The 224,981-nt window shown below is 63.9% G+C and carries 219 protein-coding genes and 1 tRNA gene (1 of these 220 running past the window's edge); 113 read left to right on the plus strand and 107 right to left on the minus strand.

Annotated elements, in window-relative coordinates:
- Window positions 1-196, plus strand: a 196-nt coding sequence (locus B5X69_RS01505; protein ID WP_176141479.1) for a transposase, incomplete at its 5' end; no start/stop codon positions are given.
- Between the two features lie 88 nt (window positions 197-284).
- Here B5X69_RS01505 and B5X69_RS01510 read toward each other — a convergent pair.
- Together B5X69_RS01510 and B5X69_RS01515 are read right to left on the minus strand one after the other, a co-directional pair.
- Window positions 285-1,169 carry an ImmA/IrrE family metallo-endopeptidase gene (locus B5X69_RS01510; RefSeq protein WP_079636947.1) on the minus strand — a complete coding sequence of 295 codons (885 nt, stop codon included), beginning with the start codon at window positions 1,167-1,169 and terminating at the stop codon, window positions 285-287.
- A complete protein-coding gene (locus B5X69_RS01515; protein WP_079636948.1) occupies window positions 1,166-1,501 on the minus strand; it encodes a helix-turn-helix domain-containing protein in 336 nt (111 codons plus the stop codon). The genes B5X69_RS01510 and B5X69_RS01515 overlap by 4 nt, the downstream gene beginning before the upstream one ends.
- A 152-nt stretch (window positions 1,502-1,653) precedes the next feature.
- On the opposite strand from B5X69_RS01515, the gene B5X69_RS21280 reads away from it, so the two are divergent.
- From B5X69_RS21280 to B5X69_RS01530, 4 genes are read left to right on the plus strand one after another with little or no spacing between them, the layout of a single operon-like run.
- Entirely contained in the window at window positions 1,654-1,791 is a 138-nt protein-coding gene (locus B5X69_RS21280) for a hypothetical protein (protein WP_176141480.1), read from the plus strand.
- A gap of 9 nt (window positions 1,792-1,800) precedes the next feature.
- Window positions 1,801-2,058 (plus strand): multiubiquitin domain-containing protein, encoded by a 258-nt coding sequence (locus B5X69_RS01520; RefSeq protein ID WP_079636949.1) that lies wholly within the window; start codon window positions 1,801-1,803, stop codon window positions 2,056-2,058.
- Window positions 2,033-3,232 carry a ThiF family adenylyltransferase gene (locus tag B5X69_RS01525; protein WP_079636950.1) on the plus strand — a complete coding sequence of 400 codons (1,200 nt, stop codon included), beginning with the start codon at window positions 2,033-2,035 and terminating at the stop codon, window positions 3,230-3,232. The genes B5X69_RS01520 and B5X69_RS01525 overlap by 26 nt, the downstream gene beginning before the upstream one ends.
- Window positions 3,216-3,611, plus strand: coding sequence for a ubiquitination-like system serine protease family protein (locus B5X69_RS01530; protein ID WP_079636951.1), 396 nt, complete (start codon window positions 3,216-3,218; stop codon window positions 3,609-3,611). The genes B5X69_RS01525 and B5X69_RS01530 overlap by 17 nt, the downstream gene beginning before the upstream one ends.
- Before the next feature lie 21 nt (window positions 3,612-3,632).
- Here B5X69_RS01530 and B5X69_RS01535 read toward each other — a convergent pair whose 3' ends face one another.
- From B5X69_RS01535 to guaA, 4 genes are all read right to left on the minus strand, one after another.
- The gene (locus B5X69_RS01535; RefSeq protein ID WP_139375623.1) at window positions 3,633-4,313 is read right to left on the minus strand and encodes a DUF7002 family protein; all 681 of its coding nucleotides are present in this window, start codon (window positions 4,311-4,313) and stop codon (window positions 3,633-3,635) included.
- Window positions 4,310-5,914, minus strand: coding sequence for an adenylosuccinate synthetase (locus tag B5X69_RS01540; protein WP_217699091.1), 1,605 nt, complete (start codon window positions 5,912-5,914; stop codon window positions 4,310-4,312). Before B5X69_RS01540 ends, B5X69_RS01535 begins: the two co-directional genes overlap by 4 nt.
- Before the next feature lie 23 nt (window positions 5,915-5,937).
- Window positions 5,938-7,275, minus strand: coding sequence for an ImmA/IrrE family metallo-endopeptidase (locus B5X69_RS01545; RefSeq protein WP_176141481.1), 1,338 nt, complete (start codon window positions 7,273-7,275; stop codon window positions 5,938-5,940).
- Between the two features lie 622 nt (window positions 7,276-7,897).
- Window positions 7,898-9,484: a glutamine-hydrolyzing GMP synthase gene (gene guaA, locus B5X69_RS01550; RefSeq protein ID WP_079636954.1), complete on the minus strand. Its 1,587-nt coding sequence runs from the start codon at window positions 9,482-9,484 to the stop codon at window positions 7,898-7,900.
- 196 nt (window positions 9,485-9,680) lie between these two features.
- Between guaA and B5X69_RS01555 the strand changes: the two genes are divergently transcribed.
- Window positions 9,681-12,188: a TonB-dependent receptor plug domain-containing protein gene (locus tag B5X69_RS01555; RefSeq protein ID WP_079636955.1), complete on the plus strand. Its 2,508-nt coding sequence runs from the start codon at window positions 9,681-9,683 to the stop codon at window positions 12,186-12,188.
- A 308-nt stretch (window positions 12,189-12,496) separates the two neighbouring features.
- On the opposite strand, the gene B5X69_RS20825 is transcribed toward B5X69_RS01555, so the two are convergent.
- Window positions 12,497-12,694 (minus strand): hypothetical protein, encoded by a 198-nt coding sequence (locus tag B5X69_RS20825; protein ID WP_139375624.1) that lies wholly within the window; start codon window positions 12,692-12,694, stop codon window positions 12,497-12,499.
- 59 nt (window positions 12,695-12,753) lie between these two features.
- On the minus strand, window positions 12,754-13,089 hold the full coding sequence (locus B5X69_RS01560; RefSeq protein ID WP_079636956.1) for a hypothetical protein: 336 nt from the start codon (window positions 13,087-13,089) through the stop codon (window positions 12,754-12,756).
- 503 nt (window positions 13,090-13,592) lie between these two features.
- Here B5X69_RS01560 and B5X69_RS01565 point away from each other — a divergent pair.
- Window positions 13,593-14,711 carry an OmpA family protein gene (locus B5X69_RS01565; protein WP_079636957.1) on the plus strand — a complete coding sequence of 373 codons (1,119 nt, stop codon included), beginning with the start codon at window positions 13,593-13,595 and terminating at the stop codon, window positions 14,709-14,711.
- A gap of 629 nt (window positions 14,712-15,340) precedes the next feature.
- Here the strand turns inward: B5X69_RS01565 and B5X69_RS01575 are convergent.
- Together B5X69_RS01575 and B5X69_RS01580 are read right to left on the minus strand one after the other, a co-directional pair.
- Window positions 15,341-15,877: a DUF1993 domain-containing protein gene (locus tag B5X69_RS01575; RefSeq protein WP_079636959.1), complete on the minus strand. Its 537-nt coding sequence runs from the start codon at window positions 15,875-15,877 to the stop codon at window positions 15,341-15,343.
- Between the two features lie 16 nt (window positions 15,878-15,893).
- Window positions 15,894-17,699 (minus strand): ABC transporter transmembrane domain-containing protein, encoded by a 1,806-nt coding sequence (locus B5X69_RS01580; protein ID WP_079636960.1) that lies wholly within the window; start codon window positions 17,697-17,699, stop codon window positions 15,894-15,896.
- 182 nt (window positions 17,700-17,881) lie between these two features.
- Here B5X69_RS01580 and B5X69_RS01585 point away from each other — a divergent pair, with 182 nt between their 5' ends.
- On the plus strand, window positions 17,882-19,102 hold the full coding sequence (locus tag B5X69_RS01585; RefSeq protein WP_079636961.1) for a polyhydroxyalkanoate depolymerase: 1,221 nt from the start codon (window positions 17,882-17,884) through the stop codon (window positions 19,100-19,102).
- A gap of 53 nt (window positions 19,103-19,155) precedes the next feature.
- Here the strand turns inward: B5X69_RS01585 and B5X69_RS01590 are convergent, their stop codons facing one another.
- A complete protein-coding gene (locus B5X69_RS01590; protein WP_245798520.1) occupies window positions 19,156-19,551 on the minus strand; it encodes a YkvA family protein in 396 nt (131 codons plus the stop codon).
- Between the two features lie 24 nt (window positions 19,552-19,575).
- On the opposite strand from B5X69_RS01590, the gene B5X69_RS01595 reads away from it, so the two are divergent.
- Window positions 19,576-20,574 (plus strand): dipeptide epimerase, encoded by a 999-nt coding sequence (locus B5X69_RS01595; RefSeq protein WP_079636963.1) that lies wholly within the window; start codon window positions 19,576-19,578, stop codon window positions 20,572-20,574.
- Window positions 20,575-20,576: 2 nt separating this feature from the next.
- Here B5X69_RS01595 and B5X69_RS01600 read toward each other — a convergent pair whose 3' ends face one another.
- The gene (locus tag B5X69_RS01600; RefSeq protein ID WP_079636964.1) at window positions 20,577-21,041 is read right to left on the minus strand and encodes a pyridoxamine 5'-phosphate oxidase family protein; all 465 of its coding nucleotides are present in this window, start codon (window positions 21,039-21,041) and stop codon (window positions 20,577-20,579) included.
- A 68-nt stretch (window positions 21,042-21,109) separates the two neighbouring features.
- Window positions 21,110-21,505 (minus strand): VOC family protein, encoded by a 396-nt coding sequence (locus B5X69_RS01605; RefSeq protein WP_079636965.1) that lies wholly within the window; start codon window positions 21,503-21,505, stop codon window positions 21,110-21,112.
- An 82-nt stretch (window positions 21,506-21,587) separates the two neighbouring features.
- Here B5X69_RS01605 and soxR point away from each other — a divergent pair, with 82 nt between their 5' ends.
- Window positions 21,588-22,070, plus strand: coding sequence for a redox-sensitive transcriptional activator SoxR (soxR, locus tag B5X69_RS01610; RefSeq protein WP_079637158.1), 483 nt, complete (start codon window positions 21,588-21,590; stop codon window positions 22,068-22,070).
- Between the two features lie 24 nt (window positions 22,071-22,094).
- On the opposite strand, the gene B5X69_RS01615 is transcribed toward soxR, so the two are convergent.
- The 8 genes from B5X69_RS01615 to B5X69_RS21285 all read right to left on the minus strand — a co-directional run bounded on the left by B5X69_RS01615 (window position 22,095) and on the right by B5X69_RS21285 (window position 28,643).
- Window positions 22,095-22,385, minus strand: coding sequence for a putative quinol monooxygenase (locus tag B5X69_RS01615; protein ID WP_079636966.1), 291 nt, complete (start codon window positions 22,383-22,385; stop codon window positions 22,095-22,097).
- A gap of 16 nt (window positions 22,386-22,401) precedes the next feature.
- Entirely contained in the window at window positions 22,402-22,986 is a 585-nt protein-coding gene (locus B5X69_RS01620) for a carboxymuconolactone decarboxylase family protein (RefSeq protein ID WP_079636967.1), read from the minus strand.
- A 1-nt stretch (window position 22,987) separates the two neighbouring features.
- Complete coding sequence (locus B5X69_RS01625; protein WP_079636968.1) at window positions 22,988-24,169, minus strand: acetyl-CoA C-acyltransferase; 1,182 nt, start codon at window positions 24,167-24,169, stop codon at window positions 22,988-22,990.
- A gap of 63 nt (window positions 24,170-24,232) precedes the next feature.
- On the minus strand, window positions 24,233-24,691 hold the full coding sequence (locus tag B5X69_RS01630; protein ID WP_079636969.1) for a MaoC family dehydratase: 459 nt from the start codon (window positions 24,689-24,691) through the stop codon (window positions 24,233-24,235).
- Window positions 24,692-24,785: 94 nt separating this feature from the next.
- A complete protein-coding gene (locus B5X69_RS01635) occupies window positions 24,786-25,979 on the minus strand; it encodes a mechanosensitive ion channel family protein (RefSeq protein ID WP_079636970.1) in 1,194 nt (397 codons plus the stop codon).
- 32 nt (window positions 25,980-26,011) lie between these two features.
- Window positions 26,012-27,019, minus strand: coding sequence for a DNA topoisomerase IB (locus B5X69_RS01640; protein ID WP_079636971.1), 1,008 nt, complete (start codon window positions 27,017-27,019; stop codon window positions 26,012-26,014).
- A gap of 87 nt (window positions 27,020-27,106) precedes the next feature.
- The gene (locus B5X69_RS01645) at window positions 27,107-28,486 is read right to left on the minus strand and encodes a putative O-glycosylation ligase, exosortase A system-associated (protein WP_079636972.1); all 1,380 of its coding nucleotides are present in this window, start codon (window positions 28,484-28,486) and stop codon (window positions 27,107-27,109) included.
- A complete protein-coding gene (locus B5X69_RS21285; protein WP_176141482.1) occupies window positions 28,479-28,643 on the minus strand; it encodes a hypothetical protein in 165 nt (54 codons plus the stop codon). The genes B5X69_RS01645 and B5X69_RS21285 overlap by 8 nt, the downstream gene beginning before the upstream one ends.
- A gap of 110 nt (window positions 28,644-28,753) precedes the next feature.
- On the opposite strand from B5X69_RS21285, the gene B5X69_RS01650 reads away from it, so the two are divergent.
- Both B5X69_RS01650 and B5X69_RS01655 read left to right on the plus strand, forming a co-directional pair.
- Entirely contained in the window at window positions 28,754-29,974 is a 1,221-nt protein-coding gene (locus B5X69_RS01650) for a TIGR04063 family PEP-CTERM/XrtA system glycosyltransferase (protein ID WP_079636973.1), read from the plus strand.
- A gap of 27 nt (window positions 29,975-30,001) precedes the next feature.
- Complete coding sequence (locus B5X69_RS01655; RefSeq protein ID WP_079636974.1) at window positions 30,002-30,859, plus strand: hypothetical protein; 858 nt, start codon at window positions 30,002-30,004, stop codon at window positions 30,857-30,859.
- A 25-nt stretch (window positions 30,860-30,884) separates the two neighbouring features.
- Here the strand turns inward: B5X69_RS01655 and B5X69_RS01660 are convergent, their stop codons facing one another.
- Window positions 30,885-31,211 (minus strand): hypothetical protein, encoded by a 327-nt coding sequence (locus B5X69_RS01660; RefSeq protein ID WP_245798522.1) that lies wholly within the window; start codon window positions 31,209-31,211, stop codon window positions 30,885-30,887.
- A 16-nt stretch (window positions 31,212-31,227) separates the two neighbouring features.
- Entirely contained in the window at window positions 31,228-31,470 is a 243-nt protein-coding gene (locus tag B5X69_RS01665; RefSeq protein ID WP_079636975.1) for a hypothetical protein, read from the minus strand.
- 130 nt (window positions 31,471-31,600) lie between these two features.
- Here B5X69_RS01665 and B5X69_RS01670 point away from each other — a divergent pair, with 130 nt between their 5' ends.
- A complete protein-coding gene (locus B5X69_RS01670; RefSeq protein WP_079636976.1) occupies window positions 31,601-32,269 on the plus strand; it encodes a S24 family peptidase in 669 nt (222 codons plus the stop codon).
- 104 nt (window positions 32,270-32,373) lie between these two features.
- On the opposite strand, the gene B5X69_RS01675 is transcribed toward B5X69_RS01670, so the two are convergent.
- A complete protein-coding gene (locus tag B5X69_RS01675) occupies window positions 32,374-32,682 on the minus strand; it encodes a hypothetical protein (RefSeq protein ID WP_079637160.1) in 309 nt (102 codons plus the stop codon).
- A 155-nt stretch (window positions 32,683-32,837) separates the two neighbouring features.
- Between B5X69_RS01675 and aqpZ the strand changes: the two genes are divergently transcribed.
- Entirely contained in the window at window positions 32,838-33,563 is a 726-nt protein-coding gene (gene aqpZ / locus B5X69_RS01680; RefSeq protein ID WP_079636977.1) for an aquaporin Z, read from the plus strand.
- A gap of 43 nt (window positions 33,564-33,606) precedes the next feature.
- Here the strand turns inward: aqpZ and galU are convergent, their stop codons facing one another.
- Both galU and B5X69_RS01690 read right to left on the minus strand, forming a co-directional pair.
- Complete coding sequence (gene galU / locus B5X69_RS01685) at window positions 33,607-34,470, minus strand: UTP--glucose-1-phosphate uridylyltransferase GalU (protein ID WP_079636978.1); 864 nt, start codon at window positions 34,468-34,470, stop codon at window positions 33,607-33,609.
- Between the two features lie 72 nt (window positions 34,471-34,542).
- Entirely contained in the window at window positions 34,543-36,210 is a 1,668-nt protein-coding gene (locus B5X69_RS01690; protein WP_079636979.1) for an AMP-binding protein, read from the minus strand.
- A 178-nt stretch (window positions 36,211-36,388) separates the two neighbouring features.
- Between B5X69_RS01690 and pabB the strand changes: the two genes are divergently transcribed.
- From pabB to B5X69_RS01805, 23 genes are all read left to right on the plus strand, one after another.
- The gene (gene pabB, locus B5X69_RS01695; RefSeq protein ID WP_176141483.1) at window positions 36,389-38,224 is read left to right on the plus strand and encodes an aminodeoxychorismate synthase component I; all 1,836 of its coding nucleotides are present in this window, start codon (window positions 36,389-36,391) and stop codon (window positions 38,222-38,224) included.
- Window positions 38,225-38,338: 114 nt separating this feature from the next.
- Complete coding sequence (locus B5X69_RS01700; RefSeq protein ID WP_079636980.1) at window positions 38,339-39,550, plus strand: pyridoxal phosphate-dependent aminotransferase; 1,212 nt, start codon at window positions 38,339-38,341, stop codon at window positions 39,548-39,550.
- A gap of 338 nt (window positions 39,551-39,888) precedes the next feature.
- Entirely contained in the window at window positions 39,889-40,575 is a 687-nt protein-coding gene (gene msrA / locus B5X69_RS01705; RefSeq protein WP_079636981.1) for a peptide-methionine (S)-S-oxide reductase MsrA, read from the plus strand.
- Between the two features lie 143 nt (window positions 40,576-40,718).
- A complete protein-coding gene (gene bla, locus B5X69_RS01710; protein ID WP_139375626.1) occupies window positions 40,719-41,858 on the plus strand; it encodes a class A beta-lactamase in 1,140 nt (379 codons plus the stop codon).
- A gap of 62 nt (window positions 41,859-41,920) precedes the next feature.
- Window positions 41,921-42,235, plus strand: a complete 315-nt coding sequence (locus B5X69_RS01715; protein ID WP_079637163.1) for a hypothetical protein — start codon at window positions 41,921-41,923, stop codon at window positions 42,233-42,235.
- 113 nt (window positions 42,236-42,348) lie between these two features.
- Window positions 42,349-43,557, plus strand: a complete 1,209-nt coding sequence (sucC, locus tag B5X69_RS01720) for an ADP-forming succinate--CoA ligase subunit beta (protein ID WP_079636982.1) — start codon at window positions 42,349-42,351, stop codon at window positions 43,555-43,557.
- A 109-nt stretch (window positions 43,558-43,666) separates the two neighbouring features.
- Window positions 43,667-44,416 (plus strand): electron transfer flavoprotein subunit beta/FixA family protein, encoded by a 750-nt coding sequence (locus B5X69_RS01725; RefSeq protein ID WP_079636983.1) that lies wholly within the window; start codon window positions 43,667-43,669, stop codon window positions 44,414-44,416.
- Complete coding sequence (locus B5X69_RS01730) at window positions 44,413-45,342, plus strand: electron transfer flavoprotein subunit alpha/FixB family protein (protein ID WP_079636984.1); 930 nt, start codon at window positions 44,413-44,415, stop codon at window positions 45,340-45,342. The genes B5X69_RS01725 and B5X69_RS01730 overlap by 4 nt, the downstream gene beginning before the upstream one ends.
- A gap of 71 nt (window positions 45,343-45,413) precedes the next feature.
- On the plus strand, window positions 45,414-46,196 hold the full coding sequence (locus tag B5X69_RS01735) for an enoyl-CoA hydratase (RefSeq protein WP_139375627.1): 783 nt from the start codon (window positions 45,414-45,416) through the stop codon (window positions 46,194-46,196).
- Between the two features lie 72 nt (window positions 46,197-46,268).
- A complete protein-coding gene (locus tag B5X69_RS01740) occupies window positions 46,269-47,138 on the plus strand; it encodes an energy transducer TonB (protein WP_176141484.1) in 870 nt (289 codons plus the stop codon).
- A gap of 76 nt (window positions 47,139-47,214) precedes the next feature.
- A complete protein-coding gene (locus B5X69_RS01745) occupies window positions 47,215-48,546 on the plus strand; it encodes a phosphotransferase family protein (protein ID WP_079636986.1) in 1,332 nt (443 codons plus the stop codon).
- 16 nt (window positions 48,547-48,562) lie between these two features.
- Window positions 48,563-49,858, plus strand: coding sequence for an acyl-CoA dehydrogenase family protein (locus tag B5X69_RS01750; protein ID WP_079636987.1), 1,296 nt, complete (start codon window positions 48,563-48,565; stop codon window positions 49,856-49,858).
- Window positions 49,859-50,283: 425 nt separating this feature from the next.
- On the plus strand, window positions 50,284-50,652 hold the full coding sequence (locus B5X69_RS01755) for a BlaI/MecI/CopY family transcriptional regulator (RefSeq protein ID WP_079636988.1): 369 nt from the start codon (window positions 50,284-50,286) through the stop codon (window positions 50,650-50,652).
- A complete protein-coding gene (locus B5X69_RS01760; protein WP_079636989.1) occupies window positions 50,649-52,340 on the plus strand; it encodes a M56 family metallopeptidase in 1,692 nt (563 codons plus the stop codon). Before B5X69_RS01755 ends, B5X69_RS01760 begins: the two co-directional genes overlap by 4 nt.
- A gap of 147 nt (window positions 52,341-52,487) precedes the next feature.
- On the plus strand, window positions 52,488-53,405 hold the full coding sequence (locus B5X69_RS01765; protein ID WP_079637165.1) for an MBL fold metallo-hydrolase: 918 nt from the start codon (window positions 52,488-52,490) through the stop codon (window positions 53,403-53,405).
- 100 nt (window positions 53,406-53,505) lie between these two features.
- Window positions 53,506-54,129: a DUF4230 domain-containing protein gene (locus B5X69_RS01770; RefSeq protein WP_079636990.1), complete on the plus strand. Its 624-nt coding sequence runs from the start codon at window positions 53,506-53,508 to the stop codon at window positions 54,127-54,129.
- Window positions 54,130-54,196: 67 nt separating this feature from the next.
- Complete coding sequence (locus B5X69_RS01775; protein ID WP_079636991.1) at window positions 54,197-54,907, plus strand: adenylate cyclase; 711 nt, start codon at window positions 54,197-54,199, stop codon at window positions 54,905-54,907.
- Between the two features lie 70 nt (window positions 54,908-54,977).
- Window positions 54,978-55,967, plus strand: a complete 990-nt coding sequence (gene nadA / locus B5X69_RS01780) for a quinolinate synthase NadA (RefSeq protein WP_079636992.1) — start codon at window positions 54,978-54,980, stop codon at window positions 55,965-55,967.
- Window positions 55,968-56,989: 1,022 nt separating this feature from the next.
- Window positions 56,990-57,253 (plus strand): GlsB/YeaQ/YmgE family stress response membrane protein, encoded by a 264-nt coding sequence (locus tag B5X69_RS01785; RefSeq protein ID WP_079637166.1) that lies wholly within the window; start codon window positions 56,990-56,992, stop codon window positions 57,251-57,253.
- Window positions 57,254-57,369: 116 nt separating this feature from the next.
- The gene (locus tag B5X69_RS01790; protein ID WP_053552823.1) at window positions 57,370-57,639 is read left to right on the plus strand and encodes a GlsB/YeaQ/YmgE family stress response membrane protein; all 270 of its coding nucleotides are present in this window, start codon (window positions 57,370-57,372) and stop codon (window positions 57,637-57,639) included.
- A 302-nt stretch (window positions 57,640-57,941) separates the two neighbouring features.
- Window positions 57,942-59,138, plus strand: coding sequence for an efflux RND transporter periplasmic adaptor subunit (locus B5X69_RS01795; protein WP_425441486.1), 1,197 nt, complete (start codon window positions 57,942-57,944; stop codon window positions 59,136-59,138).
- A gap of 38 nt (window positions 59,139-59,176) precedes the next feature.
- Window positions 59,177-62,590, plus strand: coding sequence for an efflux RND transporter permease subunit (locus tag B5X69_RS01800; protein WP_079636994.1), 3,414 nt, complete (start codon window positions 59,177-59,179; stop codon window positions 62,588-62,590).
- A 196-nt stretch (window positions 62,591-62,786) separates the two neighbouring features.
- On the plus strand, window positions 62,787-63,959 hold the full coding sequence (locus B5X69_RS01805; protein ID WP_079637167.1) for a DUF445 domain-containing protein: 1,173 nt from the start codon (window positions 62,787-62,789) through the stop codon (window positions 63,957-63,959).
- A gap of 4 nt (window positions 63,960-63,963) precedes the next feature.
- Here B5X69_RS01805 and B5X69_RS01810 read toward each other — a convergent pair whose 3' ends face one another.
- Window positions 63,964-64,755 carry a Rossmann-fold NAD(P)-binding domain-containing protein gene (locus B5X69_RS01810; protein WP_079636995.1) on the minus strand — a complete coding sequence of 264 codons (792 nt, stop codon included), beginning with the start codon at window positions 64,753-64,755 and terminating at the stop codon, window positions 63,964-63,966.
- Between the two features lie 47 nt (window positions 64,756-64,802).
- On the opposite strand from B5X69_RS01810, the gene pepN reads away from it, so the two are divergent.
- Window positions 64,803-67,397: an aminopeptidase N gene (gene pepN / locus B5X69_RS01815; RefSeq protein ID WP_079636996.1), complete on the plus strand. Its 2,595-nt coding sequence runs from the start codon at window positions 64,803-64,805 to the stop codon at window positions 67,395-67,397.
- Window positions 67,398-67,451: 54 nt separating this feature from the next.
- Here pepN and B5X69_RS01820 read toward each other — a convergent pair whose 3' ends face one another.
- From B5X69_RS01820 to B5X69_RS01835, 4 genes are read right to left on the minus strand one after another with little or no spacing between them, the layout of a single operon-like run.
- Window positions 67,452-68,051: an ABC-type transport auxiliary lipoprotein family protein gene (locus tag B5X69_RS01820; protein ID WP_053552828.1), complete on the minus strand. Its 600-nt coding sequence runs from the start codon at window positions 68,049-68,051 to the stop codon at window positions 67,452-67,454.
- Between the two features lie 11 nt (window positions 68,052-68,062).
- Window positions 68,063-69,004, minus strand: a complete 942-nt coding sequence (locus B5X69_RS01825; RefSeq protein ID WP_079636997.1) for an MlaD family protein — start codon at window positions 69,002-69,004, stop codon at window positions 68,063-68,065.
- Entirely contained in the window at window positions 69,004-69,870 is an 867-nt protein-coding gene (locus B5X69_RS01830; RefSeq protein ID WP_079636998.1) for an ABC transporter ATP-binding protein, read from the minus strand. The genes B5X69_RS01825 and B5X69_RS01830 overlap by 1 nt, the downstream gene beginning before the upstream one ends.
- Window positions 69,870-70,976, minus strand: a complete 1,107-nt coding sequence (locus tag B5X69_RS01835) for an ABC transporter permease (protein WP_053552831.1) — start codon at window positions 70,974-70,976, stop codon at window positions 69,870-69,872. The genes B5X69_RS01830 and B5X69_RS01835 overlap by 1 nt, the downstream gene beginning before the upstream one ends.
- 99 nt (window positions 70,977-71,075) lie before the next feature.
- On the opposite strand from B5X69_RS01835, the gene B5X69_RS01840 reads away from it, so the two are divergent.
- The gene (locus tag B5X69_RS01840; protein WP_079637168.1) at window positions 71,076-71,786 is read left to right on the plus strand and encodes an HAD family hydrolase; all 711 of its coding nucleotides are present in this window, start codon (window positions 71,076-71,078) and stop codon (window positions 71,784-71,786) included.
- Window positions 71,787-71,846: 60 nt separating this feature from the next.
- Here B5X69_RS01840 and B5X69_RS01845 read toward each other — a convergent pair whose 3' ends face one another.
- From B5X69_RS01845 to lgt, 6 genes are all read right to left on the minus strand, one after another.
- Window positions 71,847-73,169, minus strand: a complete 1,323-nt coding sequence (locus B5X69_RS01845; RefSeq protein ID WP_079636999.1) for a cystathionine gamma-synthase family protein — start codon at window positions 73,167-73,169, stop codon at window positions 71,847-71,849.
- Between the two features lie 70 nt (window positions 73,170-73,239).
- On the minus strand, window positions 73,240-74,523 hold the full coding sequence (locus tag B5X69_RS01850; RefSeq protein ID WP_079637000.1) for an MFS transporter: 1,284 nt from the start codon (window positions 74,521-74,523) through the stop codon (window positions 73,240-73,242).
- Window positions 74,524-74,546: 23 nt separating this feature from the next.
- Complete coding sequence (pgeF, locus tag B5X69_RS01855; RefSeq protein ID WP_079637001.1) at window positions 74,547-75,308, minus strand: peptidoglycan editing factor PgeF; 762 nt, start codon at window positions 75,306-75,308, stop codon at window positions 74,547-74,549.
- Entirely contained in the window at window positions 75,305-75,823 is a 519-nt protein-coding gene (locus B5X69_RS01860; protein WP_079637002.1) for a GNAT family N-acetyltransferase, read from the minus strand. Before B5X69_RS01860 ends, pgeF begins: the two co-directional genes overlap by 4 nt.
- Window positions 75,820-76,830: a class I SAM-dependent methyltransferase gene (locus B5X69_RS01865; protein WP_245798524.1), complete on the minus strand. Its 1,011-nt coding sequence runs from the start codon at window positions 76,828-76,830 to the stop codon at window positions 75,820-75,822. The genes B5X69_RS01860 and B5X69_RS01865 overlap by 4 nt, the downstream gene beginning before the upstream one ends.
- Window positions 76,831-76,882: 52 nt before the next feature.
- Window positions 76,883-77,758 carry a prolipoprotein diacylglyceryl transferase gene (gene lgt / locus B5X69_RS01870; protein WP_079637004.1) on the minus strand — a complete coding sequence of 292 codons (876 nt, stop codon included), beginning with the start codon at window positions 77,756-77,758 and terminating at the stop codon, window positions 76,883-76,885.
- 76 nt (window positions 77,759-77,834) lie between these two features.
- On the opposite strand from lgt, the gene B5X69_RS01875 reads away from it, so the two are divergent.
- The 9 genes from B5X69_RS01875 to B5X69_RS01915 all read left to right on the plus strand — a co-directional run bounded on the left by B5X69_RS01875 (window position 77,835) and on the right by B5X69_RS01915 (window position 87,522).
- Complete coding sequence (locus B5X69_RS01875) at window positions 77,835-79,541, plus strand: class I adenylate-forming enzyme family protein (protein ID WP_079637005.1); 1,707 nt, start codon at window positions 77,835-77,837, stop codon at window positions 79,539-79,541.
- 30 nt (window positions 79,542-79,571) lie between these two features.
- On the plus strand, window positions 79,572-80,426 hold the full coding sequence (locus B5X69_RS01880) for a cytochrome b/b6 domain-containing protein (protein WP_079637006.1): 855 nt from the start codon (window positions 79,572-79,574) through the stop codon (window positions 80,424-80,426).
- Window positions 80,419-81,198, plus strand: coding sequence for a molybdopterin-dependent oxidoreductase (locus tag B5X69_RS01885; protein WP_079637007.1), 780 nt, complete (start codon window positions 80,419-80,421; stop codon window positions 81,196-81,198). Before B5X69_RS01880 ends, B5X69_RS01885 begins: the two co-directional genes overlap by 8 nt.
- A 24-nt stretch (window positions 81,199-81,222) precedes the next feature.
- Window positions 81,223-82,461, plus strand: a complete 1,239-nt coding sequence (locus tag B5X69_RS01890) for an SAM-dependent methyltransferase (RefSeq protein ID WP_079637008.1) — start codon at window positions 81,223-81,225, stop codon at window positions 82,459-82,461.
- Between the two features lie 94 nt (window positions 82,462-82,555).
- Window positions 82,556-83,713 carry a pyridoxal phosphate-dependent aminotransferase gene (locus B5X69_RS01895; protein ID WP_079637009.1) on the plus strand — a complete coding sequence of 386 codons (1,158 nt, stop codon included), beginning with the start codon at window positions 82,556-82,558 and terminating at the stop codon, window positions 83,711-83,713.
- Window positions 83,714-83,816: 103 nt separating this feature from the next.
- Window positions 83,817-85,034, plus strand: a complete 1,218-nt coding sequence (locus tag B5X69_RS01900) for an argininosuccinate synthase (RefSeq protein WP_079637010.1) — start codon at window positions 83,817-83,819, stop codon at window positions 85,032-85,034.
- A 255-nt stretch (window positions 85,035-85,289) separates the two neighbouring features.
- Window positions 85,290-85,478 (plus strand): hypothetical protein, encoded by a 189-nt coding sequence (locus B5X69_RS01905; protein WP_139375629.1) that lies wholly within the window; start codon window positions 85,290-85,292, stop codon window positions 85,476-85,478.
- Between the two features lie 71 nt (window positions 85,479-85,549).
- Window positions 85,550-86,551 carry a threonine aldolase family protein gene (locus tag B5X69_RS01910; protein ID WP_079637169.1) on the plus strand — a complete coding sequence of 334 codons (1,002 nt, stop codon included), beginning with the start codon at window positions 85,550-85,552 and terminating at the stop codon, window positions 86,549-86,551.
- A complete protein-coding gene (locus tag B5X69_RS01915; RefSeq protein ID WP_079637012.1) occupies window positions 86,548-87,522 on the plus strand; it encodes a DMT family transporter in 975 nt (324 codons plus the stop codon). Before B5X69_RS01910 ends, B5X69_RS01915 begins: the two co-directional genes overlap by 4 nt.
- Here the strand turns inward: B5X69_RS01915 and murA are convergent.
- The 5 genes from murA to B5X69_RS01940 all read right to left on the minus strand — a co-directional run bounded on the left by murA (window position 87,509) and on the right by B5X69_RS01940 (window position 92,257).
- Entirely contained in the window at window positions 87,509-88,795 is a 1,287-nt protein-coding gene (murA, locus tag B5X69_RS01920; protein WP_079637013.1) for a UDP-N-acetylglucosamine 1-carboxyvinyltransferase, read from the minus strand. The genes B5X69_RS01915 and murA overlap by 14 nt on opposite strands.
- Before the next feature lie 54 nt (window positions 88,796-88,849).
- A complete protein-coding gene (locus B5X69_RS01925) occupies window positions 88,850-90,430 on the minus strand; it encodes an ABC-F family ATP-binding cassette domain-containing protein (protein WP_079637014.1) in 1,581 nt (526 codons plus the stop codon).
- Window positions 90,431-90,560: 130 nt separating this feature from the next.
- Window positions 90,561-91,529: a magnesium and cobalt transport protein CorA gene (locus tag B5X69_RS01930; protein WP_079637015.1), complete on the minus strand. Its 969-nt coding sequence runs from the start codon at window positions 91,527-91,529 to the stop codon at window positions 90,561-90,563.
- Between the two features lie 61 nt (window positions 91,530-91,590).
- Entirely contained in the window at window positions 91,591-92,052 is a 462-nt protein-coding gene (locus B5X69_RS01935; protein WP_079637016.1) for a GNAT family N-acetyltransferase, read from the minus strand.
- A gap of 13 nt (window positions 92,053-92,065) precedes the next feature.
- A complete protein-coding gene (locus tag B5X69_RS01940; protein WP_079637017.1) occupies window positions 92,066-92,257 on the minus strand; it encodes a hypothetical protein in 192 nt (63 codons plus the stop codon).
- Between the two features lie 231 nt (window positions 92,258-92,488).
- Between B5X69_RS01940 and B5X69_RS01945 the strand changes: the two genes are divergently transcribed.
- Window positions 92,489-93,124 (plus strand): DUF1013 domain-containing protein, encoded by a 636-nt coding sequence (locus B5X69_RS01945; RefSeq protein ID WP_079637170.1) that lies wholly within the window; start codon window positions 92,489-92,491, stop codon window positions 93,122-93,124.
- A 3-nt stretch (window positions 93,125-93,127) separates the two neighbouring features.
- A complete protein-coding gene (locus B5X69_RS01950; RefSeq protein ID WP_079637018.1) occupies window positions 93,128-94,255 on the plus strand; it encodes an MBL fold metallo-hydrolase in 1,128 nt (375 codons plus the stop codon).
- A gap of 24 nt (window positions 94,256-94,279) precedes the next feature.
- Here the strand turns inward: B5X69_RS01950 and B5X69_RS01955 are convergent, their stop codons facing one another.
- Window positions 94,280-94,555 (minus strand): hypothetical protein, encoded by a 276-nt coding sequence (locus B5X69_RS01955; RefSeq protein WP_079637019.1) that lies wholly within the window; start codon window positions 94,553-94,555, stop codon window positions 94,280-94,282.
- Between the two features lie 129 nt (window positions 94,556-94,684).
- Here B5X69_RS01955 and B5X69_RS01960 point away from each other — a divergent pair, with 129 nt between their 5' ends.
- Complete coding sequence (locus tag B5X69_RS01960) at window positions 94,685-95,842, plus strand: DUF481 domain-containing protein (protein ID WP_079637020.1); 1,158 nt, start codon at window positions 94,685-94,687, stop codon at window positions 95,840-95,842.
- 198 nt (window positions 95,843-96,040) lie between these two features.
- Here the strand turns inward: B5X69_RS01960 and B5X69_RS01970 are convergent, their stop codons facing one another.
- From B5X69_RS01970 to B5X69_RS02010, 9 genes are all read right to left on the minus strand, one after another.
- A complete protein-coding gene (locus B5X69_RS01970) occupies window positions 96,041-96,361 on the minus strand; it encodes a hypothetical protein (RefSeq protein ID WP_139375630.1) in 321 nt (106 codons plus the stop codon).
- Between the two features lie 193 nt (window positions 96,362-96,554).
- Window positions 96,555-98,078 (minus strand): fumarate hydratase, encoded by a 1,524-nt coding sequence (locus tag B5X69_RS01975; protein WP_079637022.1) that lies wholly within the window; start codon window positions 98,076-98,078, stop codon window positions 96,555-96,557.
- A 101-nt stretch (window positions 98,079-98,179) separates the two neighbouring features.
- Complete coding sequence (locus tag B5X69_RS01980; protein ID WP_079637171.1) at window positions 98,180-98,644, minus strand: Fur family transcriptional regulator; 465 nt, start codon at window positions 98,642-98,644, stop codon at window positions 98,180-98,182.
- Window positions 98,645-98,738: 94 nt separating this feature from the next.
- A complete protein-coding gene (locus tag B5X69_RS01985; RefSeq protein ID WP_079637023.1) occupies window positions 98,739-99,170 on the minus strand; it encodes a MerC domain-containing protein in 432 nt (143 codons plus the stop codon).
- Window positions 99,171-99,294: 124 nt separating this feature from the next.
- Complete coding sequence (gene cobT / locus B5X69_RS01990; protein WP_079637024.1) at window positions 99,295-101,118, minus strand: cobaltochelatase subunit CobT; 1,824 nt, start codon at window positions 101,116-101,118, stop codon at window positions 99,295-99,297.
- Window positions 101,115-102,308 carry an alpha/beta hydrolase gene (locus tag B5X69_RS01995; RefSeq protein WP_079637025.1) on the minus strand — a complete coding sequence of 398 codons (1,194 nt, stop codon included), beginning with the start codon at window positions 102,306-102,308 and terminating at the stop codon, window positions 101,115-101,117. The genes cobT and B5X69_RS01995 overlap by 4 nt, the downstream gene beginning before the upstream one ends.
- Before the next feature lie 93 nt (window positions 102,309-102,401).
- Window positions 102,402-103,391 (minus strand): cobaltochelatase subunit CobS, encoded by a 990-nt coding sequence (cobS, locus tag B5X69_RS02000; protein ID WP_079637026.1) that lies wholly within the window; start codon window positions 103,389-103,391, stop codon window positions 102,402-102,404.
- Window positions 103,392-103,638: 247 nt separating this feature from the next.
- The gene (locus B5X69_RS02005) at window positions 103,639-104,076 is read right to left on the minus strand and encodes an ester cyclase (protein ID WP_079637027.1); all 438 of its coding nucleotides are present in this window, start codon (window positions 104,074-104,076) and stop codon (window positions 103,639-103,641) included.
- A gap of 11 nt (window positions 104,077-104,087) precedes the next feature.
- Window positions 104,088-104,678: a DnaJ domain-containing protein gene (locus B5X69_RS02010; RefSeq protein ID WP_079637028.1), complete on the minus strand. Its 591-nt coding sequence runs from the start codon at window positions 104,676-104,678 to the stop codon at window positions 104,088-104,090.
- 28 nt (window positions 104,679-104,706) lie between these two features.
- On the opposite strand from B5X69_RS02010, the gene B5X69_RS02015 reads away from it, so the two are divergent.
- From B5X69_RS02015 to B5X69_RS02035, 5 genes are all read left to right on the plus strand, one after another.
- The gene (locus B5X69_RS02015) at window positions 104,707-104,985 is read left to right on the plus strand and encodes a BolA family protein (protein WP_245798530.1); all 279 of its coding nucleotides are present in this window, start codon (window positions 104,707-104,709) and stop codon (window positions 104,983-104,985) included.
- A gap of 9 nt (window positions 104,986-104,994) precedes the next feature.
- Window positions 104,995-105,351: a DUF2200 domain-containing protein gene (locus B5X69_RS02020; RefSeq protein WP_079637029.1), complete on the plus strand. Its 357-nt coding sequence runs from the start codon at window positions 104,995-104,997 to the stop codon at window positions 105,349-105,351.
- 20 nt (window positions 105,352-105,371) lie between these two features.
- Window positions 105,372-106,256 (plus strand): pirin family protein, encoded by an 885-nt coding sequence (locus B5X69_RS02025; RefSeq protein WP_079637030.1) that lies wholly within the window; start codon window positions 105,372-105,374, stop codon window positions 106,254-106,256.
- Window positions 106,253-106,714 (plus strand): hypothetical protein, encoded by a 462-nt coding sequence (locus B5X69_RS02030; RefSeq protein WP_079637031.1) that lies wholly within the window; start codon window positions 106,253-106,255, stop codon window positions 106,712-106,714. Before B5X69_RS02025 ends, B5X69_RS02030 begins: the two co-directional genes overlap by 4 nt.
- A gap of 95 nt (window positions 106,715-106,809) precedes the next feature.
- Window positions 106,810-107,745, plus strand: coding sequence for an alpha/beta fold hydrolase (locus B5X69_RS02035; RefSeq protein ID WP_079637032.1), 936 nt, complete (start codon window positions 106,810-106,812; stop codon window positions 107,743-107,745).
- A gap of 16 nt (window positions 107,746-107,761) precedes the next feature.
- Here B5X69_RS02035 and B5X69_RS02040 read toward each other — a convergent pair whose 3' ends face one another.
- Window positions 107,762-108,175 (minus strand): hypothetical protein, encoded by a 414-nt coding sequence (locus tag B5X69_RS02040; RefSeq protein WP_176141486.1) that lies wholly within the window; start codon window positions 108,173-108,175, stop codon window positions 107,762-107,764.
- Between the two features lie 8 nt (window positions 108,176-108,183).
- Here B5X69_RS02040 and B5X69_RS02045 point away from each other — a divergent pair, with 8 nt between their 5' ends.
- Window positions 108,184-109,338 carry a serine hydrolase domain-containing protein gene (locus B5X69_RS02045; RefSeq protein ID WP_079637033.1) on the plus strand — a complete coding sequence of 385 codons (1,155 nt, stop codon included), beginning with the start codon at window positions 108,184-108,186 and terminating at the stop codon, window positions 109,336-109,338.
- A gap of 27 nt (window positions 109,339-109,365) precedes the next feature.
- Here the strand turns inward: B5X69_RS02045 and B5X69_RS02050 are convergent, their stop codons facing one another.
- Together B5X69_RS02050 and pdxH are read right to left on the minus strand one after the other, a co-directional pair.
- Window positions 109,366-110,190, minus strand: a complete 825-nt coding sequence (locus B5X69_RS02050; RefSeq protein ID WP_079637034.1) for a PhzF family phenazine biosynthesis protein — start codon at window positions 110,188-110,190, stop codon at window positions 109,366-109,368.
- Entirely contained in the window at window positions 110,187-110,765 is a 579-nt protein-coding gene (gene pdxH / locus B5X69_RS02055; protein ID WP_079637035.1) for a pyridoxamine 5'-phosphate oxidase, read from the minus strand. The genes B5X69_RS02050 and pdxH overlap by 4 nt, the downstream gene beginning before the upstream one ends.
- 168 nt (window positions 110,766-110,933) lie before the next feature.
- On the opposite strand from pdxH, the gene B5X69_RS02060 reads away from it, so the two are divergent.
- The 7 genes from B5X69_RS02060 (at window position 110,934) to B5X69_RS02090 (ending at window position 118,570) form a co-directional block, all read left to right on the plus strand.
- Entirely contained in the window at window positions 110,934-111,860 is a 927-nt protein-coding gene (locus tag B5X69_RS02060; RefSeq protein WP_079637036.1) for a DnaJ C-terminal domain-containing protein, read from the plus strand.
- A 3-nt stretch (window positions 111,861-111,863) separates the two neighbouring features.
- Window positions 111,864-112,949 carry a YihY/virulence factor BrkB family protein gene (locus tag B5X69_RS02065; RefSeq protein ID WP_079637037.1) on the plus strand — a complete coding sequence of 362 codons (1,086 nt, stop codon included), beginning with the start codon at window positions 111,864-111,866 and terminating at the stop codon, window positions 112,947-112,949.
- Window positions 112,946-113,773: an enoyl-ACP reductase FabI gene (gene fabI, locus B5X69_RS02070; protein ID WP_079637038.1), complete on the plus strand. Its 828-nt coding sequence runs from the start codon at window positions 112,946-112,948 to the stop codon at window positions 113,771-113,773. Before B5X69_RS02065 ends, fabI begins: the two co-directional genes overlap by 4 nt.
- Complete coding sequence (locus tag B5X69_RS02075; RefSeq protein ID WP_176141487.1) at window positions 113,766-114,296, plus strand: GNAT family N-acetyltransferase; 531 nt, start codon at window positions 113,766-113,768, stop codon at window positions 114,294-114,296. The genes fabI and B5X69_RS02075 overlap by 8 nt, the downstream gene beginning before the upstream one ends.
- Before the next feature lie 3 nt (window positions 114,297-114,299).
- Window positions 114,300-115,376 carry a chorismate synthase gene (gene aroC / locus B5X69_RS02080; RefSeq protein ID WP_079637040.1) on the plus strand — a complete coding sequence of 359 codons (1,077 nt, stop codon included), beginning with the start codon at window positions 114,300-114,302 and terminating at the stop codon, window positions 115,374-115,376.
- A gap of 7 nt (window positions 115,377-115,383) precedes the next feature.
- Window positions 115,384-117,168, plus strand: a complete 1,785-nt coding sequence (locus tag B5X69_RS02085) for an SLC13 family permease (protein ID WP_079637041.1) — start codon at window positions 115,384-115,386, stop codon at window positions 117,166-117,168.
- 73 nt (window positions 117,169-117,241) lie between these two features.
- Complete coding sequence (locus B5X69_RS02090) at window positions 117,242-118,570, plus strand: dicarboxylate/amino acid:cation symporter (protein WP_139375631.1); 1,329 nt, start codon at window positions 117,242-117,244, stop codon at window positions 118,568-118,570.
- A 4-nt stretch (window positions 118,571-118,574) separates the two neighbouring features.
- Here B5X69_RS02090 and B5X69_RS02095 read toward each other — a convergent pair whose 3' ends face one another.
- The gene (locus B5X69_RS02095) at window positions 118,575-119,420 is read right to left on the minus strand and encodes a hypothetical protein (RefSeq protein ID WP_139375632.1); all 846 of its coding nucleotides are present in this window, start codon (window positions 119,418-119,420) and stop codon (window positions 118,575-118,577) included.
- A gap of 179 nt (window positions 119,421-119,599) precedes the next feature.
- On the opposite strand from B5X69_RS02095, the gene B5X69_RS02100 reads away from it, so the two are divergent.
- Together B5X69_RS02100 and B5X69_RS02105 are read left to right on the plus strand one after the other, a co-directional pair.
- Window positions 119,600-120,991: a cytochrome P450 gene (locus tag B5X69_RS02100; RefSeq protein WP_079637175.1), complete on the plus strand. Its 1,392-nt coding sequence runs from the start codon at window positions 119,600-119,602 to the stop codon at window positions 120,989-120,991.
- A gap of 37 nt (window positions 120,992-121,028) precedes the next feature.
- A complete protein-coding gene (locus B5X69_RS02105) occupies window positions 121,029-121,745 on the plus strand; it encodes an extensin-like domain-containing protein (protein ID WP_245798532.1) in 717 nt (238 codons plus the stop codon).
- A 25-nt stretch (window positions 121,746-121,770) separates the two neighbouring features.
- On the opposite strand, the gene B5X69_RS02110 is transcribed toward B5X69_RS02105, so the two are convergent.
- Window positions 121,771-122,838, minus strand: a complete 1,068-nt coding sequence (locus B5X69_RS02110) for a quinone-dependent dihydroorotate dehydrogenase (protein ID WP_079637044.1) — start codon at window positions 122,836-122,838, stop codon at window positions 121,771-121,773.
- Between the two features lie 68 nt (window positions 122,839-122,906).
- On the opposite strand from B5X69_RS02110, the gene B5X69_RS02115 reads away from it, so the two are divergent.
- The 12 genes from B5X69_RS02115 to B5X69_RS02170 all read left to right on the plus strand — a co-directional run bounded on the left by B5X69_RS02115 (window position 122,907) and on the right by B5X69_RS02170 (window position 135,381).
- Entirely contained in the window at window positions 122,907-124,739 is a 1,833-nt protein-coding gene (locus B5X69_RS02115; RefSeq protein ID WP_079637176.1) for a DUF885 domain-containing protein, read from the plus strand.
- A gap of 95 nt (window positions 124,740-124,834) precedes the next feature.
- Entirely contained in the window at window positions 124,835-125,722 is an 888-nt protein-coding gene (locus tag B5X69_RS02120; protein WP_079637177.1) for an AraC family transcriptional regulator, read from the plus strand.
- Between the two features lie 279 nt (window positions 125,723-126,001).
- Window positions 126,002-126,493: an SUF system Fe-S cluster assembly regulator gene (locus B5X69_RS02125; RefSeq protein WP_079637045.1), complete on the plus strand. Its 492-nt coding sequence runs from the start codon at window positions 126,002-126,004 to the stop codon at window positions 126,491-126,493.
- Between the two features lie 4 nt (window positions 126,494-126,497).
- Window positions 126,498-127,985 carry a Fe-S cluster assembly protein SufB gene (gene sufB, locus B5X69_RS02130; protein ID WP_079637046.1) on the plus strand — a complete coding sequence of 496 codons (1,488 nt, stop codon included), beginning with the start codon at window positions 126,498-126,500 and terminating at the stop codon, window positions 127,983-127,985.
- Window positions 127,982-128,182, plus strand: coding sequence for a hypothetical protein (locus B5X69_RS02135; protein ID WP_079637047.1), 201 nt, complete (start codon window positions 127,982-127,984; stop codon window positions 128,180-128,182). The genes sufB and B5X69_RS02135 overlap by 4 nt, the downstream gene beginning before the upstream one ends.
- On the plus strand, window positions 128,169-128,912 hold the full coding sequence (gene sufC / locus B5X69_RS02140) for a Fe-S cluster assembly ATPase SufC (protein WP_079637048.1): 744 nt from the start codon (window positions 128,169-128,171) through the stop codon (window positions 128,910-128,912). The genes B5X69_RS02135 and sufC overlap by 14 nt, the downstream gene beginning before the upstream one ends.
- Window positions 128,909-129,640 carry a SufD family Fe-S cluster assembly protein gene (locus B5X69_RS02145; RefSeq protein ID WP_079637049.1) on the plus strand — a complete coding sequence of 244 codons (732 nt, stop codon included), beginning with the start codon at window positions 128,909-128,911 and terminating at the stop codon, window positions 129,638-129,640. Before sufC ends, B5X69_RS02145 begins: the two co-directional genes overlap by 4 nt.
- Complete coding sequence (locus B5X69_RS02150; RefSeq protein ID WP_079637050.1) at window positions 129,637-130,818, plus strand: aminotransferase class V-fold PLP-dependent enzyme; 1,182 nt, start codon at window positions 129,637-129,639, stop codon at window positions 130,816-130,818. Before B5X69_RS02145 ends, B5X69_RS02150 begins: the two co-directional genes overlap by 4 nt.
- On the plus strand, window positions 130,815-131,285 hold the full coding sequence (locus B5X69_RS02155; RefSeq protein WP_079637051.1) for an SUF system Fe-S cluster assembly protein: 471 nt from the start codon (window positions 130,815-130,817) through the stop codon (window positions 131,283-131,285). Before B5X69_RS02150 ends, B5X69_RS02155 begins: the two co-directional genes overlap by 4 nt.
- A gap of 101 nt (window positions 131,286-131,386) precedes the next feature.
- Window positions 131,387-131,749 carry a HesB/IscA family protein gene (locus B5X69_RS02160; protein ID WP_079637052.1) on the plus strand — a complete coding sequence of 121 codons (363 nt, stop codon included), beginning with the start codon at window positions 131,387-131,389 and terminating at the stop codon, window positions 131,747-131,749.
- A 71-nt stretch (window positions 131,750-131,820) separates the two neighbouring features.
- A complete protein-coding gene (gene ggt / locus B5X69_RS02165) occupies window positions 131,821-133,515 on the plus strand; it encodes a gamma-glutamyltransferase (protein WP_079637053.1) in 1,695 nt (564 codons plus the stop codon).
- A gap of 36 nt (window positions 133,516-133,551) precedes the next feature.
- Window positions 133,552-135,381 carry an AMP-dependent synthetase/ligase gene (locus B5X69_RS02170; protein ID WP_176141488.1) on the plus strand — a complete coding sequence of 610 codons (1,830 nt, stop codon included), beginning with the start codon at window positions 133,552-133,554 and terminating at the stop codon, window positions 135,379-135,381.
- 107 nt (window positions 135,382-135,488) lie between these two features.
- Here the strand turns inward: B5X69_RS02170 and B5X69_RS02175 are convergent, their stop codons facing one another.
- From B5X69_RS02175 to B5X69_RS02220, 10 genes are all read right to left on the minus strand, one after another.
- Window positions 135,489-135,938 (minus strand): hypothetical protein, encoded by a 450-nt coding sequence (locus tag B5X69_RS02175; RefSeq protein ID WP_079637179.1) that lies wholly within the window; start codon window positions 135,936-135,938, stop codon window positions 135,489-135,491.
- A gap of 73 nt (window positions 135,939-136,011) precedes the next feature.
- Entirely contained in the window at window positions 136,012-136,740 is a 729-nt protein-coding gene (gloB, locus tag B5X69_RS02180) for a hydroxyacylglutathione hydrolase (protein WP_079637054.1), read from the minus strand.
- A gap of 78 nt (window positions 136,741-136,818) precedes the next feature.
- Window positions 136,819-137,256: a VOC family protein gene (locus B5X69_RS02185; RefSeq protein ID WP_079637055.1), complete on the minus strand. Its 438-nt coding sequence runs from the start codon at window positions 137,254-137,256 to the stop codon at window positions 136,819-136,821.
- Window positions 137,257-137,264: 8 nt separating this feature from the next.
- Window positions 137,265-137,702: an acyl-CoA thioesterase gene (locus tag B5X69_RS02190; RefSeq protein WP_079637056.1), complete on the minus strand. Its 438-nt coding sequence runs from the start codon at window positions 137,700-137,702 to the stop codon at window positions 137,265-137,267.
- A 9-nt stretch (window positions 137,703-137,711) separates the two neighbouring features.
- Window positions 137,712-138,503 (minus strand): alpha/beta fold hydrolase, encoded by a 792-nt coding sequence (locus B5X69_RS02195; protein WP_079637057.1) that lies wholly within the window; start codon window positions 138,501-138,503, stop codon window positions 137,712-137,714.
- A gap of 11 nt (window positions 138,504-138,514) precedes the next feature.
- Entirely contained in the window at window positions 138,515-138,769 is a 255-nt protein-coding gene (locus B5X69_RS02200) for a DUF6356 family protein (RefSeq protein WP_079637058.1), read from the minus strand.
- Window positions 138,770-138,878: 109 nt separating this feature from the next.
- Window positions 138,879-139,814 (minus strand): alpha/beta fold hydrolase, encoded by a 936-nt coding sequence (locus B5X69_RS02205; RefSeq protein ID WP_079637059.1) that lies wholly within the window; start codon window positions 139,812-139,814, stop codon window positions 138,879-138,881.
- Window positions 139,815-139,818: 4 nt separating this feature from the next.
- On the minus strand, window positions 139,819-140,010 hold the full coding sequence (locus B5X69_RS02210) for a helix-turn-helix transcriptional regulator (protein ID WP_079637060.1): 192 nt from the start codon (window positions 140,008-140,010) through the stop codon (window positions 139,819-139,821).
- Window positions 140,007-140,417 carry a hypothetical protein gene (locus tag B5X69_RS02215; RefSeq protein WP_079637061.1) on the minus strand — a complete coding sequence of 137 codons (411 nt, stop codon included), beginning with the start codon at window positions 140,415-140,417 and terminating at the stop codon, window positions 140,007-140,009. Before B5X69_RS02215 ends, B5X69_RS02210 begins: the two co-directional genes overlap by 4 nt.
- 128 nt (window positions 140,418-140,545) lie before the next feature.
- Entirely contained in the window at window positions 140,546-140,923 is a 378-nt protein-coding gene (locus B5X69_RS02220; RefSeq protein WP_079637062.1) for a VOC family protein, read from the minus strand.
- A gap of 119 nt (window positions 140,924-141,042) precedes the next feature.
- Here B5X69_RS02220 and thrS point away from each other — a divergent pair, with 119 nt between their 5' ends.
- Entirely contained in the window at window positions 141,043-143,046 is a 2,004-nt protein-coding gene (thrS, locus tag B5X69_RS02225; RefSeq protein ID WP_079637063.1) for a threonine--tRNA ligase, read from the plus strand.
- A complete protein-coding gene (locus tag B5X69_RS02230) occupies window positions 143,043-143,804 on the plus strand; it encodes a sulfite exporter TauE/SafE family protein (protein ID WP_079637064.1) in 762 nt (253 codons plus the stop codon). The genes thrS and B5X69_RS02230 overlap by 4 nt, the downstream gene beginning before the upstream one ends.
- Here B5X69_RS02230 and B5X69_RS02235 read toward each other — a convergent pair.
- Together B5X69_RS02235 and B5X69_RS02240 are read right to left on the minus strand one after the other, a co-directional pair.
- On the minus strand, window positions 143,801-146,308 hold the full coding sequence (locus B5X69_RS02235) for an ABC transporter permease (RefSeq protein ID WP_425441488.1): 2,508 nt from the start codon (window positions 146,306-146,308) through the stop codon (window positions 143,801-143,803). The genes B5X69_RS02230 and B5X69_RS02235 overlap by 4 nt on opposite strands.
- A gap of 25 nt (window positions 146,309-146,333) precedes the next feature.
- Window positions 146,334-147,047, minus strand: coding sequence for an ABC transporter ATP-binding protein (locus B5X69_RS02240; protein WP_079637066.1), 714 nt, complete (start codon window positions 147,045-147,047; stop codon window positions 146,334-146,336).
- A 17-nt stretch (window positions 147,048-147,064) separates the two neighbouring features.
- Between B5X69_RS02240 and B5X69_RS02245 the strand changes: the two genes are divergently transcribed.
- Window positions 147,065-147,781 carry an arylesterase gene (locus B5X69_RS02245; RefSeq protein ID WP_079637067.1) on the plus strand — a complete coding sequence of 239 codons (717 nt, stop codon included), beginning with the start codon at window positions 147,065-147,067 and terminating at the stop codon, window positions 147,779-147,781.
- 112 nt (window positions 147,782-147,893) lie between these two features.
- On the opposite strand, the gene B5X69_RS02250 is transcribed toward B5X69_RS02245, so the two are convergent.
- The 6 genes from B5X69_RS02250 to B5X69_RS02270 all read right to left on the minus strand — a co-directional run bounded on the left by B5X69_RS02250 (window position 147,894) and on the right by B5X69_RS02270 (window position 152,109).
- Window positions 147,894-148,541: an MOSC domain-containing protein gene (locus B5X69_RS02250; protein ID WP_079637068.1), complete on the minus strand. Its 648-nt coding sequence runs from the start codon at window positions 148,539-148,541 to the stop codon at window positions 147,894-147,896.
- On the minus strand, window positions 148,538-148,867 hold the full coding sequence (locus tag B5X69_RS02255) for a YnfA family protein (protein WP_079637069.1): 330 nt from the start codon (window positions 148,865-148,867) through the stop codon (window positions 148,538-148,540). Before B5X69_RS02255 ends, B5X69_RS02250 begins: the two co-directional genes overlap by 4 nt.
- Before the next feature lie 3 nt (window positions 148,868-148,870).
- On the minus strand, window positions 148,871-149,233 hold the full coding sequence (locus tag B5X69_RS20835; RefSeq protein WP_139375634.1) for a hypothetical protein: 363 nt from the start codon (window positions 149,231-149,233) through the stop codon (window positions 148,871-148,873).
- 108 nt (window positions 149,234-149,341) lie between these two features.
- A complete protein-coding gene (locus B5X69_RS02260; RefSeq protein ID WP_079637070.1) occupies window positions 149,342-149,800 on the minus strand; it encodes an outer membrane protein in 459 nt (152 codons plus the stop codon).
- A gap of 248 nt (window positions 149,801-150,048) precedes the next feature.
- Entirely contained in the window at window positions 150,049-151,281 is a 1,233-nt protein-coding gene (gene rlmN, locus B5X69_RS02265; protein WP_079637071.1) for a dual-specificity RNA methyltransferase RlmN, read from the minus strand.
- 84 nt (window positions 151,282-151,365) lie between these two features.
- Complete coding sequence (locus B5X69_RS02270; protein WP_079637072.1) at window positions 151,366-152,109, minus strand: SDR family oxidoreductase; 744 nt, start codon at window positions 152,107-152,109, stop codon at window positions 151,366-151,368.
- Window positions 152,110-152,277: 168 nt separating this feature from the next.
- Here B5X69_RS02270 and B5X69_RS02275 point away from each other — a divergent pair, with 168 nt between their 5' ends.
- The gene (locus B5X69_RS02275; protein ID WP_079637180.1) at window positions 152,278-152,610 is read left to right on the plus strand and encodes a winged helix-turn-helix transcriptional regulator; all 333 of its coding nucleotides are present in this window, start codon (window positions 152,278-152,280) and stop codon (window positions 152,608-152,610) included.
- Window positions 152,611-152,623: 13 nt separating this feature from the next.
- On the opposite strand, the gene B5X69_RS02280 is transcribed toward B5X69_RS02275, so the two are convergent.
- Window positions 152,624-152,953 (minus strand): UrcA family protein, encoded by a 330-nt coding sequence (locus B5X69_RS02280; protein ID WP_079637181.1) that lies wholly within the window; start codon window positions 152,951-152,953, stop codon window positions 152,624-152,626.
- Window positions 152,954-153,103: 150 nt separating this feature from the next.
- Between B5X69_RS02280 and B5X69_RS02285 the strand changes: the two genes are divergently transcribed.
- Window positions 153,104-153,985, plus strand: coding sequence for a LysR family transcriptional regulator (locus B5X69_RS02285; RefSeq protein ID WP_079637073.1), 882 nt, complete (start codon window positions 153,104-153,106; stop codon window positions 153,983-153,985).
- A 1-nt stretch (window position 153,986) separates the two neighbouring features.
- Here the strand turns inward: B5X69_RS02285 and B5X69_RS02290 are convergent, their stop codons facing one another.
- Window positions 153,987-154,478 (minus strand): hypothetical protein, encoded by a 492-nt coding sequence (locus tag B5X69_RS02290; protein ID WP_079637182.1) that lies wholly within the window; start codon window positions 154,476-154,478, stop codon window positions 153,987-153,989.
- Window positions 154,479-154,650: 172 nt separating this feature from the next.
- Between B5X69_RS02290 and dnaN the strand changes: the two genes are divergently transcribed.
- On the plus strand, window positions 154,651-155,766 hold the full coding sequence (gene dnaN, locus B5X69_RS02295; RefSeq protein WP_079637074.1) for a DNA polymerase III subunit beta: 1,116 nt from the start codon (window positions 154,651-154,653) through the stop codon (window positions 155,764-155,766).
- 389 nt (window positions 155,767-156,155) lie between these two features.
- On the opposite strand, the gene B5X69_RS02300 is transcribed toward dnaN, so the two are convergent.
- A complete protein-coding gene (locus B5X69_RS02300) occupies window positions 156,156-157,496 on the minus strand; it encodes a PQQ-dependent sugar dehydrogenase (RefSeq protein ID WP_079637075.1) in 1,341 nt (446 codons plus the stop codon).
- A gap of 168 nt (window positions 157,497-157,664) precedes the next feature.
- Between B5X69_RS02300 and B5X69_RS02305 the strand changes: the two genes are divergently transcribed.
- Window positions 157,665-157,880, plus strand: coding sequence for a hypothetical protein (locus B5X69_RS02305; RefSeq protein WP_079637076.1), 216 nt, complete (start codon window positions 157,665-157,667; stop codon window positions 157,878-157,880).
- 18 nt (window positions 157,881-157,898) lie between these two features.
- Here the strand turns inward: B5X69_RS02305 and argC are convergent, their stop codons facing one another.
- The 3 genes from argC to B5X69_RS02320 form a co-directional block, all read right to left on the minus strand.
- Window positions 157,899-158,825 (minus strand): N-acetyl-gamma-glutamyl-phosphate reductase, encoded by a 927-nt coding sequence (argC, locus tag B5X69_RS02310; RefSeq protein ID WP_079637077.1) that lies wholly within the window; start codon window positions 158,823-158,825, stop codon window positions 157,899-157,901.
- 7 nt (window positions 158,826-158,832) lie between these two features.
- Window positions 158,833-159,777: a C40 family peptidase gene (locus tag B5X69_RS02315; RefSeq protein ID WP_245798535.1), complete on the minus strand. Its 945-nt coding sequence runs from the start codon at window positions 159,775-159,777 to the stop codon at window positions 158,833-158,835.
- Window positions 159,778-159,862: 85 nt separating this feature from the next.
- Window positions 159,863-161,278 carry a leucyl aminopeptidase family protein gene (locus tag B5X69_RS02320; RefSeq protein ID WP_079637078.1) on the minus strand — a complete coding sequence of 472 codons (1,416 nt, stop codon included), beginning with the start codon at window positions 161,276-161,278 and terminating at the stop codon, window positions 159,863-159,865.
- Window positions 161,279-161,338: 60 nt separating this feature from the next.
- On the opposite strand from B5X69_RS02320, the gene B5X69_RS02325 reads away from it, so the two are divergent.
- From B5X69_RS02325 to B5X69_RS02335, 3 genes are read left to right on the plus strand one after another with little or no spacing between them, the layout of a single operon-like run.
- On the plus strand, window positions 161,339-162,160 hold the full coding sequence (locus B5X69_RS02325; protein WP_245798537.1) for a DUF3298 and DUF4163 domain-containing protein: 822 nt from the start codon (window positions 161,339-161,341) through the stop codon (window positions 162,158-162,160).
- Between the two features lie 11 nt (window positions 162,161-162,171).
- Window positions 162,172-163,107, plus strand: coding sequence for an SDR family oxidoreductase (locus B5X69_RS02330; RefSeq protein ID WP_079637080.1), 936 nt, complete (start codon window positions 162,172-162,174; stop codon window positions 163,105-163,107).
- 24 nt (window positions 163,108-163,131) lie between these two features.
- Window positions 163,132-163,314 (plus strand): DUF3008 family protein, encoded by a 183-nt coding sequence (locus tag B5X69_RS02335; protein WP_053552912.1) that lies wholly within the window; start codon window positions 163,132-163,134, stop codon window positions 163,312-163,314.
- 63 nt (window positions 163,315-163,377) lie between these two features.
- Here B5X69_RS02335 and B5X69_RS02340 read toward each other — a convergent pair whose 3' ends face one another.
- Entirely contained in the window at window positions 163,378-164,937 is a 1,560-nt protein-coding gene (locus tag B5X69_RS02340) for a flavin-containing monooxygenase (protein WP_079637184.1), read from the minus strand.
- A 224-nt stretch (window positions 164,938-165,161) separates the two neighbouring features.
- Here B5X69_RS02340 and B5X69_RS02345 point away from each other — a divergent pair, with 224 nt between their 5' ends.
- Window positions 165,162-166,286 carry a DUF47 family protein gene (locus B5X69_RS02345; RefSeq protein WP_079637081.1) on the plus strand — a complete coding sequence of 375 codons (1,125 nt, stop codon included), beginning with the start codon at window positions 165,162-165,164 and terminating at the stop codon, window positions 166,284-166,286.
- Window positions 166,287-166,302: 16 nt separating this feature from the next.
- Window positions 166,303-167,316, plus strand: a complete 1,014-nt coding sequence (locus B5X69_RS02350; RefSeq protein ID WP_079637082.1) for an inorganic phosphate transporter — start codon at window positions 166,303-166,305, stop codon at window positions 167,314-167,316.
- 14 nt (window positions 167,317-167,330) lie between these two features.
- On the opposite strand, the gene rimO is transcribed toward B5X69_RS02350, so the two are convergent.
- Window positions 167,331-168,701 carry a 30S ribosomal protein S12 methylthiotransferase RimO gene (gene rimO / locus B5X69_RS02355; RefSeq protein WP_079637083.1) on the minus strand — a complete coding sequence of 457 codons (1,371 nt, stop codon included), beginning with the start codon at window positions 168,699-168,701 and terminating at the stop codon, window positions 167,331-167,333.
- A gap of 96 nt (window positions 168,702-168,797) precedes the next feature.
- Between rimO and B5X69_RS02360 the strand changes: the two genes are divergently transcribed.
- Window positions 168,798-169,124, plus strand: coding sequence for a DUF423 domain-containing protein (locus B5X69_RS02360; RefSeq protein WP_079637084.1), 327 nt, complete (start codon window positions 168,798-168,800; stop codon window positions 169,122-169,124).
- A 10-nt stretch (window positions 169,125-169,134) separates the two neighbouring features.
- Here the strand turns inward: B5X69_RS02360 and B5X69_RS02365 are convergent, their stop codons facing one another.
- The 3 genes from B5X69_RS02365 to serS all read right to left on the minus strand — a co-directional run bounded on the left by B5X69_RS02365 (window position 169,135) and on the right by serS (window position 172,493).
- Complete coding sequence (locus tag B5X69_RS02365; protein WP_079637085.1) at window positions 169,135-170,187, minus strand: potassium channel family protein; 1,053 nt, start codon at window positions 170,185-170,187, stop codon at window positions 169,135-169,137.
- 176 nt (window positions 170,188-170,363) lie between these two features.
- Window positions 170,364-171,128 carry a 5'/3'-nucleotidase SurE gene (surE, locus tag B5X69_RS02370; protein ID WP_079637086.1) on the minus strand — a complete coding sequence of 255 codons (765 nt, stop codon included), beginning with the start codon at window positions 171,126-171,128 and terminating at the stop codon, window positions 170,364-170,366.
- Between the two features lie 90 nt (window positions 171,129-171,218).
- Window positions 171,219-172,493: a serine--tRNA ligase gene (gene serS / locus B5X69_RS02375; RefSeq protein WP_079637087.1), complete on the minus strand. Its 1,275-nt coding sequence runs from the start codon at window positions 172,491-172,493 to the stop codon at window positions 171,219-171,221.
- A 295-nt stretch (window positions 172,494-172,788) separates the two neighbouring features.
- On the opposite strand from serS, the gene B5X69_RS21835 reads away from it, so the two are divergent.
- From B5X69_RS21835 to B5X69_RS02390, 4 genes are all read left to right on the plus strand, one after another.
- A complete protein-coding gene (locus B5X69_RS21835; RefSeq protein WP_245798538.1) occupies window positions 172,789-173,625 on the plus strand; it encodes a hypothetical protein in 837 nt (278 codons plus the stop codon).
- A gap of 30 nt (window positions 173,626-173,655) precedes the next feature.
- Entirely contained in the window at window positions 173,656-173,799 is a 144-nt protein-coding gene (locus tag B5X69_RS21840) for a hypothetical protein (RefSeq protein WP_245798539.1), read from the plus strand.
- 537 nt (window positions 173,800-174,336) lie between these two features.
- The gene (dksA, locus tag B5X69_RS02385) at window positions 174,337-174,798 is read left to right on the plus strand and encodes an RNA polymerase-binding protein DksA (RefSeq protein ID WP_053552920.1); all 462 of its coding nucleotides are present in this window, start codon (window positions 174,337-174,339) and stop codon (window positions 174,796-174,798) included.
- Window positions 174,799-174,884: 86 nt separating this feature from the next.
- Window positions 174,885-175,274 (plus strand): PilZ domain-containing protein, encoded by a 390-nt coding sequence (locus B5X69_RS02390; RefSeq protein WP_079637088.1) that lies wholly within the window; start codon window positions 174,885-174,887, stop codon window positions 175,272-175,274.
- A 52-nt stretch (window positions 175,275-175,326) separates the two neighbouring features.
- Here B5X69_RS02390 and B5X69_RS02395 read toward each other — a convergent pair whose 3' ends face one another.
- Window positions 175,327-175,485 carry a YdcH family protein gene (locus B5X69_RS02395; protein ID WP_079637089.1) on the minus strand — a complete coding sequence of 53 codons (159 nt, stop codon included), beginning with the start codon at window positions 175,483-175,485 and terminating at the stop codon, window positions 175,327-175,329.
- Between the two features lie 95 nt (window positions 175,486-175,580).
- Here B5X69_RS02395 and B5X69_RS02400 point away from each other — a divergent pair, with 95 nt between their 5' ends.
- From B5X69_RS02400 to B5X69_RS02410, 3 genes are all read left to right on the plus strand, one after another.
- Window positions 175,581-175,808 carry a YdcH family protein gene (locus B5X69_RS02400; RefSeq protein WP_079637090.1) on the plus strand — a complete coding sequence of 76 codons (228 nt, stop codon included), beginning with the start codon at window positions 175,581-175,583 and terminating at the stop codon, window positions 175,806-175,808.
- A gap of 90 nt (window positions 175,809-175,898) precedes the next feature.
- Entirely contained in the window at window positions 175,899-176,369 is a 471-nt protein-coding gene (locus B5X69_RS02405; protein WP_281250913.1) for a DUF1465 family protein, read from the plus strand.
- Window positions 176,370-176,557: 188 nt separating this feature from the next.
- Window positions 176,558-177,064 carry a hypothetical protein gene (locus tag B5X69_RS02410; RefSeq protein WP_245798552.1) on the plus strand — a complete coding sequence of 169 codons (507 nt, stop codon included), beginning with the start codon at window positions 176,558-176,560 and terminating at the stop codon, window positions 177,062-177,064.
- Between the two features lie 150 nt (window positions 177,065-177,214).
- Here B5X69_RS02410 and B5X69_RS02415 read toward each other — a convergent pair whose 3' ends face one another.
- The 5 genes from B5X69_RS02415 to B5X69_RS02435 all read right to left on the minus strand — a co-directional run bounded on the left by B5X69_RS02415 (window position 177,215) and on the right by B5X69_RS02435 (window position 185,584).
- Window positions 177,215-177,448 (minus strand): hypothetical protein, encoded by a 234-nt coding sequence (locus B5X69_RS02415; RefSeq protein WP_079637092.1) that lies wholly within the window; start codon window positions 177,446-177,448, stop codon window positions 177,215-177,217.
- Window positions 177,449-177,570: 122 nt separating this feature from the next.
- The gene (locus B5X69_RS02420; RefSeq protein WP_079637093.1) at window positions 177,571-178,635 is read right to left on the minus strand and encodes a ribonucleotide-diphosphate reductase subunit beta; all 1,065 of its coding nucleotides are present in this window, start codon (window positions 178,633-178,635) and stop codon (window positions 177,571-177,573) included.
- Between the two features lie 112 nt (window positions 178,636-178,747).
- The gene (locus B5X69_RS02425; protein ID WP_425441489.1) at window positions 178,748-180,658 is read right to left on the minus strand and encodes a ribonucleoside-diphosphate reductase subunit alpha; all 1,911 of its coding nucleotides are present in this window, start codon (window positions 180,656-180,658) and stop codon (window positions 178,748-178,750) included.
- Between the two features lie 785 nt (window positions 180,659-181,443).
- On the minus strand, window positions 181,444-183,738 hold the full coding sequence (locus tag B5X69_RS02430) for an EAL domain-containing protein (protein WP_245798545.1): 2,295 nt from the start codon (window positions 183,736-183,738) through the stop codon (window positions 181,444-181,446).
- 106 nt (window positions 183,739-183,844) lie between these two features.
- The gene (locus tag B5X69_RS02435; RefSeq protein ID WP_079637095.1) at window positions 183,845-185,584 is read right to left on the minus strand and encodes an acyl-CoA dehydrogenase; all 1,740 of its coding nucleotides are present in this window, start codon (window positions 185,582-185,584) and stop codon (window positions 183,845-183,847) included.
- A 54-nt stretch (window positions 185,585-185,638) separates the two neighbouring features.
- Between B5X69_RS02435 and B5X69_RS02440 the strand changes: the two genes are divergently transcribed.
- Complete coding sequence (locus B5X69_RS02440) at window positions 185,639-186,595, plus strand: L-threonylcarbamoyladenylate synthase (protein ID WP_079637096.1); 957 nt, start codon at window positions 185,639-185,641, stop codon at window positions 186,593-186,595.
- Here the strand turns inward: B5X69_RS02440 and B5X69_RS02445 are convergent.
- Window positions 186,592-187,494 carry a DMT family transporter gene (locus B5X69_RS02445; protein ID WP_079637097.1) on the minus strand — a complete coding sequence of 301 codons (903 nt, stop codon included), beginning with the start codon at window positions 187,492-187,494 and terminating at the stop codon, window positions 186,592-186,594. The two genes, B5X69_RS02440 and B5X69_RS02445, sit on opposite strands and share 4 nt — an antisense overlap.
- A gap of 257 nt (window positions 187,495-187,751) precedes the next feature.
- Window positions 187,752-188,531 (minus strand): SDR family NAD(P)-dependent oxidoreductase, encoded by a 780-nt coding sequence (locus B5X69_RS02450; protein ID WP_079637098.1) that lies wholly within the window; start codon window positions 188,529-188,531, stop codon window positions 187,752-187,754.
- 70 nt (window positions 188,532-188,601) lie between these two features.
- On the opposite strand from B5X69_RS02450, the gene B5X69_RS02455 reads away from it, so the two are divergent.
- On the plus strand, window positions 188,602-190,122 hold the full coding sequence (locus tag B5X69_RS02455) for an acyl-CoA carboxylase subunit beta (protein WP_079637099.1): 1,521 nt from the start codon (window positions 188,602-188,604) through the stop codon (window positions 190,120-190,122).
- Between the two features lie 7 nt (window positions 190,123-190,129).
- Here B5X69_RS02455 and B5X69_RS02460 read toward each other — a convergent pair whose 3' ends face one another.
- Entirely contained in the window at window positions 190,130-190,990 is an 861-nt protein-coding gene (locus B5X69_RS02460) for a LytTR family DNA-binding domain-containing protein (RefSeq protein ID WP_139375636.1), read from the minus strand.
- Between the two features lie 93 nt (window positions 190,991-191,083).
- Between B5X69_RS02460 and B5X69_RS02465 the strand changes: the two genes are divergently transcribed.
- From B5X69_RS02465 to B5X69_RS02475, 3 genes are all read left to right on the plus strand, one after another.
- The gene (locus tag B5X69_RS02465) at window positions 191,084-192,280 is read left to right on the plus strand and encodes an acyltransferase family protein (protein WP_079637101.1); all 1,197 of its coding nucleotides are present in this window, start codon (window positions 191,084-191,086) and stop codon (window positions 192,278-192,280) included.
- Window positions 192,277-192,465, plus strand: coding sequence for a hypothetical protein (locus B5X69_RS02470; RefSeq protein ID WP_342745774.1), 189 nt, complete (start codon window positions 192,277-192,279; stop codon window positions 192,463-192,465). The genes B5X69_RS02465 and B5X69_RS02470 overlap by 4 nt, the downstream gene beginning before the upstream one ends.
- Before the next feature lie 82 nt (window positions 192,466-192,547).
- On the plus strand, window positions 192,548-193,657 hold the full coding sequence (locus B5X69_RS02475) for a S41 family peptidase (RefSeq protein ID WP_176141489.1): 1,110 nt from the start codon (window positions 192,548-192,550) through the stop codon (window positions 193,655-193,657).
- Between the two features lie 22 nt (window positions 193,658-193,679).
- Here the strand turns inward: B5X69_RS02475 and B5X69_RS02480 are convergent, their stop codons facing one another.
- Window positions 193,680-194,180 (minus strand): GNAT family N-acetyltransferase, encoded by a 501-nt coding sequence (locus B5X69_RS02480; RefSeq protein WP_079637104.1) that lies wholly within the window; start codon window positions 194,178-194,180, stop codon window positions 193,680-193,682.
- Between the two features lie 94 nt (window positions 194,181-194,274).
- On the opposite strand from B5X69_RS02480, the gene B5X69_RS02485 reads away from it, so the two are divergent.
- On the plus strand, window positions 194,275-194,823 hold the full coding sequence (locus tag B5X69_RS02485; RefSeq protein ID WP_079637105.1) for a hypothetical protein: 549 nt from the start codon (window positions 194,275-194,277) through the stop codon (window positions 194,821-194,823).
- A 60-nt stretch (window positions 194,824-194,883) separates the two neighbouring features.
- On the opposite strand, the gene ispG is transcribed toward B5X69_RS02485, so the two are convergent.
- Window positions 194,884-196,035, minus strand: a complete 1,152-nt coding sequence (gene ispG / locus B5X69_RS02490; RefSeq protein WP_079637106.1) for a flavodoxin-dependent (E)-4-hydroxy-3-methylbut-2-enyl-diphosphate synthase — start codon at window positions 196,033-196,035, stop codon at window positions 194,884-194,886.
- A 120-nt stretch (window positions 196,036-196,155) separates the two neighbouring features.
- On the opposite strand from ispG, the gene B5X69_RS02495 reads away from it, so the two are divergent.
- Window positions 196,156-196,896 carry a TorF family putative porin gene (locus tag B5X69_RS02495; protein ID WP_245798548.1) on the plus strand — a complete coding sequence of 247 codons (741 nt, stop codon included), beginning with the start codon at window positions 196,156-196,158 and terminating at the stop codon, window positions 196,894-196,896.
- A 308-nt stretch (window positions 196,897-197,204) separates the two neighbouring features.
- Window positions 197,205-197,939, plus strand: a complete 735-nt coding sequence (locus B5X69_RS02500; protein WP_079637108.1) for a TorF family putative porin — start codon at window positions 197,205-197,207, stop codon at window positions 197,937-197,939.
- A 43-nt stretch (window positions 197,940-197,982) separates the two neighbouring features.
- On the opposite strand, the gene B5X69_RS02505 is transcribed toward B5X69_RS02500, so the two are convergent.
- From B5X69_RS02505 to B5X69_RS02520, 4 genes are all read right to left on the minus strand, one after another.
- Window positions 197,983-199,131, minus strand: coding sequence for an alpha-hydroxy acid oxidase (locus B5X69_RS02505; RefSeq protein WP_079637109.1), 1,149 nt, complete (start codon window positions 199,129-199,131; stop codon window positions 197,983-197,985).
- 102 nt (window positions 199,132-199,233) lie between these two features.
- The gene (locus B5X69_RS02510) at window positions 199,234-200,472 is read right to left on the minus strand and encodes an NAD(P)/FAD-dependent oxidoreductase (RefSeq protein ID WP_079637110.1); all 1,239 of its coding nucleotides are present in this window, start codon (window positions 200,470-200,472) and stop codon (window positions 199,234-199,236) included.
- A complete protein-coding gene (locus tag B5X69_RS02515) occupies window positions 200,472-202,124 on the minus strand; it encodes an amidohydrolase (protein ID WP_079637111.1) in 1,653 nt (550 codons plus the stop codon). The genes B5X69_RS02510 and B5X69_RS02515 overlap by 1 nt, the downstream gene beginning before the upstream one ends.
- A complete protein-coding gene (locus B5X69_RS02520) occupies window positions 202,121-202,999 on the minus strand; it encodes an NAD(P)-dependent oxidoreductase (RefSeq protein ID WP_079637188.1) in 879 nt (292 codons plus the stop codon). The genes B5X69_RS02515 and B5X69_RS02520 overlap by 4 nt, the downstream gene beginning before the upstream one ends.
- A gap of 58 nt (window positions 203,000-203,057) precedes the next feature.
- Between B5X69_RS02520 and B5X69_RS02525 the strand changes: the two genes are divergently transcribed.
- The 3 genes from B5X69_RS02525 to B5X69_RS02535 are packed head-to-tail and all read left to right on the plus strand — an operon-like array spanning window position 203,058 to window position 205,182.
- Complete coding sequence (locus B5X69_RS02525) at window positions 203,058-204,308, plus strand: threonine ammonia-lyase (RefSeq protein WP_079637112.1); 1,251 nt, start codon at window positions 203,058-203,060, stop codon at window positions 204,306-204,308.
- Window positions 204,305-204,697, plus strand: coding sequence for an acyl-CoA thioesterase (locus tag B5X69_RS02530; protein ID WP_079637113.1), 393 nt, complete (start codon window positions 204,305-204,307; stop codon window positions 204,695-204,697). The genes B5X69_RS02525 and B5X69_RS02530 overlap by 4 nt, the downstream gene beginning before the upstream one ends.
- 2 nt (window positions 204,698-204,699) lie before the next feature.
- Window positions 204,700-205,182 carry a GNAT family N-acetyltransferase gene (locus B5X69_RS02535; protein WP_079637114.1) on the plus strand — a complete coding sequence of 161 codons (483 nt, stop codon included), beginning with the start codon at window positions 204,700-204,702 and terminating at the stop codon, window positions 205,180-205,182.
- Here B5X69_RS02535 and B5X69_RS02540 read toward each other — a convergent pair.
- The 6 genes from B5X69_RS02540 to B5X69_RS02565 all read right to left on the minus strand — a co-directional run bounded on the left by B5X69_RS02540 (window position 205,179) and on the right by B5X69_RS02565 (window position 217,587).
- The gene (locus B5X69_RS02540) at window positions 205,179-205,502 is read right to left on the minus strand and encodes a hypothetical protein (RefSeq protein ID WP_079637115.1); all 324 of its coding nucleotides are present in this window, start codon (window positions 205,500-205,502) and stop codon (window positions 205,179-205,181) included. The two genes, B5X69_RS02535 and B5X69_RS02540, sit on opposite strands and share 4 nt — an antisense overlap.
- A 338-nt stretch (window positions 205,503-205,840) precedes the next feature.
- Window positions 205,841-212,788 (minus strand): Ig-like domain-containing protein, encoded by a 6,948-nt coding sequence (locus B5X69_RS02545; protein ID WP_079637116.1) that lies wholly within the window; start codon window positions 212,786-212,788, stop codon window positions 205,841-205,843.
- Between the two features lie 92 nt (window positions 212,789-212,880).
- Entirely contained in the window at window positions 212,881-214,059 is a 1,179-nt protein-coding gene (locus B5X69_RS02550; RefSeq protein WP_217699092.1) for a beta-barrel domain-containing protein, read from the minus strand.
- Entirely contained in the window at window positions 214,056-215,813 is a 1,758-nt protein-coding gene (locus tag B5X69_RS02555) for a type I secretion system permease/ATPase (RefSeq protein ID WP_079637117.1), read from the minus strand. Before B5X69_RS02555 ends, B5X69_RS02550 begins: the two co-directional genes overlap by 4 nt.
- Window positions 215,810-217,105 carry a TolC family protein gene (locus B5X69_RS02560; protein WP_079637118.1) on the minus strand — a complete coding sequence of 432 codons (1,296 nt, stop codon included), beginning with the start codon at window positions 217,103-217,105 and terminating at the stop codon, window positions 215,810-215,812. Before B5X69_RS02560 ends, B5X69_RS02555 begins: the two co-directional genes overlap by 4 nt.
- 395 nt (window positions 217,106-217,500) lie before the next feature.
- Window positions 217,501-217,587 (minus strand) — tRNA-Leu (locus B5X69_RS02565).
- A 310-nt stretch (window positions 217,588-217,897) separates the two neighbouring features.
- Between B5X69_RS02565 and B5X69_RS02570 the strand changes: the two genes are divergently transcribed.
- From B5X69_RS02570 to gspD, 4 genes are all read left to right on the plus strand, one after another.
- Window positions 217,898-219,463 carry a hypothetical protein gene (locus tag B5X69_RS02570; RefSeq protein WP_079637119.1) on the plus strand — a complete coding sequence of 522 codons (1,566 nt, stop codon included), beginning with the start codon at window positions 217,898-217,900 and terminating at the stop codon, window positions 219,461-219,463.
- Window positions 219,464-219,542: 79 nt separating this feature from the next.
- A complete protein-coding gene (locus tag B5X69_RS02575; RefSeq protein ID WP_079637120.1) occupies window positions 219,543-222,200 on the plus strand; it encodes a TonB-dependent receptor domain-containing protein in 2,658 nt (885 codons plus the stop codon).
- Window positions 222,201-222,458: 258 nt separating this feature from the next.
- On the plus strand, window positions 222,459-223,334 hold the full coding sequence (locus B5X69_RS02580; protein WP_079637121.1) for a type II secretion system protein N: 876 nt from the start codon (window positions 222,459-222,461) through the stop codon (window positions 223,332-223,334).
- Window positions 223,335-223,339: 5 nt separating this feature from the next.
- Window positions 223,340-224,981 carry the 5' portion of a type II secretion system secretin GspD gene (gspD, locus tag B5X69_RS02585; protein WP_079637122.1) on the plus strand. Its footprint extends 506 nt past the window's final position, so 1,642 of the gene's 2,148 nt are visible here — the first part of the coding sequence; it begins with the start codon at window positions 223,340-223,342; its stop codon lies off the right edge, out of view.

The following is a 224,981-nucleotide window of genomic DNA, read 5'->3' on the forward strand; positions in this document are numbered from 1 at the left end:
GCTGCCGCCGAGGTGTCCCGAACTCAACCCGGTCGAGAACGTCTGGCAGTTCATGCGCGACAACTGGCTTTCGAACCGCATCTTCAAATCCTACGCCGATATCGTCGATCATTGCTGCTTCGCTTGGAACCGCCTTGTCGATCAGCCCTGGCGCATCATGTCCCTTGGCATGCGCCACTGGGCCCATGGGTTCTGATCAATGAGACTTGGTATTAGTCGGAATGAGAACGGAAGATAATGGGAACATGCGCGAGGCCCGGCGAGGTCGCTCCAACCAGTGCAGTTTACCGACCGCGTGCAAACTTTGGCGTGTAGCTTTCGATCAGTTGAGCCTCTTCATCCTCCACCTCGTCAGGATCATCGGGTAAATTGTCGCTGCTAAGCACAGTTAGCGTAAAGCCGTAGGATCCCAATCCAACGACCTGTTCGTCCAGCGCGATACGCCGATCCCCATTGAACCAGCAATTCAGATTGGTCTCCTCACATGCACGCATTCCCGATGCAACATTCGTGGCACTGGCATTGAATCGACGTGTTAGCGTATCAGGGAGCGCATCGCCCTTGCGCAAATATGTGAGCGCTCCCAGTTGCTTAAATCCGTCCGACATAAACGCATAGCGCACCTCGTCACCTCGGCTCACGACGATCGCGACAGGATAGGGGCTGCATTCGGCCGTGCGGATTGCCGATGCAGTTAAAGAGCAGTGGGACACGTCAGCTAGCGCTTCGATGCCCTCCAACCCGATCGGTTCGTCCGCCAAATGGCGGCGCACTAACGTTGTCGGCAACAAAAGACCGGATGCAAAGTGATCCGCTTCGATCTCGATCGCCTGCCCACCTTCGGTGAAACCTGCTCGTGAGACATGGGCCGCGCCGATCTTCAGTATCGCCTCTGGGTGTCCTTTGAGGAAATAATGCCCCAGCTCATGCGCCACGGTGAATCGCTGGAAACCGAGGCTTTTGATATCGGTCGAATAAAAGATTCCCACATCGTCCCCGAAAAAGACGATGCCTCCACTGACGCCTATCTGGTCCGGTTTCTTGGGCGAAAGCTCTATGCCTTCGCCCCGCGCGATTTCAAATGGATCGATCGGGAATGAATCATAGCCCAGCTCCCTAGCCTTTTGTTCGCCGCATTTGCGGGCCCAGGAAGGTTTCGGCGCCGTCACTCCGAGCCAGACTCACGGCGCTGAATCATCACATCGATCATCATCTGGATGTGCTCGCGGTCTCCATGTGAGAGATTTTCCTCGCCTCGGAACGCAGTAGTCGCACCCTCCATTGTCGCCGAACGCCCAAGGAGGAAATCGGACGACACATTTAGCGCGCGTGCCAGCGCCCGCACATTTGCAAACGACGGCTTACGTCGGTCACGTTCGAAATGCCCGATGGCAGCCGGCTGCAGCTTAGCCAATTTTGCAACTTCGGCTTGGCTCAGTCCCCGCGTCTCACGCGCACGGGCAAGCCGAGCGCCAAAGTCGTCGGATTCATCTTCAATCATTGACTATACGTTCCCAGATCATGTATACCTACGATATCGTAGGAAGGATGGATCGCCCGAGGTCCATATATTTTTTGCCGGAACTACCTACGAAAACGTAGTCTTTTGTACGACGAATCGGGCAAGTCGTCAAGTCGAGAAGGTAGAAGAGAATGGCGAAGAAGCCCGAAGTTACGAGCAAGGCTGCGGCCACGGCCGCGTCGAAGGTCCTCCGCGACCCCAAGTCCAGCGCGGCCGCAAAGACGGCGGCCGCATCCGCGCTGACCCAGCGCCCCAACCGCAAAAAGTAGGAAAAAGACATGGGTAATGACAAGCCCAAGAAGACCGTCACGATCGTCGTCGAAGGCACCGAGCATGAATGGCCCAAGGGCGACATTAGCTACGCTGAGGTCGTGACCCTCGAAGTGCCGGACTATGCCCAGCACCCCGAGATCACCTACTCGGTGCGCTACAAGCGCGGTCATGGGAACAAGCCCGAAGGCACGCTCGCACCGGGAGCCAGCGTCAAGGTCAAGGAAGGCATGATCTTCAATGTATCAGAAACTGGTCAGTCGTAACCCGGACCTGGCCACGCTGGTCGAACGCGGCTTCGCTGTCGCGTTCGACAGCAACTGCCTGATCATCCGAGATATACCGTACCTAGATGCGGCGGGTGCGCTGCAAATGGGTGCGATCGTCGCCAAGCTAATTTTCATCGATAGCGAGCGCGTAGAGCAGGACGATCACCAGATTTACTTTGCAGGTAGCCATCCGCATCAACTCGACGGGACAGCAATTCCCAACCTCGGCGGCGGGGAAACATCGATTCAGTTGAGCGCAGCTGCTGGCGATGTCACGGTGCAGCGCTCCTTCTCCAACAAGCCGATGCCGAAGGGCAAGTTCGATGACTTTTTGGAGAAGGTCGAAAGTTACGTTTCCATCATTTCGGGTCCAGCGATCGAGCGATTTGGTGCAACTCCTCACACCTTCCGGGTTGTGGAAACGATGGAGTCTGACCCCATCTTCAAGTTCCAGGACACCCTCACCTCGCGTGCGCAGATTGCCGATCTAAATGCCGGATTTGCAGACGAACGTGTCGCTGTCATAGGGCTCGGAGGAACCGGGGCTTATCTGCTCGACTTGCTCGTGCGAACGCCGGTGCCTGAAGTACTGGGCTTCGATAGCGACACCTACCATGTCCACACCGCGTTTCGATCGCCAGGTCGCCTCGACCCCGCTGAACTTGGCAGTAGCAAAGCCGACGTCTACGATGGCCGCTACGAAAATTTTCGCCACGGGCTTCGTATCCAGGCTGCTCATATCGACGAAAGCACGGCCCATCATTTGGACGGCGTGACATTCGCCTTTGTGTGTGTTGATAAAGGCTCTTCGCGCGCCGGAATTTTCGATGTGCTGATCGCGCGAGGGATTCCCTTCATCGATGTCGGCATGGGCCTGAATCGCAAACATGGCCTTCTCGACGGCATGATGCGCGCAACCTACTTCAGCGCTGAAGATGCAGCGTCTATGCGCGAGCGCGGCCTCGTCGAGCTGGCCGATACCGAAAATGATCTTTATCGGTCGAATATTCAGATTGGCGAACTCAACGCGCTGAACGCCTGTCTGGCCTTGATCCGCTATAAGCAATTACGCGGCTTCTACCACGACACGGAGCAGGCGAAGCATATGCTCTTCGGCATCGGTGACATACACATCGTCAGGGAGAACTTCGCAGATGAAAATCCGGCTTGAACGCGTGCGCGCCATGCCGGCCAGACTTGAGCCGGGCGTGCTTTATGTCTCGGAAGAATTTGAGACTGCCGCACACCTCTGCGCGTGCGGGTGCGGTTCAAAGGTGCGTACACCTCTTGCTGCCACTGAGTGGCAATTCACGGATCATCCCCAAGGCCCATCTCTATATCCCTCCATCGGCAATTGGCAGCGGCCTTGCCAATCGCATTATTGGATCCGCCGGGGTGAAATAGAATGGTCGGTCAGATGGTCGGCACAACAGATTGCAAATGGCCGTGCGGCTGAGGATCAGCGACGCGAGAGCTATTATGCCGGGCGTTATCCGGAGACGTGGTGGACCCGATTTATTCTTTGGCTCAAGGCGATGCTCGGCCGTTAGAGTTCAAGCGGCCGCAAGCGTTTAATCGGCCTTTTCGTACAGAGTCTCGATTTCGACGTCCCCCTTCTTCACGATCACACGGTTTACGTACGCTGCAAGGTCGGGAACTGAATGATCGACAGCAAGTTCGACAACTCGTTCCTTTTTGCCCCGTTTTTTGCGCCAGTCCGCGTAAGGATAATCAGAGATGCGCGAAAATATCGTCTCGTCCCGCGCGCGCGGGTAAGGCTTTGTACAACCGCTATTTATCGGACAAAGCGTAATACTGGCCCGATGCGCGTCGATCAGCGCGCGGGTATCGATTTCAAGTACGTCATGTTCGTGATCCCGGTAGGCCTTCGCATCGGTCAGTTTGTGGAGCCGCTCGATTGACAGCCAGAAGAAGACCCTGGAGTTGAGCAGGCCGTACCAGTCTTGCGGTTTCAGCCGGGCTGGGAGTGCCCGAATCAAGCCGCTGTCACTCATCGGAATCTGATCGCGAATAACTGCGCCAGGCAGGCCGTCGGCGGTGATCGCGACGCTTTTGGGTCGGTGCATTCGCTCTATCTGCTCACGTGCAACGCCTTCGATCCCGTAGAGATCCATGAGCGCAGATGTGCTCAGCAACCCGTGCTCTCTAATCGCGGTCCAGGAGCCACGCTCGGCCATATGGTACAACGTCGGGCAATTAGTAATCAGCTCTTCCAGTTCCGCGTCGTTCACCAGGCTCTCCTGTCTATGACGTTGCGCCAGCCAAAATTCGTCGACAGCAGCGAGACCGGACGTCCAGCTACGCGTTCGACTTCCTCGACGAAGCGAATAGTCTCGTTGGTCAGTTGCTCGAACCTAAATGCCTCGCGGTTTTCGATACCAAAATAGTCGACGAAAGTGAGCGCAATATCTGTGGGGCCATTGAGCTGCACCGAGTCCTTGAACTGCTCCCAGTCGAACTCGGCGATCCGCCGCGGCCGATTAGTCGTCGTCGTGCGTTCGGCCACCTTGAGAGGGTCCAGCGGAATGCCGCTTCGAACATGAATTTCTTCCATGTCGACTTCATTCTCCATCGGCCCGGACGGACCGCCGACGCGAATAGGAAAGGTTCGGCAGACCATGATGACCCGTCTCACATTCGAGGGCGCAATCCCGGCATCCGCGAGACATCCGGCGACGGTCGTGTCGCGTGTCGTAACATGCGGATATTGCCCGTGGTGCACGCTGAGCGATGTTCCCTGCGTCCCTTCCAGCAGTATTCTATGACCATTGACAAACGCGTCGGCGAGAACCTTTCGGGCGCTACCGATAAATGGCTTCAGGTCCTCACAGTCCTTTGCAAGGAACAACTTCTCTCCGGATTTATAGTCCGATCGCCCTGTGAGCTTTCTTGCCGAGGCAACGCCAACGCCTTGCGCCGTCGAGCTGATATTGCCGAATAGCCTCTCCTCTTCCTCGATGTCTTCGTCGCTAATGATCATTGCCTGAGCGTCTATGGTGAGGCGGTCGCGGTCGATACTGTGTTCCGCAAGTTCGTCGAGCAGTTTCTTGGGGTTTATGACAGCCCCAGGCCCGAGAAGGAGGCGAGCGTTCGGTGCTCGTTTCGTTCCCGATGGCAAGTGATAATATTTTTCCGGCTTTGGCTCGGCGAATACTTGATGACCGGCATTCGGTCCGCCGACACGCACAAGCAAATCGTATTCCGTTGCGATATGCCCGACGATATTACCTTTGCCTTCGCTGCCATACTGGCCGCCGATTAGGACATCGACGAGCTTTTCGCCGCCACGCGGATATAGATCGAGCAGCGCGGTCGCGCGAACTAGTACGGCGCCCGCCGTACAACGATCAGTGTCGACGACCACATCAGCCAGCGCGGCAAGCTGCCCGATGTCGCGTTCTGTCTTATTTTTCTTGAGCGCTTCATATTCGACACCGGCATCCTCGTTCCGCGCTCGGTCGAGATATCGCTGTTTTAATACCGCTGGATCAGCAGTCACGTGAATATGAAAAACGTCCGCGCCATAGGCAGTGCGGATGGCGTTGATTTGACCAGGGATTCGGACGGAATCGACAACATACAAGCCCTTGGGCGTCTGCTCTATCGAAGTCGCTTCGATCTCGCGCTGGAGAGCTTCGGCAACCCATTCGCCACCATCGGACTTGTCGAGCTTTTCGCCGGCCTTTTGAAGAGCTTTCCGCTCAATTTTCGTCCTCGGCAGTTTCCTTAGGATTAGATCCTTGGTTTTCACCACCGTCGCCGCATGTTTTTCGCGAAGCTGATCGACGAGTGCGGATTTTCCCGAGCAAATAGCGCCCGAAACCAGTACCACCCGAAACGGATCTCTACCCTTCTTCAATCGAAGAGCTCGAACTGCTCTCGTCTGGGGGGGATATCATAGACCGTGACTGATAATCCTGCCCGGACCATTTCGTCTTCTATGATTTCCTCGATGACCCCCCAGTCGCCGCCAGCCGATCCCGTCCCGATCCGTGGCATGTGAATGCTTGCTCCCGTTGCGACGGCTTTCGTGGCTATTTCGCGTAATCCCGATTGTAAGGCGCTGTAACGCAATCTGGGGAACAAGGACGGGCCGAACCCCTCTTGCGCAACAATACTCGCAAGCTCGGTTCCTTCGCCAAGATTTACGAATAGAACGCGACCGAGCCGGTCGCCAGGCCCCAGCGACAGAAAAGTTTCGGTGTAATGGAGTTCAGCCTGCGGAAATTTTCGGGCGAACTTCTTCGCTACACCGCCGCCCCATCTGGTCGCCTTATCATTGACGAGTTGGCACAGCAACTTGCTGCCGGTGCCCACCGGCTCGAGAATATTGCCGTGAATATGGCGAATGGGGGTCTTGTCGAACTCTCTTGTGCCGAAACGGACGATACCGGCAACGCGCGGGTAACGCGATCCGGGATAGCCCGGGATTCCGACAAATTCGATCGGCGTTTCTCCAGCGACAAACCAGCTTTCGACTGCTCGGTCGGTATGGCCGATGGCCGTGCAATTATGAACGGCACTCTCAGAGGGAATAATCCGGCCTTCGACCCCCACCCGCGGGGCTAGCGGCGAAGAAACGGCATAGTCGACCCGATACCGGCGGCCATGCTCGCCGCCGCTGACCGGCGACGCAAAAAACACCGAGACAGGAGCTTCTGCAACCTTTGCAAGGCGAATCAGAAAGGCTTCAGCAGAGACATCGTAACGGCGGCGCTCACGCATGAGATCTTCGATCGGCGCAACGTCGATGCCCGATGGAAGACTGCCGATCGGCAGCACGAATTCAGACGCTGCGATATTGCACAGCATTTCCAACTGCCAATTATCCACCTCGCTCTCGTGGCGGCTCCTATTTCGCACTTCGTCTCGCCAGTCAGGAAACAACAAGTGCGCCAGCTCATGCGCTATCGTGAAGCGCACACGCTCTCTGGGTTGCTGCGGATTGAATTCGATAACGGGACGACCGTCTAATTCGAAAAGTCGGGCATCGGCGATATTGGCGTTCGCCGACATCTTGGCGCCGAGCAGTTCGACGATCTTGACAGGATTGAATGGGGGGCCTTGCCACCCGGCCTCGCGTGCCCGCAAAACCAGCGCACGCGCTGCTTCCTGAACGGCAGTGAGAGGGTCGGCGCCCGAAGCGAGCGCCAGAGCGGATTTATTCGTCCATGTGATGCCAGCATTTGCCATGGCGCTGCTCGCTAAACGATGGAACCTCATGCGGCCAGAGCCGATACTGCTCGGCCGCGCTGAAGCGCGAATCTTTGGCGTCGACTATCGCCCGCTCGGTGCAAACGCACTGTCGGCCCGCCGACCACAAAGGCCTGCCTCAGGATGAGCATGACGCAAGTGCCAGCCGCAAGCAAGTTTGTGCCATATCGGACGGTCGCCCCTCTCTCAACGAAACCATAGCATCGCGTCACAACAAATCGAGAGCACAGCTCCCATTTATTTACAGCCATATTGAAGCGTTTTTGTTCCCAAGAAGCGATAGCTTGCGTGTCCATCTAATCGTTTTGCTGAGACTGGATATCGTGCTTGCAAGATAGAGTCCGCTTATGGGTGTCGTTGAGCGAAGACACAAACGACCGACATGAGGCGCGAAGGAGACCCGCCTTTATGCACGCTATTCTACGCCAGAGCACTCCCACCCATCGAAGCCGTTTTACATCATCCGGCGAGTGCGCGCAGATCAGTCCGGCGGGACAGATGGAGTAGACCAGCTAATGGGAGTGAAAGACGAACCAGAACAGCAATCAAGCGAAGGCGAAAACCACCGCCGAAACTACGCTATTGCCGCCGTTTGTATCCGTCACTCCCACTCGATCGTGCCCGGCGGCTTCGATGTATAGTCGTAAACCACGCGGTTGATGCCCTGCACTTCATTGATAATGCGCGTTGCGCAGCGGCTGAGGAAGATCGCGTCGAACGGGTAGATGTCGGCGGTCATGCCGTCGGTTGATGTGACGGCGCGCAGCGCGCAGACGTGGTCGTAGGTGCGCCCGTCGCCCATGACCCCGACAGTCTTGACGGGAAGCAGTACCGCGAATGCCTGCCAGATGGCGTCATAGAGGCCCGCGTTGCGAATTTCCTCGAGATAGATCGCGTCGGCCTTGCGCAGGATGTCGCAGCGTTCCTTGCTGACTTCGCCCGGGATGCGGATTGCGAGGCCAGGGCCGGGGAAGGGATGGCGGCCGACGAAGACCTCGGGAAGGCCAAGCTCCTTGCCGAGCAAGCGCACCTCGTCCTTGAAGAGCTCGCGTAGCGGTTCGACGAGCTTCATGTTCATCCGTTCGGGTAAGCCGCCGACATTGTGGTGGCTCTTGATTGTCACGCTCGGCCCGCCTGTGAAGGAAACGCTTTCGATCACGTCAGGATAGAGGGTTCCTTGGGCGAGGAAATCCGCGCCGCCAAGCTTCTTCGCTTCTTCTTCGAATACATTGATGAATTCGGCGCCGATGAACTTACGCTTCTTTTCGGGGTCGGTGACCCCTGCGAGGCCCGCCATGAAGCGCTCCTCGGCATCAACGACAACGAGCGGGATGTTGTAATGGTCGCGAAATAGCCGCTCGACCTGTGTTCGCTCGCTCATGCGAAGGAGACCGTGATCGACGAACACGCATGTGAGCTGCTCGCCGATTGCTTCGTGGATCAGAACCGCTGCCACCGCGCTGTCGACACCGCCCGACAGACCGCAGAGCACGCGTTGGTCGCCGACTTGCGCGCGGATGTCGGCGATTTTCGTGGCGCGAAATTCAGCCATCGTCCAGTCGCCCGAGCAGCCGCACACGTGGCGGACGAAATTTGCGATGAGCTTGGCGCCGTCGGGCGTGTGTACGACCTCCGGGTGGAATTGGGTTCCGTAGTAGCGGCGCGCGTCGTCGGCGATGAGCGCGAAGGGCGCGCCGTCGCTGATCGCCACGATACGGAAACCCGGAGCGAACTGGGTCACCCGGTCACCGTGGCTCATCCACACTTGATGCCGCTCGCCGACGTCCCATAGGCCGTCGAAGAGTACGCAAGGTTCGGTAACGGTCAGGAAGGCGCGGCCGAATTCGCCGTCGCGCTCACCGTCTGCCCCGCCAGGTTCGACTTGTCCGCCGAGCTGCTGCGTCATGACCTGCTGACCGTAGCAGATGCCAAGAATCGGAAGGCCGCTGTCAAAGATCGCCTGCGGCGCGCGAGGACTGCCCGCGGCGGGCACCGATGCGGGCGAGCCTGAAAGGATGATGCCCTTTGGCTGCATCCGCTTGAGCGCAGTTTCGGCGCTGCTGAAAGGAACGATCTCGCTGTAAACGCCCGCCTCGCGTACGCGGCGGGCGATGAGTTGAGTGACCTGACTGCCAAAGTCGACGATCAGGATGGATTCGGGGGCGGGCAAGTTATCTGGAGTCGGCATGGGGGGCCGATAAAGAGGCGCGTCGCTGCTGTCTAGCGGTCGCTGCCGGGAACTCGTCGAACTTTTATCGCGTTGCCATAATGCTGCGACAAATTGCGACGAGATGAACCGCCGGGACGAATCGCCGTCAGGCCGGGTTCAGACCGGCGTAACTAAGAAAAAACCAAGACAAGACCATATGAAGGCTCTCCTTCCCATGAAAAACCTCTGCTTTTCCATGTCTGTTCGCGCCCTGTTACTTGCAGGTGCTGCAACTTTAGCCGGCCCTGCGTCTGCCGCCGATGCCGATACGTTGTCCGATTTGAGCGCGGTGGCCCCGGACGATCAGTCGTTCGACACCGGCACGAGCGTGCCAGAAACCGATTATGACGTTGAGGACGAGGGCGAGATCGTTGTCACCGCCCAGCGCCTCGCCGGGCAGCTGGAGACCGACATCGCGGCCGAGGCCGAGCTCGATGAGGCGGCAATCGCAAGTTATGGCGCCTCGTCTATCGAGGAGCTTCTCGCCTCGCTCGAGCCGATCACGCGGTCGGGGCGCGGCCGCGGCGGCGGGCGCCCTGTAATCCTCGTCAACGGCCGCCGCATCTCGGGCTTTGGTGCGGTGCGCAACATCCCTCCCGAGGCCATCGCGAAAGTCGAGGTCTTTCCCGAAGAAGTAGCCCTGCAATACGGTTATGCCGCGACGGAGCGGGTGGTCAATTTCGTGCTGAAGGCCGATTTCCGGCAGATGTCGGTTGAGGCAGAGGCGGGCCTGCCAACGCAGGGCGGCCAGTTCATGAGCGAGCTGGAACCCGCTTTTACTGCGATCGGAAAGAACGGGAGGCTCAACCTCAACGCAAGCTGGGAACATCAGACGATGTTGCTCGAGAGCGAGCGCGACCTCGTGTACGATGACCCGGTCCTTGCAGCAGGTGCAGCGGCTCGCAGTCTCTCATCGGCGAGCGACCAATATGTCATCGACGGCACGCTGGTGCGCAACATCGACAAGGTCACCGAAGCGTCGGTAAGCTTGCGCTTCGACCAGACCGACAGTTTGAACCTGCTCGGCCCTGATCTGGGCGGAGCGGGCGACCCGCTGCGCCGCGAAACCCGCACGCAGAACTGGACGGGCTCCGCCAGCGTCAATGGTATGCTCGGCGACTGGCGCTGGGCCGTCACCGGTAATTTTGCCGACGCCGACACGCGCACCTTGACCGACCGCGCGGGCGGTACCCGCGACCGCTTCGACAGCTCTCAGCAGAGCTTTGGCGCTAACACCAATTTCTCGGGCAGTCTGGGCGAAGCTTGGGCCGGCCCGCTTCGTTTGTCGGCGACCGCGAGCTATTCGGGGCTGCGATACGACAGTCAGTCGCAGCGCGGCGGGGCGGTGACGACTACTGACCTCTCGCGCGATGTGCCGAGCGTGTTTGGCTCGCTCAATATCCCGCTGCTCGATCCCGATTATGGCGTGGGGCCGATTCGCGTTTCGGCGACGTTGAGCGGGCAGGTGCAAAGACCAAGCGACTTCAAGACGCTGACGAATTGGGGTGCGAACCTCAATTTCATCGTAACCAGCAATCTTTCGCTCGTTGCGAGCTTCAACAGCGACGAGGAAGCGCCCAGCGTGACGCAGCTCGGCGCCGCGCCGCTCACGACCGAGGGGGTCACCTACTACGACCTTGCGACCGGGCAGACGGGGCTGATCACGACCACCACCGGAGGTAATCCTTTCCTGCTCCCCGAGCGGCGGCGGGATTTCAAGCTGGGGCTCAACTGGGAGGTTCCGATGGTCGAGGGGCTGCGCCTTTCAGTCAATTACAACCGAAACAAGAGCTATGACACGGCGAATAGCTTCCCGCCGCTGACCCCCGAGATTGAGGGGGCTTTCCCCGATCGTGTGACGCGCGCGCCGGACGGCACTCTGCTCGCTGTCGATCAGAGGCCGGTTAACTTCGACCGCGCCAGTAATTCGCAAATTCGCTGGGGCGTCAATTTTGGCAAGAGCTTTGGTCAACCTGAACCCCGGGCCCCTGGTGGCGAAGGCCGCCGCATTGCGGGCGGCGGCCCGGCGGGCCGGGGCGCGCCGCCGGTCGAAGGCGGCGATACCCCGCCGCGGCCCGAGCGCGCGGTTCGCGGCGAGAGCCAGCAGACCGCATCGCCGCCGGCGGCAGCGGATGGTCCGCGGCGCGGCGGTGGCCGCGGCTTCGGCCGGGGCGGACGCGGCGGGGCATTCGGCGGCGCCCAGCAGGGCGGTCGCTGGCAGGTGTCACTCTATCATACCATCAAGCTGACCGACAAAGTACTGATCGGCCCCGGCGTTCCCGAGCTCGATCTGCTCAACGGATCGGCGACGGGCAATGGCGGCGGGAGCACCCGCCACCTAGTCGAACTGGACGGGGGGGTCTTCTACAAGGGAATCGGCGCCCGGGTCGGCGCAAAATATGACAGCGGCAGCACAGTGGCGGGCGGCGCCAACGGCGATCTTCGCTTCCACGACCTGGCGACCTTCAATTTGCGCCTCTTTGCCGATTTCAACCAGATGCCCAAGCTGACCGAGGATCTCGCGTTCCTCAAGAACTCGCGGTTGCGGCTGTCGGTGAACAATTTGTTTGACGCGCAGCGCAAAGTCACCGACGCGAGCGGGACGGTGCCTTTGATCTATCAGCCGGGCTATATCGATCCGCGTGGCCGCTATGTCGAGCTGCAGTGGCGCAAAGCATTCTGAGGATCACCGCGCTGATCGGGGCCAATGGCTTGCCGGTCGGCTATTGAGAACCAGGCTGGCGTTTCGGATCGAGCCGGGCGCTGCCCGATCATCTTGCGTGTCTCTCTGGTGCGAACTTTTCCGGCCTGAACGGTGAACGCCAGCGCTGGCAGCTTTTTCCCTCCGCGCGGCTCGAGCGCAGAGCGCGAGCGAGATCATTTCCGGGAAGGCGGCAAGAAGAGGCTTTTGTGCAATTCCATGCAACCAAGCGGGTGGTCGAAGCGATCCTCGAATAAAAAGCTGTCAAGCTGGAGAAATTCGCCGCCAGCTCAGCGGCTGGTGCGCGATGCGGCGCCCGGTTTCGGCCACCCCTTTCGGGCCGGGCCGGGCGCCAAGCGCTGACGTTGGAAGCTGATCAGCACGAACGGCGGCACGCAATCCGAAATTGGATAGGGGGCTTCGGCGCCGGTGGGACCGGGCTGGCGCTGCGCAGCAAAACCCAGTTGGAGCAGGACAGCGTCTGTCACCGCCCATTCTTGGAGCGCGGTCCTACGTTTCTCCCTTGCGCGCAAGGAGGGAGCTGAATTCAGTCAGCCGGCATGGTGTTGGACTCGGAGTAATCCTTGAACTGACCGATAAAATTGTCGTGATAGTCGTTGATCTGCATGTCGGCGTCTTCTGCAGCGTCGGCCTGTGAATCGCCGCTGGCGCGGTCGAACGCGATCACGGCGTTGCGAAAGGCGTCGCGCTCAGACTGGCAAACGGTCTTGATTGCGGTCTCATAATCCGCGGGCGACTTTTTGGTATCGAGCGATTTCTTGAGATCGCTGCGCAGGCATTTGGTGAAGGCGGCGCGTGTCGAGCTGACGGCCTCGGCGGGCGAAGGCGCGGCGACGGCCAGAAGAAGGGCGGTGATCAGCATCCTGCGGCTCCCCGTTTTACAGTGATTTTGATGGCGAAGAGAATAAACGAAGCGAATGGAAAAGGGGAGCGCTTTTCTCTTTCTGGTCGCGAAGCCAAGTGCCGCCCTCCCGCCCGCAGGCCGACGACGGCACTTTCGAGGGCGCCGGCTGCCTGGGCCTCGACGCTGTGCAGGTGGCGCTCTGATCGGGCGGCATGTGGACGCGGCGCTGGTGGTCCCGGCCTGAAGGGCGCTGCGCAACCGCGCCGGCTATGGGGCGTATCGGTCGAACCCGGCGCAATCGTGAATCGGGGCAGTGAATTTCGGCTGCACACGCAAAATCTGAGGCCCGCGTCGGGCGGTTATGGTAAAGCAGCCCTTGATTTCAGCCTGAGATTTTGGTGCTTTACAGCCAGAAGTGCGACTTTTTGGCAACAGATTTGCGATTTGTTATCTTGCGTGGAACCAAAGCGACGCGTAGGACGTCTGACGAGACGTAAATCTCAATTGAAAGGGGAATTTCTATGAGGAAGCTTGCCGTCGCCGTGGCGTTGGCCTCCACTGCCCTTGCGTCGCCCGCAATCGCGCGCGACAACTCCTGGTATGTAGGAGTGGGTGGTGGCGTGATGCTGGTCGAGGACATGGATCTCGATATCGGCACCGTCGACAATGCCGGCACTCTCGATCACCGGAAGGGCTATGACTTCGAAGGTACCGTCGGCTACGATTTCGGCGCGTTCCGCGCTGAAGTGGAAGTCGGCTACCGTGAAGCTGACATCAAGAGCGGTCGCTTCGTGGCTCCGGGTATCCCGGGTACAGCTTCGGGCGCGGGTCCGCTTAACACGGGCTCATATGATCTGAACGGCGACACCAACGCGCTCAGCTTCATGGTCAACGGCATGTTCGACTTCGGCGACGACGATGGCCTGCAGGGCTTCGTTGGCGGTGGTGCCGGTGTCGCGCGCGTGAAGGTCGCCCCGGTCTTCGCCGGTCCGTTCCTCGACGATTCGGACACGGGCTTTGCGTGGCAGGCGATCGCGGGCATCCGTGCTCCGCTCACCCGCAATATCGATGCTGGCCTCAAGTATCGTTTCTTCAACGCCAGCGGGCTCGACCTCGTCGATCAGCTCGGCCGCGACGTTTCGACGCGCTTCCGGTCGCACTCGATTCTCGGAACGCTGACCTTCAACTTCGGTGGCGCAGAGCCGCCGCCGCCGGCTGAGCCGCCGGCTCCGCCGCCGCCGCCGCCGCCGCCGCCCGAACCGGCTCCCCCGCCGCCGCCGCCGGTGTGCGCGCCTGGGCCCTACATTGTGTACTTCGACTGGGATCAGTCGGCGATCACTCCGGAAGCGGCTTCGACGCTGGACAACGCGATCAGCGCGTACAACCAGGGCTGCAGTGGTCAGCAGGTCATGCTCGCCGGTCACGCCGACCGTTCGGGTTCGGCCAGTTACAACGTCGGTCTCTCGCAGCGTCGTGCCGATGCGGTGCGCAGCTACATGACCGCACGTGGCGTTGCCGATACCTCGATCACGACGCAGGCGTTTGGCGAAACCCGCCCGGCGGTTGCGACGGCCGATGGCGTTCGCAACGACCAGAACCGGCGCGTGGAAATCACTTACGGTCCGGGTTCGGGCATGTAAGATTGATTTCCATCCCGACTGGGACTGGAATGAAAAAGAAGGGCGGTACCGGAAGGTGCCGCCCTTCAGACTCCCGACAATGCCCTGGCGCGAGCCGGGGTTTTGTGATTCTATGGATCTGCTGAGAACGTCTCGCCCTATCCAGACCGTTCCTGAGGTGGTTACGCTTGAAGCGCTGGTCCGGAAGGATCACCTGCTTCGCAAGATCGAAGCAGCGATCGACATTTCCTTCATTCCTCCGCCCATCCACAGCGTAGACGTTACGCTACCGCAAGGGTCCGAGCTCCCAGCCCCCGCGGGCGATGTAAACCACGTCACGATCGACACGGCCGATGTCATCCGCTGGAACGACGAGGCGGTCGACATTGCCGAATGGGGATTCCTCGTGAAGGCGGGCGCAGAGCGTCCGGAGGCTGCTCCGCTGATGCTCGCACCCGAAGCCCATGCGCGTTATCTGCGGGTCGACGAGGCGATTGGCGCCATTCGCCGCAGTGGCGGAACGCGGATCGCCTTTCCGTGCCTTCAGCAATATGACGGACTGATCCAAGACCGTAAGGGACGGTGCCTGATCCGGCAACATCCCAGCGCAGACGTTTTGAAGGCGGCGCCTGATCAGGCCGGTTCCATCATCAGGCGGTGGGCGCCGTACCGGGCCGCAGATGCTGCATCATGTAGCTCGCATAATCGGCCTTTCCGAGCGGTACGCCCATGTGGCGCATGACCGCATAGGCGGCGACAATGTGGAAATAAAATTGGGGCAGGGCCCAGTCGCGAACATAGGCTGCGGCGCTGAGATCGAAGATCATCCCGTTGGGAAGCGAAAACTCGATGGGCCGCGCACCGTCCTCGCCCAGGCTCGCGGGTTCGATGGCGGACAGAAAAGCGAGCGTCTGGGCGATTTGAGCCTGCATCGCGGCGAAACTGTCCGCGTCATCTGCGAAGTCGGGCGCGCCGGCGACACCGAGCCGTGAGACGGCTTGGAGCGCCTGACCGCAGGAAAAGCGGATTTGCGTTGGCAACGGGAACATGTCGGGGGCAAGCCGTGCCGCGAGCAATTGTAGCTCACCGACATTATTCTCGGCCCCCCAAGCGAGAGCCTTGTCGAGCTGGGCTGACAGGGCGCGCAGCGCATCTTCGTAGGCAGGCACGGTAATGGCATGCAGCATTCAGGGTCTCCTCTGGTCAGGCTGTGTCGGGGTTGCTCTGAAATTGCAGATGCGCCAGCCGGGCGTAGAGGCCGCCCGCCGCAACGAGCATTTCATGGCGTCCTTCCTCGACGATGCGCCCTTCGTCCATCACGATGATACGGTCAGCGGCGCGCACCGTCGCGAGGCGATGGGCGATAACGATCGTCGTGCGATCATGCATCAGCGTCTCGAGGGCATCCTGAACAAGCTTCTCGGACTCGGCATCGAGCGCCGAGGTCGCTTCATCGAGCAGAAGTAGCGGGGCGCGGCGCAGCAGCGCGCGGGCAATCGCCACGCGCTGGCGCTGACCGCCCGACAGGCGCGCGCCGCCCTCGCCCATGAAGGTGTCGAGCCCCTGTGGAAGCTTGCGCAAAAAACCCTCGGCATTGGCCGCGCGCGCAGCCTCCCATAACTCCTCATCGCTCGCGGACCAGTTGCCATAGCGCAGGTTATCCCGAGCGGACGCAGCAAAGATAACCGTCTCCTGAGGCACCATGGCAATGCGAGCGCGAAGGTCGGCTGGGTCGACCTCGGTCAGCGGGACGCCGTCGAGGCGGATCACTCCAGCCTGAGGGTCGTAAAAGCGTTCTGCAAGTTGGAACAGGGTGGATTTCCCGGCGCCGGACGGACCGACAATAGCGACAGTTTCTCGCGGCGAGATCGCGAGGCTGAAATCATGGAGCGCGGGGGCGTCGGGACGCGTCGGATAGCGGAACTCGACTTTCTGGAACTCGAGCGTCCCTAGCGACGGTTCGGGAAAGCTGCGTGGATGCGGAGGCGGCGCGATTTCGGGTTCGGCATGGAGCAATTCCGAAAGCCGCTCGGCCGCCCCCGCGGCACGCAGAAGATCGCCATAGACTTCGGTGAGCGCGCCGAAGGCGCCCGCCACCAGGCCGCCGGTGAGGACGAAAGCCGCGATCGTGCCGCCGGTGATCGTACCCGCGGCGACACCCGCGGCGCCGTACCAGAGCAGCGTGGTGATGGCGCCAAACAATAATCCGATCACGATCGCTGTCATGGCCGCGCGGAGGCGGATACGGCGCTTCGCGGTAGCGAAATTGCTTTCGACCGCGGCGCCGAAACGCTCGGCCTCTCGCGCTTCCTGGCCGAAAGCCTGGACGATTTTCATCGCTCCCAATTGTTCCGCGGTCGTCGCCCCTATGTCGGCGACGCGGTCCTGGCTTGATCGTGAAACATTCTGGAGGCGGCGCCCGAGCAGGACGATCGGCATGATGATAACGGGAATGCCGATCAGAATGCCGCCCGTCAGCTTGGGCGAGAGGGTGAAAAGATAGGCAATGCCGCCCACGCCCATGACTAGATTGCGAAGCGCAACCGAGACGGTGGTGCCGACCACTTGCTCGATGATCGCAGTGTCCGACGTCATGCGCGACGCGATTTCGGAAGGGCGGTTTTCCTCGAAGAAGCCGGGGGCTAGCCGCAAGAGATTGCGCTGCACCGCCTGGCGGATATCTGCGACCGTGCGTTCCCCAAGCCAGCTCACGAAATAGAAGCGGAGCGCGGTTGCCAGGGCGAGGATAATGACGATCACGTAGAAAAGCCGGAAATGCGGCGCAACGTCGCCCCCGCCCGCGACGAAACCGCTGTCGATCATCTCCTTGAACTGCCACGGGATCGCGAGCGTCGCGAGCGCAGCGATGCCAAGAGCGATAGCCGCCACGAGCAACTGCGCTGGATAGCGGCTGGCGTAGCGCCAGATCATCCGGAGGCTACCGAGCCTGCGGGCGCGGGACTCCTGTGACACGGGGGGTGGGGCGGGTCGGTCGGATGAGGTCGCCATCGGGTTCGCCTAGCAGCCGCGCGGGCGGTGCTCAACGATGGAGAATAACGCGCTGCTTCAATGCGTTTGAAGCGGAGCGAAAAGAAACGAAATGACGCGTTGCACAATGACCGCGATTGCCTAGGATGGGGCCGAAAGGTCGCGCCGTAAGAGCGCCTTCAGATCGCAAGGACGTCCCCTAGATGCTGTATCACGCTTTCGACATGCAAAAGAGCTGGCTCGCGGGGGCGAGCGCGCTGGCGACCGCCGGCGCGCAGGTGATGCAGCACCCGGCGAATCCGCTTGGCTATTTCAGCGGCAGCCCGCTATTCGCCTCGGCCCTTGAAGTCTTCGCACACGCCGCCGCCCCCCGCGGCAAGCCGGCGTTCGACCTCTACGAAACGATTGTCGCAGGCGAGAGGGTTCGGGTGAGCGAGGTGATCGAGGCCCGCAAACCCTTCGGTCAGCTTAAACATTTCAAGAAAATGGGCTCAAAGGACGCACCCAAGCTGCTTATTGTGGCGCCCATGTCGGGTCACTACGCGACGCTGCTGCGCGGCACGGTCGAGCGGATGCTGCCGGCGCACGATGTGTGGATCACCGACTGGCGCGACGCCCGCAATGTGCCGCTCGAGGCGGGCAAGTTCGATCTTGACGATTATATCGATTATCTCATCTCGTGGCTCGAACATATCGGACCAGGCGCGCATGTGCTCGCGGTATGCCAGCCGTCGGTGCCGAGCCTCGCCGCGGCGGCGCTCATGGCGGCAGAGGGGCACAAGTGCCGGCCGAAAACGCTGACCATGATGGGCGGCCCCATCGACACGCGCAAGGCGCCGACGGCGGTCAACCAGCACGCCACGACGCGTCCTTATGCCTGGTTTCAGGAGAATGTCATCGCGACGGTGCCCGCCTGGTATCCTGGGGCGGGACGCCGCGTCTACCCCGGCTTCCTGCAACTCGCAGGCTTCATGGCGATGAATCTCGGCAATCACATGATGAGCCATTGGGAGATGTTCAAGCATCTGGTCGATGGCGACGGCGAGAGCGCCGACAAGACCAAGGAATTCTATGACGAATATCGCTCGGTCTGCGACATGACTGCGGAATTCTATCTCCAGACCGTCGATATCGTCTTCCAGCGCCATCTTCTACCCAAGGGCGCGATGCTGCATCGCGGTAAATCCGTCGATGTCGCAGCGATCAAGGATATTGCTATCCTCGCGATTGAGGGCGAGCGCGACGATATTTCGGGGATCGGACAGACCAAGGCCGCGCTAACGCTGGCGAAATCACTGCCGGCTGCGAGGAAGAAATATCTGATGGCGAAGGGCGTGGGCCACTATGGCATCTTCAATGGCCGCAAGTGGCGTGACGAAATCGCGCCCGTGGTCGAGGATTGGATCCGTTTCCACGCCGCCTAGCGATCGCTGCGACCTTTCGCTCCCCGTATCAAAAGGGGAGCCCTCATTGCGCCTCAATGCCAAGGCGATATTCGCACGCTCCAGTAGATCGTGTAGAGTAGACCAGCCCAGATCAGCAGAATCGCGATCATGCCTGCGCGGCTCGACGGGCGTTCGCTTGCGGCCTCTGCGGCGCTGCGAAATTCGGCCCAAAGCGGCACGGGGATCAGCCGGCGCACCGCCCACAGGCCGGCGGGGACGAGAATGAGGTCATCGAGCCATCCGAGCACCGGAATGAAGTCGGGGATCAAATCGACAGGCGACAGCGCGTAGGCCGCAACCGCGACCGCGAGCAGCCGTGCAAGCGCGGGGGTGCGCGGATCGCGGGCTGCAAACCAGGCGGCATGCGCTTCCACGGCGAGGCGATGACCGAAATCGGCGACGCGTTCGGAAAGGGATTTACCGGTCATGTCGCACAGCATTACTGTTCTTCCATGGCCATCCAACTGAAAAGCGCGCGGGTCGAGCGCTGGCCGGTCGCGGGCGAGTTCGTGATTGCACGCGGCGCCCAAGATCATGTCGACCTGGTCGTGGCCGAACTCCAGAGCGAGGGGGTCATCGGACGCGGCGAGGGAACGCCAATCTATTATCATGGCGAGGATGCCGCCGGGTGCCGTGATGCGATCCTGCGGGTTGTGCCGCACCTCGCCGGCATGGACGCGGTACAGGCCCGCGCCGCGGTCCAGGAATTGCTTGATGCCGGCGCTGCACGCAATGCGCTCGACTGTGCGCTTTGGGATCTGGAGGCCCGGCAGCGGGGAGCGCCGCTGTGGCAGCTCGCGGGGTGCGATGGTCCGCCGGCCCAGCGGGTCACTGCCATCACCATTTCGCTTGCGCCCCCGGACCGCATGAAGACAGAGGCCGCCGCGGCCGTTGCCGATGGCTGGCGGCTGCTCAAACTCAAGCTGACAGGGGAAGGCGACCTTGCGCGCGTCGAGTCCGTACGCGACGGGGCGCCCGACGCGAGGCTGATCGTGGACGCCAACGGAAGCTGGGCTCAGCTCGATTTGCTCAGCGAGGCTGAAGCCTTCGCTGAACTGGGAGTCGAATTAATAGAGCAGCCCGTACCGGTCGGCGCAGATGCGCTGCTCGACGGAGTTTACGCCCCGCTTCCGTTCGTTGCCGACGAGAGCTGCCAGATCGCCGCGGATATCGCGCGCATCGGTACCTTTTACGACGGCGTCAACATCAAGCTCGACAAAGCCGGCGGCCTCACCGAGGCGCTGCGCATTGCCGACGCCGCTGACGCCGCGGGGCTCGGAATCATGGTCGGCTGCATGCTGTCGACCAGCCTTGGCATCGCGCCCGCCTTCGTCCTTGCGCAGCGTGCGCAATGGGTCGATCTCGATGGCCCGGCGCTTCTCGCGCGCGACCGTGAGCAAGGGTTCAGGTTCGACGACGGTCTTATCTGGCCCTTATCTGGCCCCGCCTGACGCTAGAGCGCCACCGTCGCGTGCTCGCCTAGCTCGCCTTCCTTCATCGTCATGCCTGCGGCGAGTTTGAACAGTCCCTTGATTCCGGGATCGGCCGTCCAGATTTCTGCGTCTTCAAGGTCGAAGCGCAGCAGAACGAGCTTGGGATCGTCCTTGCCGCCTGGGTACCACGCCGCCACAGAGTTGTTCCACAGTTTTTCGAGTACGTCACGGCTCTCCTCCCGGCGCAGCGTGCCCGATATACAGGCGAACAGTTCGTGGCCTTTCGCCGCAAACTGCGCCATCGCGGGCCCCCCGGCCGCCAGCCGGTTATCGGCCGCGGTGAAGAACCACCAGGCACTGTTCGCATCCTTGTCGAGCTGTGCGTTCATCGGGATATGATGCTCGCGCTCGCCGATCAGGCCGACCATGACATAGGGACTGGCGTCGAGCGCCTTCCAGAAGGCCTGTTTGATATCGTCGCTCATCGGTTGAGACTCCTCTTGCGTCCCCCCGATATGCTCTCAACGCGGCAGCGGCCGTGACGTTGCGCCGTCTAGCGCAGGCCCGGCTCCGTATAGCTGATCACCTCATATTCAATGCCATCGGGGTCGAAGAAATAGAAGCGGCGACCAGGCTCATAGTCGGCGTGATTGAAAGGCGCGAGCCCGACCGCTTTCACGCGCGCTTCGGTCGCATCGAGATCATCCACCTGCACACCGACATGATTGAGCGGCTCGCCCTTGGGCCAGCGGGTTCCTGCATGTTCGCCGTCAGGGCCTGTGTAGAGAGCGAGATAGGCTCGGTCGCTGCCAACATGAATGGTGGTGCCACCATCGCGCGCCGGGCCGCGCCAGCGCTCGTGCCAGCCAAAAATTGCTGACAGAAGCTGCGCGGAGCGCTCGGGGTTGCTGACGGTGATATTTACATGCTCGATGAAAGGGTGCGGCACGATGAGTCTCCTGATTCGTGTTGACGCGGGCACTCTTGCAAGCTCAAGTCAGGTTTAGATCAAGCGGCAAATGAGGATGAACATGCACCGGACGGACTTGATTGCGATCGGCGAACTCGCGGCGCGTACGGGCGTGGCGGTGTCAGCGATCCGCTTCTACGAAGCAAAGGGTCTGATAGAGGCATTACGCTCAGGCGGAGGGCAGCGGCGCTTTCTGCGCGCGGACATTCGCCGTGTTTCCTTCATCCTGATTGCACAGCAACTGGGACTGAGCCTTGAGGAAATTGCGGCCGAGCTCGCGCGATTGCCGGCGCAGCGGACACCCAATGCCGCCGACTGGACGCGGATCAGCACGGATCTTCGCGCGCGGATCGATGCAAGGATTTTCGCGCTCGAGCGGACGCGCGAACTGCTTGATCAATGCATCGGCTGCGGATGCCTGTCATTGAAGAAATGCGGGCTCTACAATCGCGGCGACAAGGCCGCGCAGCGGGGGGCGGGCCCGCGCTATCTACTCGGCGACCGCGCAGGGGAAATTGCGGAGGTGGCGGGATCAGGCGGCTAGGCCCATATCCTTCTGGCTACGGCGCTAGACGGCGATCAGTCGCTCGATCTCGGGCGCGCCGGCGAGACAAGGAGCGAGATTTGCGCCAAGAGTACGAAAATGGTCCGAGGCCCGGTGCGCTTCGAGGGCGGCCGCACCCGCATAGCATTCCATGACCTTGTACACCCCCGTTTCGCTGGTGCGGAACAGGCGATAATAGCTGTTGCCGGGCTCGTTCGCGCGCACGGCGGGGGCGAGTTCGGCAAACACAGCTTCGAACTCGGCTTCCTTGCCCGGCTGCACGCGCAGCGTGGCAATCACGCCAATGTCACTCATGTCTGTCTCCCTTGGTTCACGCGCGCAGATCGGGGTCCGTCTCCCAACCTTCCTCGACCTGGATACCGAAGCTGTTCAAGATCATCGAAACCTGGGTGTATTGGCCCACGGTAAAGACTAGATCCATCCGGCCCTTTTCGCCAAGCGGGGCGAGTGCAGCCCAGATATCGTCGCTTACGAAATGATCGCGGGTCAACTCGTCGGCGGCGCTGAGCATCGCGCGGTCAAGGTCACTCCAGCCCTCAGCATTTGGGCCGGCCTTGATGCGCTCGATCTCGATTTCGGACAGTTTGCAGCCAAGTCCGATCCGCTTGTGCTGCGTCCACTCGTAGCCTGACCGGCAATTATAACCGGTGCGCAGGATGACGAGCTCGCGATCGCGGGGCGAGAGCGCGTTGCGCTTGGAAAGGATGTAGCTGCCCCAGGCAAGAAACGCGGTCAGCGCCCGCGGCGCGTGGGCGAGGGTGCGAAAGATGTTGAGCACCCGCCCACCCCCGACCTTGCCACCATCGGCGGCAAGGAGAGGTTCGAGCGCGGCACGCTGTTCGGCGTCGAGCCGATCGAGATTGACCGGCTCGACCCGCGGGGCGCTCAGGCGCACGTCAGAAAACCTCGAACAGGCCTGCAGCGCCCTGGCCGCCCCCGATGCACATGGTGACGACGACATATTTCGCGCCGCGGCGCTTGCCCTCGATCAGCGCGTGACCGGTGCAGCGGGCGCCTGTCATGCCGAAGGGGTGCCCGATCGAGATCGAGCCGCCGTTGACGTTGAGCAGCTCGTTGGGAATGCCGAGCCTGTCGCGGCAATAAAGCACCTGCACCGCGAACGCTTCGTTGAGTTCCCAAAGGCCGATGTCATCCATCTTGAGCTCGAAACGCTCGAGCAGCTTCGGGATTGCAAAGACGGGCCCGATGCCCATTTCGTCGGGCTCGGTACCTGCGACGGCCATGCCGACATAGCGCCCGAGCGGCGTCAGGCCGCGCTTCTCGGCGACCTTGGCCTCCATCACGACGCAGGCCGAGGATCCGTCGGACAGCTGACTGGCATTCCCCGCGGTAATCGTATGGCCTTCGCCCATCACCGGCTTGAGGCTCGCAAGCCCTTCGAGCGTCGTGTCGGGACGGTTGCACTCATCCTTGTCGGCGACGACCTCCTTGTAGGAGACCTCCTTGGTTTCCTTGTCGACGATCGCCATCGTCGCCTTGCAGGGAATAATCTCATCGTCGTACTTGCCCGCCGCCTGAGCAGCGGCGGTACGCTGTTGTGACTGAAGCGAATATTCGTCCTGCGCCTCGCGGCTGATGTTGTAACGCTTCGCGACCACCTCCGCTGTGCCGATCATCGGCATATAGGTATCCTTGTGCATCGCGAGGAGTTCGGCGTCAGGCTCGATAAACACCTTGCCGCTGCCCGAAACCTTGGAGATGCTCTCGACGCCGCCGGCGACCACGATGTCCTGACGGTCGACAATTATCTGCTTCGCGGCGGTCGCAATCGTCATCAGTCCCGACGAACACTGGCGGTCGATCGACATGCCGGGGACAGTGACGGGGAGGCCGGCCCGCAGGGCGATGAGGCGTGCAACGTTCGGCGACTGCGAGCCTTGCTGCATCGCGGCGCCAAAAAGGACGTCGTCGATCTCGCCGCCTTCGAGGCCGGCGCGCTCGACGGCGGCTTTGACCGAGTAGGCGCCGAGCGTCGGAGCCGGCGTGTTGTTGAATGAGCCGCGCGCCGCCTTGGTGAGCGGCGTGCGAGCGGTGGAAACGATAACGGCGTCACGCATGATGAAGTCCTTCTGCTTGGGTTCCGGTTAGCTTTCGGGGGAGGTCGGCCGGAAATGTCTTGCTCAGACGAAAAATTGCGTGATCCACTCGGCAATCAGCGCAGGCTTTTCCTCGCCTTCGATCTCGACCGTTATCTCGTTGGTCTGCTGCCACTGACCGGGGCGCTTCTCGTCGAGCTCGAGGAGCTTCACATGGCTGCGCACGCGCTTGCCTGACCGGACGGGAGCAAGGAAGCGAACCTTGTTACCCCCATAGTTGACACCCATCTTGATGCCTTCGATCTTGGGCGCGTCGGTCTTTTGCCCCAGCATCGGGATAAGTGAAAGCGTGAGAAAACCGTGCGCGATGGTACCGCCGAAAGGCGTGAGCTTCGCTTTTTCCTCGTCGACATGGATAAATTGATGGTCGCCTGTGGCGTCTGCGAATTTGTTGATCATGTCCTGATCGACGAGGACCCATTCGGAGGTGCCGAGATGCTGACCGACCTTGGTCTTCAACTCCTGCGGCGTGATCGTGGCCATTTTTCATCCCCTCAAAGACTGGTTCGCGGGCGTTCTAGGCCCCTCGTGCCGCATTGCACAAGACCCCGGGGCATTCCGCCCCAGCGCCGTAGCGTCAGCTCGACCGCGCTGCCCCGCCTGAGCCCGCTTCAAGCGCCAAAGACTCGGCGTAGGGCATGATCATCGTTCCGTCGGGCGCCGCCGTGAAGGTTGTCTGGGTCGGATAGGCAAAATCGTACCCCGCCGCGGTCATGGCCTCAAAAACGCGAATTCCGATTTCGGTGCGCGCGGCGGTGACCTTGTCGTAATCTTCGTCATGCACGTCGAAGATCAGTTCAAAATCCAGGCTCGATGCACCAAAACCGGTGAAGCTTGCTCGGATGAAATCCTGCCCCGCGGTCTTCACCTGTTCCTCGAGCAGCGCCGGCAGCGCGCGGAGCATCGCGGGTGTGGTTTGATAAACGACGCCGATCGCGAACTGGATGCGCCGCCGGTGAAGATGCGCATAATTGGTAATCTCCTTTGACAGGAGGTTGGTGTTCGAGATCACCAGAAGCTCGCCGTTGACCGAGCGGATATGCGTGCTTTTCAGTCCGATGCGCTCCACAGTGCCCGCCGAATTGTCATATTTGATCGCTTGCCCGACCCTGAACGGCCGGTCGAAGATGATCGAAAGCGATGCAAAGAGGTCGGAGAAAATTCCTTGTGCTGCAAGACCGATTGCGATGCCGCCGATGCCGAGCCCGGCAACGAGGCCGGTAACGTTGACTCCCATATTGTCGAGGATCACGATGGCTGCGATCGCAAAGAGCGCGACGCTGATCAGCAGTCGAATGATCCCCATCGCATTGTTCAGCGTCTCGTTATGCCCTTCCGCCGCGCGTCGCTGAATGAGCCCGATGACAATCTCGCGCGCCCATATTGCGATCTGAAAGACCACTGCAATGGTGAAGACGAACTGGATTGTGGCGAGGATGATTGCAGGCGGATTGGCATAGCCCGCAACGAGCCGAATGGCGACGATCGCAAGCACCGTTGAGCGGGTCTTGTGGATCACGCGCCCAACAATGTCGGTCAGCGAGAAGTGCCCGGGAGCCGCTTGCGCGCGCTTCAGCGCGAAGCTGCGCAGCAATGACAGGAGAAAATAGATGGTCAGCCCAGCGCCCACTGCAATGCCGATCTGCAGCCAATGGCCGTTCACCCAGGCGGCGCTGCTGTTCCACCAGAAATTGAGGTCGTCGAGTGGATTTGCCGGCGCGGCGGCCTTGCTGGCGGCAGAGGTGGCAGCGGCGAGAAGGGAGAAGGTCACGTCGGTCCTCGTGCGTCTTTTCTTAAAAAGGGTCACGCCGAGCGGAGCAGAGCGGCGGCGCCCGGCGTCTGCTCCAGATAGGCCAAAAACCCGCGCTCGTAACGTGAAAGATATCGGGTCGCGCGCGGGAGCGATCCCGCCACGGATGCAAAATTGCCGCGCGCCTGCGCCGCTGCGATCATAGCGGGATGAACATAGGCGCGCCGGGCCACCGCCGGTGTGTTGCCGAGTCCTTGCGCAACATGGGCAAGCATCGCCTTCAGCGTTGGTGGCTCCGCAGCATCATAAAGATAAGTGAAGGCGGCGATGCTCGCCGACCAGGTACGGAAATGCTTAGCACTGAAATCCGCCCCCATCGCCTCGCGGATATAGGCGTTGACCTCATTCGATCCCACGGCACAGAGGCTGCCTCCATCCTCATATTGAAAGAGATGTTGCCCCGGCAGGTCCTGGAGGCGGCGCACCAGCGTCGCAAGAGTGCGGTCGGTGACCGTCACCTCGCGCATCGCGCCGCCCTTGGCGCGGTAGCTCAAGTGCAGCCTTTGGCCGCTGAGGCGCGCATGCCGCCGGCGCAGCGTAGTCGCGCCGAAGCTCTTGTTCGCCGCGACATATTGTTCATTGCCGACGCGCAGCGCTGCAAGGTCGAGCAGACGTACCACCGCCGCTACAACGCGCTCGGGGCCGAGCGTCCGACGTCCGAGGTCGTCGACCAGGCGCGCGCGAAGCAGCGGGAGCGCATGACCGAAGGCGGCGCAGCGATCATATTTGTCAGCCTCCTGCGTCATCCGGAAATCGGGATGATAGCGATATTGCTTGCGCCCGCGCGCATCATAGCCGGTGGCGAGAATATGCCCGTTGGGAGCGGGGCAGAACCAGGCATCTTCATAGGCGGGGGGCAGGGCGATCGCATCGAGCCGGGCAATCTCGTCCTGGTCGCGAATCGGTCTCCCCTTGGCATCACGATAGCGCCAGCCGCCGCGCCACCGCTCGCGGCTGATGCCGGGCAAGCTATCATCGACATGGACCAGGCGCGTGGGCATGGGGGGATAGCGCTTTGTCGGCGCTGATGGTTCCGGCTTCGCCCTGCAGCGGGAGGAGCTCCCCCGAAGCTGTGCTGGTCCAGAGTGTCAGCCGCGCGCCACCGGGAGCCGCGCGGGCACTTGCGCGGGCCGCGCGGTGAGCGGCCGCCAGCCCGCCTGTTGCTCGCGCCGCCTGCAGTAGGTCGAAAGCCCCATCTCCAGCGCCAGCATCATGTAGATGAATGGCTGGAATGCGATGCCGACGAAGAGCGAGCCTACCATATATATGATATGTCCGTGCTGAAGCGCGGTTGCGAGCGGCGCGATCCACTGTTCCTCGGCGCGGCGCGTCTTGAGGTAGCGGCGCCGCAGGCGCTCCATCTGCACGAGTCCGCCGACGTGCAGGATCAGCCAAAGCGCGAGTCCGGGATAGCCTTGTTCGCCGAGCATTTCGAAGTAGCTTGAATGATAGGCGCGCGCGCGATCTTCATAGACGATCGGTTCGGCGGACTGCGGCGCGTCGGGATCATAAGCGCCCGCCGCCATCTTCACCCGCAAATGGTTCTGGAGATAGGCGTTGAATCCCCCGCCGAAGGGATGCTCCTTCGCATATTCCCACGTCCACTTCCACACTGCAACACGGGTCGAGGCGGACTCATCGGACTGATAACCCTCGATCGTTTCCATGCGCTCGGTAAAGCTCTGGGGCAGCAAGGGAATCGCGGCCGCGGCGAGCAAGCCTGCGCCGACAATATAGAGCAACCGGTGCTTGACAGCGCGCAGCGACAGGACTGCGAGCACGACGAGGCAGACGAGTCCGGTGCGCGCCTGCGTCCCCACCGGCAGCAGCATGCAGGCGAAGCAGAGGGCGAAGCAGAAGAGCGAAACGCGCCAGTCCGGCGGGAAGATCGTGCCGTGGCGGCGATACCAGAGGATCAGCGGGATGATCGAGATGCCGACCGTCGACATGATCGAGCCTTCATAAAGGCCGAAATTCTCGTTGAGCAGCAGTTGCAGCGAGCCGTAACCGCCACCCCCCGCCGCCGTCTTGATTCCCCCCGCGATCGCGATCGACGCCGCCGACAGCAGCATGATCAGGGCCAGCGCCTCAATGCGCAGCTTTGTGCGCAGCGTCAGGGGAAGAAAAATCGCCCAGACCAGCGCCTTCCAGACCCAGCCCCATTTGTCCTGAGCCTCGACTGGGAAATCGGCCTGGATCGTTGTGAGCCAGCAATAGAGAAGGATGACCACAAGCAGGAGCTGCCGCCCCGACCAGCGCGTGTCACGCTTGTCGTCGGCGATGAGCCAGCCTCCGATCGCGAGGCCAAAGACGATCAGCGAGACCGGAATCGAGTTGATCAGGAAATAGCTCAAACGCTGCGGCGCGACGATGTCGATATAGCAAAAGCACAGGATGAACAGGAAGGGCTTGCGAAAGCCGACCCCGATGAAGGCAAACAGAAAGGCGACGAGTGCAAGGTCACGCATCGCCTTCCGCCTCCCGCGCCGCCAGCTCGGCGTTGCGGCGCTGCTGCCACGCCATGCGCGGGCTGACTTCGCGGTCGAGGTCGTCGCGATAGAGCAGGCGCCACAGTGCGATCGCGATCAGCGCGTGGGTCAGGGCAATGGAAAAATTGTCGACCATCTGTGCGGCAAGACCCAGCTTCGCTTCGCCCCCAGCGGGAGCCCGTTGCCGGGGCTCTATCCGATCGGGGTTGACGCGGCGTTAAGGCTTGTCTGGCAGAGCCCGCCGCGATGACGCGTATTTTGCACATTCTGGATCACAGCCTTCCCGCGCACAGCGGCTATACCTTTCGCACCAGGGCGCTCATGAAGGCGCAGGCCGCGAAAGGCTGGGAGGTCGCGGGAGTTACTGGCGTGCGCCATCCTGAAGCGGGCCCGGATGGAGAGACGGTCGACGGGCTCACTTTCTACCGGACCCCGCCGGTTCCGCCCGCAAGAGCGCCGGTTCGCGAATGGCGCGAGATCGGTGCGCTGGCGGCGCGGGTGGAAGCGCTCGCCCGTGAATGGCGACCTGATCTGCTTCATGCGCATTCGCCCGTACTCAATGCGATGGCAGCGCTGCGCGTCGGCAAACGCTTTGCTATCCCAGTGCTCTACGAAATCCGCGCATTCTGGGAGGATGCGGCGGTCGGGAACGGCACGGGGCGCGAAGGGAGCCTGCGCTACCGTCTCACCCGCTTTCTTGAAACCCGCGCGGTCCGCCGCGCCGATGCGACAGCGGTTATCTGTGAAGGCCTGCGCGGCGACCTCATCCGGCGCGGAATCGAGCCGGACAAGATCATAGTCTCTCCCAACGGAGTCGACCTCGAGCTGTTCGGCGACCCGCCGCCGCGCGACGCGGTGCTGGCAAAGCGGCTCGGCCTCGGCGCCGACGACGCCGTTATCGGCTTTATCGGCAGCTTCTACGATTATGAGGGCATCGACGATTTGATCGCAGCGATGCCGCTGCTTGCTGCGGCGCAGCCGCGTGCAAGGCTATTGCTTGTCGGCGGGGGACCGATGGAGCGGGCGCTGAGAGCCCAGGCCGCCGCCTCGGTCGCCGCGGAGCGCATCCATTTTGCAGGACGAGTGCCGCACATCGAGGTCGAGCATTATTATTCGCTGATTGATATTCTCGCCTATCCGCGCAAGAAAATGCGTTTGACCGACCTTGTCACCCCGTTGAAGCCGCTCGAGGCGATGGCGCAGGGGAAGCTCGTCGCCGCGTCGGACGTCGGCGGGCACCGCGAACTGATTGAGGACGGGATTACCGGGACGCTGTTCGCACCCGACGATCCCGCCGCGATTGCGGCAGCGCTCGCGGGTCTGCTCGGCAGGCGTGACGCGTGGGACGACCGGCGCCGTAGGGCGCGGATTTTCGTTGAAGCCCATCGTAACTGGTCGTCAAACATTTTACGTTACGAACCGGTTTACCAGCGGCTGCTGCGCGATGCCGCATCAGCGGCAGCCTAGGATTTGGGAAAAAACAAGCAGGGCGATATGGACGAGGACAGCGAAAAATCATGGCGGGATGGGGTCTACGCACTCGCCCGCGCGCTGCGCCCCGCGGTGCCGGCGGTGATCGGCGCAGCTGCGCTGACCTTCCTTTTCGCCGCGGTCATGCCTATCGCCTGGGTCGCTGCGATCAGCTGGAATCTCTATCTCGATCGGCTATCCGCGCTGTTCGAGCCCCCCGTCGGGAACGGCGGCCGGCTTGCACTCGCGCTCGGGATGGCAGCCGTAGCCCCTCTTATCGCGGCGCTCGTCGCGCTCGCGCTCGCCAAGCCCGAGGCGCTTCGCGTGCGCAAAGTCCGAGCTGGCGACGACTCTGAAGAAGCCCCGCGCCGCCGCCGCGCCGATCTCCATCCGGACGATCCGCCGCGACCCCCGCTCCGCGCGGGCCGCGACCTACCCCCGCAAGGGCTCGGACCAGCAGCGATGCCTCCACTCGCCGAACCGTCACGCGGCGCGGGCGAAAGTGAAGCAGCGGACATGACGTTCGTTTCTGCCGCCATGGGCACGCCGCCGCGCGAAGCGTCCGGCGAGGACGAACTGGTGCTTGCGGATCTCGCGCCGGCCGAGCCCGCGCCCGGGGAAGAACCCTGGCTCCAGCCTGCCGAACTGACGGGGGCGGTCGCCATCCCGGCGGTGCCGGCGATGCCGGATCCCGCCGACCAGTCTCTCGGCGCGATGGTCGCGCGATTCGAGGCGGGGCTGGCGCGCCGCCGCGAGGCGCGGCTTGCACCGCAGACCGCAACCGGCGCCCGGGCCAGCGAAGACGAGGGGGAGACCGTCGACTTCGCGCTCGAGGCCGCGCTCGGTACGCTGCAGCGCCTCAATCGCCAGGCGGCGGGGTGATCCGATCGAGGCGCGACGGCGGAGCTTAGTCCTCGATCGTCAAAATCTCGATCTGCAGCGCGCCAGCCTCGCTCTCGGTCCGGACCGCCGTATCGGCAACGACATGGCCGGGCAGCCGCCATTCGGCACCTTCCAATTGCGCGTCAAGCGCAGCGCGAAGGGCTTCGGCTTCGCCGGTCGCGAATGTGCAACGAAACTGATGGCTGGACCCCACGAAATTGGCGCTTGCCCAGGCGCGCAGGGTCGACGACCCCAGCGACAATCCGCGCGGCAATTGGCGCGCGAGCAGGCAGCGCAGCCGGCGGTGCGGGCCGAATGCGCGCGGCGCAGCGGCGGGTGACCAAGGCTTCATTCCGCGATTCCTTCCTTCATTGGCGGACCGCGCCGCCGTGGCGGCTTCCGGCTCCTTCGTCCAGGCCCGCGCTCCGATCGGCGCGCCATTTGCTCATGAAATTTTCCACCCGCGCCAGGGTTTTGCGCCCGGGCACACGGCCCCTGCGCAGGTCGCTGACGAACCGCGGGTCGCGCACCGCCGCGCGGCCAAAGGTGGAAGGGGGCATGCCGCTTTCGTTGAGGAAGGCGTTGACCCGTTGCAGCAGGCTCCGTTCCATTTGTGCTCCCCTCGGATGGTGTGACGGGCGAGTCGCCCAATAGGATATTTCCTATCTGATCTCCTATTTCCTACTTGTCTAGGAAAAATCCTATCGCTATAGAGTGAGATAGGAAAGGACCGCCCTCCCCGTGTCAGATTTGGTGGATGACCCTCGCACAGCGCTCGACCGTCTCTTGCAGGAAAGAGGTGTCGACTATGCCCAGCTTTCCGCGCGCATCGGGCGTAATCCGGCCTATATCCAGCAATATATCAAGCGCGGTTCACCACGCCGGCTGGCCGAGGAAGACCGGGCGCGCATCGCCGCCTATCTCGGCGTGTCCGAAGCGATCCTTGGCGGGCCGGCGCAGCGGACCACGGTGGCGAGCCGCGTGCGCGGGTCGGGGATGATCCTTGTGCCGAGGCTTGCTGTCGGCGCCTCGGCAGGCGCCGGCGCCAGTATCGATGGCGAGCCCATTGAAGGCGAACTTGCCTTCGATCCACGCTGGCTACGCGACCTCGGTGCCGACCCACGCGCGCTCAGCATCATCCGCGTCGAGGGCGATTCAATGGCACCGACCCTGAGCGATGGCGACGACATTCTCGTCGACGGCAGCGACGCAGCCGGGCGCCTGCGCGACGGGATCTACGTCCTGCGCATGGACGACGGGCTGATGGTGAAGCGCGTTGCGCGTGCGCCCGGACAAGGCCGGCTCTCGGTCATCAGTGACAATCCCCAATATCCCAGTTGGAACGACCTGCCGATGTCGGACGTGCGCCTCGTCGGCCGCGTCGTGTGGACCGGTCGGCGCGTGCGCTGAGCCGAGCTCGCGCCCTGCCTGCTCCCGTCAGGGCGGATCTGCTCCGGCACCTTTCCTTGCAAGGCATCGGCTGATTTCGCCATGAAGGGATCCCCGGCTGCCCCTCAGATCGGCTCCGCCATCACCGCCTCGATTTCGTGATCGAGGACCTCGGCGCGGCGGCATTGCGCTTCCTCTCCGTTGCGGCATTTCTCGGCCGCCTTGTCGCGCTGGCGCGACAATTTGCCGAGCTTTGCCTCGCGCTCACGCATCGCGCGTCCGCGGTTGCGGTCGGCCTCTTCCTGGCTGGTCGTCGACCAGTCGGCGACCTTGCCTACCGCCTTGACCGGGGCCGTGACGACCGATTTTACCGTGCTCACGCATCCGGTGAGCGCCAGGCAGGCGGGGGCGAGGAACAGGAGCCTTGCGCTCATCTCAAATCCTTTCGGCAGTCCATACATGAGGTCCCGGATCCTTGTAGCCGACGGCGTGTGAACCGACCATGACTTGCTTGCCGTGATCTCTCAGCATGTTAGAGTGGTTCTCGCGCCGGCGGCGCGCATGACCGTCCGGCGGAGGAGAGGGTCATATGAACAATATGCAAAAGGGCGTCGCCGAGTTTATCGGTACCTTCTGGCTTGTCTTCGGCGGCTGCGGCAGCGCGGTGCTGGCGGCAGCCTTTCCCGAGCTCGGCATCGGATTCCTCGGCGTCGCGCTGGCTTTCGGGTTGACCGTTGTCACCATGGCCTATGCGATCGGCCATATTTCAGGCTGCCACCTCAACCCGGCGGTGACCTTGGGTCTGTGGGCAGGCGGCCGTTTCGACGCGCGCGGCATTCCCCTATATGTGATCGCGCAGCTTCTCGGCGCGATCGTCGCCGCCTTCCTGCTCTTTTACATCGCCAGCGGCAGCCCCGCTTACGACCTCGCGGTCAACGGTCTCGCCGCCAACGGATTTGGCGAGGGGTCGCCGGGGCGCTACGACCTATGGTCGGGGCTGGTCATAGAGATTGTGCTGACCGCCTTCTTCCTGTGGATCATCATGGGCTCGACCGATGGCCGTGCGCCCGCGGGTTTTGCCCCGCTTGCGATTGGCCTCGCGCTGACGCTGATTCACCTGATCGCCATTCCCGTGACCAATACCTCGGTTAATCCGGCCCGCAGTACCGGCCCGGCGCTGGTCGTGGGGGGGCTTGCCCTGGAACAGCTTTGGCTGTTCTGGATCGCGCCGCTCATCGGCGGCGCGGTCGGCGGCTGGCTCTATCGCACGGTGGGAGCCGACAGTTTCCCGAAGCCGAATATCGAGGGCGAATAAGGGGGATGGCGCCGGCTGGTTCGCCCAGGCCGGCGCCATTATATCATCCAAGCAGATCGACCGCGAAGGCGCGGACGTCGCTTGCCATGTCAGGGCGTTCGAGCGCGATGGCGAGATTGGCCTGGATATAACCTGCCTTCGATCCGCAATCATAGCGGGCGCCGGAAAAGGTCACGGCGTGGAAAGGCTGCGTCCCGATCATCGACGCCATCGCGTCGGTCAGCTGGATTTCGCCGCCTGCGCCTTTTTCCTGGTCGGCGAGCACGCGCATCACCTCGGGCTGGAGAATATAGCGGCCCGAAATGATAAGGTCCGACGGCGCCGCTTCGGGTTTCGGCTTTTCGACCAGTCCCAGGACCTCGGTCAGCGCGCCGTCGCGCTCGCCCGGAGCGATCACGCCATAGGACGACACCTGCGCGCGCGGCACTTCGAGCACCGAGATCAGATTGCCCCCGACGCGGGTATAGGCGTCGACCATCTGCTTCATGCAGCCCGGGCTGCCGTGCATGAACTCGTCGGGCAAGAATATGGCAAAAGGTTCATCGCCGACGATGTCGCGTGCGCACCAGATGGCGTGGCCGAGGCCAAGCGGCTCCTGCTGTCGGACATAGGCGCAGTTGCCGGGGCCCAGCCGTGTCGGTTCGAGGACCGACAGATCCTTGCCGCGCTCGGACATCGTCTTTTCGAGCTCGAAGGCGATGTCGAAATGATCCTCGATCGCGCTCTTGCCCCGCCCGGTGACGAAGATCATCTGCTCGATCCCCGCCTCGCGCGCTTCGTCGACCGCATATTGAATGAGCGGCCGGTCGACGACGGGGAGCATCTCCTTGGGTATCGCCTTGGTGGCCGGCAGGAAGCGCGTGCCGAGGCCAGCGACGGGAAAGACGGCTTTGCGTATGGGTTTCATGCAAGAGCGCTTAGCCGCGAACGACCTCCAAGGGAAGAAGTGCCCCGACGGCGTGCCCGGCGACCGGTCTCGTCACGCCTTCATTTCAGCGCGGAGCGCCTTACGGTCGAGCTTGCCGATCATCGTCTTGGGTAGCGCCTCGCGCACCTCAACCGCGCTCACCCGTTCATGCTTGCCGAGCCGAGCATTGAGCCAGAGCGCGAGCGCCTCGCCCGCCACGTTGAATCCGTCCTCCAAGGTGACAAAGGCCTTGGGGCTCTCGCCGCGGTAGGCATCGGGGACGCCAAGGACGATGGCCTCCTTGACCGCGGGATGCTGGTGAAGATGGGCCTCTATAACGCTTGGATAGACCTTGAATCCCCCGACCGCGATCATGTCCTTCAGTCGATCAACGATGCGGATATAACCCTCGGCGTCGATCGTTGCGACGTCGCCGGTGCGCAGCCAGCCGTCGGCAGTAAAGCTGTCGCCGTCCGCCTCTGGCCGGTTCCAATAGCCCTGCATGATCTGCGGCCCCTTCACCGCAAGTTCGCCCTCTTGGCCTGCCGGCGCATCCTTTGACGGATCCTCCCTGTCAAGAAGGCGAATTCGGGTTGCCGGGATCGGTTGGCCAATCGTGCCCGCCTTGACCGGGCCATCATAGGGGTTGGTCGCGACAACGCCGGAGCTTTCCGTGAGTCCATAGCCCTCGACAAGCGAGGCGCCGGTCGCGGCGACGAATTTCTCGCGCAGCTCAGCGGGCATCGGCGCGCCGCCCGAAATACATATGCGCAGGCTCGAAAAATCGGTCTTGGGGAGGTCCGGATGGTCGAGCAGTGCCTGGTACATCGTCGGGACGCCGGGAAGTGCGGTCGCCTTCGTGCGGGTGATCGCCTCGAGGGTCTGCTTCGCATCGAAGCGCGGCAGCATGGTAATCATGCCACCGTTCAGGATCGTGCGATTGAGGACACAGGTGTTCGCAAAGACGTGGAAGAAGGGCAGGACGCCGAGGATGCGGTCTCCTGCGTCATGGTCCGGGTCGATCGCGTTCACCTGCCGTGCATTGGCGGTCAGATTCTGATGGGTAAGCTTTGCACCCTTCGGCGTGCCGGTGGTGCCCCCGGTATACTGGATCAGCGCCACGTCGTGCCCGGGGTCGATCTCGACATGATCGGCTCGGCCGTCATTGTCGGTGAGAGCCGAGAATCGGATGACGCGCGGGTCGTCGGGCAGGGCTGCGAGCTCGTGGCGACGGAATAACCGGTAGAGCACGGATTTGGCTGCGGGGAGCCCGCCCGCCACCGATCCGACGACGAGCTGTTTCAGGCTCGATCCGTCGAGCACCGCGAGCGCAGCAGGAAGTAGTGCCGCAGCGCTGATCGTGAACAGCATCTCTGTTCCCGAATCCTCGACCTGGGCCTCCAGCTCCGCGACAGTGTAAAGCGGCGAGAAATTGACCACCGTAGCCCCCGCGGCGAGCGCGCCATAATAGGCGGCGACATAATGCGGGACGTTGGGGAGGAAGAGGCCGACACGGCTCCCCTTCCCGATGCCGCGCTCTTGCAGCCCGCGCGCGACGCGCGCTGCCCCACTTGCGATCTCGGCATAGCTGAAATGCCGCCCCATGAAGTCAAGCGCCGGCGCCGATCCATTGCGCGTCGCGCTCGCTGCGAGCATGTCGGGAAGCGAGAGCGGCGGAAAGTCCTGGTCCCATGCCGTCGGGTGACGATAGTTGGTCGACCAGGAAAAGGGGCTGCTCATCGGGGCAATCTATCCTTTCTCAAAGCGGTGCTTTCCTGACACTAGGGTAAGCAAATTCTTATCGCAATTGGCGCATGTTGCCCGGCCGTCGTGCCGGAGCTAAGGGGCGGGGCATCGGATCGCCATTTTCCAATCGGACGGTATCTCGGGCAGCCGCAATGGGGTGGCAGGGCAGGACATGACAGATAATGCGGCCATTCCCGTCCCTGGGCCGGAAAGCCCGCCCTTCGTCCTGCTCGACGACGCGCGCGACGAGAGTGCGGTTCCGGCGCGATTGTATCGCGATCCCATTGAGATTCTGACCGCACGGCACGCGGGAGAGGTTCCGGCGCTTCTCGATGCGCTCGAGGCCGCGCTGGCGCGGGGGCTCAATGCCGCAGGCTATCTATCCTATGAAGGGGGCAAGGGGCTCGCTCCAGCCTGGCGGGGGGGCTGCGGCGGCAACGTGGCCGGCGCACCGCTCGCTTGGTTCGGCCTGTTCGATCGCGTCCACCGGATCGCTCCCGGCGAAATTCCCGCGCTGCTCCCAGACCCGGCGGGCAGCTGGATCGGGCGGCCAGTGCCCAGAGTGACGCAAGCTGTCTATGAAGCTGCGGTCGAGGCGGTGCTCGACTATATTCGGGCGGGCGATATCTATCAGGCGAATTTGACCTTCCGCGCGAACGTGCCCTTTGCGGGCAATCCGCTCGCCGCCTATGCGCGGCTGCGGCGGACGGCGCGCGCGGGTTATGGCGGCTTTATCTGGACGGGCGCGCAGGCGGTCGCCTCGCTCTCGCCCGAACTCTTCTTTGCGCTCCGCAACGGAGCGGTCATGGCCCGACCCATGAAAGGGACTGCGGCGCGGCTGGCCGACCGCACCGCTGATGCCCGCGCCGCGCAGACGCTTGCCGCCGATCCCAAGCAGCGCGCCGAAAATTTGATGATCGTCGACCTTATTCGAAACGATCTGTCGCGCGTCGCGGTGCCAGGGTCGATTAAGGTACCCGAACTCTTCCGGGTCGAAAGCTTTCCGACGATACATCAGCTCGTCTCCGACGTTACCGCCCGGCTGCCGGAAGCCGCGGGGGCGGTCGATGTGCTACGCGCGGCCTTCCCATGCGGATCGATCACTGGCGCGCCCAAGGTTCGGGCGATGGAGATCATTGATGAACTGGAAGCAGAGCCCCGCGGGCTCTACACCGGATCGATTGGCTTCATCGATGCTCGCGGCGACGCCGCCTTCAACGTCGCGATCCGCACTTTGGTCTTTCCCGCAGCCGATGACTTGCGCGATACGCTGGCTTGCGCCACGCTGGGGCTCGGATCGGCTGTTGTCGCCGACAGCCAAGCGGCTGAAGAGTGGCGCGAATGTCTGGCCAAGGGGGAATTTGTGGGCGCAGCGGGGGAAAGCTTCGATCTCATGGAGACGATGCAGTTCGACCCGGTTGAGGGTGTCCAGCGGCTCGAGGGGCACCTCGCCCGGATGAAGGCCAGTGCCGAGACTCTAGGCTTCCGGTTCGACCGTCACGGCGCGCGCAACAGCCTGCAATCGGCGACTTTTCGCCTTCGCACCGCAGCGCGGGTCCGGATGCGGCTCGCCGCGTCGGGGGCGCTCGCGGTCGAGGTATCGCCGCTGCCTCGGCTCGCTGAACTGCCCGTGCCCGTCGCCGTGCAGCCCGCGCCGCTTGCGAGCGGCGATTTTCGCCTCGTGCACAAGACGAGCCTGCGCGCGCCTTACGATGAAGCGCGCGCGGCGAGCGGTGCGCCCGAAGTGGTGTTTGTCGACGAACCTGGCTTCGTCACCGAGGGAAGCTGGAGCAATATTTTCGTCGAACGCGACGGCGTGCTGCTGACGCCGCCGCTCTCGCTCGGTCTGCTCCCGGGCGTCCTGCGTGCCGAATTGATCGACAAGGGCCGTGCGGTCGAATCGCACCTGCGCATCGCCGACCTGTCCGACGGATTCTTCATCGGCAATTCGCTGCGCGGCCTCGTCCCGGCACGGCTCGCCGACGCAGCGCAAGTGCCGATAGGCTGACGTGGGGTCTGCATAGGTAAAATATCCGCGGCGCGCCTTGCGGTTTGCGACCGAAAGCATTAGGCGCGGCGCGCGCAATTTCCTGTCAATCCATCGTCCCGGAAAGCATCGTCCATGTCGATCGAGCCGCACATCTCTGCCGCCCTCAACCGCATCCAGCCCTCAGCAACGCTCGCGATGACCGCGCGCGTGACTGCGCTGAAAGCCGCGGGCGTCGATGTCATTGGTCTGTCCGCGGGTGAGCCCGATTTCGACACGCCCGACTTCGTCAAGGAAGCCGCGATCGAGGCGATCCGTGCGGGTCAGACCAAATATACGCTGGTCGACGGCACGATGGCGCTCAAGGAAGCGATCCGCGGCAAGTTCCGCCGCGACAACGGCCTCGACTACGGGCTCGATCAGATCAGCGTCAATGTCGGCGGCAAGCATACATTGTTCAACGCGCTCGTCGCGACGGTCGACCCCGGCGACGAGGTGATCATCCCTGCGCCCTATTGGGTCAGCTATCCCGACATCGTCGCCTTTGCGGGCGGGACGCCGGTGACGATCGAGGCGAGCGCCGCGCAGAATTACAAGATTACGCCGGAGCAGCTTGATGCCGCCGTCACACCGAAGACGCGATGGGTGATCTTCAACTCGCCGTCGAACCCCTCAGGTGCCGCCTATTCGCCCGAGGAACTCGACGCGCTGGGCGAGGTGATCCGCCGCCATCCGCACGTGATGGTGATGACCGACGATATGTATGAGCATGTCTGGTACGCCGATTTCCCATTCTCGACTCTCGCACAGCGTTGCCACGACCTTGTCGATCGCATCCTCACCGTGAACGGCTGTTCGAAAGCCTATGCGATGACCGGCTGGCGCATCGGCTATGCGGGCGGACCTGCGTGGATCATCAAGGCGATGGGCAAGCTTCAGTCGCAGTCGACCTCGAATCCCTGCTCGATCGCGCAGGCTGCCGCCGCTGCGGCGCTTGGCGGGCCGCAGCAGTTTCTTGACGAGCGCAACGCTGCATTCAGAAAGCGCCGTGATATAGTCGTTGCGATGCTCAACGACGCGCCCGGCCTGTCGTGCCCGGTCCCCGATGGCGCCTTCTATGTCTACCCCGACGCGTCGGGCTGCATCGGCAAGAAAACTCCCGCAGGGCATGTGATCGACAGCGATGAGGCGTTGATCGACTATTTTCTCGACGCCGCGCGCGTTGCCGCCGTGCACGGCGGGGCGTTTGGCCTTTCGCCAGCGTTTCGCGTTTCCTACGCGACCTCGGAGGCGGTGCTGAAGGAAGCATGCGTACGGATCCAGCAAGCGTGTGCGGCGCTCGTCTGACGTCCCTTTCGCCCGGCCGCGCAATTTTATACCGATCGGTCTTGAAATCGACGGAGGGTTCGCCTATCTGCCGCGCATGAACGGCGGTTAAGCGGCGGGTTCACCCCATGGTAAGCAGTGGCGTTTAGGGTGATCGCGATCACTGCACGGCGGCAAGGGGCGCGCCATATCGTCGGTGTAACCGGTGCGGGACTGCCCGCGAACAGACAGATATGAAGATAAGAGGCTCCCATGCTTGCTCTCCTCCGCTCGGACTGGTTCTTGACGATGCTCGCTGGCTTCGCGATCGGCGCGACCTTCGTGATGCTGAACCAGCCGGCGCTACCGCTTCCCGCTTGATGTCGCGGCGGCGCAATTCCGCCGGACAAATTATCGCAGCTCTCATCGCCCTCGCTGTGCTCGCGCAATGCGCGCCGGCGCAGGCTGAAAATATCGTTCCGCTGCCGGCACCTGCCTATGATCCCGCCGCGAAGGCGCCGCGCGCGACCGCGGTGCTCGCGGGCGGCTGCTTCTGGGGCGTCGAGGGCGTCTTTTCGAACGTCAAAGGCGTAATATCGGTCGAGGCGGGCTATCACGGCGGCAGCAAGGAGAACGCGACTTACGAACGGACGTCGAGCGGAACCACGGGGCATGCCGAGGCCGTGCGCATCACCTATGACCCGCGTGTCATCAGTTACGGATCGCTGCTGCGCATCCTCTTTTCGGTTGTGGCCGATCCGACGTTGAAGAACCGGCAGGGTCCTGATCGGGGCCCGCAATATCGCGCCGCGATCGTGCCGCTCGACAGCGCGCAGCGCGAGGTCGCGGCCGCCTATCTTGCACAGATCGGCAAGGGCGGCTTTTATGCCAGACCCATCGCGGCGAAGATAGAAGGCTACACGGGCTTCTATCTGGCCGAGCCATATCACCAGAACTTCATGCAGCGGCACCCGAGGCACGCTTATATCGTTCGCTGGGACGCGCCGAAGCTCGCGGCATTCAAGCGGCTTTACCCCGCCTGGATCCGCAGGACCCCAGCACCCTGAGCAGGCCCTTCCTTTCCGCCGCTTGTCGCGCGGGAAGAATCGTTCGTCGCAAATCGCTGGTTCGCCCGTGAAGGGTGCGGGACGGACGAAATCCGGCCGCGGGGGCCGGTGAGACTGAGGACCGCAGCCGCTTCGGGGTATAAATGAAGGTTAAGTTTTCGGGCGGGCTGCTGCTCGCCATGGCGATGAGCTCCCTCGTGCTGGCCGGATGCGTCGGCAGCGCAGCCGTGATACCGCCATCGCGTGAGACCCCGCCGCCTCGCAGTCCCGCAGGATCGGTAACGATCCCGATCGGCGAACCGGTGCGCGCGGCAACGCCGGCGCCGCAGGGCGTGATCGACCCCGGCTTCCGGCGTCCGCCCGCTGGGCTCGAGCAGCGAATTTTCGAGCTATGGCGGAGCTTTCCCGGCAAGACCGGCATTGCCGTCCAGCGCATCGACGGTGAATGGACACTCCAGCAGCGCGGCGATGAGCTGTTTCCGCAGCAAAGCGTATCAAAGCTGTGGGTGGCGCTGACCGTGCTGGATGCAGTCGACCGGGGCGCGCTGACCCTCGACCGGAAGGTCAGCATCACTCCTGCTGACCTTACCCTGTTCCATCAGCCGATCGCTGCGCGCGTGCGCGCCGAAGGGTCGGTGACGATGAGTGTGCGCGAGCTGATCGAGACAGCGATCACGCACAGCGACAACACCGCCAACGACAGTCTGCTGCGCACCGTAGGCGGGCCCGATGCGGTACGCCGCTTCATCGCGGCGAAGGATCTGGGCGCAATCCGTTTCGGCCCGGGCGAGCGATTGCTCCAGAGCGGCACAGCGGGGCTTGAATGGAAGCAGTCCTACTCGGTCGGTCGCGCCTTTCAGGCGGCGCGCGCGGCGCTTCCCGATGCGACGCGCAAGGCGGCGATGGACAATTATCTTGCCAATCCAGTCGATGGGGCGAGCCCGTCCGCGATCGCGCGCGCGCTGACCCGGCTTGCCCGCGGCACGCTGCTCTCTCCTCAATCGACCGACTATATACTCGGCGTGATGAGCCGCACGCGCAGCGGACCGAACCGGCTGAAGGCGGGGCTGCCCTCGGGCTGGAAATTCCTGCACAAGACCGGCACTGGCCAAGATTATAAGGGCATGACCGCGGGTTATAACGACATCGGCATCGCGACCGCGCCCGACGGAACGCGCTATGCAATTGTCGTCATGCTCGGTAGCACCACCGCCTCGATCCCGCAGCGCATGGTGCTCATGCAGGCGGTGTCGGGCGCGGTAGCCGAATTCCACGGTCGATAGCGGCATCTGCCCGGAAGAAAACGGGTTTGCGGGTCTTTCGGCTTTTGCATATGGCGCGGGGCATGAAGATAATTCCCGCGCTTTATCTGATCGCTTTTTCGTTCACCTTGATCGCCTGCGCGACGCCCGAGACGCGGCTGCGCAGCGGGCTGATCGACGCCGGGCTGTCGCCCGCGATGTCGGCGTGCATGGCCGAGCGGATGGTCGACCGGCTGTCGCTGCTGCAACTGCGCCGCCTCGCATCGCTCGGCAGCCTCAAGGACCGACGGATCACCGACCTGACGCTCGATCAATTTCTGCAAAAGGTTCGCGCGCTCAAGGATCCGGAGATTTTGGCCGTCTCGACCAGCTCGGCGGCGGTGTGCGCTTTGCGCTAGGGTAGAAAATCTCTTCTCTCTCCGGGGGCGCCAAGGGGTAGCCTTGCTGCCAAACTTGTGCTTAGGCGGCGCCGAATATCTCCCGCTCCAGAGTCGAAAGGCCCGGCAGACCCATGAACATTCACGAATATCAGGCGAAAGAATTGCTTGCGAAATTTGGCGTCGCAGTGCCCGCTGGCATCCCGGCGCTGAGCGTCGAGGAAGCTGTTGCGGCGGCAAAGCAGCTTCCCGGGCCGCTTTATGTGGTCAAGGCGCAGATCCACGCTGGCGGCCGCGGAAAGGGCAAGTTCAAGGAACTCGGTCCCGATGCGAAGGGCGGCGTCCGCCTCGCCAAGACGCTCGAAGAAGTCGAGGCGCACGCGAAGGAGATGCTCGGCAACACGCTGGTGACCGTCCAGACCGGTGAGGCCGGCAAGCAGGTCAACCGCCTCTACATCACCGACGGCGTCGACATCGGCAAGGAATTCTACCTTGCATTGCTCGTCGACCGCGCGACCAGCCGGGTCGCAGTCGTCGCCTCGACCGAGGGCGGCATGGACATCGAAACGGTCGCGCACGACACGCCGGAAAAGATTCACACCATCACGATCGACCCCGCGACCGGTCTTCAGCCGCACCATGGCCGTTCGGTCGCCGCGGCGCTCGGTCTCTCGGGCGACCTCGCCAAGCAGGCGGCGAAGCTCCTTGAGGGACTTTACACAGCGTTCCTTGCCACCGACGCCTCGCAGATCGAGATCAACCCGCTCGCCATCTGCCCGACCGCCGAAGGCGACAAACTCTATGTCCTCGACGCCAAGGTCGGCTTCGATTCGAACGCGATGTTCCGCCATAAGGACCTCGCTGAGCTTCGCGACCTGACCGAGGAAGACCCGGCCGAGGTCGAAGCGAGCGAATATGACCTCGCCTATATCAAGCTGGACGGAAACATCGGCTGCATGGTCAATGGCGCCGGTCTCGCCATGGCGACGATGGATATCATCAAGCTCAACGGCGCCTTCCCTGCGAACTTCCTCGACGTCGGCGGCGGTGCGAGCAAGGAAAAGGTCACGGCCGCCTTCAAGATCATCCTGAAGGACCCCGCTGTCCAGGGCATCCTCGTGAACATCTTCGGCGGCATCATGAAGTGCGACATCATCGCCGAAGGTATCGTCGCGGCTGCGAAGGAAGTGAATCTCTCGGTTCCGCTCGTCGTTCGCCTTGAAGGCACCAATGTCCAGCAGGGCAAGGACATCCTCGCAAACTCCGGTCTGCCGATCGTTCCCGCGAACGATCTTGGCGACGCGGCGAAGAAGATCGTCGCCGAGGTCGCCAAGGCGGCGTGAATGCGGTTACCTTCTCCCCTCGAGGGAGAAGGATGGGACTGCTGGTTGACGTTTACGTAAACGCCAATTATGGCGCAGTGCACAATTTGCAAAGAGGAGCTTTGAGCCCATGAAAATCCTCGTTCCCGTAAAACGGGTGCTCGATTACAACGTGAAACCGCGGGTGAAGGCCGACGGCACGGGCGTCGATCTCGCCAACGTCAAGATGTCGATGAACCCGTTCGATGAGATCGGGGTCGAAGAGGCGATTCGCCTGAAGGAAAAGGGCGTCGCGACCGAGATCGTTGCGGTCAGCATCGGCCCCGCGAAGGCGCAGGAGACGCTGCGCACTGCGCTTGCGATGGGCGCCGACCGCGCGATCCTTGTGCAGACCGACGATGCAGTCGAGCCGCTGGCCGTCGCCAAGATCCTGAAGGCCATCGCCGACGCCGAACAGCCGGGTCTGGTGATCCTGGGCAAGCAGGCGATCGACGATGACAATAACCAGACCGGCCAGATGCTCGCCGCGCTGACCGGCTGGGCGCAGGGCACCTTCGCCAGCGCGGTGAACGTCGAGGGCGACAGCGTGAGCGTCACCCGCGAAGTCGACGGCGGCCTCGAGACGGTGAAGCTGAAGCTCCCCGCGATCGTCACCACCGACCTTCGCCTGAACGAGCCGCGCTATGCTTCGCTGCCGAACATCATGAAGGCGAAGTCGAAGCCGCTCGATACCAAGTCGCCCGCTGACTACGGCGTCGACACGGCCCCGCGCGTCAAGACGGTCAAGGTTTCGGAGCCGCCCGTCCGCTCGGCGGGCGTCAAGGTCGCCGATGTCGATGAACTGGTTGCCAAGCTGAAGGCGATGGGAGTGCATTCATGAAAACGCTCGTTTGGGTCGAACATGACGGCAGCGCCGTCAAGGACGCCACGCTGGCCGCGGTCACCGCTGCGTCGAAGCTCGGCGAAGTCCATCTTCTCGTCGCCGGCGAAGGCGTCGATGGCGTCGCCAAGGCGGCGTCGGAAATCGCCGGCGTCGGCAAGGTCCACGTCGCCGATAATGCGGCCTTCGCGCACAATCTTCCTGAAAATGTCGCGCCGCTCGTCGCCGATCTGATGGGCTCGCACGATGCGTTCGTCGCGCCTGCCACCACGACGGGCAAGAATATCGCGCCGCGCGTCGCCGCGCTGCTCGACGTGATGCAGATTTCGGAAATCCTGTCGGTCGAGGGTCCGAAGACCTTCACCCGTCCGATCTATGCCGGCAACGCGATCGCGACCGTTGAATCGTCGGACGCCAAGCTCGTCCTCACGGTCCGCGGCACTGCCTTCGACAAGGCCGCCGCGAGCGGCGGTTCGGGCACCGTTGAAGCCGTCTCGGCTGGCGGGGACGCCGGCATCTCGAGCTTCGTCGGCGCCGAGATTGCAAAGTCTGAGCGCCCCGAGCTCACCTCGGCCAAGATCATCGTCTCGGGCGGCCGTGCGCTCGGATCGAGCGAGAAATATCAGGAAGTCATCGTCCCGCTCGCCGACAAGCTCGGCGCCGCGCTCGGTGCTTCGCGCGCTGCGGTCGACGCGGGCTATGTCCCCAACGATTATCAGGTCGGCCAGACCGGCAAGATCGTCGCGCCCGAGGTCTATTTCGCGATCGGCATCTCGGGTGCGATCCAGCATCTCGCTGGCATGAAGGATTCGAAGACGATCGTCGCGATCAACAAGGATGAGGACGCGCCGATCTTCCAGGTCGCCGACCTCGGCCTCGTTGCCGACCTGTTCAGCGCCGTGCCCGAATTGACAGCCAAGATCTGATCCGGGCCGTCATGGCATGAATGCAAAAGGGCGGTCCGTTGCGGCCGCCCTTTTTCTTTGGGAGAGAGACTATGTCCCTGGTCCTGGTAACCCGCGACGATGCGGTCGCGACGGTCACGCTCAACCGGCCGGAGGCGATGAATGCCCTGTCGCGGGCGCTGCGCGCCGAACTGGCTGCGGCGATGCGCGATCTGGCCGCCGATGAGAGCGTGCGCGCGATCGTGCTGACGGGCGCGGGAACGCGCGCCTTTACCGCCGGTCTCGATTTGAAGGAACTCGGCGCCGATACCGAAAATCTGGGCGCAGCCAATGCGGAGAGCGCCGACGAAAATCCGGTCAAGGCGATCGAACTCTGCCCGCAGCCCGTGATCGGCGCGATCAACGGTGTCGCGATCACCGGCGGATTCGAAGTTGCGCTTGCATGCGACATTTTGCTCGCCTCCACCAACGCCCGTTTCGCCGACACCCACGCGCGTGTCGGCGTCATGCCGGGCTGGGGTTTGTCGCAGAAATTGTCGCGGATCATAGGCATCGGCCGCGCCAAGGAGCTGTCGCTCACCGGCAATTTCCTCGGCGCTGAGGAGGCGCGCGACTGGGGCCTCGTAAATCGCGTCGTGGCGCCCGAAGAGCTTCTGCCTGCCGCGCAGGCGCTTGCGCGCGACATCGCCAGCGCCGATCCGGTGATGGTGCGGCGGTACAAGGCGCTTATTGATGAGGGTTATGCGCTGCCTTTTGGCGAAGGAATGGCGCTCGAACAGGCGCGATCGACTGCGGCGAACCGCATGGTAAGCGCCGACGAGGTCGAGGCGCGGCGGCTCGCGGTCATGGCCCGCGGCCGCGAACGCGCCGGTTGATCGGGGTTACTTGCCAGCAAGTCGGCTGGGTCCTAAATCTCGTCCATGAAAACGGGGGGATTGGGCCTTTGGATGGCCGTGCTATCGAGCATCGCACAGCCGGATGTGGCAGGCGCCGCCGAGCCTGCAGGGCTCGACCCGTCGTCACCCTGGAATGTTCATTATGCCGAGGATTATTGCCGGCTGATACGTGTATTCGGTAGCGGCCGGGAGGCTGTCACCTTGATCATCGACCAGTATGAGCCGGGCGATGAATTTCGCATCTCGTTGATGGGTGAGCGAATGAAGGGCGCGGCAGGCAGCGACGAGGCCCGAATCCGGTTTGGCGAAGCCCTGCCCCAACAGTACGTGCTCTTTTACACAGGCTCGATCGGGACTAATCCCGCGTGGATATTTGTAGAGAATATCCGCATCCGGCCGCTGTCCGATACCGAAAAGACAGTGCTTTCCGCGCGAGGCAGTGTGCCGGTCGCACCAATTGCCGATCATGAGAAAGCATCGGTGAACTTCATCGACATCGGCAGACCGCTGCGGCACTCTCTGCGGCTGCGCACGGGACCCATGAAGGCGAGTTTCGCCGCAATGAATGAATGCACCGATGAACTGCTGACCCATTGGGGCATCGACGCTGAGCGCCACAAGATGCGGCTGCGATCTGCGATCCCCGCCCGCTCACCGTCAACCTGGCTCAGAGCCGGCGATTACCCATCGGCCATGTTGCAAAAGGGGATGCCCGGCCTCGTCGAGTTTCGACTGGATGTGGGCGCGGATGGTTTTCCGACAGCCTGCCACATCCAGCAGTCGACCCACCCTGAAGGCTTTGACCGGACGGTGTGTGACCGACTGATGAAGCGGGCCCGCTTTGAGCCCGCGCTCGACCGGGATGGAAAGCCGATGGCCTCATATTACCGCGACAGCGTGCGCTTCGCGTTTCCGAACTAGGGGGCGCTTGCACGCCCTTGGGCGGGTTCTTCGATTACCCCTTGCGGAGGCGAAAAATACTTAGCAAGGTTAAGTAATGACCGAGCTTGCCGAACCGCTTTCCGCTTTCATGTCGCGCGCCCTTGGGCCTGGGGCGCTGTCGGGTCTTTCCCGCCTGTCGGGCGGTGCGAACATGGAAAGCTGGGCGTTCGACTGGCGAGGGGAGGGCTATGTCCTTCGCCGAGCGCCGTCGGCTGAATATATGGAGGGGCGGCCCTATGGGCACGAAGTAGAGGCGGCGCTCGTCCGGGCAGCGCGTGCAGGCGGCGTGAAGGCGCCCGAAGTCGTCGCCGTCCTCGCCGACGGCGACGGGATGGGGACGGGCTATGTGATGCGGCGCATCACCGCGGAGGTCAGCCCGGCGAAGATTCTATCCGCACCGCCGCCCTCGCTGATCGCCGACCTCGGCCGCGAGCTTGCCCGCATTCACGCGCTGCCGCGCGCTGCGATTCCCGAGGGCATTCCGGTGATGGACACGGCAGAGGCGCTTGCCGAACTCAAGGCGCGCTTCCTCTCTTATGGCGGCGATCGTCCAGCGATCGCACTCGCGATCCGCTGGTGCGAGGATCATCTCCCCGCGCCGGCCGAACCGGTGCTCGTGCACGGCGACTATCGCATGGGAAATGTGATGGTCGATGGGCAGGGTCTAGCCGCGGTTCTCGACTGGGAGCTTGCGCATCTCGGCGACGCGCACGAGGATCTGGCATTCGGCTGCATGACCGTGTGGCGCTTCGGCTGTCTCGACCGGCCAGCGTTCGGGGTGGGGAGCCTTGAGGATTATTTTGCGGCTTATGAAGCGGCGGGCGGGCAGGCGGTTGATCGGGCCCGGTTCCGCTTCTGGCTCGTCTATCGAACGCTCTGGTGGGCGCTCGGCTGTCTTCAGATGGGACAGGCGTGGCGGAGCGGCGCCGACACGACGGTAGAGCGCGTCGTCGTCGGACGGCGCACGGCCGAGCAGGAGCTCGACCTTATTCGCCTGCTCGACGAAGAAGCGCCCGAGGCCGAACGGCAACGCCCGCTGCCGCCGTCCGCCGATCGCGCGCAGACGCCGGTAGGCGAGCCGACCAACCGCGAAATGGTCGCGGCAGTGCGCGACTGGATAGAAAGCGCGATCAAGCCGAAGGCTGAGGGTCATGCGAAGTTCGAGGCGGTGGTTGCGATGAACGCGCTCGGCATCGTGATGCGCGACCTCGACGCGGGAGTAGGCGCCGAGGACCGGACGCTCGCCGAGGCGCTCATGAGCGGTGCGGCGACCCTCGCCGAGCCAGGCCTGCTCGCGCGATTGCGGCGCGCCGTGCTCGACAAATGCGCCATCGACAGTCCGAAATATGCCGCGCTCGCGACGGCGCGCGCCGATTGGCGCAGCTGAATTAAGGGAGGTAGACATGGATTTTGCGGTTCCGGCCGAACTCAAGGCCTATCTGGACGAGCTCGATGCATTCATCGAGGCCGAAATCAAGCCGCTCGAGGAGGCCGACGACAATATCCGCTTCTTCGACCATCGCCGCGAGCACAGCCGCACCGACTGGGACAATCAGGGCCTCCCCCGGCACGAATGGGAAGAGCTGCTGAACGAAGCGAAACGCCGGGCCGACGCCGCCGGGCACTGGCGCTTCTCGGCGCCCAAGAAATATGGCGGCAAGGACGGGTCGAACCTCTGGATGGCAGTGATCCGCGAGCATTTTGCCGCGAAGGGTCTTGGGCTTCACAATGACCTTCAGAATGAGCACAGCATCGTCGGCAACTTCCCCTTCGTCGAGATGTTCGAGCAGTTCGCCACCAGCGAGGAACAGAAGCAGGAGTTCATCCTCGGCGGTTTTGAAGGCAAACGCCGCACAGCGTTCGGGTTGACCGAGCCCGATCACGGGTCGGACGCGACGCATATGGAAACGCGCGCGGTGCGCGCGGTGCGCGACGGGGTTGAGGGCTGGCGCATCAATGGCGAGAAGATGTGGACGACCGGCATGCATGTCGCGACCCACTGCGCGACCTTCTGCCGCACCAGCGGCGAGGATGGCGATGCCAAGGGGATCACCTGCCTGCTCGTCCCGAACCCCTCGCCGGGACTGGTGATCGAGGAATATCTCTGGACCTTCAACATGCCGACCGACCACCCGCGCGTCAGCTTCACCGACGTTTGGGTGCCCGACAGCGCACGCCTCGGCCCGGTCGACGGCGGTCTGTCGATCGCGCAGAGCTTCGTCCACCAGAACCGTATCCGCCAGGCGGCAAGTTCGCTCGGCGCCGCAGTCTATTGCATCGAGGAAAGCGTGCGCTACGCGCGCGAGAGGAAGCCCTTTGGCGAGGCGCTGGCGAAGAATCAGGCGATCCAGTTCCCGCTTGTCGAGCTCGCGACGCAGGCCGAGATGCTCCGTCTCCTCATCCGCAAGACCGCGTGGGAAATGGATAATATGCCGCACAAGGAGGTCGAGCATCGTCTCAGCGACAAGGTCAGCATGTGCAATTACTGGGCGAACCGCCTCTGCTGCCAAGCCGCGGACCGCGCGATGCAGGTCCATGGCGGCATCGGCTATTCGCGGCACAAGCCGTTCGAACATATCTATCGCCACCACCGCCGCTACCGCATCACCGAGGGCGCGGAAGAAATTCAGATGCGCAAGGTGGCCGCCTATCTGTTCGGCTATCTGGGGCCGCGGCGGGAGACGCTCGGGAAAATCTGAGCCGGCCCCAGCTTGCCTCGCGCAAGCTGCCGCGAAGAAGGCCGCGCTCGGCAGATTTTACCGCGTCCTTCGAGCGACAAATGACCGAAAGCAGCATCCGGGGGGCGGGGGCCTTGGTGCCGCTCCGCCCCCCGCGTGCCTCGAGGGTAAGTGGGGATTTCCCGAATGAGGGCGGGGGACATCAGGGACCAGACCGATATCCCCCGCCGCTCCATTGAGCGGAACACTCGGGAACAAAATACATCATTCAAGCGCCGTGCCAGTTTGCAGACCGCGGGCTTTCGGGCTGCACATAGTGGTTAGCAAAAGCTTTCCGTTTCAGCGCGATGTCAAAATTTCCGACACTTGCGTCACGATTTCCGTTCATCGGCCATTCAGTTGATTGACTACATTTGTAATCGAAGCAGGCGAAAGGAGGGGTCCGCATGGCCGAACGTGCAAGCGAATCCGAAATGCAGGTGCTCAATGCGCTGTGGGACGAGGCGCCGCTGACCGCGACTGACCTTGCGCGGCGCATCGGCAAGGCGAATGGCTGGACGCTGGCGACCGTGAAGACGCTGATCGCGCGTCTCGTCCAGAAGGGGGCCGTGACGGCCGAAGCCGACGGACGCCGCTATCTCTATCGTCCCGCGGTCGACCGCGCCGAGGCGATGGGCGAGGAATCGCAGCGTTTCGTCGACCGGCTCTTCGGAGGCCGCGTCAGCCCGATGATCGCGCATCTCGCCGAGCGGGAGGCGCTCACCGACGCCGACATTGAAGAGATTGAGGCGCTGTTGAGGAGGCTCAAATCATGAGCGCCGCGGTGCTGATGGAAGCGTGGGGAGACACGATGCTCACCACGGCGATTCTCGTCGGGGCGGTGCTCATGATCCGCAAGCCCTTCATGCGGCGGTTCGGTCCGCGCCTCACTTACGCGCTCTGGACGATTCCCGCGCTCCGTTTCGTTCTGCCGCCGTTGCCCTTCGCCGATCCCGTCGCCGCGCCGATGACTGCCGCGCCTGCGATACCGGAAGGCGAAATAGTGATCGCAATGACCACGGCCCATCACGGCGCCGCGGCATCCGATGTCATTCCCGGGGCAAGCTTGGCTTTCGCCGACGCTCTGCCGCTTCTCTTTCTCGCCTGGCTGGCGGGGGCCCTTGCTATTCTCGCGCGCGCAATGCTCGCGCATCGACGCTTCAAGTCCGAGGTTCTGACGCGGGGCGTCGACCTTGAGCCGCTTGGAGGGATCCGGCTTGTGATGAGCGGCGCGGTCGACGGGCCCGTTGCCTTCGGCCTCGTCCGGCGTTTCGTGGCGGTCCCGCGCGACTTCTTCGCCCGCTACGCACCCGAGGAGCGCGCGCTGGCGATCGACCATGAGCTCGCGCACCATCGCCACGGCGATCTTTGGGCCAATGCCGCTGCGCTGGTGCTGCTCGCGAGCCAATGGTTCAACCCGCTCGCCTGGCGCGCGATCCGCGCCTTCCGCTTCGACCAGGAGGCCGCATGCGACGCGCGGGTGCTGGTAATGGCCGAGGGGCAGGCGCGCGGCCCGCGCACCGCCAGCTACGCGACCGCGATCGCCAAGGCGGCGGTCGGCTCGCGCCTCGCACTCGCGGCGCCGATGGCCTCGCAAGATAATTTGCAGGAGAGACTGACAATGCTGACGCAGCAGAATATATCGCGCCGCAGAACGCTCGCCGGGCGGTTGCTCGTCGGCGGCGCAGCGATTGCGGCGCTCGCGGCGACCGCAACGCTCGTTCCCACAGCGACGGCGCAGTCCGGGGATCTGCCGGTGCCCCCCGCACCGCCGGCGCCTCCCGAAGCCGTCACTCCGCCGCCCCCGCCCGCGCCCCCCGTGCCTCCCGAGGCGATCGAGGGCGCGCAGCATATGCTTATCATCTCCAGCGAAGAGGATGGTGAGGGAGGCAAGGCCGATGGTGAGCGACGGCAACGGACCCGGGTAGTGGTCCGCGGCGAGGGGGAGGGCATGGAAGGCGAAATTGACTCGCCCGCGCCGGGCCGCTTTGCGTTCCGCATGCCGGGCGGTTTGACGCGCGACGACATTCTCTCGACGCTCAAGGAGCAGGGTGTGACCGGCGCGCAGGCCGAGGCCATCGCCGACAAGCTGGAGGCGAAGCGTCATGCGGGTTTGCGCACCGCGATGGCGCCGCTTCCCCCGATGCCGCCCATCCCTCCCATGCCAACGGTCGACTGGAAGCGAGGGGATGGCAGGGCAATGGCATTTGCGCATTGCGGTCCGGGCCAAACGCCGGTGCCGCTTGTCGATCGCGGCGACAGCGACGGCAAGAAGCGCAGCCGGGTGCTGATGGTCCGCTGCGGAGACGCGGCCGACTTGTCGGGCCAGCTTTCGGCGCTCCGCAAGGCGCGCGATCGTTTTGCCCAAGGCGGTGCGCCGGACCATATGTCGGCCGAAACGCGGGCCAAGATCATCGCCGACATGGATCGCGCGATCGCGGACCTGGAGCGCGAGAAAGAATAGGGTCGCGGCGATCGAGCTTCGACGCCGGTCCATTGTCCCCGGCAGGGATCGGCGGCAGGGGCGGGGAAAGGGAGCGGCGCCTTGCTGCTCCCTTTTTTCTGATGATCGAGCCTTTTCCTTTCGCAGGGGCGATGCCACATGGTGGGCATGAGCGACAAAAAGACCTGGCCCGACACAATCCACGCCGGCGAGTGCGAGCAGCACGAGCCGCTGGTGCGCCGCGTGCTCGCACCCAACCCCTCGCCCTATACCTTTACCGGCACCCAGACCTGGATTGTCGGCGCCGGAGCCGATGTTGCCGTAATTGACCCCGGCCCGACCGGGTCGGGGATGAGCATCGGCGATCCGCCTGACGCCAATGGGCGGGGCCATGTCGATGCCATCCTGCGCGCGGTCGAGGGACAGCGGGTCGCTGCGATCCTGTGCACCCACACGCATCGCGATCACAGCCCTGCTGCGGCGCCGCTCAGCAAGGCGGCAGGGGCGCCGATCGTCGGCTGCGCTCCGCTTGCACTTTTGGACGACGGGCCGCGCGCCGATTCGGCGTTCGACCCGGACTATGCTCCGGACCGCGTGCTCGCCGACGGCGAGCGCATTGCGGGGGACGGTTGGACGCTGGAGGCGGTCGCGACGCCGGGTCACACCTCAAACCATCTTTGCTTCGCGCTCGTCGAGACAGGGGCGCTGTTTACCGGCGATCATGTCATGGCATGGTCCACCAGCGTAGTCAGCCCGCCCGATGGCGACATGTCCGCCTATATGGCATCTTTGAGCAAGCTCTACGATCGCGGCGATCGCGTCTATTATCCCGCCCACGGGCCGGCGGTCACCAAGCCGCGGCAGCTCGTTCGCGGTATGCTGGGCCACCGCAAGCAGCGGGAGCGGCAGATTCTGCGCGAACTTGAAAAGGGGACTGCGGAAATCCCCATCATGGTGAGCCACATGTACAAGGGTCTCGATCCGCGCCTGACCGGCGCTGCGGGCCGCTCGGTCCTTGCGCATCTGATCGACCTTAAGGCACGGGGGCTGGTGCGTGTTCGCAACGAGGCGTGGGAATTGACATGACCGCGCTGAAGACCCTGTTCGCGGCGGCTCGTGCACCTGGCGCCGGGAACGTGCTCCGCGAGATTCTCCACCCTTCCGGCCGCTTGGACTATAGCAGGTCATGACGCAGACCACCCCCCGCCTTTTGCCCCGGCTAATCCTTCTCGCCGCTGCGGCTTTGCTCGCGCTTGCTGCCTGGTGGGCGGTATCCGCGTGGCGCGATTGGCAGCGAGGCTATGACCCCGAAACCGTTGTCGCCGCTAGTCTTCAGGGTCTTCAGGAGCAGAATGTCCTTGTCCCCTTCACCGCGCGCTACGTCGCGGTCGTGACCTCAACGCAGAGTCGGTTGGGGCTGAGTGCGAAGAAAACGCTGATCATGCCAGGGACCGTGCGCTATGAGCTCGACCTGACGAAGCTGAAGCCTGCCGATCTCGACTGGGATGCGGCGGCGAATGCGCTGACGGTTACTTTGCCGCCGCTGCGGCTCGCGGGACCGGAAATCGACATCGACGCGATCAGCGAATTTCGCGATGGTGCGATCCTCCTGACCCTTACCGATGCTGAGCAACTGCTCGACGCCGCGAACCGCAAGGCGGCGCAGGAGGAATTGATCAGGCAGGCGAAAGGGGCAACGCCGATGCGCCTCGCCAGGAGCGCGGCGCAGACCGCGATCGAACAGAACTTCGCTATGCCCCTCAAAGCGGCGGGGATTGACGCGAAGGTTACTGCGCGCTTCGGCGACTGAATCGGGCTTTTCGTGCGCCGCATGCTGCGATAAGAAATTCGCCAGGGTCGCATCGGGAGATGCGGATATGGCAACAGTGGGGGGCGCAGCCGCCGCCGAACGATTCTGGCAGCGGATGGCGATTGGTCTCGCCATCTTCATCGTCTTTGGTTTCCTGCAGTTCGCGGCGCGCGGCTTCGCCGATCCGCTGAGCGCGCCAGCCTGGGTGCATTTGCACGGGCTCGCGATGCTCGGCTGGCTCGCCCTGCTCATCGTCCAGCCGTCGCTGGTTGCGCGCGGGAACCTCGCGCTTCATCGCCGGCTCGGCTGGCTGGGCGCGGGGCTCGCCCTCATAATCACAGGGCTGGGCGTTTTTACCGGCGTCATGGCCCTGGTGCTGCATCGCCAACCGCCTTTCTTCGATCCCGCCTATTTCCTTGCGCTCACTGCGATCGAATCGATGGTTTTCGGCGCGATGGTGGTCTGGGCGATCCGGCGGCGCCGCGCGACCGACTGGCACCGGCGATTGATGATCGGCGCGACGATCGTGATTCTTGAGCCGGCACTCGGACGGTTGCTCCCGATCCCGCAGATGGGCGCCTGGGCCGAACCTGCGGTCGCGCTGTGCCAGCTTGCGGCAGTTGCCTTCGTTGCAGCGTACGACTGGCGGTTGCGCGGCGCGGTCCACCCCGCGACCTGGGCAGTAATGATGGTTGCTATCGCGACGCGGGTCGCCATATCGCTGCTTGCCATGACGCCTCCCGTCATTGCGCTTGCGGCACGGCTCGCTGGCGATTGATCCGCCGAATTGCCCTGCGCGGGGACGCGGTGTAGGAGGCGCGTGGCCAACGCCACGACAAGGACAAGCCATGACTGCTCCCATCCGTGAAAATCTTTCCGGTCTCGACCTTCGCGCCGAGATCGACCGGTTGCGCAAGGACCGAAACGCCGTGATCCTCGCGCATTATTATCAAAAGCCCGAGATTCAGGATCTCGCCGATTTCGTCGGCGATTCGCTGGAACTGTCGCGCAAGGCGGCAGACACCGACGCGGACGTGATCGCATTTTGCGGCGTCAAGTTCATGGCCGAGACGGCGAAGATATTGAGCCCGGAAAAGATCGTCGTGCTCCCCGACATGGACGCGGGATGCAGCCTCGAGGACAGCTGCCCTCCCGAACAGTTCAAGCGCTTTCGCGCGGAGCATCCCGACCATATCGCGCTGACCTACATCAATTGCTCAGCCGCGGTGAAGGCTCTCTCCGACATCATCGTCACGTCATCGAGCGCCGAGACGATCATCAGCCAGATTCCCGAAAGCCAGCCGATCATCTTTGGCCCCGATCGCCACCTCGGAGGCTATCTCAATCGCAAATTCGGGCGTGAGATGCTGTTGTGGCCAGGGGTGTGCATCGTGCACGAGGCGTTCAGCGAGACCGAGCTACTAAAGCTCAAGGCGCAGCATCCCGAGGCGCCGGTTGCCGCGCATCCTGAGTGCCCGCCGCATATCATCGATCATGCCGACTATGTCGGATCAACGAGCGGTATCCTGCAGTTTGCCAAGAACTTCCCGGGCGACACGCTGATCGTCGCCACCGAGCCGCATATCATCCATCAGATGGAAAAGGCGCTGCCCGAGAAGACCTTCATTGGCGCGCCGGGGGCCGACGGCAACTGCAACTGCAACATCTGCCCCTATATGGCGCTCAACACGATGGAAAAGCTCTACCTTGCGCTCCGTGATCTTCAGCCGCGGATCGAGATGGACGAGGAGCTGCGCCTCGCGGCAAGGAAGAGTCTCGATCGCATGCTCGAGATGGCATCGGGAACAGTGGGCAAGGGCGACCTGGGTCGCGCCTGACCTTGAGTCGCCTGCCCGGCGAGCCCGATTCGCTCCGCGGCCAGGCAGGATAAGGCGCCTTTTCGAATCTGAAAATGTTGCGCTGCTGATACAAAAATGCTGCGCAGCAAAGACAAGTTGCTAATGCCGGACTTATCCACAGGTGCGGGAGGTTTTGCGCGCTTTTTTGTTGGCGACCTGCGGGCTCCGTGCCAGCTTCCAATCATCGGACGACAGAGACGTCGGACCACCCGGGACCGAAGGATGGTTGCAAGACCAGCCTGAGAAAGCGGAGCGGATCGACGAGGAAGGAGACCGATACCCGGTCACGGAACGCCGCAATTCCCACGAGTTGAGGCAGACCCGACCGGAATGGAAATGCAGTCCATCGCCGGATAACAGCCACTGCTTCGGCAGAGGCCCGGACCGGATGATGAAGGGCTTTCCAGGTGCGGCCGGCCCCCGAAAGGGGGCCGACCAAACCGCCGCCGGACTGGTTCCGTGTGCGCGGCGACGGATCGTTTTGCGGGCCGCTGATCGCAAGAGAAGCGGACCGGGATGAGCCCGAGAACGCGGCTGGAGCAAAACCGGATAGTGGGGGTTGGCAGCGATGCCGGCCCCCATTTCGTATGGGTGGTCCCCCATCCTCCTCGCCCTTTCCCTCTCGCCCGACCTCGATCCGCTTCTTCAGGATGGGAAGGGCTGGCCCATCGGGTGAACCCACCCCACCCCGGGGGCGAGAAGGCCCCCTTCCTCCCTTCCCCCTGAAGGCCCACGGCGCCCCATAAAATTCCTCCGGTGTGAGCCGCGTCACATCGCGGTACGAGCGAAGCTTCTATTCCTCCGACTGCGACCCGGATCAGCTCCCGATCAGGAGCTGTTCCCACTTTCCCGGCCGGATTGCATTCGGTCCGGCCGGGAACCTTTTGCGCAACGCTGGCATTGTGCAGACATCGGCAAAGCGATGTTCGGACACGATAAGGCGCTTACCAATACGCCCCCGTGCGACCCATCGCTCCGGTCCAAGAATGGGAGCAAAATATATGGGTATCATCATCACGCTTATCGTCGGCGGTATCATCGGCTGGCTGGCGAGCATCGTCATGCGCACCGACGCGCAGCAGGGCATCTTCCTCAATGTCGTCGTCGGCATCGTGGGCGCTTTTCTGGGCAATATTCTTGGCGGCATGTTCGGCAGCGGTGCCTCGCTCAGCAGCTTCGACCCCGTGGGCCTTCTGTGGGCTTTCATCGGTGCGATCGTCCTGCTCGCGATCGTCAATCTGGTGCGCCGCGGTAGCGTGCGCTGACAGGACGGCAGCGGCACCTCAGCCGCTGCCATTCCGTTAGGCGAATTGATAAATCTGCGTTACCATCGCAGTGCCTGTCTCGACAGGCGACAATGAATATCGCAAGGGGGTCATCTATGACTTGGATTATCGCAATCATCATGGGCGGTATCATCGGCTGGCTGGCGAGCATCGTCATGCGCACCGATGCGCAGCAAGGGATATTCCTCAACATCGTCGTCGGTTGTTTGGGATCGATCCTCGGCCGATTCCTGTTCGGTCGCTTTCTGGGCGGCGGCCATCTGCGCGGCGACGCCTTCGACCCGATGACACTGCTCACGGCATTCATCGGCGCGGTGATCCTGCTCGCCATCGTCAATCTCGTCCGCCGCGGACGCGTGCGCTGAACCGGCGGGGTTAACGCGGCCATTTTTAGGGCCCGATTGAAAAAGGGGCGGCCGATCCGGTATCGGCCGCCCCTTTTTCGTGATTACCGCGCAGCATCGCCTTTTATTCTGGACCGGGAACTCGCGATGCGGGTATGAAGCCCGCCCTCCACGGGCGGGGAGGTTCAAGTTTCGCGCTTGCCAGCGGTGATTTAATTCGATAATACACCTTCAAGATTATCTGGGTCTGTCGCGCGCATCGGGGGCGGTTGTCAAGGGCGGCTGTCGGTCCGGCCATTGTAGACGGCAGAGGGGAATTCGGCGTGAACTACGAGCGGAAAGTGGAATCGATGGACAGCTTGGCGGGCTCGGCGCAGGAATTTTACGAAGAGGCGGACGATCGCCGTAAGCGCAAGCGCCTGATCATTGCCGTGGTGCTCATCGTGCTGGTGCTGGCGGCCGCCTGGTATGGATTTTCATCGACCAAAGGCGGCGACCCGGCTGCGGGGGACGGCGCTGCTGCCAGCACGCCCACCGTTACCGTCATGATACCGGGCATGCAGTCGGTGCAGGCGGCCATTTCGGCCAATGGCACAATTGCCGCGCGGCGCGAAATGCCGGTCGGCGTCGCGGGTGAGGGCGGCCAGGTGGTGCGTGTCCTCGTCGAGCCGGGCCAATGGGTCGGCGCTGGTCAGACACTGGCGATCATCGACCGCTCGGTCCAGGCTCAGCAGGCGGAGAGCCTTGCGGCCTCGATCCGCGTGGCGCAGGCCGATGCCGATCTCGCCGAGGCCGAACTCAAGCGCGCCGAGGCGCTTGTCTCACGCGGCTTCATCTCCAAGGCCGACATGGATCGCAAGCGCGCGACGCGCGACGCCGCGCAAGCCCGCGTCCGCGTCGCGCAGGCGCAGTATCGCGAGGCTGTCGCGCGAAACAGCCGCTTGAACATTGTCGCGCCCGCCGCCGGGCTCGTGCTGACGCGCGAGGTCGAACCGGGGCAGATCGTTGGCGCGGGCAGCGGCGTCCTGTTCCGCATGGCGAAGGGCGGCGAGATGGAAATGCTCGCGCAGCTCGCCGAAGCTGATCTGCAGCGGGTATCGGTCGGCACGCGGGCGACCGTGACGCCGGTTGGCACCGACCTCAAGATCGAGGGACAGATCTGGCAGGAATCGCCGGTCATCAACCCTGAGACGCGCCAGGGAACGGTGCGGATAGCGCTGCCATACAGCGCCGCGCTGCGGCCGGGCGGCTTCGCCGACGCACGGCTCGTGTCAGGCACCGGCCAGGCGCCGCTCCTTCCCGAAAGCGCGGTCCAGAGCGGTCCGGAGGGCAATTTTGTGCTCATCGTCGACAAGAATAATCAGGTCCAGCGGCGCCCGGTGAAAGTCGGCACCGTCACCGACGGCGGTGTGTCGATTGCGTCGGGACTGACCGGCAACGAGCGCGTGGTCGTGCTTGCGGGCGCCTTCCTCAATCCCGGCGACAAGGTGAAGCCGGTTGTCCAGAAATCGTCGCAATAATCGACCGCAACGCATCATCGCTACAGGGCGTCTGACACATGAGCTTCCGCAACATCTCCGCCTGGTGCATCCGCAATCCGGTCCCGCCGATCGTTTTGTTCGTGCTGCTCCTCCTTGCGGGCCTGGTCAGCTTCAACCGGATGGACGTCAATGACAATCCGGACGTCGAATTCCCGGCGGTGCAGGTCATCGTCGCGCAGCCGGGCGCGGCACCGACCGAGCTTGAAACACAGGTCACCCAGCGCGTCGAAGCGGCGGTGCGCGCGGTAAGCGGCGTCGATGAAATGTCCTCCTATGTCGGCGAGGGCAGCAGCAGCACATTCGTCCAGTTCGCGATCGGAACTCCGATCGACCGCGCGTATAATGACGTCAACCAGGCGGTGCAGCAGATCCGCAGCGATCTGCCCGACGGCATTCTCGAGCCGCAGGTCGTGCGCGTCGACGTTGCGGGCGGTCCGATCACACATTTCTCGGTCGAAGCGGCCGACATGACCCTCGAACAGCTCAGCTGGTTCGTCGACAATACGGTGGCGAAGGAATTGCTATCGATTCCCGGCATGGCGAAGGTCAGCCGCTCGGGCGGTGTCGACCGCGAAATTCGCGTCATCCTCGATCCTGCCCGCATGCAAAGCTACGGTCTCACGGCCAGCCAGGTGAACCAGCAACTGCGCCAGGTCAATCTGAATGCCGCGGGCGGCCGCGCCGAGATCGCGGGGTCCGAGCAGGCCGTGCGCGTCCTTGGCAACGCTGCGAGCGCCTATGATCTTGGCCAGACGCGCATAGCCATTGGCGGTGGCCGCACGATCCGCTTGTCGGACGTTGCGAAAGTCAGCGACGGTTACGCTGAACAGCGCAACCTCGCGAAGATCGGCGGTCGGCAGGTTCTCAGTTTCTCAATCGAAAAGGCGAAGGGTTCCTCCGACGTCACGGTCCACGACGAGGCGATGAAGAAGCTTGAGGAGATCAAGAAGAACAACCCCAAGGTCGCCTTCAAGATCCTCTTCACTCGCACCGAATACACCAAGGAACAATATCGTAGCTCGATGGCAGCGATGGTCGAGGGCGCGGTCCTTGCGGTCGTGGTTGTCTTCTTGTTCCTGCGCGACTGGCGCGCGACGCTGATCAGCGCGCTCGCCATCCCGCTCTCGGCGATCCCGACCTTCTGGTTCATGGAGCTGATGGGCTTTTCACTGAACGGCCTCTCGCTCCTCGCGCTGAGCCTCGTTGCCGGGGTGCTCGTCGACGATGCGATCGTGGAGATCGAGAATATCGTCCGGCACATGCGCATGGGCAAGACCGCGTACCAGGCGGCGATCGATGCCGCGGACGAGATCGGCCTTGCCGTGGTTGCAACCACAAGTTCGATTGTCGCGGTGTTCCTGCCGGTCGCATTAATGCCCGGCGTGTCGGGGCAATTCTTCATCCAGTTTGGCATGACCGTCGTCTTCGCGGTGGTCGTCAGCCTCGCTGTGGCGCGCATGATCACGCCGATGATCGCGGCATATTTCCTCGCCGCTGAGGGCGAACAGGCGCATGCCAACGGACCCTGGGTCGACCGCTACGAAAGGCTGCTGGGCTGGACGCTGAACAGCGAAAAGCACAAGGCGGTGCGCGCGCGCTACGAGCCGGTACCGACCCGCCCGAGCTTGTTGATCGTCCCGCTTGCGCTCGCGGCCTTGACGATCCTCCTTTCGACTTATCGCTATTTCCAGCCAGTGCCGGTCGGCCAGGACGCCCCCAATACGGCGGTGCACTTCCTCTTGCTGACGCCGATTGCGGCGGTCACCACCTTCCTCCTTGCAGTCTTCCTGATGATTGCCATTGGCGCGGCGCTGGATTCCATGGGCGCCAAGTGGGCGTGGACTCGCTGGGCCAAATTCATGACGCGGCGCGCCTATGCGCGCCTCTTTGACCATCGTGTGTGGATCGTGGGGATCGGCGGCCTTGCTTTTGCGATGAGCATTATTCTGTTCATATTCATCCCGAAGCAGTTCCAGCCGACGATCAACAGCGATTACAGCCAGGTCAAATATGAACTGCCGCCGGGCTCGACGCTTGAGCAGAGTGAAACGATCGCGCGGCAGATCTCGGCAATCCTCGATGATAGCCCGGTGGTCGACACTGCCTTCTATGATATCAATGTCGGCGGCGGGAACGCTTTTCTCACGCTCAGAAAGGACCGGGAGGTGTCGAGCGTCGAATGGGAGCGCAGCCTGCAGCCGAAGCTCGGAGAGATCCCCGACGCGCGCGTGAGCTTCCAAAGCCAGTCGGGCGGCTTTTCGGGCCGCGACATTACCTTCGTCCTTGGCGGAGACGATCCGATCGCGCTCGAGAAACATGCGCTCAAGATTGTCGACCAGATGAAAGGACTGAAGGAACTGCGCGCGCCGCGTATCGAGGGCGATATCCCGCGGCCCGAAATTATCATCACGCCGCGCCTCGACCTCGCTGCCGACCTTGGCGTCACGACCGCGGCACTCAGCCAGACGATCCGTATCGCGACGCTCGGCGATATCGACCAGAATGCGGCGAAATTTTCGCTGTCCGACCGCCAGATTCCGATCCGGGTACTTCTCTCGGAAGATTCGCGCCGTAGCCTTGCGACGCTCGAGAACCTGCCGGTGCCGACCGCAAGTGGGTCGACAGTTCCGCTGAAATCGGTCGCAGAGATCGGCTTTGGCGCAGGTCCTACCGAACTTCGGCGCTACAACCAGACGCGGCGCATCGTGATTGGTGCCGACCTTGCGCCGGGGCTTGTGACAGGCAATGCGCAGACCAAGATCGACGCGCTGCCCGCGGTCAGGAATATGCCGCAGGGCATCCGCAAGGTGATCCAGGGCGACGCGAAGTGGCAGGCCGAGATGATGCGAAACTTCATGATTGCGGTTGTCGCCGGGTTGATGCTTGTCTTCTCGACGCTGGTGCTCCTCTATCGCCGCTTCCTCTCGCCGCTCGTCAATATGTCGTCGCTGCTGCTCGCCCCGCTGGGCGGCCTGCTCGGCCTTCTCATTGCGCGGATGGAGATTTCCATGCCGGTGTTCATCGGCCTCCTGATGCTGCTCGGCATCGTCGCGAAGAACTCGATCCTGCTTGTCGATTTCGCGATCGAGGAGATGGACAAGGGTGTCGAGAAGGCGGCAGCGCTCATGGACGCGGGGCGCAAGCGTGCCCAGCCGATTGTGATGACCACGGTCGCGATGGTCGCAGGCATGGTTCCCACCGCGCTGTCGCTGTCGGGCGACGGGGCATGGCGCGCGCCGATGGGCGTCGTGGTGATCGGCGGACTCATTCTCTCGACGCTGCTGACGCTGCTGATCGTGCCCGCGGGTTTCAGCCTCGCCGACAGCATCGAGAAGCGAATGGGCCGCTTCTTCTCGCGCACCCTGCTGACCTATCGGCCTGGCGATGACACGCGGCCGCATGCCGACCCCGCCCCACATCCAGCCGAGTGACATCGGCCTGCCGGGGACGGGGCAGCGGTTGCAACCTTTGCGCCGCGGCGCCATTTGACAGGGCATGACGGACCGGCTCACTGCGCCTGCCGATGCGGCACGTCCCCGCCTCTTCACGAGAAGCGGGGAAGTGGGTGTTGCCCTGCCGACGGGCGGTCTCAACATCCGCGTCGTTGCGACCGGGCTGCTCCTCGTCATGGCCGCGGTCTTCGTCGCGGCGAAATATTTCCAGCATGTCCATCCTGCGGTTGGCTTTGTCCGCGCTTTTGCCGAGGCGGCAATGGTCGGCGGGCTCGCTGACTGGTTTGCCGTCACCGCGCTGTTTCGGCACCCGATGGGTTTGCCCATTCCGCACACCGCCATCGTGCCCCGCAACAAGAACCGGATCGGCGACACGCTCGCACGCTTCCTGCTCACCAACTTCCTTTTGCCGCGGCTGATCGCGCGCAAAATGCAGACGGTCGATGCCGCCGGTGCAGTCGGCCATTTCCTGTCGCAGCCGGCGGCGGGCGGCGGGCGGCTCAAGCTCGGCGCCTCGCGCATCATCGCCGACGCACTTGGAGCGCTCGACCAGAAAAGGCTCGGCGGCATGGTCAAATCTGCAATCGCAGACCGCCTGCGCGAACTCGACATCGCACCATTGCTCGGCCAGGCCCTGCAGGCAGCGCTTGCCGAAGGGCGGCACCAGCCGCTGCTCGATGCAATGGTCAAATGGGGCTCGAAGACGCTCGATCTCAACGCGCACCTGATTCATCAGATGGTGCATGACAATTCGAACGCGATCGTGCGCTTCACCGGCCTCGATGAGAGCATCGCGAACCGCATCGTGGCGGGGCTCGGCAAGTTGCTCACCGATATGGCAGCCGAGCCGGATCACCCGATCCGCCTCCGCGTCGAGGAAGGGCTGGCCAGGATGGCGCTCGACCTTCAGGAAGACCCGGAGGTCCAGGCAAAGGTCGAGCGCGTGCGCGACGAGCTTCTCGACAATGCCGCGGTCAAGCGCTGGCTCGACGGGCTATGGGAACAGGGGCGCAGCGCTCTGCTTCGCGCAGCGCGCGACCCTGACACGATGCTGGCGGGGCGGATCGGCGAACTCGTTCACCAGTTCGGTACGATGCTGGGGGAAGACGAGGCCATCAAGCGCACGCTCAACCGCTATGCGCGGCGCGCGGTTGTCGGCGCGGTCGACAGCTACGGCGAGACGGCGCTGCGCCTCGTCTCGGACACGATCCGTGGTTGGGATGCGAAGACGATTACGGATCGGCTGGAAAATGCGGTGGGTGATGACCTTCAATATATCCGCATCAACGGGACGCTCGTTGGCGGATTGGTCGGCGTGCTGATCCACACCGCCGACATATGGCTCTGAGGGCTCAGACGAGTCTCGCCAGCCCCTCGCGAAATGTCGGATAGCGCGGCATCCAGCCCAGCCGGCGTCTGGCCTTACCATTCGCCACGCGGCGGTTTTCGGTATAGAAGGCTCGCGCGGCGGGGGACAGGCCCGCGTCATCCAGCGATAGCAGCGGCGGCAATGGTGCACCGAGCAAGGCGCAGCCCCATTCGACGAGGCTATTCTGAGAACAGGGTGCCTCGTCGGCGAGATTGTAGACGCCCGGGGGTCCCGAAAAGGAAGCAATAATGCCCGCCGCGACATCGTCGACATGGACACGGCTGAATATCTGGTTCGGCAGGTCGATGCGATGCGCGCGACCTTCGGCGATACGCTCGAGGATCGAGCGGCCGGGTCCATAGATGCCGGGCAAGCGAAACACGCGCATATCCCCGCGCAGCGCGGCCCAGGCCGCGTCGGCCGCATTGCGGTCCCGGCGGCGGCCCTTGATGGGAGCGCTCTCGTCGACCCATGCGCCGTCCGTATCGCCATAGACGCCGGTGGAGGAGAGGTAACCGGTCCACCCGGCGGGCGCGATCGCGATCGCTTCGCCGTAGCGCGCCAGCACCGGATCCGAGCCCTCAGCGGGCGGCACGCAGGAGAGGATGTGCGTCGCGCTGCGCAAGGCCGCGATGACCGACGCCGCGTCGTCAAAGCCAAGCGTGCCCTCGCGGCCGTCCCGCGTCGTTGCGGTCACGCTCCAGCCCCGCGCCACGAGACGGCTGGCGAGACGGGTCCCGGTATAGCCCATTCCGAAAATCAGCATATCGCTCATCGGCGGCCTTATTGCGCAGCCGAGGCGCGATGCCTAGACCAGCTTTCATGACTGACGCTTCTTCTGCTCCCGCCATCCCCGTCACCATCCATCGCGGCGACTATCGTAGGCCCGAATGGCAGATCCCCGACATCGCGCTCGATTTCGCGCTGGGCATCACGATGACGCGGGTAACCGCGGCGCTGTCGGTCGTGCGCGCTGCACCGGCGCCCGCTCCTTTGCTGCTGCGCGGCGATGGGCTTGCTGCTGCCGAGGTGCGTGTCGACGGGGCAGTATGGAACGACTGGCGGATGGAGGGAGGCGACCTTGTCATCGACCTCGGCCACCGCGACGCGGCGAGGATCGAGGTCGACACGCTCATCGACCCTTCTGCCAATACGCAGCTGTCAGGCCTCTATGCGTCGAACGATATGCTGTGCACCCAGTGCGAGGCCGAGGGGTTCCGGCGCATCACCTTCCACCCCGACCGGCCCGATGTGTTGAGCCGCTACCGGGTTCGGATGACGGGTGACAAGGCCGCCTTTCCGGTTCTGCTCTCCAACGGCAACCGGGTCGCGACAGGCGAGGGCGCGGGCGGCACCCATTGGGCTTTGTGGGAAGATCCGTGGCCCAAGCCCTCCTATCTCTTCGCGCTCGTCGCAGGCGATCTCGTCGTCAACCGGGACCGCTTCACGACGATGTCGGGCCGCGAGGTCGAACTGGGCATTTGGGTGCGCGAGGGCGACCTTGAGCGCACCCATCATGCGATGGCCGCGCTCAAGCACAGCATGCGTTGGGACGAGGAGGTCTATGGCCGCGAATATGATCTCGACCTCTTCAACATCGTGGCGGTCAGCGACTTCAACATGGGAGCAATGGAAAATAAGGGGCTGAACATCTTCAACACCCGTTACATCCTGGCTGATCCCGACACGGCGACCGATGCCGATTTCGACGGCGTCGAGGGTGTCGTCGCGCACGAATATTTTCACAACTGGTCGGGCAACCGCGTTACCTGCCGGGACTGGTTCCAGCTGAGCCTCAAAGAGGGCTTCACCGTCTATCGCGACCAGAGCTTCTCGGCCGCAATGGGATCACCGGCAGTCAAGCGCATCGAGGACGTGCGCCTGCTCCGCGCCGCGCAATTCCCCGAGGATGCCGGACCACTCGCCCATCCCATCCGGCCCGACAGCTATCAGGAGATTTCGAACTTCTACACGGCAACCGTCTATAACAAGGGCGCCGAAGTCATCCGGATGATGGCGACGCTGCTCGGAGCCGAGCGCTTCCGCAAGGGTACCGACCTTTATTTCGATCGCCACGACGGCGAGGCGGCAACCTGCGAAGATTTCGTCTGCGCGATGGAGGAGGGTGGGGACATCGACCTCGGCCAGTTCCGCCGCTGGTACGAGCAGGCGGGGACGCCGAAACTCCATCTCGCGCTGGCCCAGGAAGGCAGGGACTGGTTCATGGACGTCACGCAGACGATTCCGGCAACGCCAGGACAGGAAACCAAGGCGCCGATGATGATACCGCTGCGTCTGGCCGCTTTTGCAATGGACGGCAGCGGCGCGTTGCTTCCCGAAAGGTTGGCGACACTGACGGACGCGGTACAGCGCATCCCGCTCGGCCAGTTCGCCGCACGACCGGCGCTCTCGGTCAATCGGGGCTTTTCCGCACCCGTGATCATCGATCTCGAGCGCGCGTCGGGCGAACTTGCGTGGCTCGCGGCGCACGACGACGATCCCTTCGCGCGTTACGAGGCGCTCCAGCAGTTGATGCTCGACACGCTCGTTGCCGCGGTCTCGGGCAAGGCGGACGACCGCGAGGCGGTGATCGGCGCCGTCGGACAGACGCTGGAAGGCGCTGTCAACGATCCTGCCTTCGTCGCCGAAGCGGCGCTGCTGCCCAACGAGGCCTTCATCGGCGACCAGATGGTCACGGTCGACCCCGACGCAATCCGCCGCGAGCGGCTGGCGCTGCAGATGGCGATCGGGACTGCGCTTGAGAATGAATGGCGCGCGATCCTTGCGAGGAGCGCGCCGGCTGCGACAGACCCCTCGCCCGAGGCGAAGGGGCGCCGCCGCCTCCGCGGGGTGGCCCTCGCCTATCTGGCTGCAAGCGGACTGGAGGATGTGCCGGGCCTGGCTTTCGCGATCTTCTCGCAGGCCGACGGGATGACCGAACGTCAGGCAGCGCTTGCGACGCTCGCGCACGGGGACAGCGACGAGCGGACGCATGCGCTGGACATATTCTATCAGCGTTATCGCGACAATCCACTGGTGCTTGACAAATGGTTCCAAGTGCAGGCCTGGTCGCAGCGCGCTGACACCGTTGCGACCGTCGCTGAGCTCGCGCAGCATCCCGATTTCACGCTCACGAATCCCAATCGCGTGCGCTCGCTCTATGGTGCGTTTGCGGGCAATCAGGCCGCATTTCATCAGGCCGACGGCGCGGGCTACAGGCTGCTTGCCGATCTGGTGATCGCGCTCGATCCGAGAAACCCGCAAACGGCCGCGCGGATGATCCCGCCGCTGGGGCGCTGGAGACGGTTTGACGAGGGACGACAACTGCTGATGAAGGCCGAGCTTGAACGGATTCTGGCGCAGCCCGGGCTGTCGCGCGATGTGACCGAACAAGCGTCGAAGAGCCTGATGGGGTAAGGTCCGCGCGCGGTTTCAGCGTTTCGGGAGGGAGAAGAAGGGCACGCCTCCTTTCTAACCCGCCAGCCATCCCGCGACTTCGCCTGCGACCCTGTTCGCAGCTGCACTCAAGGCTTCACCTACCCGCTTCGGTTCGATCTTTCCGCCGACCGGCTCGCGCGCTTCGAAGCGACGCTGGGTGACGCTCTTGCCCCCGCTGTTCACCAGCATCGCCTGATAAACAACGACGGCCTCGTTGGTCGCCTCGTCGACGCCGAACTCCATCAACTGACCTGCAAGCTGTTCGCCCGGAGCTGTCAGATACTGCCCTTCATCGAGGACGACGCGGTTCGAGCGGGCCGCGACCGTTTCGGAGAGCAGGCGCTGGAACAGGCGCTGCGGCGCCTCGACCCATTGCGCATCCTTCACATAGGCAATGCTGGCATCATCCTGCTGCACGGGGATGCGCTGGGTACGCAGCTTCTGCGGCGCGGTGGGGATGAGGATGGTGAGCGCCTGTGCCTCGTTCGCGGTGCGAGCCTCGCCCGCCGAGGGCGAGACATCGGGGCTGAGCGTCAGCAGGAAGGGCGGTGGCTTGGCGCCGAAGCTGACGCAGGCGGACAGCGTCGCCGTCGCGAGAGCGGCGAGCACGGGGAGGCGTAGGCTGCGGAGCATGGTTGGATACCTCATGGCTTGTAATCGGGGAGCTTGCTGCCGCCGATTACCGCCCCAGCGCCCTGCTGGTCGAGCTTGTCGGTCAAGCTGGATAGCGAGGTGGAGGTACGGCGAAGGTCGCGGATCAGCGCGTTGGCTTCGGGAATTGTCGTTTCGCTGAACGTCTTGAGGCCGGGGCGGGCGTCCGCGATCGCGCTTTCGAGCGTCTTCATGGATTCATTGGCGGACGCGAGCGTGTTGCGCAGATTCTGCATCGCGGGATCGATGTTACGGTCGATCGTCCCCTGCGCCGACGCGGCGAGGTTTCCGATCTGTTCGGCGGCATTGCCTGTCTGCTGGATCGCGATGCGCGTGTCGGCAAGTGCTGCTTCGAGCGCCGGTCCGTTGCGGGCGAGGATCGCCGTGGATTGCTCGACATTTTTCAGGATCGCGGAAAAGCTCTCCTGATTCTTGTCGTCCGCAAGTTCGGCGAGGCGCTCGGTCAGCGTAGACAGGCGCTGAAGGAGCTGCGGCGCGGTGTTGAGTATCTCGCCGAGACCGCCGACCCGGTTCGGTATAACGGGCCTGCCCGCGGGTCCCTTGTCCGTGATGGGCGGGGCACCCTTCACCGCGCCGTCGAGCGAAATCTGCGAAACGCCGGTGAAGCCGACACCCTCGAGTGCGGCGGTGGTCCCTTGAAGGATGGGGACGGTTTCGTCGACCTCGATGCGCACGCGCACGAATTGCGGATCGTCGCGCCACAATTCGATCTGGCGCACCTGGCCCACCGGCACGCCCGAGAACTGGACCTGCGATCCCTTGTTCAGCCCGTCGACCGACTGCTTGAAGAAGATGTCATACTCGCGCTTGGCGCCGCCGCTGTCATTTGCCATCCACACGACGAAGATCGCGATTGCGAGGGTGAAGAAGAGCACGAAGGCGCCCACCATCACATTGTTCGAGCGAGTTTCCATCAGCTTTTCCTGTCGTGCGCAGCGCGACCATGCGCCGTTGTCGCGGCGCGGCCGCGCGGCCCGTTGAAATAATCCTGTATCCAGGGATGCTCGGTGGCAAGCAGTTCCGGGATGGTGCCGACCGCGATCACCTTCCTTTCTGCGAGCACGGCGACGCGGTCGCAGGTGGCATATAGCGTATCGAGATCGTGGGTGATGAGGAAGACCGTGAGGCCCATCGTGTCGGCGAGCCCGCGGATCAGCTCGTCAAACTTGGCAGCGCCGATAGGGTCGAGCCCGGCGGTGGGCTCATCGAGGAACAAAAGCGCCGGGTCGAGAGCCAGCGCGCGGGCAAGCCCGGCGCGTTTGACCATTCCGCCCGAGAGTTCGGCCGGGAATTTGGGTCCGGCATCGGGCGGCAGCCCGACCATCGCGACCTTGTAGGCGGCGATCTCGTCGAGCAGCCCCTGATCGAGTCTTGGATAATATTCGCGAAGCGGGACCTGGATATTTTCAGCGACGCTCAGCGTCGAAAAGAGCGCGCCGCCCTGAAACATCACGCCCCAGCGACGGCGCAGGTCACGCGATTCCTCTTCATCGGCGATGGTGTCGAGCGACTTGCCGTAAACCTCGATTTCGCCAGCGGCGGGGGTTTGCAGCCCGACGATCGAACGCATCAGCACCGACTTTCCGGTGCCCGAACCCCCGACGACGCCCAATATCTCCCCCGAGCGCACGTCGAGGTCGAGATGGTCGTGGATTACCGCGTCGCCAAACTGGTTGACGAGACCGCGCACGCGGATCGCGACGTCGAATTTCTCGGGCCGCACCGCGTCAGCCGACGCAAGCTCCTGCCGGATTTCGTCCTGCTCCTCTTCCTCGGTCATCAGTTCCACCCGATCGAGGAGAAGAAGACAGCGAAGAAGGCATCGAGGACGATGACGAGGAAGATCGCAGCGACCACCGCAGAGGTGGTGCGGCGGCCGACTTCCTCGGCATTCTGGCGCACCTGCATCCCCGAATAGCAGCCGGTGACCCCGACGAGGATGCCAAACACCGGGGCCTTGATCAGCATCGCCCAGAAATCGGTCATCGGGATGATCTCGCGCAGCCGCTGGATATAGGTGATCGGCGGGATGTCGAGCCCGACCCACGAAAAGACCCCGCCGCCTATGATCGCGCACAGGCTGGCGTAGAAGCCGAGGAGCGGCATGATGATCGTCGAGGCGGCGACGCGTGGGAGCACGATCGCCTCCATTGGCGAAACACCGATCGTTCGCATCGCGTCGACCTCTTCGGTCAATTTCATCGTGCCGATCTGCGCGGCGAAGGCCGATCCTGACCGGCCCGCGACCATGATCGCGGTCATCAGCAGACCAAGCTCGCGGATCGAGGCGCGACCGACGAGGTTGATTGTGAACACTTCCAACCCGAACTGGCGCAGCTGGACGGCCCCCTGCTGGGCGATGACGATGCCGATGAGGAAGCTCATCAGACCGATGATCGGGAGCGCATCGACCCCAACGCTCTGGAACCGCGTCACGATCGCGTGCCAGCGGATTCGCCGACGCGCGCGCAGCTGAGTGATGAAGGCGACGATCATCGCGCCGAAGAAGCCGACAATGCCGATAAATTCGTTCCACACGCCGAGGCTCGCCGAACCAAGCTGCTCAAGCATGCGTGTCCACATGGGGCGGCGGTCGGGGTGGACGCGATAATCGCTCTTGTCTTCGGCCAGGGCCTTCAACAGCCGCTGCGCGTCCTCGCTGGCACCGGTGACTTTGGCATCATGCGCGCGGGCGGTGCGGGTTACGATCCAGGCGCCGACCGTGTCGATCCGCTCGACATCTGAAAGATCGAGTGCCGCGATCGGGCCGAGCGCGTCGAGCCGAGCCGGCAGGTCGCCGAGGCGCGCGAGGGTCAGGCGCCCCGTGAAGCGCACATCGACGCCGTCGGCTCCTTCGTCCGTTTCGAAATCCGCGCTGGCCGCCATTGCGCTTGGACCTTGGATGATTTGCCCAATAACGGCAAGCTAATCCGTGACATCCGTGCCGGACTTGGCCGGCAGGTGCTGGAAGGCTATGGCGCCGATATGGAAGTGCCCGCCGTCCCTCCGGTCGCCCACCGCGTCGCCATGTACGACATGGACCGCACGATCACGCGTGCGGGTACCTATAGCGGCTTTTTGATGCACGTCGCGCGGCGCCGGCAACCGTGGCGGCTGATGCTGCTGCCCCTCGTGGGTCTTGCGGGGATTGCCTACTCATTGCGGCTGATCGACCGGGCGCAGTTCAAGGCAATCAACCTTCGCCTCTTGGTCGGCAAACGCTTCAGCCGCGCCGAAATCGCCCCGCTGGCCGAGAGCTATGCCGACAAGGTCGTGGCGCGCGGCCTGCATCCGGCGGCGCTTGAGCAAATCGCGGCCGATCGTGCAGCCGGGTACCGGCTGCTCCTCGCGACCGCCTCCTTTCACCTCTATGTGGACGCGATCGCGCGGCGGCTGGGCATGGATGATGTGCTTGCGACGCGGCTCGACGAAGCCGATGGCGAGGACCATATTCACGCGCGACTGAGCGGCGACAATTGTTATGGCGAGGCGAAGTTCGCGCGCATCACCGGCTGGCTTGCCGACAATGCGATCACGCGCGAAGACGCTCATATTCGCGCCTATTCGGACCATGTTTCCGACCAGCCCATGCTCCGCTTTGCAGACGAAGCGGTTGCGACGACACCGTCTCGCAAGCTACGCCGTCTGGCGCCGAAAATGGGCTGGCAGGTGGTGGATTGGAGACGGCCCAAATAGCGCTTGGCTAGCGTCACCTGTGGGAAATCCCGAGGTGACGGCCAGAAGAGCCTCCGCGCGTCAGACCGCCGCGAGCGCCTGATCGAAATCGGCAATCAGATCGTCCGAATTCTCGATGCCGATCGACACGCGCACCAGATTATCGGTGATGCCGAGCGCCGCCTTTCGTTCGTCGGGAACCGACAAGTGCGTCATGGCCGCGGGGTGGCTGGCGAGCGTCTCGGTGCCCCCGAGGCTGACTGCGAGCTTGGCGATCTTGAGGGCGTCAAGAAAGCGGAAGCTCTCCGCCTCGCCGCCCTTGATGAAGAGCGAGAAGGTCGATCCCGCGCCCGTGCAGTGACGGTCGAAAATGTCCTTCTGGGATCCGGCATCGAGAAAGCCGAGATAACCCAGCCCCTCGACCTTTGGATGGTCCTTCAGGAAGGCGCAGACCTTTTCGGCATTCTCGCCTGCCCGGGTCATCCGCAATTCGACGGTCTCAAGGCTGCGCAGCAGCATCCAGGCCGTGTGGGGATCGCAGATCGTGCCGATCGTGTTGCGCATCATCCGGATGGGGCCGAGCCATTGCTTTGCTCCGAGCACGCCGCCCGCGACGAGATCGCTGTGGCCGCCGGCATATTTGGTGAGACTGTAAAGGACGATGTCGGCCCCATGCGCAAGCGGCTTCGACCAGAGCGGCCCGAGAAAGGTGTTGTCGATCGCGATGGGGGGACGCGCGTCCTCGGCAAAGGCGGCGTCGACCGCCGCTCGCATCGCCTCGACGTCGACGAGCGCGTTGGTGGGGTTGGCGGGGCTTTCAAGGTAGACCATCGCGACCTTGCCGCCCTGCTTGGCCGCCATGGCCTGCGCCTCGGCTAGGATCGCGTTCATTTCCTCGCGCGAAGCTTCGGCGGGAAAATCGACATAGGTGGCGCCAAAGCGCGACAATATCCGCGCGATCAGCGTCTCGGTTGCCGCATAGAGGGGGCCTGAATGAACGATGACATCATTCATGTTGACGTGGGCAAGCAGCAATGTCGCGATCGCCGACATGCCCGAGGAAAAGACGAGCGCGTCCTCGGCCCTTTCCCAGACGCCAAGCCGTGCCTCGAGTATCTCCTGGTTCGGGCCGTTGAAGCGCGAATAGACCAGGCCTTCGGCTCCCCCGGGGCGTTTGCCGGTGATACCCTCGAAGTGGCGCTTGCCCGCCGCGGCGCTTTCGAAGGCAAAGGTCGAAGTCAGGAAGATCGGCGGCTTCAGCGAGCCTTCGGACAGCATCGGGTCGTACCCATAGCCCATCATCAGCGTCGAGGGCGACAGGGCGTGGCCGCCGATTTCGGTGACGTCGGCCTTGGGCTTGCGGCGCGTGGTGCCGGTAAGGTCATTATTGTCGATGGCGGGCATGGTCGGACTCCGATGAATTGGTTTCACTTGCAACTAGCGCGCTTTTGAGCGCCGGTCACCCTGCCTTAACTCAGTCCTCGACGATAAGGCTGCGTTCGCGGGTTTCAGGGAGCAGCAGGGTCGCGACGCCGGCGAGCCCGATGATCAGCGCGACGTAGAAATAGAAGAGCCATTCAACGCCCTGACCCTTGAGCCAGAGCGCGACCATTTCGACCGTGCCGCCGAAGATCGCGTTGCCGATCGCATAGGGCAGTGCGACGCCAAGCCCGCGGATATGGGCGGGAAAAAGCTCGGCCTTCACCAGCGCATTATTTGCCGTGTAGCCGCTCTGCAAGGTGAGGGGGACAAGGATGACCAGCGTCGCCGCGATTGGCGAGGTGATGCGCTCGAGTGTGAAGAAGGTCGGCACGGCAACGACCGCCCCCCCGATGCCGAAAAGCAGCAGCATCGGCCGCCGCCCGAAACGGTCGGCGAGTGCGCCGAAGACAGGCTGCATCGCGGCGAACCAGAGCAGCGCCGCTGCTATGATCCAGGTCGCGGTTTCCTTGTCGAAGCCGACGCTGTTGAACAGGAATTTCTGCATATAGGTGATGTAGGTATAGGCACCGATCCCGCCGCCGGCAGACAAGAGGCCCACAAGAATGGCTTCGCGGCGGTGTTCGCGCCAAAGCCGCCGTGCGGTCGAGGCAGGACGGTCGGCCGCCTGGTTCTCGAAGGACGGCGTCTCGGCGAGATTTCGGCGCAGGACATAAACGCCGAGCGCCAGCAGCGCGCCGATCACGAAGGGGATGCGCCACCCCCAGGCGGTCAACTCGGCCTCCGTCAGAAAGGCTTGGAGAATGATGGCAACGAAGATCGCCGAGAGCTGGCCCCCGATCAGCGTCAGATACTGGAAGCTGGCCCAGAAGCCGCGGTGTTCGCGCGGCGCCATTTCGGAAAGATAAGTCGCGCTCGCCCCATATTCGCCGCCTAGCGACAGGCCCTGCAGGATGCGCGCGGTGACCAGAACCGCGGGTCCTGCGAGCCCCGCCTCGGCATAGGTGGGCGCAAGTGCAATCAACAGCGAGCCGCCGAACATCAGGGCCACCGACAGCGTCAGGCCTGCCTTGCGCCCGCGCGCGTCCGCAAAGCGTCCCATCACCCACGCGCCGATCGGCCGCATGACGAAACCGACGGCAAAGATCGTGGCGGTACTGAGCAATTGCGCGGTCGGATCGGCCTTGGGGAAGAAGACGGGCGCGAAATAGATGGCGAATGCGGCATAGGCGAACCAGTCGTACCATTCGACGAGATTCCCTGCCGAGCCGCCAATGATCGAGACGAGCCGTTTGCGCGGTATCGCAAGGGCCTTCATTGCGCTCCCCCTCTTCGTTGCGGTCAGCGGATGCCGATCACGGATAATTGCCGGCCGTAGCCCTTTTCACCGCGCAGGCACGCGCGGCGGTAGCTGAAATAATCGGCTTCCTGTGCGCACGTATCCTGCCCGCCAATTGCGACCGTGGGGACATGCGCTGCGGCGAGACGCGCCGCGACATAGGCTGCGATGTCAAACATCGCGTGGCCAGGCCGGCCGGCGGCGAAGAATCGTTCGTTCGCCGGATCGTCCGCAAGGAAGCGGCTCACGAAGGCTGCGTCGACCTCGTAAGAGGCGCGGCCGATGCAGGGCCCGATGGCGGCGGTGATGCGTGCGCGGCGGGCGCCAAGTTCCTCCATCGCCTCGAGCGTCGCCTCGGCGACGCCGGCGATGGCGCCCTTCCACCCGGCATGGGCGGCACCGACCACCCCGGCTTCCCGGTCGGCGAAGAGTATCGGAACGCAGTCAGCGGTGAGAATGGCGAGCAGGATTCCGGGCGTGCGGGTCGCAAGTGCGTCAGCCTCGGGCCGCGCGGCAAGATCGGTGGTCTCATCGACGATAAGGCAGCGCCGGCCGTGCACCTGATACACCCCCGCAAGCGCTGCGCCGGGCAGGATAGCCGTGGCGGCCCGACGGCGGTTTTCGGCAATCAGCGCGGGGTCGTCGCCCGAACCGATGCCGCAGTTGAGCGACGCAAGATCGCCCGTGGACACGCCGCCCTGCCGCCCGAAAAAACCGTGAGGCAGCCCGCCGAGCGCGGCAGCGGTGGTAAAAGGGACCGTCACAGATCGAGTCTCCAGATTCGATCTTCGTCGACATGATTGCCCACGCGAAAGGCATTGCGGCCGACATCGACGAAACCGTAGCGGCGGTAGAAAGCCTGCGCGCGGGCGTTTTCCGAGAAAACCGAAAGGTAGAGAACAGCCGCGCGCTCGCGCGCCCAGGCGATGCCCCATTCGATCAGCGCGGGGGCGAGCCCGGTGCCTTTCGCATCCTCGCTGACGTAGAGCTGATGAAGTTCGATCGCGCCCGCCGCCGGTTGGTGTTCGGGCAGATCGAAATCGATCGGCCCGAGCTTGATGAAACCGGTAATGGCGCCGTCCTTGCCGCGCGCCAGCGCGATCGCCCAGTCGGGATCGGCAAGCTGTGCGCGGATGCGGTTGGGCGGGTTCCAGTCCGCGAGGAATGTGGCGAGGTCGTCGGGGGCATAGATGTGGCCGAAGGTGTGTCGGAACGAGCTCTCGGCAAAGGTGGAAAGAGCGTCGGCATCGCTGGCCTCAGCGCGAACGATAGCAATCATGAAGGTCCTCCCGGGTGCGCAAAACCCTCGGGCACCGGCCAGGTGGGTGCATGGATCGCCATTGCGCGAAAGAGTTCGCCCATCGCATCAGGCTCGACCAGCCGGTCGCGCTGACCGGCGAGTTCATCGGCGCGGTCCGGCGCAGCCGCAGCGAGCGCCTTCATCCGTGCGTCGATGCCGAGCCGCCTGAGCCATTCGCCCTGACTCACTGGCCCGGCCACCAGCGCTCCCCCCCCGAGCGCCGCAAAGGCAAGCGCCGAGAAATCCACATGCGCCGTCAGGTCGACCTCGCCCGGCTGCGCGAAGGGGTTCGCGAAGCGGTGATTCTTGACCGCCTGCAGCGTGTCGCCCGCGGCAGGGCCACTATAACCATAGTCGATGACCAGCATCGCGCCGCCACGGCGTGCGAGGCGAAAGGCGCAGCTCTGCATGATCGCGGCCGCAGCGGGCGCGGTTTCGACGACCGTGCCTTCGCCATGATGGCGGAGCGCTGCGGGTACCGCTTCGTCGGCCGGAATGCTGCCCGCCTTCGGTACCAGCGCGCCGCGGTCGCGAACGACGATACGCTCGCGCCAGCCGTCGCAGGTTCGTACATATTGGTGGATCGGAAGCGCGTCGAAAAATTCATTGGCAACGATGAGAGGCGCGACATCGTCGGGCAGGCCGGTGATGTCGCCGTGATGCACGGCCGCGGGCAGCCGGGCGGCCTGCGCTGCGCGCAGCATCGGGCTCGTCTCGACCAGATGGATACCCTGCGGCACGGCGCCAAAGCGCGCCATCGCACGTAACGCATCGCTGGCGAGCGTCCCGCGGCCGGGACCAAGTTCGACATAGCTAAACGCCGGCCGGCCCGCGCGCAGCCACAGGTCCGCGATCCAGATGCCCACCATCTCGCCGAACATCTGACTGATCTCCGGCGCCGTGGTGAAGTCCCCGGCCGCGCCAAGCGGGTCGCGCGTCGCATAATAATGCGCATTGGCGGCGGCCATATAGTCGGCGACTGTCATTGCGCGCGTACTGGCGATCTGAAGCATGAGATGAGCAGGCGTTGGCGGGCCGTCAGGCAATGCTGTCGGTCCCCGCGATCGGTTCCACGCGCTGGCGACGCCCCTTCGCGGTTGCGACCAGCCAGATGCCGGCAATCAGCATCGGCACCGTCAGCGTCTGCCCCATCGTCAGCCCCCAAGGCAGCGTTCCGAGCTGGACGTCGGGCTCGCGGACGAATTCGAGACTGAAGCGGCTGACGCCGTAAATGATCGCTGCCATGCCGAACAGGAAACCGGGTTTGTAGCGCGCCCTGGTGCGCCAGAAGAAGAAGGCAAGGACTGCGAACATCATGATGCCTTCAAGGCCCGCCTCGTAGAGCTGGCTCGGATGGCGCGGGTCGGCCGTCCCGCTGCCGGGAAAGATGATCGCCCAGGGCACGGTGGTCGGCCGCCCCCAAAGCTCGCCGTTCACGAAATTGGCAAGGCGGCCGAAGAAGAGGCCGAAGGGAACGACGCAGGCGATATAGTCGCAAAAGCGCAGGAAGCTGAGCCCTTCCTTGCGCGTTGCATACCAGATCGCGATCAGCACGCCCGCGACACCGCCATGGAGCGACATGCCTCCGTCCCATAATGCGAGAATCTCGAAAGGGTTTTGGAGATAGTGACCCAGATTGTAGAACAATACATATCCCAGCCGTCCGCCGAGGATGATGCCGAGCATGGCATAGAAGATCATGTCGTCGGCGTGGCGGCGCGCCATCGGGGCGCCTGGCTGTGCAATCAGGCGCAGCAGATACCAGTAGCCGACAAAGACCCCGGCGAGATAGGCGAGCGCGTACCAGCGGATGGGCAGACCGAAGACGCTGAAGGCGATTTCGCTGTTTTCGCCCATCAAGTCGTGAAAATTGAGATATTGCGTTGCTTCCGTTAGGAGCGCAGAAATTGTCATATAGTCTCGGCCCTTCCCCAGGAGAGGCCTACCCCATAGGGGGTAAGCGCTGCGAGACCAAGAGGAGAGATATCCGATGCCATCCGCGCTCGATTTGCGCCTGGACGCCGCATACAAGCTGATCACCGGTCCTGGGGGACCGATCCAGGTCGGGACGATCGAGCGCGACGGCCGCGAACTGCCTTTCATCACCAATGCGCCGTCCAATATCGTCGATTATGCCGCCTATTTTTGTGCGCAGCATGGCGATGCGACCTTTCTGGTAGAGGGCAAGGAGCGCCTCAGCTTTGCCGAATTCCATGCCGCGGCCCGCAAGGTCGCGGCGGGGCTGGTCGAGGGCTATGGGGTGAAGCGTGGTGACCGCATTGGCATCGCGATGCGCAATGCCAATGCTTGGTGCGTCGCCTATCTGGGGGCGCTGATGGCCGGGGGCTGTGCGACCCTGCTCAATGGCTGGTGGCAGGGCGCCGAGCTCGCCGCGGGGATTGAAGACGCGGGGGCGAAGCTCGTCATCGCCGATCCGCAGCGCGCCGACCGGCTTGCCTGCGCCCCGCATGGCGCCAAGCTTATCACCCTCGACATCACGCGGCCGATCGAGGAGGCGATCGCGCCGATCACCGCGGCAGGCGGCAGCGACGCGACCGCGCTCCCGCAGCTTGGGCCCGACGATCTGGCGACCATCCTCTTCACCTCGGGTTCGACGGGTCAGTCGAAGGGAGCCTATTCGCGCCATCAGGCGGTGGTGCAGGGGACGTTCAACTATATCGCCCAGACCGCGAGCATCGTTCATCTGCTGACCGAGGACGGACAGATGACGGACCTCCAGCCCGCGACGCTGATCTGCACCCCGCTCTTCCATGTTACAGCCGAGATTCCGGTGTTCTTGCAAAGCTTTGCGCTCGGACGAAAACTGGTGCTGATGCCGAAATGGAACGCGGAAGAAGCGATGCGGCTGATTCAGGATGAAAAGGTCAACTACTTCGTCGGCGTGCCGCTGATGAGCTATGAGATCCTCGTTCATCCCCATCGTGCGAAATATGATCTCTCGACGTGCAAAAGCTATGCGGGGGGCGGCGCGCCACGCCCACCCGAACATGTGAAGCGCCTCGCCACCGAAATGGGCGAGGGCAAGCCACTGCTCGGCTATGGCCTTACCGAAACCAATGCGGTCGGGTGCGGGATCATCAACGAGAATTACCTGGCCAAGCCGCTCTCGACGGGTCCGGCATCGAAACCGCTCGTCGATCTGGCGATCCTCGACGATAACGGCAATCCGCTGCCCCAAGGCCAGGTCGGCGAGGTGTGCATCCGCTCGATCGCCAATTTCGAAGGGTATTGGAACAACCCGGAAGCGACAAAGGCCGCCTTTTTCGACAATGGCTATTTCCGCACCGGGGACCTTGGCTACCTCGATGAGGATGGATATCTGTTCATCGTCGACAGGAAAAAGGATATCATCATCCGCGGCGGCGAAAATATCAGCTGCCAGGAGGTCGAGGCGGCGATCTACGAGCATCCTGATGCCAAGGAATGCGCCGTTTTTGGTCTGCCCGACGAGCGACTGGGCGAGGTGGTCGGCGCTGTTGTGTGGATGGCGCCTGACAGCAAGCCCAACGCTGCAATGCTGAGCGAATTCCTCGCCGAACGGCTCGCGCCGTATAAGGTGCCGAGCAAGATCTGGCTGAGCGCCGAAGCGCTGCCCAAACTTGGCACGGAAAAGATCGACAAGCTATCCCTGCGCAAGCAGTATCGGGAGGAATATGCCGCGCAGCATGCCGCGTAACCGTTGAACGCGCGGGAGCGAACCGGGAGCATGGGCGCCGCCGACATCCTTGACGTTTCGCCTCAGGCCGCCGGGCCGGTGCGCGTCTATCGCCACCGGCTTCCGGTGCGCCTTTGGCATTGGCTGAATGCCGCTACGCTGCTCGTCCTTCTGATGAGCGGGCTGATGATATTCAACGCCCATCCGCGGCTCTACTGGGGCCAATATGGCGCGAACCACGACCATGCCTGGCTCGAGATCGGGTCGACGCGTGCAACGGGTTATCTGCGCATCGGGTCATGGAAGGTCGACACAACCGGCATGCTCGGCCACTGGACGGACCGTGACGGGGCGACGCAGCGCTGGGCTTTTCCGGGCTGGGCGACGATTCCCACCCGCTACAGCCTCGCCGACGGGCGGCGCTGGCACCTGAGCTTTGCCTGGCTTTTCGCGGTCGCGCTCACCCTATATATGATTTGGACCGCGATCGGCGGCCATCTGGCAAAGGATCTTCGCGTCCGGCGCGGCGAGTGGGGTCTGGGTGCCCTCTGGCGGGACCTTAAGGATCATGCGCGGCTGCGCTTCCCCGCCGGCGAAGCGGCGCTACGCTATAATATCCTTCAGAAACTCAGCTATATTGGGGTAATTTTCCTGCTGCTACCGCTGATGATATTCACCGGCCTCGCCATGTCGCCCGGGTTCAACGCGACCGCCCCCTGGCTGATCGACCTCTTCGGCGGACGCCAGTCGGCGCGCTCGATCCATTTCATCACCGCCACGCTCCTCCTGCTCTTCTTTCTCATCCATGTCGCGATGGTGCTGCTCGCGGGGCCCGCAAATGCGCTGCGCTCGATAGTCACGGGCTGGCTTCGCCTTCCGCCTGCCAGGGAGGAAGGGCGTGAATGACCTCACTCTGCCGCGGCGGCAGCTGATCGCGCGGGCGGGCAGTCTCGTCGCCGCTGCGGGCGCGCTGCCGCTCTTGTCGGGCTGCGACGCGATCAATGAGGCGCCCGCCGTTCGCAAGATATTGTCGATGGGAGAGAAGATGCACCGCGCGAGCCAGCGGGCGCTCACCGACCGCGACGCGCTCGCGCGCGAATTCGCCCGCACCGATCTCTCGCCCGTCTTTCGCTCAAACGGCACGCGGCTGCCCGAAGGCGATGCCTATGCCGCGCACGCCGCGCGCGGCTTCGCCGACTGGCGCGTTGCGGTGCGAGGGCTCGTCGCGCGGCCGCTCATGCTGTCGATGGCAGATATTCGCGCCATGCCGCAGCGCACCCAGATCACCCGTCATGACTGCGTCGAAGGCTGGAGTGCGATTGGCGAATGGACAGGCGTGCAGCTGAGCCGGGTTCTTGCCGCGGCCGAACTGAAGGGCAGCGCACGCTATATTGTCTTTCGCTGTGCCGATCGCATCGGCGCGGCTGAATATTATGAAAGCTGCGACCTCATCGATGCCCTGCATCCCCAGACGATTCTCGCCTGGGCCCTCAACCGGCAACTGCTGCCCATCGCCAACGGTGCGCCGCTGCGTCTGCGGATCGAGCGCCAGCTGGGTTACAAGCACGCAAAATATCTGCGCGCGATCGAAGCGGTTGCAAGCCTCGAGAAGGTCGGGGCAGGAAAAGGGGGTTACTGGGAAGATCGCGTGGACTATGAATGGTATGCGGGGATCTGAACAAGAAGAAGGAGGTCGCTCCCGATGTCCATTCTCCGACCCTTTCTCTCGCGCATCGTGCGCCAGGGCCGGCTTACCGTCATAGACCCGGACGGCGGTGAGGAATATTTTGGATCAACTGCGCCGGGTTTTCCCGATGTGACCATCCGCTTCACCAGTCGCAAGGGCATGCGCCGGATCATCCTCGACCCGCGGCTTGGAGCTGCCGAGGCCTTCATGGATGGCGAGATGCGGATCGAGCGCGGTGACATCATGGAGCTGATCACACTCATCCGAGCGAACACGCCGTGGGATCGCGGCGCAAAGCTCAAGGACAAGACCGCGGCCGGCGAGGCGGTCGACTGGGTGAAGACGCGCATCAATTCGATCAACCGGCGTAGCCGCTCGCGTGCCAATGTCGCGCACCACTACGACATCGGCAACGATCTCTATCGGCTGTTTCTCGACAGCGACATGCAGTATAGCTGTGCCTATTGGCCGCGCGTCGACATGACGCTGGAGGAGGCACAGGCCGCCAAGAAGGCGCATATCGCGGCAAAGCTCGCGCTCGCGCCGGGACAGCGCATTCTGGACATCGGCTGCGGCTGGGGCGGCATGGCCATTACCCTCGCGAAGCTCGCCGACGTCGAGGTGCTCGGGATTACACTGTCGCAAGAACAGCTGGCGCTTGCAAGGGAACGGGCCGCCGCCGCCGGCGTCGCTGATCGCGTCTCCTTCGAACTGATCGACTACCGCGACCTTGCGGCACGCGATGCGGGGCGTTTCGACCGGATCGTATCGGTGGGCATGTTCGAGCATGTGGGCGCGCGCAACTTCGAAACCTTCTTTCGCGCCGCCGCCAATCTGATGACCGCGAACGGGGTCATGCTGCTTCATACCATCGGTCGCTTCGGCAAGCCGGGGGCAACCGACGCCTTTACCCGCAAGTATATTTTCCCGGGCGGCTACATCCCCTCGCTAAGTGAGACGCTCGCCGCGAGCGAAAAAAGCCGGTTGATCGTCACCGATGTTGAAACGCTGCGTCTCCATTATGCGCTGACCTTGCGCGAGTGGTACGCCCGTACCCTGGCTCATGAGGAAGAGATCGTCCGGATGATGGGCGACCGCTTTTTTCGCATGTGGACCTTCTATCTCGCGGGGGCGACCTCGGCGTTTGAAAGCGGCGGAATGGGGAATTACCAGATTCAATTCGCTCGCAGCCGTCACGCGCTGCCGCTGACCCGCGACTATATGGCAGCCGCGGAACAGGGTTATGGGGGATGATGCGTAGCGAAGAAACTTCGCTCGCCTCGCTCGTCTCATCGCTCTAAGGCGTGCCGGGGCGTCTGCCCATCTGTTGCTACCCCGGGAGCGCACCATGACCCATTCGCCCCTGTCACAGGGCATCGCGCCCTTCAGGGCCATCGAGATCAGCCATCTCGCGCGACAATTGCGCGCCGAAGGGCGCTCGGTGATTCATATGGAATTCGGCCAGCCCTCCGACGGGGCACCGGCCGGGGCCGTCGCGGCGGCGAAAGCGGCGCTGGGCGAGCCCGACATGGGCTATTGGGAGAGCGTCCCGCTGCGCGAGCGTATCGCACGGCATTATGGCGATCATTATGGGCTCGATCTCGACCCGCATCGAATTTTGCTGACCTGCGGCGCGTCGCCTGCGCTCGTCCTTGCGCTCTTGACCGGCTTCGCGGCGGGGAGCCGCGTTATGACGGCGCGGCCCGGCTATGTCGCCTATCGCAATTCGCTGCGCGCGCTCGGGATGGTCCCCGTCGAAATCGAATGCGGCGCGCGCGAACGTTTTCAGATCCAGGCGCGCCATATTCGCGACGCTGATCCCGTCCCTGAGGGGCTGATCGTCGCCAGCCCCGCAAACCCGACCGGCACGATCATCCCGCCTGCCGCGCTCGCTGAGCTCGCCGACGCCTGCCGCGCGCGCGATGTGCGCATCATCTCGGACGAAATCTATCACCGGCTAAGCTATGGCGCCGAAACGCACAGCATGCTGCAATATGACCCCGATGCCTTCGTCATCAACAGCTTCTCGAAATATTACGGCATGCCCGGCTGGCGTCTCGGGTGGATCGTTTGCCCGCGCGGCCTCGTCGCCGAGGCACGGGCTCGGATTGGCAATCTTTTCCTCTCGCCTCCGGCGCTCAGTCAGCAGGCGGCGCTCGTGGCTTTCGATTGCGAAGAAGAGCTTGATGCGCGCGTGGCCATCTATCGCCGCAATCGGGAACGCCTGATCGGTTGCCTCGCCCGCGTTGGCATCACCGACATCGCCCCCTCGGACGGCGCCTTCTACGTATATGCCTCGATCGCGCATCTGACTGACGACAGCATGTCGCTGTGCAAGCGCTTGCTCGAGGAGACCGGCGTCGCCACCGCCCCGGGGCTCGATTTCGATCCCGAACGCGGTTCGCGCTTCATCCGCTTCAGCTATGCCGTGAGCAGCGAATTGGCCGAGGAGGCCTGCGCGCGGTTGGAGGCGTGGTTCGCCTTGCATTATCCCGCGCAAGGCTGAGGCAGAGCGACAGGCCTGACGCTCAAGGCGCGATCAGGCCGTTGCACCGCGCGGGCTCACCTGCTAGCCGCGCCCGCGTCATTTTCCGCCAAAAGGTTTAACCATGTCCGAGTCCATCAAGCGCGTCGTCCTCGCCTATTCGGGGGGGCTCGACACCAGCGTCATTCTGAAATGGCTGCAGGTAACCTACGGCTGCGAGGTGGTGACCTTCACAGCGGACCTCGGCCAGGGCGAGGAGCTCGAGCCAGCACGCGCCAAGGCCGAGCTGATGGGTATCAAGCCCGAGCATATTTTCATCGACGATCTGCGCGAAGAATTCGTGCGCGATTTCGTCTTCCCGATGATGCGCGCGAATGCCCGTTATGAGGGCGATTATCTGCTCGGCACATCTATTGCCCGCCCCCTGATTTCGAAGCGACTTGTTGAGATTGCGAAGGAAACGGGCGCCGACGCGGTCGCGCATGGCGCGACGGGCAAGGGGAACGATCAGGTGCGCTTCGAGCTTTCCTGTTATGCGCTGAACCCCGACATCAAGGTCATCGCGCCGTGGCGCGAATGGGCGTTGACCAGCCGCACCGCACTGATCGATTTTGCCGAAAAGAACCAGATTCCGGTCCCGAAGGACAAGCGCGGCGAAAGTCCCTTCTCGACCGACGCCAACCTTCTCCACACCTCCTCGGAAGGCAAGGTGCTCGAGGATCCGTGGGAAGAGACGCCCGATTATGTCTATTCGCGGACGGTGAATCCGGAGGATGCGCCCGACGCCCCCGAATATATCACGATCGATTTCGAAAAGGGTGACGGCGTCGCTCTGAACGGCCAGGCGATGTCGCCGGCAACCCTGCTTGCTGCGCTCAACGATCTCGGTCGCAAGCATGGCATCGGCCGCCTCGACCTCGTCGAGAACCGCTTCGTCGGCATGAAGTCGCGCGGCATGTACGAAACGCCGGGCGGCGAAATCTATGCGCGGGCGCACCGCGGGATTGAAAGCATCACGCTCGACCGCGGCGCGGCGCATCTCAAGGACGAGCTGATGCCGAAATATGCCGAGCTCATCTACAACGGTTTCTGGTTCGCACCCGAGCGCGAGATGCTGCAGGCGGCAATCGACCATAGTCAGGCGAAGGTGACCGGCACGGTGCGCGTGAAACTCTACAAGGGCAGCGCGAACGTGGTCGGTCGCAAGTCGCCGCATAGCCTGTACAGCGAACGCCATGTTACCTTCGAGGATGACGCTGGCGCTTATGACCAGAAGGATGCCGCGGGCTTTATCAAGCTCAATGCACTGCGCCTCAAACTGCTCGCCAGGCGCGACCGCTAGGATCCTCGCGGAACCTGTTGCGCTTCGCGCGCGTTCGATTCGCCAGGATGCGCAACCCGAGTGCGTTTCTTCCACGGCAAAATTATCGCCAGATCGTGCCAAAGCGAGGCCGGTCTGCAATATTGGCATGTTCAAAAATGCAGCCAAAATGATAGCTTTGGCTCGCTCCAGACGTTGAAATAGCCAATCTGGAAATACTGATTCTCGTGGGGGGGACTAGCTGCAATCTGCTGTGAGGTTCCTATGTCGGTCCAAATGTCGGGAGATGCCACCTATGAATGGCAGCCCTGCTCCATCCTGTTTCCCCGCATCGGCACCATGCTCAGCCGACATGGTGTGCGCACGCGCGTAATTCTCCCGGGTCATTATCTCGTCCGCCGCTCGCGAACGCTTGGCGGACGGATTTACCGGCGCGCGTCGGGAGGCGAGGACGACCTCGGCTGACGCACTGTCGCCCATGAAGATTGGCTGGCAACGGCGGCGCGACCTGCGCTAAGGCGCGTGGCATGACTGCGATGCGCTTCTTTTCCGACAATGCGGCGGCTGTGCATCCTGCGGTGATGGAGGCTATCGCAGCCGCCAACCAGGTCGATACCGCATATGACGGCGACGCGCTCAGCCAATCGCTCGACGATGCCTTTTCCGAGCTTTTCGAAACCCGCTGCGAGGTGATCTGGATCGCGTCGGGGACGGCGGCCAACAGCGTCATCCTCGCCCATTTCGTGCGGTCATGGCAGGGCGTTTTCTGCCATGAAGAGGCGCATATCGAGGTCGATGAATGCGGGGCGCCGACCTTCTACTCGGGCGGTGCAAAGCTGATGCCGCTGCCCGGAATCGGCGCCAAGATCGACGTCGACGCGCTTCGAGGGCGGCTTGCCGCTATTCGCAAGGACGTCCATCAGATTCAGCCGGCGGCAATCAGTATCACCAATGCAACCGAATATGGTCTTGCGTGGCGTCCGGATGAGATCGCCGAAATCGGCGAGGTTGCGCGCGGCGCGGGACTGAAGCTGCACATGGATGGTGCGCGCTTTGCCAATGCAGTTGCGTTTCTTGACTGCGCCCCGGCCGATGTGACCTGGCGCGCGGGTGTCGATGCCTTGTCATTTGGCTTTACCAAGAATGGCGCAATGATGGCCGAGGCGCTGGTATTTTTCGGCGGGCGCGGCGGTGCAGGCGCGCGCGAACTCAAGAAGCGCGGCGGGCATCTGCTCAGCAAGGGACGCTTCGTCGCGGCGCAGATCCGCGCGATGCTCGAGAAGGATCTGTGGCTTGAAAATGCGCGTGCGGCGAACGCCGGTGCCGCGGCGCTGGCCGCGGCGTGCGGAAAGCGGCTGATGTACCCGGTCGAGGCGAATGAGTTGTTCGTCCGCCTGACTGCCAAGGAAGCGGCGCGGCTGCGAACCGCGGGTTATGATTTCTATGACTGGGGCAAGGACGCGGCGCGCCTGGTCGTCAGCTGGGACCAGGACGCTGGCGCGGTCGCACCGCTCGCCGCTGCGATCGCGGCCCTATGAGCGGGATGCAGCCGACGCTTTTCACGCCGCGCGTGCTCGTCCCCTTCGCTTTGGTGACCCTGGTCTGGGGTTCGACGTGGATTGTGATCAAGGGGCAGCTCGGGGTCGTCCCCCCGAGCTGGTCGGTGACTTATCGCTTTACTGTGGCGGCGCTGGTGATGTTCGCCTTTGCGGCGCTGCGCCGCGAACGTATCTGGATCGACTCTCGTGCACTGGCCTTCGCCGCGCTGCTCGGCGTGGCGCAGTTCACCTTCAACTTCAATTTCGTCTACCGCGCCGAGCAGCATATCACCTCGGGCCTTGTTGCGGTGCTCTTTGCGTTGCTGATCGTGCCCAACACGCTTCTCGGCCGGGCCTTGTTGAAGACACCGCTTGAGGGCCGCTTCCTGCTCGGCGCCGGAATCGCGATCAGCGGCGTCGCAATGATGATCATCCACGAATATCAGGTCGCAGCTCTTGGCGCGTCGGCGGTGATCCTCGGTATCGTGTTAACCCTCTCGGGCGTACTCAGCGCGTCAATCGCCAATGTCATGCAGGGGACCGCCTTCGCGCGCGCGCAGTCGATGACGGTGATGATCGCATGGGCGATGCTGTTCGGTGCTCTCGCCGACGGGGCCTTTGCGTGGATCACGACCGGGCCGCCGGTGTTGGACATGCGCTTTGTCTACCTCGGCGGCATATTCTATCTCGGTGTCATCGCGAGCGCGGTAACCTTTCCACTCTATTTCGGCATTATCCGCGCGGTGGGTCCGGGACAGGCGGCGTGGTCAAGCGTGCTGATCCCGATCATTGCGATGGGTTTTTCAACCCTGTTGGAAGGCTACCACTGGTCGTTGCTGTCGATCGCAGGCGGTGCTGTGGCGTTGGTCGGGTTGGTGATAGCGGTTGCGAAACGGCCCGCGCGGCCTTCAGTCAGCGGCAATATGGTGTCGTTGCCCTGCGAGGAGGATGGCGGGATTAGCCCGCGCTGATTCGTTCAATATCGGCACCGACCGCCTGCAGCTTCTCTTCCAGCCGCTCATAGCCGCGATCGAGATGATAGACGCGGTTGACCTCGGTCTGCCCTTCGGCGGCGAGGCCCGCGATGATCAAGCTCATCGAGGCGCGCAGGTCGGTTGCCATGACCGGCGCACCGATAAGCCGTTCGACGCCGCGGACAACCGCGGTACGACCCTTGACCTGAATGTCGCAGCCCATGCGTGCCAGTTCGGGAACGTGCATGTAGCGGTTCTCGAAAATCGTCTCGGTGAAGAGCGACGCGCCAGTGCCGAGCGTTGCCATCGCCATGAACTGCGCCTGCATGTCGGTCGCAAAGCCGGGGTAGGGGGCGGTCGAAAGCGTGACGGGCTGGGCGCGGCCTGCCATGGCGACGCGGATGCCGGTCCTGGTTTCCTCGACCGTGGCGCCCGCCTCGCGCAATGCGGCAAGCGTCGCTTCCATCTCGGCCGCCTTCGCACCGACCAGTTCCACATCACCCTCGGTGATCACCGCAGCGCAGGCGTAGCTGCCCGCTTCGATCCGGTCGGCCATCACGCGATAGGTCGCGCCGTGCAGCCGGTCGACGCCTTCGATCGTCAGCGTTTCGGTGCCGATGCCGTCGATCGTAGCGCCCATGGCGACGAGGCAGTTGCAAAGGTCGACAATCTCGGGTTCGCGGGCTGCATTTTCAAGCACGCAACTTCCCCTGGCGAGCACCCCCGCCATCAGCGCATTCTCGGTTGCGCCGACCGAGACGACGGGAAAGGTATATTTTCCTCCAGGCAGACGGCCGCCGCCCGGTGCGCTTGCTTTCACATAGCCTGAGGCGAGTTCGATCTCGGCGCCAAAGGCTTCGAGGGCTTTCAGGTGGAGATCGATCGGCCGGTTCCCGATCGCGCAGCCACCCGGAAGGCTGACCGTCGCCTCGCCTGCGCGTGCGAGCAGCGGGCCGAGAACGAGAATCGAGGCGCGCATCTTGCGTACGATGTCATAGGGGGCGACGGTCGACGTCAGTGTCGTGGTTCGGGCTGTCATGACCCGTCCGAAATCCTCGGGCCGCGATCCTTCTATGGTCGTTGAGCAACCGAGCTGGTTGAGAAGATGACCAAAGCCGTCGACGTCGGCGAGCCTCGGCAGGTTGCGAAGCGTCAGGGGCTCGTCGGTGAGCAGCGCGCAGGGGAGTAGCGTGAGCGCGGCATTCTTGGCGCCGGAAATGGGGATACGGCCCTTGAGTCGCTGGCCGCCGCGAATGACGATCTGATCCATCGGCTGTCTTTAGCCGATGCACGGGAGCACGCAAGCGGCGCCGTCTTCGCGCACTTACGCGCCCAGCTCGATCGTCCGCGCAATGCCGATCGCCTCCAGAAATGCCTTGTCATGACTGACGACGATCAGCGCGCCGTCATAGCCGGCAAGCCCCGCCTCGACCGCACCGAGCGAGTCGAGGTCGAGATGATTGGTGGGCTCATCGAGGATCAGCAATTGAGGCGGCGTTGGCGCGCCGAGCGTGCAGGCGAGGCCCGCGCGCAGCATCTGGCCGCCGCTCAGGGTCCCGGCGGCACGGTCGGCTGCAAGCGAACGAAAGCCGAAACGTGCAAGCGCGGCGCGACACTGATTGTTCGTTGTCCCGGCATTGAGGCGCGCAAAATTGTCCGCGATCGAGCGAGCGGGATCGAGGAGCGATACGCGCTGGTCAAAGAAGGCGAAGGGGACCGCCGTTCGCACGCTGCCCTGCCAGGGTTCCAGCGATCCCGCGATGAGGGCGAGCACGGTCGATTTGCCCGATCCATTGGGACCGGCAATGGCGATGCGCTCGGGACCGGTGATCACAAGCGACAGATTGCGCACGACGGGTCTACCCGGAAGATAGCCTGCGGTAACTCGGTCGAGCTTGAGCACCCTGCGCGACGTGGGCAGACCGCTTGACGCAAGCGCCATCGCAAGCGGATCCAGCGTCTCGACGCGACGCCGCGCCTCGGTGAGCTCCATCTCGGCGGCTTCGCGCTGTCGATCGGCGAGGCGACTTCCGGCGGCGCGGCTTTCTTCTGCGCGGCGCTTGCGGGCGCCAAGGAGGATGTTGGGTGCATCGCCGCGCACCGCCTTGCGGCGTCCGCGCGCATCGCGCTTGTCCTGCTTCTCGCTTGCCGCCTGCGCCCGGCGCCGAACCGCATCAACATTTTTTTCCGCATTCGCGAGCCTGGCATCGGCGGCAGCCTGTTCGGCCTCCTTATGAGCCTGGTAGGCGCTCCAGCCGCCGCCCGTGCGCGTCGCCCCGAGCGCGGTCAGTTCGACGACCGCATCCATCTCCTCGAGCAGTTCGCGGTCGTGGCTGATAACGAGCGCGCCGCCGCGCCATCCCGCGAGCAGGTCGCGCACGGCTTCGCGGCCCTCGCGGTCGAGATTGTTCGTCGGTTCGTCGAGCAAGAGGAAATCGGGCGCGGCGAAGACCATGGCCGCGAGCGCAGCGCGCGTGCGCTGGCCTCCCGAAAGCGCGCTGAGCGGAGTCTCGAGGGGGAGCGGCAGGCAGACCTTGGCGAGCGCCTCTTCGATGCGCGGCTCAAGCGTCCAGTCGGCTTCGGCAATTTCGTCGACCGTGGCATCGCCCGCTTCGGCCTTTCGGACGAGGGTGATTGCATCGCGCGCGTCGAAGAGGTCGACGATCGTCTCTCCGTCAGGGACCTGCACCATCTGACGCAGCATCGCAGTGCTGCCCTCGATGATGACACGTCCCCCCGTCGGGGAGAGTTCCCGCGCGATCAGACGCAGAAGCGTCGATTTTCCGACGCCGTTGCGGCCGACGATGCCGGTGCGCTCGCGCTGAAACCGGAGATTGAGGTCGGTGAAGACGGCGCGGCCGTCAGGGGCGGACCAGCGAAGATGGGCAATGGTGATCGAGGACATGGACAAGGGCTTTCCTGGCGGCAAGACGCACGGGCGTTGCGGTCAGTTTCTTGTCCATGACGGGTCCATTCCGGTTCGGTCGGACCGCCAATCTAGGGCTTGCTGCCGCGCGGCGCAACCGGGATGGTGGCTAGAGCCAGCCGATGCTCTTGAAGCGCCAATAGAGAAGGCCGCAGATGCCGCCCATCAGCGCGAGCGCCAAGGGATAACCGTAGCTCCAGTCGAGTTCGGGCATATGCGTGAAATTCATGCCATAGATACCCGCAATCGCCGTCGGGACCGCGAGAATTGCGGCCCAGGCGGCGAGCTGGCGGGTGATCACGCCCTGGCGCTGCTGTTCAAGCAGCCCGTTGGTCTCGATCACGCTTGCAGCGATGTCGCGTAGTCCCGTCAGGCGGAACTCGGCGCGTTGTACATGATCCCAGATGTCGCGGAAAAAAGGGCGAACCGGATCGTCGATGCAAGGCAGCGGCGTTGTCGCGAGCTTCCAGGTCAGATCCTTCATTAGTCCGGCCAGTCGCTGGAAGCGTATGATTTCGTGGCGCTGGGCGTAGAGATGCCGAATTTCGGATGCGTCGAGCGGCGTGTCCATCACGCTGTCCTCGAGGATCAGCATCCGGTCCTCGATCGCGTCGATCACGGGGAAATAGCCATCGACGATGAAGTCGAGAACGGCGTGGAGGACATAATCGGGACCGTGGCCCAGAAGGGCGGGTGAGGCCTCGAGCCGCGCGCGCACCTCGGCGTGCCCCCGTGCCGAGCCGTGGCGGACGGAGATGATGAAATGGCGGCCGACGAAAAAGGCCGTTTCACCGGGCTGAATCGTATCGGCGTCGAGATTGGCGGTCCGCGCGATGACGAAAAGCTGTTCGCCATAAATGTCGGCCTTGGGGAGTTGGTTGGCCTTCAGCGCATCCTCAACTGCGAGCGGGTGCAGTCCGAAACGCGCCGCGATCTGCTGCAGCTCCGTCTCGGTAGGCTCAAAGAGTCCGAGCCAGAAAAAATCGCCTTCGTCGCATGGGGCGGAGGCCGCCTCATCCGGGTCGATGTCGCGCACCAGCTTGCCTTTGTTGTAAAGACGGGCGGCCATGATCGGCATCGGCGGGCATCCTGCTGCTTCGGTGCGAGCATAGTCTCCAAGGGTGCCGCCGCAAAGCCCGTCAAAGCGTCATGCGATAAACGAGAAACCCCGTGCGTTCGGCAATGGCATCATAGAGGCGGCGCGCGGTGTGATTGGTCTCATGTGTTTGCCAATAGAGGCGCGCCGCGCTCGCCTTGCGTGCGTCTTCGGCGACGCGCAGGATCAGCGCCGAGGCGATCCCGCGCCCGCGCGCGGCTTCGGCGGTGAACAGATCCTGCAGGTAACAGATGTCGGCGATGGACGTCGTGCTGCGATGATAGAGATAATGGACGAGGCCGACGAGCTCGCCTTTAGCCTCCGCGACGAGCGCGTGGACAGGCTGGTCGGGGTCGAAAAAGCGCACCCAGGTCGAGGAGGTGACATCCGGGGGGAGCGCCGTTGTCCCGCTGCGGCCGTAGAATTCATTATAGCCCTGCCACAGTGGAAGCCAGCGATCGAAATCGCCTTGCACGGGTGCGCGTATCAGAAGTTCGGTGGTCATGGGCTGTTGTGCCCTAGGCCGCCTGCAGACGCGTGTCGACGGCTATCCAATTGTCCTCCCATGTCACTCCACCGTCGGCCGAATAGGCTTGTTCGAAGTGCGCCTCGTCGGCGGAGACGTGGGTGATGATGAAGCGGACGAGGATGACGCGGCCGGCCGGGGCAGGGGCGAGGGCAGCGCTCAGCAGCATGGTGCGGGCGATCATGGGTCTTCCCTGGCAAGATACTCGATATCCCCATTGTGGCGCGGTGCAGGGAGGCTGTCCAACCGGGAAACGGGGAGCAGAGCGCGGATTGGATGCGTTCGCGCGCCTCTTGCCCCCTTCGCCAATCCGGTATAGAGCGATTGTCAATGTCCGGCCGCCCCGTGAGGGGCGGCCCTTATTATTTCCGCTTGGAGAAACCCAGCCATGGCCAACGCCAATCCGACTCCGTTGATGCCGCACGCGACCGCCGCCTGGCTGGTCGATAACACCGGCCTCACCTTTGCCCAGATCGCCGAATTCTGCGGCATCCACATTCTCGAAGTGCAGGCTATCGCCGATGAAACCGCAGCGACCAAATATACCGGTCGCGATCCGGTGCGTGCACACGAACTGACCATGGAAGAGATTGAAAAGGGTCAGAATAATCCTGAGTACAAGCTCAAGATGAGCGTGCAGGGCCAGGACACGATCCGCCGAACCCGAGGCCCGCGCTATACACCGGTCAGCAAGCGTCAGGACAAACCCGACGGTATCGCCTGGATCCTCAAGAATCATCCCGAGGTGTCGGATGGCGCGATCGGCAAGCTGATCGGTACGACGCGCAATACGATCAACGCGATCCGCGAACGCAGCCATTGGAACAGCGCCAATATCGTTCCCAAGGATCCGGTGACGCTCGGCCTCTGTTCGCAGCGTGAGCTCGATGCACTCGTTGCCAAGGCGGCGAAGAAGGCCGGGATCAAGGCGCCCGAGGACAGCCGCTTCGAAGGCGACCGCGAAGCGCTGATCGAGGAACTGCGGGCCGAACGCACCGCTGCCGCCGAAGCGCGTGCCGCCGAGGAAGCCGAAGCCGGCGACGAAGCCTAAAGCGTGGCGAGCGACGGCGACGATGACGGCATTCCGGCGGCCAATGGTTCGCCGGACGCCTCGCTGACGCAGGACGACAGTTTTACGGCAACGAGCCATGCAGGCCTCACCTACCCATGGGGCGATGCCGCCCCGGGGATGGGAGAGACGATCCGCATTGCCAACGGGATCCGCTGGGCGCGCATCCCGATGCCGGGCTCGCTCGGCCACATCAACAGCTGGCTCCTCGACGATGCGGATGGAATTGCCGTCGTCGACACCGGCGTCTGCCTTGCGCTGTGCTCAGACGCGTGGAAGGCGCTTTATGCGGGCGCGCTGAAAGGGACGCCCATCACGCGCGTCATCGGCACCCATCTGCACCCCGACCATATCGGACTTGCTGGCTGGATCGCGAAGAAGCATGGCGTGAAGCTGTGGATGACGCGCGGCGAAATGCTGACCGCCCGCATGATTGTCGGCGACACGAGCGAAACCGTCCCTGATGAGGCGCTCCGCCAGTCGCGCGCCGCGGGATGGGACGAGGCGGCGATCGAGCGCCAAAAAAGCGAGGGCTGGGGCCGGTTCGGCATGATGGTCTTCCCCTTGCCGCGCAGCTATATGCGAATGAAGGACGACGACCGCATCGACATGGGGAGGCATCAGTGGCGCGTCGTCACGGGCTCCGGCCATAGCCCCGAACACGCCTGTCTATGGAATGAGCGCGAGGGCGTGCTCGTGTCAGGCGACCAGGTCCTCCCCCGGATCAGCTCGAATGTGTCGGTCAATATCACCGAACCTGATGCCGATCCGCTGGGCGAATGGCTCGCGTCGATCGACAAGCTGCTCACACTCATTCCCCCTGACGTGATCACCTGTCCTGCGCATGGCGAACCGTTCAAGGGTCTTCATGTTCGCTTGTCCGCGCTGCGCGATGAACACCGGATGCGGCTATACCGGCTCGCCGAAGCGATCGCCGACACGCCGATGCGCGCCATCGACTGCTTTCCCTTGCTGTTCAACCGCCCGATCGGCGAACATAATCAGAGTCTTGCAACCGGCGAAGCACTCGCCCATCTCAAGCGCCTCGAAATCGAAGGGCGGGTGCGAAAGGAAGACCGCGACGGCGTCTGGTGGTATCACGCAGCGGTGTAACGCATCAGGCTGCGCCGATTCGTCTCAGTCCCCCCGGTGCATCACCCAGCTGAATGCTAGCGCGTTGAAGATGGTGTAGAGGCCGTAGAGCAGCAGTCCGGTAAACCAGTTGCGCGTCGCGATCGCCAGTGCACCAACGAGCAGCAGGAACTCGAAGACATAGGTGACATGAGGTCCGACCCGGTCGGCGAGCGGCCTTACCATCTGCTGCACCAGCGGGTCGTCGCTCTCCATGAAAGCGCGGTGCATTGCGAAATTGCCAACGCCGGCACAGAAGATAGCTAGGATTGCGATCAGCATAGGTTTGCAAATGGGGCCTTATGGCTGGAAATGCCAGCGGGATTGCGGTTATGAAGCGATAAGGGAGGCGAAGCCCTTTATCCCGATCGAAAAATCCTGCCCTCTTTCCCCCGGAGAAGGACCCGTTCGATGAGACAAACCGCGCGCCTCGCGGCCGCCATTCTTCTCATTGCCGCCGGCTCGCGCCCGGCATGGTCGGCCGTGCCCGATCCCGCGCTTCCCGCAGCGATCGCCCCGATGGTTGTCGCGAGCATGGAAACACGCCCCTTGCCGCTTCCCGACCCCGTCCGCGCGATGATCGAGGCTGCGATCGCGAGCGGCGAGCGCAAGGACGTCGAAACCGTCATTGCGCTCGCGAAGGCGACGAATCCGCGCTCGCTGACCGATATCGACGCGATCCTCGCCGCTTGGAAGGCCAAGGGCCAGGGCCAGCCTGAGCCCGACCCGATCCGCCAGATGCTTGCGGCAGCGATGGCGAGCAAGAAGGACGGCGACGTCGAGGCGGTTGGGGCGCTGGCAAAAAGGACCAACCCCGACCGGGTGGCCGACATCGATGCGTTGTTGACCGACTATCGTTCGAGGCGCGCTGCCGAGAAGAAGGCGGCCGCCGAGGCGGCGCGCGCGAAACTCGCGGCCTCGAAATTCTGGGAGAATTGGAAGGGCGAGGGACAGATCGGCGCGTCGCATAGCAGCGGTAACACGGATTCGGCTGGGCTGAGCCTTGGCGTCGCGCTCAACCGGAAGGGGATCAACTGGAGCCACCGGCTGCGCGCGCAGGCCGATTATCAGCGGACGAACGGCCGCACGACGGTGGAGAAATTCCTGACCGAGTATGAGCCGCAAGCCCGGATCGGCGACCACGCCTTCGCCTACGGGCTTGGGCGCTGGGAGCGCGACCGGACCGCGGGCTATTACGCGCGCTGGAACGTGTCAGGGGGGCTTGGCTACAAGGTCATCGCGAAGAAGGACCTCACTCTCAATCTGAAGGCGGGGCCCGCGTGGCGCCAGATCGACCTCGTTTATGGTAATACGGAAAGTGAGCTCACCGGGCTTGCTGCACTCGATCTCGGGTGGAAACTGTCGCCGACGCTCAGCCTGTCGCAGGTTGCCTCGACGATCATCGGCGAACGGACAACCACGACCAGTTCGCTCACTGCACTCAACGCCAAGCTCACCGGCGCCCTGTCGGCGCGCGTGTCCTATTCGGCCGAGCTCGACACCAACCCGCCCGCCGGGGTCGAGAATCTCGACACGCTGACCCGTTTCACGCTGGTTTACGGCTTTTAGTCCAGCACCGGTTTCGATCTTTTCATCCGGCACCCGGTCGAAAAGGACGATGATCTCCGCGCGGCTGAAATCGGAAAGGCCGGCGAGCCGTGAAATGCGCGGGGCCGAGTTCGATCCGTGCGCGGCTTGCGCCCCAATCGTCATCGATCGGTTCACCGCGGCCGCCGCGAACATGCCCGATCGGAGAAAGGGTTCAGCTCATGCCATCGGCCTTGTCTGAAGCTCCTGGGTCAAAAAGCGCATGATCTCACGGCGATCCTCCTCGTCCCTGCTCTGGCCCGCCTTCATCGCCGCGCCGCCCACGACCGTCATGAAAAGGGGAACGCCCGCGAAGATCGCGCCGAACAGCAGCGCGTCGGGGACGAGCGAAGTGACCAAGACGCCGATGATCACGAAGATCGAAAGGAAGCCGTACCAGGCATAGGGGAAGATGCGGCCCGCCAAGGAGCGGCCAAATGTTCCGGTGATGCGGGTGCCGCCGCCGCGGGGCTCCATCGAGGCATCGAGTTGGAGAGCCATCGCATTTTGCACGCCGCGCCGCGCCGCGCATAGCGCAGCCGCATCCGATATTGGTCGCCTGACCCGAAGACGCGGGCCTTCGCATCTTCCATCGGATCGGCCATGATTGCCTGGAGCTTGTATGCGATCGCCTCGGGCGGGAGCGGTGAGACCAGATCGACCGCTTCGCCCGTCGCCATCGCCCTCACTCGCGTCACGCCCGTACGAGAAGCCCCTCGTCCTTGATCCGCTTCTGCCACACAAGCGGCGCGTTGACGTGGACATTCTGGCCTTCGCTGTCGACCGCGACGGTGACGGGGAAGTCCTTGACCTCGAATTCGTAAATTGCCTCCATCCCGAGATCGGCGAAGCCGACAACTTTCGATCCCTTGATCGCGCGCGCGACGAGGTAGGCTGCGCCGCCGACCGCCATCAGATAGGCGCTCTTGTGCTTGGCGATCGCGTTGGTCGCGGCGGGGCCGCGCTCGGCCTTGCCGACGCAGGCAAGCAGGCCCTGCTCCAGCATCATATCCATGAACTTGTCCATGCGCGTCGCGGTCGTGGGACCAGCGGGGCCGACGATTTCCTCGCCAACCGGATCGACTGGGCCGACGTAATAGATGACGCGGCCCTGGAAATCGACGGGCAGCTCTTCGCCCTTCGCCAGCATGTCGGCGATGCGCTTGTGCGCGGCATCGCGGCCGGTGAGCATTTTGCCATTGAGCAGGAGGCGGTCGCCTTGCTTCCAGCTCGCGACCATTTCGGAAGTGAGATTGTCGAGGTCGACGCGAATCGCAGCCCTATCGGGCGTCCAGTCGATCTCGGGATAGTCGGCGAGCACAGGCGGCTCGAGATAGGCGGGGCCGCTGCCGTCGAGCGTGACATGGGCGTGGCGGGTCGCGGCGCAATTGGGGATCATCGCGACGGGTTTCGACGCTGCGTGAGTCGGCCAATCCCTGATCTTGACGTCGAGCACGGTCGAAAGCCCGCCGAGCCCCTGCGCGCCGATGCCGAGTGCATTGACCTTTTCATAGAGCTCGACGCGCAGTTCCTCGGTCGGGTTGCTTGGCCCGCGCGCGAGAAGTTCGGTCATGTCGATCGGGTCCATCAGCGATTGCTTTGCAAGCAGCATCGCCTTTTCGGCGGTCCCTCCGATGCCGATGCCGAGCATGCCCGGCGGGCACCAGCCCGCGCCCATCTGCGGCACCATTTCAAGAACCCAGTCGACGATCGAATCGCTCGGGTTCAGCATCTTGAACTTTGACTTGTTTTCGCTGCCGCCGCCCTTGGCCGCGACGTCGATATGGACCTTGTCACCGGGCACCATCTCGACATTGAGGACCGAGGGGGTGTTGTCCTTTGTGTTCACGCGGCTGAACGCTGGGTCGGCGAGAATCGAGGCGCGCAGTTTGTTGTCGGGATGGAGATAGGCGCGGCGGACACCCTCATCGACGACCTGCTGTAGGCTGCGCGGACTGTCGAGGCGGCAATCCATTCCCCATTTGATGAAGACGGTCACGATGCCCGTATCCTGACAGATCGGACGGTGCCCTTCGGCGCACATGCGACTGTTCGAGAGGATCTGCGCCATCGCGTCCTTCGCGGCCGGCGACACCTCGCGCTCATAGGCCGCGGCGAGCGCGCGGATATAGTCCATCGGATGGAAATAGCTGATGTACTGGAGCGCGTCGGCGATCGTTTCGACGAGGTCATCCTCGCGGATGATGACGGTATTCATATGCAGCCCTCTTGCCCGTGGTTCGGAGTCGGGGCTTCCCCTAGACCCGAGGACGCGTAACGAAAAGGGGGCTTGCCAGTCGGAGCAGGGTCAGCGCCTCGTCACTGACACTCGGCGCATTTGCCGCGCACCTCGATGACCGGGCGTTCGGCGGCGAACCCTGCGGCCTCGGCCGCCGCGCGTACGCCGTCCGACAGGCGGTCATTATCGACATGTACCGCAGACCCGCAGGTGTCGCAGATCAGAAAGATGCAATCGTGCAAACAGCCCGGGTGGCTGTTCGCGACAAAGGCGTTCGCGCTTTCGACCCGGCGCACGAGGTTGTTGGCGACGAAAAGGTCGAGGATGCGATAGACGCTGTTGGGGGCTACCCGCTTGCCGCGTTTGTGAGAGACAATGTCGGCGATTTCGTAAGCGCTCGCGGGCTTGGCGATTTCGGCGACGGCGTCGAAAATCTGGGCGCGCATGTCGGTCCACGCCTCACCCGCGTTTTCCAAGGCCGTTTGCGCGGCCGCGGCAAGCGAGGCTCCGCTGGCCTCGACGTGGGGATGATCATGCTTGCCCATCGGCGATTCCTCAGCGCGCCGCGCGGGGTCTGCCGACGCCAAATGAATGTAGGACTTTCGAAGGGCTCCCGCAAGGCGCCGGGACGCTATGCCGTCAGTGCGCGGCGCGGCGATTGAGGTCGTGGCCGAGCGCGACCACAGCGACGCCGATCATCGTTGCCAAAATCTCGCTCCCGTCATGTGGCCGTGACAGCGCCCCTGCCATCATGCCCAGCCCGAAGCTCCCGACCGCAAAGGGCATCATATAGCCGTGGCTCAGCACCCCGGCGACCAGCGTCACCAGCGCGAAACCGATCGCGACGATCAGCCCGACCTCGTGGAACAGATGATTTTCGAGCACCCCGCTGACGGAGGCGATCGATGCGAAGAAAATGGTACTGGCAAGACAATGGACGAGACAGAGCCCCGAAAGCCCCATCGCGAGCTGATCGCCCGAAAGGGAGGTCAGCGGCCGCGCCTCGCGCGCAGCCCGAATGATCGCGCCGAGGCGTGTCCGGGCAGGGGCAAGGCTGGCGACTTTGGTCACCCGATTCTCCGTAACGGCTTTTGCGATGCCTGATATGGCATAACATGACAAAGGTTACAATATCACATCGCACGATTTTGCAAGCGGGTGCCCAAAGCGCGGGTCTGCCGCGGCGGGGATGAACTCAATCCACGTCGAACAGGCCCGCGAGCTGCTCGACCATCGTGCCGCCCAGTTGCTCGGCATCCATGATCGTTACCGCGCGGCTGTAATAGCGCGTGACATCGTGGCCGATACCGATTGCGCACAGCTCGACCGGCGACCGCGTCTCGATCCATTCGATGACTTGGCGCAGATGCTGGTCGAGATAGGCGCCGTGGTTGACCGAAAGCGTGCTGTCGTCGACCGGCGCGCCGTCGCTGATCACCATCAGGACGCGGCGTTCCTCGGGACGATTCACGATGCGGCTGTGCGCCCAAATCAGCGCCTCGCCATCAATATTTTCCTTGAGAAGGCCCTCGCGCATCATCAACCCGAGCGATTTGCGCGCACGGCGATAGGGTTCGTCAGCCGGCTTGTAGATGATATGCCTGAGGTCGTTGAGGCGACCGGGATGCGGCGGACGGCCGGCGGTGAGCCAGTCCTCGCGGCTCTGCCCGCCCTTCCACGTCCGGGTGGTGAAGCCGAGGATTTCGGTCTTGACGCCGCAGCGCTCGAGGGTGCGCGCGAGAATGTCGGCGCTGATCGCGGCGATGCTGATCGGCCGCCCGCGCATCGAGCCCGAATTATCGATCAGCAGCGTGACGACGGTATCGCGAAAATCGGTATCGCGCTCGATCTTGTAGGAGAGCGAATGGCCGGGCGAGACGATGACGCGGGCGAGGCGGGCGGCGTCAAGTTGCCCTTCCTCCTGGTCGAAATCCCATGAGCGGTTCTGCTGCGCCATCAACCGGCGTTGTAATCGGTTCGCAAGCTTGGTCACCGCGCCCTGCAGATGCGTCATCTGCTGGTCGAGATAGGCGCGCAGCCGCGTCAGTTCGTCGGCGTCGCACAATTCGGTCGCGGCAATGATTTCATCATGTTTTTCGGTGAAGCGAATATAGTTGAAGTCCGGAACGTCGGTCGGCAGCCGGTTCGGGCGCACGGGCAGCATGCCCTCGTCGCCTTCGCCCCCCATCTCGGGTTCGCCGTCAGCCTCCATCTCCTCCGCATTCGGATCGGTGTCGCCCTCCTCGGCCTGATCGCCGGCCATTTCGGCGCGCGCGTCGACCTGGCTTTCCCCGCTGCCACCCTCTTCGCTTTCCTGTTCCTCCTGGCTCTCCTCGGCCTCGGTTTCGTTGTCCTCGCCGCCATCCTCAGCGCCTTCTTCGACAGGCTCGTCGCTGTAGATGAGATCGAGATGGCGGAGCGCGAGCTTCGCGGTTTCGGCAAAAGCCGCCTGGTCGTCGAGCAGCATCGAGAGGGCAGTCAGGTCACCCCCGGCCTCCTTGTCGATCCATTCGCGCACCAGCGAGAGGCCGGCCTCGGTGCCCTGCGGCGCCGGGTCTCCGGTCAGCGCCTCGCGCAGCATCAGTTCGAGGGCGCTCGAGATCGGGACGTCTTCGCGGGTCTGCGCCCGGCTGATCGGGTCCGAGCGCATCCGCATCGCAAGACTGGCCGCCAGATTGCCTCGCATGCCTGCCATATGCCGTGCACCGAGCGCCTCGACCCGTGCGCGTTCCATCGCGTCGAAGGCGGCCGCCGCCACCGGTTCAGCCGGGCGTCCTGCCGCATGCAGCTTCTCGCTGTGATGCTTCATGCGCAGCGCATAGGCATCGGCAAAGCCGCGCGCCTCGGCGACCTGGTCGGCGGGAAGGGTGCGTGACGGTGTGGGCACTTTTATCGCCTTGCCGATCTGCGCCGGCGCATCGGCGGTAAAGCCGACCTCTACTTCGGGGTCGTGCGCCACCGCTCGCGCGACGCTCGAGAGCGCAGTCTTCAGATCGTCGAGAGGGGAGGGACTGGTCATGGGGCTTCGGCGTCGGGAATCCGTTTGCAGAGGATGTCGTCGCGTTCCTTGGGCGTTGCGGGGTCGGGAAGCAAGCGGAAGACGTGGGGAAGATGCGTCGCCGCGCGTTCGGGCCGTGTCTGCTTGTCCGCGACGACATCGACGAAATCGCGGCAGACGGGCGCGCTGCGCAAAAAATTGCTGTGCCCGGTCGATCCACGCGAGACGTCGGTCGTATCGATCACGGTCAGGCCGGGAATGGCGGCGGGATAGCAGCGTTCGGGCACTCCCTTCGCTTTCAGATCGGCGGCTTTGAACGGATCGAAGCAGTAGGGTGAGCCAAGCCTTGGATAGCCGTGAAGCGCGCGCGAGGCAGCGAGCGCCTTGTCGCGTAGCGAGGTGTAGATCGTCATATGGCGTCCCCGCTCGATCCGTTCAGGAGCGAGGACATCGTCGCGGATGTCGCGTTCGAATGTCTCGCGATCGATGTCGGGGGAGGCGAGGACGATATTCGAGATGTTGGTCTCCCGCGCAGCGCGCCGCGACAGGCGGTCGGCCGCCGCGACGGCGGGGATTACCAACCGGGCGCCGAGTGAGTGCGAGACGATGACGATCTCCTTGACCCATGGCCGGTCGGCGAGCGTCCGCAGGAAGGACCCGAAGTGACGGACGTCGTGATACATGTTGGTTTCGTCGACCACATATTTCAGCACCTCGCCCTGCGAGGGCCAGCTATATTGAATGACCGGACCGTCGAAGCCGGTCATCCGCGCAATTTGTGCGGCATCTTTCGATGTCGTATCGAACGTCTCGCGATAGCCATGAACATAAAGAAGTATGCGTCCGTGTCTGCGATCGGTCTCCTCCTCGAGCGCTCGCCACCAGTCGCTTTCATTCTCGAATGCCACCGGAGTACCAGGCCTTTTCTTCTCCTTGGCGTGCATCTCGCGCGGTTCTGCGAAGCGGCCGTAACGCAGGGCGTTGCCGCGATGACGGGTAAGGGTGATCGCAGGCGTGCGGCAATCGGGCAGCCGGCTGGTCACAAAGAAAAGCGGCAGCGCTTCTGAAGCAATCTGCTCGCCAGCCTTGGGTGCGCAGCGTGCGTCGGCGACATAGTCGGCGTGGCGGACGTCACCATAATCGACCGGCGTGATGCAGCCGGCGAGACTGAGCGCGGCGAGCGGGGCCATCCATGGCGAATGTCGCTTCATGCCGTGGCCGCGCCATCGCTTGCGACTAGGCGGCAAGCCGCCAGGTCTCGCAGTCTTTCCCATCGAGGGGGAGAGAGGGGGTGGGCGCGGTCTTCACTTGCCGATCACGCTTTCGGGCAGGTCCTCGCCGAAGACCCGCTGATAATATTCGGCGACGATCATCCGTTCAGCCTCGTCGCACTTGTTGAGGAATGACAGGCGGAAGGCGAAGCCGATGCTGTTGAAGATCGCGGCATTCTGCGCCCAGCTGATCACAGTGCGGGGGCTCATCACGGTCGAGATGTCGCCATTGATGAACCCTTGTCGGGTCAGATCCGCGACCTTGACCATATTGGCGACCGTCGCATCGTCGGTGCCCGGAACCTTGGCGAGGATGATCGCGCTTTCGGTCGCGGCAGGCAGATAGTTAAGCGTGACGACGATGTTCCAGCGGTCCATCTGGCCCTGGTTGATCTGCTGCGTCCCATGATAAAGGCCGCTTGTGTCGCCAAGCCCGACCGTGTTCGCGGTCGCGAACAGGCGGAAATGCGGGTTGGGACGGATCACCCGGTTCTGGTCGAGCAGGGTCAGCTTGCCCTCCGCCTCCAGCACGCGCTGGATCACAAACATCACGTCGGGACGGCCCGCGTCATACTCGTCGAAAACGAGCGCGGTCGGGGTCTGCAACGCCCAGGGAAGCAGGCCTTCGCGAAATTCGGTAACCTGCTGGCCGTCGCGCAGCACGATCGCATCGCGGCCGACGAGGTCGATACGGCTGATATGCGCGTCGAGGTTGACGCGGATGCACGGCCATTTGAGACGTGCTGCAACCTGTTCGATGTGCGTCGACTTGCCGGTGCCGTGATAGCCCTGCACCATCACACGGCGGTTGAACTTGAACCCCGCCAGGATCGCGAGCGTAGTGTCGCCGTCGAAGACATAGGCAGGGTCGAGGTCGGGAACCCGTTCATCGGCTTCGCTGAACGCCGGAATCTGCATGTCGATGTCGACCCCGAAGACCTCGCGCGCATCGACCTCGGTATCGGGCGCGGCGAGCAGCGTCGAGCCGTGATGGTCGGGGAGGCTGTTCGGAAGATCGGTCATCGTTGGTCGCCTTTCAAACCTTCTCTCCTGAGAGGGAAGGATACGCAGCCTTGCCGGCTGGCCGACCAGGCGAAGGAGGATGAGGGTAGCGAAGCGCAGCTTCGCGCGAGCCAGAGACCCGCATACCCCTCAACCAACTTCGACCAGGCAACGAGCTGCCAAGTCTTCGCAGCCCCTCCCAGGGGAGAGGGAGTGGGAGAGTTCGGCTAGCGCGTATCCTCATGGGTTGCGGCTTGCAACGCCTTATTCAGAAGACGCCGAGCGCCTTCAGCACCGCAGCCTGGTCGTAATAGGGGCGCTCGCAGATGATCTTGTCGCTGCCGGGCGCGAATTCGAAGCTCGCCGCCATGCGGATGCGGAAAGTCTTTCCTGTGGGTTCGACTGTGCGCAGTCCAAGCTTGAGCGGCCCCAGATGCGTGCCGGTCAGCCAGAATTCGACCAGAACCGTATCGGTCGCGGCATCGGCGGCGATTGCGATGACTTCGTTTGCCTGATCGGGAAAAGGCTCGCGCGACGAGGCAAAGTAGGAGCGCACCGCTGCCTCGCCATCGAAGATAGTGCCGGGGCCGAGCAACTCGTAGCGTGGATGTTCGAAGGTTGCGAGAACGCCGTCCCAATCATGCGTGATCTCAAGCGCCATATGGCGGCGGACGGTTTCGATGCGCTTGTCGTCGAGATCGCTCATGGCCTCTCTCCTTATGCGAAAACGCGGCTCTTCCTTAAAAGCTGGTATGCTGCAACGACGTCGCTAAGCCGCGCTTCGTGGCTGCGGTCGCCGCCGTTGCGGTCGGGGTGATATTTGCGGACGAGCTCGCTGTAGCGGCGGCGGAGCGCAGCGCGGTCGGCATCAGGAGCAAGTGCCATGGTCTGCAGTGCGCGGCGCTCCTCGCGGCTAAAGCGCGGGTCGGCGGCTTCGCGCCGCGCTTCGTCCATCCGCTGGCGGAACCGGGCACCCAGCGCGTCCATCGGGTCCTTGAAATCGGCCCAGCGCGGCGGCAGGTCGGCGATTCCGGCGGCTCGAAAGGCGCGGCTTTCGGTCTCCCAGCCAGCGGTCGGCGACTGGGCGGCCATGATCTGGTCCGCGCTCATGCCCTCGAAGAAATTATAGCCTGCGTTGAACTCGCGGACATGGTCGAGGCAGAGCCAGCGCCATGGCGGCGGTCCGTCGGGCGAGCGATGGGCCGAGAGGGGCGCGCGAAATTCGCCGGGCTCGCGGCAACCCGGAACGGCGCAAGCGGCTTCGCGCGGAACGCGGCCGTGGAATCGGTTGGATCGGGGGCTTGTCATGCTGTGCTTTCCTGCCCAACATGGGGGCATGAGCGAAAAAGGTCCAGTGCAACGCGAAATGGAGGAGCTGCTTTCCGCTGCTTTTCCGGGTGCTTCCTTCACTCTCAGCAACGACAGCGCGAAGCATCATGGCCATGCGGGGGACGACGGCAGCGGCGAATCGCATTTCAGCCTCGCGATCGAATGGGCGGGCTTTGCCGGGCAGTCGCGCGTCGCGCGTCAGCGCGCGGTGAACAAGGCGCTCGGCGATATGCCGGGAGAGCGCGTCCACGCGCTCGCGATCCGCGCGAAAGCGCCCGGAGAATAGGGGGCTTCGATGGGGAGCGAGCGGGTCTATCAGTACAGCTTCGCGAGCGTCTATCCGCTTTATGTCGCCAAGGCGGAGCGCAAGGGGCGCACCAAGGCCGAGGTCGACGAGATCATTCGCTGGCTGACGGGTTACAGCCAGAAGCAGCTGGAGGCGCTGATCGGGAGCAAGACGGATTTACGCCACTTCTTTGGCGAGGCCCCGGCGATGAACAGCGCGCGCAGCCTGATCAAGGGAGTTGTCTGCGGCGTCCGGGTCGAAGATATCGAAGAGCCGCTGATGCGCGAAATCCGCTACCTCGACAAGCTGATCGACGAACTCGCCAAGGGAAAGGCGATGGAGAAAATCCTGCGGAGACCCGAGTAGAGCTGGAAGGAACTTGGCGATTGTACAGCGTCATCACCCCCTCGACCCACGACATCGGCGCCTTTGATGTGCGGCGGACCTTGCCAGACAAGGAACGTACGATGGTCGGTCCCTTCATTTTCGTCGACCAGTTCGGCCCGGCGCATTTCGATATTGGACAGGGGATGGACGTGCGGCCGCATCCCCATATCAACCTTGCGACGCTGACCTATTTGTTCGAGGGCGCGATCGACCATCGCGACAGCCTCGGCACCTATGCAACGATCCGCCCCGGCGCGTGTAACCTGATGACCGCGGGAAGCGGGATCGTCCACTCGGAGCGCACCCCCGCCGCCGAGCGCGCCGCGGGTTCGGCGATCTCGGGCATGCAGACATGGCTCGCGCTCCCGGACGGCAAGGAAGAGATCGACCCGGCATTCGAGCATGTTTCGGCCGAGGAATTGCCGCTGGTCGAGGACGGCAAGGTCTCGGCGCGCGTTATCATGGGCAGCCTCTGGGGCGCCACGGCGCCCACGACGCAGCACAGCGCGACCATTTACGCCGACATATTGATGAACGCTGGCGCCAGCCTGCCTATCGAGGCTGAGGCCGACGAGCGCGCAGTGCTCGTGGCGCTCGGAGACGCCAGCCTCGATGGCGAGCCACTTGAGCGCTACAGCCTCTATATCCTGAAGCCTGGCGAGGCGATGACGCTGCGTGCCGCGAATGACGCACGTGTGATGCTGCTCGGCGGCGAAGCCTTCACGACGCCGCGGCACCTGTGGTGGAACTTCGTCAGCTCGTCGCGCGAGAGGATCAATGCGGCGAAGCACGACTGGAAGGAGCGCAAATTCCCGCTCGTCCCCGGCGACAGCGAGGAGTTCATCCCGATTCCGGAGGTGCCCCGGACACCGAACTACCCATGAGCGCGGCGCTCGCCCTCGCGCTTGCCCTGTCGGCGCCCGCCTCGCTTCCGGGTCCGGTCTTCGAGTGCAGCTTTGGCGCCAAGCAGCTGCGTGTGACGCAGGAGAAAGATGCGCTCGTCTATCGCTATGGGACGAAGGCGAGAACCGAGCTGCGAATCGCCGCGGATGCAAAGAGCGGCCGCGTCTTTTATCACCGGACCCTCTATCCGCGCGGCGAGGACCAGACGCTGCGCTTTGTGAACGGCGATTTTTCCTATGTCGTTTTCGCCCATTGGACCGCTCCGCCCTCGAACGACATCGACTTTGACGTACCCGCCGCCCAATATGGCGGGCTCATCGTGATGCGGGGGGACGCGATCATTTCGACGCGCATCTGCAAGCAAGGGGGCGACATGGTCGAATGGCCGATCTTCAAGACCTTGCCGACCGATGCGGATAATCTGACGCCGCCGATCTGATCGGGGGATCCGATCGCGGACGCGATCGTTCGGGCGCTTGCCAGCCGGACGCCGCTTCGCCAGACAGTTTCGAAATGAAACCAGAGGAGCGAGGCATGAGCGGCGATTTCGAACAGCTGCGACTGACGCTTTCGACCGGCGTTGAACTCGACGTGGTCGACATGGGGCCAAGGGGCGCGCCAGCGCTGATCTTCCTTCACGGCTTTCCCGAATCGCACCGCACATGGCGGCACCAGCTTCCTCATTTCGCCGCGCGGTTCCGCTGCATAGCGCCCGACCAGCGCGGCTATCGCGGCTCGTCGAAGCCGCAGGAGGCCGAAGCCTATACGCCCGACAAGCTGATCGCGGACATTTTTGCGCTGGCTGACGCGCTGGGCGTCGCAGAGTTCACGATCATCGGTCACGATTGGGGCGGGGCGATTGCGTGGGGCGTGGCGCTCGGCGGCCAGCCCGGCGGCCTGCATCCTGCATGGGCGGGCCGGGTGAGGCGCGCGGTGATCGCCAACGCGCCGCATCCAGCGATCTTTCAGCGGCTCTTGCTCACCAATGCCGAACAGCGCGCTGCGAGCCAGTATATCCGTATCTTTCGCGACCCCGCGAGCGATGCGATTCTCGAGGAAGAGGGCATCGCCGGCCTCCTCGCCCACGCCTTTGAGGGCCGGGTGCCGAGCGGCGGGATTCAGCCGCCTGGCGAAATCGCCCGGCTGCTCGCCGATTGGGAGGATCGCGCCGCCTGCCGCGCAATGGTCAACTGGTATCGCGCCTCGCCGATGAACGTGCCCGCGATGGACGAGCCGTTCGCCGAGCCGCCCCCGGCGTCCTTTCCAAAGCTGAGGATTCCGACGCTCGTGATCTGGGCGCTCGACGATGTCGCGCTGCCTGCCTGCAATCTGGAAGGGATCGAGGAGCATGTGCCCGGCGTGGCCGTCACAAAAATCCCGGGCTGCGGCCATTTTGTGCCCTGGGAGGCACCGCAGGCGGTCAATGCCGCGATGGACGGTTTTTTCGAGCGGACGGTCGGGAAAGCCTGAACCGGTCAGGCGATCCTCACTCCTGGGGTAGGAGCAGGCACCCGCTTGCGCCTGCGAAGCGCGCGCTGCGCGAGGCGAGTAACGGGACGCTGCCCGTCACGGTTTTCGTCTCGGGATCCTCGCGCACCGATACCATCTCCATGCCTGGCTCGAAGTCGCTCTGGCAGCTTTCGAGGCTGCGGCCCTGAACGTAGCGGCACGAGCAGCCGATCCGCGCGGCATAGGCCGAGCCGAGCTCGGCCTGCGCCTTGAACGAGGGGAGTTTCCAGATCAGCAGGATCGCGAGCAGGGCAAGCGCGATCAGCGCCCACGGCAGGTATCCGCTCCAGCGGCTCGGTCGTCGGGCCGCTCGCGAGGGGGGAAGCTCCTGCGGCGACGCAGTCGGGGTCGGTTCCGGCGTTGCCGGCTCGGGCGGGTTGGTGTTAGTCACGGGGCGCCATGATCACCAAAAAAGCCATGCTGGCAAGTGCCGCGCTCGCGCTCCTCAGTGCCTGGCCGCTGACGCAGGCGGCGGTCCAGGGGGCGATAGCGCCTGCCGCGCCCGCACCGCGTTTCGGCGCGTCGCTGCCGTCCGGGCCCGTCGACGCGCGGCAGCTGCTGCCCGCGCTCGATCCGGCGATCAGGGCGAAGGCCGACGCGCTGTTCACCGACGCAGACGCGGTGGGGGAGACACGCGCGCTGCTGGTGCTGCGCGACGGCGAACCCGTCTACGAACGCTATGGCGCGGGCTTCGGCCCCCACAGCAAGCTGATCAGCTGGTCGATGGCGAAGAGCATCACCGCGGTGCTCATCGGATTCCTCGTCTCCGACGGGCAATTATCCCTCGACGGTCCCGCGCCGGTCGCAGCGTGGCAGCGCACCGGCGATCCGCGCGGGGCGATCGCGCTCAAGAACCTGCTCCACATGTCCTCGGGGCTCGAGCATGTCGAGGAGGGAGAGCCCGTGTGGGCAGGCGACACGGTGGCAATGCTGTTTGGCGGCGGCGCTGAGGATATGGCGGGCTTTGCCGAAGCGAAGCCGGCCGTGGCGCGGCCGGGTGAGCTTTTCAACTACAGCTCGGCGACGAGCGTGATCCTTGCCGACATTCTCGCCAATACGCTCACGCCCGCGCGCGGCCCCGAGGCACGGCGCGAGGCGGTGCGCGAGTTCATCGCGGGGAGGCTGACCGAGCCGCTCGGCATGACCAGCCTCACGCCCGAGTTCGATGCGCGCGGGACGATGATCGGCGGCTCGATCATGCACGCGACCGCACGCGATTACGCGAAGTTCGGCGAATTTCTGCGCAATCACGGGGTGGTGAATGGCCAGCGGCTGCTTCCTGAAAGCTGGATGCGCTTCATGCTGACGCCTTCGCCAACGGACGGCGGTTACGGCGGCCATATCTGGCTCAACCGCGCCCGCCCCGCCGGGGTATCCGCCGCGCTGTGGCCCGACCGCGGGCCCAACGACCTGTTCGCCTGTATCGGACACCAGGGCCAGTACATCATCGTCTCGCCCTCGCAGCGCCTGACGATCGTGCGGCTGGGGATCACGAAGGACGACCAGTTTCCGCAGCTTCGCCGGCATCTGGCGGAATTGCAGGCGGCGTTTTAGGCTCCCAGCTCCGAAAGAGGAGACGGGTCAGAGCAGAAACTCGCCCGTCAGTATCGTGACGCATTTCCCGGATAATTCCACCCCATCTCCCTCCAGCCGGCAGCCGACATAGCCGCCGCGTGCACTCGCCTGATAGGCCGTGAAGGCGTCGCGGCCGAGCCGCGCCGTCCAATAGGGGGTGAGCACACAGTGCGCCGATCCGGTCACCGGATCCTCGTCGATGCCGGCGCCGGGCGCGAAAGCGCGGCTGATGATGTCGGCGCCCGAGGGATCGCCTTCGCCTGGGGCGGTTGCGATATAGAGGATGTCGCCGCCGGCTTTCAGGGCACGCAAATCGGGTTCGAGCGCGCGGACGTGCGCGGCGTCCGCGTAGACGATCAGCACATAGCCGCCCTCATGCCACAAGGTTTCGACCGGCTCGCCGCCCATATAGGTCGCGATATCCGGCAGCGCCTTCGGCGCGGGCGGATAGGCGGGAAGGACCATTCGATAACCTGTATCTTCGCCCTCGCCGTCGCGCGCGACGCGCAAGATTCCGGCCTTGCGCGTACGGAAGCGCATGTCGTTCCGCCAAGGCGCTGCCGACAGCAGCGCATGTCCGCTTGCGAGCGTCGCATGGCCGCAGAGCGCGACTTCTACACCTGGCGTGAACCAGCGCAGTTCAAAATCTGCCTCGCCGCTCTCGTCGGGGATCAGAAAAGCGGTCTCGGCAAGATTGTTCTCAGCCGCGATCGCCTGCAGCGTTGCGTCATCGAGCCATGACTCAAGCGGCATGACTGCGGCAGGATTGCCCGCGAACGGGCGGTCGGCAAAGGCGTCGACCTGTGTGATGGGAAGCCGCCGCCAGCTCATGGATAGAGCAGCCCGCTGGCCCAGCCTTCGCCTTCGCGCACGAAAAGGGTGCGTTCATGGAGGCGGTGAGCGCGATCCTGCCAGAACTCGATTCGCTCGGGGATCACCCGCCAGCCCGACCAACGCGGCGGGCGCGGCACGTCCTGCCCCGCGAACCGCGCTTGCATCTCGGCGAAGCGTGCCTCGAAGCTGGCGCGGCTATCGAGCGGCCGCGACTGGTCGCTCGCCCAGGCGCCAAGCTGACTGTCGCGGCTGCGCGTGGCGAAATAGGCGTCGGCAATGTCGTCCGCAACGGGCTCGGCCGGTCCCTCGATGCGGATCTGGCGTCGCAGCGACTTCCAGTGAAACAGCAGCGCGACCTGCCGGTTTTCGGCGAGTTCGCCGCCCTTGCGGCTGTCGAGATTGGTGTAGAAGACGAAGCCGTCGGGCCCGTGTCCCTTCAGGAGCACCATGCGAACCGAGGGACGGCCGTCCGGGGTCGCGGTGGCAAGCGCCATCGCGTTCGAATCATTGGGCTCGCTGGCGCGCGCATCAGCGAACCAGCTGTCGAACAGGTCGAAGGGGTTTGTCGTCATGGCCGGGCTTCTACTGCGCCGCGGCACCGCGGTCGAGTAAAAGCCGGTCAGGGTCCCTCGCGAGCAAGGGAGGAGCGCCGGGGAACTTGACCGGCTTTCCTCTCATTCCCACATCGCGCGCGCAATCGGGCCTTTCCGGCCAACATCTTATCGGGCTACAGGAGAAAAATGGCAGATCCCTATTCCACCCTCGGCATCGCGAAATCGGCGAGCGAAGCTGAAATCAAGTCGGCCTATCGCAAGCTCGCGAAAGAGCTGCATCCCGACCGGAACAAGGATAATCCGAAAGCGGCGGAGAAATTCTCCGACGTCACCAAGGCCTATGACCTGCTCTCCGACAAGACGAAGCGAGCCCAGTTCGACCGCGGCGAGATCGATGCCGACGGCAACCCCGCCATGCCCTTTGGATATGGCAGCGGCGGTTTTCGCGGCGATCCGCGCGGGGGACCGCAGGGCGGTTTTTCGGGCTTTGGCGGCGAGGGCGCCGATTTTGGCGATATCTTCGAGGGGCTGTTCGGCGGCCGCGGCGGCGGCAGCTCCTTTGGCGGTTTCGGGGGGCGCAGCGCGCCGCCGCCCAAGGGCGCCAACGTCGCCTATCGCCTTTCGGTCTCATTTGTCGATGCCGCGACGCAGGCGATGCAGCGCATCACTCTGGCCGACGGGAAGACGATCGACCTCAAGCTTCCCGCCGGCGTGGAGACGGGGACGCAGATGCGCCTTGCGGGCAAGGGACAGCCGGGGCCGGGCGGCAATGGCGACGGGATCGTTACGATCACGGTCAAGGACCATCCGTTCTTCGAGCGCGATGGTGCCCACATCCGTCTCGACTTGCCCATTACGCTGGGCGAGGCTGTCAAGGGCGCGAAGGTCAAGGTTCCGACAGTCGATGGGCCGGTAATGTTGTCAATTCCGCCAGGCTCCTCCTCGGGCCGGGTGATGCGCCTCAAAGGAAAGGGCTTCAGCCAGAAGGGAGGCGGGCGCGGCGACCAATTGGTCCGGCTGATGATCGACTTGCCCAAGGACGATGCCGGGCTGGCGAAACTCGTGGACCAATGGACCGACAAGCGGCCGGTCAGGGCCGAGCTCGGCGTGTGATGCGTGGCTGATCGCAGCCAGACGGACTCCGCCGCCGCGATCGAGCGCGAAGTTGCCGAGGAAGTCGGCAGGGAATTTCTCGCCGAGGGTCATTCGCCCCATTCGCCCGAAGCGCGCGCCGAGCGCGCCAAGCGGACTCACTTGCGCGCCCGCGCGCAGGGCATCATCGAGCGGGGGCGTGAGCGGCTGGGGCCGGGGACGCGTGCCTTTCACATCGTCCGCCGGGTGATCGTCGGCACCTATACCGACGGGTTCATTCATGCTGGAAATCTAGCCTATCTCGCGCTGATCGCGCTCTTTCCCTTCTTCATCCTCCTCGCGGCGGCCCTCAGCCTCTTTGGCGGGAGCGCCGGGGGCGAAGCTGCGATTGACGCGGTCTTTTCGATCATGCCGCCGACTGTCGCCAAGGCGCTTTCGGGTCCGATTCGCGAGGTCATGGGGGCGCGCACCGGTCTGTTCCTGTGGCTCGGCGCGCTCGTCGCATTGTGGACCGTCGGCAGCCTCGTCGAGACCATCCGGGACATTCTTCGCCGCGCCTATGGTACCCATTTCAGCCGCGGCTTCTTTCATTACCGGTTGCTATCGATCGGTATCATCACCGGTGCGGTGGTGCTGATGCTTCTTTCCTTCAGCATGCAGGTGCTGATCGTGGGCATCGAACAGTTTGTGACGCGGGTGCTGCCGGCGCAATTTCAGGCGGCGGGGGTCGTGCTGATTTCGCGCAGCGTTTCGGGGCTCGGGCTTTTCATCGCCATCTACCTCCTCTTCTACTCGCTCACGCCGGCCAAGTATCGCAGGCAGAAGAAGTGCCCCAAATGGCCGGGCGCACTGTTCACCACCCTGTGGTGGATCGGGGTCACTCTGGCGCTTCCGCCTTTGCTCGCCAGCCTGCTCAGCTACGACGCGACCTATGGCAGCCTCGCCGGCGTCATGGTCGCGCTTTTCTTTTTCTACCTTGTGGGATTGGGTATGGTGATGGGCGCCGAACTCAACGCCGCGCTCGTCGAGGTTGAGGATTTGGGCCACGACGCTATTGGGCGCGTGGACGATGCCATCGTGGAAGACAATAAGGTCGGAGAAACCAAATGACGGGTCTGATGAAGGGCAAGCGCGGGCTGATCATGGGCCTGGCGAACGACAAATCGCTCGCCTGGGGTATCGCAAAGGCGCTGCACGGCGCCGGGGCCGAGCTCGCCATCAGCTATCAGGGCGACGTGATGCTGAAGCGAGTGAAGCCGCTTGCCGACGAGCTCGGCTGCGATTTCCTCATCGACTGCGACGTCTCCGACATGGCGAATCTCGACAAGGCCTTCGCTACGCTCTGTGCGCGCTGGCCGACGATCGACTTTGTCGTTCACGCGATCGGCTACACCAACAAGGATGCGCTGCGCGGTCATTATGCCGACATCGGCCTTGACGACTTTTTGATGACGATGAACATCAGCGTCTACAGCTTCACGGCCGTGGCCCAGCGCGCGTCGAAAATGATGACGCCCTATGATCCTGAAACAGGCAAGGGCGGCGGCTCGCTGCTGACGCTGAGCTACTATGGTGCAGAGAAGGTCATCCCCCATTACAATGTCATGGGCGTCGCCAAGTCGGCGCTGGAGACCAGTGTCAAGTATCTCGCGAACGACTATGGGCCGCAAGGGGTACGCGTGAACGCCATTTCGGCAGGGCCAATCAAGACCTTGGCGGCGAGCGGAATCGGTGACTTCCGTCTGATCCTCAAGTGGAACGAATTCAACGCGCCGCTGCGCCGCAACGTCACGATCGACGATGTCGGCGGCTCGGCGCTCTATCTGCTGAGCGATCTTGCCTCGGGCGTCACGGGCGAAACGCACCATGTCGACGCGGGCTATCACACCGTCGGAATGAAGCAGGAAGACGCGCCGGATATCGCGCTTGCCTGAGAGCCTCCTCATCCGCGCTGCCGCGGCGGCGGATGACGAGGCGATCGACGCGATCATTCGCACGGCCTTTGCTTGCACCAAATTCGGCTATCAAGGCGAAGCTGAACTTGTGCGCCGGATCGAAGCCGATGGCGACCGGCTCGTCTCGCTTGTCGCCGAGACGAAAGGAGCGATTGCGGGATATGTGCTGTTCAGCCGGATGGACGCGGAAGCCGATGGCGCTTCGATCCTGGCCGGGGGCCTTGCACCGGTGGCGGTCGTGCCCGAACGGCAGGGGCAGGGGATTGGCGATGCACTGATCAGGGCCGGGCTCGCCGCATTGCGCGCGAGCGGCGTCGCCATCAGCTTCGTCTTCGGCCACGAGACCTATTATCGGCGCTTTGGGTATTCCACCGTCCTTGCAGCGCGCTTTCGCTCGCCTTTCGCGGGACCGCATTTCATGGCGATGATGCTGGACTCGGATGCGCCCTGGCCGCTAGGCGGACGGGCGGATTATGCACCCGCATTCGGCCGGATGGGATAGGCGATGAGTTTCAATAGCTTTGGACGTGTACTGCGATTCACGACCTGGGGCGAGAGCCACGGACCGGCGCTTGGCGCGGTCGTGGACGGGTGTCCGCCGCGTCTGTCGCTCTCCGAGGCCGACATCCAGCCGTTCCTTGACAAGCGTCGTCCGGGCCAATCGCGACACACGACGCAGCGGCAGGAGCCTGACCAGGTCCGCATCCTGTCAGGGGTTTTCGAGGGCAAGACTACCGGCACTCCGATCAGCCTGATGATCGAAAATGTCGATCAGCGCTCAAAAGATTATGGCGAGATCGCGCAGGCCTATCGCCCTGGCCACGCGGACTACGCCTATGATGCCAAATACGGCATCCGCGACTATCGCGGCGGCGGGCGGTCGAGCGCGCGCGAGACCGCGGCAAGGGTCGCGGCGGGCGGAGTGGCGCGGCTCGTCATCCCCGAGGTGCAGATCCATGCCTGGGTCGCCGAGATCGGCGGCGACGCGATCGATCCTGCAAACTTCGATCTCGAGGAAATTGACCGCAATCCCTTCTTCTGTCCCGATCCTGCTGCTGCGCAGCGCTGGGAAGGCCTGATGGACACGGCGCGCAAGGCGGGCAGTTCGCTCGGGGCCGTCATCGAATGTGCCGCAAGCGGGGTGCCTGCCGGTTGGGGCGCGCCCGTCTACGCCAAGCTCGACGCCGACCTTGCCGCTGCGATGATGGGAATCAATGCCGTGAAGGGCGTCGAGTTCGGTGCCGGATTCCATGCGGCGCGGTTGCGCGGCGAGGAGAATGCTGACGCGATGCGCCCGGCGACCGATGGCAGCAATCGACCCGATTTCCTGTCGAACAATGCGGGCGGTATTGCAGGCGGGATTTCGACGGGTCAGCCGGTCGTGGTGCGCGTCGCCTTCAAGCCCACAAGTTCGATCCTGACTCCGGTTCCGAGCGTCAATCGCGCCGGCGAGGCGACCGATATCGTCACCAAGGGCCGTCACGACCCCTGCGTTGGCATTCGCGGTGCGCCGGTCGTCGAGGCGATGATGGCTTTGGTGCTTGCCGACCATAAGCTGCTCCACCGCGCGCAATGCGGGTGACGCGCGCATGATCGAGGCTGTGCGTGCGGCCATCGAGGCGCACCAGGCGGTGCTGTCGCTGCTGATTCTCGCGGCGATGTTCGTCGGATTTCTGATGGAGCGATTGCCCGCGACTGTGATCGCGATTCTCGGCGCCTGCACCTATCTCGCGCTTGGAATTCTCGATGCCGAGGCGGCCTATTCGGTTTTCTCCAACTCGGCCCCGATCGTCATCGGCGCGATGTTCGTGCTGTCGGGCGCGCTCCTTCGCACCGGCGTGATCCAGCGGATCGCCGACGCTATCATGGCGCGGGCCGAAAAGCAGCCGCGCCTCGCCATTGTCGAGGTCTTGCTCGGTGCGCTCGCCGCTTCGGCCTTTCTCAATAATACACCGGTCGTTGTCGTGCTTCTTCCGATCATGATGAAGCTCGCAGAGGTGACGGGGATCAGCGCAAAAAAATTGCTGATGCCGCTGTCGATTGCTGCTGTCCTCGGGGGCACGCTGACGCTGATCGGGACCTCGACCAACCTCGTCGTCGACGGCATCGTCCGCGACGCCGGGATGCCGCGCTTCGGCATTTTCGAAATCACGCCGATCGGCCTCGTCACCGCAGCGTCGGGAATGATCGGACTTGCGCTGATGTGGTGGCTGCTGCCGAATGACAGGCCGATCCCTGGCGCGGCGGGGACGCACGATGCGCACCAATATCTGACCGAACTTGTGCTCGGCGATGACGATGCTCTTGTTGGCATGACGGTGGAGGCGTTTCGCGATCTGCCGCGCTCGGGCCGCGTTGTCGGGATACGCCGGGGCGGGACTGTGGTCCACGGCGCCGAGCTCGATCACTGGACGCTGGCACCGGGCGACCGGCTGGTCGTCCGGATCGACGGTCAGACGCTGATGACCTGGCGCGAGCAGAACCGCTTCCTGCTCGGGATCGGCGGTGGGACGCCGTCATCGAACGACATGGTCGTTGAAACGATGATCGCGCCGACTCATCCCTCGATCGGCCAGCGGCTTGCCGATATTCCCTTTCTCCAGAAAATCCGCGCGCGTATCATCGGGCTGGACCGGCCGCTCCACGAAGCGGGCCCTGACCTTGCAAATGTTCGTATCCGTCCTGCTGACCGACTGCTCGTTACTGGCGGTCCGCGCGAGGTGGAGGCGCTGCGCGACAACCCGGGGCTGATTGGCGCCGACCTTGCCAAGACGCGGGCCTTTCGCCGCCGCAAGGCGTGGATCGCGATCCTCTGCATGGCGGGTGTCGTAGGTCTTGCCGCGCTCGACGTGATGCCGATCGGTGTCGCGGCGATAATCGCTATCGGGGTTATCCTCGTCACTCGCTGCATCGACAGCGACGAGGCATGGGGAACGATCGATGGCGACGTGCTAATCCTGATTTTCGCAATGCTCGCGGTCGGGCTCGCGCTCGAGAAGAGCGGCGCGGTCGCGATGATGGTGGGGTGGGTTGAGCCGCTTCTCGCCGATGCACCTCGCTGGGTGCTGGTTTTCGGCATCTACTTTGCCGCCTTGTTCCTTTCGGAACTGCTCAGCAACAATGCCGTTGCGGCGCTGATGACGCCGGTAACGCTTGCCCTTGCTGCCGAGCTCGGCGTCGATCCGCGACCTCTCGTCATCGCGCTGATGATCGGCGCGTCGGCCTGTTTTGCAACGCCGATCGGCTATCAGACCAACACCATCGTCTATGCCGCGGGCGATTATCGCTTCGTCGATTTCGTCAAGATCGGCGTACCGCTCAACATCATCACCGGCGTCTCGACCTGCCTTGCGATCGTCATATTTCTGACCTGACAGCGGCGGTTGCGCGGTTTCTCTCGCGCCGTTACGGTCGCGCGCTTCACGCTCGCACAAAGGGGAGACATTGATGGCCGAAGCAAGCATCGTGGCGCCGGCCGGGGGGGAAGAGGCGCGCGCCCGACGCCTGCAATGGCGGATGCTCATCGGCTTCATGGCGGGGCTGGTCGCCGGGCTGGCGGTCTATTACGGCGCCGCGGATGCGCCGTGGGTCGACGCAGTCACCACCTATGTCACGGGACCGATCGGGCAGATCTTCCTGCGGCTGCTCTTCATGCTGGTCATCCCGCTACTCGTGTCGGCACTCATCGTGGGCGTCGCCGAAATGGGGGAAATGCGCGCGCTCAAGACCATCGGCCTACGCACACTTATCTACACCGTCGTTGTATCCTCGATTGCCGTCGCGGTCAGCCTGGCGGTTGTCAACGCACTTCAGCCCGGGGCGGGCGTTGACCCCGCGCTTGCCAGGACACTGCTTGCCCAAGGCGCCGAGCGCGCGGGGACGATCGTTCAGAGTGCGCATGATTCGAAATCGGGGGTTGCCGCGATCGTCGCGATCGTCCCCGACAATTTCTTCAATGCGATGAGCCAGAATGACGTGCTCGCGGTGATGTTCTTCGCGCTCTTCTTCGGCATCGGGCTGATGCTCGTCCAGACGCCGCAGACGCAGATATTGAAGACTGCGATCGAGGGCGTTTTCGAGGTGGCGATGAAGCTCATCGGCCTCGTCATCCAGCTCGCGCCGATCGCGATCTTCTGCTTCATGTTCAATCTCGCGGCCCAATTTGGGTGGGATCTGATTGTCCGCCTGTCGGCCTATGTCGGGGTCGTGCTGCTCGCGCTGGGGCTCCAGATGTTCGTGATCTTCCCGATCATCCTGAAAGCGCTCGCAAGGAAATCGCCGATCGCTTTCTTCCGCGAAACGCAGGAAGCCTTCGTGATGGCATTTGCCACCGCTTCGTCGAATGCGACGTTGCCAACGTCGCTGCGTGTGGCGCACGATCAGCTTCGGCTCCCGGACCGCGTTGCGCGTTTCGTGCTGACGATCGGGGCCACCGCGAACCAGAATGGCACCGCGATGTTCGAGGGGGTCACGGTGATCTTCCTTGCGCAATTCTTCGGTATCGATCTCACGCTGACGCAGCAGATTTCGGTGATGCTCGTGTGCATACTCGGCGGTATCGGCACTGCGGGGGTTCCCGCGGGGTCGCTACCGGTCATCGCGCTGATTCTCGCCTCGGTCGGGGTGCCCCCCGAGGGGATCGGCCTCGTGCTGGGCGTCGACCGCTTCCTCGACATGTGCCGCACCGTCCTCAACGTCATTGGCGATCTGGTCGCAGCGACCGTCGTGGCGGCGGGCGTCGATGAGGCGCCGGCGGACGCTCCGCCGGCCGCCTGATCTTCTATTGATCGCGCTGCGCGCGGATGCGGTCGCCGCGGTTCGGACGCGCTGCGGCCGGGCGTTCGGCGCGAGGTGCGGGACGTCCGGCCGACGCGCGCGGTGCGGGGGCAGGGCGTGCTGAAGCGGCAGGACGGGGCGCCGGCGCGCTGCGCGCCGCGGGCGCGCGGCGCTCCGGCCTGACGACAGGCTGGCGCACGGCCGGTTTACCGGCCGAAGGCTGCCGCGGCGCCACTGCATCGCGCGCAGGACGACCCGTCAGCACCGATCGGATCTGGGGTTTCTTCCCGTCAGGCCGCGTTGCCGCGGGCGGGGACTTGGGACGTCCGGGCCGCGTGCCGTGCGGCGGCCGGTTTGCGTCGTCATTTCCGGTCCAGCCACCGGGGCGTCCAGGCCGGCCTTGATGATCACCTTTGCCACCGTGCCCGTCCGGTCCGCTGTGGTCGCCCGGCCGACCTGGTCGGCCGCCGTGGCTGCCACCCTTTCCGCCGTGATGGCGCCACCAGGCGCGGCGGCCGCCCCAATAGTTCAGATGGCGGCCGCTTAGCGGATAGCGATTGCGGTACCGGTCGAACATCCACAGGCCATAGCCAGGGTAATAATAGCTGTCGTACCACCCTCCGCCGAAACCGATCTGCGCGAAGCCGCCGCCATAGTCGAGCGAATCATAGCAATCATAGCCATAGCCGTCGTCATAGGCGTAGGGGTCATAATCGTAATAATCGCCCGCACACACGCCCGAGGAAGCGTAACTCGCCCCGTAGACGTCGCCGTAATAGCAGCCGCTGAGCGTCGTCGTCGCCAGCGCGCCGATGGCGAGGGAAAAGGGGCGCCGAAATATGCTGGCCATCATCTTGTCCTTCATGAGAGTCCACGAATGAGGAGTCTCTGTCTTGAAGCCGGGAATGCGCGCGTCGAGTTGAATTTGCGGTGAATGGGACCGGGCCCCGCCTTCACGCCTTACTTGCATCGATGTCAGTAGTTGGATAGGCTGATCCAAAGCCACAATGACAGAGGATGCTGATCGCGATGAATGCCCCTGCACGGATCGAATGGTCGGAAGCGCGCTTTGGCCCCGACACGCAGCATTGGCTGCCGCGCAACCCCGACAGCGCGCTCGATCATATTCCCGGCGAGGATGGCCTGCCGATCCTTGGCAACACGCTTGACCAACTTCGCGACTATCCAGCCTTCACGCGGCGCATGGTCGCAAAATATGGCCATGTTTATCGCAACAACAGTTTTGGCGGACGCAGCGTTTCGCTTCACGGACCGGACGCCAATGAGCTGGTGATGTTCGATCGCGAGAAGATTTTTTCGTCCGAACAAGGGTGGGGTCCGGTCCTCAACCTGCTCTTCCCGCGCGGACTGATGCTAATGGATTTCGAAAAGCATCGCGCCGACCGCAAGACGCTGTCGGTCGCCTTCAAGCCCGAACCGATGCGCCACTATGCAGAATCGCTTAATGAGGGGATCCGACATCGCGTCGCTGCATGGAGCGGCAGCACCTTCAAATTCTATCCGGCGATCAAGGAACTGACCCTCGATCTCGCCGCGACCAGTTTTCTTGGCATTCCGTGGGGGCCCGAGGCCGACAAGGTCAACAAGGCCTTTGTCGACATGGTGCAGGCATCGATCGGCGTCGTGCGCGTGCCGCTTCCCTTCACTGCGATGGGCCGCGGGGCGAAGGGCCGTGCCTATCTGGTCGATTATTTCGGCCGGATGGTGCCCGAACGCCGCGAAGGCACCGCCGCCGACATTTTCAGCCAGATCTGCCGCGCCCTCGACGACAATGGCGATCATCTCCCGGTCGATGCGATCGTCGACCATATGAACTTCCTGATGATGGCGGCGCACGATACCATCACCAGCTCGATCACCACGCTCGTCTGGCAGCTTGCGAGGCATCCGGACTGGCAGGACCGGCTGCGCGAGGAGATGCTGCGCGTCGCGCCGGCGGGCGAGAGGGTCGGGCATAACAGCCTCGGCGAGCTTGAGCTTACCGAATGGGCCTTCAAGGAGGCGTTGCGGCTCGTGCCCCCCGTGCCGAGCTTCCCGCGCCGGGCGCTTAAGGATTTCGAATTCCGCGGTTACCGAATTCCCGCGGGCACCTCGGTCGGGGTCAGCCCAGCTTTCACCCACATGATGGAGGAGCATTGGCCCGAACCCGAAATTTTCGATCCGATGCGCTTTTCGCCCGAGGTCGCGCGCGAGCGGCACAAATATGCCTGGGTCCCCTTCGGCGGCGGCGCGCACATGTGCCTCGGGCTCCACTTCGCCTATATGCAGGCGAAAATCTTCTTCCATCACGTGCTCACGACGCACCGCATCGTCGTCGCGCAGGGGTATGAACCCGCGTGGCAAATATTGCCTATTCCACGTCCCAAGGACGGGCTGCTGGTGACGTTCCAGCCGCTCTGAGCTTGCCGCCCGGCGCGCGATGCCCCAGTTGGGGAGGGTGGCAAGCCTGCGTCCCTATCTGATTTGGTTCGGCATCGCCGTCCTGCTCACGCTCGCTGCTATCCGCGGCATGGCGTGGCTGCGCGCGCATCCTGAGCATAACCCTGGCGCCCGCTTCGAACTTGCGCACCGGCAAGGCTGGGCAACGCACGGCAAGCTGGCCGCGCTGGTGGAAGACGATGCGGGATGCTTTGCGGCCTTCGACCGGGCGGGCGCGGGCTATTTGCGACGACCGCCAATGGGGGAAGGCGCCTGCCTTGCCACTCAGCGCATGCTGCTAACCGGAAATCGCTTCGTGCCGACGATGCGCCCGGCGAATGCCGCGCCGGGGTGCGCGGTGACCGCGGCAATGGTTCTGTGGACCCGCGATGTTGTCCAGCCGCTTGCGCGCAAATATTTCGGGCAGCGGGTGGTCGGAATCGAAAACCTCGGTGCCTATAACTGCCGCAGGATTGCCGGGCGCCCGGCGCAGAGCGAGCATTCCACCGCCAATGCAATCGACATTTCGGCCTTCACGCTTGCCGACGGAACGCGCATCTCGTTGATCGACGACTGGGACGATGATGATGTGCGCCGCGAGTTTCTCCACGCAGTTCGCGATGGATCGTGCGGCCTGTTCTCGACCGTCCTCTCGCCCGACTATAACGAGGCGCACGCCAATCATTTCCACCTCGACATGGCGGCGCGGACGGCAGGCTGGACGATCTGCCGCTAGCTTTCGATTTAGGGGGATCGGCCGCTTAGGCGGCCACCCCGACGGCATCGGACACCTTCGCAAAGCCGTCGCGCGCAGCAAGACGCTCCAGCCCGCGCGCGATCCGGCCGGCAAGGCCCGGTCCTTCAAACACCATCGCCGAATAGATCTGAATAAGACTCGCCCCTGCGCGGATGCGCTCCCACGCCTGTTCGGCAGTCGCAATGCCGCCGACGCCGATTAGCGGCAGCGCGCTGCCGCTCGCGGCCCGAAAATCCTTGAGCCGCTGGAGCGCGAGTGTGCCAAGCGGCGCGCCCGAGAGACCGCCCGATTCGCCCGCATGGCGCGAAGCGAGCGGCGGGCGCTCGATCGTCGTGTTCGAGACGATGACCGCCGCCAGGCCCTTGCCGAGCGCAACCGCGACGATGTCGTCGATGTCGGCGGGTGCGAGGTCCGGCGCGACTTTCAGAAACACCGGCTTCGGCGCCTCGCCATGCGCCGCCGCGACCCCGTCGAGCAGGGCCTCGAGCGCGCCCTTGTCCTGGAGCGCGCGAAGTCCAGGCGTGTTCGGCGACGAGATATTTACCGTCAGATAGTCGGCGAGCGGCGCCATGGCCGCGGTGCCCTTCGCATAGTCGGCTATGCGGTCGGCGCTGTCCTTGTTCGCACCGATATTGATGCCGAGCGGTACGGGAAGGCCATAGCGGCGCAGGCAGGCGATGCGCTCGGCCGCTGCTGCCTGACCGCCGTTGTTGAAGCCCATACGGTTGATGATCGCAGCATCCTCAACCAACCGGAAGAGCCGCGGGCGCGGATTACCGTCCTGGGGCAGGGGGGTGAGCGTGCCGACCTCGACGAAGCCAAAGCCGAAATGCGGCATCGCATGGGCGACGCGGGCATCCTTGTCGAAGCCTGGGGCGAGCCCGACCGGATTGGGAAAGGCGATTCCTGCGAGCTCGGTCGCGAGCGCCGGGCTCGTCAGCGCGCGCCGGGCGCGGGGCAGCGGCTGGAGCGCGCTCAGCGTCAGTTTATGCGCGGCCTCGCCATCGCTCGCGTGGACAAGCGGGCGCACGCAGGCATAGGCGGCATCGGCGGCGGAAGCGAAAATCGACATGGGCCCGCCATTGCGCTGCGCGGGGTGCTATGGCAAGCCCGAGATGGCCCAGGAACCGGGAGAAAATCGTGTCGTATCGCCGCCTTGCCCTTGCTGCCTCTGTCGGCGTTGCCGCGCTCGCCCTGTCGGGGTGCGCGGCTCCAAGAGCGCAGGTAGGTGCCGCGCCGCTGGAGGGCGCCCAAGAGCCGGCGCCTGCGGGCGCGGGGCTCGACGAATTCTTCCGGAAATATGACGCGGCGCAGCTGTCGCTGAGCCCCGAGGCCAAAGCCTATCGCGGCATCCGCGACGAAGACTATGGCCGCTGGGATGATGTCAGCGACGAGGCCGCAGTGGCGCGGGACAAATTATTGCAGGCGTCTGCGGCGGCAATGCGCTCCAGCTTTGATCCAGCCGCGCTTGATGCCAAGGATGCGCTGTCGTTTGAGTTGTTCAACGCTCAGGCCGAACGCAGCGCGCGCCTGTTTCCCTTCCGCGACTACAGCTATATTTTCAACCAGATGAGCGGGGCGCAGAGCCAGATGCCCGCCTTCTTGATCAATATCCACCGCGTCAGCGATTTCGAAGATGCGCTCGCTTATATCGAGCGCATCAAAGGGATGGGCTCACTGCTCGATGCCCTGAGCGCGCAGTCCGCCGAGCGGGCGGCGCGGGGTATCCAGCCGCCTCAATGGGTCTATGGCTATGTCATCGCAGATATCCGCAATCTGACGACGAGCGATCCCGCCCGCCGTGCGCCGAATGCGGTGCTCGCCGATTTTGCGGCAAAGGTCGCGAAACTCGACATCGACGCCGACGCGAGGGCGCAGCTCGTCAGCGACGCTCAGGCAGCGTGGCAGGATCATGCTTATCCTGCCTACCGGCGTCTGCTGGCCGAAATGGAGCGGCAGCAGGCGGAGGCGCCGAGTGAGGACGGCGTCTGGCGGCTGCCCGACGGGGCGGCCTATTATCAGGCGCTGCTCGCCAGCTATACGACCACCGACATGACGGCGCAGCAGATCCACGACCTCGGCCTGTCCGAGGTTGCGCGCATCCACAAGGCGATGCAGGCGATAATGGCGAAGGTCGGCTTCAAGGGTAGGCTCGCGCAATTCTTCGACCATCTGCGCACAAGCCCCCAATATTATCACACGACGCGCACGGCCTATCTTGCCGAGGTCGACGCACATGTGAAGGCGGTGGAGGCGCGTTTGCCTGCCTTCTTCAACACGCTGCCCAAGGCGCCGCTGCAGGTGAAGGCGGTCGAAGCATTCAGGGAGGAATCGGCGGGAAAGGCCTTCTATCAATCGCCGTCGCCCGACGGGACGCGGCCGGGCACCTATTATGTCAATCTTTATGACCTTAAGGACATGTCGAAGACCGAGCTCGAGGCGCTGGTCTATCACGAAGGAATCCCGGGTCATCATTTGCAGCGCGCGGTGCAAACCGAACTCGAAGGCCTGCCCCCTTTCCGCCGCTTCGGCAATTTCACCGCCTATACCGAAGGCTGGGGTCTATATGCCGAGGAATTGGCCAAGGACATGGGCTTCTACACCGATCCCTACAGTGATTTTGGCCGTCTCGGCATGGAGCTCTGGCGGGCGTGCCGGCTCGTCGTCGACACGGGAATCCACGACAAGCGCTGGAGCCGCGAGCAGGCGATCGCCTATCTGAAGGCCAACACCCCCAATCCTGACGGCGATATCGAGAAAGCGATCGAGCGCTATATCGTTTATCCGGGTCAGGCGACCGCCTATACGATCGGCAAGCTCAAGATCATGGAGCTTCGCACCCGCGCCGAGGCGGCGCTCGGCGATCGCTTCGATATCCGCGTCTTCCACGATGTCGTGCTGCAATCGGGGCCCGTTCCGCTCGACATTTTGGAGCGCCGGGTCAATGGCTGGATTGCTGCCGAAAAGGAATAGCTTTGGATAAATTGCGGCTTGACGCACCGCAACAAAAGGAAAATTATGCGGATCGTAAACAGGCGGCAATAAAGCTGCCGGGGGTCGGTCTCATCATGTCGGACACTATTTTGCCGCCAGGGGGCGCGAACGGCGATGCGCCGTTTGAACTGCAATATTTTCCGCCGGATCCCGATCTCGCGGACATGGTGTCGAGTTTTTACGTCGCGCGGATCAACATGCCGCGTTTTGACGAGTATGAACGCGCTGATCGGCCGCAATTCCGCTTCGTCACCGCGGCGAAGGGCGAATATGTCTTTGCCGATGGCCACTGCTCGCCCGTGTGCCGTGCCAACATCGTCGGTCCGACGAGCGGCCGTGTGCGCGCGATAAGCCATTGTCCCACGCGGATGTTCGGTTTCGGTCTGCTTCCGGCTGGCTGGGCGGCGCTGATGGGTGACGATGCCGAAAAGCTTACCGACCGCGCGATCGACGCGGCCGACCTCTTCGGTGACTGGGTGGATGCTGTCGCTACCGCGCTTGCAAAAGCCGCCGACGTCACCGAGCAGCTGGTTATCGGCAATAATTTCGCGCGCGAGGTGCTGCAAAAGCAAGAAGCGGCGCCGATGTGGTTCATTCGCACTGTCGACAAGTGGCTCACCGACGCCGCATCGCCGCAAGTCGCCGATCTCGTCGGCGCCACGGGCATGTCGATCCGCTCGGTCGAACGCATGACCAAACATTATTACGGTCTGTCGCCGCGGATGCTGGCGCGCAAATATCGCGCGGTACGCGCTGCTTCAGCGCTCGCGCGAGGCGAAAATCTCGACACGGCGCAGCTTGGCGACGCGTTTTACGACCAGTCGCATCTGATCCGCGAGATCAAGCGCTTTGCGGGTGCGACACCGGGGCAGCTGAGCCGCCCCTCGCGCTATACCGAGGCAACAACCCGCGGCCGCAAGGAACTGGCGGGCAAGGTGAGCCCGCTCGTGTCGGAAACCTAACGCGAATTAACCATTTAACGCGATCAGGCTGTCTTTTTTGGCGTTTCCGTACAATCGCGAATCGCCGCGCGCGCCTAATCGGAAGCTGCGACCCAGAAGAGCTCTTCCTCTTTGCGAGGACTGAGACCTTCATCTTGGCACTCATTTGGCTTCGGCCGGATGGGTGCCTTTTTTTATCGGGCAAATGCGGCCTCGGTTGCGCGCCGCCGGAGCCTTCCCTATATAAGTGGAGTAAATTGCTCCAGTTAAGAATCGTTCGCAAATGCGGACGGAGAAACGATGCGCCTGTCGAACCTTGCCGATTATGCCGTGGTGTTGATGAGCGCCGCCGCGCGACAGTGCGGGTCGGTCCCGCTGCACGCGGCCTTGCTCGCCGAGCAGACCGGGATTCCTGGCCCCACGGCGCAGAAGCTGGTGAGCAGCCTTGCGCGCGCGGGTCTGCTTGTCGCCTCGCGTGGCAGCGGCGGCGGGGTGCGGCTTGCGCGGCCTGCGGCCGCGATCAACGTCGCGGAGATTATTGAAGCGGTCGAGGGCCCGATTGCGTTGACGGCGTGCTGCGACGACGGTCGTCACGACTGCGGCTTTGAGGGCAGCTGTCAGGTCCAGCCGCATTTCAGCGTCGTCAACACGGCGGTGCGTGCGGCGCTTGCCGAGATCAGTCTGGCGAGGCTTGCCGTTGCCCCGGCCAGAGCGGGGCACGCTCGAGAATCCGATCCTGCCTCGGCCCGCACGCCGATAGCGGCTCCGGCCTTCGCCGGGACAATGAGTTAGAGATATGACCGATAACACTGAAACGCCCGTCAAGGACCAAGCCGCGCGCGAGGCTGCCCTGCGCGTTGCTGATTATGAGCATGGCTGGTCCGCCGATATTGAGCAGGAATTCGCGCCCAAGGGGCTTTCGGAAGATATCGTCCGCTTTATCAGCGCGAAGAAGAACGAGCCCGAATGGATGCTCGACTGGCGGCTCAAGGCCTATCGCCACTGGCTCACGATGACGCCGCCCGACTGGGCAAAGCTCAACGTCCCGCCGATCGATTATCAGGATGCTTATTATTATGCCGCGCCCAAGGCGAAGCCCAAGCTGAACAGCCTCGACGAGGTCGATCCCGAAATCCTCGAGGTCTACAAGAAGCTTGGCATCCCGATCGAGGAGCAGAAGGTTCTTGCCGGCGTCGAAGGCGCGCGCAAGGTTGCGGTCGATGCCGTGTTCGATAGCGTCAGCGTCGCGACGACCTTCCGCGAAGAACTCAAGAAGGCGGGTGTTATTTTCCTGTCGATCAGCGAGGCGATCCGCGAACATCCCGACCTCGTCAAAAAGTGGCTCGGCAAGGTCGTGCCGCAGCATGACAATTATTTTTCGGCGTTGAACTGTGCGGTCTTTTCGGACGGTACTTTCGTCTATGTGCCCAAGGGCGTGCGCTGTCCGATGGAGCTATCGACCTATTTTCGCATCAACGCGGAGAATACGGGGCAATTCGAGCGCACGCTGATCGTCGCCGACCAGGGCGCGTATGTGAGCTATCTCGAAGGCTGCACCGCGCCGATGCGCGACGAGAACCAGCTCCATGCCGCGGTCGTCGAGCTCGTCGCGCTGGACGATGCCGAGATCAAATATTCGACCGTCCAGAATTGGTACCCGGGCGACGCCGAGGGCAAGGGCGGTATCTACAATTTCGTGACCAAGCGCGCGCTCTGCCAGGGCGCGAGATCCAAGGTTTCGTGGACGCAGGTCGAAACCGGCAGCGCGATCACTTGGAAATACCCCAGCTGTGTGCTGAACGGCGACGACAGCGTTGGCGAATTCTACTCGGTCGCGGTCACCAACAATTATCAGCAGGCCGACACCGGGACCAAGATGATCCATAATGGCAAGCGCACCCGCTCGACCATTGTCTCGAAGGGCATCAGCGCGGGCAGGTCGAACAACACCTATCGCGGATTGGTGCGTGTCGCGCCCAATGCCGACGGCGTGCGCAACTTCACCCAGTGCGACAGCCTTCTGCTCGGCGACCGCTGCGGTGCGCACACCGTGCCCTATATCGAGGTTCGCAATCCCTCCGCGCAGGTCGAGCATGAGGCGACGACGAGCAAGATCAGCGACGACCAGCTTTTTTACGCGATGCAGCGAGGCCTTTCGCAGGAAGAGGCGGTGGCGCTGATCGTCAACGGCTTCGCCAAGGAAGTGCTGCAGCAACTGCCCATGGAATTTGCAGTCGAGGCACAGAAGCTGTTGGGAATCAGTCTGGAAGGAAGCGTCGGGTGAGGTTTCGATCGCTCTTTCGCAGGCGGCGCCCGATCGCTTCGGGATCGGACCCGGACTTTGTCCTGATCCCCTATAACCCGGTTGGCGGCGCGCACGAATTTGTCCGCGTTCGGCGAGACGAGACCCTCAAGATCAACGGCAACTCCGTCCAGATCGAGGCCAATGAATACAGGATCGATGGCAATGCTAAGAATTGAAAATCTCCACGCGACGGTCGCGGACAAGCCGATCCTGAAAGGGCTCTCACTCACCATCAACGCGGGTGAAATCCACGCGATCATGGGTCCAAATGGCGCGGGCAAGTCGACGCTGTCCTATGTTCTTGGCGGGCGCCCCGGCTATGACGTCGCCGAAGGGTCGGCGACCTTTGAGGGGCAAGATCTGCTCGAGATGGAGCCGCACGAACGCGCTGCGGCGGGTCTGTTTCTCGGATTTCAATACCCGGTCGAAATTCCGGGCGTCTCGAACCTTCAGTTCCTGCGCGAAAGCCTCAATGCCCAGCGCAGGGCGCGCGGGGAGGAGCCGCTGTCGGGCGGCGATTTCCTGAAGGTTGCGCGCGAGAAGGCGGGGCTTTTGAAGCTCGACATGGATATGCTCAAACGTCCCGTGAACGTGGGCTTTTCGGGCGGCGAAAAGAAGCGCAACGAGATGGTGCAGATGGGCATCCTCGACCCGAAGCTCGCGATCCTCGATGAAACCGACTCAGGTCTCGACATCGATGCGCTGCGCATCGTGGGCGACGGGATCAATACGATCATGCGCCGTCCCGACAAGGCGGTGTTGCTGATTACCCATTATCAGCGGCTGCTCGACTATGTAGAGCCCGACTATGTCCACGTCCTCGCCGCGGGCCGCATCGTCAAGTCGGGCGGCGCGGACCTCGCGCTCGAACTCGAACGCGAGGGCTATGCGGAGATCGCGGCTTGACCATTACCGCCCTTCCGTCCCGCCGCGACGAAGCGTGGCGCTATAGCGACATCGAGGCGCTCGCAGCGGCGTGGCCGCTTGCTCCGGCCGAGACGATCGTTGTCCCCCCAGGCGGCGATTTTCGCCGGGAGATCGTGCAAGATGCGGGCACGATACACCGGATCGAAATGAGCGTTGGCAAAGACGCGGCCGCGGCGCTTCACATCCTCAACGTCGGCGGCTCTTATGGCCGGATCGAAATCGCCGTGACGCTCTACGAAGGCGCCGATTTTACGCTCGGTGCAGCCCAGATCGGCGGCGGCAAACAGAATCTCGAGATCGTCACCACCGTCATCCATGCCGAACCCGGCGCGACGTCGCGGCAGACGGTACGCTCGGTGCTCGCCGGCACCGCCACCGGCACCTATCTTGGGAAGGTCGCGGTGGCGCGCGGTGCGCAGCGGACCGACAGCGAGCAGGATGTGAAAGCGATGCTGCTCGACCGCAGTGCGACCGCCAACGCGAAGCCCGAGCTCGAAATCTTCGCTGACGACGTCAAGTGCGCGCACGGCTGCGCGATCGGCGAGCTCGATGGCGACGCGCTTTTCTATATGCAGTCGCGCGGGATGCCTCCCGCCGCGGCGAAGACGATCTTGCTTCAGGCGTTCGTTGCCGGCGTGTTCGACGGGGCAGCCGAGGAGGCGCACCTCCAGGATCTGGCGCTCGCAAAACTGGGAGAGCTGGTGTGAGCATCAAAGCCGCCGTTCGAACGCTGCCCGATGTTCGCGCCGATTTTCCCGGTCTGACCACCGACTGGCATTATCTCGACACCGCGGCGACCGCGCAGAAGCCGCAGGCCGTGATTGACGCGACCGTGAAGGCGATGGGCCGCGACTATGCGACCGTTCATCGCGGCGTCTACGCGCGCTCGGCCGACATGACGCTCGCCTATGAGGCGGCCCGCCGGCGGATTGCGGCATTTATCGGCGCACGCGAAGATGATGTCACCTTCGTGCGCGGGGCGACCGAGGCGATCAATCTGGTGGCCTACAGCCATCCCCGCAAGGGCAGGGTTCTGCTCTCGATGCTCGAACATCACAGCAATATCGTGCCGTGGCAGCTCGCGGGGTGGCAAGTCGATGTCTGCCCGCTGACTGAGGATGGCAGCATTGACCTTGTCGCTGCCGAAAAGCTCCTCACGCCCGAGCATGAGATGGTAGCTTTTGCCCATGTCTCGAACGTGCTGGGCAGTCCTCTCGACGTCGCGCGAGCGGCGGAGCTTGCTCACCGCGTCGGCGCTGAACTGCTGATCGATGGGTGTCAGGCCGTGCCGCGATTGCCGGTCGACGTCGGGGCCTTGGACTGCAACTATTATGTGTTTTCGGGGCACAAGCTTTATGGCCCCACCGGGATCGGGGTGCTTTGGAGCAACAAGCTCGACGCGCTGCCGCCGTGGCAGGGTGGCGGGTCGATGATCGACCGCGTGACCTTCGAGAAGACAAGCTATGCTCCTGCTCCAACACGTTTCGAGGCCGGAACGCCGGCGATCGTCGAGGCGCTGGGGCTTGCGGCGGCGGTGGAATATATTGCACAGCACGGAATCGAGGCGATCCGCGCGCATGAATGCGCGTTGGTGGCTTCGCTGCGCGAGCAGCTTGCGCGCAAGAACAGTATTACCCTGTTTGGCCCGGAGAACAGCGCCGGCATCGTGAGCTTTGCGATGGCGGGGGTTCACCCACACGACATCGGGACGATCCTGGACGAGAATGGGGTCGCGATCCGCGCCGGACATCATTGCGCGCAGCCGCTGATGGAGCATCTGGGGGTGCCGGCCACCGCGCGGGCAAGCTTCGGGCTTTACAGCAACCAGGATGATGTGACCGCGCTGATCGAAGGGCTGGCGCGCGTCGAAAGGATTTTCGGATGAACGAGGAACGCATGTATCGGATCGAGGAAGTGGAAAGCGTGCCGCCGCCGCCCAAGGCGCGCGTCGAGGATGCCGAGCCCGCTGCCGAGAAGCTCGAACGCAAGCGCGATTATCTGGAAGGATTTCTTGCTGCCAAACCCGCCGAGGTTGATCCGCACGGGGTCGGCGGCGATCTGCACCAAGCCGTGGTGAACGCGCTCAAGGATATCTACGATCCTGAAATCCCGGTGAATATCTATGACCTTGGGCTCATCTATAATGTCGAGATCAACGAGGGCCACGTCCTGATCACCATGACGCTGACGACGCCCCATTGCCCGGTCGCTGAATCGATGCCGGGCGAGGTTGAGCTTCGCGTTGGCGCGGTACCAGGGGTCGGCGATGCCGAGGTTCACCTGGTGTGGGATCCCCCGTGGAGTCCTGCGAACATGAGTGATGAAGCGCGTCTTGAATTGGGGATGCTGTAACCGCCCCCCCTGGCATGGTTGGGGGTGGGCGCAGCGCCAATCCATCCCTATATAAAGCCGAGTGACGGCCCACCTCTCCCGCGCGCGGGAGGAGGGAGATGATGATTATGACCGATACCAAAACCCGCATTCGTCCTGCCGCAGTGACGCTCACCCCCGCTGCCGAGGCAAGGATTGCGAAACTGATGGCGTCCGCGCCCGAGGGCTCGATCGGCGTCAAGCTGTCGACGCCGCGGCGCGGCTGCTCGGGGCTTGCCTATTCGGTCGATTATGTGACCGAGGCCGACCGGTTCGACGAGAAGATCGAAACGCCGGGCGGGATATTCTACATCGATGGCGCCTCGGTCCTTTATTTGATCGGCAGCGTCATGGACTGGGTGGAGGATGACTTCTCCGCAGGTTTCGTGTTCGAGAACCCCAATGCCAAGGGTGCGTGCGGCTGCGGCGAGAGCTTCACCGTATAGGAGAGAAACAGCATCTTCTCCTTTGCCCCCCGGGCTTGCGCAGTCGGGGCCCTCGCGCCAATGTCGCGCGCATGATCAAGCGACTCCTTGCTGCCTTCAGCCTGTTCGTCATCGTCCTTCCGTCGCTCGCCGCGGCACAGGGCGTCACTTCCTCCGCCGATCCGCGCGCGACCGAGGCGGGGCGTGAGATACTGGAAAAGGGCGGCTCAGCCGCCGATGCCCAAATGGCGATGATGCTGGTCCTGACGCTGGTCGAGCCGCAGTCGAGCGGCATCGGGGGTGGCGGGTTCTTCCTATATCATGACGCCAAGACAGGCGAGATCACGACGATCGACGGCCGCGAAACGGCGCCTGCTTCAGCGACACCCGATCGTTTTCTCGACAAGAACGGAAAGCCGCGCGGCTTCACGGATGTCGTCCCCGGTGGGCTTTCGGTGGGCGTTCCCGGCAATATTCGCTTGATGCAGGAGGTGCACAGGCGTTGGGGCAAGCTGCCTTGGGCTGATCTCTTCGCGCCGGCGATTGCGCTTGCCGACAAAGGCTTCGAGGTCACCCCGGTTCTCCACAATCTGATGAACCGCTTTGCTGATGTCTGGAAAGATTTTCCCGAGATCCGTGCGATCTACTATGTTGATGGCAAGCCCGCGCCGGTGGGGACAGTGATCAAGAATCCCGCCTATGCAGCGCTGCTCCGTGACATTGCGGCGCGGGGCCCCGACGCCTTTTACAGCGGCGTCAACGCGCAGGCCATCGTCAAGGCGGTGACGCAGGCTCCGCGCAACCCGGCGAAGATGGCGCTCGCCGACCTTGCAGCCTACCAGGCGAAGGAGCGGCCCGCGGTCTGTACAACCTACCGCATTTACAAGCTTTGCGGCATGGCGCCCCCCTCGTCGGGCGCAACCACGGTGTTCGGCATTCTCGGCATGCTCGAAGCCTATGACATGAAGGCGATGGGCAAGGACAATGTGATGAGCTGGCACCTGCTCGCCGAGGCGATGCAACTCGCCTATGCCGATCGCGGACAATATCTTGGCGACAGCGATTTCGTGGACGTTCCGGTGAAGGGTCTGCTCGACAAGCAGTATCTCGCGGTGCGCCGGATGCTGATCTCGCCCTATAAGGTACGCAGCGACTATCCCGCCGGCACGCCGCCGGGGGCCGAGCCGCGCGCGCCCTCGGGCCCGGTCGCTGAACATGGAACGACCCATTTTGTCGCGGTCGATGGTGAAGGAAATGTCGCGTCGATGACTTCGACGGTCGAATCGATCTTTGGCAGCCATCTGGTCGCCAACGGTTATGTGCTCAACAACGAACTTACCGATTTCACCTTTGCGGCGGAACAGGACGGAAAACCCGTCGCCAACCGGGTCGAGGCGGGAAAGCGGCCGCTCTCGTCGATGTCGCCCACGATCGTCTATGGCCCTGATGATCGGCCGATCCTCGCCCTTGGTTCGGCGGGCGGCAAGCGGATCATCATGCATGTGACCAAGACGTTGATCGGCGTTCTCGACTGGGGGCTGACCGCTGAGGAGGCGATCGCACTCCCCAACCTCTTTTTCGACGAGCAAGGCGCAATCATCGAGGACAATGAAATGGGCAAGACCATCGCCCAGGAATCGGCGGTGTTCGGCAAGCCGATCCGGCCCGCGAATTTCGGCTCGAAGGTCAATGCCGCCGAGCGCACGCCGACGGGCTGGCGCGGCGCCGCCGATCCGCGTACGCCGGGTAACTGGGCGATTGCCGATCCGACGGCCGCCTCCGAATAATATCCAAGAGACTGATCCTCCCGGGAGAGAAGAGGCATGAAGCTCGAACATCCGCATCTCGACCATTTCCCGAGTCTGGTCGCGATGTTCTTCGACCGCGCGGCGCGCGGCGGCGACGACCCGTTCCTGTGGCGCAAGGTCGATCGCGCGTGGCATCCGCTGAGCTGGCGCCAGGTTGCCCATCAGGTGGCGGCGCTTGCGCACAATTTGCGCGAACTCGGGTTGAAAGAGGGCGACCGGGTGGTGCTGGTTAGCGAAAACCGACCCGAATTCTGCATCGCGGACCTTGGCATCATGGCTGCAGGCTGCATCACCGTTCCAACCTACACAACCAACACCGAGCGTGACCACCAGCATATTCTGGACAATAGCGGCGCGCGCGCCGTGATCGTCTCGACCGCCAAGCTTGCGCGCGCGCTGATGCCCGCCGTCTTGCGCTCAAACGCCAATATCGTGATCAGCATGGAGCCGCTGCGCGTCGGCCAGCAGGGCGATGTCCGGGTGCTCGACTGGGACCCGCTCGTTGGGGGCGGCGAAGCGCATCTGGAGGAGGCAAGGGCACGGGGGCTCGCGATGAAGCGCGAGGATCTTGCCTGTCTCATCTATACAAGCGGCACTGGCGGCGCCCCGCGCGGGGTGATGCAGCATCATGGCGCGATCCTGCACAATGGCGCCGGCGCGGCCGAGATTCTGGTCAACGACTTCGGGATCGGCGACGAAGAGGTCTTCCTCTCCTTCCTGCCGCTCAGCCACGCCTATGAGCATTCGGGCGGACAGTTCCTGCCGATCATGGTCGGCGCACAGATCTATTACAGCGAAGGGCTCGAGAAGCTCGTCTCGAATATTGAGGAGACCAAGCCGACGATCATGGTCGTCGTCCCGCGATTGTTCGAGGTCATTCGCGCGCGGATGATCAAGTCGGTCGAAAAGCAGGGCAAGCTTGCAAACTGGATGCTCACGCAGGCGCTACGTGTCGGCGAGAAGGATTATGAGCGTCGCATGGGCCTTCTCGATCGCCCCGTCGACCTTATCCTCAACAAGCTCTTTCGGCCCAAGATCCAGCAACGCTTCGGCGGGCGGATGAAGGCGCTGGTCTCGGGCGGGGCGCCGCTCAACCCTGAAATCGGTGTATTCTTCCACTCGATCGGCCTCACGCTGCTGCAGGGCTATGGTCAGACCGAGGCGGGGCCAGTGATCAGTTGCAACCGTCCGTCGGCGGGACTCAAGATGGATACGGTCGGTCCGCCGCTCATGGACACCGAGGTGCGGATTGCCGATGACGGAGAGATCTGCGTACGCGGCGAGCTCGTCATGCAGGGCTATTGGCGTAATGAGGCGGAGACCCAGCGCGTTCTCGTCCCCGATCCCGCCGAACCCGACAAGGGGCCGTGGCTGCACACCGGTGACATCGGCCATATCGACCCTAAGGGCCGCATCGTCATCACCGACCGCAAGAAGGATCTGATCGTCAATGACAAGGGGGACAATGTCTCCCCGCAGCGGGTCGAGGGCATGCTGACGCTCCAGCCCGAGATTCTCCAGGCGATGGTCTATGGCGACAAGCGTCCGCACCTCGTCGGCATTCTCGTTCCCGACCCCGAGTGGGCCGCCGAATGGGCCGAGGCCGGGGGGCTACCCAGAGAGCTTGCGCTGCTGCGCGAGCATGAAAAATTTCGCGCCGCGGTGCGCGCTGCGGTCGACCGGGTGAACGACCAGCTTTCCGTGATCGAAAAGGTGCGAAAATTTGACTTCGCCGACGAGCCTTTCACGATCGAGAATGAGCAGATGACCCCTTCGATGAAGATTCGCCGCCATGTGCTGAAAGAGGTCTACGCAGGCAAGATCGCGGCGCTGTACGGAAGTTAGGCGATATGAGCCCCGGCGGGCCGCGACCTATATCCTTCCATTGGCAGGCGGGCTGCGACCCGAAGAGCGCGGCGCAAACCGGGCCCGCCTGCCGCTGAACCGAGGGCTCAGCCGGCGTCCCCCGCCGGTTTGCGATAGGGGACGAAGTCGCCGAAGACGCAGGTCGGGCCACGGATGCCGCTCGAGCGGTCGACCAGGTGGAAGAAATCACCGCTGCAGAGTTGCGATCCGAACTGCTTGATCACCATGATGTCGCTGTCGCGCGCGAGGCCCGGACAGCTTCCCTTAAGATCGTTGCGATAAACGAGATTGCTGCCCGAGCGGTAGAGCAGAATAGTGTCCGACACGCGGATCGCGTCGTTGGTCCGGAAGCTTGGGAGGCATTTTTCGGGGGCGCCTGCCACCTTGCCCGCGAGCTGCTTGTTAAGGGTCTCGGCCTGTTTGGGCGTCAGCGCTGCCGCTCCGGCGTTCGCCGTGCCAGGCGGGGCGCAGCTTGCGAGGATCGGCCCGGTTGCCGTCATCAAAGCGGCGGCGCAGAGGAGATTCCAATAAGCCATGATCATACTCCTTGCATCATGCGGGGTCAGTAAAGGCGTCCCAAAGAATGGGCGCTGAAATGGCTGGGCGCGGTCACGCGGCATCCTTGAGCGCGCGGATCCGTCCCAGCTCGGCTGCGCTCGGTGCGCGCAAAAAAGGATTGGTCGCGCGCTCGGCGCCGATCGTGGTGGGGACGGTCGCCTCGCCAGCGGCGCGCGCAGCCTCGACCTCGGCGAGCCGCGCGGCCAGCGCATCATTGCCGGGATCGACGGTCACGGCGAAGCGCGCATTCGACAGCGTATATTCGTGCGCACAGTAGACGCGCGTCGCATCGTCGAGGGTGCCGAGCCGCTGCATATTGGCAAACATCTGCTCTGCCGTTCCCTCGAACAGGCGGCCGCAGCCCATCGCAAACATTGTGTCGCCGACGAAGATCGCGCCGTCGTCGGCAAAATGATAGGCGATATGGCCCGCCGTGTGCGCGGGCACATCCCACACATCCGCGACATGCGCGCCGAGCTGGACATGGTCGCCGCCTGCCACCGATCGGTCGGCGCTGGGAATGCGCTCGCGCTCGGCGGCCGGGACGATGATCTCGCATCCGGTCTTTGCCTTGATGGCAGCATTGCCGCCGGTGTGATCGGGGTGCCAGTGGGTGTTCCAGATTGCAGTGATCGTCCAGCCGCGCGCGTCGGCCTCGGCGAGCACCGGATCGGCTACCGCGGGGTCGACCACCATCGTTTCAGAGCTTTCCGGATCGTGGACGAGCCAGACATAATTGTCGCTGAGAACGGGGATACGGACGATATCGAGCTGTGCCACGATTGTCTCCTTTCGCTTCCGGCCTCTGCTCCTTTCGACGGAGCGGGCATCCTTCAGCCTTGGTGATCGGCGATCACCTTACCAGCTTCCGCTATTCGGCATCGATGCCCAAGGTTCCTGCGGGGGCAAATGGCCGTCCTGCAGCAGCTCGACCGAAATACCGTCGGGCGACCGCACGAAGGCCATATGCCCGTCGCGCGGCGGCCGATTGATGGTTACCCCCGCGTCCATCAGCCGCTGGCACGTCGCGTAAATATCGTCGACGCGGTAGGCGAGGTGGCCAAAGTTGCGCCCGCCTTCGTAGGTCTCTGCCGGGCTGCCGTCTTCGGGCGGCCAATTATAGGTCAGCTCGACCTCGGCAATCTCCTCCTGGCCCGGAGCGGCAAGGAAAATCAGCGTGAAGCGCCCCGCTTCATTGTCGAAGCGGCGAACCTCCTCAAGCCCGATAAGCTTGAAGAAGGCGACGGTCGCGCCGGGGTCGGTGACGCGGATCATGGTGTGAAGATATTGGGTCATGCCCTTATTTAGGCACGAAGGGGCCGTCCTTCAAACGCTTCGAACATCGCGAGCAGTTCCTCGGGCACGGGCGCCGGTGCGCCGCGCGCCTCCGCGACGTGGACGCTGACCTCAAGGCCCGTTGCGCGAAGATCGTCGCGGCCTGATCCGTGCAACTCGAAAAGGAAGGTCATCGAGCTTCGCCCGACCCGCGAGCAGCGCACGCAGATGTCGATCTGCTCGTCGAGCAGGATCGGTGCCTTGTAGTCCACCTCCGCCCGCGCGACATGGAATTCGGGGCTCTCGTGATGCGGCCAACGGTCATATACTCCGACAGCACGCCAATATTCTGTGATGCCGATGTCGAAATATTCAAGATAGCGGCTGTTGAACACGACCGATTGCGCGTCGATCTCGGCGTAGCGGACGCGCTTGGTGAGGTGGAAACGGAAATCGCTGCGGGCCATGCATTTCTTTCAGATAGGGGTCGCGGCACGCGCGACAGGGATGCTCGTCGCAAGATGCGCGACCGTGTCGATCAAAAGCGCGATGTCGCCTTGGCGCGAGAGACGGTGATCGCCTCCCTTGACCAGGGTGATCTGGACGTCATCGCTCGCCAGCGCCGCCGACAGGCGAAGGCTGATCTCGGGAGGAACGTCGCCGTCTTCCTGACCGTGGAGCAGGCGGACCGGACAGGTCAGCGCAATGTCGGCACCCAGTAGCCGGTTCGCCTCGCCTGACTGCCAGAAGGCGCGGGTCGTGACATAAGGCTGGTCGCCATAGGGGGTCTCCTCGATCAGCGCGCCTGCGGCGAGGATCATCGCCTTTTCTTCCGGCGAGAAACCCCAGTCGGTAAAATCGGGCGCCGCAGCTATGCCGACCAGCCCCGCGACCCGGCCTGGTCCGTCGCGCGCCTGCAGCATCAGCGCCACCAGCAGCATCAGCCAGCCGCCCATCGATGATCCGACGAGCAGCACCGGGCCGCTCGTCTTGGCATCGATCAGGTCCAGCACGTCGCCGCGCCAATCGAGCAATGTCTGGTCGCGAAACAGTCCTTCCGATGCGCCGCAGCCCGCATAATCGAGGAGCAGGCAAGCGCGTGCCTCGGCCGCTGCCCAGGCGAACAGCGCGCTCGCCTTTCCGCCTTCCATGTCGGACATATAGCCGGGGAGGAAGACGATCGTCGGCCCGGTGCCTTCGACATGGCGATAGGCGAGGCGCGGTCGACCGGTTCGGTCGAGATAGGCAGGCGGGGAAAGCTCGGTCACCGGAAACGCCGTCAGATAACCCAGTCGACCGTTTGCATCTGCGTCACGGCCTGTCCCTTGGCGCGGCGCTGTTCGACCATGATGCGGTTGAGGCGCTGAATCGTATCGCTACCGGTGGTGATGCACCATCCGGGGACAAACGCATGAACCAGCGCGCACAGCCCACCCCAGATCATTGTCAGGCCAAAGCGCGAGGCGACACCGAAATGCTCGATGTAATTTTCGTCGACGCTCCGCGGATGATCGACGAACAGGCGCTTGAACATGCAGGTTCCTTTCCGGCTGCCCCTTCCCCTAGCGCTGGCAGGCGATCCCGGCAAGGCAGGCGCCGCACCGCCTGCGGCTTGCCGCGCGCGTAGCAACGAACGGTAAAGCTCATTCCGCCAGGAACGCATCAAGCGCCCTCGCAAATGCCGCGGGCTGATCGAGCATGATGAAATGGCGGCTACCCGTCACCATTTGCGCCTTGAACTTCGCTATGCCCTCATATTGAGGCTCGAACGCTTGCCTTGCGGCGTCGGCGGCCATGACGCTGTCGTCCTGCGCATAGAGCAAGGTGACTGGCGCCGCGATCTTCCCGAGTTCTCCGCGCAGGTCGGTGGTGAGGTCGTCGTAGAAAAGCTGGGCGCTGACCCTCGGGTCGGCGCCGTGCATCCAGCCCGCCACCGCGATGCGACCCGCGGGGGTGTTTGACATGGTCCCGGCCATGCTCGCCGGGCCGGGATCGGCGACGGGGGTGGCTGGCTTCGGTGCGTCATATTGCGCGCGCATCGCGGCCGCCATCGCTTCGGCCTGCGGCTTCATCAACTCGGCCGTCGCACCCGGTGCGAAGATGGTGCCTATGAACGGTACCGCATCGACAACCATAAGCCTGCCGACCTCGTGCGGTGCCCGCGCCGCGATCATCAGGCCGGTCAAGCCGCCGAGCGAATGGCCGACCACGGCTGGGGCGGGGCGCCCCGCGTTGGTGATGCAATCGTCGATATAGTCTGCGACTTCCTGCATCATCGGTTCGAGCACCGGACCTTGCGCGTTCACTCCCGCGTCGTCCCCAAACCCGCGCACCTGGACCAGGTGGAGGCGATATCTGTCTTTCAGCCGCTGTGCGGTCTCGCCCCATACTGCGCGCGGTGAGGAAAGCCCGGGAATCAACACGACGTCCGGGCCGTCGCCTTCGACCTCGATAGTGATCCGACTCCCCTCGATGCGCGGCCAAGTGCAGGAATTTGCGGGCTGGGCGGCTTGCGCATGGGCCGCGGGATCGGCGAAGAGGAGCGCAAGGAGTCCCGTGATGGGGACGAGTTTCCGCATGGCTTCAATCCTTCAGGAAAATGTCTTCAATGGGGAGGCCGAACAGGTCGGCGATGCGGAAAGCGAGGGGAAGTGATGGGTCATATTTGCCCGTCTCGATCGCGTTGACCGACTGGCGCGATACTTCGAGTCGTTCGGCCAGATCGCCCTGGCTCCAGTCGCGTTCGGCGCGCAGAACCTTGAGGCGGTTCTTCATGCGCACCCCCCGTCACCGAAGGTCAGCTTGTTGACGGCAGCACCGACGCCCAGGCCGAAGCACCAGATTGGAAATACCCAGAAAACGGGCAGGCGCGGGACGTCGGTATAGATTTCCAGGATGCCCCAACTGCTCGCAACGCCGAGCGCGAGCGCTGTCGCAACCAGCGCTTTGCGGATCTCAAGGAGCCGCAGATACTCATCCGTGAGCTCGCTGAAATAGCGTCCGATTGCCCAGATGAAGCCGAAGACGGCAAGACCGGGCAGCAGCGCAATCGCGACGCTGAGCGGCGTCGCAGGCGAGCCCTTCGGCAAGAGCGAGCCAGCCAGAAAGATCGCGGCAACGTAGGTTACCGATACGACCACCATCCGGCCGAGATAACGGCGCTGCGCAGGATTCATCGTCATGAGTCAAGTTCCCTTGTAGAGTTGTAAAGGGACATTTACAGTCTTGAGCGATAAAGTCAAGCAACATTGACAAAGTGATTGGTTTGCTTGTCTGGAAAGGCGCGAAAGGCTTCCGAAATGCGGGCGATCTAGCTGATCAACCGACTGGGCCAGCCGATGCGCACCAACGTGTCGCTAGGGTCTGAAACAGCAAATTCATACATGCCCCACGGCTTGTGTATCGGCGCCTTGACCGGACCCAGGATCGCGTCGTGGACCGCTTTTGCGATCTCGTCCACCTTGTCGGTGTAGAAATAGAGACCGAATGGATTCTGTCCCGGCACCAGCCATTCCTGCGGCGACTCGCTCGTAAGGTGAAGCTGCCAGCCCGCGCCATCGCCGAGCAGGCGATAGCTGCCATGGTCGCTTACGAGCTGGAGACCAAGCCGCTTGTAAAAGGCTGTGCTGGCGTCAAGGTCGCGGCAAGGCAGAATCGCGGCGATGCTGCGGCACGGTGCGTCGGACATGGCGCCAGCATAGTCCTGCCGCGCCGCTTCGCCAATCGAGTCTAATCCGCCCCTTGCCGCTCCCCGCGCATACTGGCAAAGGGGCCCGGCAATTCCGCCCCGAAAGGCCTGTTTTCACGATGTCCGACTTGATCCGCGTCACCCTTCCCGATGGCTCTGCCCGAGAAGTTGCGCGCGGGACCACCCCGGCACAGATTGCGGCGGCCATCGGCCCTGGGCTTGCGAAGGCGGCGCTCGCTGCCAGGGTCGACGGCGAAGTGCGCGACATCATGCGACCGCTCGAAGCCGACGTGAAGCTCGCGCTCATTACAAGCCGCGACGAGGCTGACGCGCTCGAACTTGTTCGTCACGATTATGCCCATATTCTGGCAGAAGCGGTGCAGGCGCTGTGGCCCGGAACGCAGATCACTTTCGGTCCCGCGACCGAGGACGGTTTCTATTATGATGTGAAGGCGCCCGAAAGCCGCGATCCCTTCTCTATGGACGACCTGCCCGCGATCGAGGAGAAGATGCGCGAGATCATCCGCGCCGACAAGCCGCTCCGCCGCGAGGTATGGAGCCGCGATGCGCTGATTTCCAAATGGGAAAAGGATGGCGAAACCTTCAAGGCGGAGTGGGCGAAGGAACTGCCCGAGGGCGAGGAGCTGACCGTCTACTGGTCGGGTGACGACTGGCTCGACATGTGCCGTGGTCCCCATCTTGCGAGCACCGGCAAGGTCGATCCCCAGGCTTTCAAGCTGATGCGGGTCGCGGGGGCCTATTGGCGCGGCGATCAGAAGAACGCGCAGCTGACCCGCATCTATGGCACCGGCTGGCTCAACAAGAAGCAGCTCGACGCCCATCTTCACAAGCTCGAGGAAGCCGCGAAGCGCGACCATCGCCGGCTTGGCCGCGAAATGGATCTGTTCCACTTGCAGGAGGAGGCGCACGGGAGCGTCTTCTGGCATCCGCATGGCTATATCGTCTGGCGCGAACTGGAGGCCTATATGCGCCGCGCGATCGACGGCGCGGGCTACAGGGAAGTCAAGACGCCGCAGGTCATGGACGCGCGCCAATGGGAGCAATCGGGCCACTGGGGAAAATATCGCGAAAATATGTTCGTTATCCCCGACGAAATCCCGAACACGGAGGATCAAGGTCCGCTCGTCTCGGATGAGGCTGAGTGGATGGCCTTGAAGCCGATGAACTGCCCCGCGCACGTTCTGATCTTCCGCCAGGGGATCAAGTCGTACCGCGACTTGCCGCTGCGCATATATGAAAATGGCTGTTGCCACCGTAACGAGCCGCATGGCGCGCTTCACGGCCTGATGCGGGTGCGCCAGTTCACGCAGGACGACGCGCATATCTTTTGCCGCGAGGACCAGATCATCGATGAGGTGCGCAGCTTCTGCGCGCTTGCCGACCGCATCTACAAGGACTTCGGCTTTTCCTATGCGATCAAGCTCGCGCTGCGCCCCGACAAGCGGTTCGGCAGCGAGGAAATGTGGGACCTGTCGGAGGCCGAGCTGCGTGACGCGGTGGTTCGCGCGGGCCTTGCCAACGACGAATATGGGTGGGAAGAGCTGCCCGGCGAGGGCGCCTTTTATGCGCCCAAGCTCGAATGGCATCTCACCGACGCGATCGGCCGCACCTGGCAGGTGGGGACCATCCAGTCCGACCGCGTTCTACCCGAGCGTCTCGATGCAAGCTATATCGGCGAGGATGGTGAGCGCCACCGCCCGATCATGCTCCACCGCGCGATCTTTGGCAGTTACGAGCGCTTCATCGGAATCCTGATCGAGCATTTCGCAGGCCGCTTTCCGACCTGGCTCGCGCCAGTCCAGGCGGTGGTTGCCACGATCGTGTCCGATGCCGACGATTATGCGAGTGACGCCGCGGCGCAACTTCGGGAGGCGGGCATCCGCGTCGAGAGCGATCTTCGCAACGAGAAGATCAACTACAAGGTACGCGAGCACAGCCTCGCCAAGGTCCCTCATCTCCTTGTCGTCGGCAAGCGCGAAGCCGAGGAAGGTACGGTCGCGGTCCGCACGCTGGGACAGGAGGGGCAGCGCATCATGCCGCTCGCCGAGGCGATTGCGATGCTGAGCGCTGAGGCCACGCCGCCAGACCTGCGCGCGGCTTGACAGCGCTCTACGAGATACTCGGATTTGCGCCGCTGACACTCGCGGGTGCGGCGGCGATGACCTTTGGGGCCGCCTATGTACGCGGGCTGACCGGCTTCGGGATGGCGATCATCCTCGTGCCGCTGCTCGGGCTTATCATTCCTCCCGCGCAGGCGGTGGTTCTCGGCATATTGTTGCAGTTGCTTATCGGCCCGGTGGGAATAGGACTGATCCACGCCGGCGCTGACCGGCAAACCGCGCTTCCGATCGGGCTGATCGCCATGGCAACGACGCCGATCGGAATGGCGGTGCTCGACGTTACGCGTCCCGACGTCGCGCGGCTTTTGATTACGGTGGTTGCTGTCGGCGCCTTCGTCGCGGTGCTGCTGCCGAAGCAGCCCGAGGGGCACCGGCCGGGACGCGGCGCGGTGATCGGCACCGGGGTCGCCTCGGGGATATTGACGGGCTTTGCGGCGATGCCAGGACCGCCAGTGGTGCCCTTCTATCTTCGCCGCCACCTTGAGCCGCGCGTCGCGCGCGCCTCGATGCTCCTCATCTTCTTCCTGACCTCGATCGCCGGGACGGCCGCGGCGCTGTGGGTGGGCATCGCGACGCAGCGGCTCTTTCTGATCGCGCTGCTCCTCTTCCTCCCCATGTGGCTCGGCAATCGGGCCGGGGGGCGCCACTTCGGCCGCGTGCCGCCGCATGTCTGGCAGGCGATGGTTGCGGTTGTACTGGGCATTGCCGCCATCTCGGCGGTGGTACGACTGCTGAACTAGAGATTTCGCAGTGCGCGCGCCGGGCGCGTCGAGAGCAGGGGCCAGCTTCCCGCGATGCCGATCAGAAAAGATAGGCCGGCGCCGCCAAGCAGGGTCAGGCCGACGATGAGGGGATCGGGCGCGAAGCGAAAATCGAAGAGCTGCGTGACCACATACCAGGCCGAGCTGAGGCCAAGTCCGAGCGCCAAAATTGCAAGCACTGCCGCGAGCAGACCATATTCGACCCCCTGCGCCGCAAGTATCTGTCCGCGCGTTGCGCCGAGGAGTTTCAGGATGACGCTATCATAGACGCGCCGCTCGCGGCTCGCCGCAATCGCACCGATCAGAACGGCTATGCCTGCGAGGATCGCAATGCTCGCCGCGGCCGCGATCGCCTGGCTCATCTGGGTGAGAAGAGCTGTCACCTGCGTTACCACGTCGCGCACCGCGATGAGCGAGGCCGAGGGGAAAGCCTGCGGAATGTCGCGGGCGAGCACGGCTTCGGCCTCCGGACTGACCGCTATGGTTGCGATCATATTATGCGGCGCCGAGTCGAAGCTTTCCGGCGAGAAGACGAGAACGTAGTTAAGACCGAAATTGTCCCATTCGACCGTGCGCAAGGAGGCGACCTTTGCTTGCACTTCTACGCCGAGCACATTGACGCTCAGCGTATCGCCAAGTTTCAGATCCAGCGATTTGGCCACCTCCTGCTCGACGCTGACCAGCGGCGGTCCCTTGTAGTTTGTCGGCCACCAGCTGCCGCCGACCAGAGCGCTTCCTTGCGGCAGTTCGGCGCTATAGGTCAGGCCGCGATCGCCCCGCAGCACCCATGCGCCCTCGGGCAGCTCTGCGAGCTCGTCGACGCGCTGGCCCGCATATTCGGTGACGCTACCGCGCAGCGCCGGGATGAGGTTGATCTCGGCTTTTGGCTCAGCATGCGTCACCAGCCCGCGAAAGCGCTCGGCACCATCGCGGGGAACGTCGAGAACGAAGAAGCTCGGCGCACGCTGAGGCACGGTGCGCGCGATTTCGGCCGTCATGCTCGTCTGGATAGCGGCGAGTGCGACGAACAGGGTGAGACCCAGCCCGAGCGCAACGACAAGTGCGCCCGTTGGGGCGCCCGGCCGGTGGAGATTGGCGAGCGCGAGACGCAGCAGCGGACGTCGAGGCCGCGGCAACTTGCTCGCGCCGCGTCGCACCAGCCAGCCGAGCCCTACAAGAAGGAGGAGAAGACCCGCAGCGGCGCCAACGAAGCCGAGCGCGAACCAGGGCTCGCGCGCGGTACCGACTGCAAGTGCGACAATGGCGGCAAGCGCCGCCGCGACCGCAAGGACGGTGCGCGGCTCGGGCCGCGCAAGTCGGTCGACGGTGGCGCGGAACAACCCTGCCGCGGGCACTTGGCGCGCCGCTGCGAGGGGAGGAAGGGCAAAAGCGACGGCGATCAGCAGGCCATAAGCGGCGCTGACAGCAAGCGGCAGCGGATAGATGGCCAGGCCTGGCTTCACCGGCAAGACATCGCCCGCAATGGCCGTGACAAGAGGCGGCGCAAGCGCCCCGACTGCGAGACCAAGGATTATAGCGCCAGCCGCAACCGCGAGGATCTGGAGCGCATAGATCTGCATCAGCGCCGCGCTGTCCGCGCCGAGCACTTTCAGCGTCGCAAGCCCCGGACGCTTGCCCGCGAGATAAGTTGCAACCCCGTTGCCGACCCCGATTCCCGCGATGACGAGTGCGGCGAGGCCGACCAGCGACAGGAACTGACCCATGCGTTCGATAAAGCGCCGCGTGCCCGGCGCGCCATTGTTGCGGTCGGTGATGTCCCAGCCGGCCTCGGGAAAAGCGGCGGCGAGCCGTTTGCGTGCCGCCTCGACGTCCGCGCCTATCGGCAGACGGACGCGGTACTTGCTTTCGTAAAGGCTGCCCGGCTGGATCAGCTGCGTCGCGGGGAGGTCCAAAAGCCCGATAATCGCGACCGGCCCGAGCGTGAAGCCCTCGCCCAGCCGATCGGGTTCGTCTGTGACAATGCCGTCCACTACAAACGTCATCTCGCCGAATTTCACGCTGGAATCGCGTTCAAGGCCGAGCCGGGAGGCGAGATCCTGGCCGATCCAGATGCGTCCAGGGGGCGGCGCGCCACGTCGCGCTCCCTTCTCGAGCCGCAACGTGCCGTAGAGCGGATAGGCGTCGTCGACCGCCTTGAGCTCGGACAAGAGCGCCTCGCCGTCGGCATTGTTCGCCATGGCGCGCAGCCGCACCGTGGCGGAGACGCGGCCTTCGCGGCGAAAGGCGGCCATTTCGTCCGCGGTCGCTTCGCGCTGGGGTAGGCTGAACTCGATATCACCGCCGAGGATCGTCTGCCCGCGCGCTTCGAGCTCGGACGTGATGCCGCGGGTCAGGCTGCCGATTGCGGCAAGCGTTGCGACACCGAGAAAGAGGCAGACCGCGAGCAGCCGGAGCCCGCGGATGCGCGCCGCAAGGTCGCGACGCGCGATGCGCCAGAGGAGCGCGAGGGGGATGCTCAAGATCCCACCCTCAAAACAGACAAGGGGCTCAAGCCGCCCGCTCCTTGATCCGCCCGTCATGCATGGTGATGACCCGGTCGCAGTGTTCGGCGAGTTCGGGGTCGTGGGTGATGATGAGCAGCGTCGCTCCCAATGCGGCCCGCCGGGCAAAGATCAATTCGATAATCGAATGGCCGGTCGCGGTGTCGAGATTCCCGGTCGGTTCGTCGGCAAAAATAATCGCAGGTTCGCTCGCCATCGCGCGTGCGATGGCCACGCGCTGCTGCTCACCTCCTGAAAGCTGTGCGGGATAATGGGTGAGCCGGTGACCAAGACCCACGGCCTCCAGTTCGGCCCGCGCGCGGCCAAAGGGGTCGGCCACGCCTGCAAGTTCGAGCGGTACTGCAACATTTTCCAGAGCTGTCATTGTCGGCAGCAGGTGAAAGGCCTGGAGCACGATGCCGATTCGTCCGCGCCGCGCCCGCGCAAGTTCATCCTCGTCCATCGCCGTGAAATCGAGGCCTGCAACGCGGATGCTGCCACCGTTTGCGCGCTCGAGCCCGGCAAGAACGGCCATCAGCGAGCTTTTGCCGGACCCCGATGGGCCGAGCAGCGCGACCGACGTGCCGGCCTCGACCTCGAAATCGACGCCGCGCAATATTTCGACGGGGGCCTTGTCGCTCCCGAGCGTCAGCGTCACATTATGGGCGGCGATCGCCAGCTCTGGCGCCAGAGAGGTCTGGTGTCGGGGAGCGTCGGGCAAGGAAGGAACCTTTTGGAATGAAAGCGGCCGGATGGCGCTCTGTCGGAATATATGGTTGCGCAATCGCGCTTTGCCAACCACTCGCCGCGTGCGGCAGCGCCGATGCGCCGCCAGCGCCGCCAGCGCCGCGCGAAGAGGCAAAAGCCGACGCAGCTGCTGCGCTCCGCCGCGACGTGCCGCTTGTCATAGCCTTTGGCGACAGCCTCTACGCCGGCTACCGGCTGGGGCCCAGGGACGGTCTCGCTCCGCAGCTTCAGGCGCAGCTTCTGGCCGACGGAATTCGCGTGCGCGTCCAGAACGCCGGCGTTTCGGGCGACACCACCGCGGCAGGACGACAGCGCCTCTCCTTCGTCCTCGATAATGCGAAATCCAAGCCCGCGCTCGTAGTGCTGGGGCTTGGCGGCAACGACATGTTGCGCGGGATCGGTCCCGACGAGACGCGCGCCAATCTCGACGCCATGCTGGCCGAGCTCGACCGGCGCGGCATTCCGGTGCTGCTGACCGGAATGGTTGCGGCGCCCAACCTCGGCGCCGACTATGCCAAGGCGTTCAACCCCATCTTCCACGAGCTCGCGACGAAATATGGGGCGAGCCTCTATCCCTTCATCCTCGACAATGTGGTCACCGACCCGTCGCTGATGCTCGACGACCATATTCATCCCAATGCCAAGGGGGTGGAGGTAATTGCCCAGGGACTGGCACCGCTGGTCGGAGCGGCGCTGCCGGAGCAATAGCCCGCATCGCGATGGGCGTGCCGCCGGCGGCGAAGAGATCTGCCGCCGATTTGCGGGCACGGCAGCCACCGAGGATTTGCTTTGGGCCTTCGGCAGGTTTCAAGCGATCGATCTAGACGAGAAGTTTCTTCGCGCGCGCGCGCCAGCTCGCCGCGAGCGCTTCCATCTCCGCGAGCGTTCGCAGGGCGTCGGGCTCGCGCTTTCCAGCCCCGCCGATCAACAGGGCAAAAACGCGCGCGACGGTCCAGTTGGGCAATGAGCGCTCGACAGGCTCGAGCGCGTCGCCCTCGGCGACCGCCCCTTCCTCGATCACGCGATAATACCAGCCGCAGCGCCCGCTGCTCACCACCGTCGCGGGAACACTGGCGACGCCGAAACGGTGGCCGAGCTTCCAGCAGGGCTGGCGTCCCTGGCTGATCTCGACCAGCGCGCTGCCGAGCCGGAACCGGTCACCGATGCAGACAATTTCTTCGGTGAGGCCGCTCGTCGAGATATTCTCTCCAAACGCACCCGGCGCAGCAAGAAGGGCATGGTCGCCGAGCTGTTCGCACCAGAAGGGATAATGATCGCGCGGATAGTGATGGATCGCCTTGTCGGGGCCCCCGTGGACCGAAAGGTCAGCCTGCTCATCGCCCTCGATGCCGAGGAAGCCGACGCGCCTCGGCCCCGCAACGCGGGTTTTGTCAATCGCGCTCGCTTCGCCTCTGTCGCCGAAGCGCTGGGCTTTTCCGGTCAGGACCCTGTCGATGGTGATACTCATGCGGGACTGCCGCGCGGGCCAAAGAGGATTATAGCGGCTCCGCCGAGGCAGATGAGCCCGCCAAGAAGGTCCCAGCGATCAGGCCGCGCGCCTTCGACTGCCCACAGCCACAAAATTGCCGCCACGATATAGACGCCGCCATAGGCGGCGTAGGCGCGCCCCGCATGATTGGCATCGACGAGTGTGAGAAGCCATGCAAAGAGCGCCAGCGAGGCCATGCCGGGCAGCAGCCATCCGGCAGACTTGTCCATTCGCAGCCACGCCCAGAAGGCAAAGCATCCGGCGATCTCGGCGAGCGCGGCCCCGATATAGGCGAAAGCGGTCATGCCTCACCGTGGCGCGGCGATGCTGGAAAGGGAAGGGGATATGCGAAGGATGGCGGGATCGTCTCGACCAGGAGATGCCTCGTTCCCGGTAAAACCCAGATCCCAGCCCGCGATGAACGCGCCTGGGAACAGGGCCGGAGTCGCATCGCGAAGGATCAGAACATGCCTTTCCAGATTCTCCCGCTGACGGATGGCGGCCGCGCCCGCGCCGCATCGGCTGATTTGCTGGGCTGGCTCCTTGGGGCGGATCGCCTGTTCTTGCGCCAAGGCATTTAAAGCGGAGGCCGACCAGCCAACATGACCGGGAGCATGTTCTTGAGCACGCTTATTAACAGGGGTCATCGAACGGACTGTGACGGTCTTCAATCGATCGGCTTGGTTGCCAGGGGATGAAAGGGGCCGCGCCGTGCCCGGCACAAGGAAAAGGGGCGGCCCCGCGGGACCGCCCCTCTCGCTCAAACCTGTCCGATCGGATCAGAAGGCGAAGCCGACGCCAACGGCGAAGGTGTCGAAATCGCTGAAGTTACCAATGAACTGGTGACGATATTCGACCTTGCCGTAGAGGTTTGTGCCAAGCTTGTGCTCATAGCCGACGCCTGCATAAGGGTCGTCGATGTCGCTGAACGTGTAACCGCCAGCGGCGTAGAGCTTGCCCTTCTCGCCGATCTTCGCGCCGACGCGGCCGCCGGCCGAGAACTGAACGTCGGCTCCGTCGATCAGAACCTTGTCGCCGGCCACTTCGGCACCGACGAAAGTCGTCGAACCGAGGTCGAAGTCATAGCCGGCCGCAGCGCCCAGGGTCGCGTCGTCGAGACCGCTGCCGGTGACGTAGCCGCCGCGCACTTCGACGCGGGCTTCGCCGCCGTCGGCGGCCATGGCGGGGGCGGCAACAACGGCCGAGAGGAGAGCGGCTGCAACTGCGAACTTCTTCATTTTCTCTTCCTTTTCTCTGAAAGGACCCGCGCCCTTTGGGTCGGGGTCCGCGCCCCTAGATGGCGTTCGGACCTGTCGCGTCAATGAACGGCGCGTTCAGAATAGGACAATTTCCTCGCCTGTGTTATTTTTACAACACAGTGCAGAAAGGCGCAGCAAGTCAGCCTCGGCGCCCGGACCTTAGAAATGTCGGTTTTGATCCGGGTTTCAAGAGTTTGCGCCGTAGCGAAGCCCCCGGCGGGAGCGCCTTATCCCAGTGCAGCCTGCTTTTCCTCGGCGATGCGATCGAGTTCCGCGCGCGTCACCTTGGTCGCCGCGCTTTTCAGCTGCCCGCACGCCGCCATTATATCTCGCCCGCGCGGTGTGCGGATGGGGGCAGAGATGCCGGCCTCGAAGATCCGGTTGCTGAACGCGCGCACCCGCTCGGGAGAAGAGCATTCATAGGGTGCGCCCGGCCACGGGTTGAAGGGAATAAGATTGACCTTGGCGGGCAGCCTGTACTGCTTGATGAGACGCACAAGTTCGCGGGCATCCTCATCGCTGTCATTCTTGTCCTTCAGCATCACATATTCAAAGGTGATGCGGCGTGCATTGTTCGCGCCCGGATAAGCGGCACAGGCCGCGAGCAGTTCCTCGATGCCATATTTGCGGTTGAGAGGCACGATCTCGTCGCGGATTTCCTTGGTCACCGCGTGGAGCGAGACGGCGAGATTGACGCCGATCTCTTCGCCTGCGCGCGCCATCATCGGGACAACGCCGCTCGTTGAAAGGGTGATGCGCCGCTTGGACAGCGCGAGGCCATCGCCGTCCATCACGATCTTCAGCGCGCCCTTGACCTCGTCGAAATTGTAGAGCGGCTCGCCCATGCCCATCATCACGATGTTGGTAAGCATGCGGCCGTCAGAGGTGTAGTGGCCCGCGTCGTCTTCCTCGTCGTCGGCGCCCCCCGCCATCGTTCCCTTTGGCCATTCGCCGAGCGCATCGCGCGCGAGGAGCACCTGCCCCACGATCTCGCCCGCGGTCAGGTTGCGAACGAGGCGCATTGTGCCGGTGTGGCAGAAGCGGCAGTTAAGGGTGCAGCCAACCTGGCTCGACACGCAAAGCGTTCCGCGGTCGGCGTCGGGGATGAATACCATCTCATATTCCTGGCCGTCGGCAGCGGCGAGCAGCCACTTGCGCGTGCCGTCATTGGACACCTGCGCGGTCACGACTGTGGGTCGTCCGATGATGAAGCGCTCGGTCAGCCATGGGCGCATCGACTTTGCAATATCGGTCATCGCGTCGAATTCGGTAACGCCCCGGTGATAGATCCAGTGCCAGATCTGCTTGGCGCGCAGCTTTGCAGCCTTGGCGTCGAGCCCGGCGTCCTCGAGTGCGGCGCGAATTCCCTCGCGCGTCAGGCCGACAAGGTCGACGCGATTGCCGCCGCGCAGCGGAACGGTGCCCGTGGTAACCGGGTCGATATGGCCGGGGATCTGCATGATGCGCGCGCATATAGGGGGGAAGGGCGGTTTGCGCAATCCGCGCGATCCTCCCCGCGGCCGCGCTGCGAGGAGGAGATGGGGTCAGAGCGCCTTGAGAAATGCCAGCCGCTCGGCGACGGCGCCGTCGGCCTCGGCATTCCGCAGCGGCAGGACGTTGCGCACGAGGATTTCTGATGGGGTCTGCTCGAGCGCGAAGAGCGTCATCGCCTCGTCGGCGAAGTCGCCAAGCGGCATATAATTCTCGCGCGCCGATTGGCCCGGAGTCAGCTCAGTTCGCACCGCAGGCGGCGCGAGCTCGATCACCTCCACCTTGCCTTCGAGCTGGACGCGCAATGCCTGCGTGTAACTATGCAGCGCCGCCTTGGTCGCCGAATAGGTCGGTGCCCTGGGCAGCGGAACGAAGGCGAGACCCGAGGTTAGATTGACGATCGTGCTGTCCGGCGCGGTGACGAGATGATCAATGAGCGCGTCAATCAGTCGGATCGGACCGAGCAGGTTGGTGATCACCGTCAATTCAGCGTCGGCGAGGTCGCGCCTCGTGTCGATCGCCTCGTGCATCATTACGCCCGCGTTGTTGACGAGGACATTGAGGGCCGGGAAGCGGTCCGTCACCTCCTGCGCGAAGGCAGCGATGGTGTCGGGGTCGGTCACGTCAAGCGGCATCGCATGGAGGCTCGCCCTGCCCGCGGCCGCGGCCGTCAGCTTTGCAGAGTTGCGGCCGGTGATGATCACGACATTGCCAGCGTCGTGCCAGCGCTGCGCCAGCGCGAGGCCTATGCCCGAGCCGCCGCCGGTTATCAGAATGGTGTTGCCCGTGGTCTTCATGGAGGGAACTCCTCATCTGGGATGGTGAGGACGCCCATTTATGCATATACTCTCCAAAGGAAAGTAGGCACCCAAAAGTGCTATAGTTACCTCTAAGAGAGAAATGGGTTTTTCGACGTGCTGCAGCCTGAACAAAAATCCCCCGACCCGGTCGACCCGCGCGTCGAGATGCTCGTCAACGAGCTGATCGGGCGAGTCGCCGACAAGTGGACGCTGCTCGTGCTCGAGGAGCTGGAGGAGCATGGGACCTGCCGCTTCACGCGCCTTGCTCAGCTCGTTCCCGGTATTAGCCAGAAGATGCTGACCCAGACGCTGCGCGCGATGGAGCGCGACGGTCTCGTCCACCGCACCGTCCATCCGGTGATTCCGCCGAAGGTCGAATATCGGCTGACCGACCTCGGCCGTAGCCTGGGCGAGGCTTTTTGCGGCGTCTGGCACTGGGCCGAGGCGCATCTGGGCGAGGTCGAGGCCGCGCGGGCCGAGTTCGACGGGCGCGACTGACGCGCCCGTCCGCTCATTTGCTGCGGGTCGTCACCTGAAGCGGCCGAGCGCGCGCCGCGTGCGCCACCACCCGTTCGGCCTCGACTACCGCGATCGCGCGGGTCTCGCGGCGGCATTCGCGCACTTCGTTCCTGCCCTCAAGGTCGTAGTCGGACGCTGTCCCGCACACGAAGACAACGGCGCGCCAGATGCGGCGTTCGAGCGCCTTGGTGCCCTTTTCGGTCGCAAGATCGAGATCGCTGTGCGTCACGATTGCGCTTCGGGGCTGAAAGACAGGCCGCGCCGTCGCGGGCTGCGCGAACGAGACGGTGGTGAAAGCGGCGAGGATCAGAAGCTTGGACATCTTTGTCTCCATCGTCCGGCTGTTGAGGAGGGGAGGAAGCCGGTCAGTCCAAGATAGAGGCCCGAGCACAAACAGAGGAGCAACGATGTTGCGCGAGCATTCCGCAAAATTGCAGAATGCGATCGGGGGCGCTATTGCGCAAAAGACGCCATGTTCGATTGGGACGACCTTAAATCCTTTCTCGCCGTCGCGGAAACAGGCAGTACGCTTGCCGCAGCTCAGACGCTGCGCATCAGCCAGACGACGGTTGCACGTCGCATCGCAGCGCTCGAGGCGGCGACGGGGCTCAATCTCTTCGAGCGCCGGCAGGCGGGTTACGCACTGACTCCGGTGGGTGAGGCCATGATGCCGACCGCAGCGGCGGTCCGCGATGCGGCGGCTCGGTTCAGCGAAGCTGCAGGGGCCCGCTCGCGCGACGCCGGCGGGACGGTGAGCATCACGGTGATGGAAATCTTCGCGATCACCATCCTCCCGCCGATCATGCGCGATCTGCGCGCAGCGCACCCCGAAATCCATATCCACCTCGATAGCGCGGATGAGCCGCGCGATCTTGCCACTGGCGTGGCGGACATCGCGATCCGCAGCAGCAAGCAGCCAGCCGGAGCGGGGCTTGTGGGGCGACGGATCGCCGACAACAGCTGGACGGTCTATTGCAGCCGCGATTATGCTGACCGTCACGGCATCCCGCGGAGCCGCGATGAACTGATAACGCATCCCTTCATCGGCGGTGGGGGCTCGGTTTGGGAACCCTATCAGGCGTGGCTTCGACAATATCGACTCGAGGAATCGGTGGTCATGCAATATGATTCGGCCGCGGGCCTGCTCGCTGGAGTGCGCGCCGGCATGGGGCTCACCATCCTGCCGGCTTTTCTCGCCGATCGCGAACCCGACCTCATTCGCTGCCTTCCGCCGAAGATGGAGGATACGACGGGCTTGTGGTTGCTGACCCACGAGCGGCTTCGCCATGTGCCGCGCGTGCGCACGGTGCTCGATTTCCTGGCTAGCGCGCTGACGAGGTTGGCGCGAAGTTAGACTATCCCACCCGCGCGCAGCCGAGCGCCGCAGCATCGATCGCGGTCGCGGCGCCGCGCAGACGGTAGGTGTCGGCGATGGCGCCGCCGCGGGTCGAGACGCTCTCGATGCTCATGCTCGGCCCCGAGCGCATCGCTGCTATGATTCCGGCGTCCATCCGCGCGTCGCTCGCCCAGCCGTGTACGCCGCTCCCGGTAAGGATGAAGCGGCGGCTGCCGATCGTCAGCCTCAGTTCGGCGCCGTCGCGGCGCGGCTTCGACAAGCGCACATAGAATTGGCCGCGTATACCCGATTTGGGCCAGTAGCCGACGCTTGCATAGCCTTTCACTTCGGGCGCGCCAATCGTCGCTGCGGGTGCGGCAAGGGCATAGCAGCGCGGAGTGGCCGGATCGCGAAAGGCACCCCAGCCGTCGAAGACGCCAAGCGCTGCGGGTGCGGCGAGCGCAGCGACAGGAAAGAGCAGCGTCAGGAGAAGAAGAAGGGCGCGGCGCATGGCGCACTCGTTTGCGCGATTGGGGACGCTTTGCAAGCATGGCTTGCGCGGCGCGATGCGTGCGTTAAGGAAGGTTGGCATTTTCAGGGGCAGGGAATCGCGACGCCGAATCGCCCGCGAGCCGCCGCCCCTCCAGGGACTTCTCCCGAACAGGCAGGGATGACGAATTAGAATGAAAGCGACGATCGAACGCGCAGTGCTCCTGAAAAGCCTCGGCCACGTCCAGTCGGTGGTGGAACGGCGCAATACCATTCCCATTCTGTCGAACGTGCTGATCGAGGCCGATGTATCTGGACAGCTGAAGTTGATGGCGACCGACCTTGATCTGCAGGTCGTGGAGACTGTCGCAGCGAAGGTCGAGACGCCGGGTACCACCACCGTGTCGGCGCACACGCTGTTCGAGATTGCGCGCAAGCTCCCCGAGGGCGCCGAGGTCAGCCTGTCTGCGGCCGAGGGCAAGATGCAGGTCAAGGCGGGCCGTTCGAATTTCAACCTGCCGACGCTCCCGCGCGACGATTTCCCGGTGATCGCCGAGGGCGACTTGCCGACGAGTTTCGAGCTGCCGGTCGCGGAGCTGATCCAGATTATCGACAAAACGCGCTTTGCCATCTCGACCGAAGAAACGCGCTATTATCTGAACGGCATTTTCCTGCACGTCGCGGAGGATGCAACCGGGCCGGTGTTAAAGGCCGCCGCGACCGATGGCCACCGCCTCGCGCGCTATACGGTTACGCGTCCCGAGGGCGCGACGGGCATGCCCGACGTCATTGTGCCGCGCAAATGCGTCGGCGAAATCCGCAAGCTGCTCGACGAGGCCGAGGGTAATGTCGAGATCAGCCTCTCAGCATCGAAGATCCGCTTCCAGCTCGGCCATGCGGTGCTGACCTCCAAGCTGATCGATGGTACCTTTCCCGATTATAGCCGCGTGATACCGACCGCGAACGACAAGTTGCTGAAGGTTGACCCCAAGAGCCTCTTCCAAGGCGTGGATCGTGTCTCGACCATCGCGAGTGAGAAGACGCGCGCGGTAAAGGTCGGGCTCGACAAGGATCGCATCACGCTCAGCGTCACCAGCCCCGAGAACGGCACTGCGGCCGAGGAGCTGGCAGCGGGTTATGACAGCGATGCGATGGAGATCGGCTTCAACGCTCGCTACCTGTCCGACATTCTGGGCCAGGTCGACGGTGACAGCGTCGAGCTGCATCTCGCCGATGCCAACGCGCCGACGCTGATCCGCGAGAGCGAGAAGAGCCCCGCGCTCTATGTGCTGATGCCGATGCGGGTTTGATGGGGTTGCGTCCTAATTCCTCCCCGTAGAGCGTGGGGACGGCGTCGGCTGGTCCCGCTGGCCCGGCTGTGGCGGCGCGGGATAAGGCCGATCCAAGTGCCTGATCGCTATTCGCTTTGCCGCCTCGCAGGCGGCCGAGGCGGAGCAGGAGGGAATCGGGACAATCGCCAGCCATTTTCGCGGGCGAACTGAGGGGCCGTCACCCGGGGATCAGAATGACCAAAGTCATGACGCCCGATTGTGTCCGGTCGGTCATGCCGAATGCGAAGAGCGAAATGATGCGCTGCTCAAACGAAGCGAGCGCGCCTGGTGAGGTTTTGAAGGCTGCGGAAAAGTCGCTGACCGAAGCTGGATATTTGATGCGGGGCGCCGGCTGATCCGGCGCCGCATCAGCCGGCTCTTGCCACCCGCCAGATCACCCCGCCGGTATCGTCGGCGACGAGCGCGCTGCCGTCCTTTGCGACCTTGACGTCCGCGGGGCGGCCGCGGGTCGTCTTGCCATCCTTGGCGAGGAAGCCGTCGAGAAGGGTGATCGGCAGCGCGTCGACGGGTTTGCTGCGCGCGCCAAACTTCACGAAAACCACGCTGTAGCCCGAGACCGGCTCGCGGTTCCACGAACCGTGCAGCGCGATCAGCGCTCCGTCCGCCCAGCGCTCGCCAAGATCGAGCCCTTGCGTAAAAGTGAAACCGAGCGGCGCGACGTGAGCGCCAAGGGCATAGTCGGGACGCTTCACATATTGCCGGCGATCCTCGGTGTCGGGCTCGACGCGCGGGTCGACGAAGCCGCCCCAATAATACCAAGGCCACCCGAAGAAATCGCCCTCGTCGACATTGGTCAGATAATCGGGGACGAGGTCGGAGCCGAGCATGTCGCGTTCATTGACCACCGTCCAGAGCTGGTCGCTTCCGGGAAACCAGGCGAGGCCGACGGGGTTGCGCAGGCCCGCTGCGAAGGTTCGGACATAACCGTTTTCGGGCCGCACTTCGAGCACGGCGGCGCGGCGGAATTCATTGTTGATGCCCTGTTCGCCGATATTGCTGTCGGCGCCGACGCCGACATAGAGCCAGCCGTTGGGCGCCGCGACGAGGCTCTTGGTCCAGTGACGGTTCGTGCCCTTCGCGGGCAGGTCGACGATCTTCTTCGGCTTGCCGCTCATCTTCGTCTCGCCTTCGACATAGGGGAAGGCGAGGATGGCGTCGGTGTTGGCGACGTAGAGCGTGTCGCCGACGAGCGCCATGCCATAGGGCGAGTTGAGGCCGGTGATATATGCGCTCTTCACCTCGGCCTTGCCGTCGCCGTCGGCATCGCGGAGCAGGGTGATACGGTTCGCCGACTTGCCGCCCGCACCGGCCTTGCTCATCAGGCTGCTCATCACCTTACCCTCGATGCCCGACGTGTCACGCGGCGGGCTCTGCGCCTCGGCGACGAGCACGTCGCCGTTTCGCAGCACGAGTATCGAGCGCGGATGGTCGAGTCCTTCGGCGAAGCGCTGGACCGCCAGACCCTCGGCGGCCACCGGCGCCTGCCCGGCGGGCCAATGCGTCGCCTCGGGCACGTTCATCGTCGGGAAGATCTCGGGGCGCTGCGCCGCCATCACCGGCACGCGTCCGCTAAGTTCGGCGGTCGAGAATCGCGCGACGTCGGGGCGTGACATCACGTAGAGGGTGATCCCGCCCGCAATCAGGAGGGCGACAAGGGCGAGGACGGCATATTTCAGGATTTTGCGCATATCGCCTGTCTACACCGAGCGCTCGCAGCGGCAAAGGGGCGAAAGGGCGCGGAACCGTTAAGGCGCAGCTCGCCCCGATTAACCTTACCTTCCTGTTCATCACGGTTGGGAACGACGCGGTGAGGCCGGCGCGCTAAGGCCGGGTCTTGGGCACGTAGCGGGGACATCATGCAGATTTCAGCACCTTTTCTCGCCGATCGCGCTGCGGTCGATGACGCCTGTGCGCTGATCGATCTGCATGGAGAGGAAGCGGGTTTCGCGGCGGCAGCGCGGGCCGAGCAATGTCGTGCGCTCGGCAACCATCTTCACTTCGCGCGCTGGCGTCAGATCGAACGGCTGATTACCTATCTGTCGGTCGAGAGCGCGCTCGACACGGTGCACTAGCCGCCTTTTCGCACGGGCCTAGAGCCTGAGGCCTGCCGTTTCAGATAGGCCCGCCATGATATTGAGGTTCTGGACGCAGGCTCCGCTTGCGCCTTTGCCCAGGTTGTCGAGCCGCGCGACGAGGCGTGCCTGGCTGCCATCCGGACTGGCGAAAACGAACAGGTCGAGCCGGTCGCTCCCCGCGCTGGAGGCGCGCAGCAGCAATTCGCCATCATCGGGCGCTGTTCCCATGCCGACCACCGGACTTTCGGCATAGAAGGCAGCGAGCGCATCCCAGAGCCGCTGAGGCGCCGCCGCGCCCTGCATCGCAGCGAGCGGCAGCGGCACTTCGACGAACATGCCGCGATGAGCAGGGACGACGGCGGGGGAGAAGAGCGGTGCGAGCGACAGGCCGCAGCGCGCTTGCATCTCGGGCACATGCTTGTGGCCGAGCGACAGCGCATAGCCGCGCCACGCAATGTCACGGTCGGCTTCGAACCGCTCGATCAACGCCTTGCCGCCGCCCGAATAGCCGCTGACCGCGTGGCAGATATAAGGCCAGTCCGCGGGCAGGAGCCCTTCGCGTATCAGCGGCGCGACCAGCGCGATAAAGCCGGTCGAGTAGCAGCCCGGGTTCGACACGCGCTTCGCCTCGGCGACGACGGCGTGGCCGCTGACTTCGGGAAGTCCGTAGACCCAGCCCGGCGCGACCCGGTGCGCGGTCGAGGCATCGATAACGCGGGTGCTGTCGTTGGCGATCATCGCCACCGCTTCGCGCGCAGCGTCATCAGGAAGGCAAAGAATGACGAAATCGGCGGCGTTCAGCGCCTCGGCGCGTGCAGCGGCATCCTTGCGGCGCCCCTCGTCGAGAGTGATGAGCGAAAATTCGGACCGTCCTCCCAGCCGCTCGGCGATTTCGAGGCCCGTCGTTCCCGCCGCGCCGTCGATGAAAACCCTATGTGTCATGATGAACTTATCGCAATCTTTTCATGCCGCTCGTCGGCGGCTGATGTCCCTTTTGCGCCGAACGCGCGATCACGTCGGCAAGTGGCTCGCTTTTGACCTCCATCCATCGTCGGCTCGCATGGATGATCCGGTCGTGGTCGGCCATGATGCCGACGTGGCCGGGAAAGAAAACGAGATCGCCTCGCGCGAGGCCGGCGGGCTCGATATCCTTGTCAGGACCAAGGCAGGCAAGCTGCAGGTCGCTGTCGCGCGGCAACTGTACGCCCGCGGCGCTCCAGGCGAGCTGGACGAGACCCGAGCAGTCGATGCCGTGGGCAGTGCGCCCGCCCCACAGATAGGGCGCGCCGATCATTGCCTCGGCGACTGCTGCGGGATCCGCCTCCTCTGATCCTGCCTCGACCAACGCTGCGAGGGGCAGGTAGCCATGGGGCGTCTTGAGCCATTCGCCCTCGACCGCGCCCATCACCATGGCTCCAAAGGGCAGCACGGCGGGACCGCCGCTTGCCGCGTCGGGCGCCGAATGCAGCATTGCCTCGGCCATGTTCACGCGATGCGTCGGCGCGATCGGCGCGCCGAGCGCCTCGGCGGCGAGATAGCCTACATAGTGATCGGCGAGGCTGTAGCCCCATGCCCATCCGCCCGTCAGGTCGAGCAGCGCGAACCCCTCGCCGAACAGAATTTCGCTCGACTGGTCAGCGTCAAGCGATGGCGCGGCGCGCATCGCAGCGGCGGGCAGCGCGCAGCTGCGCATCATCGGCGCGGCATAGTGCGGCGCGAAATGAACGCCCGCAACCGCGATGTCAGCAAGGTCGGGTCGGATTGCGACGACGCGCGGATCAAAGCTGTGCGACGCGCCAGTCAGGCCAAAGCGATCGCGCCCTGCGCCAGCGACGCCGGGGCGCCCCATGCGCACGCCATGGATCGCGGAATGAAGGCCCGTTTCTGCTGTCACATGCCGTCCTGTTAAAAGCTTCTCCGCCTCAGAGGCGGCCAATCGCGCGCCATTAGACCAGCGCGGCGGACTTGATCAAGAAAGTTCAATCGGCCGCGCGATTGCGCCCGCGGCGGTCGTAGCGCGCCTGAAGCGCGGCCCAGGCGGCGCGCAGGCCGAGCGCGGCGCCGCCCTTGGGGCGGCCCGGTTTGGCCGAGGGACGCCAGGCGAAGGTGTCAAAATGCGCCCAGTCTGTGCCTTCGGGAACGAAACGCTTCAGAAACAGCGCCGCGGTGATCGACCCCGCAAAGGCGGAGCTTCCTGCATTGCCAAGGTCGGCGATGTCGGTTTCGAGCAGGTCGGCATAGCCTTCCCACAATGGCATACGCCACACCGGATCGTCGCGCTCGGTGCCGAATGCCATCAGTTCGGCTGCGAGCGCATCGTCGTTCGCGTAGAGCGCCGGCAAGTCGGGGCCGAGCGCTACCCGCGCCGCGCCGGTCAGCGTCGCGAAATCGATGATCAGCTCGGGTGTGCCTTCGCCTGCCCGCGCAAGCGCATCGCCGAGCACGAGCCGCCCCTCAGCATCGGTGTTGCCGATCTCAACCGTAAGGCCCTTCCGGCTCTTGAGCACGTCGCCGGGCCGGAAAGCGTCGGCGGAAATGGCATTCTCTGCCGCCGCAACGAGGCAGTGGAGGCGGATCGGAAGTCCGGCCGCCATCGCGAGCTCGGCAAGCGCGAGCACATGTGCTGCGCCTCCCATATCCTTTTTCATCAGCCGCATTCCCGCGGCGGGCTTGATGTCGAGCCCGCCGCTGTCGAAGCTGATACCCTTCCCGACCAGGGCGACGCGCGGATGGTCCTCCTTGCCCCAGACGATCTCTATCAGCCGCGGGGCGTGGTGCTTTGCGGCGGCGCGGCCGACCGCGTGGATCATCGGATAATCCTGCTGGAGCGCCTCGCCTTTGGTAACGGTGAGCGTCGCGCCATGTGCCTTGGCGATGCGTTCGGCCTCGGCCTCGATCCTGGGAGGTCCCATATCCGCGGCCGGTGTGTTCACCAAATCGCGGACCAGCGCGACGGCGCGCATTTCGGCGACCATAGGCGCGATCGCGCCTACTTCGGCGGTCAGCAGAACGCGGGGAACGCGTGTCTCGGTCTTGGTGCGATAGGCATCGAAATGATATTGCGCGCTCATCCAGCCGAACAGCGCCTTGCCCGGCTGGCGCCCTTCGAGGCGATAGCGGCCTTCGGGGAGGGACTGCGCAAGTTTCGCAAGGCACCAGGCCGACAGATTGTCCGCGTCAGCCACCGCGGTGACGACCGACCAGCGCTCGGCATCGTCACCAGGCAGGATCACGTGGGCGAAGGCATCGGGTTTGTACAGCGTGGCAGCAAGGTGGGCGCGCTCGCGGGCGCTGCGGCCCTTCAGCCACTCATCATAGCTCTGCTTGTCGACGAGATGGATAGCGTGAGCCTCCTGCCCTTTATCGGGCTGGATAAGGTCGGAATAGTCGATCATGCATTGGTGCTAGGCCTGCGGGGAAACTTTGTCGATTCCCGGCGTTAAGCCCTTATGACGATGCTCCGACGCCATCGAACAGCGCTGCTCCTCCTCTCGAGTGCGCTTCTCGCATCCGCCTGCTCTCAGAAATCCCCGACCCCGGCCGAGGCCGCCGCCGCAGTTCCGGGCGCGCCCCCCAGCGCTGCTGCAGATGTCGCTGCTGGGGGAACGAGTGCGTCCGACGTTGAGGAAACGAACGATCTGATCGCGTTCGCCTATAGCTACCCGCTCGAGGCGGCGCGCATCCCGGAACTGGCGGCGCTTCTCGATGCTGCCCGCGCAGCGCAGCGCAGCGCGCTCGTCGACGCGGCAGCGCGCGACAAGGCGGTCGCGGACAAGGAGGGCTTTTCCTACCACGCACACAGTCATCTTCAGAGCTGGAAGCGGATCGCCGACACGCCCCGCTTCCTCAGCCTTTCGAGCGAGATCGCGACGTACATGGGCGGGGCGCACGGCATGCAGAGCTTTGACTCGCTGCTGTGGGACCGCAGCCATGCCAAGCGGCTGAAGCCGCTCGACCTGTTCAAGAGCGGCGAAGCGTTCGACAAGGCGGCGAACGACGATCTGTGCGCTGCCATCGAGCGCGCGAAGGCGGCGCGGGGCATAAGCTGGTCGCGCGATCCCGACAGTCCGTTCGGCAAATGCCCGTCGGCGTCGACACAGACCGTCTGGCTGGGCTCGTCGGACGGCAAATATCTCGACCGCCTGACTATCGCGATCGCGCCTTATGAGATCGGCCCTTATGCGGAAGGGAGCTACAAGATCAACCTGCCGATGTCCGAGGCGATCGTGAACGCGGTGAAGCCCGAATATGCGCGCGATTTCCGGCCTGCAAGCTGAGGAGAGACGAAATGGTCACGCGATCCAAAGCGGGGAAGATCGGCGAGACGCCGAAGGAGAAGGAAGGCAAGAAGCGCGCTGCTGCGAAACTCGTGAAGGAGGTCGGCCCGGCCAAGTCCATCGCGAAGCCGCCCAAAGATCGCGAAGCCGATCTCGCGCGCGCACCTCAATGGCAGCCGCGCTATCCCGGTTCGGGCCGCCTTGATGGGAAGGTTGCAATCGTCACGGGCGGCGATAGCGGTATCGGCCGCGCGGTCTGCGCGCTCTTCGCGCGCGAGGGCGCGGACGTTGCGATCGTTTATCTCGACAACAAGGCCGATGCTGACGACACGGCCGCAATTGTTCGAGATGAGGGGCGCCGCGCCATCACCATCAAGGCTGACGTCGGCAAAGTCGCGGCAGGAGAAAGGATCGTCGCCCGGACGGTCAAGGCGCTTGGACGGATCGATGTGCTCGTCAATAATGCCGGAGAGCAGCACCCCGCCGAAGACATCCGCGATATCTCCCCCGACCAGCTTCAGCGCACTTTCGCGACCAACATCTTCGGCATGTTCTACCTGGTGCAGGCAGCGCTGCCCCACCTCTCCCAAGGGGCGGCCATCGTCAATTGCACGAGCGTCACCATGTACCAGGGGTCAAAGGGGCTGCTCGATTACAGCGCGACCAAGGGCGCGATCACTGCCTTCACCCGGTCCTTGAGCGAAAATCTTGTGGACAAGGGCATCCGCGTGAATGCGGTTGCCCCGGGGCCGATCTGGACGCCGCTCAACCCGCGCGGCGGCGCTCCGGCCGAAAAGGTTGCGCATTTCGGCGAAAGCACACCCATGAAACGGCCGGGCGAGCCCAATGAAGTCGCGCCGGCCTTCCTGTTCCTGGCCTGCGATGACAGCAGCTATATGTCGGGTCAGGTGCTGCATCCCAACGGCGGGACGATCGTTAATGGTTAGCGGGGGGCAGGCAGGAGACGAGAAATGCCAGCCAAGTCCAAGGCCCAACAGAAAGCTGCTGGCGCGGCGCTGAGTGCCAAACGCGGCGACACGCCCAAATCAAAACTCAAGGGCGCCTCGCGCGAAATGGCCGACAGTATGAGCGAAAAGCAGCTTGAGGATTTCGCGAAGGGCTCGCGCAAGGGCAAGCCCGAGCACGTCGATTGATCGTCCTTGCGAGCGAAGCGAGGGGCTCAGCGCTCCGACAACCGATTGTGTCGTAAAGTTCAATTACTCCGCCGCCGCAAGCTCCGCCGGGGCCGCGCCGGCATGCGCCGGTCCCGCGTCGCTGAACGTCAAGATGCCGTCGTCGATCGCGCCGGTGCGCATGTCGACGCGGTCCTGGACATAGTTCTGGTTGAGCCGCCACGGCAATCTGTCGGCATTCTTGGGCATGATGTGCAGCGAGCGCTGGATATATCCCGAGGAGAAATCGAATATATTCTCCTCGGTCAGACTCGTAGAATCCGCGAGCACCGGCGTTGCCACCTCGGACCGGGTGTCGCGCATGTGGTTGAGAACCCGGCACACATATTCGGCCACAATGTCGGCGCGCAGCGTCCACGAGGCATTGAGATAGCCGAACACGACCGCAAAATTCGGCACGTTCGAGAACATGCACCCCTTGTAATAGAAATGCTGGCTCCAATCGACGAGATCGCCGTCGACACGCACGGGGATCTTTCCGGCCACCGCGAGCTTGAGCCCCGTTGCGGTGATGACGATATCGGCGTCGAGGTGCTCACCCGATTTGAGCTGAATGCCGGTCTTGTCGAAACATTCGATGTGGTCGGTGACGACCGATGCCTGACCGGCTTTCATCGCTTCGAAGAAATCGGCGTCGGGGACAAGGCAAAGCCGCTGTTCCCAAGGGTTGTAGGGCGGGGTGAATGCCTTCTCGTCATAACGGTCGCCCAGCGCGGCCTTGAGCTTCCTGGTCAGGAAATCGCGCACCTTCTCGGGCTTTTCGCGCGCGCGGCGAAAGGCGAGGTCCTGCAATCGCACATTCTTGAAGCGCGTGATTTTGTATGCGAGCTGCTCGGGCAGAAGCTTTCTGAGGAAATTTGCAAGCCCGTCCTTCGCCGGACGGATGAAATACCAGGTCGGGGTGCGCTGAAGCATCGTCACATGCGCGGCGCCCTTGCCGTCGCCCTTCTCGGTCATCGACGGAACAATGGTAACCGCTGTCGCACCCGACCCGATGACGACGACCTTCTTGCCCGAATAGTCGAAATTCTCCGGCCAGAATTGCGGATGGACGATCTGGCCTTCAAAATCCTCGCGGCCGGGGAAATGGGCGTCATAGGGTTCGTCATAGTCGTAATAGCCCGAGCCGAGATAGAGCCAGCGCGCCGTCGTCGTCGAGGTCTGGCCGACCTCATCCTCCATCGTCACCGTCCAGCGAGCATCTGCGCTGCTCCAGTCGGCACCGACGACCTTGCGGTTGAAGCGGATCCGTTCGCGGATGCGGCGTTCATCGACGATGCGGTTCAGATATTCGAGGATCGCGGGCCCGTCGGCGATCGATTTTTCATGTTTCCAGGGTTCAAAGACGAAGCCGAGCGTATGCATGTCGCTGTCCGAACGGATGCCGGGATAGCGAAACAGATCCCAGGTGCCGCCCAAATTGGCGCGGCGCTCAACGAGGCCAAAGCTGCGGTCGGGACAGTTCATCTGCAGATGCGCCGCCATGCCGATGCCCGAGATGCCCGCGCCGACGATCAGCACATCCTGATCAACCGGGGCAGCCTTTGTGCCTGCGGGGCGTTGCACCGTCGCCGTGCCTGCCATCATCTTGTCTCCCGTCCATTCCAGCGAATATGGCGCCGGCCCGTTTTCGGGCTCTCGGTTTCAAGCAAGCAGCTTACGCATAGCGTTGCAATTTGCAATCGAATTGACGTTTACGGAAAGCGCAAGCGGATCCAGCGCCCCCATTGCCGCTGGGGCGATATTGTCATAGGGGGCGTCCCCGACATGCCACCACCAGCCGCTGCCAGGAAAGGGAGGGCTTTCGAATGCGTCAGATAGCCGTCCTCCCCTATCGCTTCGGCGGTCCCGGAATGGATGGACCGACCGAAATCCTGCTGATCACATCGCGCGGTACGGGGCGCTGGGTCATTCCCAAGGGCAACCCCCTCAACGGCTTGCCACGTCACGCATCGGCCGCAATCGAAGCCGAGGAGGAGGCCGGCGTTATCGGCGCCGTTTGTCCGACTCCAATCGGCAGCTATCAATATCGCAAGCGGCGTCCCAACGGTGCGTCGGTGATGCTCGACGTCGAGGTCTTTCCGCTCGCGGTGACCCGGGAACTTGACGAGTGGAAAGAACAGAATGAGCGCGAGCGGCGCTGGTTCGCATTCTACGAGGCGGCAAAGGTGGTCGATGAGGCCGATTTGCAGGCGCTGATCCGCTCGTTCGGCGACACGGGCTTTCGCGCCGTCGCTCGCAGCAGCGGCGTCGCCGTAAATATAGCCGAGAAAACGGGGGTTAGCCAAATGTTCGCCTGGTTTCAGCGCCTGCTTCCCAAGCAGGGCAATTTCTTCGATCTTTTCGAAAGCCATGCATCGACCCTCGCGGCCGGGGCGGAGGCGCTCGCACGCTTGCTGCAGGGCGGCGAGGGCATGGCGGACCATATCCAGGAGATCGTCGAGCGTGAACATGACGCCGACGCGATCACGCGCGAGGTGCTGCAGACGGTGCGCCGCACCTTCCTCACCCCGTTCGACCGCAGTGCGATCACCGACCTGATCGCCTCAATGGACGACGCGATCGACGAGATGCAGAAAACCGCGGGCGCGGTCGATCTTTACGATGTGCGCGAATTCTACCCCGAGATGCGCGACATCGCCGGGATCATCGTCGACGCTGCGCGCCTGACCGTCGAAGCACTGCCGCTGCTGCGCAATATTTCGGCGAACGGCGCGCGCCTTCACGAACTTACCGAAAGGCTTGTCCGGATGGAGGGTCATGCCGACGAGATCCACGCCGCCGGGTTGAAACGCCTGTTCCGCGAGCATGGCGAGACGAACACCATCCATTTCATGATCGCGCGTGAACTCTATAGCCACCTCGAGCGCGTCGTGGACCGGTTCGAGGACGTCGCGAACGAGATCGACGGCCTGGTCATCGATCACGCCTAAGGCGGGGCGCCCCACCATGTACGAACTGGCATTTCCCCTTCTCGCTGGCCTCGTCGTGCTGGCGTTGGCGTTTGATTTCCTCAATGGACTGCACGACGCGGCGAACAGCATCGCGACGGTGGTTGCGACGCGGCTGTTGCGGCCGGTCCAGGCCGTGGTATTCGCGGCCTTCTTCAATTTTGCCGCCTATTTCCTCAGTCTCGCATTCCCTGCGCTGCACAAGGTCGCCGAGACCATCGGTGCAGGACTGATCGACAAGGATCTGGTGACGCCTGCGGTCGTGTTCGGCGCGTTGGTCGGCGCGATGTTCTGGAACATCGTAACCTGGTTGAAAGGCATTCCCTCGTCTTCAAGCCACGCGCTGGTCGGCGGCGTGGTCGGCGCGGGCGTCGCGCACGCGGGGTTCGAGGGCATCCAGTGGACGGGGCTGAACAAGACCGTCATTGCCATTTTCCTGTCGCCGATGCTCGGGATGCTGCTGTCGATGCTGGTGATGCTGGCGAGCAGTTGGGCGCTTCGGAGCGTGACCGCGAAATCCGCCGAGCGTAGCTTTCGGACGCTGCACCTCTTCTCCTCGGCCGCCTATTCGCTCAGTCACGGGCTCAATGATGCACAGAAGACGATGGGGATTATCGCGGTACTTCTTTATTCGACCGGCTATATGACGGGCGAATTCCACGTGCCGCATTGGGTCGCCTTCAGCTGCTACATCGCGATCGCCTTCGGCACGCTGTCGGGCGGATGGAAGATCATCGAGACGATGGGGGGACGCATCACAAAGCTGTCGCACCATCAGGGTTTCGCGGCGTCGACCGGTGGTTCGATCATGGTGTTCACTGCGAGCTTGCTCGGTATTCCCGTCTCGACGACGCACACGATCACCGGCAGCATCATCGGCGCGGGCATCGCGCGGCGCGCGAGCGCGGTGCGCTGGGGCGTCGCAAGGAACGTCGTCGCGGCCTGGTTCATCACCATTCCCGCAAGTGCAGTGGTCGCCGCGCTCTTCTACTCGTTGACACGCCTCTTCTGACGGGCGCGCGCGCCTTACGGCGCGACAACCCCGAACAGATCATGCTCATCGGCGTCCTCAATCTCGACGTCGACGATATCGCCGGCCTTCAGCGTCGCTGCGACGTCGCGAAGGTAGACATGGCCGTCGATCTCCGGCGCGTCGGCCTGGCTGCGGCCGGTGGCGCCGATGCTGCCCTCTTCGTCAGCCTCGCCCACCTCGTCGATGATCACGGGCAGGGTCCGGCCGATCTTGGCCTGGAGCTTGGCGGCGCTGATCGCGGCGGTCTTTTCCATGATGCGCTGATAGCGCTCTTCCTTGACCGCCTCAGGCACCGGATCGGGCAGGGCATTAGCCTGCGCGCCAGCGACAGGCTCGAAGCGGAAGGCGCCGACGCGGTCGAGCTGCGCTTCGTCGAGCCAATCGAGAAGATACTGGAAATCCTCCTCCGTCTCTCCGGGGAAGCCAACAACGAAGCTCGAGCGGATTGCGATGTCGGGGGCGATGGCGCGCCAGCTTTTCAACCGTTCAAGAACCTTGGCTTCATTGGCAGGGCGCTTCATTGCCTTCAGTACCCGAGGGCTCGCGTGCTGGAACGGGATGTCGAGATAGGGGGTGAGCGCGCCCTCGGCCATCAGCGGGATCACCGTATCGACGTGAGGGTAGGGGTAAACATAGTGGAGGCGGACCCAGGGGGCACGGCCTTCGGGCGTGCGGAGCTCGCCAAGATGCCGCGCAAGATCGGTCATATGGGCGCGAACCTCGGTGCCGTGCCATTGGCGGCTTTGGTGCTTTATATCGACGCCATAAGCCGAGGTGTCCTGGCTTATGACCAAGAGTTCGCGCGTTCCCGCCGCGACGAGCTTTTCAGCCTCGCGCAAAACCGCGTCGACGCGGCGCGACACCAGCTTTCCGCGCAGATCAGGGATGATGCAGAAGGCGCAGCTGTGGTTGCAGCCCTCGCTGATTTTCAGATAGCTGTAATGCCGGGGCGTGAGTTTAAGTCCGCCCTCGGGCACCAGATCGACGAAGGGGCCCTGCGTCGGCGGCGCGGCTTCGTGAACTGCATCGACGACTTGCTCATATTGATGCGCGCCAGTGACCGCGAGCACCTTCGGGAAGCGCGCACGGATCGCTTCGGCTTCATTACCCATGCAGCCGGTGACGATGACGCGGCCGTTCTCGGCCATCGCCTCGCCGATCGCCTCGAGGCTTTCCTCCTTCGCCGAATCGAGAAAGCCGCAGGTATTGACCAGCACGACGTCGGCGCCTGCATAGTCGGGCGAGAGGCCGTAACCATCGGAACGCAGCTTGGTCAAAATGCGTTCGCTGTCGACCAGCGCCTTCGGGCAGCCGAGCGACACCATGCCGACTTTCGGCTGGGCGGGAAGAGTCTTGCTTGTCATGATTGGGCGCGCCCTTAGTCGATTTTGTAGCGCTTGTCACGCGCAGCGCGCGGCGCCATTGAGGAGCGGAGGTTTGCGAAAGAAAGGTCAGGCACGATGCTGGGGGTGTTGGCAGCAATTTCTGCAGCGCTAGCCGTGGCGGCGGGCGCCTTTGGCGCGCATGGTGCCTCGGGCGAGCAGGAGGCCGACTGGCTGCGCACGGGCGGTCTCTATCAGTTGCTTCACGCGGTTGCGGTGTTCGCGATCATGGGCACTGCGCGCGGACCGGCGATCGTGCTGCTTGGTGGCTCGGCGCTGTTCGCCACCACTCTTTATGCGATGGCGCTCGGTGGGCCGCGCTGGCTGGGCGCCGTCACGCCGGTGGGAGGCGCGCTGCTGATCGCCGGATGGCTGTGGGCTGCGTGGCTGTTCTGGCAGAACTAGCGCCAGGATTTCAGGGATTAGTTTCGCGCGGAGTGCAGCGCACGACTTCGACGACATGGTCGCCCGCCTGGAGCTGCTTTGCCTCCTCTTCCCAAAAGCCATAGGGTTTGCCGTCGCGGTAGATGCGAAGACCGCGGCCGCCGGTGACAAGCTGCTCGAGGCTGCGCCCGATCTCTGCGTCGCTGACCGGGCGTTCAACGAGCTGAACGCGCCCGGCGATGCCGGCGAGGTCGGCCATATAGTCCGCCACGTGCGCCCCCTCGGCCGATCCGGCGAGCAGCAGACCGGTAAAGCTGACCGGGTTGATGACATTATTTGCGCCCGCCTGGCGCGCGAGCAGTTCATTGTCCCGTGCGCGAATGACGACGCTGATCGGGACATTGGGCGAGAGGTGTCGGACCGTGAGGACGATGAGGATCGACGTGTCGTCGCGGCCTGCCGACACCAGCACCGAGCGCGCCTGTGCAATGCGGATATGGATCAGTGTATCGTCGTTCGAGGCGTCGCCTTCGAGCACGTTGCAGCCCAGATGCTCGGCGGCATTGATCCGACCGCGCGCCTGGTCGATGACGACGATACTGGCGGGGTCGGTTCCGCGCGCGATGAGTTCCTTGACCGCTTCGCTGCCGCTGACGCCGAAGCCGAGGACGACGATATGGTCGGTGAGCTTTGCCTGGATGCGGGCCATGCGCCATTTTTCCCATGTGCGTTTGAGGACGAATTGATAGGCAGTGCCGATGAAGATGAAGAGCACGGCGATGCGGATCGGTGTCACGATTACAGCTTCCATCAGCCGCGAGCGGTCTGACACAGGGGTGATGTCGCCAAAACCTGTCGTCGTCACCGAGATCATCGTGAAATAGACGACGTCGAGGAAGCTGACATGGCCGTCGTAGAGGTCCTGAAGCCCCTCGCGGTCGCTCCAGTGGACGAGAACCACGATGCCGATCAGCAAAAAGGCGACGCCGAGCCGCGTCGCAAGGTCGGCCCACACCGGCCAGCGCGTCGCGCGGCGCAGCACATCGAATTGCCGCTGGACGCTTTTGCTTAATCGCCTTGCCATCGCGGGCCATGGTGGGGGCAGTCGCTTCGCCGGGTCAACTGCTTTCGAGCGATGCGAAGAAATCATCCTCCGCGCCGTGCCGTGAAGGGTGCTCCCCGACGGGGCAGGCGTCGCCCCCCGGCAGCGCGGGGAGGATGGCGGCATGACGCCCCTAGCCGCCGACGGCGGTCGGGATTCTAGTTTTCATACGCGCTGCGCAACGCAGCGAGCGAGGCGTCGTGAGTGAGGTCGAGCTGGAGCGGCGTCACCGAAATATAGCCATCGTCGATCGCCTCAAGATCGCTGTCGTGCCCCAGCGAATGTTCGATGCCGTGGAGGCCGAACCAGTAATAGGTGTAGCCGCGCGGGTCGGTGCCCTCGACGATCGAGCCGCGGCCGTAATCGTGAAAGCCCTGCCGAGTCACGCGAATGCCGCGCACCGCGTCGGCGGGGAGGGCGGGGAAGTTGATGTTGATGAGGGTGCGCGGGGTCATCGCCGTCTTGAGAAGCGGCGCCAGCACCTTGGCGCCCCATGATTCTGCCGCGCCGAACGGCACCGTGTCGCCCATGCCCTCGCGCGCGTAAACCTGGCTCAAGGCAATGGCGGGAATCCCTGCAAGCGCGCCCTCGATCGCCGCCGAGACAGTGCCCGAGTAAGTGACATCGTCACCAAGGTTGGCGCCGCGGTTGACGCCGGAGAGTACGAGGTCGGGGCGTTCGGGCATCAGCTTGCCGATCGCGATCATCACCGAATCGGTGGGAGTGCCGGTGCACGACCAGCGCCGCTCGCCATGTTGGCGAACGCGCACAGGCTGCGAGAGCGTGAGCGAATGGCCCGCGCCCGACTGTTCCTCGGCGGGTGCGCAGACCCAGATATCGTCGCTGAGCTGGCGCGCGATCGCTTCGAGCACCGCGAAGCCGGGAGCATGATAACCGTCGTCGTTGGTGAGAAGGATGCGCACGATTGTCTCTTTCTGTTCGAATGGGCGGCCCCGCTCTTCCCGATCCCGCCCCCGCCCATCGCCAGGCTCAGCAAAAGCAGGCGGGAAGGGTCAGGGTGTCAGCCGCCTAATCCCGCCCATATAGGAGAGCAGCGCTTGCGGAATGTCGACGCTGCCGTCGGCCTGCTGGTAGTTTTCGAGGATCGCGACGAGGGTGCGCCCAACGGCGAGTCCCGAACCATTGAGCGTATGGACGAACTCGGTGCCCTTGGCGCCCTCGCGGCGGAAGCGAGCATTCATGCGCCGCGCTTGAAAATCGCCGCAGTTCGAGCAGCTTGAAATCTCGCGATAGCTGTTCTGTCCCGGCAGCCAAACTTCGAGATCGTAGGTTTTGCGCGCAGCAAAGCCCATGTCGCCTGCGCAAAGCAGCATCTTGCGATAGGGAAGTTCGAGCGCCTCAAGGATCGCCTCGGCCGCCCGGGTCTTGCGCTCAAGCTCGGCGTCGCTGTCCTCGGGGCGAACGATGGAGACCAGTTCGACCTTCCAGAACTGATGCTGGCGGATATAGCCCCGCGTATCGCGGCCTGCGGCCCCCGCCTCCGACCGGAAGCAGGGGGTGAGGCCGGTCATGCGAATTGGCAAATCCGCTTCCGCCAATATTTCCTCGCGCACCGCGTTGGTGAGGCTCATCTCGGAAGTCGAGATCAGCCACATTCCATCGGTGGTCTGGAAAAGGTCCTCGCGGAACTTGGGGAGCTGTGCAGTCCCGAACGCTGCTTCGTCGCGGACGAGAAGCGGGGTTGCGCATTCGCTGTAGCCTGCCTCGCTGGTCTGCTTGTCGAGCATGAACTGGCCGAGCGCGCGTTCGAGCCTTGCCATCGGACCTTTGAGAAAGGCGAAGCGGGCTCCCGACATTTTTGCAGCGGTTTCGAAGTCGAGCCCGAGCGCGGGGGCGAAATCGGCATGTTCCTTAGGCTCAAAGTCGAAGCTACGCGGTGTGCCCCACCGCGAAATCTCGACATTGCTTTGCTCATCCTCCCCTTGGGGCACGTCGGCCGCAGGCAGGTTGGGAAGCGCAGCCAGGCTGTCCTGCAGCGCCGCGAGCTGCGTGCGCTCTGAGGCTTCCTGTTCCGGAAGACGCTGCTTGAGCGCTGCGACTTCGGCCTTCAGCGCGTCGGCGCTATCCTTGTCGCCCTTGGCCATTGCGTGACCGATCGCCTTTGATGCTTCATTGCGCCGTGCAAGGGCGGCCTGCATTTCGGTCTGCAACGCGCGGAGCGAGGCGTCGGCGGCCAGAATCTCGCTGGACATAGGGCCGAGCCCGCGGCGGGCGAGGCCGGCGTCGAACGCTTCGGGGTTTTCCCGGATCAGGCGGATATCGTGCATGGCCGCGCTATGGCGGTGCGGGGCGGGCGGTGCAAGCGCGACGTTGCCGTTCCGCTCGCCCGCTGCGCGATGGAAGCTCGCAGCGCGAAACGCCGGGCGATGGGCGATGATAAAGGCGCAGCCCCTCCCTGCCCCCGCATGCGGCAGCGGGCCCTCTGCTTCAGCGCGTCGCGGCCGCGAAAGTCAAACCAGGAGCCTGAAAAAAGGGCCGCTCCGTAGAGCGACCCTCGATTGACGGCCCCATGCCCCCCACCGGGCCGTCTGCATATCTTATGCGGCTTCGTTTTCCGCGCTGTTGCGGCTTGCCGCGCGGCGGCGCACGACGAGCGCGGCAGCGGCGGCGCCGAAGAGGAGCATCATCGGCGGGGCGGGCACCGGGACCGGATCGCCCGACGAGCCGCCGCTGCTTCCGCCCGAGCTCGACGACGAGGAAGAGGAAGACGAGCTACTCGACGAGGAGCTGCTGCTCGACGACGAGGACGAACTGCTGCTGCTCGCACCGAAGCTGCTGCTGCCGCCAGTTGCACCCGACGAAGTCGAGCTCGACGACGAAGACGAAGAGCTCGACGAGGAACTGCTGCTCGACCCGCCCGAGGAGGATGAGGAGCCGCCGTGGGACGAACTGCCGCCCCAGCTCGAGCTTCCACCCCAGCTTGAGCTGCCGTGGCCGTGCGAGCTGCTGCCGCCCGATGAGGAGGAACTCGACGAGGAGGACGAGGAGGAGGACGAGCTCGACGACGAGCTGCTGCTCGACGACGAAGAGGTCGAAACGCCGCCCGTTGAGGTGCTGACCCCGCCAGTCGAGGTCGAAACGCCGCCCGTCGATGTCGAAACGCCGCCCGTGGATGTGCTCACGCCCCCGGTGGAGGTCGAGATGCCGCCCGTGGACGTCGATGTGCTGACCCCGCCCGTCGAGGTGGAGACGCCGCCCGAGGTGCTGCTGGTCGATGTGCTGACGCCGCCGGTGGTGGTCGAGGTGACGACGACGCTGCCGCTGCTGCCCCCGCTGCTGCCACCGAAGAAGCCCCCGAAGAAGCCGCCGCCGAATCCGCCGCCGAAGCCGCCGCCAATCACCGTGACCCCGGCGCCGCCGCCGCCTTCGAAACCGCCGCTGGGCGGGAAGGGCGCATAGGGGATGGGCGGCAGCGGGATCGTTTGGGTAATGACTTGTGTCTGCGGGGTCGCGGTGCGGATCACGCGCTTTGTCGTGACGACGCGCCGGACGCGCTTGACCTTGCGCTTCGCCGCGTGGCGCTTGCGCACGACCTTCTTGGTGCAGGGCTGGCACGAGGGCGCTTTCGAGTAAGCAGCGGCCGGTACATCTGCGACCTGCATCGCGCCGCTGCCGATAATTGCGCCGCCGCACGTGCAGGCGCAAAGCTTGGCGAGAGCCATTCGGACAGACATAGGTTTCTCTCTCTTTTCTTGGTGCTAGGCGGCGCGACACCCCATCGCGGCACCTGCTTGCCCTTCGGTTAGAGGCAAAAGGCCAAAGCTTTGTGAACGCGACAATTGCGTTTACCGCGTTTGATTGTCCGAGAGCGGGAATTGGAGAGCGGAATCAACCTGAATGACCCCTTGTGTCCCGAAACGGAACGGAAAAGGCCCGAATTTGGCCCATTGGTTAACGATCGCCGCCCGGGTGGGGCGAGAATCGCGGCGCCGGGAGGGCGCGGGGTCCTGGGCAAGAATCGCCGCCGCGGTTCATCCGTGCTTCAGCCCCATCTTCTATCGGCAGCTTAGGTGCTTGTATCGCAACCGGTGGCCCGGTATAGGCGCGGCGCAATCCCCCGGACCGTCACAGCGGCGGCCAGGCGAGAGGAAAGGACGCGAAAAGCCCGCTATGCCAACCCAGATTGCCGATGTTGGTGCCGACGCGCTTCGCCAAGCCAAATCCAATCTCGATTCGGACTATATCCCCAGCGAAGACGAGCCGTTCATGAACGAGCGGCAGCAGGAATATTTTCGCGGCCTGCTGCTCGCCTGGAAAAAGTCGATCCTGTCGGAAGCCGAATCGACGCTGGCGCACTTGCAGGACGGCCCTTTGCGGGAACCCGACCTTGCTGACCGCGCCTCCAGCGAGACCGACTGGGCGATCGAGCTTCGCACGCGCGACCGCCAGCGCAAGCTGATCGCGAAGATCGACGCCGCGATTCGCCGCATCGATGAAGGCGAATATGGCTATTGCGCGGTAACCGGAGAGCCTATCTCGCTCGCGCGGCTGCAGGCGCGGCCGATCGCGACGATGACGCTCGAGGCGCAGGAGCGCCACGAACGCAACGAGCGTATCTCGCGCGAAGACTGACCGCCCGTCTCGGCCCCATTTACGTTTCTGCAAGGGCTCGCCTTTAGGATCGTCCCTCTCGAATTTTGGGTGCGGGAATGGGGCGCATGGAAACGCGGATACCGGAGACACTCGACGAACAGGTGGCTGCACTGTCGCGCAGCGCCGATCGCGACAGCCTGTTTCTGCAGGCCAACCTTGGACTTCCTGGGGTCGAGGGTTCCGTGACGGTGCGCGTGCGCAATCTGTCCGTAGGCGGTATGCTCGCCGAAGGCGCTGCCAGGGTGACGCAGGGCGGCGCCGTCGAAGTTGAACTTCGGAATGTCGGCATAGTGCCTGGACGCGTCGTATGGGTCGGCGAGGGCAAGTTCGGCATCGCCTTCGACCGCCCGGTCAATCCGCAGGCGGTGCGCCGTCAGGTTGTTACGAAACCCGATCTTCCGCCGCATCTGCAGCGAATGGGGCACAATCGGGGCCCCATCTACCGCCGGCGCTGACGCGTTCCGCGAAAGGGAAGCGCCAGCGGAGGCGGCAGGGACGCGCGGCCGATCAGTTGACCGCGAGCATCTCTTCCTTGATTTTAAGTTTCTGCTTTTTCATCTGCGCCAGCAGGGCCGCATCGGGGGCGGGGCGCCGTTCTTCATTCGCAATTCTCGCATCGAGGTCCGCGTGACGGGACTTCAGGGCGGAAAGGTGCGAAATGCTCATTTGCCATTCTCCTTTTCGACTCGATTGGCGCACATGAGTAAATCATGAATCACGGCGAATGTCGTGGCGATTCGCTCATCCGGTCCCCGTTGCGGATGGACCGTGATCGTGGCAGGACGAGGGGCGTGAACCCTGAAGACATCGCCCAGCGCCTTGAACTGCTCCGCGTAGAGCACCGCGACCTTGATGCTGCGATTATCGCACTCAGCGAAGGCCCGGTTCCCGACCAGCTCCAGCTCGCTCGGCTCAAGAAAAGGAAGCTGCGCCTGCGCGACGAGATCGCGTGGTGCGAGGACCAGATCATCCCCGACATCATCGCCTGATCGACGCGAATTCAAAACGGGACGCGCTCTCCCGAATAAAAATGGTTAGCGGCGTTGCGATCTGGCGCGTGCCCGTGCCATCCTGCCCGCATGACCAGAGGGGGCTCCGATCATCTGCCGGCCACATCGCCCGTGCAGCGCGCGCAAGTGGAAAATCTCTACGTTGAGGCGATGCTGCTTGCCGATGAGGCGCATTCGGCCTTTGCGGCCGCCCGTGAATTCGGCGCCGGGCGCAGCGACTGCCTGCTCCAGCTCAGCCTCGCCTGCGAATCGCTGAAGACCACGACGCGGCTGATGCACATCATCGCCTGGCTGCTTCACCGCCGCGCGATGATCGCGGGCGATGCGGGCGCGGGCCCCGACGACAGCGCTGCGCGCATCGGCGAACCGATCCCTGCCGACTGGACGGTGTGCGCGGCATTCGACCCGAATATCGGTCGGATCATTGCAGCAAGCGAGCGCCTGTTCGAACGTATCGCGGGACTGGAGGCGGGCTGGAATGCCGCCGAAGCCGCCCAGCCGGTGCAGGCGATGCTCCAGCAACTCGCGGCGCGCCTTTAAGGTCAGCGCGGCACTTGTCTTCGCTGCTGGATGGCAACGGATGACATTGTTCTCCACGGGAGCAGGCAAGGGCTCGGCTTGCAAGCCTGGCGCCAGCATTTTGAAACCGCTTGTGCCGCGGCTGCGGCGTCGGCCTTGTTCTCCTCCACGCTGGCGCTGCCGCGCCGCTCTACCTATGTGTGCTCGCGATGACCAATCGGGACCGACAAATCATTGTGATCGCGCGTCTGAAGGCAAAGCCGCTGTTGGCCGGACAGTTGCTGGGCGCGCTCGTCTTTTGCGCCGTCGCTGCCAGGCAGGCGATCCCGGTTGCAGCTGACGGTGCGGCGGCGATGCTCCGCGCTGTGCTTTTCGGCGACTTGGCGGCAAGCGCGGCAATGCTTGCGGCCCTGTTAGTCTTCTGGACCTGCCTGCAGCGCTGGCGGCAGCGTGATGCCTGGATCTTTCATGATGGCGTGCGTCTCTATCGCGCCTCTGGCCTGTCGTGGCCGCTTGAGGATATTCGCGATGTGGTGATCGAACGCAGCAGTCTTGGATACGCGTCGCTGCGGCTGGTTGTCGACGACGACAGCGAGACGACGCGCGAACTGGTGATGCTGTCCCTGCTCGAAGGCAGATCTGAGGCGGTGCGCGGCGGGGTGCTGTTCGCCGCGGCCGGCGTGGGCGCGGTGCCGAGCGGGGTTATGGTGAATTAATCCGAACTCGCGTCCAGGTCCTGCTTAGTCGGCGACGGAAGGGGCGCACTACCGGTTGGAAAATCCGCTCGCGCGTAATGCGCGCGCGCGGCGGCCTGCACATTGGCAAGGTCGCTCCCGACAAGATGGTCGAAGATCGAGCGCGCTCGCTTAGACTGAAAAACCGCCCTTGTTGCGCCGGTTCGACCCCGACGCCAGCACCTTCTTGCCCGTTGCTGTGAGCGCCCATTTCGAACCTTGTTGCGCAACGAGGCCCAATGCGACGAGCTCGTCGCGAATCGGGTCGGTGGGAAGCTGTGGGCGGCGGTTGGACAGACCCTCAAGGCAGGCGCGCTGAGGCTGGCTGAGGATAAGCAATTTCGCTTTGGGCTTCTTCTCGGTCATGTGTGGCCTTCGGCTCTTTCCAGCTGGCTGCTGCGCCATTCGTTCTCACCCCCGCTCCAACCAGCCGGAACCGGGGCGCATGTCATTGCCTGTCCCGGTTGGGAGGAGCCCAAAAGGGGCGTTTACTCTGCTGCGATACCGGCCTGTTTGAACATGTCCTCGCCGTCGCTTTCGGCCTCGAGGGCAGGAGCGCCGTCGTCGTTGGCCTTTGCTTTCTTGCGGTTGTCGAAGCTCTGCCAGACGGTGTTCCAGTCGCCGCGGGTTGCAGCTTTGGAATATTCGGTGGCGCGCGTTTCGAAGAAATTCGCATGTTCGACGCCATTGAGGAGCGGCGCGAGCCAGGGCAGGGGGTGCTCGTCGATCATGTAGATCGGCTGGAAGCCGAGCTGGCCGAGGCGCCAGTCGGCGATGTAGCGGATGTAGCGCTTGATCTCCTTAGGCGTCATGCCGGGGACGGGGCCCTGTTCGAAGGCGAGGTCGATGAACGCGTCTTCGAGCCGTACGGTCTTCTGACAGCAGTCGATGATGTCCTCGCGCACGCTCTTGGTCAGGCAGTCGCGTTCCTTGACGAAGGCGTGGAACAGCCGCGTGATGCCCTCGCAGTGCAGGCTTTCGTCGCGCACCGACCAGCTGACGATCTGGCCCATGCCCTTCATCTTGTTGAAGCGGGGGAAGTTCATCAGCATCGCGAAGCTGGCGAAGAGCTGAAGGCCCTCGGTAAAGCCGCCGAACATGGCGAGCGTGCGCGCAATATCCTCGTCGCTGTCGACGCCGAACGTGCCCATATAATCGTGTTTGGCTCGCATCTCGTCATATTCGAGAAACATGCCATACTCGCTTTCGGGCATGCCGATCGTGTCGAGCAGGTGGCTGTACGCCGCGATATGAACCGTCTCCATATTGCTGAACGCGGTCAGCATCATCTTGATCTCGGTCGGCTTGAACACGCGGCCATATTTGTCGTGGTAGCAATCCTGCACCTCGACGTCTGCCTGGGTGAAGAAGCGGAAGATCTGGGTCAGGAGGTTGCGCTCATGGTCGCTGATCTTCTGCGCCCAGTCGCGGCAATCCTCGCCCAGCGGCACCTCTTCGGGCATCCAGTGGATCTGCTGCTGGCGTTTCCAGAAATCATAGGCCCAGGGATATTCGAAGGGCTTGTAGGTCTTGCGGGCTTCCAACAAAGGCATCGGTTTATCCTTGCGTCAAATCTCTATCGTGATGCCAGCAAAGGCCGGCATCGCTCACCTCAATGCACGCCGTCGACCCCAGCTTTCGCTGGGGCGAGGGGCGGAGCGGACGTCACTGGCAAGCCAGGCACTCGTCATAGTCGGTCGTCCCGGCCGACAGTTCGAACTTTGCGGCTTCGGGCGTGTTGTCAGCCTCGACCCCGCCTGCGAAGCCGGCGCGCTGCACCGATTTCGAGCGGAGATAGTAAAGCGATTTGATGCCAAGTTCCCAGGCGCGGTAGTGGAGCATCAAAAGGTCCCATTTCTCGACGTCGGCCGGAATGAAGAGGTTCAGCGACGCCGCCTGATCGATATAGGGGGTGCGGTCGGCCGCAAGTTCGAGCAGCCAGCGCTGGTCGATCTCGAAGCTCGTTTTGAACACATCCTTCTCGTCCTGCGTCAGGAAGTCGAGGTGCTGAACGCTGCCGCCCTTTTCGAGGATCGAGTTCCAAACCGCATCGCTGTTCTTCGCCTTGTCGACGAGCAGGCTTTCAAGGTGCGGGTTCTTGACCACGAAGCTGCCCGACAGCGTCTTATGGGTGTAGATGTTCGCCGGGATCGGTTCGATGCAGGCGCTGGTGCCGCCGCAAATGATGCTGATCGATGCAGTTGGCGCAATCGCCATCTTGCATGAAAAACGCTCCATGACGCCCTGATCGGCAGCATCGGGGCAGGGGCCGCGTTCCTTGGCGAGCAGCATCGATGCCTGATCGACCTGGCTGCGGATATGCTTGAAGATGCGCAGGTTCGACGACTTCGCCATTGCGCCCTCGAAGGGCAGGCCGCGCGCCTGCAGGAAGCTGTGGAAGCCCATGACGCCGAGGCCGACCGACCGTTCGCGGCTGGCCGAATATTTGGCGCGTGCCATTTCGGGCGGCGCGCGGTCGATATAGTCCTGAAGGACATTGTCGAGCATGCGCATGACGTCTTCGATGAAGCGCTTGTCGCCGTTCCATTCGTCCCAGGTTTCGAGGTTGAGGCTCGAAAGGCAGCAGACTGCGGTGCGATCATTGCCCAGATGATCACGTCCGGTGGGCAGGGTGATTTCGCTGCACAGGTTAGACGTCGAAACCTTGAGGCCGAGTTCGCGGTGATGCTTGGGCATCATCCGATTCACCTGGTCGATGAAAATGATATAGGGCTCGCCGGTGGCAAGGCGCGTCTCGACCAGCTTCTGGAAGAGCGAGCGCGCGTCGACAGTCCCGCGGACGCTCTGGTCCTTGGGGCTGCGAAGGTTGAACTCGGTGCCGTCGCGGACCGCCTCCATGAACTCGTCGGTGATCAGCACGCCGTGGTGCAGGTTGAGCGCCTTGCGGTTGAAGTCGCCCGAGGGCTTGCGCACTTCGAGGAACTCTTCGATCTCGGGGTGCGAAATATCAAGATAGCAGGCGGCCGATCCGCGCCGGAGCGAACCCTGGCTGATCGCGAGGGTCAGGCTGTCCATCACGCGGACGAAGGGGATGATGCCGCTGGTCTTGCCATTGAGGCCCACCGGCTCGCCGATGCCGCGGACATTGCCCCAATAGGTGCCGATGCCTCCGCCGCGCGAGGCGAGCCACACATTCTCGTTCCAGGTGCCGACAATGCCTTCGAGGCTGTCATCGACGCTATTAAGGTAGCAGCTGATCGGAAGACCGCGACCGGTGCCGCCGTTGGAGAGCACGGGGGTCGCGGGCATGAACCACAGCCTCGAGATATAGTCGTAAAGACGCTGGGCATGATCCTGGTCGTCCGCATAGGCCGAGGCGACGCGGGCGAAGAGGTCCTGATAGGATTCTCCGGGCAGAAGATAGCGGTCCTGAAGCGTCTCCTTTCCAAAATCGGTCAGGAGCGCGTCGCGGCTCGCATCGGTGGCGACATTAAAGCGCCGGGCGTGAACCTTGGGTTCGCCTGCGTCGTTCAGCTTCGCAGGTGCCGCCGGTTCGCTCTTCGCGTCGCTGGGCGATTCGGTCGCTTGGGACGCGTCGTTCTTCGCCAGTTCCATCGTCGCCACGTCGTTCGTCTCCACCCGATCCGTTTCCCGAAAATCCATCGATCTCGCCCCATTATGAGCGCGCCCGAGCGCGCTTTGTTCCCGTCTTGTTCGACTCGGGGACGAAGCCCCAGCCTAGCATTTAATCGCGCCTTCGGGGGACATATTTTGGGGCGCAAAAAGGTTCTTCCCGTGCCCATATGAAAGGGGCGACGGAAATCCGCCATTTTCGGCCAAATACTAATTATTGGGTGCCCCCGTCGGCTGACCCACCATCTATAGTGCCACGTCGGCCCGGCGATGCAAGACGGTAAATGACGAATGAATGACTCAGTTCGTCGACATTTTGATTCGGTTCATCGCTCGGTTTGCACGTCTCGCGCCTCTGAGCCGAGGCTTTCCGCGGGGTTGAGGTCTATCGGTGGCTAAAAGGGAAAGGGGCGAAAAAATTTCCCACGCGGTGAGCCTCTTGCCGTGATGATCGATGGGCCTTTCTGGGGCGGCCAGGTGCTTAGGAAAATAGGCCCCTCCACCGCCCACGAGTTGGCGACCGACACACGCGGGCTCTAGCAATGAAAAAGGGCCCCAGCGATGCTGGAGCCCTTTTGAAAATCCTTGCTGGATTCTCAGGCCGGAGTGCCACCGCTGCCGGTGCCGCCGCCGCCGAGAAACTTCCAAAACCAACCCATTGCTAATCTCCTGATGCCCACTGTCAACCAGGACAGTTAACTCGCCATATACCTTAAAAAATAAGGTAAAGCGAGTCTTAACCTTAACAAATGCTACCAGATTGGCAGTCAGGCCGAGCGGCTGTGGGGCGAGGCCAGGAGTGCGGCTGCGAGTTCGGAAAAAATCTGCGGCTTTCCAAGGTAATAACCTTGTCCAACATCGCAGCCGAGCTGTTCGAGCAGCGCCATCGTCGGAGCATCTTCAATGCCTTCGGCTACTGCCACCGCCCCGAGGCGGTGCGCGAGGTCGATCGTCGATTTAACCACTTCGAAGTTTCGCTGCGAATCGCGCATCGTCATCACGAATCGCTTGTCGATCTTGATCTCATCGGCCTCGATTTCGGTCAGATATTCAAGGTTCGACTGCCCGGTGCCGTAATCGTCGATTGACAGACGGATTCCCGTTCGGCGCAATTGCGCGAGCGTCTGGCGTGCCTGGCGGCTGTTCTCGATCTGCGCGGTTTCGGTGATTTCGATAGTCAGTGCTTCGGGGGGCAGATGATGGGCAGTCAGCATAACGCGGATCGTTCCCACGAGGTCGCTATGGTCGAGGAGCGTAGCCGAGAGATTAACCGACATGTTGACCGGTAGTCCGCGACTGCGGAGATGAGCGGACGAGCGGATCGCCTGATCCATCACGAAAAGGGTGAGACGATAGATGTCCTGGCTCTTTTCGGCCTGAACGATGAATTCATCGGGCGGGATCGGCCCGCGCGTCGGGTGCGTCCATCGTGCGAGCGCTTCGACGCCGACGAGCCGGCGGGTCGCGATCTCATATTGCGGCTGGAAGGCGACCCAGATGTCCCCGCCGGCAAGCGCGTCTTCGAGCTGCGAGTGGAAGGAAAGCTGCCAGCCAGCATCCTCTTTCTGGCGCGGCATATATTTGGTCCAGAGCGCGCGCGTGCGGATCGACTTTTCAGCCGCGACCAGCGCGGCCGCGAGACGCTGGGCATTCGAACCTTCAAATTCGTCGTTGACGCCGAAAGCGATGGCGACGTCAATCTTGAGTTCGCCGATGGTCAACGGCGCGTTGAAGAGCGCGGCGAGCCCTGCGAGATGTCCCTCGATCTGGCTGTGCTGATAATAGGGGACGAGCCAGGCGAAGGTGCCGTCGAGATCGTGGTGAAGCTGAGTCCCGTGACACGCGAGCGTGAGGCGCCGCGCAACCTGGTCGACGAGCTGCTGGCTACCCTCGCCGGGAAGGAAAGCGACGAGGTCTTCGAAGTTGACGAGCTTGGCGGCGATGACGGTGGCGCTTCCGAAGGGCGCCTGACCGCGCAGCGCCTCGAAATTGGGGAGGCCGGAGATGGGATTTTCGCGCTGGGCGGAAAAGCGGCGGCGCCTGCGCGAAACATTGGCGCTGACTGCGGCGACGAAGAAGAGTGCTGCACCAACCGACGAGGTGACGAGCGAAGCGCTGAGTAGGACCTTGCCAACGATCAATAGCGCGGCAACGCTCAGCGCGATCCAGGTGAAATGCCGCTCTAAGTTGGTAAGCAATGCGACGAGCATCGCCGTCACGGCGATGAGAAAAGCCGGCGCCCAGCCTACATTCACGGGATCCCCGCGTTTCAGTGTTTCGGCAGCAATCAGATGAATATAGGGGCCGGGCACGAGGTCGTGACCGGGAAGATAATGCTGGTCAGGAAAGGTCGACGCTGTGCGACCGAAAATGACCTCCTTCCCGCCGAGTTCGCGTGCTCCGACCCGGCCTTCCATAAGGTCGATCGCGCTATATTCAGTGATCGTCGACAAGTTGTAGGAGAAATCGAGACGGAACTCGGCTGGCCGAGCACTTCGCTTGTTGGCGAGAGCAGCGGCTACGCTCGGCAACAGCCTCCCGTCTGCTTCGTACATCAGGGGAACATTCCAGACCTGCCAGATTTGATAATTCCAGGCGATACTGGCGAGTTGTGCCCGCTGGCCGGCTATCTCGGGATCGGGAAACACCGAAAACAACTGATCGCGACCGGGAACCGACTGGGTCGCCACGGCCAGAATGATATGATCGGCCATCTTGCGCACGGCGTCGGCCAGGCGGGGGCTGCCGGGATCGCGCTCCTGTCGCTGATAATAGAAATCAACGACGAGCCGACGTGCGCCGGCTTTCCGAACCGCGTCGATGACGCGTGCGTGTTCGGCGCGGCCAAAGCGCCCCCCCGGGACGCTGGCTAGCGTTCGGTCGTCGAGACCGATGACCACTATGTCGCCCGAAACCGGCCGCCATGCGGTCCAGCCAATCGCGGATTCAATGATCCGGTCGACCGGTTCGGCGACGAAAGATAGCGCAGCGGCGATGCCAAGCAGCAACGATAGCGCAAAGGAGCGCCAGCTGATGATCATCTTGTTCGCGATAAACGACACGCGCGCTTCTCCGGCCATTGTCGGACGGACCTAGCGAGCGATGGTTATCATCGCGTTAATGATGATCGTCGCGGGGCACCCGAAAATCCCCGCCGGCGCCCGGAAATCAGGCGATCTCGGGCAGCGGGGGGAGCGCCGCGTCGCCCGCCAGCGCCGCGGGAGCGAGGCCCGTTGCCGCGGGGACGATCTGCTGGAGATAAAAGCGCGTTGAGGCAATCTTGGCTTCCAGGAAAGCCGTGTCGCCGCCTTCGCCGAGCGCCGCCCTTGCGGCACGGTGCTGAAGCGCCATCAGCCAGCCGCAGGTCGCGGTGGCTAGCATGGTGAGATAGGGATAGCTTCCTGCGAGCCGATCCGCGGTACCGGCGCTGACCATCCAGTCGGTGACCGCGCGGCAGGCGTCGGCGAGTTGCTGCAATTCGGGAAAATCCCCCGCGCCATGCGCAATGTCATCGATAAGACCGCGAATGAGGTCGCTGCCTGCCATTCCGAGCTTTCGGCCAACAAGATCGGCCGCCTGGATGCCGTTGGTGCCTTCGTAGATCGGGGCGATGCGCGCGTCGCGATAATGCTGGGCGGCGCCGGTTTCCTCGATGAAACCCATCCCGCCATGCACTTGCACGCCGAGGCTGGCGACCTCGCAGCCGATGTCGGTTGCATGCGCCTTGACGAGCGGGATCAGCACCTCGGCGCGCATCGCGGCGGCCTCGTCGCCGAGCTTGCCAAAGTCGATCTGCGCTGCGGCATAATAGACGAGCGCGCGCGCGGCCTCCGTCTGGGCCCGCATCCGCCACAGCATGCGGCGAACGTCGGGGTGCCGGTCGATCGTCACGGGTGACCGATCGGGCGAACCGGCAAGGGCCGACTGCACGCGTTCGGCGGCATAGCGCTGCGCCTGCTGCGTCGCGCGCTCCGCGATCTGCACGCCCTGACAACCGACCATCAGGCGCGCGTTGTTCATCATCACGAACATTGCGCGCATGCCGCCCATTTCCTCGCCGACGATCTCGCCGAGGCAATCCTCGCCCTCACCATAGACCATCACGGCGGTCGGAGACCCGTGGATGCCAAGCTTGTGTTCGATCGATGCGCAGTGAACACCGTTCGAAATCGTCGGATTGCCTTCGGCGTCGAGGCGGTATTTGGGGACAAGAAAAAGCGAAATGCCGCGCGTGCCCTCGGGCGCGCCGGGCGTGCGCGCGAGGACGAGGTGCACGATATTATCGGTAAGGTCGTGCTCGCCGAAGGTGATGAAGATCTTCTGTCCCTTGATCTTGTAGAGCCCCGCGTTCGGGCCTTCGGCAACCTTTTCGGCGGTCGTGCGCAGGGCGCCGACGTCGCTGCCAGCGCTCGGCTCGGTGAGGTTCATCGTGCCATTCCACTCGCCCGAGATCAGCTTTGGAAGCCAGGTCGCCCGCTGCGCTTCGGTGCCATAGGCCATCAGTGCGTGGATCGCCCCGGGGGTGAGGATGTTGCAAAGCGTAAAGCCCATGTCGGCGCTGCCGAGCGCCTCGATCACGACGGTCGCGAGCGTGAAGGGCAGGTCCTGCCCCCCATATTCACCGGGACCGTCAATGGTGCCCCAACCCGCCTCGACAAATTGCTTGTAGGCCTCCTTGAAGCCCGGGGGCATGGTGACCCTGCCGTCCTGCCATTTGGGATTGCTGGTGTCGCCCACGCGATTGAGGGGGGCATAGACCTCGGCGGCGAAGTCGCCGATTCCGGTGACAATCGCCTCGACCATATCGGGGGTGGCCGCTGCAAAGCGTTCGTGCGCAGCCATCGCGTCGATGCGCCCAATATGGTTGAGGACGAAAAGCTGTTCGGTAGTGGGCGCCGTATAGGTCATGAGGGGTTCCCGCTTTTGGGGGTGATTCCGTTGCGCCCGGCGCTATAGCGCGGCATGGCCGAGCGTCCAATCGAGAGTATCACAACCGAGGTAGCCCCTTTCGGGCCCGATGCGATCGCGCGCGCCGCGCGGCTGATTGCGGAGGGGCAGCCGGTCGCGATACCGACCGAGACCGTTTACGGCCTCGCCGCGGACGCACGCAATGCCGAGGCCGTCGCGCGCATCTATGCCGCGAAGGGACGTCCCGATTTCAATCCGCTGATTGCTCATGTTACCGACCTTGCGGCAGCCGAACGGCTGGGCATGTTCGGCGCCGCGGAGCGGGCACTCGCGGAGGCCTTCTGGCCGGGGCCGCTGACGCTGGTGGTGCCGCGGTCGCCCGATTGCCCGGTGGCGCGGATCGCGACCGCTGGGCTCGACACAATCGCTCTTCGGGTGCCGGGGCACCGCGCGATGCAGGCGCTGCTCGCCGCGACCGGCGCTCCGCTCGCGGCGCCAAGCGCCAATGCGAGCGGACGGGTGAGCCCGACGAAGGCCGGGCATGTGCTGGCGACCCTTGGGGGGCGGATCGCGCTGGTAATCGACGACGGCGCGACGACGGCCGGGGTCGAGTCGACCATCGCGCGAGTCGTGGACGGCACGGTCGAGGTGTTGCGGCCGGGTCCCGTGACTGCGGCGATGCTCGGCGCGGCGAGCGGGCTGCCCGTGACGGGGCGCCAGGGCGCGGAAGTCGTGGCACCGGGAATGCTCGCGAGCCATTATGCGCCGGGCAAACCGGTGCGGCTGGGCGCGGTAGATTTCGCGCCGGATGAGTTCGGGATCGGTTTTGGCGCGATCACGGGCGAATATCAGTTGAGCGCCGCGGGCGATTTGACCGAGGCGGCGGCGCATCTCTTCGATGCGCTTCATGCAGGCGCTGCGAGCGCGAAACCGAAGATCGCGGTGGCGGCCATCCCGCAAGAAGGGCTCGGCGCCGCGATCAACGACCGGCTATCGCGCGCCGCGGTCTAAGCCGCCGCGGGTTCCACGGGGTCGCCGCGCGGCGCCTTGCGCGCAATGATCAGGCAGGCGCCGACGATGAGCAGGGCGCCGGCGAGGGTGGGTAGCGTCACGGGCTCGGCGTAGAAGTACCAGCCGAATATCATGGCCCACAGGAAGCCCGTATATTCGGTCGTCGCGAGGATCTGAGCCTCGGCGCGCGCGTAGGCCCAGCTCAAAAGGAGAAGCGACAGGATCGCAAGGAGCGCGGCGCCGACGATGGGCGCCGCATCGGCGGTGCCGGGCACCACCGCGAACCAGGGCGCGGCGAGCGCGAGGAACAGGGCGACGAAGGCGTTTTGATAGAAGGCGATCTCCATCGGTTCCGCCATCTTCGCCTGCCGCCGCGCCAGAATAAGGTTGTAGGCATAGCATACCGCGGAAAGGAACACTGCGCCGACCGCCCACAGAGCTTCGGCGTCGCGTTCCCCGCCCCCGAATTTTCCTGCGACGATCACCAGCACGCCCGCGAAGCCGAGCAGCGAGGCCGCGATCGATCGGCGCCCGATCCGTTCTCCGAGAAAGATCGCGGCCATATAGAGCGCCAGCAGCGGCGCAATGAACGCAAGCGCGATCGCCTCTGCCATCGGCAGGCGCGCGAGCGCCCAGAAGAAGCCGAGAGCCATCAACGCGACGAACAGCGAGCGCAGCGCATGGATTCGCATCGTCTCGGCATCGGGCCAGGCCGGCCGCGCGGCGAAATAGGCGAGGCCGCTCAGCAGCGTCCCCGCGATCGTGCGCCAGAGCACCGCATTATAAGCCCCGATCCCGATCGACAGTCCCTTCATGAGCACGTCCATCGACGAAAAGGTCGCGATCCCGGCGCAGGCGACGAGAAAGGGGATCAGCGGCGAAGGCGAGTCAGGGCGCATGGAAAGGGGCTCTAATCTACCTTCTCTTTCGAAGGGAGATGGGAAGACGCTCGCGCGTGGGCGGGCGCGCGGCATTCACCGCGAATCTGCTCGGAGCTTAAGTTGGGCCCGATGCGATGCGCGCGTTAGGAGACCGAGGCGAGCGAGCCGAGCTGACGGCGTTCCCCGACGGGCCTCCGTCGGGGATTCGGGCGGACCATGGCATGGCTTGCACCAGTCGATCTTCCCCAGGGGTTTAAGGAGGGGAGGAAAGGGCCTCACCGGAAGGTAGCCAGTCCTGCCCCGTCTATGTTGAGCTTTTGGCCCGAACAATAGGGATTGGCATCGCTCACGAGCCACAGCACCGCCGCCGCGACGTCATCGGGGGTGGCGACGCGACCGAAGGGAAATTTGCCGTCGAGCTCATGGATGTCGTCATTGCCGGTGATGGCGCGTGCCAGGCGCTCGCCCATGTCGCTGACGGTCAGCGAGGGCGCGACGATATTGACGCGGACGCCATTCTTCATCTCTTCCTTGGCGAGGGTCAGCGCGAGCGCCTCGCCTGCCGCCTTTCCCATATTATAGGGCGCGCCATTGGCACTATGGCTGAGCGTCGCGACGCTGGAGATGACGATAATGTCGCTGCGCTTGTGCGTACGAAGCTGCGGCAGCGCGAGGCGGCTGACGCGATGCGGGCCAAGAGCGTGGGTCGCAACGACGCGTTCAAGTTCGGCAGGGTCGGTTTCGGCGACGCTCCTCCCGCGACTGGCGATACCGGCATTGTTGATGAGGATCGACATAGGCCCGAAATCGGTCTCGATCGCAGCGACCATCGCTGCGCAGGCATCTTCATCGGTTACCGAAGCCTGATAGGCCTTCGCCTTGCGACCGAGCGCCGTGATCGCGGCGACCGTTTCGGCCGCGGCATCGGCATCGCGGGTAAAGTTCACCGCGATATCGGCGCCCGCCTTGGCCAGCGCCAGCGCGATGCCCCGCCCAATGCCGCGCGAAGCGCCGGTGACGAGCGCGGTTCGCCCCGCAAGATTGATGTGCGTCATCTGTTTCTCCCTAATCAAGCGCTGCGAATATGGCATGACGTTTCCGTCAACGTAAGCTAGCTTTCGCGGCATGAGCTGGAAAAAGGAAGTCGACGAGCTCGCGCTCCGCCGGACGATGGCGGAGAAGATGGGCGGAGAGGAAAAGGTCGCGCGCCAGCATGGACGCGGCAAGATGGACGCGCGGGCAAGGATCGCGGCGATCGTCGATCCCGGCAGCTTTCGCGAGATCGGCAAGATCGCCGGTCGCGGCAAATATGGCCCCGATGGCGAGCTAGAAGAGCTGGCCGCCAGCAATTTTATCTTCGGCCGCGCCAATATCGACGGTCGCCCGGTGGTCGCCTCTGCCGACGATTTCACAGTTCGCGGCGGCGCGGCCGATGCGGCGCTGCATCGCAAATTCATCCAGTGCGAAGCGTTCGCGCACGAGTATCGCCTGCCGCTGATCCGCATGATCGACGGCACGGGCGGCGGCGGATCGGTGAAGACGCTCGAGGATATGGGCTATACTTATATCCCGCATGTTCCCGGCTGGGACCAGATCATCGCCAATCTCGATGCGGTGCCGGTGGTCGCGCTCGCGCTTGGGCCGACCGCAGGGCTCGGCGCGGCCCGCGTCGTTGCGAGCCATTACAGCATCATGGTGCGCGGACTTTCTCAGCTGTTCGCGGCGGGCCCCGCGGTCGCAGCGGCGATCGGAGATACGCTGGATCGCGAGGAACTGGGCGGGAGCGACGTGCATACGCGCAATGGCGTCGTCGATGATGAGGTGGCGAGCGAAGCTGATGCCTTTGCGGCAGCGCGGCGCTTCCTCTCCTATCTGCCGTCGTCGGTCCACGAGCGCGCAGCGCGCGCCGCGTGCAGCGATCCGGTCGACCGGCGCGAAGAGGCCTTGCTGTCGATCGTGCCGCGCGAGGCAAAGCAGGTCTATTCGATGCGGCGCATCTGCAACGCCGTCCTTGATCAGGGCAGCTTCTTCGAGATGGGGGCGCGTTGGGGGCGAGCGGCGATCACTGCATTCGCGCGACTGGACGGCTGGCCGGTCGCTGTGCTGGCCAGCGATCCCTCCTATCTTGGCGGGTCGTGGGATGCAAAGACGAGCGAGAAGGCCGAACGCTTTGTGAAGCTCGCCGACCAGTTCCGTCTGCCGATTGTCCATCTGGTCGACAATCCCGGCTTCATGATCGGCGGCGAAGCCGAGCGGACAGGCACGATCCGTTACGGTGTGCAGGCGATGAACGCCATTTACCGCGCGACGGTGCCGCTTGCGTCGGTCGTGGTACGCAGAGCCTATGGCATCGCGGGGAGCGCGATGTCGAATGCCGAGCGCTTCCAGTACCGTTTCGCCTGGCCTTCAGGCGACTGGGGCAGCCTGCCCATCGAGGGCGGGGTCGAGGTCGCGTACAAGAGCGAGCTCGAGGCAGCCCAGGACCCGGCTGCGCATCTGGCAGCAATCCGCGAGCGCCTCAACCGGGTCCGCTCGCCTTTCCGCACTGCCGAAAGATTCGGGGTTGAGGACATCATCGACCCGCGCGACACACGGCCGCTCTTGTGCGAGTTCGCCGAGTTGGCGTGGCGGGTGCTTAAGGAATGACGGTCCCTCAACCCGCAACATTCTCCCTATAGCGCCTGCTCCCGCGCAGCGTCTCGCCGCTTTCAAGTTCCACGTCGAAATCGCCGCTCTTGTGCGTGACGACGCGGCGCACCGAGGTCCGGTTGACGAGGCGGCTCCGATGGATGCGGGCGAAGGCGGGGCCGAGTTCGGCCTCGAGAGCGCTCAGCGTTGCGCGGTGGAGGAGGCGCTCGCCGCGCCAAGCAATCTCCACATAATTGCCCGCGGCCGTGACGTGCTCGATCTCGTCGAGCGGCAGATGGTGAGTGACGGATCCGTCGCCGACAGCGAGCGTTCGCCGTTCGGTCCTCGCTACGGGCGGCGCCGAATAACGCGCAACCAGCCACTGGACGAGGAAGAGGATGAAGACGAGCTCGACATAGGCCGAGAGATCTTTGCGAAGCTCGTAGACGAGCGGCGACCCCTGGGGCGCCGTAAAGTGATAGTCCATCCCCATCGCCCACCACAGGACGGCGCGAAAGGCGACCATCAATGCGACGTGGCCGAGCGAGACAGGAATCGCGAGCAGGGCATGGATCGCCACCGCGGCGAGCAGGGACATACGCGGCGGGCGGATATATTGGACGGTAAACCAGCAGGGGATCAGCATGATCGCCCACGCGACAAGGCTGCTGCCCTCGAGCATCCAGGCGATGGTCTGCGAGGTAGCAAGGCCCGCGCCTTCGCGGTCAGCAATATAGGAATAGACATTGGCGGCGATGCGAACGAGCCCGAAGAGAAACATCGCCCCGAGCAGCATCGCCGTGAGCGCGCGAGCGCTGAGCCCGCCAGCGGAACCGCTCGTCCCTGCCCCGCCGCCGTTTGTCCCTCGTGCCTCCTCGTCCGTCACACCGGCTCCGCTTCTCGTCCCGCCGGGATCGCCCCCCGGCCGCCCCTGGGATTAGCGGCTGCGGTACGAACCGGCAAAGGAGATTCGCGGGCGATGGAAACGAAGCGACACTATGGAATGGACTGGCTCAGGATCGGCGCATTCGGATTGCTGATCTTCTATCACATCGGCATGTATTTCGTGCCGTGGGGCTGGCACGTCAAAACGCCGCATCCTTTGGAATGGGTGCAAATCCCGATGATGGCGACCAACAGCTGGCGGCTGCCTTTGCTGTTCCTCGTCTCGGGCTATGCGAGCGCGGCGCTGTCTGCAAAGCTTGGCGCGCCGGGCCCCTTCATCCGCTCGCGAAGCGCACGGCTGCTGTTTCCGCTCGCCTTCGGTGTGCTTGTTGTGATCCCGGTACAACCCTGGGTCGAGCTCGTGACCCAGCATGGCTATGCTGGCGGCTTCCTGCATTTCTTCAGGCACGACTATTTCCGCTTCGGCACGCTTGCGGGCATTGTCCTACCGACGTGGCAACATCTTTGGTTCATTGTCTATCTCTTCGCTTACACCCTGCTTGCGGTCGTGCTCCTCCTCCTCATGTCCGAAGCGGCACGGGCGCGGATCGCTGATGGAGCAGCACGGCTGCTTGAAGGCTGGGGGATCTTGATCGTGCCGCTCGCGGTGTGGATGGCAATTCTCTTTGCCTTTCCAGCTTACCCCGAGACGCATGCGCTGGTCGACGATGGACCCAATCATCTCCACTATCTGGTACCCTTTTTCACCGGCTGGCTCTTGCGGGTGCGGCCGGTCCTGTTCCTCGCTGTGGCGCGCTGCTGGCGGACCGCGGCGGTCGTGGCGATCGCGTCCTATGCCTATGTGTCCTGGGCGATCTGGGCAGCGCCTGGCGAGGGGCCGCCGCCTGCCGGCGTTGTCACCTGGTTCATGGCCATTCGGCTTGTGCAGGGCTGGGCAGCGATCATTGCGCTGGTCGGGATCGCCGATCGCTTCTGGAATCATGATCATGCGAGCCGCCCCATGCTCGCGGAGGCGGTGTTCCCCTTCTACATCATCCACCAGACGGCGATTGTTCTTGTGGGATATTGGCTGCTGCTGGCCGGAATGGGGCCGCTTTTCAGCTTTGCGATCCTTGTCGCAGCAACGATCGCCGCTTGCTGGGTCTTTTACCTTGGCGGCCGGCGCGTGAACTGGCTGCGCCCCCTCATCGGACTGCAGCGCGTGACAGGTGCGCAGCTTTCTGTCAGCCTCAGCGGCATCGGTCGAGGAGAGGCAAATTGGCGATCGTGAAGGGACTGGCGGCGATCATCGGCGTCGCTGCTATATTGATGGGCGGGCTGTGGGCGCTTCAGGGGCTCGATATCGTGCGCTGGCCCGCAAGCAGCTTCATGCTCGGCGATCCGGAATGGACCCGCAACGGGGCGGTGCTGGCCGGGGCCGGTGTCTTGCTGCTCTGGTTCGCGGGCAGGCGATAATTCCGATTCGACTACAATTGTAGTTGATCTGTGTTGGGCATATGATACACCTCCTTCAGCCGGGGCTGGATTGGAGATGGGTATGAATCGTTCTTCGCACATATGGCCCGCACTGCTGTTCGCCGCTGGGGTGACAGGGTTGCCCCTTGCGGCGCTGTCTCCGGCAGTGGCGGCCGATGAGGGGAGCGCCGATGCCGTAGCCGCAAAATATGCGCAGCTTCTCGAGCGGGACTATGTCTATCCCGACATCGGCAAGCATTACGCCGACGCGATCCGGGCAGCTATCGCAGCGGGTCGGTATCGCGGGCTGAGCGGCGAGGCGCTGGCAGCCGCGATTGACAGCGACTTGGACGCCGTTGCCCTCGATGGTCATTTACGCCTCCGCATTCCTCAGCAGGCGTCCGCTCCCCCCGTGACCGCTCCTGGCGGTATGGCGCCCGTGCGGCGCCCGCCCAAGGTGGCGATGGAACAGGCCGGCTGGATCGCGCCGGGTATTGCCTTTGTCCGTTTCAACGTCTTTCCGGACGATGCGGCCGTGACCGCCGCCGCGGCGAAGTTCATGACGGACCATGCCGATGCGAGGGCGATCATCTTTGACATCCGCACGCACAACGGCGGAGGGCTCGACCAGATGGACGTCATCTTTCCCTGGCTATTCGACAAGGAAACGCGTCTGGTGACGATGGCGACGCGCGCCTCGGTCGATGCCGCGGGGGGCTCGCCGATCGACGGCATCGCCTCGATGCGCCCGGCACAGGGCGTCCCCGGCATGGTGGCGCGCGAACATTGGGCAACGCCCAATGCCGATCCGCGGCTGCGCGATGCGAAAATCTATGTTCTCACCTCGGGCGCGAGCGCTTCGGCGGCCGAGCATTTTGCGCTCGCCATGAAGCATACCGGCCGCGGTGTAATCGTCGGAGCGCCGACGGCCGGGGCCAATCATTTCGGCCGCGGCGAGGATCTGGGCGGCGGCTATGGGGCCTTCATCCCGGTCGGCCGGACCTATGATCCGGTGACGGGAAAGGATTGGGAAGGCGTGGGCGTTTTGCCTGATATCGCGGTGCCGGCGGCCGAGGCGCTGGAGCGCGCGCTCACCGAACTTGGAGTCGGGTCGGCCGAGGCGAAGCGGCTCTCCGAGGCACATATGCCAAGCTGGCCGATGGAAAGGCGCAAGCCGCGCGGAGCGCGCTAAATTGCTCGTGCGTCACGCCGGATCAGTCCGGCGTGGCGGGGCTTCGCGATCGGGCGAGCTTTGCCAGCGCTTCGCCATCGACGCGCATCACCGTCCATTCGTCCATCATCCGAGCGCCGAGGCTCTTGTAGAAACCGATCGACGGTGCGTTCCAGTCGAGCACCCACCATTCGAGGCGCGCGCAATCGCGCTCCACGCAGAGCTTCGCGAGATGGGCGAGCAGCGCCTTGCCCAGTCCCGATCCGCGCGCGTCGGGGCGCACGAACAGATCCTCAAGGTAAATCCCGGGCTTCCCCTCGAAGGTCGAGAAATTGTGAAAGAAGAGCGCGAAGCCCTGCGGCGCCCCGTTGATCTCGCCGATCACCACCTCGGCGTAGGGGCGCGGCCCGAAGAGCTTCTCGCCGAGCTTTGCCTCGTCGAAGCGGACCTCGTGCGCCAGCTTCTCATAGTCGGCAAGGTCGCGGATGAACTGCGCGATCAGCGGCAGGTCGGCGGGCGTGGCGGAGCGGATCGAGAGCGTCATGCGGGCGCCGTGTGGAGTTCGGCGCGCGCTGTCAACTTACGACCGATTGCGGACATCGATGGACTGAGCCATCATCCTCCGAAACGGGGTAGGCATGAAACTTTTGCGAAAGGTCACGGAGCTCGTAGACAAAGACGTCGCGGCAAACTCCAAGCCACTCTCAATCATCGGGATGATGGTCCCGTTTGTGCCGTTCATCCTTGTCGAGGGCGCACCTGCGGGAAGCTATCCAGTGCAGGCAGGGTTAGCTCTATCCGTCAGCATCTGCTGGGGCGTGTTCGTAATGTGGCGCTATCTACGTCACCTAAGGATGGAGGTCGCTGGGGCGCATGAACCCCTCGGTTCTCTCAGATTTTGGCTGCTAGCCGCAGGCACCGTGCTGTTCATCTTACTCTTGTCGGCTGGGGTCACCTGGCTGGCAGACAAGATTGGATGGCCAGAGGCCTACGGTTTCGACTGCCGGGGGCGCGGCTGCTTCTTTCAGGATCTTACCCATAGCCCCAAGTTGCTGCGCGCCGGTAACGCTTACGAGTTGGGGCTATTTGCCTTGTTGTGGTCGCTCCCCGCGTTCATAGTCGGCGTGCTCATCTACGCTCTGTTCAAGCGTTTCAGTCGCCGCAAACATATCCAGCCGATGGATTGAGGTGACCGCTCCCGACCCCTAAACCGACATTTGGCAGGCGCAATTTCCGGCAATGGGGGCTCACGCTGCCTTGCCGTGGAGTGTGTCCATGCTCACCGCGCTTCCCGCCTCGATTTCGACCGCCTTCGCTTCGACGAGCTTGACGATGTGCTGGATCATGTCGGCGTCGGCGACATGATGGTCGGTGACGCCCGAGAGATAGACCATATGCTTGCCGTTGCCACCGCCGGTGATGCCGATGTCGGTCTCGCGCGCTTCGCCGGGGCCGTTGACGACGCAGCCGAGCACGGAGAGCGACATCGGGGTCTTGATGTGCTGGAGCGCATCCTCGAGCGCCTGCACCGTGCGGATGACGTCGAAGCCCTGGCGCGCGCAGCTCGGGCAGGAAACGACGCGGACACCGCGGGTACGCAGGCCCAGCGATTTTAGGATTTCATAGCCTACGCGCACTTCCTCTTCGGGTTCGGCCGACAGGCTGACGCGAATCGTATCACCGATCCCCGCCCAGAGGAGGTTGCCGATGCCGAGCGCCGATTTGACCGTCCCGCCGATCAGCCCGCCCGCCTCGGTAATGCCAAGATGCAGCGGGCAATCGACCGCTTCGGCGAGCTGCATGTAGGAGGCGACCGCGAGGAAGACGTCGCTCGCCTTCACCGCAACCTTATATTCGTGGAAGTCGTGGTCCTGCAGCAGCTTGATATGATCAAGCGCGCTTTCGACCAGCGCCTCGGGGCAGGGCTCGCCATATTTTTCGAGCAGGTCTTTTTCGAGGCTGCCCGCGTTGACCCCGATGCGGATTGCGCAGCCGTTCGCCTTGGCTGCGCGCACGACCTCGCCGACGCGTTCCGACGAACCGATATTGCCGGGATTGATGCGCAGACACGCGGCGCCCGCGTCGGCCGCCTCGAGAGCCCGCTTATAATGGAAATGGATGTCGGCAATGATCGGGATACGCGCCGCGCGGACGATTGAACCGAGCGCCGCTGTCGATTCGGTATCGGGGCACGAAACGCGGATGAGGTCGGCACCGGCATCCTCGCAGCGGCGGATCTGATCAATCGTCGCAGCGGCATCGCTGGTCGGCGTATTAGTCATTGTCTGGACGCTGATCGGGGCGCCGCCGCCGACGGGGACGTTGCCCACCATGATGCGGCGGCAGTCGCGCCGTGCGATGTCGCGCCAGGGGCGCAGGCCAGGATTGTGATCGCTCATAGGGTCGTCCTCGGGGAGAGTGCCCGCTCTTTAGCCGTCCTGCCTCCGCTTGGCAAAGCGGTTGCGCATCATCGCCGCGGCGGCCAAGATCGGGGACCCAATCGACCCCGAGGAATGATGATGATCCGCCCGCTCGCCGCCGCCCTGTTCTTGCTTTCAGGAGCGGCCGCGGTGCCCGCCGCCGCCCAGGACGTGCCGACCGGTCCCCTCGACGTTTCGGCGTCGGTGGAGGTCGTGTCGGATTACCGCTTTCGCGGGATTTCGCTCAGCGGCGGCGACGTCGCGGTGCAGCCGACGATCACTCTCACCCACAACAGCGGCCTCTATATCGGGGCATGGGGGTCGAATATCGAGGAGACCCCGGCATCGGGTGCGGTCGAGGTCGACCTTTACGGCGGCTTTGCGACCGAAGTGGCGCCGGGTACCTCAGTCGATCTCGGATTGACCTATTATTGGTATCCTGACGAAGCGCGAGCCGCGGGAGCCAGCGACTATGTCGAGGCCGCCGCCCGCCTGTCGCATCTGCTCGGGCCTGCCGAGGCCGGGGTCCGGATCGCCTATGCGCCGCGCCAAGCCGCCCTGGGACGGGAAGACAGCCTCTATCTGGCGGCGGACCTGTCGGCTGGCGTCCCGGCCACGCCCCTGACCTTGTCGGCGTCGCTGGGCTATACCGACGGCGGGCTCGCCGGATTTGCGCCTGGCGGGCATTATTGGGACTGGTCGCTCGGCGCCTCGGCGAGCTTTGGCCGGCTCACGGCGGGGATCCGATATGTCGACACCGACATTCCGGCGACGGGCGTGAAGGCGTTCGACAAATATTTTGATGCCGGGGTGGTCCTGTCCTTGGGGGTCGCTTTCTGAGATAGAGGAGCGAGAAGCAAAGGCCGACCTCGCCCCGCGTGCGAAGCCACTGTGCAGCATGGCTATGCTTGCTGTCGCGAGAAAGTAACAATCGTAACTTTATGTCGAAGAGCGGTATTTCGACGCAATGGATTGTTGCAAATTTGTCACAACGGTACATTTAAACTCAGTTCGTCGCAACTTTTCGTTGTGCGTCGCAGCAATTTCGTCAACATCCACCTCGCGCGATCGGACCGGCCCGTAAAATGAGGTCGGCCGTCCGTGTGGCAGGCAGGGACGATCCTTCAACCTATTCAGGGGATCAACCCATGAAGACTTTCTCCCGCGCATGCTTCGGCATGGCTCTTGCGCTTTCGGCGCTCTCCACCCCCGCCTATGCCCAGGACGCCGAAGACGATGGCAGCGGCATCACCATCTCGGGTAGCGCGACCGTCGTTAGCGACTACCGCTTCCGCGGTTTCAGCCAGTCGAATGAAGAGGCGGCCATCCAGGGCGGCATCTCGCTCAGTCACGACAGCGGCTTTTATGTCGGCACCTGGGGGTCGAGCATCGGCTTTGCCAACGGCACCGAGATCGACGTATTCGGCGGCTTTTCGAAAGAGGTGACGCCGGGGCTGACGGCTGACATCGGCGCGACCCTTTACCTCTATCCCGGCACGTCAAACAGCTCGGTGATCGAGCCCTATTTCTCGCTGGCGGGGGATATCGGCCCTGCGTCGGTCAAGACGGGTATCGCCTGGGCGCCCGGCGGGCAGGACTCGCTCGGCGACGCGAGCGGCGTCTATGTCTTCACCGACGCCGGCGTCGGCATCCCGAACACGCCCTTCACGCTGAAGGGGCACGTCGGCTTCGCAAAGAGCGACAGCTTCCTGGGCGGTCTCGACGGTGAAGTGGTCGATTATTCGGTTGGCGTCGAGGCGAGCTGGAAAATGCTCACGCTCGGCATTTCCTATGTGAACACCGACGCACCGAAGTTCGGTGGGTATAAGGAAGCAGTCGGCGCTGACGGGGCGGTAATCTTTTCGCTCGGCGCATCCTTCTGACGCCGGGCCGGGGCGGCTTTCAGGGGGAAGGCCGCCCCCTTCGCTAACGCCAGCGCAGATTCGCGCGGCTGAGATCGGCGAGACTTTTTGCTCCCATCAACTTCATCGCGCGCTCGATTTCTGCGCGCAGCAGCGTGATAGCGCGCGATACGCCATCCTCGCCTGCCGCGGCCAGCGCATAGAGGTAGAGTCGGCCCCCTGAGCACGCCCTGGCGCCGACCGAGAGGGCCTTCAAGACATGCGTGCCGCGGGTGATGCCGCCGTCGCAGATGACTTCCAGCCTGTCGCCTACCGCGTCGACGATTTCGGCAAGTGCGTCGAAGGGGGCGATGCTTCCGTCAAGCTGACGGCCGCCGTGGTTCGACACCATGATCGCGCTGGCGCCGATGTCGAGGGCTCGCTTCGCATCCTCGACCGCGACGATTCCCTTGAGACAGAAGGGGCCGTCCCATTGTTTGCGGATCGTCTCGGCGCGCTTCCAGTCAAGGCTCTGATCGAGCATCGTCGTGAAATATTCGGCCACCGACCTCGGTACGCTTGATCCCTCGGACACGTGGGTTGCGAGATTTGGCAGGCTGAATTTCTCGCGCAGCACATAGTTGAGGCCCCAGCCGGGCTTTGCCGCATAGCTCAGCATATTGCGCGCGGTGAACCGCGGCGGCGAAGTGAAACCCGAGCGCAGGCAGCGTTCGCGATTGCCACCGACGATCGTGTCGACGGTGAGCGCGACCGCATCGAAGCTGGCATCGCGGGCGGCGTCGAGCATCGCGCGGTTAAGGCCGTCGTCGTGATGGACGTAGAGCTGGAAGAGCTTGGGCCCGCTCGTCAGCGCCCCGGCCTCGGCGAGGCTGATCGTCGCGAGGCTTGAGATGCCGGCAACGGTTCCCGCCTGCGCCGCTGCGCGCAGCACCGCGCGCTCGCCTTGCCAGTGGAAGAGCCGCTGAAGCGCTGTCGGCGATAGAAAGAGCGGCATCGCCATTTCGCGGCCGAAGAGCGTCGTTTTCATGTCGACCGCCTCGACGCCTGCGAGGACGCGCGGAATGAGATCGCATGTGTCGAAGGCGTCGCGGTTGCGTCGCCGCGTTACCTCATCGTCTGCCGCGCCGTCGATATAGTCGAATACCGGCCATGGCAGCCGCCGTTTCGCGAGCGTGCGGAAATCGTCGATATTATGGCAGTCGGTCAGGCGCACCCAAACCCCCCGTTCGTCCTGAGCTTGCTGAAGGATCGCCCTTCGAGACAATCTATGGAGGAAAGACAGCCCCTTCGACAAGCTTGGGGGCAAGCGGATAGTTTACGTCCAGCTTCCCAACAATCGTCCCAGCGCCCAGCGCGGCTCGATCGCGCGCGCTGAATCCTCGACATGCGCCGCGACCCGCGCCCCGATGGCGGGGGCTAGGGCGAAGGCACGGCCTGTGCCTCCGCCGACCAGCCAGACCCGCGGATGGCCGGGCAGACGGTCCAGCAGCAGATCCCCGCTCGCGGTGCGGCAGTCGTGTGCAGCGGTGCTGGCCACCACCGGCGCACCGGCGAGTCTTGGAAGCCGAGCAGCCAGCCACTGCCGAACCTCTGCCAGCGCGCGGTCGTCCGCCCGGCGATCGAAGCTATCGGGGTCGATTGTTGCATCGGGCGCGCTTTTCCACACCTTGATGCCGACCCCCTCGATGTCGGGAAGCAGATTGTAACCATAGGCATGATCGACCAGCGCCGGCATCGCGGGCGGGCGAAACTGGGTGTCGCCCTGCCCGGGACCGAAGTGAAAGATCTGGTGGCGCACCGCCGACAGGCGCTGCGGGGGCAGTATCTGAGGAAAGAGTTCGGTAAGCCATGCGCCGGAGGCGTAGACAAGGCTTCTCGCGGTGCCGCCATCGGGAAGCATATAGAGGTCGCGGCGCTTGTCGCGAAGCGGGGCGGGCATCACCACCTCTTCCGGCGTGATCTGCGCATCGAGGATCGTCTCGAGGAGCCCGCGCCGTCCGGCAAGCATCGCGCCGCCCTTTTCGGCGACAAGCGCGGCCGCTTCGGGCCGCCACGCGATCTGGGTGTAGCGGGGACGCAGATCGTCGCCCGTCAATCGATCGGCACCGCGCGCTTCGAACAAGGGGGCGCTCGCTCCGAGCGTGGTCACCGCCTCGCAGGGGGTGAGGATCGCCAGGCTCGCGGTGTTCGAGAGACGCTCCCATGCCTTGGCGCTTTCTTCGGCCAGCCCCGCGTAGAGCGGATCGCCGCCCTGCACCGGATCGAGCATCATCGAAGGCATGTTCGACGCGGCGCGGCCGTTCCCCGCGCCATAGGCGTCAAACAGCCGCACGCTAAATCCGCGGCGTACCAGATGCCAGGCAGTCCAGGCGCCAAGCGCGCCCGCGCCCACGACCGCGACGTCGACTTGCTCCTCGGGCGGCTTTGCGCCCTTGCGCCGACGCGACCGCCGCGGTTCGGGCGGCTCCTTCCGCTTGGGTTCTTTCTTGGCAGCCCCGAGCGCAAACGCCGCCGGAGTGGCGGCCAGCGCGGCGAGGAGACGCCGCCGGTCCATCAGCCGGCCTTTTTCTTGTAGTAACGGTAACCGCCGACCCAGGTTTCGAGCGGCGTCATGCGGCGAATCTCGTCGGGGCTTGCGAGCAAGGGGTCGCTTTCGAGGATCAGAAAGTCAGCGCGCATCCCCGGCATCAGTGTACCGATCCGGTCTTCGGCAAAGCCCGCGAAAGCGGCGCTGCGCGTGAATCCGTCGAGCGCTGTCTCGCGGCTCACCACTTCCTCGGGGTACCAGCCGCCAAAGGGTTGACCCGCCGCGTCGGTGCGCGAGATGGCCGCGGCCATTCCAGGGAAGGGGTCGGCGCTCTCGACCGGCACGTCCGAGCCGAAGGCGAGGCGGACGCCGGCATTCTCCATACTCCGCCACGCATAGGCGCCCTTCAAGCGCTCAGGACCAAGTCGCCCCTCGGCCATACGCCGATCCGAGGGCTGGTGGATGGGCTGCATCGAGGCGACGACGCCCAATTGCCGGAAGCGAGCTATATCGGCAGGGTCGACGATCTGCGCATGTTCGATGCGCCAGCGCCGCTCGCCCGGCAGGTCTGCAGTGAGATCGGCGATCGCATCGAGAGCCTCGGCGTTGGCCGCATCGCCGATCGCATGGATTGCGACCTGGAACTTGTCCATCGACGCGCGCACCATCTTGTTGCGAAGCTGCGCAGGGGAGAGGAGCGGCAGCCCCTTTTGCCCAGGAGCATCGCTGTAGGGCAGTTTCAGCCAAGCGCCGCGCGAGCCCAGCGCACCGTCGAGATAGAGCTTCACCCCGACCATGCGCAACCTGTCGTCATAGAGCCAGGGCGTCGGCCCCGGACCGCCGATCAGCGCCATATTGTCGATGTCGTGGCCATAGCTGATGATGCGGATGGCGAGCTGGCGCTTGTCACCCGCCCGGCGGAAGGCCTGCCAGTCCTGGATCGTTGTGCCCATGTCGGCGATTGCCGTGATCCCTTGCTCGAGCAGCTTGGCCTGCGCGAGGAGGAAGGCGCGGTCGAGGTCGCGCGCGAGCGGCTTTGGCACTGCCGAGGCGATGAGGCTGGTCGCGGCGTCGACGAAGATGCCGCTTGGCTGCCCGCCCGCCATCTCGATGCGCCCACCCTCGGGCGTCTTGGTCACGCTGGTGACGCGCGCCGCCTTCATTGCCGCGCTGTTCGCCCAGCCGGCATGGCCATCGACGCGCTCGAGCCAGACAGGACGGTCTGCGACGGCGGCGTCGAGGTCGGCGGCGGTCGGAAAGCGGCCAAGACCCCATTTCTCCTGATTCCACCCGCGGCCGATGATCCAAGCTACGTCGGGGTTGTCGGCCGCATATTGACGGATGGCAGCCTGGGCTTCGCCGAGGCTGCTCGTGCCCGAAAGGTCGAGCAGCATCAGCGAGAAGCCGAGTCCCATGACGTGGCCGTGCGCGTCAATGAGCCCCGGGATCAGCGTTCTGCCCTTGCCGTCCTCTTTGAAGTCGGGCCGCTCGGGACGCTTGTCCTTGCGGTCGAGGAGCTTTGCGACCTTGCCGTCCTTGTCGATAAGGAGCCCTGTAAAGCGGACGAGCTTGCCATTCTGATCGAGCGTGATGCCGTTCACATTGTCGATCAGCGTGTCGGCCTGGGCGGGCGGCGAGATGATGAGGGCGAGCGAGGCCAGAAGCGCGCGGCGGATCATTTGGGCAACCTCGTCACCAGCGAGCTTGTGTCTTTCCGTCCGCCGCCAGCCTTTTGAACATCGGCGTAGAATTGGTCGACGAGGCTCGCGACGGGCAGCGTGGCGCCATTGACCCGCGCTTCCTCGAGCGCGAGACCAAGGTCCTTGCGCATCCAGTCGACCGCGAAGCCAAAATCGAACTCGTCCTTCGCCATCGTGCCCCAGCGGTTGAGCATCTGCCAGCTTGCTGCAGCGCCGCCCGAGACAGCCTCGAATACCTTGTCGGTGTCGAGGCCCGACGCCTGCGCGAAGCGCAGCGCTTCGGAGACGCCCTGGATCACGCCGGCGATCGCGATCTGGTTGACCATCTTGGTCGTCTGCCCCGCGCCGGGCCCCCCGATATGGACGATACGGCCAGCGTAAGCGCGCATCACCGGTTCGGCTGCTGCGAAGGCGTCCGCGCTGCCCCCGCACATGATCGAAAGCGTACCATTTTGCGCGCCTGCTTGGCCTCCTGAGACCGGCGCATCGAGGCTGTGAAGTCCGCGCCCCTCGGCCTCGGCAGCGAGCTGGCGCGCGATGCGCGCCGAAACGGTGGTATGGTCGATGAACAGCGCCCCCTTGCGCATCGCTGCGAAGGCACCCTCGCTGCCCAGCGTTACCTCGGCAAGATCATCATCGTTGCCGACGCAGGAGAGGACGACGTCGGCTCCTTGCGCGGCCGCGCGCGGGGTTGCGGCCACCTCGCCGCCATATTGCTCCCTCCAGGCGTCGGCCTTGGTGCGTGTGCGGTTGTAGACAGTGACGCTATGGCCGGCCCTGGCGAGGTGACCTGCCATCGGACCGCCCATGACGCCGGTGCCGATGAAGGCAATGCGATAGGATGTTTCGCTCATGCCCGGTCCATAACCATGGTTTGCGCGGCGCGCCAGATGGGGTAGGGGGCCTATCGCCATGACCGATCAACTCACCCTGACCTCCGCCGCCGATTTTCCGGCGATCACCCTGGATGATGTGCGCGGGGCAGCAAGGCGAATTAACGGTGCGGTCGTGCGCACGCCGACCCTTCATTCGCAGACATTGTCTGAACTGGTCGGCGCCGACGTCTGGTTGAAGTTCGAAAATCTGCAGTTCACGGCAGCTTATAAGGAACGCGGCGCGCTCAACGCGCTGCTCCTCCTCGACGACGATGCGCGCGCACGCGGCGTGATCGCTGCGTCCGCAGGCAATCATGCGCAGGGCCTTGCTTATCACGGCAAGCGGCTCGGCGTGCCTGTGACCATCGTCATGCCGAGCACGACGCCGCAGGTGAAGGTCTCGCAGACGGCAAGCCACGGCGCGACGATCGTCCTTCATGGCGAAAAATTCGACGATGCTTACGCCCATGCGCGCGAGCTTGAAAAGGAACGCGGTCTCACCTTTGTCCATCCCTTCGACCATCCGCATGTCGCGGCGGGGCAGGGGACGGTGGCGCTTGAGATGCTCGAGGACGTTCCCCAGCTTGATACGCTGATCGTGCCGATCGGCGGCGGCGGACTGCTTTCGGGCATGGGCACCGCGGCGCGCGGGATCAAGAACGACATGCGCCTCGTGGGCGTCCAGGCCGAACTCTACCCGTCGATGTATGCTGAGCTCAACGGCGTCGACATGGCGTGCGAGGGCGATACTCTGGCCGAAGGGATCGCGGTGAAGGAGCCCGGCGCCTATACGCGCAAGCTCGTCGCCGAACTCAACGATGACATTGTTCTCGTCGCCGAGCGCCATCTGGAACGTGCGGTCAGTCTGCTGCTTCAGATCGAGAAGACGGTAGTCGAGGGCGCGGGCGCGGCGGGGCTGGCGGCGATGCTTGCGCATCCTGAGGAATTCGCCGGGCGCAAGGTCGGGCTCGTGCTGACCGGCGGCAATATCGACACGCGTCTTCTGGCGAATGTTCTGCTGCGCGATCTCGCCCGTTCGGGCCGAATTGCGCGTCTCCGCATCCGCCTGCAGGACCGGCCGGGCGCGCTTTTCAAGGTGATGAAGCTATTCGACGAAAAGCAGGTCAACATCATCGAAATCTATCACCAACGCATCTTCACGACCCTCCCTGCGAAGGGTCTGATCACCGACATCGAATGCGAAGCGCGCGACCGCGAACATCTCGACAGCCTCGTCGCTGCGCTGCGCGAGGCGGGCTATATGGTGACCACCGTCGAACTCGCATGAAGACGTTCACTCTCGATCTGATCGCAACGCCCGACACGATCGACGAGCTCGGCCACGTCAACAACGCGGTGTGGGTCCAGTGGATTCAACAGGTCGCAACCGCGCATTGGGACGCTGCGGCGCCGCAGGCGCATAAGGACGCCTATGTCTGGGTCGTGGTAAGGCACGAGATCGACTATCTGCGTGCGCTCGGTCCCGGCGGGCGAGTGACGGCACGCACCTGGGTTGCCGACGCGCCGCTGGGTGCGAAGTTTGACCGCTTCATGGAGTTTGCGGGCGATGACGGACGGGTGCATGTCCGCGCAAGGACCGTATGGGCCCTCCTCGACAAGGCGAGCGGCCGCCCCCTTCGGGTGACGGGCGCGGTGGTGGCGCCCTTCTTATCGTGATCATGACCGGCGGCTGGCGCTCGATGGGTAGAGCGGACCTCGATGCTGTCGCCGCCATCTCCGATAGGGTGCACGGCGCTTTCACCGAACCACGGGGCGTCTATTGCGAGCGCCTCGACCTATACCCGGCCGGATGCCGCGTGCTCGAGCGGGGCGCTGCTGTCGCGGGCTACCTTATCACCCACCCCTGGCATCGCGGCGCGGCGCCGAAGCTCGGGGCGCTGCTCGGTGCGTTGCCCGTGCCCGCCGATATCTATTATCTGCACGATATTGCGCTTCTTCCTGCGGCGCGAGGGACGGGTGCCGGTTCCGAGGCGGCAGCTTTCGTCCGACAACAGGCGCGCCTCGCAGGCTGCGAGGAAATCCGGCTTGTCGCGGTGAATGGCGCCGAAACCTATTGGCGCTCGCAAGGCTTTGAAGAGATCATGCCCGGGCAAGAGGCTCCCTATGGGCCGGGGTCGTATCTGATGCGAGGCTCTGTCTAGCGGGAAGTGGCCGCGACGCGTCGCCGCTCGACCCAGCCTTTCGCGCAGGTCGATGCATTGCGAAGCTCGAGGCCCTGCCTTGTGCCGGGGCATGCGCGACGCCCCTGTGCGAAATGCACCCACAGCCAATTGCCGCGCGACCCGCAGACATAAACGGGCGTCCCGTGGTCGAGCTTGCCTACTTTGCCCGCGGCGATGGTCGGCGTGCGGTAGATGTTTGTCTTGCGGCCGCCTGCATCGGCTGCGATCGCGGCAGGCGAGCAGAAGGCGGGTGCCGGTCCTTGCGCGGCGAGCAGAAGGATGAGGGCTGAAACGATCATGGCGCGGTCTCCTGTCGGGCCGATGGGCCCCCGGGGGAGGCCCGCGCTTCATCCCTATCCGGACGAATGTGGCTCGGCCAGAAGAGAAGCGAAAAAATCGGACGTCGTCGCGATCTTCATCAACAACCCTGCCGGGTGTCAGCGCATTCTGCTCCTGCCCGATATAGTATCGCGCGATCTTCCAAAGGCGCGCGGGCGACAGAAGCGGTCGGTTCGGAGCGATGGATTCAGCCGCATAAGAAAGCTCATATGCGGCGATGGCCCCATAATCAGATCCCGAACCTTCAGACGGGGCTAATGGGACCAGCGGGCTCGGCCGCCGGTCCCATCCCCCCTCATTAGGCAGCGAAGGCGGCCTGCGTCACCTGCTGCGCATCTGTGTTGAGCATGACGGCGAGCATGTCCCCCGACGCGGTACGGATCGCCGTGTCGGTGGCCGCCACGCCGCTGCCCGGCGTGCCCTGCTGGATGATGAGATCCTCAAACGAAAGCCCGCCGGACAATTGCAGCTTGTCCTCGCCGACCGTGAAATCGACGATGAGGTCCGCGAGCGCCAGGCTCGCTGCGCCGTTGGGGGCAAGGACGAAGATGTCCTCTCCTTCCCCGCCGACCAGCGTGTCCCGGCCGACGCCGCCGTCCAGCGTATCGTTACCCGCGCCGCCTTCGAGCAGATCGTCGCCCGCTCCGCCGATCAGCATGTCGTCACCGGACGTGCCGGCCAGCGCGAGCCCGCCAGCGTTCAAGGGCGCATCGAGCGCCTGGCCATCGGGTCCGAAGGTCTGGACAAAGACGCCTTCGGGCAGCGGGATCGCTTCGCGAACAAGAAGCGATGCCGACACCGTCGTTCCTGGCTCGAGGTTGTTGACGAGGAGCAGCACGTCGGCGTCGAGATCACCGAGCAGGTCCAGCACTTGCGAAGGTACAGTAATTACCCCGTTCGCATCCGGCACTACATTGTTGAGGATGATGCTTCCATCGAGCAGCGCAAAACCCCCCAGCGACGTTGCTACGCCAGTGACCGCGCCCATTTCGAGCGGAGTTCGGATCAGCAACTGATAGGTTGCCGTCATTCCCGTCTTCGCCGTCAAGCCCTCGATGTCGAACGCCTCCACACGGCCCTGCAGCGCCCCGAGAACGGTCGGGCCGTTCGCGGCCGCGATCTGCGACCGCGATTCGACCTGCGTGTCGCCCGCGGGGTCATAACCGACCAGCAGTTGACCCCCGATAAAGACGCCGCTGAGGTTTGGCCCGACGCCGGCGACATTCAAGGTAAAGCCGTCAGGGACTGCAAAATTCGCGAGGATCGCTTCGGTGATCCGGATTTCCCCATCCTCCACTGTCAGAGGAACGTTCACAGGGCCATCGGGCCCGGTGCCCGATAGGGTGAAGGTGGCGCCCGAAGGGTCGCCATTGATCCCGATTGTGCTGGGCCGGCCTACGATGCCGATCAAGGCGGTGGGCTGCGCTGGATTGATCGCAACATATTTCCCGGTTTCCGGCAAGGATGCGGCCCAGCTTACCGCATAGCCGCCGTTATCCAGCAAGCGGAGATCAGCGATCTCGATCTCATCGAGGTCGAGCGCATTTGGCGAAATATCCTTAAGCAGCACCACGTCGCCCTGCTTCGCCCCCGCCGCATCGAAGCGCTGGATTCCCACCGTGTCGGTTTCACCATCGCCGTCGATGTCGGCTGCCCAGTGGACGGCGTAACCGCCATCGCGCGCGGCGGAGATCAGCACACCGCCATCGTCGTTGAAGCGCGAATAGCGATATCCCTCGCCATCGACCTGAACGGCTTCATTCAGGGCCTGGCCGTCCGGACCGAAGGTCTGGACGAATGCTCCCTCACCAGGCAGCGCTGTGGGTTCGCGGACCTGCATCGTTGCCGAAAAGGTGCTTCCGGCTTCGAGATTGGAGCCCGTGAGCGTCACCAGCACATCGCGGTCGCCCAATTGATCGAGGAGCGATTCCGGAACCGCAATCACCCCGTTTGCGTCAGGGAGAGCCCCGTTGATCAGGATGACCCCGCTCGGCAGATATTGCGCTCCGGCAATTCCGCTGAGGTCCAAGCCCTGCGGCGCACCGGCGATCTGGAGAATATAGTTGGCGGTCAGCCCCTCAGCCGGGGTCGCGGCCTCGATGTGGAAGCTCTCGACTCGGCCGAAGCTGGTCAGCGTCGCTGGCCGGTCCGCGCCCACCACAACCGATCCGCTGACATCAAGAAGCGGACTATCCGGCCCATAGCTGTAGGCAGGCCGCGATTCGATGGCGAGGGCTACGCCGGTATTCGGCGCCGTCTCAATGACGAGCGTATAACGGCCGTCGACGCTGAAGTTGGCGAGAATGGCATCGGTGATGATCACCTCTTCATCGCCAATCGATAGCGGGACGTTGACCGGATCGGACGGACCCGTGCCTGCCAAACGCAGCGTCGCTCCCTCGGGTACACCATAGGTTGCGATGACGGACGGTATGCCGACGATCGGTATCAGAATGAGACCGTTCGGATTGCCGGGCAAACTGATCGACTGGAAATTATCCTCAACTTCCGTCGCCCAGGACACGGCATAACCGCCCCCGTCCAGCGCCGCGACGCGGACAGCATTCGCAATGCCGTCGCCGCCGTTATCGTTGAGCAGCAGGGGCGAAAGACCCTGCAGGGCCACCGCATCGCCTTGCGGCGCGCCATCCTGATCATAACCCCGGACGGCTATGCCCTCCACGTCGCCGTCGCCGTCGAGGTCATAGGCCCAGTGGACGACATAGCCGCCTCCCGGCAATGCCGTGATCTGGACGCCTTCCTCGTCGTCGAGATCGCTTGCCAAGGGGAACGCGCCATCGTCGATGCGGATTGCATCGCCGGTCGCATGCCCATCGGCGCCGAATGTCTGCACATAAACGCCTTCCGGCGGCAGCGGTGTGCCTTCGCGCACCTGCATCGTCCCCGACAAAGTGCTGCCGGCCTGCAGATTGACGCCAATCAGGATCGCGAGGAAGTCATCGCCGCCGATCTGGTCGAGAAGGGCAGGCGGGACCGCCACGACGCCGTCGGTGTCGGGTGCGACGCCGATCTGGATCGTCCCGTCGGGAAGCTGCGTGGCGCCCGGTATCTGGCCGGTGTCATATCGGAAAGGATGGAGGCCGCGCAGCTGCAAAATGAAGGTCGGCGCCGGCCCGGAGCCCGGTGTGAAGTCCGTAACGTCAAAGCTCTCTACCCGGCCGGCGGCGGCTAGCAACCCCGTGCCGTTCGCGTCTACGGCGGCGTCCAGTTCCACGCTCTGGAGCGGCGCATCAAGATCGTAGTAAACGAGGCGTGCCGTCTCGACTTCCAATGTAATCTGGGCGCCCGGAGACGTCTGAGCCGTGAGGGTAAAGCGGCCGGTCCCGAGGAAGCCCGACAATTGCTCCTCGGTAATGGAAATACGCCCGTCTTCGACGATCAGCGGCACGCTCACCTGGCCGTTCGGCCCCAGCCCTGACAGGGTGAAGGTCGCCCCAGCCGGTGCGTCGACCACATGAATATATCGCGGCTCACCGAGAATCGTGAGCTGCGTCAGGCCGTTGGCGTTAGCCTGCGCACTGACGTAGCGGTTGTCGGTCTCGGCCTCCAGTTTCCACGCGACGGCATAATTGCCGTCGGCGAGGGCTGCGACCTGGATCGATCCCGAAGACAGGCCAACCTCCTCCTCCACCGCGAGCAGCGGTGAGATGCCGTCGAGCAGTACCGGAGCGCCTTGCTTGGCGCCATCGGGCGAGAAACGCTGGGTCGCGAGCGTATCGCTTTCGCCGTCGCCGTCGGTATCGACCGCCCAGTGGGTTGCGAAGCCGCCTCCGGGCAGAGCGCTCACTTGGACATATTCCTCGTCATCGAGGTCCGTAGCAAGGCGGTTATCCGGACCGTCGATCCGCGCGGACGAGTCCACGATCGGCGAACGCGTGTAGTAAAAGGCGCTGGACGGCGACACCGGGCCGACATTGCCCGCTGCGTCGGTGGCGACCGCCGCGAAGCGGACCATGCCTTCACCCAGAGCGGTCAGATCAGCCTGCGACAGCGTCAGCGTGAAGTCGCCATTCGCACCGACCGTTGCGGGACGCGTAAAGGTGGCGCTCGCACTGTAAAGGGTGACGGCGACGCTGCTGCCAGCCGCTGCCGAGCCGGTAATCGTCGTGCCGTCGAGCCCTTCGGACAAGCCGACATAGGGTCCCTCGCTCGCCGTGAGGGCGGTGACGGCGCCGTCGCCGATACGATCGAGGAGGACGGAACCCGACGCGACGGCGCTGACGTTCCCGACTGCATCGGTCTGCTGAGCGCTGAGCGACAGCGCGCCGTCGGCGAACTGGGCGAGAAGCGCCGGCGACAGGGTGAATGCGCCGTTCGTGACCGCCACTGCCAGCGAGAGCGGTTGATCCGGGTTGGCGGCGCTCAGTCCGCTGATTGTCAGGGTCGCGGTGGCACCCACCTCGATTCCCTGCAATTGTCCGCTCACCCCGGCCGCAGCCTCCGCTGCGTTGATTACGCCTCCCGAAAGCTCGGGGATAACCGGCGTAATCGTGCCGGTGTCGATCGTCAGCAGCAGCGGCAGAGAGAGCGGGCCGGCGTCACCGGCCGCGCTGAGGAAACGAGCTTCGAGGCTTCGCGTCCCATCGGAACCAAGCTGCGCCGCGCTGAGCTGGATATCGATCGAGAGCGTCTGGCCAGCAGCCGGAATGTCGTCGGCGCCGAGTGTGACACTCGCAACTTCCTGCCCTGCATAAAGGAGGCTGAGCCGGTCGCCGGCGGCCACGCCCGCCGATGCATCATAGCGAAGCGTAACGACGACCCCGTCGGTGATCTCCGTTCCCGAAACGCGTGTGCCGTCGTCAACCTCCGGCCGCTCCGGTGCGCCGAGAAGGGTTGATTGCGGCACATCGGGGATCAGGACGGCAACTTCGTCGCCCGCATCGTCCAGCTTCTGTGCCAGATCGGCGCCGCTGAATGGGGCCGCATCAAGGCTTTGCCCGTCATTGACCGCCTGCGCGGCCTGCGCAGCGAGCTCTGCCTGGGCGACGATCTGAGCGGCAGCGATGCCGCCAAGGGCGCTCGATGCATCGCTCGCGTCGACCGACGCCACCGCCGCATTGACGTTCGCAAGAGCGCCGGCGACGCTCGTCGACTGCGTGGCGATCGCTGCTGCGACACCGGCGTCGCCCGATGCCTCCGCGACATTTTCGAACACAGCGCTGATTACGGCAGAACTGGTGAGGTCGACCGGCGACCCCGTGGCGGAGCTGATCACCGCGGCCAGAGAGGTCGCCGCTGCGGCGCTCGCGCCAGCCTCGCCGCCCCCGACGCCTGCCGCATTGGCGGTGGCACCGACAACGGCGAGAAGGTTTGCGACTTGCGCCGCCGCCTTCTGCACCGCGACCGCTTCGGCGAGCGCCGCCTGATCGGTGGCCCCCGCCGCTGTCGCGATCGGGTCATAGCTGGAAAGATCGACGTCCGCCGGCAGTCCCAATGCGGCTTTCACGGATGCTTCTGCCGCCTGTACGGCTGAGGCATCCGCATTTTCTCCCGCGACCGCCGCTACCAGCGTGGTCAGCGGCGACACCACGGTTGATCCATCGAGAGCGACAAACTGTCCTTGGAACGGCTTGTCGAGCGCGATATCGCGGCTCAGCACGGTACCGTCTGCTGCCACGATTGGTGTCAGGATGATGTTTCCCGTGCCGAACAAGTTGCTGAAATTGCCCTGGGCGTCGGTGACGGTCCAATATTCCCCCGAGAGGACCCCGTCGCCATCGGCGTCGACATCGCCGGCATCGAAGATTCCGTTCCCGTTGACGTCGACGAAGGCCTCATGGTCCCATAGCCCGTTGCCGTTCGTGTCGCGGAACAAGAGGGCGTTGGCAATATAGCCATCGATCGCTGCGCCGCTCGCTCCGGCGTCAAAGGCGATCGACAGGCTCGCGCCTTCAGTCGCGGCATTGCCCGCCGCATCCGAAAAGCCCGTTCCCACCTCGAGCGCGATCGAGCCGGAACTGGAGAGGGTAGGGGTTAGTTCTGCCGTAAAGACCAGCGGATCTGCGGTCGCCTGCATGGCGCCCAGCGTCGCGCCCGTCACCGTGACGTCGGCTGCGGTAAAGTCGGTCGGCGCTTCGCTGAAGGTAAAGGTCAGCGTTGCCGTCTGCCCGGCAAGCAAGGTCTCCGACGAAGCTGTAACCGCAACGGACGGCCCGGCCGTGTCGAGCGTCACCGTCGTGCTGCCTGGCGCCCCGCTGTTGCCCGCAACATCTGTCTGCTGAGCCGAAATGGTGAGCGTGCCGTCAGCAAACTGCTGGAGGAGGGCGGGGGTCAGTTCAATCGCGCCGTCTGCCGCGACCGGCAACGGGATCGACAGCGCTGCACCGTCTGCCTTTGCAGTGCCCGCGACACTGGCGGTTGCACTGGCTCCCGCTTCGATCCCGCCGAGCGTTGCAGTCACGCCAGCGGCGGCTTCCGCGCCGCTTACCAGCCCACCCGAAATCGAGGCAATGGCGGGCGCAGCCGGTGCCTCTGTGTCGACGGTGATTGTAAGCGCCGCCGATGACGCACCGACATTCCCGGCCGCATCGCTCGCGCGTGCGGTGATGCTATGCGTGGCTCCCGCCGGGAGAGTCACATCGATCGAGAAGGCGCCCGAGGCATTCGCTGTGGTGGTGCCGAGCGAGGTCTGACCGTTGAAAAGCTCGACGCGGGCATTGGCCTCGGCATTGCCGGTGATCGTCAGGCCCTGCGTGACGTTGGTGATGCGATCGCTGGCCGATGCGCCGCTGTCGTCGGCTGCTGCAAGGGCAAGCCCGGTTGGGGCCGCCGGAGGGGTCGTATCCGGAGCGGGCGGCGCGGGAGGAGCGCTAGGCTTTCCGCCGCCACCGCCGCTCGCGGCGGCAGCGCCAACACCGACGGCGAGCAAGCCGCTGAGGACGCCGAGCATCGTGCCATTGCCTCCCCCGGTACCGGCGCCGGCCCCGCCTTCTTCCGCAGCCGGGGCGCTTTCTGCCGCGCCGCTCGCTTCGGCGCTCGCCTGGGCTTCGGCGGCTGCACTGTCCTCGCCTTCAATCGCGACGGTCGCGCTTGCCGATGAGAAGGCCACATGGCTCTGGGTGCCATCCTGCGACCAGTGGGCGCCCTGGACGGGACGGCCGGTCGCCTCGTCGATGAACTCGATCGTCTCACCGGGCTGAAGGACGATACGGTTTGCGCCCTTCCCGAGACGGACGTGACGGACCCGGCCACCGGCGGCTCGCGATATTCTGGCTACAATGCTCATAAGATACCCCCACAATGGATGAGTTTAAGATAAATTCTACGACCTCTTATAATTGCTATGTAAATAAATCAGTGATTCTGAGAAGAATTAATCTAGCGCTCCCGAAATGCCTCTTCGACCTTCAGAACTGGTCGAACAAAATAGTCAAATATCGTACGCTTCCCGGTAAGAATTTCGACAGTAGCGGTCATGCCAGCGATGGTAGGCAGGGTTTTTCCTTCATGTTTAAGGGCGATATTGTCCGTGCGGATCAGCACCCGATAATAGGGCTCCTGCTCCGGCTGACCGCGCTCGCGCATCGTATCGGGGCTGATCGATTCGACCCGTCCGGCGAGCGCCCCATAGACAAGGTAATTATAGGCTCCGAGCTTGACGGTTGCCTTCAGGCCAGGACGCAGGAAGGCGACATCCGACGGGCGAATGCGCGCCTCGACCAAAAGCTCGTCTTCGAGCGGCACGATGTCGAGAACGTCGGCACCTGGCTGGATCACGCCGCCGACGGTGGTGACCTGCATATTCTTGACCGTGCCGCGAACCGGCGCGCGCAGGACTGTCCGCTCCATTGCGTCGCGGCGTCCGGCGGTTACCTCCTGCACCTGCGCCAGCTCGGACTCAACGCGGACCAATTCCGTTCCTGCGTCGGCCCGATACCGGTTTATGCGATCCGCGATCTGCGTTTGCGTGTCGCTGATCTGGCGGCGAAGACGCAGAACCTCGACCTCAGGCACCAGCCCACGCTCGCTCATCGGCGAGGTGATCGAAAGTTCGCGGCGCATCAGCGCCAGACTTTGCGACAAGCCGGACGTTGCTTCGTCCACGGCCTGGCGCCGTGCGGCATAGGTGGCGCGCTCATTGCGTATCAGCTCGGCGTCGGAGCGGATTTCGGCAGGAAAGGACAGCGCCAAACCCGTTGCTTCGGCACGTAACCGTGCCGCCTGCGCGATCAGTGCGCGCCGCCGGTTGTCTACTTCGTTGAAGCTCGTCGCGGCGCGGGTGGGGTCGATGATGACCAGCGGCTGACCGGCGTCGACCACCTGTCCTTCGCGAACCTTGAGCGAGGAGACGATACCGCCTTCCAGTGACTGGACCACTTGCACGCGACCGGAAGGGACGACCTGGCCCTGACCGATCGTGACCTCTTCGACGACGGCGAAGCGCGACCAGATGATCAAACTGGACAGCAACGCCGCGAGCAGCAGCGCAAGCCACAGCCAGCCGCGATGGCGCATCGGCTCTTCGGCGACCGGCGCAAAGGGATCGGCTCCGCTCATGCCGCCGACCTCACCTTGCCTTCGGCGAGCGCCGTGATCACCTCGTCGCGGCCACCATCGGCGACGATGCGGCCATTGTCGACGACGATCAGCCGATCGACAATGCCGAGCGCAGCCTGCCGGTGCGTCGCGATCACAAGTCCCATCCCTTCATCCGCGGCCCGGCGGATTGTCGCGAGCATTTCGGCTTCGGATGCCTGATCCATCGCAGAGGTTGGCTCGTCGAGAAGCAGCAGCTTCGGCCGGGCGAGCAATGCGCGGGCGAGAGCCACCGCCTGCCGCTGTCCGCCGGAAACCGTGTCGCCGCGCTCGCCGATCGGGCGGTCGAATCCGTGCGGATGCGCAGCGGCGATCGCAACGACGCCGGTTTCCTCCGCCACTTTCAGCAAGCGCTCGTCATCGACGTCGGGGGCGGCGATGGCGACATTCTCCTTGAGGGAGCCGTGGAATAGCCGGGCGTCCTGGCCAACCAGCGCAATCGTCGCGCGCTGGTCGCCGGGTTCGATCGCACTCATGTCGACGCCGTCGAGGAATATCTGGCCCTCGCGCGGGCGGTAGAGGCCGGCGAGCAGCCGCAGCAGAGTCGATTTGCCGCTGCCCACGCGCCCGATCACTCCGACCCGTTCGCCCGGCGCGATCGACAGGGACATGCCCGAGAGCACCGGACGCCCGTCCTCTTCATAGGAAAATCCGACTTCGGCCAGCCGCAGTCCGCCCTGCCAATGCGATCCCGTGAGCAGATCACGCCCCTCTTCACGCTCGGCGGGGAGCTGCATGATCCGATCGAGGCTGGCGAGCGCTGAGCGGGCTTGCTGGAAGCGCACGGCGAGAGAGGACAGGCTCACCAGCGGTGCCAGCGAGCGCGAATTGAGCTGCACGCAGGCGATCAGCGCCCCCGCCGTCACCGCGCCTTCGCTCGCGAGATAGACGCCCCAAAGCAGGAGAACTGCGCCCGCCGTCTGCTGAACCATCGTCGTCAGATTGAGAACGAGGGTCGAGAGCGACTGGCTGCGCATCGTCCGCTCCGCAATGACCCGGCTCGACTGCTCGTGGCGCGCCCGCATCCGCTCCTCGGCCCTCAGCGTCTTCAGCGTCTCCAGCCCCTCGAGGCTTTCGATGACCGTCCCGTGGCGCACGGCGCTTTCGCGCAGATTTTCGTTGGCGATCCGCTTCATCGGGATCTGAACGATCAACGACACGATGGCAACGAGTGCAAAGGCTGTGAGCGGGACTGCTACCAGCGGTCCGCCGATGAGCGCGGTCACCCCCAGAAACAGCATTGCGAAGGGCAGGTCGGCGAGGGCCGCCAGCGTTGCCGAGGTGACAAATGCGCGGACCGATTCAAACTCTTTGAGCACGTTGGCGAAGGCGCCTGACGATTGCGAGCGAGCCTCGAGCCGCGTCCCCAGCACGCGGCGGAACACGGCATCGCCGAGCAGCACGTCGATCCGCTTGCCCGCGCTGTCCAGCGCATGACCGCGAACGGTGCGGGCGATGAATTCGAAGAGCATCGCGAGGACGACCCCGACGAACAGCGACCAGAGCGTGACGAACGCCTGATTGGGCAGGATGCGATCATAGACGGTCATCATGAAGATGATGCCTGCGAGCGACAGCAGGTTGATGACTGCCGAAAGCGCAATTGCCTCGCCGAAATAGCGTCGGTGGTCCCACAGCACAGGCCAGAACCACCCGCCGGTCGCCGCGGGAACGAGGTCGTCCGCCCGGCGATCGATCGCTCCGGTCCCGCTCATTGGAGCGTTTCCATTGGGGTTGCGCCCGACGCGAGTGCGAAATCGATCCGGCCGAGCGCGCCCATCAGTTGATATTCCAGGGCAATGAGATCGTGCTGCTCGTTCGCGAGCCCGCTGCGCGCGTTAAATCTTTCGGTTTCATAAGAAAGCAGATCAAGAATCGAGCGGCGACCGATCCGGAATTGTTCCTGGACGATATCGCGCGCCTCGTCTGCCTCGACCACCACCTGAGCCAGGCGCGGCAGCCGGTCGCGACGCTGATTGCCCAGCATCCACAGTCGCTCGATGCGATCGGTCAGCGACTGGCGCGCCTGTTCGGCATCGAAGCGTGCGGCCGACGCGGTGGCCCGCGCTGCATTGAGACGCGCGCGCCCCCCGCCCCCAAAGGGCAGGGACACCGCGCGCAGCCGCACGCCGAATGCGTTGAATAGGTGGGTGTCGCCCAAAGCCGTTCGCTCGGACGTCCGCGCCACCTCCAGATTGAGCTGGGGTTGCCACCAGTTTTTGGCTCCCGATACGGCCGCATCGCTTTCGCCGATCTGGAGCTCGCTGATCTGTACGACCGGGGTTGCGTCCACGAGCGCGGTCGCCTCGCTCAGCGTTTCCGGGAGAAAGGACGCAAGGGACGGCAATCTTCCCACGGGCTCCACCGGAGCGGAGGCGATTTCCCGGACCGTTGCGCGCGCATCCTCGCGGGCAATACGCCTCGCGTCGAGCGCCGAACGCGCCTGCTCGAGCCGGCTTCCGACGAGCACGACGTCGGATCCGCGGCCGCGGTCGAAGCTTGCGATTTCGGAAACCAGCCCATGCAGTTGTTCAAGCGCGGCGACTTGGGCCTCACTGATTTCGATCAGATCGCATTGGCGGCTCCACTCCCCCCAGGCTTGGGCCAACGAGGCGACCAATTCGTCGGCCACACGGTCTTCCTGAACCCGCAGTGCTTGCGCGCGCAACCTGCTCCGGCGGATTTCAGCGGCGCTTCGCCCACCATCGAACAGGAGCTGACTGGCTGTGATCTCGGGCAAGATATAGGTCCCGGAAGAGCCGCCCGTTCCACCCTCTTCCCAGCCTGCATCGGCCGAGAGAGCGACCTGGGGCTGCCGTGCTGCACGGGCGGCAGCCACCTCCGACTTTCCGGCCTCGGCCACGCTCTCGGCCGACTGGATGCGCGGGTGATCTTCGAGAAGGGATTCGACGACGTCGGAAAATATCTGCGCGCGTGCGGGCGCCGTGCCAATCAGGAGGCACGTGCACAGCAGCGCGGCGCAGCGTATCGCGTGAGACGTCTCCATTTTCTCCCCACCCCTCTATGCGTCGATAGGGCAGAGAACCCGCGCACATAGCCTAAACGGCGGATTTGACTATCGAATTGGGAGAAATCCCGCAGCCCAAATAAATTCAGGATGGGCCGCCATCCCGCTCCCCCCGGCTTGCCGAATGGACTGACGCCACCCAGAATTGCGAACGAAAAGGGGTGCGATGCATCGCCTAAAGTGGGCTCTGCGCGCGAGGGTGAAATGGATAAGTCCATTTTTCTCGCGCCGCGCGTTCGGCTTCCGCAACTTTCACAACTACCGCTTGCGCGTGCTCGCTCTTTGCGGTTGGAATGGCGTCATCAATCGGGTCTGATCCACCCTCATCCCCCGTTCACGGGGAAGAGCCGTATTCAACCGCTTAGCGGCAAAGATGGTGCGGTCGAGAAGACTCGAACTTCCACGGCCTTTCGGCCACAACGACCTCAACGTTGCGCGTCTACCAGTTCCGCCACGACCGCACATCATGATGGTCCGGACGATCCCGGCACCAGGTAGGTGCGGGCGCCTAGCAAAGCTTTTCGGGTGATGCAAGCGAGCTTCGCCGCTTTTATTCCTTGCGGCTGGAAAGAGCGCAAGGCGCGCCGCTGGCGGCTGTCACCCAAGCGACCCCGACGCGTCTCCATTTTGTCATCGCCCTACCGTCAGAGCGTCATCGAATCACCCTAGTGGCGGCGTCACCGGGAGCGCGGGGCAGATGCTGCTCGCTGCTCGGTGCCTTTTCATCAGGGACGCCCGCTCGGCGGGCGTGCACCGGAAGCGGAGATATTCATGGCGGGTTTCGCACGCGTTCGTTTGGTCATGCTCAGCGGCGTGGCCTGTTCCATTCTGGCGGCCTGCGGAGCGGATGGTGTTGCCTCGCCGGGTGAGGGCGTGATCGTCATTCCCGGCCCGAGCCCCACGCCGACGCCGGCTCCCACACCAACACCGACCCCGCCCAGCGTCATCCCCGCGGGAAGTTGCCCGACGATTGCGGGCAGCGATCAATTGAGCGACCTTGGCACGATTACCGGCCCCGAGGGGACGTGGCGCAACTGCGGCTTTCCGGCGCGCTTCAACGCTTCGACGGCGATTCCGAAGGTAGCCGGCGTCATTTATTCGCTCCCGGGGCGCGTCGATGTCGGTACCGACCAGGGCGCCGCGAGCAGCAATAATGTCGTCACGCTGACGATCGACCCGGGCGTCATTATCTTCGGCTCGACCGGTGTCTCCTATCTCGTGGTCAATCGCGGCAATCGGATCGACGCGGTGGGCACGCCGACCCAGCCAATCATTTTCACCGGCCGCGGCAACGTCGTCGGCACCGCGACCGACAACAGCTCGCAGCTGTGGGGCGGCGTCGTGCTGCTCGGCCGTGCGCCGGTCACCGACTGCCTCGCGCCGGGCGCTGCTGAAGGAACCGTTGCGTGCGAGCGCGACACCGAAGGCACGTCAAATGCGCTTTATGGGGGCGCGCAGCCGGCCGACAATTCGGGGCGCCTCTCCTATGTCCAGATCCGCTATTCGGGCTTCGTGCTGAGCGCCGACAAGGAGCTGCAGGGCCTCACCCCGTCGGGGGTCGGATCGGGGACCCAGATCGACCATATTCAGATCCACAACAGCTCGGACGACGGGATGGAGGTTTTCGGCGGCCGGGCGAACTTCAAATATATGATCGTGACGGGCGCCGAAGACGACAGCTTCGACACCGACGTCGGCTACAAGGGCAACATCCAATATGCGATCGCGGTGCAGCGCGCCGGCGGTTCGGTCGGCGACTCGATGATGGAGATCGACTCGGACGGCAATGAGAATGCGGTGCCGCGCCAGAATGTGACGATTTCCAACTTCACCTTCATCCACCGTAACGCCGCGGCGGGCAACGGCGCCGCGATCCGCATCCGCGGCGGCGCCGACTATAGCTTCGTCAACGGCCTGATCACCTCCGATACATCCTGCATCCGCATCGACAGTAGCTCGACGACGCAGACGACCGGCGTGGATGAGCAGGGGCCGCCGAAATTTTTCTCGGTCTCGCTGAAATGCGGCGATCGCCCCTTCCGCGGTGGCGGCAGCCCGGCCGTGACCGGTACCGAAGTGCAGACGATCTTTACCGCGGGTACCAACAATCGCTTCGATTATGCGCCGTCGCTGACCGGCCTGTTCGTCAATGGCGCGACGGAGACCAGCATCCCCGCTTTCGATGCCAAGACACTGAACAGCTTCTTCGACACCACCGCCTATGTTGGCGCGGTCCGCGATGCCAGCGACACCTGGTACCAGGGGTGGACCTGCAACTCGGCGACCGCGAACTTCGGCGCGAGCAGCGGGAGCTGCACCGGCCTGCCGACCAGCTGATCGCCTGCGATCCATTCGGGGAGCGGACACGCCGGATCGCGGCCCGCTCCCTCCTTGCATAGTCTCAGGGGCATTCCACATGACCAAGCGGTCGATCCTTTCCAGCCTGCTACTTTTCAGCTCCGCTCTCGTCGCGCCCGCGGCGCTGGCACAGGACGCCTCCGCCAACCCCGCGCCGCAGCCCGGTGAAGACGGCGACGTCTCGATTCCAGGCGGCGGCGCGCAGGAGATTGTCGTCAATGGCCGCTTCACGCCGAATGTGGTGCGCGCGACGCCCGAGGTGGTGTCGCTCCTCTCCTCGGCCGACATCGCCCGCACGGGCGAGGGCGACATTTCGGGCTCGCTCCAGCGCGTCACCGGCCTCAGCGTGGTCGGCGGCGGTTTCGTCTATGTCCGCGGACTCGGCGACCGATACTCGCTCGCGCTTCTCAACGGCTCGCCGCTGCCAAGCCCCGAACCGCTGAAGCGCGTCGTTCCGCTCGACATCTTTCCCTCAAAAGTGATCGATTCGACGCTGGTCCAGAAGAGCTATTCGGCGAACTTTCCCGGCGAATTCGGCGGGGGCGTCATCAACCTCACCACCAAGGCCAGCCCCGGGGAGTCCTTTTTCACCCTGTCGGGTGGGATCGGCTGGGACAGCGAGACGACGAACCAGCTCGGCTACACCTATTATGGCAGCGGCACCGACTGGACCGGCTTCGACGACGGCACGCGCGACATACCGCGCTCGCTCGCAGCGGCGCTCGCCAGCGGCAAGCCGATCCTCGAAGGCGCCGACTTCAGCGGCGAGGATCTCGAAGCAATCGCGATGGACCTCGTCAACGCACCGACGACGCTGCTTCAGCAGAATAATCATATCCCGGTGAACTGGTCGGCGGGGCTGATGGGCGGCACGACGGTTGCGCTGGCGGGCGGCGAGCTTGGGATCATCGCAACCGCGGGGATCAGCAACAAATGGCGTACGCGCCATACGTTGCAGCAGACGTCGGTCAACGCCGACCTGTCAGGCGAACCGCAGACGAGCTTCAACCGCATCGTTACCGACGACCGCGTCGTGGCGAACGCTTTGCTCGGCTTCGGCCTCGAGCTGGACGATCACAGGATTCGCTGGACCAGCCTTTATATCCGCGACACGCTGAAGCAGGCGCGGCTGGGGCTCGGCACCGACCGTAATCAGTCCGACCGTGACATCATGAAACAGGACACAGCCTGGTACGAGCGGCAGCTCATCAACACGCAGCTCGTAGGCGAATTCGAGTTCGACCGGCTCAGCGTCGACCTGCGCGGCGGCTATGCCAATTCGCAGCGCGAGGCGCCCTATGAGCGCAGCTTCACTTATGTCCGCACCAACCTGCCCGCCGAGCAGGATCCCGCCGGCGACAAGTTCGTCAATGACCTTGGTGGCAACAAGGGCGACGCGATGATCGCCTTTTCGCACCACAATGAAGATTTGTGGTCGGGCGGTGTCGACCTCTCCTACAAGCTCGCGCCCGGGATCACCGCGTCGACCGGCTATGCCTACAGCGATACGCACCGCGTCTCGTCGCGCCGCGCGTTCCAGTATCGTGCCTCGAACCTTCCGGTCGCTGTGCAGCAGTTGCGCCCCGATTATCTTCTCTCCGATGCGACGATTCAGCTCTATGACATCACCCTGCTCGAAACCTCGGCCCAGGACGGCACCGCGGCGTTCGATGCCGAGCTTTCCACCCACGCGGGTTACGCCCAGCTTCAGGCGGGGCTGATGGCAGGGCTGAACGTCAATGCTGGCGTGCGCTATGAGAATGCAAAGCAAAAGGTTGCGCCGATCGACCTGTTCAACAGCGGTTCCTCAGCGATCGCGCAAACCAACCTCAAGAACGATTATTGGCTGCCCGCGATCACCTTGACGTGGGAGGTTGCGCCCGACATGCAGCTTCGAGTGAACGGGTCAAAGACGATCGCGCGTCCGCAATTTCGCGAGCTGGTCGCGCAGGTTTATCAGGATCCTGAATCGAACCGCCTGTTTCGCGGCAATCCCTCGCTGACCGACTCCATCCTGTGGAATGCCGAAGCCAGGTTCGAATGGTATTTCGACCGCGATCAGCGCGTCTCGGCCGCCGCTTTCTACAAGGCGATCGACAACCCGATCGAGGCCTATACCTCGATCTCCGATTCCTCCGTGAACACCAGCTATGCGAACGCCCCCAAGGCAGAGCTTTATGGCGCCGAGTTCGAACTGCAGAAATATGTCCCGCTCGCGGCGGTGTCGGATGCCACCTTCTGGCAGAGCCGCCGCCTCGTGCTGATCGGCAACTATACTTATACTCAGTCAAAGATCCGCGTTCGCGATGGCGACACGACGACGATCAATGGCGCCGTGCACGATGCGGGCGCCTATTTCTTCGATGGCTCGGCGCTCACCGGCCAGTCGGACCATCTGGTCAACCTCCAGATCGGGATCGAGGACACCGATCAGCTTTCGCAGCAAACGCTGCTCCTCACCTATGCCAGCCCGCGCGTCACCAGCCGCGGCCCCTCGGCACAGCCGGACCTGCTCGAAAAGCCCGGCCTCTCGCTCGACTTTGTCGCGCGGCAGGGGCTGATGCTGATGGGCAAGGAAATCGAACTGAAGTTCGAGGCGCGGAACCTGACCGGCCGCCGCTATCAGGAAGTGCAGGAAGCCGGCGACAACCGCGTCTACTTCAATCGCTACAAGCTGGGGCGTGTCTTCTCGCTCAGCGCGTCGGTGAAGTTCTGATTCGGTCGTCCCTGCTGCGAGGCGGGGGAGGGAGTCCGACAATGGCGGAGGAGGAAGAGCGCTGCGCTCGGCCCCTCCGTCAGCCCTCTGGGCTGCCACCTCGCCGTCGCGGGAGACATGAATCGAAGTTGGAATGTCCCACCACCGGACTCGCCCCCCCGACAAAAAACTGTAATCTTCCCGTCAACTGATTGTCACCGATCGCCGCTAGGCGATTCGCGAGGCCGCAATTTTCAGTTTGGGGGACACGAACATCCTATGGCGACGCTGATGCCCGGATCGGCCATTCGGCTATCGCGTGCGCTGCCCGCCTGGCTGCGGCCGCGTTCACAGTCGGCGCGCGATCTGACACCGCGGCTCATTCTCGGACTGATCGGGGCGCTGCTCATCTGGCAGTGCGTGCGCCTGCTCTGGGCGCTTCTCGTTCCGCTGTCGCCGCTCGGCGCGTGGCAGCCAGCGACGGCACTGATTGCCCCGCCCGCCGAGCGGCGCGCCTTGTTTTCCGCCTTCGATCCCTTCTTTCGTTCGGCGGCGCAAGGGCCGGCGAGTGCGACGGTCACCTCGCTCGGCCTTAGGCTCTATGGCATTAACCTCAACGAGGCGACTGGCGGCGGGTCGGCGATCATTGCGGGCGAGGACGGGGTGCAGGCGAGCTATGCCGTCGGCGACGAGATCGCCCCCGGGGTCAGACTCGCGGGCGTCGCATTCGACCATGTCACCCTCGATCGCGGCGGCGCACGCGAAAGCCTGTTCCTGGATCAGAGCGGCGACCCGGCGGCGGCCCAACCGTCACTTCCCGCGCCGACGAGCGGAATCGGGGTGCCGGCTGCCAGCAGAGGGCCCAGCGGAGATTTGACGGCCGAGGCGATCAAGGCGGGCGTCCGCTTGGCGCCGCGCACGGAAAATGGACGGGTGACGGGGATCATCGTCCAGCCGCAGGGCGATGGGTCGGCCTTCCGCGCCGCCGGGCTGCGTCCCGGCGACGTGATCCGTTCAATAGGTGGGCGCCCGATCGGCTCGGCGGGTGACGCTGCTGCACTTGCAAACCAGTTCGCACCCGGCGCGCGCCTCTCGCTCGAGGTCGAGCGCGGCGCCAACGTCGTTCCTGTCGCGATTTTCCTGTCGAACGAATAGGGTTTATGCGTCTCAAACTGTCCTTGATGCTCGCCGCCGCACTGGCTTCCGCCACCCCGGCGCCGCTGCTTGCCCAATATACGCTGAATGTCCGCGATGCCGACATACGCGCCTTTATTCAGGATGCAGCGCGGGTTACGGGGCGCACCTTCGTGATCGACGGACGCGTCAACGGCAAGGTGTCGGTCGTCACCGACCGGCCGCTGTCGCGCAGCGAGTATTTCGAGATTTTCCTCGCGACCCTGCGTTCGAACGGCCTTGTCGCAGTGCCTGGGCCCAGCGGCAGCTATCGCATCCAGCCGATCGACGGCGCGGCGTCGCAGCCGGGCCGCATCGGAAGCGCGCGTGCCGCCCAAAACCAGTTTGTGACCGAGATTATCCGCCTGCGGCACATCGACGCAGTGGCCGCGGTCGAAACCCTGCGGCCGCTCGTGAGCCCTCAGGGATCGCTGACTGCGAACCGCAACGCGAACAGTCTCGTCGTCGCCGACTTCGCCGACAATATCCGGCGCATCCGCGCGCTTGCGGCCAGCATCGACCGTGACAGTTCGACGAGCCAGATCGTCACGCTCAAAAATGCCGGTGCGCGCGAGATTGCCGCTGCGCTCCAGGCGCTGGTTCCTGCCGCCGGCGAGGGGGCGCAGGCCCCGGTTGCGATCGTTCCGATCGACAGTAGCAATGCGATCGCGCTGAGGGGCGACCAGGCGCTCGTTTCCCGCTTCGTCGCGATGGCGAATGATCTTGACCGCAAGGCGGCGGGCGGCACCGAGCTGCGCGTCTACTGGCTCGAACATGCCAATGCCGAAACCCTGCTCCCAACCTTGCAGCAACTTGTGGGAGGCGGCAGCGATCCCGCACAGAAGGCGGGACTGTCCCCCGCCTCGTCATCCTCTTCCGACGCCGGCGGCGGCGCGGCGGCCGCGGCGGCGTCTGTCTCTACAGGCACTTCGGGGGGCAGCATCGCGACGCGCGGCCCCGCGATCGTCACGCGCTACGAAGGCGCCAATGCGATCATCGTCGCTGCCAATGCCGATGTACAGCGCCAGCTCGGCGAGTTGATCCGGCAGCTCGACACCCGGCGTCCGCAGGTGCTGGTCGAGGCGATCGTGGTCGAGATTGGCGACGATGCGGCAAAGAAGCTCGGCGTCCAGTTCCTTCTCGGGGGCAAGAACATTCCCTTCGCCGCGACAAGCTATAGCAATGCCTCGCCCAACATATTGACGCTTGGCGGCGCCTATGCCGCGCATGAGCTCTCGCAGGAAACGACGACGGTGAACGGCGACACCATCGTCACCCAGCAGAACAGCTCGCTCGGCAACAGCTTGCAGGAGGCCGCTGCAGCGTCGCTTCTCTCGGCGACCGGGGGTTTTGCGGGTTTTGCAGGGGATATCGGCAAGAACACCGTGTTTGGCGCGATCATCAATGCCGTGAAATCCGACACCACGTCGAACCTGCTCGCCACCCCTCACATCGTCACGCTCGACAACCAGCAGGCGAAGTTCCTCGTGGGTCAGGAGGTGCCGATCACCACCGGCGAGGCACTTTCCGACAATTTCGACAACGCCTTCCGCACCGTCCAGCGCGAGGAGGTCGGCATCAAGCTCGAGGTCACACCGCAGGTAAACGGCGCCGGCGAAGTCAAGATGT

This window comes from Sphingopyxis flava (assembly GCF_900168005.1).
GTDB lineage: Bacteria > Pseudomonadota > Alphaproteobacteria > Sphingomonadales > Sphingomonadaceae > Sphingopyxis > Sphingopyxis flava.

What these genes read in the sequence shown, in the direction of transcription:
- B5X69_RS01515 (WP_079636948.1), bottom strand. Translation starts at nt 1,501, where the DNA reads ATGATTGAAGATGAATCCGACGACTTTGGCGCTCGGCTTGCCCGTGCG.
- B5X69_RS21280 (WP_176141480.1), top strand. Translation starts at nt 1,654, where the DNA reads ATGGCGAAGAAGCCCGAAGTTACGAGCAAGGCTGCGGCCACGGCCGCG.
- B5X69_RS01520 (WP_079636949.1), top strand. Translation starts at nt 1,801, where the DNA reads ATGGGTAATGACAAGCCCAAGAAGACCGTCACGATCGTCGTCGAAGGC.
- B5X69_RS01525 (WP_079636950.1), top strand. Translation starts at nt 2,033, where the DNA reads ATGTATCAGAAACTGGTCAGTCGTAACCCGGACCTGGCCACGCTGGTC.
- B5X69_RS01530 (WP_079636951.1), top strand. Translation starts at nt 3,216, where the DNA reads ATGAAAATCCGGCTTGAACGCGTGCGCGCCATGCCGGCCAGACTTGAG.
- B5X69_RS01545 (WP_176141481.1), bottom strand. Translation starts at nt 7,275, where the DNA reads ATGGCAAATGCTGGCATCACATGGACGAATAAATCCGCTCTGGCGCTC.
- guaA (WP_079636954.1), bottom strand. Translation starts at nt 9,484, where the DNA reads ATGCCGACTCCAGATAACTTGCCCGCCCCCGAATCCATCCTGATCGTC.
- B5X69_RS01555 (WP_079636955.1), top strand. Translation starts at nt 9,681, where the DNA reads ATGAAAAACCTCTGCTTTTCCATGTCTGTTCGCGCCCTGTTACTTGCA.
- B5X69_RS01560 (WP_079636956.1), bottom strand. Translation starts at nt 13,089, where the DNA reads ATGCTGATCACCGCCCTTCTTCTGGCCGTCGCCGCGCCTTCGCCCGCC.
- B5X69_RS01565 (WP_079636957.1), top strand. Translation starts at nt 13,593, where the DNA reads ATGAGGAAGCTTGCCGTCGCCGTGGCGTTGGCCTCCACTGCCCTTGCG.
- B5X69_RS01575 (WP_079636959.1), bottom strand. Translation starts at nt 15,877, where the DNA reads ATGCTGCATGCCATTACCGTGCCTGCCTACGAAGATGCGCTGCGCGCC.
- B5X69_RS01580 (WP_079636960.1), bottom strand. Translation starts at nt 17,699, where the DNA reads ATGGCGACCTCATCCGACCGACCCGCCCCACCCCCCGTGTCACAGGAG.
- B5X69_RS01585 (WP_079636961.1), top strand. Translation starts at nt 17,882, where the DNA reads ATGCTGTATCACGCTTTCGACATGCAAAAGAGCTGGCTCGCGGGGGCG.
- B5X69_RS01590 (WP_245798520.1), bottom strand. Translation starts at nt 19,551, where the DNA reads ATGACCGGTAAATCCCTTTCCGAACGCGTCGCCGATTTCGGTCATCGC.
- B5X69_RS01595 (WP_079636963.1), top strand. Translation starts at nt 19,576, where the DNA reads ATGGCCATCCAACTGAAAAGCGCGCGGGTCGAGCGCTGGCCGGTCGCG.
- B5X69_RS01600 (WP_079636964.1), bottom strand. Translation starts at nt 21,041, where the DNA reads ATGAGCGACGATATCAAACAGGCCTTCTGGAAGGCGCTCGACGCCAGT.
- soxR (WP_079637158.1), top strand. Translation starts at nt 21,588, where the DNA reads ATGCACCGGACGGACTTGATTGCGATCGGCGAACTCGCGGCGCGTACG.
- B5X69_RS01615 (WP_079636966.1), bottom strand. Translation starts at nt 22,385, where the DNA reads ATGAGTGACATTGGCGTGATTGCCACGCTGCGCGTGCAGCCGGGCAAG.
- B5X69_RS01625 (WP_079636968.1), bottom strand. Translation starts at nt 24,169, where the DNA reads ATGCGTGACGCCGTTATCGTTTCCACCGCTCGCACGCCGCTCACCAAG.
- B5X69_RS01630 (WP_079636969.1), bottom strand. Translation starts at nt 24,691, where the DNA reads ATGGCCACGATCACGCCGCAGGAGTTGAAGACCAAGGTCGGTCAGCAT.
- B5X69_RS01640 (WP_079636971.1), bottom strand. Translation starts at nt 27,019, where the DNA reads ATGCCCACGCGCCTGGTCCATGTCGATGATAGCTTGCCCGGCATCAGC.
- B5X69_RS01645 (WP_079636972.1), bottom strand. Translation starts at nt 28,486, where the DNA reads ATGCGTGACCTTGCACTCGTCGCCTTTCTGTTTGCCTTCATCGGGGTC.
- B5X69_RS21285 (WP_176141482.1), bottom strand. Translation starts at nt 28,643, where the DNA reads ATGGTCGACAATTTTTCCATTGCCCTGACCCACGCGCTGATCGCGATC.
- B5X69_RS01650 (WP_079636973.1), top strand. Translation starts at nt 28,754, where the DNA reads ATGACGCGTATTTTGCACATTCTGGATCACAGCCTTCCCGCGCACAGC.
- B5X69_RS01655 (WP_079636974.1), top strand. Translation starts at nt 30,002, where the DNA reads ATGGACGAGGACAGCGAAAAATCATGGCGGGATGGGGTCTACGCACTC.
- B5X69_RS01660 (WP_245798522.1), bottom strand. Translation starts at nt 31,211, where the DNA reads ATGAAGCCTTGGTCACCCGCCGCTGCGCCGCGCGCATTCGGCCCGCAC.
- B5X69_RS01665 (WP_079636975.1), bottom strand. Translation starts at nt 31,470, where the DNA reads ATGGAACGGAGCCTGCTGCAACGGGTCAACGCCTTCCTCAACGAAAGC.
- B5X69_RS01675 (WP_079637160.1), bottom strand. Translation starts at nt 32,682, where the DNA reads ATGAGCGCAAGGCTCCTGTTCCTCGCCCCCGCCTGCCTGGCGCTCACC.
- aqpZ (WP_079636977.1), top strand. Translation starts at nt 32,838, where the DNA reads ATGAACAATATGCAAAAGGGCGTCGCCGAGTTTATCGGTACCTTCTGG.
- galU (WP_079636978.1), bottom strand. Translation starts at nt 34,470, where the DNA reads ATGAAACCCATACGCAAAGCCGTCTTTCCCGTCGCTGGCCTCGGCACG.
- B5X69_RS01690 (WP_079636979.1), bottom strand. Translation starts at nt 36,210, where the DNA reads ATGAGCAGCCCCTTTTCCTGGTCGACCAACTATCGTCACCCGACGGCA.
- pabB (WP_176141483.1), top strand. Translation starts at nt 36,389, where the DNA reads ATGACAGATAATGCGGCCATTCCCGTCCCTGGGCCGGAAAGCCCGCCC.
- B5X69_RS01700 (WP_079636980.1), top strand. Translation starts at nt 38,339, where the DNA reads ATGTCGATCGAGCCGCACATCTCTGCCGCCCTCAACCGCATCCAGCCC.
- msrA (WP_079636981.1), top strand. Translation starts at nt 39,889, where the DNA reads ATGTCGCGGCGGCGCAATTCCGCCGGACAAATTATCGCAGCTCTCATC.
- bla (WP_139375626.1), top strand. Translation starts at nt 40,719, where the DNA reads ATGAAGGTTAAGTTTTCGGGCGGGCTGCTGCTCGCCATGGCGATGAGC.
- B5X69_RS01715 (WP_079637163.1), top strand. Translation starts at nt 41,921, where the DNA reads ATGAAGATAATTCCCGCGCTTTATCTGATCGCTTTTTCGTTCACCTTG.
- sucC (WP_079636982.1), top strand. Translation starts at nt 42,349, where the DNA reads ATGAACATTCACGAATATCAGGCGAAAGAATTGCTTGCGAAATTTGGC.
- B5X69_RS01725 (WP_079636983.1), top strand. Translation starts at nt 43,667, where the DNA reads ATGAAAATCCTCGTTCCCGTAAAACGGGTGCTCGATTACAACGTGAAA.
- B5X69_RS01730 (WP_079636984.1), top strand. Translation starts at nt 44,413, where the DNA reads ATGAAAACGCTCGTTTGGGTCGAACATGACGGCAGCGCCGTCAAGGAC.
- B5X69_RS01735 (WP_139375627.1), top strand. Translation starts at nt 45,414, where the DNA reads ATGTCCCTGGTCCTGGTAACCCGCGACGATGCGGTCGCGACGGTCACG.
- B5X69_RS01740 (WP_176141484.1), top strand. Translation starts at nt 46,269, where the DNA reads ATGGCCGTGCTATCGAGCATCGCACAGCCGGATGTGGCAGGCGCCGCC.
- B5X69_RS01745 (WP_079636986.1), top strand. Translation starts at nt 47,215, where the DNA reads ATGACCGAGCTTGCCGAACCGCTTTCCGCTTTCATGTCGCGCGCCCTT.
- B5X69_RS01750 (WP_079636987.1), top strand. Translation starts at nt 48,563, where the DNA reads ATGGATTTTGCGGTTCCGGCCGAACTCAAGGCCTATCTGGACGAGCTC.
- B5X69_RS01755 (WP_079636988.1), top strand. Translation starts at nt 50,284, where the DNA reads ATGGCCGAACGTGCAAGCGAATCCGAAATGCAGGTGCTCAATGCGCTG.
- B5X69_RS01760 (WP_079636989.1), top strand. Translation starts at nt 50,649, where the DNA reads ATGAGCGCCGCGGTGCTGATGGAAGCGTGGGGAGACACGATGCTCACC.
- B5X69_RS01765 (WP_079637165.1), top strand. Translation starts at nt 52,488, where the DNA reads ATGAGCGACAAAAAGACCTGGCCCGACACAATCCACGCCGGCGAGTGC.
- B5X69_RS01770 (WP_079636990.1), top strand. Translation starts at nt 53,506, where the DNA reads ATGACGCAGACCACCCCCCGCCTTTTGCCCCGGCTAATCCTTCTCGCC.
- B5X69_RS01775 (WP_079636991.1), top strand. Translation starts at nt 54,197, where the DNA reads ATGGCAACAGTGGGGGGCGCAGCCGCCGCCGAACGATTCTGGCAGCGG.
- nadA (WP_079636992.1), top strand. Translation starts at nt 54,978, where the DNA reads ATGACTGCTCCCATCCGTGAAAATCTTTCCGGTCTCGACCTTCGCGCC.
- B5X69_RS01785 (WP_079637166.1), top strand. Translation starts at nt 56,990, where the DNA reads ATGGGTATCATCATCACGCTTATCGTCGGCGGTATCATCGGCTGGCTG.
- B5X69_RS01790 (WP_053552823.1), top strand. Translation starts at nt 57,370, where the DNA reads ATGACTTGGATTATCGCAATCATCATGGGCGGTATCATCGGCTGGCTG.
- B5X69_RS01800 (WP_079636994.1), top strand. Translation starts at nt 59,177, where the DNA reads ATGAGCTTCCGCAACATCTCCGCCTGGTGCATCCGCAATCCGGTCCCG.
- B5X69_RS01805 (WP_079637167.1), top strand. Translation starts at nt 62,787, where the DNA reads ATGGCCGCGGTCTTCGTCGCGGCGAAATATTTCCAGCATGTCCATCCT.
- B5X69_RS01810 (WP_079636995.1), bottom strand. Translation starts at nt 64,755, where the DNA reads ATGAGCGATATGCTGATTTTCGGAATGGGCTATACCGGGACCCGTCTC.
- pepN (WP_079636996.1), top strand. Translation starts at nt 64,803, where the DNA reads ATGACTGACGCTTCTTCTGCTCCCGCCATCCCCGTCACCATCCATCGC.
- B5X69_RS01820 (WP_053552828.1), bottom strand. Translation starts at nt 68,051, where the DNA reads ATGCTCCGCAGCCTACGCCTCCCCGTGCTCGCCGCTCTCGCGACGGCG.
- B5X69_RS01825 (WP_079636997.1), bottom strand. Translation starts at nt 69,004, where the DNA reads ATGGAAACTCGCTCGAACAATGTGATGGTGGGCGCCTTCGTGCTCTTC.
- B5X69_RS01830 (WP_079636998.1), bottom strand. Translation starts at nt 69,870, where the DNA reads ATGACCGAGGAAGAGGAGCAGGACGAAATCCGGCAGGAGCTTGCGTCG.
- B5X69_RS01835 (WP_053552831.1), bottom strand. Translation starts at nt 70,976, where the DNA reads ATGGCGGCCAGCGCGGATTTCGAAACGGACGAAGGAGCCGACGGCGTC.
- B5X69_RS01840 (WP_079637168.1), top strand. Translation starts at nt 71,076, where the DNA reads ATGGAAGTGCCCGCCGTCCCTCCGGTCGCCCACCGCGTCGCCATGTAC.
- B5X69_RS01845 (WP_079636999.1), bottom strand. Translation starts at nt 73,169, where the DNA reads ATGCCCGCCATCGACAATAATGACCTTACCGGCACCACGCGCCGCAAG.
- B5X69_RS01850 (WP_079637000.1), bottom strand. Translation starts at nt 74,523, where the DNA reads ATGAAGGCCCTTGCGATACCGCGCAAACGGCTCGTCTCGATCATTGGC.
- B5X69_RS01860 (WP_079637002.1), bottom strand. Translation starts at nt 75,823, where the DNA reads ATGATTGCTATCGTTCGCGCTGAGGCCAGCGATGCCGACGCTCTTTCC.
- B5X69_RS01865 (WP_245798524.1), bottom strand. Translation starts at nt 76,830, where the DNA reads ATGACAGTCGCCGACTATATGGCCGCCGCCAATGCGCATTATTATGCG.
- lgt (WP_079637004.1), bottom strand. Translation starts at nt 77,758, where the DNA reads ATGACAATTTCTGCGCTCCTAACGGAAGCAACGCAATATCTCAATTTT.
- B5X69_RS01875 (WP_079637005.1), top strand. Translation starts at nt 77,835, where the DNA reads ATGCCATCCGCGCTCGATTTGCGCCTGGACGCCGCATACAAGCTGATC.
- B5X69_RS01880 (WP_079637006.1), top strand. Translation starts at nt 79,572, where the DNA reads ATGGGCGCCGCCGACATCCTTGACGTTTCGCCTCAGGCCGCCGGGCCG.
- B5X69_RS01890 (WP_079637008.1), top strand. Translation starts at nt 81,223, where the DNA reads ATGTCCATTCTCCGACCCTTTCTCTCGCGCATCGTGCGCCAGGGCCGG.
- B5X69_RS01895 (WP_079637009.1), top strand. Translation starts at nt 82,556, where the DNA reads ATGACCCATTCGCCCCTGTCACAGGGCATCGCGCCCTTCAGGGCCATC.
- B5X69_RS01900 (WP_079637010.1), top strand. Translation starts at nt 83,817, where the DNA reads ATGTCCGAGTCCATCAAGCGCGTCGTCCTCGCCTATTCGGGGGGGCTC.
- B5X69_RS01905 (WP_139375629.1), top strand. Translation starts at nt 85,290, where the DNA reads ATGTCGGGAGATGCCACCTATGAATGGCAGCCCTGCTCCATCCTGTTT.
- B5X69_RS01910 (WP_079637169.1), top strand. Translation starts at nt 85,550, where the DNA reads ATGCGCTTCTTTTCCGACAATGCGGCGGCTGTGCATCCTGCGGTGATG.
- B5X69_RS01915 (WP_079637012.1), top strand. Translation starts at nt 86,548, where the DNA reads ATGAGCGGGATGCAGCCGACGCTTTTCACGCCGCGCGTGCTCGTCCCC.
- murA (WP_079637013.1), bottom strand. Translation starts at nt 88,795, where the DNA reads ATGGATCAGATCGTCATTCGCGGCGGCCAGCGACTCAAGGGCCGTATC.
- B5X69_RS01925 (WP_079637014.1), bottom strand. Translation starts at nt 90,430, where the DNA reads ATGTCCTCGATCACCATTGCCCATCTTCGCTGGTCCGCCCCTGACGGC.
- B5X69_RS01930 (WP_079637015.1), bottom strand. Translation starts at nt 91,529, where the DNA reads ATGCCGATCATGGCCGCCCGTCTTTACAACAAAGGCAAGCTGGTGCGC.
- B5X69_RS01935 (WP_079637016.1), bottom strand. Translation starts at nt 92,052, where the DNA reads ATGACCACCGAACTTCTGATACGCGCACCCGTGCAAGGCGATTTCGAT.
- B5X69_RS01940 (WP_079637017.1), bottom strand. Translation starts at nt 92,257, where the DNA reads ATGATCGCCCGCACCATGCTGCTGAGCGCTGCCCTCGCCCCTGCCCCG.
- B5X69_RS01945 (WP_079637170.1), top strand. Translation starts at nt 92,489, where the DNA reads ATGCCGCACGCGACCGCCGCCTGGCTGGTCGATAACACCGGCCTCACC.
- B5X69_RS01955 (WP_079637019.1), bottom strand. Translation starts at nt 94,555, where the DNA reads ATGCTGATCGCAATCCTAGCTATCTTCTGTGCCGGCGTTGGCAATTTC.
- B5X69_RS01960 (WP_079637020.1), top strand. Translation starts at nt 94,685, where the DNA reads ATGAGACAAACCGCGCGCCTCGCGGCCGCCATTCTTCTCATTGCCGCC.
- B5X69_RS01970 (WP_139375630.1), bottom strand. Translation starts at nt 96,361, where the DNA reads ATGGCTCTCCAACTCGATGCCTCGATGGAGCCCCGCGGCGGCGGCACC.
- B5X69_RS01975 (WP_079637022.1), bottom strand. Translation starts at nt 98,078, where the DNA reads ATGAATACCGTCATCATCCGCGAGGATGACCTCGTCGAAACGATCGCC.
- B5X69_RS01980 (WP_079637171.1), bottom strand. Translation starts at nt 98,644, where the DNA reads ATGGGCAAGCATGATCATCCCCACGTCGAGGCCAGCGGAGCCTCGCTT.
- cobT (WP_079637024.1), bottom strand. Translation starts at nt 101,118, where the DNA reads ATGACCAGTCCCTCCCCTCTCGACGATCTGAAGACTGCGCTCTCGAGC.
- B5X69_RS01995 (WP_079637025.1), bottom strand. Translation starts at nt 102,308, where the DNA reads ATGAAGCGACATTCGCCATGGATGGCCCCGCTCGCCGCGCTCAGTCTC.
- cobS (WP_079637026.1), bottom strand. Translation starts at nt 103,391, where the DNA reads ATGACCGATCTTCCGAACAGCCTCCCCGACCATCACGGCTCGACGCTG.
- B5X69_RS02005 (WP_079637027.1), bottom strand. Translation starts at nt 104,076, where the DNA reads ATGAGCGATCTCGACGACAAGCGCATCGAAACCGTCCGCCGCCATATG.
- B5X69_RS02010 (WP_079637028.1), bottom strand. Translation starts at nt 104,678, where the DNA reads ATGACAAGCCCCCGATCCAACCGATTCCACGGCCGCGTTCCGCGCGAA.
- B5X69_RS02015 (WP_245798530.1), top strand. Translation starts at nt 104,707, where the DNA reads ATGAGCGAAAAAGGTCCAGTGCAACGCGAAATGGAGGAGCTGCTTTCC.
- B5X69_RS02020 (WP_079637029.1), top strand. Translation starts at nt 104,995, where the DNA reads ATGGGGAGCGAGCGGGTCTATCAGTACAGCTTCGCGAGCGTCTATCCG.
- B5X69_RS02030 (WP_079637031.1), top strand. Translation starts at nt 106,253, where the DNA reads ATGAGCGCGGCGCTCGCCCTCGCGCTTGCCCTGTCGGCGCCCGCCTCG.
- B5X69_RS02035 (WP_079637032.1), top strand. Translation starts at nt 106,810, where the DNA reads ATGAGCGGCGATTTCGAACAGCTGCGACTGACGCTTTCGACCGGCGTT.
- B5X69_RS02045 (WP_079637033.1), top strand. Translation starts at nt 108,184, where the DNA reads ATGATCACCAAAAAAGCCATGCTGGCAAGTGCCGCGCTCGCGCTCCTC.
- B5X69_RS02050 (WP_079637034.1), bottom strand. Translation starts at nt 110,190, where the DNA reads ATGAGCTGGCGGCGGCTTCCCATCACACAGGTCGACGCCTTTGCCGAC.
- pdxH (WP_079637035.1), bottom strand. Translation starts at nt 110,765, where the DNA reads ATGACGACAAACCCCTTCGACCTGTTCGACAGCTGGTTCGCTGATGCG.
- B5X69_RS02060 (WP_079637036.1), top strand. Translation starts at nt 110,934, where the DNA reads ATGGCAGATCCCTATTCCACCCTCGGCATCGCGAAATCGGCGAGCGAA.
- fabI (WP_079637038.1), top strand. Translation starts at nt 112,946, where the DNA reads ATGACGGGTCTGATGAAGGGCAAGCGCGGGCTGATCATGGGCCTGGCG.
- aroC (WP_079637040.1), top strand. Translation starts at nt 114,300, where the DNA reads ATGAGTTTCAATAGCTTTGGACGTGTACTGCGATTCACGACCTGGGGC.
- B5X69_RS02085 (WP_079637041.1), top strand. Translation starts at nt 115,384, where the DNA reads ATGATCGAGGCTGTGCGTGCGGCCATCGAGGCGCACCAGGCGGTGCTG.
- B5X69_RS02090 (WP_139375631.1), top strand. Translation starts at nt 117,242, where the DNA reads ATGGCCGAAGCAAGCATCGTGGCGCCGGCCGGGGGGGAAGAGGCGCGC.
- B5X69_RS02095 (WP_139375632.1), bottom strand. Translation starts at nt 119,420, where the DNA reads ATGGCCAGCATATTTCGGCGCCCCTTTTCCCTCGCCATCGGCGCGCTG.
- B5X69_RS02100 (WP_079637175.1), top strand. Translation starts at nt 119,600, where the DNA reads ATGAATGCCCCTGCACGGATCGAATGGTCGGAAGCGCGCTTTGGCCCC.
- B5X69_RS02110 (WP_079637044.1), bottom strand. Translation starts at nt 122,838, where the DNA reads ATGTCGATTTTCGCTTCCGCCGCCGATGCCGCCTATGCCTGCGTGCGC.
- B5X69_RS02120 (WP_079637177.1), top strand. Translation starts at nt 124,835, where the DNA reads ATGTCGGACACTATTTTGCCGCCAGGGGGCGCGAACGGCGATGCGCCG.
- B5X69_RS02125 (WP_079637045.1), top strand. Translation starts at nt 126,002, where the DNA reads ATGCGCCTGTCGAACCTTGCCGATTATGCCGTGGTGTTGATGAGCGCC.
- sufB (WP_079637046.1), top strand. Translation starts at nt 126,498, where the DNA reads ATGACCGATAACACTGAAACGCCCGTCAAGGACCAAGCCGCGCGCGAG.
- sufC (WP_079637048.1), top strand. Translation starts at nt 128,169, where the DNA reads ATGCTAAGAATTGAAAATCTCCACGCGACGGTCGCGGACAAGCCGATC.
- B5X69_RS02155 (WP_079637051.1), top strand. Translation starts at nt 130,815, where the DNA reads ATGAACGAGGAACGCATGTATCGGATCGAGGAAGTGGAAAGCGTGCCG.
- B5X69_RS02160 (WP_079637052.1), top strand. Translation starts at nt 131,387, where the DNA reads ATGATTATGACCGATACCAAAACCCGCATTCGTCCTGCCGCAGTGACG.
- ggt (WP_079637053.1), top strand. Translation starts at nt 131,821, where the DNA reads ATGATCAAGCGACTCCTTGCTGCCTTCAGCCTGTTCGTCATCGTCCTT.
- B5X69_RS02170 (WP_176141488.1), top strand. Translation starts at nt 133,552, where the DNA reads ATGAAGCTCGAACATCCGCATCTCGACCATTTCCCGAGTCTGGTCGCG.
- B5X69_RS02175 (WP_079637179.1), bottom strand. Translation starts at nt 135,938, where the DNA reads ATGGCTTATTGGAATCTCCTCTGCGCCGCCGCTTTGATGACGGCAACC.
- B5X69_RS02185 (WP_079637055.1), bottom strand. Translation starts at nt 137,256, where the DNA reads ATGACCCAATATCTTCACACCATGATCCGCGTCACCGACCCCGGCGCG.
- B5X69_RS02190 (WP_079637056.1), bottom strand. Translation starts at nt 137,702, where the DNA reads ATGGCCCGCAGCGATTTCCGTTTCCACCTCACCAAGCGCGTCCGCTAC.
- B5X69_RS02200 (WP_079637058.1), bottom strand. Translation starts at nt 138,769, where the DNA reads ATGTTCAAGCGCCTGTTCGTCGATCATCCGCGGAGCGTCGACGAAAAT.
- B5X69_RS02205 (WP_079637059.1), bottom strand. Translation starts at nt 139,814, where the DNA reads ATGCGGAAACTCGTCCCCATCACGGGACTCCTTGCGCTCCTCTTCGCC.
- B5X69_RS02210 (WP_079637060.1), bottom strand. Translation starts at nt 140,010, where the DNA reads ATGAAGAACCGCCTCAAGGTTCTGCGCGCCGAACGCGACTGGAGCCAG.
- B5X69_RS02215 (WP_079637061.1), bottom strand. Translation starts at nt 140,417, where the DNA reads ATGACGATGAATCCTGCGCAGCGCCGTTATCTCGGCCGGATGGTGGTC.
- B5X69_RS02220 (WP_079637062.1), bottom strand. Translation starts at nt 140,923, where the DNA reads ATGTCCGACGCACCGTGCCGCAGCATCGCCGCGATTCTGCCTTGCCGC.
- thrS (WP_079637063.1), top strand. Translation starts at nt 141,043, where the DNA reads ATGTCCGACTTGATCCGCGTCACCCTTCCCGATGGCTCTGCCCGAGAA.
- B5X69_RS02245 (WP_079637067.1), top strand. Translation starts at nt 147,065, where the DNA reads ATGAAAGCGGCCGGATGGCGCTCTGTCGGAATATATGGTTGCGCAATC.
- B5X69_RS02250 (WP_079637068.1), bottom strand. Translation starts at nt 148,541, where the DNA reads ATGAGTATCACCATCGACAGGGTCCTGACCGGAAAAGCCCAGCGCTTC.
- B5X69_RS02255 (WP_079637069.1), bottom strand. Translation starts at nt 148,867, where the DNA reads ATGACCGCTTTCGCCTATATCGGGGCCGCGCTCGCCGAGATCGCCGGA.
- B5X69_RS02260 (WP_079637070.1), bottom strand. Translation starts at nt 149,800, where the DNA reads ATGAAGAAGTTCGCAGTTGCAGCCGCTCTCCTCTCGGCCGTTGTTGCC.
- rlmN (WP_079637071.1), bottom strand. Translation starts at nt 151,281, where the DNA reads ATGCAGATCCCCGGCCATATCGACCCGGTTACCACGGGCACCGTTCCG.
- B5X69_RS02270 (WP_079637072.1), bottom strand. Translation starts at nt 152,109, where the DNA reads ATGAAGACCACGGGCAACACCATTCTGATAACCGGCGGCGGCTCGGGC.
- B5X69_RS02275 (WP_079637180.1), top strand. Translation starts at nt 152,278, where the DNA reads ATGCTCGTCAACGAGCTGATCGGGCGAGTCGCCGACAAGTGGACGCTG.
- B5X69_RS02280 (WP_079637181.1), bottom strand. Translation starts at nt 152,953, where the DNA reads ATGTCCAAGCTTCTGATCCTCGCCGCTTTCACCACCGTCTCGTTCGCG.
- B5X69_RS02285 (WP_079637073.1), top strand. Translation starts at nt 153,104, where the DNA reads ATGTTCGATTGGGACGACCTTAAATCCTTTCTCGCCGTCGCGGAAACA.
- B5X69_RS02290 (WP_079637182.1), bottom strand. Translation starts at nt 154,478, where the DNA reads ATGCGCCGCGCCCTTCTTCTTCTCCTGACGCTGCTCTTTCCTGTCGCT.
- dnaN (WP_079637074.1), top strand. Translation starts at nt 154,651, where the DNA reads ATGAAAGCGACGATCGAACGCGCAGTGCTCCTGAAAAGCCTCGGCCAC.
- B5X69_RS02300 (WP_079637075.1), bottom strand. Translation starts at nt 157,496, where the DNA reads ATGCGCAAAATCCTGAAATATGCCGTCCTCGCCCTTGTCGCCCTCCTG.
- B5X69_RS02305 (WP_079637076.1), top strand. Translation starts at nt 157,665, where the DNA reads ATGCAGATTTCAGCACCTTTTCTCGCCGATCGCGCTGCGGTCGATGAC.
- argC (WP_079637077.1), bottom strand. Translation starts at nt 158,825, where the DNA reads ATGACACATAGGGTTTTCATCGACGGCGCGGCGGGAACGACGGGCCTC.
- B5X69_RS02320 (WP_079637078.1), bottom strand. Translation starts at nt 161,278, where the DNA reads ATGATCGACTATTCCGACCTTATCCAGCCCGATAAAGGGCAGGAGGCT.
- B5X69_RS02325 (WP_245798537.1), top strand. Translation starts at nt 161,339, where the DNA reads ATGCTCCGACGCCATCGAACAGCGCTGCTCCTCCTCTCGAGTGCGCTT.
- B5X69_RS02330 (WP_079637080.1), top strand. Translation starts at nt 162,172, where the DNA reads ATGGTCACGCGATCCAAAGCGGGGAAGATCGGCGAGACGCCGAAGGAG.
- B5X69_RS02335 (WP_053552912.1), top strand. Translation starts at nt 163,132, where the DNA reads ATGCCAGCCAAGTCCAAGGCCCAACAGAAAGCTGCTGGCGCGGCGCTG.
- B5X69_RS02340 (WP_079637184.1), bottom strand. Translation starts at nt 164,937, where the DNA reads ATGGCAGGCACGGCGACGGTGCAACGCCCCGCAGGCACAAAGGCTGCC.
- B5X69_RS02345 (WP_079637081.1), top strand. Translation starts at nt 165,162, where the DNA reads ATGCGTCAGATAGCCGTCCTCCCCTATCGCTTCGGCGGTCCCGGAATG.
- B5X69_RS02350 (WP_079637082.1), top strand. Translation starts at nt 166,303, where the DNA reads ATGTACGAACTGGCATTTCCCCTTCTCGCTGGCCTCGTCGTGCTGGCG.
- rimO (WP_079637083.1), bottom strand. Translation starts at nt 168,701, where the DNA reads ATGACAAGCAAGACTCTTCCCGCCCAGCCGAAAGTCGGCATGGTGTCG.
- B5X69_RS02360 (WP_079637084.1), top strand. Translation starts at nt 168,798, where the DNA reads ATGCTGGGGGTGTTGGCAGCAATTTCTGCAGCGCTAGCCGTGGCGGCG.
- B5X69_RS02365 (WP_079637085.1), bottom strand. Translation starts at nt 170,187, where the DNA reads ATGGCAAGGCGATTAAGCAAAAGCGTCCAGCGGCAATTCGATGTGCTG.
- serS (WP_079637087.1), bottom strand. Translation starts at nt 172,493, where the DNA reads ATGCACGATATCCGCCTGATCCGGGAAAACCCCGAAGCGTTCGACGCC.
- B5X69_RS21840 (WP_245798539.1), top strand. Translation starts at nt 173,656, where the DNA reads ATGACTTGTGTCTGCGGGGTCGCGGTGCGGATCACGCGCTTTGTCGTG.
- dksA (WP_053552920.1), top strand. Translation starts at nt 174,337, where the DNA reads ATGCCAACCCAGATTGCCGATGTTGGTGCCGACGCGCTTCGCCAAGCC.
- B5X69_RS02390 (WP_079637088.1), top strand. Translation starts at nt 174,885, where the DNA reads ATGGAAACGCGGATACCGGAGACACTCGACGAACAGGTGGCTGCACTG.
- B5X69_RS02395 (WP_079637089.1), bottom strand. Translation starts at nt 175,485, where the DNA reads ATGAGCATTTCGCACCTTTCCGCCCTGAAGTCCCGTCACGCGGACCTC.
- B5X69_RS02400 (WP_079637090.1), top strand. Translation starts at nt 175,581, where the DNA reads ATGGACCGTGATCGTGGCAGGACGAGGGGCGTGAACCCTGAAGACATC.
- B5X69_RS02405 (WP_281250913.1), top strand. Translation starts at nt 175,899, where the DNA reads ATGACCAGAGGGGGCTCCGATCATCTGCCGGCCACATCGCCCGTGCAG.
- B5X69_RS02410 (WP_245798552.1), top strand. Translation starts at nt 176,558, where the DNA reads ATGACCAATCGGGACCGACAAATCATTGTGATCGCGCGTCTGAAGGCA.
- B5X69_RS02415 (WP_079637092.1), bottom strand. Translation starts at nt 177,448, where the DNA reads ATGACCGAGAAGAAGCCCAAAGCGAAATTGCTTATCCTCAGCCAGCCT.
- B5X69_RS02420 (WP_079637093.1), bottom strand. Translation starts at nt 178,635, where the DNA reads ATGCCTTTGTTGGAAGCCCGCAAGACCTACAAGCCCTTCGAATATCCC.
- B5X69_RS02425 (WP_425441489.1), bottom strand. Translation starts at nt 180,658, where the DNA reads ATGGAACTGGCGAAGAACGACGCGTCCCAAGCGACCGAATCGCCCAGC.
- B5X69_RS02435 (WP_079637095.1), bottom strand. Translation starts at nt 185,584, where the DNA reads ATGACCTATACGGCGCCCACTACCGAACAGCTTTTCGTCCTCAACCAT.
- B5X69_RS02440 (WP_079637096.1), top strand. Translation starts at nt 185,639, where the DNA reads ATGGCCGAGCGTCCAATCGAGAGTATCACAACCGAGGTAGCCCCTTTC.
- B5X69_RS02445 (WP_079637097.1), bottom strand. Translation starts at nt 187,494, where the DNA reads ATGCGCCCTGACTCGCCTTCGCCGCTGATCCCCTTTCTCGTCGCCTGC.
- B5X69_RS02450 (WP_079637098.1), bottom strand. Translation starts at nt 188,531, where the DNA reads ATGACGCACATCAATCTTGCGGGGCGAACCGCGCTCGTCACCGGCGCT.
- B5X69_RS02455 (WP_079637099.1), top strand. Translation starts at nt 188,602, where the DNA reads ATGAGCTGGAAAAAGGAAGTCGACGAGCTCGCGCTCCGCCGGACGATG.
- B5X69_RS02465 (WP_079637101.1), top strand. Translation starts at nt 191,084, where the DNA reads ATGGAAACGAAGCGACACTATGGAATGGACTGGCTCAGGATCGGCGCA.
- B5X69_RS02475 (WP_176141489.1), top strand. Translation starts at nt 192,548, where the DNA reads ATGAATCGTTCTTCGCACATATGGCCCGCACTGCTGTTCGCCGCTGGG.
- B5X69_RS02480 (WP_079637104.1), bottom strand. Translation starts at nt 194,180, where the DNA reads ATGACGCTCTCGATCCGCTCCGCCACGCCCGCCGACCTGCCGCTGATC.
- B5X69_RS02485 (WP_079637105.1), top strand. Translation starts at nt 194,275, where the DNA reads ATGAAACTTTTGCGAAAGGTCACGGAGCTCGTAGACAAAGACGTCGCG.
- ispG (WP_079637106.1), bottom strand. Translation starts at nt 196,035, where the DNA reads ATGAGCGATCACAATCCTGGCCTGCGCCCCTGGCGCGACATCGCACGG.
- B5X69_RS02495 (WP_245798548.1), top strand. Translation starts at nt 196,156, where the DNA reads ATGATCCGCCCGCTCGCCGCCGCCCTGTTCTTGCTTTCAGGAGCGGCC.
- B5X69_RS02500 (WP_079637108.1), top strand. Translation starts at nt 197,205, where the DNA reads ATGAAGACTTTCTCCCGCGCATGCTTCGGCATGGCTCTTGCGCTTTCG.
- B5X69_RS02510 (WP_079637110.1), bottom strand. Translation starts at nt 200,472, where the DNA reads ATGGACCGGCGGCGTCTCCTCGCCGCGCTGGCCGCCACTCCGGCGGCG.
- B5X69_RS02515 (WP_079637111.1), bottom strand. Translation starts at nt 202,124, where the DNA reads ATGATCCGCCGCGCGCTTCTGGCCTCGCTCGCCCTCATCATCTCGCCG.
- B5X69_RS02520 (WP_079637188.1), bottom strand. Translation starts at nt 202,999, where the DNA reads ATGAGCGAAACATCCTATCGCATTGCCTTCATCGGCACCGGCGTCATG.
- B5X69_RS02525 (WP_079637112.1), top strand. Translation starts at nt 203,058, where the DNA reads ATGACCGATCAACTCACCCTGACCTCCGCCGCCGATTTTCCGGCGATC.
- B5X69_RS02530 (WP_079637113.1), top strand. Translation starts at nt 204,305, where the DNA reads ATGAAGACGTTCACTCTCGATCTGATCGCAACGCCCGACACGATCGAC.
- B5X69_RS02535 (WP_079637114.1), top strand. Translation starts at nt 204,700, where the DNA reads ATGACCGGCGGCTGGCGCTCGATGGGTAGAGCGGACCTCGATGCTGTC.
- B5X69_RS02540 (WP_079637115.1), bottom strand. Translation starts at nt 205,502, where the DNA reads ATGATCGTTTCAGCCCTCATCCTTCTGCTCGCCGCGCAAGGACCGGCA.
- B5X69_RS02545 (WP_079637116.1), bottom strand. Translation starts at nt 212,788, where the DNA reads ATGAGCATTGTAGCCAGAATATCGCGAGCCGCCGGTGGCCGGGTCCGT.
- B5X69_RS02550 (WP_217699092.1), bottom strand. Translation starts at nt 214,059, where the DNA reads ATGAGCGGAGCCGATCCCTTTGCGCCGGTCGCCGAAGAGCCGATGCGC.
- B5X69_RS02555 (WP_079637117.1), bottom strand. Translation starts at nt 215,813, where the DNA reads ATGAGCGGGACCGGAGCGATCGATCGCCGGGCGGACGACCTCGTTCCC.
- B5X69_RS02560 (WP_079637118.1), bottom strand. Translation starts at nt 217,105, where the DNA reads ATGGAGACGTCTCACGCGATACGCTGCGCCGCGCTGCTGTGCACGTGC.
- B5X69_RS02570 (WP_079637119.1), top strand. Translation starts at nt 217,898, where the DNA reads ATGGCGGGTTTCGCACGCGTTCGTTTGGTCATGCTCAGCGGCGTGGCC.
- B5X69_RS02575 (WP_079637120.1), top strand. Translation starts at nt 219,543, where the DNA reads ATGACCAAGCGGTCGATCCTTTCCAGCCTGCTACTTTTCAGCTCCGCT.
- B5X69_RS02580 (WP_079637121.1), top strand. Translation starts at nt 222,459, where the DNA reads ATGGCGACGCTGATGCCCGGATCGGCCATTCGGCTATCGCGTGCGCTG.